At 33.4% G+C, this 230686-nt stretch carries 188 protein-coding genes, 2 other RNA genes and 2 pseudogenes (2 of these 192 running past the window's edge); 76 read left to right on the forward strand and 116 right to left on the reverse strand.

Going from position 1 to position 230686, the window contains the following annotated elements; translation table 11 throughout:
• Together BC952_RS11040 and BC952_RS11045 are read left to right on the forward strand one after the other, a co-directional pair.
• Positions 1-94, forward strand: partial view of a FixH family protein gene (locus tag BC952_RS11040; RefSeq protein ID WP_113634281.1) — the 3' end only. 359 nt of this gene lie to the left of the window's left edge; only the last 94 of its 453 coding nucleotides appear in the window; the start codon falls outside the window, past its left edge; it ends in the stop codon at positions 92-94.
• A gap of 74 nt (positions 95-168) precedes the next feature.
• Entirely contained in the window at positions 169-870 is a 702-nt protein-coding gene (locus tag BC952_RS11045) for a sulfite exporter TauE/SafE family protein (protein WP_121365709.1), read from the forward strand.
• 71 nt (positions 871-941) lie between these two features.
• Here BC952_RS11045 and hemN read toward each other — a convergent pair whose 3' ends face one another.
• From hemN to BC952_RS11085, 8 genes are all read right to left on the reverse strand, one after another.
• A complete protein-coding gene (gene hemN, locus BC952_RS11050; protein WP_121365710.1) occupies positions 942-2306 on the reverse strand; it encodes an oxygen-independent coproporphyrinogen III oxidase in 1365 nt (454 codons plus the stop codon).
• A 131-nt stretch (positions 2307-2437) separates the two neighbouring features.
• Complete coding sequence (locus BC952_RS11055; RefSeq protein ID WP_121365711.1) at positions 2438-2917, reverse strand: hypothetical protein; 480 nt, start codon at positions 2915-2917, stop codon at positions 2438-2440.
• Between the two features lie 112 nt (positions 2918-3029).
• Entirely contained in the window at positions 3030-3377 is a 348-nt protein-coding gene (locus tag BC952_RS11060; RefSeq protein ID WP_121365712.1) for a hypothetical protein, read from the reverse strand.
• A gap of 144 nt (positions 3378-3521) precedes the next feature.
• Positions 3522-5534 carry a DUF349 domain-containing protein gene (locus tag BC952_RS11065; protein WP_121365713.1) on the reverse strand — a complete coding sequence of 671 codons (2013 nt, stop codon included), beginning with the start codon at positions 5532-5534 and terminating at the stop codon, positions 3522-3524.
• Positions 5535-5857: 323 nt separating this feature from the next.
• Positions 5858-6607, reverse strand: a complete 750-nt coding sequence (locus tag BC952_RS11070; RefSeq protein WP_121365714.1) for a shikimate dehydrogenase family protein — start codon at positions 6605-6607, stop codon at positions 5858-5860.
• Positions 6607-8004, reverse strand: a complete 1398-nt coding sequence (locus BC952_RS11075; RefSeq protein ID WP_121365715.1) for a tetratricopeptide repeat protein — start codon at positions 8002-8004, stop codon at positions 6607-6609. The genes BC952_RS11070 and BC952_RS11075 overlap by 1 nt, the downstream gene beginning before the upstream one ends.
• A 280-nt stretch (positions 8005-8284) precedes the next feature.
• Positions 8285-9472 (reverse strand): aspartate aminotransferase family protein, encoded by a 1188-nt coding sequence (locus tag BC952_RS11080; protein ID WP_121365716.1) that lies wholly within the window; start codon positions 9470-9472, stop codon positions 8285-8287.
• A gap of 71 nt (positions 9473-9543) precedes the next feature.
• Positions 9544-11178 (reverse strand): OstA-like protein, encoded by a 1635-nt coding sequence (locus tag BC952_RS11085; RefSeq protein WP_121365717.1) that lies wholly within the window; start codon positions 11176-11178, stop codon positions 9544-9546.
• A gap of 277 nt (positions 11179-11455) precedes the next feature.
• Between BC952_RS11085 and BC952_RS11090 the strand changes: the two genes are divergently transcribed.
• Positions 11456-13321, forward strand: a complete 1866-nt coding sequence (locus BC952_RS11090) for an alpha-amylase family protein (protein ID WP_425269365.1) — start codon at positions 11456-11458, stop codon at positions 13319-13321.
• A gap of 82 nt (positions 13322-13403) precedes the next feature.
• On the opposite strand, the gene BC952_RS11095 is transcribed toward BC952_RS11090, so the two are convergent.
• The 7 genes from BC952_RS11095 to rsfS form a co-directional block, all read right to left on the reverse strand.
• The gene (locus BC952_RS11095; RefSeq protein ID WP_121365719.1) at positions 13404-14174 is read right to left on the reverse strand and encodes a superoxide dismutase; all 771 of its coding nucleotides are present in this window, start codon (positions 14172-14174) and stop codon (positions 13404-13406) included.
• Positions 14171-14452 carry an acyl-CoA-binding protein gene (locus BC952_RS11100; protein ID WP_121365720.1) on the reverse strand — a complete coding sequence of 94 codons (282 nt, stop codon included), beginning with the start codon at positions 14450-14452 and terminating at the stop codon, positions 14171-14173. Before BC952_RS11100 ends, BC952_RS11095 begins: the two co-directional genes overlap by 4 nt.
• Positions 14452-15105 (reverse strand): phosphatidylserine decarboxylase family protein, encoded by a 654-nt coding sequence (locus tag BC952_RS11105; protein WP_121365721.1) that lies wholly within the window; start codon positions 15103-15105, stop codon positions 14452-14454. The genes BC952_RS11100 and BC952_RS11105 overlap by 1 nt, the downstream gene beginning before the upstream one ends.
• A complete protein-coding gene (locus BC952_RS11110) occupies positions 15095-15985 on the reverse strand; it encodes a phosphatidate cytidylyltransferase (protein WP_121365722.1) in 891 nt (296 codons plus the stop codon). Before BC952_RS11110 ends, BC952_RS11105 begins: the two co-directional genes overlap by 11 nt.
• A gap of 1 nt (position 15986) precedes the next feature.
• Positions 15987-16589, reverse strand: coding sequence for an LUD domain-containing protein (locus BC952_RS11115; RefSeq protein ID WP_121365723.1), 603 nt, complete (start codon positions 16587-16589; stop codon positions 15987-15989).
• A 113-nt stretch (positions 16590-16702) separates the two neighbouring features.
• On the reverse strand, positions 16703-18628 hold the full coding sequence (gene ftsH / locus BC952_RS11120; RefSeq protein WP_091166940.1) for an ATP-dependent zinc metalloprotease FtsH: 1926 nt from the start codon (positions 18626-18628) through the stop codon (positions 16703-16705).
• A gap of 19 nt (positions 18629-18647) precedes the next feature.
• Positions 18648-19019, reverse strand: a complete 372-nt coding sequence (gene rsfS, locus BC952_RS11125; RefSeq protein ID WP_091166943.1) for a ribosome silencing factor — start codon at positions 19017-19019, stop codon at positions 18648-18650.
• 95 nt (positions 19020-19114) lie between these two features.
• Between rsfS and BC952_RS11130 the strand changes: the two genes are divergently transcribed.
• Positions 19115-19843: a biotin--[acetyl-CoA-carboxylase] ligase gene (locus BC952_RS11130; protein WP_121365724.1), complete on the forward strand. Its 729-nt coding sequence runs from the start codon at positions 19115-19117 to the stop codon at positions 19841-19843.
• 9 nt (positions 19844-19852) lie between these two features.
• Here BC952_RS11130 and BC952_RS11135 read toward each other — a convergent pair whose 3' ends face one another.
• The 5 genes from BC952_RS11135 to pyrE all read right to left on the reverse strand — a co-directional run bounded on the left by BC952_RS11135 (position 19853) and on the right by pyrE (position 26073).
• A complete protein-coding gene (locus BC952_RS11135; protein WP_121365725.1) occupies positions 19853-21169 on the reverse strand; it encodes a TolC family protein in 1317 nt (438 codons plus the stop codon).
• A gap of 5 nt (positions 21170-21174) precedes the next feature.
• Positions 21175-22293 carry a beta-barrel domain-containing protein gene (locus BC952_RS11140; RefSeq protein ID WP_167445767.1) on the reverse strand — a complete coding sequence of 373 codons (1119 nt, stop codon included), beginning with the start codon at positions 22291-22293 and terminating at the stop codon, positions 21175-21177.
• A gap of 64 nt (positions 22294-22357) precedes the next feature.
• Positions 22358-24775 carry an ATP-binding cassette domain-containing protein gene (locus tag BC952_RS11145; RefSeq protein WP_121365727.1) on the reverse strand — a complete coding sequence of 806 codons (2418 nt, stop codon included), beginning with the start codon at positions 24773-24775 and terminating at the stop codon, positions 22358-22360.
• Positions 24776-25009: 234 nt separating this feature from the next.
• Complete coding sequence (locus tag BC952_RS11150) at positions 25010-25402, reverse strand: SRPBCC family protein (protein WP_121365728.1); 393 nt, start codon at positions 25400-25402, stop codon at positions 25010-25012.
• A gap of 23 nt (positions 25403-25425) precedes the next feature.
• Positions 25426-26073, reverse strand: coding sequence for an orotate phosphoribosyltransferase (pyrE, locus tag BC952_RS11155; protein WP_121365729.1), 648 nt, complete (start codon positions 26071-26073; stop codon positions 25426-25428).
• Between the two features lie 7 nt (positions 26074-26080).
• Between pyrE and BC952_RS11160 the strand changes: the two genes are divergently transcribed.
• Positions 26081-26680 (forward strand): NUDIX hydrolase, encoded by a 600-nt coding sequence (locus BC952_RS11160; protein ID WP_091168065.1) that lies wholly within the window; start codon positions 26081-26083, stop codon positions 26678-26680.
• 59 nt (positions 26681-26739) lie between these two features.
• Here the strand turns inward: BC952_RS11160 and BC952_RS11165 are convergent, their stop codons facing one another.
• Positions 26740-28470: a M14 family metallopeptidase gene (locus BC952_RS11165; protein WP_121365966.1), complete on the reverse strand. Its 1731-nt coding sequence runs from the start codon at positions 28468-28470 to the stop codon at positions 26740-26742.
• A gap of 157 nt (positions 28471-28627) precedes the next feature.
• Between BC952_RS11165 and BC952_RS11170 the strand changes: the two genes are divergently transcribed.
• Complete coding sequence (locus BC952_RS11170) at positions 28628-29977, forward strand: DEAD/DEAH box helicase (RefSeq protein ID WP_121365730.1); 1350 nt, start codon at positions 28628-28630, stop codon at positions 29975-29977.
• Between the two features lie 152 nt (positions 29978-30129).
• On the opposite strand, the gene BC952_RS11175 is transcribed toward BC952_RS11170, so the two are convergent.
• The 4 genes from BC952_RS11175 to BC952_RS11190 form a co-directional block, all read right to left on the reverse strand.
• Complete coding sequence (locus BC952_RS11175; RefSeq protein ID WP_121365731.1) at positions 30130-30708, reverse strand: PhnA domain-containing protein; 579 nt, start codon at positions 30706-30708, stop codon at positions 30130-30132.
• A 124-nt stretch (positions 30709-30832) separates the two neighbouring features.
• Positions 30833-31288 (reverse strand): pantetheine-phosphate adenylyltransferase, encoded by a 456-nt coding sequence (gene coaD / locus BC952_RS11180; protein WP_113666132.1) that lies wholly within the window; start codon positions 31286-31288, stop codon positions 30833-30835.
• A 45-nt stretch (positions 31289-31333) separates the two neighbouring features.
• Positions 31334-32026 carry a DUF421 domain-containing protein gene (locus tag BC952_RS11185; RefSeq protein ID WP_121365732.1) on the reverse strand — a complete coding sequence of 231 codons (693 nt, stop codon included), beginning with the start codon at positions 32024-32026 and terminating at the stop codon, positions 31334-31336.
• Positions 32027-32035: 9 nt separating this feature from the next.
• Complete coding sequence (locus BC952_RS11190) at positions 32036-33010, reverse strand: D-alanine--D-alanine ligase (protein WP_121365733.1); 975 nt, start codon at positions 33008-33010, stop codon at positions 32036-32038.
• Between the two features lie 218 nt (positions 33011-33228).
• On the opposite strand from BC952_RS11190, the gene BC952_RS11195 reads away from it, so the two are divergent.
• From BC952_RS11195 to BC952_RS11210, 4 genes are all read left to right on the forward strand, one after another.
• A complete protein-coding gene (locus tag BC952_RS11195) occupies positions 33229-33855 on the forward strand; it encodes a PASTA domain-containing protein (protein ID WP_121365734.1) in 627 nt (208 codons plus the stop codon).
• Complete coding sequence (locus tag BC952_RS11200; protein ID WP_121365735.1) at positions 33845-34888, forward strand: RluA family pseudouridine synthase; 1044 nt, start codon at positions 33845-33847, stop codon at positions 34886-34888. Before BC952_RS11195 ends, BC952_RS11200 begins: the two co-directional genes overlap by 11 nt.
• A gap of 311 nt (positions 34889-35199) precedes the next feature.
• Complete coding sequence (locus tag BC952_RS11205) at positions 35200-35730, forward strand: C40 family peptidase (protein ID WP_167445769.1); 531 nt, start codon at positions 35200-35202, stop codon at positions 35728-35730.
• A 223-nt stretch (positions 35731-35953) separates the two neighbouring features.
• Positions 35954-38422, forward strand: coding sequence for a zinc-dependent metalloprotease (locus tag BC952_RS11210; RefSeq protein WP_121365737.1), 2469 nt, complete (start codon positions 35954-35956; stop codon positions 38420-38422).
• Between the two features lie 90 nt (positions 38423-38512).
• On the opposite strand, the gene BC952_RS11215 is transcribed toward BC952_RS11210, so the two are convergent.
• Positions 38513-39976: an amidohydrolase family protein gene (locus BC952_RS11215; protein ID WP_244200138.1), complete on the reverse strand. Its 1464-nt coding sequence runs from the start codon at positions 39974-39976 to the stop codon at positions 38513-38515.
• Between the two features lie 327 nt (positions 39977-40303).
• On the opposite strand from BC952_RS11215, the gene BC952_RS11220 reads away from it, so the two are divergent.
• Complete coding sequence (locus BC952_RS11220; RefSeq protein WP_121365738.1) at positions 40304-41836, forward strand: SulP family inorganic anion transporter; 1533 nt, start codon at positions 40304-40306, stop codon at positions 41834-41836.
• 140 nt (positions 41837-41976) lie between these two features.
• Here BC952_RS11220 and BC952_RS11225 read toward each other — a convergent pair whose 3' ends face one another.
• Together BC952_RS11225 and BC952_RS11230 are read right to left on the reverse strand one after the other, a co-directional pair.
• Positions 41977-43239 (reverse strand): protoporphyrinogen/coproporphyrinogen oxidase, encoded by a 1263-nt coding sequence (locus tag BC952_RS11225; protein WP_279629647.1) that lies wholly within the window; start codon positions 43237-43239, stop codon positions 41977-41979.
• Between the two features lie 51 nt (positions 43240-43290).
• Entirely contained in the window at positions 43291-43815 is a 525-nt protein-coding gene (locus BC952_RS11230; RefSeq protein WP_121365740.1) for a GNAT family N-acetyltransferase, read from the reverse strand.
• 163 nt (positions 43816-43978) lie between these two features.
• Here BC952_RS11230 and yaaA point away from each other — a divergent pair, with 163 nt between their 5' ends.
• A complete protein-coding gene (gene yaaA / locus BC952_RS11235) occupies positions 43979-44737 on the forward strand; it encodes a peroxide stress protein YaaA (protein WP_121365741.1) in 759 nt (252 codons plus the stop codon).
• A gap of 28 nt (positions 44738-44765) precedes the next feature.
• Here the strand turns inward: yaaA and BC952_RS11240 are convergent, their stop codons facing one another.
• The 4 genes from BC952_RS11240 to BC952_RS11255 form a co-directional block, all read right to left on the reverse strand.
• The gene (locus BC952_RS11240) at positions 44766-46349 is read right to left on the reverse strand and encodes a DHA2 family efflux MFS transporter permease subunit (protein WP_121365742.1); all 1584 of its coding nucleotides are present in this window, start codon (positions 46347-46349) and stop codon (positions 44766-44768) included.
• Between the two features lie 78 nt (positions 46350-46427).
• Entirely contained in the window at positions 46428-47507 is a 1080-nt protein-coding gene (locus BC952_RS11245) for an HlyD family secretion protein (protein WP_121365743.1), read from the reverse strand.
• A gap of 11 nt (positions 47508-47518) precedes the next feature.
• Positions 47519-48847 carry a TolC family protein gene (locus BC952_RS11250; protein ID WP_121365744.1) on the reverse strand — a complete coding sequence of 443 codons (1329 nt, stop codon included), beginning with the start codon at positions 48845-48847 and terminating at the stop codon, positions 47519-47521.
• On the reverse strand, positions 48837-49463 hold the full coding sequence (locus BC952_RS11255; protein WP_425269360.1) for a TetR/AcrR family transcriptional regulator: 627 nt from the start codon (positions 49461-49463) through the stop codon (positions 48837-48839). The genes BC952_RS11250 and BC952_RS11255 overlap by 11 nt, the downstream gene beginning before the upstream one ends.
• A 290-nt stretch (positions 49464-49753) precedes the next feature.
• Here BC952_RS11255 and BC952_RS11260 point away from each other — a divergent pair, with 290 nt between their 5' ends.
• The 3 genes from BC952_RS11260 to BC952_RS11270 all read left to right on the forward strand — a co-directional run bounded on the left by BC952_RS11260 (position 49754) and on the right by BC952_RS11270 (position 51883).
• Positions 49754-50452: a TetR/AcrR family transcriptional regulator gene (locus BC952_RS11260; RefSeq protein ID WP_341866848.1), complete on the forward strand. Its 699-nt coding sequence runs from the start codon at positions 49754-49756 to the stop codon at positions 50450-50452.
• 47 nt (positions 50453-50499) lie between these two features.
• The gene (locus tag BC952_RS11265; RefSeq protein ID WP_121365746.1) at positions 50500-51132 is read left to right on the forward strand and encodes a nitroreductase family protein; all 633 of its coding nucleotides are present in this window, start codon (positions 50500-50502) and stop codon (positions 51130-51132) included.
• 193 nt (positions 51133-51325) lie between these two features.
• Positions 51326-51883 carry a DUF4494 domain-containing protein gene (locus tag BC952_RS11270; protein WP_121365747.1) on the forward strand — a complete coding sequence of 186 codons (558 nt, stop codon included), beginning with the start codon at positions 51326-51328 and terminating at the stop codon, positions 51881-51883.
• A gap of 91 nt (positions 51884-51974) precedes the next feature.
• On the opposite strand, the gene BC952_RS11275 is transcribed toward BC952_RS11270, so the two are convergent.
• The 16 genes from BC952_RS11275 to BC952_RS11350 form a co-directional block, all read right to left on the reverse strand.
• Positions 51975-52490 (reverse strand): GNAT family N-acetyltransferase, encoded by a 516-nt coding sequence (locus BC952_RS11275; RefSeq protein ID WP_121365748.1) that lies wholly within the window; start codon positions 52488-52490, stop codon positions 51975-51977.
• Between the two features lie 221 nt (positions 52491-52711).
• Positions 52712-53269: a hypothetical protein gene (locus tag BC952_RS11280; protein WP_121365749.1), complete on the reverse strand. Its 558-nt coding sequence runs from the start codon at positions 53267-53269 to the stop codon at positions 52712-52714.
• A gap of 235 nt (positions 53270-53504) precedes the next feature.
• Positions 53505-54203 carry a hypothetical protein gene (locus BC952_RS11285; RefSeq protein WP_147405277.1) on the reverse strand — a complete coding sequence of 233 codons (699 nt, stop codon included), beginning with the start codon at positions 54201-54203 and terminating at the stop codon, positions 53505-53507.
• Positions 54204-54375: 172 nt separating this feature from the next.
• The gene (locus BC952_RS11290; protein ID WP_121365751.1) at positions 54376-55134 is read right to left on the reverse strand and encodes a hypothetical protein; all 759 of its coding nucleotides are present in this window, start codon (positions 55132-55134) and stop codon (positions 54376-54378) included.
• Between the two features lie 234 nt (positions 55135-55368).
• Entirely contained in the window at positions 55369-56130 is a 762-nt protein-coding gene (trpA, locus tag BC952_RS11295) for a tryptophan synthase subunit alpha (protein WP_121365752.1), read from the reverse strand.
• Positions 56131-56188: 58 nt separating this feature from the next.
• Positions 56189-56509 carry a gamma-glutamylcyclotransferase family protein gene (locus BC952_RS11300; RefSeq protein ID WP_121365753.1) on the reverse strand — a complete coding sequence of 107 codons (321 nt, stop codon included), beginning with the start codon at positions 56507-56509 and terminating at the stop codon, positions 56189-56191.
• Positions 56510-56711: 202 nt separating this feature from the next.
• Positions 56712-57893, reverse strand: coding sequence for a tryptophan synthase subunit beta (gene trpB / locus BC952_RS11305; protein WP_121365754.1), 1182 nt, complete (start codon positions 57891-57893; stop codon positions 56712-56714).
• 12 nt (positions 57894-57905) lie between these two features.
• Positions 57906-58538 (reverse strand): phosphoribosylanthranilate isomerase, encoded by a 633-nt coding sequence (locus BC952_RS11310; RefSeq protein WP_121365755.1) that lies wholly within the window; start codon positions 58536-58538, stop codon positions 57906-57908.
• Positions 58539-58540: 2 nt separating this feature from the next.
• On the reverse strand, positions 58541-59320 hold the full coding sequence (trpC, locus tag BC952_RS11315) for an indole-3-glycerol phosphate synthase TrpC (protein ID WP_121365756.1): 780 nt from the start codon (positions 59318-59320) through the stop codon (positions 58541-58543).
• A gap of 87 nt (positions 59321-59407) precedes the next feature.
• Positions 59408-60400 carry an anthranilate phosphoribosyltransferase gene (trpD, locus tag BC952_RS11320; protein WP_121365757.1) on the reverse strand — a complete coding sequence of 331 codons (993 nt, stop codon included), beginning with the start codon at positions 60398-60400 and terminating at the stop codon, positions 59408-59410.
• 64 nt (positions 60401-60464) lie between these two features.
• On the reverse strand, positions 60465-61031 hold the full coding sequence (locus BC952_RS11325; RefSeq protein ID WP_121365758.1) for an anthranilate synthase component II: 567 nt from the start codon (positions 61029-61031) through the stop codon (positions 60465-60467).
• A 35-nt stretch (positions 61032-61066) separates the two neighbouring features.
• The gene (locus BC952_RS11330; RefSeq protein WP_121365759.1) at positions 61067-62467 is read right to left on the reverse strand and encodes an anthranilate synthase component I family protein; all 1401 of its coding nucleotides are present in this window, start codon (positions 62465-62467) and stop codon (positions 61067-61069) included.
• Positions 62468-62867: 400 nt separating this feature from the next.
• Positions 62868-64145, reverse strand: a complete 1278-nt coding sequence (locus BC952_RS11335; RefSeq protein WP_121365760.1) for a hypothetical protein — start codon at positions 64143-64145, stop codon at positions 62868-62870.
• 389 nt (positions 64146-64534) lie between these two features.
• Entirely contained in the window at positions 64535-65104 is a 570-nt protein-coding gene (locus tag BC952_RS11340) for a YceI family protein (RefSeq protein WP_121365761.1), read from the reverse strand.
• A 46-nt stretch (positions 65105-65150) separates the two neighbouring features.
• Positions 65151-65783, reverse strand: a complete 633-nt coding sequence (locus BC952_RS11345; RefSeq protein ID WP_121365762.1) for an NAD(P)H-dependent oxidoreductase — start codon at positions 65781-65783, stop codon at positions 65151-65153.
• 14 nt (positions 65784-65797) lie between these two features.
• Positions 65798-66253 (reverse strand): MarR family winged helix-turn-helix transcriptional regulator, encoded by a 456-nt coding sequence (locus BC952_RS11350; protein ID WP_121365763.1) that lies wholly within the window; start codon positions 66251-66253, stop codon positions 65798-65800.
• Between the two features lie 505 nt (positions 66254-66758).
• Between BC952_RS11350 and BC952_RS11355 the strand changes: the two genes are divergently transcribed.
• From BC952_RS11355 to BC952_RS11370, 4 genes are all read left to right on the forward strand, one after another.
• Positions 66759-68915, forward strand: a complete 2157-nt coding sequence (locus tag BC952_RS11355) for a catalase (RefSeq protein ID WP_121365764.1) — start codon at positions 66759-66761, stop codon at positions 68913-68915.
• Between the two features lie 228 nt (positions 68916-69143).
• Positions 69144-74780, forward strand: coding sequence for a PAS domain S-box protein (locus BC952_RS11360; protein WP_121365765.1), 5637 nt, complete (start codon positions 69144-69146; stop codon positions 74778-74780).
• A gap of 457 nt (positions 74781-75237) precedes the next feature.
• Positions 75238-78561, forward strand: coding sequence for a chemotaxis protein CheB (locus tag BC952_RS11365; RefSeq protein WP_121365766.1), 3324 nt, complete (start codon positions 75238-75240; stop codon positions 78559-78561).
• 70 nt (positions 78562-78631) lie between these two features.
• Positions 78632-80800, forward strand: a complete 2169-nt coding sequence (locus BC952_RS11370) for a PAS domain-containing hybrid sensor histidine kinase/response regulator (RefSeq protein WP_121365767.1) — start codon at positions 78632-78634, stop codon at positions 80798-80800.
• Between the two features lie 120 nt (positions 80801-80920).
• Here BC952_RS11370 and BC952_RS11375 read toward each other — a convergent pair whose 3' ends face one another.
• The 7 genes from BC952_RS11375 to BC952_RS11405 all read right to left on the reverse strand — a co-directional run bounded on the left by BC952_RS11375 (position 80921) and on the right by BC952_RS11405 (position 85775).
• Positions 80921-81664, reverse strand: a complete 744-nt coding sequence (locus BC952_RS11375) for an LOG family protein (protein ID WP_121365768.1) — start codon at positions 81662-81664, stop codon at positions 80921-80923.
• A 170-nt stretch (positions 81665-81834) separates the two neighbouring features.
• Positions 81835-82137 (reverse strand): thioredoxin, encoded by a 303-nt coding sequence (gene trxA, locus BC952_RS11380; protein ID WP_121365769.1) that lies wholly within the window; start codon positions 82135-82137, stop codon positions 81835-81837.
• A gap of 2 nt (positions 82138-82139) precedes the next feature.
• A complete protein-coding gene (locus BC952_RS11385; RefSeq protein WP_121365770.1) occupies positions 82140-82337 on the reverse strand; it encodes a hypothetical protein in 198 nt (65 codons plus the stop codon).
• Between the two features lie 28 nt (positions 82338-82365).
• Positions 82366-83202, reverse strand: coding sequence for a methyltransferase domain-containing protein (locus tag BC952_RS11390; protein WP_121365771.1), 837 nt, complete (start codon positions 83200-83202; stop codon positions 82366-82368).
• A gap of 1 nt (position 83203) precedes the next feature.
• Positions 83204-83407, reverse strand: a complete 204-nt coding sequence (locus BC952_RS11395; RefSeq protein ID WP_121365772.1) for a YgaP family membrane protein — start codon at positions 83405-83407, stop codon at positions 83204-83206.
• 24 nt (positions 83408-83431) lie between these two features.
• On the reverse strand, positions 83432-84847 hold the full coding sequence (locus tag BC952_RS11400) for an MBL fold metallo-hydrolase (protein WP_121365773.1): 1416 nt from the start codon (positions 84845-84847) through the stop codon (positions 83432-83434).
• A gap of 301 nt (positions 84848-85148) precedes the next feature.
• Complete coding sequence (locus BC952_RS11405; RefSeq protein ID WP_121365774.1) at positions 85149-85775, reverse strand: Crp/Fnr family transcriptional regulator; 627 nt, start codon at positions 85773-85775, stop codon at positions 85149-85151.
• Between the two features lie 282 nt (positions 85776-86057).
• Here BC952_RS11405 and BC952_RS11410 point away from each other — a divergent pair, with 282 nt between their 5' ends.
• Complete coding sequence (locus BC952_RS11410; RefSeq protein WP_121365775.1) at positions 86058-86369, forward strand: rhodanese-like domain-containing protein; 312 nt, start codon at positions 86058-86060, stop codon at positions 86367-86369.
• Between the two features lie 60 nt (positions 86370-86429).
• Positions 86430-88010, forward strand: a complete 1581-nt coding sequence (locus BC952_RS11415; RefSeq protein WP_121365776.1) for an NADP-dependent glyceraldehyde-3-phosphate dehydrogenase — start codon at positions 86430-86432, stop codon at positions 88008-88010.
• Between the two features lie 153 nt (positions 88011-88163).
• Here BC952_RS11415 and katG read toward each other — a convergent pair whose 3' ends face one another.
• Positions 88164-90413: a catalase/peroxidase HPI gene (gene katG / locus BC952_RS11420; protein ID WP_121365777.1), complete on the reverse strand. Its 2250-nt coding sequence runs from the start codon at positions 90411-90413 to the stop codon at positions 88164-88166.
• Between the two features lie 373 nt (positions 90414-90786).
• On the opposite strand from katG, the gene BC952_RS11425 reads away from it, so the two are divergent.
• Both BC952_RS11425 and BC952_RS11430 read left to right on the forward strand, forming a co-directional pair.
• On the forward strand, positions 90787-91230 hold the full coding sequence (locus tag BC952_RS11425) for a tellurite resistance TerB family protein (protein WP_113666089.1): 444 nt from the start codon (positions 90787-90789) through the stop codon (positions 91228-91230).
• A gap of 221 nt (positions 91231-91451) precedes the next feature.
• The gene (locus BC952_RS11430; protein WP_121365778.1) at positions 91452-93032 is read left to right on the forward strand and encodes a GMC oxidoreductase; all 1581 of its coding nucleotides are present in this window, start codon (positions 91452-91454) and stop codon (positions 93030-93032) included.
• A gap of 681 nt (positions 93033-93713) precedes the next feature.
• On the opposite strand, the gene BC952_RS11435 is transcribed toward BC952_RS11430, so the two are convergent.
• The 16 genes from BC952_RS11435 to BC952_RS15060 all read right to left on the reverse strand — a co-directional run bounded on the left by BC952_RS11435 (position 93714) and on the right by BC952_RS15060 (position 108175).
• The gene (locus tag BC952_RS11435) at positions 93714-94139 is read right to left on the reverse strand and encodes a DsrE family protein (RefSeq protein WP_147405278.1); all 426 of its coding nucleotides are present in this window, start codon (positions 94137-94139) and stop codon (positions 93714-93716) included.
• A gap of 16 nt (positions 94140-94155) precedes the next feature.
• Entirely contained in the window at positions 94156-95163 is a 1008-nt protein-coding gene (locus BC952_RS11440) for a c-type cytochrome (RefSeq protein WP_121365969.1), read from the reverse strand.
• A gap of 73 nt (positions 95164-95236) precedes the next feature.
• On the reverse strand, positions 95237-95734 hold the full coding sequence (locus tag BC952_RS11445) for a DUF6691 family protein (protein ID WP_121365780.1): 498 nt from the start codon (positions 95732-95734) through the stop codon (positions 95237-95239).
• Between the two features lie 12 nt (positions 95735-95746).
• Positions 95747-96316 carry a YeeE/YedE family protein gene (locus BC952_RS11450; protein WP_425269361.1) on the reverse strand — a complete coding sequence of 190 codons (570 nt, stop codon included), beginning with the start codon at positions 96314-96316 and terminating at the stop codon, positions 95747-95749.
• 314 nt (positions 96317-96630) lie between these two features.
• Complete coding sequence (locus tag BC952_RS11455) at positions 96631-97200, reverse strand: TlpA family protein disulfide reductase (protein ID WP_121365781.1); 570 nt, start codon at positions 97198-97200, stop codon at positions 96631-96633.
• A 60-nt stretch (positions 97201-97260) separates the two neighbouring features.
• A complete protein-coding gene (locus BC952_RS11460) occupies positions 97261-98475 on the reverse strand; it encodes an MFS transporter (RefSeq protein ID WP_244200139.1) in 1215 nt (404 codons plus the stop codon).
• A 57-nt stretch (positions 98476-98532) separates the two neighbouring features.
• Complete coding sequence (locus BC952_RS11465; protein ID WP_121365782.1) at positions 98533-98841, reverse strand: DUF202 domain-containing protein; 309 nt, start codon at positions 98839-98841, stop codon at positions 98533-98535.
• A gap of 259 nt (positions 98842-99100) precedes the next feature.
• Complete coding sequence (locus BC952_RS11470) at positions 99101-99418, reverse strand: rhodanese-like domain-containing protein (protein ID WP_121365783.1); 318 nt, start codon at positions 99416-99418, stop codon at positions 99101-99103.
• An 11-nt stretch (positions 99419-99429) separates the two neighbouring features.
• Positions 99430-100830 carry a rhodanese-like domain-containing protein gene (locus BC952_RS11475; RefSeq protein WP_121365784.1) on the reverse strand — a complete coding sequence of 467 codons (1401 nt, stop codon included), beginning with the start codon at positions 100828-100830 and terminating at the stop codon, positions 99430-99432.
• A gap of 229 nt (positions 100831-101059) precedes the next feature.
• Complete coding sequence (locus BC952_RS11480; RefSeq protein WP_121365785.1) at positions 101060-101443, reverse strand: hypothetical protein; 384 nt, start codon at positions 101441-101443, stop codon at positions 101060-101062.
• A 393-nt stretch (positions 101444-101836) separates the two neighbouring features.
• Complete coding sequence (locus tag BC952_RS11485) at positions 101837-102634, reverse strand: sulfite exporter TauE/SafE family protein (protein WP_121365786.1); 798 nt, start codon at positions 102632-102634, stop codon at positions 101837-101839.
• A 280-nt stretch (positions 102635-102914) separates the two neighbouring features.
• On the reverse strand, positions 102915-103475 hold the full coding sequence (locus tag BC952_RS11490) for a DUF6642 family protein (RefSeq protein WP_121365787.1): 561 nt from the start codon (positions 103473-103475) through the stop codon (positions 102915-102917).
• 41 nt (positions 103476-103516) lie between these two features.
• Positions 103517-104140, reverse strand: a complete 624-nt coding sequence (locus BC952_RS11495; RefSeq protein ID WP_121365788.1) for an MCP four helix bundle domain-containing protein — start codon at positions 104138-104140, stop codon at positions 103517-103519.
• A gap of 257 nt (positions 104141-104397) precedes the next feature.
• On the reverse strand, positions 104398-105840 hold the full coding sequence (locus BC952_RS11500; protein WP_147405279.1) for an OprD family outer membrane porin: 1443 nt from the start codon (positions 105838-105840) through the stop codon (positions 104398-104400).
• 104 nt (positions 105841-105944) lie between these two features.
• Complete coding sequence (locus tag BC952_RS11505; RefSeq protein ID WP_121365790.1) at positions 105945-107639, reverse strand: bifunctional metallophosphatase/5'-nucleotidase; 1695 nt, start codon at positions 107637-107639, stop codon at positions 105945-105947.
• A 143-nt stretch (positions 107640-107782) separates the two neighbouring features.
• Complete coding sequence (locus BC952_RS15060) at positions 107783-108175, reverse strand: c-type cytochrome (protein ID WP_244200140.1); 393 nt, start codon at positions 108173-108175, stop codon at positions 107783-107785.
• A gap of 470 nt (positions 108176-108645) precedes the next feature.
• Here BC952_RS15060 and BC952_RS15065 point away from each other — a divergent pair.
• The 3 genes and pseudogenes from BC952_RS15065 to BC952_RS14770 all read left to right on the forward strand — a co-directional run bounded on the left by BC952_RS15065 (position 108646) and on the right by BC952_RS14770 (position 112130).
• Positions 108646-109429, forward strand: a pseudogene (locus tag BC952_RS15065) (sulfite exporter TauE/SafE family protein).
• 527 nt (positions 109430-109956) lie between these two features.
• Positions 109957-111675, forward strand: a complete 1719-nt coding sequence (locus tag BC952_RS11520; protein WP_121365791.1) for an ATP-binding protein — start codon at positions 109957-109959, stop codon at positions 111673-111675.
• Positions 111676-111911: 236 nt separating this feature from the next.
• Positions 111912-112130, forward strand: a complete 219-nt coding sequence (locus tag BC952_RS14770; RefSeq protein ID WP_147405280.1) for a hypothetical protein — start codon at positions 111912-111914, stop codon at positions 112128-112130.
• Positions 112131-112360: 230 nt separating this feature from the next.
• On the opposite strand, the gene BC952_RS11525 is transcribed toward BC952_RS14770, so the two are convergent.
• Positions 112361-113320: an alpha/beta hydrolase gene (locus BC952_RS11525; protein WP_121365792.1), complete on the reverse strand. Its 960-nt coding sequence runs from the start codon at positions 113318-113320 to the stop codon at positions 112361-112363.
• Between the two features lie 422 nt (positions 113321-113742).
• Here BC952_RS11525 and BC952_RS11530 point away from each other — a divergent pair, with 422 nt between their 5' ends.
• From BC952_RS11530 to BC952_RS11575, 10 genes are all read left to right on the forward strand, one after another.
• Entirely contained in the window at positions 113743-115191 is a 1449-nt protein-coding gene (locus BC952_RS11530; RefSeq protein WP_121365793.1) for an MFS transporter, read from the forward strand.
• A 101-nt stretch (positions 115192-115292) separates the two neighbouring features.
• Positions 115293-116129, forward strand: coding sequence for a 5-dehydro-4-deoxy-D-glucuronate isomerase (gene kduI, locus BC952_RS11535; RefSeq protein ID WP_121365794.1), 837 nt, complete (start codon positions 115293-115295; stop codon positions 116127-116129).
• A gap of 6 nt (positions 116130-116135) precedes the next feature.
• On the forward strand, positions 116136-116921 hold the full coding sequence (locus tag BC952_RS11540; protein WP_121365795.1) for a gluconate 5-dehydrogenase: 786 nt from the start codon (positions 116136-116138) through the stop codon (positions 116919-116921).
• Between the two features lie 17 nt (positions 116922-116938).
• Positions 116939-118339 carry a glucuronate isomerase gene (gene uxaC, locus BC952_RS11545; RefSeq protein ID WP_121365796.1) on the forward strand — a complete coding sequence of 467 codons (1401 nt, stop codon included), beginning with the start codon at positions 116939-116941 and terminating at the stop codon, positions 118337-118339.
• A gap of 18 nt (positions 118340-118357) precedes the next feature.
• The gene (locus BC952_RS11550; RefSeq protein WP_121365797.1) at positions 118358-118705 is read left to right on the forward strand and encodes a cupin domain-containing protein; all 348 of its coding nucleotides are present in this window, start codon (positions 118358-118360) and stop codon (positions 118703-118705) included.
• 23 nt (positions 118706-118728) lie between these two features.
• On the forward strand, positions 118729-119751 hold the full coding sequence (locus BC952_RS11555; protein WP_121365798.1) for a sugar kinase: 1023 nt from the start codon (positions 118729-118731) through the stop codon (positions 119749-119751).
• 10 nt (positions 119752-119761) lie between these two features.
• Positions 119762-120430: a bifunctional 4-hydroxy-2-oxoglutarate aldolase/2-dehydro-3-deoxy-phosphogluconate aldolase gene (locus tag BC952_RS11560; RefSeq protein WP_113665645.1), complete on the forward strand. Its 669-nt coding sequence runs from the start codon at positions 119762-119764 to the stop codon at positions 120428-120430.
• A 13-nt stretch (positions 120431-120443) separates the two neighbouring features.
• Entirely contained in the window at positions 120444-121259 is an 816-nt protein-coding gene (locus tag BC952_RS11565; protein ID WP_121365799.1) for an SDR family oxidoreductase, read from the forward strand.
• A gap of 216 nt (positions 121260-121475) precedes the next feature.
• Positions 121476-122918, forward strand: a complete 1443-nt coding sequence (locus BC952_RS11570) for a tagaturonate reductase (protein WP_121365800.1) — start codon at positions 121476-121478, stop codon at positions 122916-122918.
• Positions 122919-122947: 29 nt separating this feature from the next.
• Positions 122948-124564: a UxaA family hydrolase gene (locus BC952_RS11575; RefSeq protein ID WP_121365801.1), complete on the forward strand. Its 1617-nt coding sequence runs from the start codon at positions 122948-122950 to the stop codon at positions 124562-124564.
• 63 nt (positions 124565-124627) lie between these two features.
• Here the strand turns inward: BC952_RS11575 and BC952_RS11580 are convergent, their stop codons facing one another.
• Positions 124628-125656, reverse strand: coding sequence for a LacI family DNA-binding transcriptional regulator (locus BC952_RS11580; protein WP_121365802.1), 1029 nt, complete (start codon positions 125654-125656; stop codon positions 124628-124630).
• Positions 125657-125975: 319 nt separating this feature from the next.
• On the opposite strand from BC952_RS11580, the gene BC952_RS11585 reads away from it, so the two are divergent.
• From BC952_RS11585 to BC952_RS11625, 9 genes are all read left to right on the forward strand, one after another.
• The gene (locus BC952_RS11585; RefSeq protein ID WP_121365803.1) at positions 125976-127418 is read left to right on the forward strand and encodes a glycoside hydrolase family 28 protein; all 1443 of its coding nucleotides are present in this window, start codon (positions 125976-125978) and stop codon (positions 127416-127418) included.
• Positions 127419-127461: 43 nt separating this feature from the next.
• Complete coding sequence (locus BC952_RS11590) at positions 127462-130557, forward strand: SusC/RagA family TonB-linked outer membrane protein (RefSeq protein WP_121365804.1); 3096 nt, start codon at positions 127462-127464, stop codon at positions 130555-130557.
• A gap of 12 nt (positions 130558-130569) precedes the next feature.
• Positions 130570-132195, forward strand: a complete 1626-nt coding sequence (locus BC952_RS11595; RefSeq protein ID WP_121365805.1) for a RagB/SusD family nutrient uptake outer membrane protein — start codon at positions 130570-130572, stop codon at positions 132193-132195.
• 156 nt (positions 132196-132351) lie between these two features.
• Complete coding sequence (locus BC952_RS11600; protein WP_244200141.1) at positions 132352-133248, forward strand: alpha/beta hydrolase; 897 nt, start codon at positions 132352-132354, stop codon at positions 133246-133248.
• Between the two features lie 5 nt (positions 133249-133253).
• Positions 133254-134210 (forward strand): DUF4861 family protein, encoded by a 957-nt coding sequence (locus BC952_RS11605; RefSeq protein WP_121365806.1) that lies wholly within the window; start codon positions 133254-133256, stop codon positions 134208-134210.
• A gap of 23 nt (positions 134211-134233) precedes the next feature.
• A complete protein-coding gene (locus BC952_RS11610) occupies positions 134234-135430 on the forward strand; it encodes a glycoside hydrolase family 88/105 protein (RefSeq protein ID WP_121365807.1) in 1197 nt (398 codons plus the stop codon).
• 42 nt (positions 135431-135472) lie between these two features.
• Positions 135473-137524 carry a pectate lyase gene (pelA, locus tag BC952_RS11615; protein ID WP_121365808.1) on the forward strand — a complete coding sequence of 684 codons (2052 nt, stop codon included), beginning with the start codon at positions 135473-135475 and terminating at the stop codon, positions 137522-137524.
• 31 nt (positions 137525-137555) lie between these two features.
• Positions 137556-138923: a glycoside hydrolase family 28 protein gene (locus BC952_RS11620; protein ID WP_121365809.1), complete on the forward strand. Its 1368-nt coding sequence runs from the start codon at positions 137556-137558 to the stop codon at positions 138921-138923.
• 10 nt (positions 138924-138933) lie between these two features.
• On the forward strand, positions 138934-139680 hold the full coding sequence (locus BC952_RS11625; protein WP_121365810.1) for a rhamnogalacturonan acetylesterase: 747 nt from the start codon (positions 138934-138936) through the stop codon (positions 139678-139680).
• Positions 139681-140011: 331 nt separating this feature from the next.
• Here the strand turns inward: BC952_RS11625 and ssrA are convergent.
• Both ssrA and BC952_RS11635 read right to left on the reverse strand, forming a co-directional pair.
• Positions 140012-140408, reverse strand: a transfer-messenger RNA (tmRNA) gene (gene ssrA / locus BC952_RS11630).
• 106 nt (positions 140409-140514) lie between these two features.
• The gene (locus tag BC952_RS11635; RefSeq protein WP_121365811.1) at positions 140515-141714 is read right to left on the reverse strand and encodes a serine hydrolase domain-containing protein; all 1200 of its coding nucleotides are present in this window, start codon (positions 141712-141714) and stop codon (positions 140515-140517) included.
• A 249-nt stretch (positions 141715-141963) separates the two neighbouring features.
• Between BC952_RS11635 and BC952_RS11640 the strand changes: the two genes are divergently transcribed.
• Positions 141964-143166 carry an NAD(P)-dependent oxidoreductase gene (locus tag BC952_RS11640; RefSeq protein ID WP_121365812.1) on the forward strand — a complete coding sequence of 401 codons (1203 nt, stop codon included), beginning with the start codon at positions 141964-141966 and terminating at the stop codon, positions 143164-143166.
• Between the two features lie 157 nt (positions 143167-143323).
• On the opposite strand, the gene BC952_RS11645 is transcribed toward BC952_RS11640, so the two are convergent.
• The 12 genes from BC952_RS11645 to BC952_RS11700 form a co-directional block, all read right to left on the reverse strand.
• Positions 143324-145048 (reverse strand): sodium:solute symporter family protein, encoded by a 1725-nt coding sequence (locus BC952_RS11645; protein ID WP_121365813.1) that lies wholly within the window; start codon positions 145046-145048, stop codon positions 143324-143326.
• Between the two features lie 122 nt (positions 145049-145170).
• Positions 145171-147702 (reverse strand): PIG-L family deacetylase, encoded by a 2532-nt coding sequence (locus tag BC952_RS11650; RefSeq protein ID WP_121365814.1) that lies wholly within the window; start codon positions 147700-147702, stop codon positions 145171-145173.
• 137 nt (positions 147703-147839) lie between these two features.
• Complete coding sequence (locus tag BC952_RS11655) at positions 147840-148376, reverse strand: hypothetical protein (protein ID WP_121365815.1); 537 nt, start codon at positions 148374-148376, stop codon at positions 147840-147842.
• Between the two features lie 176 nt (positions 148377-148552).
• The gene (locus tag BC952_RS11660) at positions 148553-149044 is read right to left on the reverse strand and encodes a hypothetical protein (RefSeq protein WP_121365816.1); all 492 of its coding nucleotides are present in this window, start codon (positions 149042-149044) and stop codon (positions 148553-148555) included.
• A gap of 157 nt (positions 149045-149201) precedes the next feature.
• On the reverse strand, positions 149202-149519 hold the full coding sequence (locus tag BC952_RS11665; protein ID WP_091168392.1) for a hypothetical protein: 318 nt from the start codon (positions 149517-149519) through the stop codon (positions 149202-149204).
• Positions 149520-149699: 180 nt separating this feature from the next.
• The gene (locus BC952_RS11670; RefSeq protein ID WP_121365817.1) at positions 149700-151520 is read right to left on the reverse strand and encodes a BamA/TamA family outer membrane protein; all 1821 of its coding nucleotides are present in this window, start codon (positions 151518-151520) and stop codon (positions 149700-149702) included.
• A gap of 114 nt (positions 151521-151634) precedes the next feature.
• Positions 151635-152834 (reverse strand): AI-2E family transporter, encoded by a 1200-nt coding sequence (locus BC952_RS11675; protein WP_091168397.1) that lies wholly within the window; start codon positions 152832-152834, stop codon positions 151635-151637.
• A gap of 175 nt (positions 152835-153009) precedes the next feature.
• Positions 153010-153540, reverse strand: a complete 531-nt coding sequence (locus tag BC952_RS11680) for a mechanosensitive ion channel domain-containing protein (RefSeq protein WP_121365973.1) — start codon at positions 153538-153540, stop codon at positions 153010-153012.
• A 13-nt stretch (positions 153541-153553) separates the two neighbouring features.
• Entirely contained in the window at positions 153554-154138 is a 585-nt protein-coding gene (locus BC952_RS11685; RefSeq protein ID WP_121365818.1) for a Maf-like protein, read from the reverse strand.
• Positions 154131-155012: a geranylgeranylglycerol-phosphate geranylgeranyltransferase gene (locus BC952_RS11690; protein WP_244200153.1), complete on the reverse strand. Its 882-nt coding sequence runs from the start codon at positions 155010-155012 to the stop codon at positions 154131-154133. Before BC952_RS11690 ends, BC952_RS11685 begins: the two co-directional genes overlap by 8 nt.
• Before the next feature lie 69 nt (positions 155013-155081).
• Complete coding sequence (locus BC952_RS11695; protein WP_121365820.1) at positions 155082-155609, reverse strand: KdsC family phosphatase; 528 nt, start codon at positions 155607-155609, stop codon at positions 155082-155084.
• Entirely contained in the window at positions 155593-156366 is a 774-nt protein-coding gene (locus BC952_RS11700) for a Rossmann-like and DUF2520 domain-containing protein (protein ID WP_121365821.1), read from the reverse strand. Before BC952_RS11700 ends, BC952_RS11695 begins: the two co-directional genes overlap by 17 nt.
• Positions 156367-156565: 199 nt before the next feature.
• On the opposite strand from BC952_RS11700, the gene BC952_RS11705 reads away from it, so the two are divergent.
• Together BC952_RS11705 and BC952_RS11710 are read left to right on the forward strand one after the other, a co-directional pair.
• Positions 156566-159772, forward strand: coding sequence for a cytochrome c biogenesis protein CcsA (locus BC952_RS11705; protein ID WP_121365822.1), 3207 nt, complete (start codon positions 156566-156568; stop codon positions 159770-159772).
• 104 nt (positions 159773-159876) lie between these two features.
• Complete coding sequence (locus BC952_RS11710; protein ID WP_121365823.1) at positions 159877-160536, forward strand: M15 family metallopeptidase; 660 nt, start codon at positions 159877-159879, stop codon at positions 160534-160536.
• A 4-nt stretch (positions 160537-160540) separates the two neighbouring features.
• On the opposite strand, the gene BC952_RS11715 is transcribed toward BC952_RS11710, so the two are convergent.
• From BC952_RS11715 to tsaD, 8 genes are all read right to left on the reverse strand, one after another.
• Positions 160541-161107, reverse strand: a complete 567-nt coding sequence (locus BC952_RS11715) for a hypothetical protein (RefSeq protein ID WP_121365824.1) — start codon at positions 161105-161107, stop codon at positions 160541-160543.
• A gap of 1 nt (position 161108) precedes the next feature.
• Positions 161109-162281: a THUMP-like domain-containing protein gene (locus tag BC952_RS11720; RefSeq protein WP_425269362.1), complete on the reverse strand. Its 1173-nt coding sequence runs from the start codon at positions 162279-162281 to the stop codon at positions 161109-161111.
• Positions 162282-162292: 11 nt separating this feature from the next.
• Positions 162293-163384, reverse strand: coding sequence for an AI-2E family transporter (locus BC952_RS11725; protein ID WP_121365825.1), 1092 nt, complete (start codon positions 163382-163384; stop codon positions 162293-162295).
• A 79-nt stretch (positions 163385-163463) separates the two neighbouring features.
• On the reverse strand, positions 163464-164411 hold the full coding sequence (locus BC952_RS11730; RefSeq protein ID WP_121365826.1) for a zinc metalloprotease: 948 nt from the start codon (positions 164409-164411) through the stop codon (positions 163464-163466).
• A 358-nt stretch (positions 164412-164769) separates the two neighbouring features.
• The gene (locus tag BC952_RS11735; protein ID WP_121365827.1) at positions 164770-165717 is read right to left on the reverse strand and encodes a zinc metalloprotease; all 948 of its coding nucleotides are present in this window, start codon (positions 165715-165717) and stop codon (positions 164770-164772) included.
• Between the two features lie 552 nt (positions 165718-166269).
• Positions 166270-166908 carry a DUF4159 domain-containing protein gene (locus BC952_RS11740; RefSeq protein WP_121365828.1) on the reverse strand — a complete coding sequence of 213 codons (639 nt, stop codon included), beginning with the start codon at positions 166906-166908 and terminating at the stop codon, positions 166270-166272.
• A gap of 17 nt (positions 166909-166925) precedes the next feature.
• A complete protein-coding gene (locus BC952_RS11745) occupies positions 166926-167633 on the reverse strand; it encodes a 16S rRNA (uracil(1498)-N(3))-methyltransferase (protein ID WP_121365829.1) in 708 nt (235 codons plus the stop codon).
• Between the two features lie 3 nt (positions 167634-167636).
• Entirely contained in the window at positions 167637-168659 is a 1023-nt protein-coding gene (gene tsaD / locus BC952_RS11750; protein ID WP_121365975.1) for a tRNA (adenosine(37)-N6)-threonylcarbamoyltransferase complex transferase subunit TsaD, read from the reverse strand.
• Between the two features lie 225 nt (positions 168660-168884).
• On the opposite strand from tsaD, the gene BC952_RS11760 reads away from it, so the two are divergent.
• From BC952_RS11760 to BC952_RS11775, 4 genes are all read left to right on the forward strand, one after another.
• Positions 168885-173291, forward strand: coding sequence for a translocation/assembly module TamB domain-containing protein (locus tag BC952_RS11760; RefSeq protein ID WP_121365831.1), 4407 nt, complete (start codon positions 168885-168887; stop codon positions 173289-173291).
• Between the two features lie 387 nt (positions 173292-173678).
• Entirely contained in the window at positions 173679-174665 is a 987-nt protein-coding gene (gene pfkA / locus BC952_RS11765; protein WP_091168449.1) for a 6-phosphofructokinase, read from the forward strand.
• Positions 174666-174743: 78 nt separating this feature from the next.
• Positions 174744-175748 (forward strand): type I glyceraldehyde-3-phosphate dehydrogenase, encoded by a 1005-nt coding sequence (gene gap, locus BC952_RS11770; RefSeq protein ID WP_091168451.1) that lies wholly within the window; start codon positions 174744-174746, stop codon positions 175746-175748.
• A gap of 131 nt (positions 175749-175879) precedes the next feature.
• On the forward strand, positions 175880-176731 hold the full coding sequence (locus tag BC952_RS11775) for an N-acetylglucosamine kinase (protein WP_121365832.1): 852 nt from the start codon (positions 175880-175882) through the stop codon (positions 176729-176731).
• 128 nt (positions 176732-176859) lie between these two features.
• On the opposite strand, the gene BC952_RS11780 is transcribed toward BC952_RS11775, so the two are convergent.
• Together BC952_RS11780 and BC952_RS11785 are read right to left on the reverse strand one after the other, a co-directional pair.
• A complete protein-coding gene (locus BC952_RS11780; RefSeq protein ID WP_121365833.1) occupies positions 176860-177240 on the reverse strand; it encodes a RidA family protein in 381 nt (126 codons plus the stop codon).
• A gap of 105 nt (positions 177241-177345) precedes the next feature.
• On the reverse strand, positions 177346-180096 hold the full coding sequence (locus BC952_RS11785; RefSeq protein WP_121365834.1) for a putative LPS assembly protein LptD: 2751 nt from the start codon (positions 180094-180096) through the stop codon (positions 177346-177348).
• 83 nt (positions 180097-180179) lie between these two features.
• On the opposite strand from BC952_RS11785, the gene BC952_RS11790 reads away from it, so the two are divergent.
• The 10 genes from BC952_RS11790 to BC952_RS11835 all read left to right on the forward strand — a co-directional run bounded on the left by BC952_RS11790 (position 180180) and on the right by BC952_RS11835 (position 193170).
• The gene (locus BC952_RS11790) at positions 180180-181346 is read left to right on the forward strand and encodes an N-acetylmuramoyl-L-alanine amidase family protein (protein WP_121365835.1); all 1167 of its coding nucleotides are present in this window, start codon (positions 180180-180182) and stop codon (positions 181344-181346) included.
• A 43-nt stretch (positions 181347-181389) separates the two neighbouring features.
• Positions 181390-182541, forward strand: a complete 1152-nt coding sequence (locus BC952_RS11795; RefSeq protein ID WP_244200142.1) for an N-acetylmuramoyl-L-alanine amidase family protein — start codon at positions 181390-181392, stop codon at positions 182539-182541.
• A gap of 51 nt (positions 182542-182592) precedes the next feature.
• Positions 182593-183558 (forward strand): MlaD family protein, encoded by a 966-nt coding sequence (locus BC952_RS11800; protein ID WP_121365836.1) that lies wholly within the window; start codon positions 182593-182595, stop codon positions 183556-183558.
• A gap of 5 nt (positions 183559-183563) precedes the next feature.
• The gene (locus tag BC952_RS11805) at positions 183564-184895 is read left to right on the forward strand and encodes a 4Fe-4S dicluster domain-containing protein (protein ID WP_121365837.1); all 1332 of its coding nucleotides are present in this window, start codon (positions 183564-183566) and stop codon (positions 184893-184895) included.
• 93 nt (positions 184896-184988) lie between these two features.
• Positions 184989-185780, forward strand: coding sequence for a (Fe-S)-binding protein (locus BC952_RS11810; protein WP_121365838.1), 792 nt, complete (start codon positions 184989-184991; stop codon positions 185778-185780).
• 59 nt (positions 185781-185839) lie between these two features.
• Positions 185840-186322, forward strand: coding sequence for an ABC transporter ATPase (locus BC952_RS11815; protein WP_121365839.1), 483 nt, complete (start codon positions 185840-185842; stop codon positions 186320-186322).
• 13 nt (positions 186323-186335) lie between these two features.
• Positions 186336-189332, forward strand: coding sequence for a serine hydrolase domain-containing protein (locus BC952_RS11820; RefSeq protein ID WP_121365840.1), 2997 nt, complete (start codon positions 186336-186338; stop codon positions 189330-189332).
• Positions 189333-189434: 102 nt separating this feature from the next.
• Positions 189435-191459: a heavy metal translocating P-type ATPase gene (locus tag BC952_RS11825; RefSeq protein ID WP_121365841.1), complete on the forward strand. Its 2025-nt coding sequence runs from the start codon at positions 189435-189437 to the stop codon at positions 191457-191459.
• A gap of 75 nt (positions 191460-191534) precedes the next feature.
• Positions 191535-192668, forward strand: coding sequence for an N-acetyl-alpha-D-glucosaminyl L-malate synthase BshA (gene bshA, locus BC952_RS11830; RefSeq protein WP_121365842.1), 1134 nt, complete (start codon positions 191535-191537; stop codon positions 192666-192668).
• A 73-nt stretch (positions 192669-192741) separates the two neighbouring features.
• Positions 192742-193170 carry a protease complex subunit PrcB family protein gene (locus BC952_RS11835; protein ID WP_121365843.1) on the forward strand — a complete coding sequence of 143 codons (429 nt, stop codon included), beginning with the start codon at positions 192742-192744 and terminating at the stop codon, positions 193168-193170.
• 56 nt (positions 193171-193226) lie between these two features.
• Here BC952_RS11835 and BC952_RS11840 read toward each other — a convergent pair whose 3' ends face one another.
• Together BC952_RS11840 and BC952_RS11845 are read right to left on the reverse strand one after the other, a co-directional pair.
• Positions 193227-193730, reverse strand: coding sequence for a hypothetical protein (locus BC952_RS11840; protein WP_091168496.1), 504 nt, complete (start codon positions 193728-193730; stop codon positions 193227-193229).
• Positions 193731-193867: 137 nt separating this feature from the next.
• Positions 193868-194689, reverse strand: coding sequence for a UDP-2,3-diacylglucosamine diphosphatase (locus tag BC952_RS11845; protein ID WP_121365844.1), 822 nt, complete (start codon positions 194687-194689; stop codon positions 193868-193870).
• Positions 194690-194883: 194 nt separating this feature from the next.
• Between BC952_RS11845 and aroC the strand changes: the two genes are divergently transcribed.
• From aroC to BC952_RS11860, 3 genes are all read left to right on the forward strand, one after another.
• Positions 194884-195942, forward strand: coding sequence for a chorismate synthase (gene aroC, locus BC952_RS11850; protein WP_121365845.1), 1059 nt, complete (start codon positions 194884-194886; stop codon positions 195940-195942).
• Positions 195943-196039: 97 nt separating this feature from the next.
• The gene (locus BC952_RS11855) at positions 196040-197320 is read left to right on the forward strand and encodes a dicarboxylate/amino acid:cation symporter (protein ID WP_167445773.1); all 1281 of its coding nucleotides are present in this window, start codon (positions 196040-196042) and stop codon (positions 197318-197320) included.
• Positions 197321-197475: 155 nt separating this feature from the next.
• The gene (locus tag BC952_RS11860; protein ID WP_121365846.1) at positions 197476-199671 is read left to right on the forward strand and encodes a response regulator; all 2196 of its coding nucleotides are present in this window, start codon (positions 197476-197478) and stop codon (positions 199669-199671) included.
• 131 nt (positions 199672-199802) lie between these two features.
• Here the strand turns inward: BC952_RS11860 and BC952_RS11865 are convergent, their stop codons facing one another.
• The 3 genes from BC952_RS11865 to BC952_RS11875 form a co-directional block, all read right to left on the reverse strand.
• A complete protein-coding gene (locus BC952_RS11865) occupies positions 199803-200261 on the reverse strand; it encodes an Hsp20/alpha crystallin family protein (RefSeq protein WP_121365847.1) in 459 nt (152 codons plus the stop codon).
• 175 nt (positions 200262-200436) lie between these two features.
• The gene (locus BC952_RS11870) at positions 200437-201690 is read right to left on the reverse strand and encodes a DEAD/DEAH box helicase (protein WP_091168517.1); all 1254 of its coding nucleotides are present in this window, start codon (positions 201688-201690) and stop codon (positions 200437-200439) included.
• 140 nt (positions 201691-201830) lie between these two features.
• Positions 201831-202862 (reverse strand): formimidoylglutamase, encoded by a 1032-nt coding sequence (locus tag BC952_RS11875; protein WP_121365848.1) that lies wholly within the window; start codon positions 202860-202862, stop codon positions 201831-201833.
• 99 nt (positions 202863-202961) lie between these two features.
• On the opposite strand from BC952_RS11875, the gene BC952_RS11880 reads away from it, so the two are divergent.
• The gene (locus tag BC952_RS11880; RefSeq protein WP_121365849.1) at positions 202962-203846 is read left to right on the forward strand and encodes a hypothetical protein; all 885 of its coding nucleotides are present in this window, start codon (positions 202962-202964) and stop codon (positions 203844-203846) included.
• A gap of 49 nt (positions 203847-203895) precedes the next feature.
• Here BC952_RS11880 and hutI read toward each other — a convergent pair whose 3' ends face one another.
• Both hutI and BC952_RS11890 read right to left on the reverse strand, forming a co-directional pair.
• A complete protein-coding gene (gene hutI, locus BC952_RS11885; protein WP_121365850.1) occupies positions 203896-205134 on the reverse strand; it encodes an imidazolonepropionase in 1239 nt (412 codons plus the stop codon).
• 12 nt (positions 205135-205146) lie between these two features.
• Positions 205147-206223 (reverse strand): glutaminyl-peptide cyclotransferase, encoded by a 1077-nt coding sequence (locus BC952_RS11890; RefSeq protein WP_121365851.1) that lies wholly within the window; start codon positions 206221-206223, stop codon positions 205147-205149.
• 88 nt (positions 206224-206311) lie between these two features.
• On the opposite strand from BC952_RS11890, the gene ffs reads away from it, so the two are divergent.
• The 3 genes from ffs to fsa all read left to right on the forward strand — a co-directional run bounded on the left by ffs (position 206312) and on the right by fsa (position 208071).
• Positions 206312-206409: signal recognition particle sRNA small type (gene ffs / locus BC952_RS11895), an RNA gene on the forward strand.
• 76 nt (positions 206410-206485) lie between these two features.
• Positions 206486-207289, forward strand: a complete 804-nt coding sequence (locus BC952_RS11900; RefSeq protein ID WP_121365852.1) for an SDR family oxidoreductase — start codon at positions 206486-206488, stop codon at positions 207287-207289.
• A 125-nt stretch (positions 207290-207414) separates the two neighbouring features.
• On the forward strand, positions 207415-208071 hold the full coding sequence (gene fsa / locus BC952_RS11905) for a fructose-6-phosphate aldolase (protein ID WP_073353076.1): 657 nt from the start codon (positions 207415-207417) through the stop codon (positions 208069-208071).
• A gap of 111 nt (positions 208072-208182) precedes the next feature.
• On the opposite strand, the gene BC952_RS11910 is transcribed toward fsa, so the two are convergent.
• The 8 genes from BC952_RS11910 to BC952_RS11945 all read right to left on the reverse strand — a co-directional run bounded on the left by BC952_RS11910 (position 208183) and on the right by BC952_RS11945 (position 218165).
• Entirely contained in the window at positions 208183-209844 is a 1662-nt protein-coding gene (locus BC952_RS11910; RefSeq protein WP_121365853.1) for an MFS transporter, read from the reverse strand.
• 377 nt (positions 209845-210221) lie between these two features.
• Positions 210222-210866, reverse strand: coding sequence for a pyridoxamine 5'-phosphate oxidase (pdxH, locus tag BC952_RS11915; protein WP_121365854.1), 645 nt, complete (start codon positions 210864-210866; stop codon positions 210222-210224).
• A gap of 96 nt (positions 210867-210962) precedes the next feature.
• A complete protein-coding gene (locus BC952_RS11920; protein ID WP_121365855.1) occupies positions 210963-211868 on the reverse strand; it encodes a ribonuclease Z in 906 nt (301 codons plus the stop codon).
• A gap of 72 nt (positions 211869-211940) precedes the next feature.
• Positions 211941-212273 (reverse strand): ribonuclease Z, encoded by a 333-nt coding sequence (locus tag BC952_RS11925; protein ID WP_121365856.1) that lies wholly within the window; start codon positions 212271-212273, stop codon positions 211941-211943.
• Between the two features lie 73 nt (positions 212274-212346).
• Positions 212347-213273 carry an aspartate carbamoyltransferase catalytic subunit gene (locus BC952_RS11930; protein ID WP_121365857.1) on the reverse strand — a complete coding sequence of 309 codons (927 nt, stop codon included), beginning with the start codon at positions 213271-213273 and terminating at the stop codon, positions 212347-212349.
• A gap of 46 nt (positions 213274-213319) precedes the next feature.
• A complete protein-coding gene (gene pyrR, locus BC952_RS11935; protein WP_091168558.1) occupies positions 213320-213859 on the reverse strand; it encodes a bifunctional pyr operon transcriptional regulator/uracil phosphoribosyltransferase PyrR in 540 nt (179 codons plus the stop codon).
• Between the two features lie 476 nt (positions 213860-214335).
• A complete protein-coding gene (locus BC952_RS11940) occupies positions 214336-215955 on the reverse strand; it encodes an ABC-F family ATP-binding cassette domain-containing protein (protein ID WP_121365858.1) in 1620 nt (539 codons plus the stop codon).
• A gap of 182 nt (positions 215956-216137) precedes the next feature.
• Positions 216138-218165 (reverse strand): beta-N-acetylhexosaminidase, encoded by a 2028-nt coding sequence (locus tag BC952_RS11945; RefSeq protein WP_121365859.1) that lies wholly within the window; start codon positions 218163-218165, stop codon positions 216138-216140.
• Positions 218166-218290: 125 nt separating this feature from the next.
• On the opposite strand from BC952_RS11945, the gene BC952_RS11950 reads away from it, so the two are divergent.
• Positions 218291-219145, forward strand: coding sequence for a DMT family transporter (locus tag BC952_RS11950; protein WP_121365860.1), 855 nt, complete (start codon positions 218291-218293; stop codon positions 219143-219145).
• Positions 219146-219176: 31 nt separating this feature from the next.
• On the opposite strand, the gene BC952_RS11955 is transcribed toward BC952_RS11950, so the two are convergent.
• Both BC952_RS11955 and BC952_RS11960 read right to left on the reverse strand, forming a co-directional pair.
• Positions 219177-219740: a 2'-5' RNA ligase family protein gene (locus tag BC952_RS11955; RefSeq protein WP_121365861.1), complete on the reverse strand. Its 564-nt coding sequence runs from the start codon at positions 219738-219740 to the stop codon at positions 219177-219179.
• Between the two features lie 82 nt (positions 219741-219822).
• Positions 219823-220974 (reverse strand): saccharopine dehydrogenase family protein, encoded by a 1152-nt coding sequence (locus BC952_RS11960; RefSeq protein WP_121365862.1) that lies wholly within the window; start codon positions 220972-220974, stop codon positions 219823-219825.
• Between the two features lie 269 nt (positions 220975-221243).
• Here BC952_RS11960 and BC952_RS11965 point away from each other — a divergent pair.
• Positions 221244-222080 (forward strand): annotated as a pseudogene (locus BC952_RS11965) (IS982 family transposase).
• A 400-nt stretch (positions 222081-222480) separates the two neighbouring features.
• Here the strand turns inward: BC952_RS11965 and BC952_RS11970 are convergent.
• The gene (locus BC952_RS11970) at positions 222481-223920 is read right to left on the reverse strand and encodes a glycoside hydrolase family 130 protein (RefSeq protein WP_244200143.1); all 1440 of its coding nucleotides are present in this window, start codon (positions 223918-223920) and stop codon (positions 222481-222483) included.
• Positions 223921-225342: 1422 nt separating this feature from the next.
• Here BC952_RS11970 and BC952_RS11980 point away from each other — a divergent pair.
• The 5 genes from BC952_RS11980 to BC952_RS12010 all read left to right on the forward strand — a co-directional run.
• Entirely contained in the window at positions 225343-225627 is a 285-nt protein-coding gene (locus BC952_RS11980) for a hypothetical protein (RefSeq protein WP_121365865.1), read from the forward strand.
• A 109-nt stretch (positions 225628-225736) separates the two neighbouring features.
• On the forward strand, positions 225737-226645 hold the full coding sequence (locus tag BC952_RS11985) for a TerC family protein (protein WP_244200144.1): 909 nt from the start codon (positions 225737-225739) through the stop codon (positions 226643-226645).
• Between the two features lie 655 nt (positions 226646-227300).
• Positions 227301-228461: an MFS transporter gene (locus tag BC952_RS11995; protein ID WP_121365866.1), complete on the forward strand. Its 1161-nt coding sequence runs from the start codon at positions 227301-227303 to the stop codon at positions 228459-228461.
• Positions 228462-229454: 993 nt separating this feature from the next.
• Positions 229455-230537 carry an efflux RND transporter periplasmic adaptor subunit gene (locus BC952_RS12005; protein ID WP_121365868.1) on the forward strand — a complete coding sequence of 361 codons (1083 nt, stop codon included), beginning with the start codon at positions 229455-229457 and terminating at the stop codon, positions 230535-230537.
• Positions 230538-230581: 44 nt separating this feature from the next.
• On the forward strand, positions 230582-230686 hold the start of the coding sequence (locus BC952_RS12010; protein ID WP_121365869.1) for an efflux RND transporter permease subunit. 3066 nt of this gene lie beyond the right edge of the window; only the first 105 of its 3171 coding nucleotides appear in the window; its start codon is at positions 230582-230584; its stop codon lies beyond the right edge, outside the window.

Genomic DNA, 230686 nt, shown 5'->3' on the forward strand with positions numbered 1-230686 from the left:
AAAAAGTTTGGCAGGCGGTCGATGGGACATTAATATGGAATGGCAATACGATGGAAAATCGTATTTGACTAAAGAAACGATATATATCAATTAGTCTTACAGTAAAAAGTTTTAAAGTACATCAATTGGCTTTAGGGTCTTTTAACTTTACGACATTAGAATAAAAAAATGCTTTATACTGCCTTCATTTTTGGTTTAATAAGTAGTTTTCACTGCATCGGAATGTGCGGTCCTATTGCTATGATGTTGCCTGTAGACAGAACGAATCAGACCAAAAAAGCAATTCAAATCATTACTTATCATTCAGGAAGATTAACGGCGTATGCGACAATAGGCTTTGTTTTTGGACTGCTTGGAAAAGGTTTCTTCTTGGCCGGTTTACAACAGAATTTATCTATATTTATTGGTGTAGCCATGATCTTAGTAGTTTTGACTCCGGATAAAATTTTTGCGAAATACAATTTTTCAAAACCGGTTTTTAAATTAATTTCAAAAATAAAAGCAGCTTTAGGAAGTCAGTTTAGAAACAAAAGTTATAAATCCCTGTTCACTATTGGTTTACTGAATGGCTTTTTGCCTTGCGGAATGGTTTATGTCGCCTTGTTTGGTGCCATTGCCATGCAAAGTGAAAGTTTGGGTGTCTTATATATGATTTTATTTGGATTAGGAACCGTTCCTATGATGAGCAGCGTCGTGTATATCAACTCATTTCTTACAATTCCTATTCGAAACCGAATCCAGAAGGCGATTCCTTATGTAGCAGTATGCATTGGTTGCTTATTTATTTTACGAGGATTGGGATTAGGAATTCCTTATATTTCTCCATCCAATATGAGTTTGTTTATTCAAGCTGATCCAAACTGTCACTAATTTTCTAATAGTTTAGCATAGAAAAAGCACGCTGCTAGGCGTGCTTTTTTATTTTGTAAGATTGAGAAACATTAAATTGTCATCGAAAACAATTCGGTTTCCGGCGCTTTTCTTTTCAAGCGTAAATCGAATGCCATACAAATATTACGAACATAAGGCTTTCCTTTTTCAGTAACGGCAATTCCATTGTCTTTAATTATAAGTAATCCGTCGTTTTCCATTTCTTTCAACTGAAGTATAACCTCTGGAATTTCATTGAAATAACCCTCTTTGGTTTCCCAGGAAGTTTCAAATTGGCACATTAAATTCAAAATGTGTTTTCGGATGATGAGGTCTTCATTGGTCAATAAATGCCCTCTAAAAACCGGTAATTTGTTCCATTCTAAAATTTGATAGTAGTCCTCTAAGTTTTTTACATTCTGTGCAAAACTGTACCAACTGTCACTGATGGAAGAAACTCCCAATCCAATCATTAATTGTGTTTTGGATGAACTGTAGCCCATGAAATTACGGTGCAATGTGCCACTTTGGAAAGCATCATATAAACTGTCAGTCTCCAACGCAAAATGATCCATTCCTATTTCATGATAGCCATTTTCATATAATAATTTTTTACCCGTTTCATAAAGCATTCTCTTTTTATCATCTTTTGGAATATCTTCATCGTTAAAACCGCGCTGTCCATTGCCTTTAATCCAAGGAACGTGAGCATAACTATAAAATGCCAATCGGTCGGGTTGTAATGATTTTGTTTTCTCAATGGTATCAATTACATCCTCTATTTCCTGAAAGGGCAGTCCAAAAATGATATCGTGACCTATGGAAGTATACCCAATTTCTCTAGCCCAAAACGTAACTTTTGCCACATTATGAAAAGGCTGTAAACGGTGAATTGCTTTTTGTACTTTCTCGGAATAATCCTGAACGCCAAAACTCACTCTTCTAAAACCTAAATCATACAGCTTTTGTAAATGTTCGTGAGTTGTGTTATTGGGATGGCCTTCAAAACTAAACTCATGGTCTTTGGCTTTTTTGGCATGAACAAAAATACCATTTATTAAATCCTCTAAATTTTTGGTAGAAAAAAATGTGGGAGTTCCACCACCCAAATGAATATCTTTTATAGTTGGCTTTTCGCCAAGAATTTTACAATATAAGGTCCATTCTTTCAAAACTGCTTCTATATAAGGATTTTCAACGCCGTGATTTTTTGTAATACGCTTGTTACAGCCACAAAAAGTACATAAGCTTTCGCAAAAAGGCAAATGGATATACAAACTAATACCTTCTGAAGAATTACTCGCTTGAAAGGATTTTTTTAGCGTTTCAGCCCATATTTCATCTGAAAAATCAGTTTCATCCCAATAGGGAACCGTTGGATAACTGGTGTATCTGGGACCAGGAACATTGTATTTTTGAATTAAAGAATTTTTCATGGCAGAGGCATTTAACGTTAATCAAAAGTAGAACGACCACTCAAATATTAAAATGATAATTATCATATCGAGAGAACCTTTTGCAAAAAAAAGAGGCTTTAAAAGCCTCTTGTACAGAATAAATTAATTGTTTACATCGCTATGCAATCCTGAATCATTTTAGTCCATTTTTTGGCAAGTTGATGATCTTCATATAAACAAACTTGACCTATTTGATCATTCTCAATTTTGTAAAATGATATATAGTCAGCTTTTTTGCCTTCTTTATATTGAAATTCAAATTCAATTTTTAGAATCGTAGCAGTGTTATTCTCCGTTGTTGGAATCAGTTTGCAGGATTGAATTGTATTTAAATCTACAAAAGAAACAACTTCTTCTTCTTTAGCATTAAAATCAATTAAAAGAAATCCTTTGTTTTTTTCGTCTAATGCCAAAACTTTTTTATTTTGTGTTTCAGTCAATTCAAAAATAAAGTGATTGTTTTGGCTGAATTTGGTTTTTATGGCTTTGATTTTTGCTTTGTTAATTGAAGATGACCTCATGGAATAGAATAGAGGAATGGCAATTATTAAAGTTAATATTAGTCCAATTATAGTTACGGAAGTATCCATTTTTTATTTTTTTAGTTATTTGTAAAGCATGATATGTTGAACTGAAATCCAAAGGGAATCAATTCAAAAGGGAAGATACTATATCTTCAATTTACGAAATCAGTGTTTCAAATCACCAAAAAAAATGGAAAGGAAAGAGCAGGAGCGAAACCATCTCACATCGATTGATGTCTTGTTTCGCAAAACGAATAAAGAATATACTGATTTTAAAATCCGGAATTACATTCAGAAAATTTTCCAGATATTTTGCAATGGTGTAATCAGGAGTTTTATGATAGGAAGTAAAAGTATTACTTACTTGAGGTTGTATAAAATCTGAAGAATGAATGCTGTTCGCAGACAATGAAGAATTTGACTTTTCTATTTTAATGGTTTGAACAGGAACTTCATTTGCACTAAAAGCAAATAAAAAAACTATTAAAAGTCCAATAAAAACAAGTGTTTTTCGAAACAAATTCATTTTGTAAAAATAAAATTTCGCTGTTTATTACTATAATTATTTCTAATAAATGAAAGTTAAAATTTGAATGCAGAAAATCTTTATTGTAAAAAAGCCTCGAACTAATATTGTCCGAGGCTAATAGTTTTAAAATAATATCAAAATTTATTCTATTTTCAAATTTCTTAATTGTTTTAGTTTTTCTTTCCAAACATCAAGACTTTCTTTATGAATGGCGATGTTTTTGCGGACTTCTAATACAATTGAATTTTCTTTTTTAGCATTTCTGGTATTGGTAAAGAATTGAATGTTGTTTTCCAATTGGAAAATTTCATTTTGTACTTCGTCAATTTTACGCATGATAAAAATCTTTTCATTATCAAGTTTGCGAGTATCATGACTTTCTGATAAATGATCCATTCTATTGGCGAAACGCATCATATCTGTATCTTTTTTACTCAAACTCAATTTTTCAAAAAGTGCATCCAGGATTTTATTGAATTTCCCTTCAATATGTCTTCTTGGGAAAGGTACTTTTCCAAAGTTTTTCCAAGTTTCAATATGCAACTTAATCGCATCTAAATCCGTTTTATGGTCTCCAGTCAACTGAAATTCTCTCAAAGTTTCTAAATAGGCTTTTTTATTATCAAAAGCTTCTACTTCTTCGCTGTTCTCTTCGTTTTTCTGCTCTTTTAACTTGTCAAAATAATGGTTGCAAGCATCTTTAAACTCTTTCCAGATTTTATCGGAATATTTTCTTGGCACATGACCTATCTGTTTCCATTCATCCTGAATTTGTTTCATGATAGGTGTTGTAGCATCAAAATCAGTGCTTTCTTGTAATTCTCTAGCTTTGGCAACAAGCGCTGTTTTCTTATTTAAATTGTCATTTTGATCTTTCTTAATGTCTTTATAAAAAGAGTTTTTGAAAGAATTAAAATTTCTGACAGCAGTTTTAAAACCGGCCCAAGTTTCCTCATTTACTTCCGATGGTACTTTACCTGCAGAGAAAAAAGCTGTTCTTAAGGCTTCAACTTTTTCTATTTGAGCTAGCCATTGCGCATGAGCATTGACTTTCTCCGTAGCTAAAACCTCAATTTTGGCAATTATTTCTTTTTTCTTTTCTAAATTCTCAAGTTCTGTTCCTCTTTGATTTTCGAATAAAACCTCACGTTTATCGTGCATTTGTTTGGTCAAATCGCTAAATTTATTCCAAATTTCATCGCGGTGTTCTCTGGAAACGGGACCAATATCTTCTTTCCAGATTCGGTGTAAATCCTGTAATTCTCTGAACGCTTTATTGATATCGGCTTCTTTTACCAATTCTTCAACACGCGCCACAATTTTTTGCTTTTGCTCTAAGTTATGTTTGAAATCCAAGTCTCTCGCTTCTCGGTCCAAATGTAAATAGTCGTAGAAATTTTCCACATGAAAATGGAAGTTGTTCCAAACGTGATTGTATTTATCCTTCGGAATCGGTCCTGCATTTTTCCATCGTTCTCTTAAATCATTAAAATGCTTTAAAGTGTCTTTGATGTTTGCCTGCGGATTAATCAACTCCTTCAATTCCTCAACAATTGCCAAACGGTTTTCTAAATTAGTTTTCAGATTCGTTTGTAAACTTTTGAAATGAGTATTTTTAGTATCTCTAAATTGAGTGTAATATTTATCAAATTGAGTCTTCAGCGGAGAATGGTATTGAAAATCTTCATTTGGATCTTGATTTTCTGTAAGGAATTCCTCTTTTTTCTCCTCAACAAGATGATTGTATTTGGCTAAGAATGCTTTTTTAATTTCTTCAATATGATCCTTAAACGACATTATTTTATCATTAGAAACCAAATTTTTAAGCTCGTCAACCAGTGATTCAAGTGACAAAGTATCGTAATCCTGCATCGGTATATCATGGCGCTCTTTCAGCGTTTCATCTTCACTTTCTTCCGCATTTGATTCTGCTATTGCATCAGTGGCCGATTGATTTTCTGTCTCAGCAGTTGGCTCTGTTTTTGCAACTTCATCCTCAGATGGAATTACAACATTATCCTCTGCCGGAAAATCGCTAGGCTCCTCAATTGACGCACTTTCTAAACTTTCAGGTACTGATTGATTAGATTCAACAGCTTTGTGCTCTAAATTTCCATCTGCCTCAAGCAGGTTATCGTTCTTTTCTTCTAACATTTTTTCAATGTGTAAGGTTTCTAATTAGATTCAACACGAAAGATAGTAAAGCAGTATGAAAATACAAAATAAAACCCCTTATTTATTGTCATTTTAGGTTACAAAATTTTTCTTTTTTGAGCATTTCCCCGCTGTTCGCTGTATCTTTTTTGTTCGCCAAAAAAGGCTCTCAAAAAAGGATGCCGCTTTCATCAGGGCTAGGGTTTTGCGATTTCAAGTTCATTTTTCTCTAGATCATAATGGTATTACAAACAAAAAAACATTCAATAAAGAATGTTTTTGATGTATACAAATAGGTCTATGAAGCTAATTCCGTTTTTAGATTATTTATTCCAAATCTTCCAAGCCTTCTCAGCTTGAAAAATAAGCATATCCAGACCATTTTTGATTTGTGCGCCCTGTTGTTTGGCTTTTTTTAGGAATTGCGTTTCTGCAGGGTTGTAAATTAAATCATAAGCAATATGCTTGTCTGTGAAAAATTCGTAGGGAATTAATGGAAACGCATCTACATTAGGACTTGTTCCTACCGGAGTAGCATTTATAATGATTTGGTAATTGTCAAATGTGGTTGCATTGATTAGGTCGTAATCAATTCCATTTTCTTTGGCTTCTCTCGAAACAAAAGTATAGGGGATATTAAGTTCGTCCAGAGCAAAAGCGACTCCTTTTGAAGCGCCTCCAGTTCCTAAAATCAAAGCTTTTTTGTGCTGCGGTAACAATAGTGGTTCTAATGATTTTTTAAAACCATAGTAATCTGTATTGTAACCTTTTAATTTTCCTTTTTTGGAAATTCTAATGGTGTTTACAGCGCCAATTATTTCCGCTTTTTTTGATAATTTATCTAAAAATTGAATTACCGTTTCTTTGTACGGAATAGTAACATTCAATCCTTTTAAATCCGTAGTGTTTTTAATCACCTCTGGAAAACCTGATATTTCTGGAATATCAAAATTTTCATAGCTGCAACCTACAAAGTTTTCGTTATTAAATTTGTCAGTGAAATATCCTTTCGAAAAGGAATAACTAATGTTACGTCCTAATAATCCAAAGCGTTTTATAACTGTATCAACCATTATTGTTTTTTATGTTTTGCAATATAATTTTGCACCATTTTTTTTGTCCAAACTACTGGGAATAAATCTTCTAAAAGAATATAATTGTCAAAATTCAATCGTAGAGCATTGCTTAAATGGAATTTTGCTTTTGTATTATCCGCAAGCATAAAATACAATCCTGCTAAACGGTATTCTACTTCGTTCTCTTCCGGAAAATATTCTGAAGCTTGTAACAATGTTTGAATAGCACTTTCAAATTCACCTAAAAATTGTAAAATATCAACCCAAAATAGCCAAGTATCTAAACTGTAATCACCAAATTCGACTGCTTTTCTATATCCAAATTCAGCTTCTTCAAAGAAATTCATTTGCTTGTTGATAGTAGCAAAACGTTTCCAGTACAAACGATTTTGGTTGTCAATAGCTAATGCTTTATTGACAAAAAATAGCGCTTTTTGGTAATTTTTCTGGCGGACGTAAAAGTCAGTGATTGCAATCCAACCTTTATCTAAAAGCGGATCTTCGTGAACGGTTTGATTGAAATATTTTAATGCCAATGCTTTGTTACCTAGTCTTTCATAACATTTTCCCATTCGAAGTAGCGCATAGGAAGTTGCGTCATCTAATTCGATGGTTCTGCTGTAGCTTTCAATGGCTTCTTCATATTTTTTTAATCGCTCATACGCTTTTGCTTTTTCCATGAAAGCACCAAGGAATTCATCATCAATTAAAGTGGCATAATCAAAGGCGCGAATCGCATTTTCATATTCTTTAACGCCATAATGCAAACGTCCCAGTTGATGCCAGGCAATTTCACTGTATGGGTTTTTGTCAATGTATTTTTTTAAATAGCTGATTGCTTCTTGGTTTTGGTCTAAAAACTCAAAACAATACACCACATTGTACAATGCGGATTGGTCTTCCAGATCTTCTTCTAAACATTTGATAAAGCTTTCTTTTGCCATTTCAAGATTGTCCATAAAGAGGTATTCCATGCCTATTAAATTATAGACATCAGCAAAATCATCGGTGTATTTTAAAGCTATTTTTAATAATTCAACGGCCTTTTCGTGTTGGTCTCTTTTAGAGCAGATATTGGCTTTTTGAATGTAAATTTCTTCATTGTTTGGTTCAATGGCGTACAACTCATTCAATAGCTTTTCGGCTAATTCGAGTTTGTCATCATAAACAAGCATTTCCACTTGAACTAATTTTAGTCCAGTAGATTTTGGGTGTTGTTCCAATGCTAGTTTAAGTGCTTTTTTTGCCAAAGCGGCCTTACCCATATCAAGATAATGAAGGATAATTTCTTCAAATTCTTCAGAGTCAAAAAAGAGTACTTTGTTGGTTTTCAACATGGACTCAAATTTCGACAGGGATAAGTTATAGTCTTCTTCTTCGTTGCTTAATTGCATACTGTGTGTTTTTAATTTGGCCTAAATAAATTTAGGGAATCGTGCTTGTACTGTGAGGTAAAGTTAGAATTGTTGTGAACAATTTAATTAACAAAAAAAGGGTTGGTTTAAACGGATTCCATAGCCCTGATAAGAGTGGAAATCCTTTTACTTTTTCTTTAAAAAGTAAAAGATTATAACGGATAGCAGGAATAGCTCCCAATTTTTTTAATTGTTTTGAATAGGTATTTTGATGTGTATTTCCATTCTTACTACTTCTGCAATCAAAAATCGTTAATCATTATTCTTCAATCATTATTCCATCCATTACTTCAAGTATGATACTGCAACCTTCTCGTATTTCTTCTTCAGAAATGGTAAGAGGAGGCGTTATTCTTATGGCGCAACCTTCAAATAGTAACCAGAATAAAATGAGTCCTTTGTCTTGACATTTAAGAATCACTTCGTTAGTAACATCGGCACTTTTAGTCATTGCGGCCAGCATTAATCCTTTTCCTCTTATTTCTTCTATCAAAGGATGTACCAAAAGTGATCGGAATAACTTTTCTTTCTCCATCGCTTCGGCCATCAAATTGGTCTCAGTTATTTCCTGCAAAGTAGCTAAGCAGGCTGACGCAATGACAGGGTGACCACCAAAAGTGGTGATATGTCCTAGTTTTGGGTCATGACTCAACAATTCCATCATTGCCGATGAAGCTGTAAAAGCGCCGACTGGCATACCGCCGCCCATTCCTTTTCCCATTACTACGATATCAGGAACGACATCGTAATTTTGGAATCCAAAAAGTTTTCCCGTTCTCCCAAAACCCGGTTGGATTTCGTCAAGAATCATCATCGCACCAACTTCGGTGCAGCGCTCGCGTACTTTTTTAAGGAAATCATTATGTGGCTGAATAAATCCGGCGCCACCTTGAATGGTTTCCAGAATAATTCCTGCTGTTTTAGTCGTTATTTTTTGTAAATCTTCTTCGTTGTTGAACGTGATAAAATCAACATCAGGAATCAACGGACGAAAAATTTGTTTGCGCTCTTCAAATCCCATGACGCTCATCGAACCCATAGTATTACCATGATACGCATTATGACATGAAATCAACTGACTTCTTCCTGTGGTTCTTCTGGCGAGTTTTAAAGCGCCTTCAATAGCTTCTGTTCCAGAATTGACTAAATATGTGGTGTCTAAAGGAGTCGGCAGTAGTGAGGCTAACAATTTACAATATTCTACAGCCGGACTTTGTGAATATTCGCCATAAACCATGACGTGAGAGTATTTGTCTAACTGATCTTTGATGGCTTGATTGACTCTCGGGTGTTGGTGTCCCAAAGCGCAAGCCGAAACTCCAGCTACAAAATCCAGGTATTTTTTAGAATTAGTATCGTAAATATAAGAACCTACAGCATGTGACACTTCCATGCCCAATGGATAGGGTGAGGTTTGCGCTTGGTATTTTAGGAAATCGATATTCAAAATTTATTGCTTTAATCGTTTATTTGTTTATTCAAGAGAACTGTTATCTGAAAACTGTGACTGACCACTGATCACTTTATCTTCACTTTCTTCTTATCGTAATTCAGCGTTTCTTTTCGGATTTTCATAGGAATATCCTCTTTGGCTTCAGCTGTTTTGGTAGCTTTTGCTATTTTGTCGTTGTCTTCATTTTCTTCAGGTGGAAAAATATCATCCTTCGATTTTATTCGTTCATCGCCACGCCAGACTAGTCCTCGCAGTTTTCTGGCATTTTCTGGTAAATCCTTTTCCGGAAAAATATCGCCATCTATTTGTTGAAAAAATGTGATGGTTTCTACCTCATTATCTTCAATAATAAGATTGATTTTGCTGCTTTTATTTTTGTTGATACCTATGAGTTCCTGCGCTTCATTCCGCATGTAATATATAACTTCGGCATTTTTTACAATATCAACATCATGAAGCTTTCCCTCCAGAAACTTGCCATATAGATCTTGTCCCTTGACTTGATTATAGCCAGTTCCTATTGTGTCTTTGGAGACGATGAATGTATTATTGAGTACTTTGAGTGAATCTAGTTTTTGAGTTGTGTTATTTCCTATTAGATGCATAACATCGCCAGTAATTTGATTTTCTGCGTTCCAAAGTATCGGATTTCCAATCATTTTTGTCAAAGCTGTTTTAGAACTTGAATGAATCGAATCACATTTTCCGCTCATATCAGTTTTGAAGAATCGGACATTATTGAAAGCTCGGATAATTCTATTTCCTTCTTTTCCGGTAACCATTAATTTTTTTCCATGGATATAAACTGAGTCATTTTCGACAAAATTCACGGCAACGGCTCTTTTGGTCACGTACATCGAATCTAGTTTTTTATAAACTTCGGCATAATGCCCTTTCACGATTCCGCGATTGATGGAATCTGTTATTTTTACATTGCGAGTTGCTGATGCAAATTCCCGGTTTCTGTCATAATATAAACTATCGCCTTTAATCACCCGATCATCATATCTGATATAGGATTTATTCAGGAAATGCGCCAGATTTTTTTTGGTGTCATAAAACCCTTTTTCGGTATAAATATAATTGTCTTTGCTGGTAATTGTTGAAGGTCCAAAAAGATATGAATGCCCCGAATTGCTAAAATAATCCAAGTGATTTGATTTAATTACATACGTTGGATTTGTGATGGTAACCGCAGTCAGGAACTGAAATTTTTTCTGTTTTACGTAGTATCTTCCTGAATTACTTTTTAGCGTGTTCTCTTTATTGGTAATTGTCCCTGGCGTATCGTAAAATACTTCTTGAATATTTCGGTCAAAATTAATTATTTCTGTGGTCAAAGTTGCATCTGGTGAACTCATTACGGCATCTCCGGAGGCATACGCTTTTTTTACGTTTCCGTTGTATTCCGCATATTTACTATTCAAAAATAAAGTGTCTCCTTGCACCATTTGAACATTTCCAAAAGCCTTTATATAATTTTCCTTTTGGAAATAGTATGCCTTGTTACAAGTCATTACCACACCGTCATGATTGACACGTACGTTTCCGATAAGCAATAATGCATCAGGAATTTCTACTTGATTTACATCGGCAAAATCAGAGTTTTCTACAATAATTTTTTTTGGGGCTTGCGCCAAAACCAAATTAGTGACAAGCAGTAGCAAACAATAACGAAGGAAAAACAGTGATTTCTTCAATGGATTTAATTTTTGTCAAATTTATGAAAAAGGAAACAATCCTAATCCATATTAGGATTTATTTATAATTAGTCAAATGAGCAGCGAAAGTTAAGATTTTTCCTTTTTAAAGTTATCAACAAATGCCGCAACTCCTTCGTTGTAGTGTTGGTTTTTTAAAACAGAATTATTTAATTTCAAACGATATAGACTTCTTTTATTTAAAAAATATTAAATTTAAAAATTGATATTCATTTTGCTATTAAAGAATTGAAATCAGCATAAATAATTTTATATGATGAAAAAAATAACTATTGTTGCCAGTATAAGTGTAGTGCTTTTGGCTGCAGCCTGTAAAACGAAAGATCTAAAAATGAACGCAGAACAGAACGAGAAAGTCTCTAATAAAAAAGAAGTTGTATATCAGGTTTTTACCCGATTATTCGGAAATAAAAATACTACCAACAAACCTTGGGGAACCATTGAGGAAAATGGAGTAGGGAAGTTCAATGATTTTACGGTAACAGCTTTGCAGGAAATCAAGGATTTGGGAGTTACTTATGTTTGGTACACCGGAGTTCCGCATCATGCTGTGATTCGGGATTATTCCGCTATTGGGATTTCTAATGATGATCCAGAAGTGGTAAAGGGACGAGCAGGTTCTCCTTATGCCGTAAAAGATTACTACAATGTAAATCCAGATTTGGCCGTAAATCCTGCGAATCGTTTACAGGAATTTGAAGCTTTGATTGCCAGAACACATAAAGCGGGATTAAAAGTGATTATCGATATTGTTCCCAATCACATTGCGCGCAAGTACGAAGGAAGGAGTAATCCAGATGGTGTTAGGGATTTTGGTGCTGATGATGATACAACGGTTGAATACAAAAGAGATAATAATTTCTATTATATTCCAAATACACGCTTTAAAATCCCGGATACGGACAAACCATTAAATGGAGAAAAGAATCCATTGATTGATGGAAAATTTGAAGAAAACCCTGCAAAATGGACTGGGAACGGATCCCGTTTGGCGAAACCTGATAAAAACGACTGGTATGAAACGATAAAAGTAAATTACGGTATTCGTCCGGATGGCTCCAAAGATTTTCCGGAACTTCCGGCTGGTTTTGATACCAAATCATATCAGGAACATTTCGATTTTTGGAAAGGAAAAGATGTTCCAGATTCTTGGGATAAATTCAAAGATATTGCGTTGTATTGGACTGCAAAAGGAGTGGATGGTTTTCGATTTGACATGGCCGAAATGGTTCCGTATGAATTTTGGAGTTATATGAATTCAGCCATTAAAGTAAATAATCCAGATGCTTTTTTATTAGCAGAAGTCTACAATCCTAAAGAATATAGAAATTACATTCATTTAGGTAAAATGGATTATTTATATGATAAAGTAGAAACCTATGATAAATTGAAAGATATCATTCAAGGAAGATCGTTGCCTGATGGATTATCAGACATACAAAACGGAATGGCAGATATTGAGCATCACATGCTTCATTTTTTAGACAATCATGATGAACAGCGTTTAGCAAGTCCAGAATGTGCTGGAACGCCACAAAAAGGAAAACCTTTGATGGTGGTTTCAACAACTATAAGTACTTCGCCTACAATGGTTTATTTTGGTCAGGAAGTAGGTGAGGCCGGGAATGAAAATGCAGGATTTGGAACCCATTCCAGAACTTCCATTTTTGATTATATCGGAGTTCCAAGTCATCAGCGCTGGATGAACGACGGAAAATTTGATGGAGGTCAACTGACACAGGATGAAAAAGAGTTGCGTGATTTTTATAAAAAATTGTTGAATTTCTCTCTGAATAGTTCGGCATTAATGGGAAAACACCAAGAAATTCAAACATTGAATCGTCAAACAACTCAAGGCTACGATCCGGGAATTTATGCTTTCACACGCTGGTCTGATACGCAGAAACTAATAGTTGTCACTAATTTTTCTTGGCTGACTACCAGCAATTTCGAATTAAAAATTCCTTCGGATATTATTCAAAAATGGAATTTGAAAGATGGGAATTATATAATAACGGATCAATTGTACAATAAAAGTGCTGTTCAGCTGCAGGTTTTGAATGGTGAAGGAAAAGTTCAAATTACAATCGCACCTTCAGAATCATTCATTTATGAATTGTAAAAAGAGTTTTTTGTATTAATAAAAGGATAAAAAAAGTCTGATATAAATTTATATCAGACTTTTTTATGATTAGAAGCGAAAGCTATTTTTTTGCAACAGCATTGTAATTTTCTTCCACTTTTCTCCAATTAATTACATTGAAAAATGCATCGATATAATTTTTTCTTCGGTATTGGTAATCTAAATAATAAGCATGCTCCCATACGTCTAAAGCTAATATTGGAGTTCCGGGAACAACAGCATTACGCATCAAAGGATTGTCTTGATTTTGAGTACTAGTCACTTGCAGTTTTCCAGACCGGTCTACTACAAGCCAAGCCCAACCCGAACCAAACTGCTTTGTAGCTTCATCTTTAAATAAACTAGTAAAGTTTTCAAAGGAACCAAAATCTTTAACAATTGCTTCGGCTAATGTATTTGTTGGCTCACCTCCAGCTTTTGGTGCCATACATTTCCAATATAAGGAATGATTGTAAAATCCACCGGCATTATTACGCAGTGTAGCATCGTTAGGATCTAATTTTGCTAATACTTCTTCTATAGTCAGATTTTCAAATGGAGTTCCTAGTACCGCTCTATTCAGATTATTTGTATAGGTCAGATAATGCTTGGAATAATGCATTTCTAAGGTTGTTGCTGATATATTTAGTGCTAGAGCATCATAAGCATAAGGAAGTTTTTCAAGTTGAAATGATCCCTCATCTGCCTTGACATCATCTGGGGAACCAACCACCACTTTTTCTTCAACAACAGGAAGAGGAACGTCAACCACTTCAGTTAATTTTTTATCATTACAAGAAAGTAAAAGTGTAAATAGAAATATAACTGGAATTGAAAGGCCTATCTTTTTCATAATTGAATATTGTTTTTATTTAGAAAATGAATCATTTCTATATATTGTTCTTTGGCTTCATCTGGCGTGAGGTGGCTAATCTGCATCCAAGCATTAGTTTTAAATGCATCTCTTAAATGATAGGTAGAAGTTTGCTTTAGATCCAGAGTGCCAAAAGTAGCTTGTTTATAGAATGCATAAAGCCGCAATTGGACATCTTGTGGCAACTCTGCCTGTGTCATTTTAGAGGCTATTTCTACCGCTTCAAGAAATCGAGTATCTAAATTTTTTTCAATCATTATCCTTTTGTAGCAATAATTGTTTTTCCTCCAATTGCTTTTTGATTCAAAACAACATTTATTGGTGTTCCTAATGGTAAAAAGATATCTACTCTTGAACCAAATTTTATAAATCCAGCATCAGTTCCTTGAATTACCTGCATTCCTTCTTCGGCATAATTTACGATTCTTCGCGCCAAAGCTCCGGCAATTTGACGGTATAAAATTTCTCCAAAAGTTTTATTTTCGATTACAATCGTAGTTCTTTCGTTTTCTTCACTGGCTTTAGGATGCCAAGCCACTAAGAATTTTCCAGGATGGTATTTGCTGAATTTTACAATTCCACTCAAGCCATAACGCGTAACATGAACGTTTATTGGAGACATGAAAATAGATATTTGTAGACGCTTATCTTTGAAATATTCGCTTTCAAACACTTCTTCAATTACAACTACTTTTCCATCAACGGGAGCTAGAATGTGATTTTCATTGATTATCACAGTTCTTTTTGGATTTCTAAAAAATTGTAATATGATAATCAATAGCAACAAGGCGGCTATTTGTATTACCATTTTAATCCAATTGGTGTCAATAAAATTGTCAGTCAATAAAAGGACTACAGCTACGAAAATTGATCCAAATAAAATCGATTGGGTTCCTTCTTTATGAAACATAGTTTAAAATTTGATAAAATAAAAAAATAATTGGTGCTACAAATATAACACTATCTAGTCGATCTAGTATGCCTCCATGACCAGGCATTATGTTTCCGCTATCTTTTACGCCTGCAATACGCTTGAATTTAGATTCAATTAAGTCTCCAATAGTGCCTGCAATTCCAACAATCACAGCTATAGAAGTCCAAATTAGAATGGATCTGTCGCTAAATTCCGGGTTAGCTTTGATGTAGTATTTTGATATTAAATAACCTGCTAAAACTGCAAATACGATTCCTCCAAAGAATCCTTCAAATGTTTTTTTAGGTGATATTTTTTCGAATAATTTGGTTCGGCCTATAGATTTACCTACAATATAAGCAAAGGTATCATTGGTCCAGATTAAGATAAATAATCCAATTATAATTTTAGGATTATAGTCATTTATTCCAAATGAAATTTTAGTAATAAATACAAACGGGAGAATAATATACCCTAATAAATAAAGGTATTTTGATGAAGTGCTTATTTTTTGAATGTTATCATAAAATAAAAAAAGGATACATTTTATAGATACCACTAATGCAATGACCAATAGCACAATATCTAATTGTTTGACATTTATTGAAATTTCTAAATCAGTATTGAAAATTTTATTTATAGTATCTGTAGTGATTTGATTGTAATGACTCACTAAAGTTACTGTTGTGTATAAAGTTGTACCAAAAAGAATTGGAAATAATTTATGTATTTGAACTAAATTGCAAAATTCGTAAACTGCAATAATAAGAAAGACACCAAAAAGGATAAAAAAGCTTTCAGTAGAATATAAAATAGAAGCAAGTAATAATAGGATATAAATAGCTCCTGATATACCTCGTTTTAGAGTTTCATTCATCTTAAAGGTTTTCTAAAAGCAATAAATATAGATTTTTTGCTGAACTTCCGTATTGTGTGAAATCTTCTACTTTTGCTTTTTCAAAGTATTTTATAGTAGTAATATTGGTAGGATAGTCTCTTTCGTATTTCTTTTTTATTGCACTAAGCCCGTCACTTTTTGAATCAAGCATTTGACTTGTAGTTGCAATTACGATGATATTAGTTGGCAGCTCATTTGGTTTGTGCTGTTTTATTTGTTTAGAAGAAAATAATATAGAACCTTCTTCAGCAATTAAATTCTCACAATTAGCAAGAAGAAATTTTGGATTTGCAGGTTTATTATATATGAGTTTATTTTCGTCAAGCATTCCGAAAAGACTAGGTTCATAGCACAAAACTTCGCTTTCAAACCAATCATTTTCTTCGAGTATGTTTTCAAATTGTTCTTTTAGTTCTTCAGCATTTTCACAGTATAAAAACTTACCTCCATTTTTTTTAAAATTATAGATAAATTTTTCATCTATAGAGGGCGTGTTATCAGAATGGGAACTGTTAAATTCACTTTCTTTATCTTCCTCTGATGCTGGATGGCTAGAACCAAAAAATTTTCTAAAAAGATTCATATTTATGTAAGATACTATATATTATTTGAAAACGTCCAAAGATAAAAAAATCTTAATTCAAAAGTAGTTTTTGAATTAAGATTTTAAAAATAATTAAATAATTTTGGTGTTTACTATGATACTACTTCATCAAGATTTTTATCAAAAGTTCTTTTTCCGAAAATTGCTTCTAAATCATCCTTGAAAATAACTTCTTTTTCAATTAGAATATCTGCCAGTTGATTTAGTTTTTCTTTATTTTCTTCTAAGATTTGAATGGCTCTTTGATACTGACTTTCAATTAGTAATGAAATTTCTTCGTCAATAACTCTAGCCGTTTCTTCTGAATATGGTTTAGATAAATTGTATTCACTTTGCCCAGTTGAATCATAATAGGTTACATTACCAATTTTTTCATTCAATCCGTAAATAGTTACCATAGCACGTGCTTGTTTGGTCACTTTTTCTAAATCGCTCAATGCACCAGTTGAAATCCTGTTGAAAGTTACTTTTTCAGCAGCTCTTCCACCCATTGTAGCACACATTTCATCAAGCATTTGGTCTGGACGAACAATTAATCTTTCTTCCGGTAAGTACCAAGCGGCGCCTAAACTTTGTCCTCTAGGTACAATAGTTACTTTGATTAACGGAGCAGCATGTTCTAACATCCAACTTACCGTTGCGTGACCTGCTTCATGTATTGCAATTGCTTTCTTTTCGTCAGGTGTAACAATTTTGTTTTTCTTTTCAAGACCACCAACAATTCTGTCAACAGCATCAAGGAAATCTTGTTTGTCAACAGCAGTCTTGTTATTTCTGGCAGCTATCAAAGCAGCTTCATTACATACATTTGCAATATCAGCACCAGAAAATCCTGGAGTTTGTTTGGCCAAAAATTCAGTATCTAATCCTTCTATTTTTTTCAAAGGAGCAAGGTGTACTTTAAAAATTTCAGCTCTTTCGCGAATATCTGGCAAGTCTACAAAAATTTGTCTGTCAAAACGGCCAGCACGCATTAAAGCTTTGTCAAGTACATCGGCTCTGTTTGTTGCAGCTAAAACGATCACATTAGAATTAGTTCCAAAACCATCCATTTCTGTCAGCAATTGGTTCAATGTATTTTCACGTTCGTCATTTCCACCGGACATATTACTTTTTCCTCTAGCTCTACCTACTGCATCTATTTCATCAATAAAAATAATTGCAGGAGATTTTTCTTTAGCTTGTTTGAACAAATCACGTACACGTGAGGCTCCCACACCAACAAACATTTCAACAAAATCTGAACCTGATAAAGAGAAGAATGGTACTTGTGCTTCACCAGCAACAGCTTTTGCAAGTAAGGTTTTACCAGTTCCTGGAGGTCCAACCAGTAAAGCTCCTTTTGGAATTTTGCCACCCAAATTGGTATATTTTTCAGGGTTTTTAAGAAATTCAACAATTTCTTGAATTTCTTCTTTTGCACCTTCTAAGCCAGCTACATCTTTAAAAGTAGTTTTGATATCTGTTTTTTCATCAAAAAGTTTAGCTTTTGATTTTCCAATATTGAAAATCTGTCCACCACCACCAGCGCCACCGCCAGACATTTTTCTCATGATAAATATCCAAACTGCAATAATGATTATGATAGGTAACAAACTAATCAGAATATCTGACCAATTACTTTTTGCCAAGAAGTTAAAATCTTTCAATTTTCCTTCAGCAACAGCTTTTTCCAATTTGTTCTGAAATATTTGATCATTACCAATGTCAAACGTGTAGTGTGGTCCTTTGTTAGGTCTGTCAAAAACATCTTTAGAAACTTTCTTGTGCGCAGCATCTTTCAATGCAGCAGCGTTAAGAAATACTTCTGCTTCTGTCTTATTGTATACGATAACTTTTTCAATTTGTCCTTTTTCTAAATAGTCATTAAATTTAGAAGAGGTCAATTGTCCTGGTTCGTTTAGACTTGAACCATTGGTTATAAAGCTTATAAATAAGAAAATTAATAATATTGCAGTGTAGATTAGCCAAGGGCTTACTTTAAACTTATTCGGATTTGGATTATTTTCTTTAGCCATTACTACGGATTATATGTCTTTAGTATTTGTTTTCTATGGTCGTTATTTTAGCATCGCCCCATAAGCTTTCGATGTTGTAGTATTCACGGATGTGTTTTTGAAATACATGAACTACAATATTAACATAATCCATTAATACCCATTCCGCATTATCAGTACCTTCAACATGCCAAGGCTTGTCTTTTAATTCTTTTGAAACTGTTTTTTGTACGGAGTTGACTATTGCGTTAACTTGTGTATTTGAATTTCCATTACAGATTACAAAATAGTCACAAACTGCAGTGTCTATTTCTCTTAAATCAAGAATAGTGATATCATTTCCTTTTACTTCTTCTATCCCTTTAATGATATTCGCCAATAGGACGTCATTATTTATAGTCTTTTTCGCCATGAATTATTTTTATATAAGTTTGTAAAGTTACCATTTTTTGTGATTATTTTTGAACCTTAACACAATATTAAATTCTGTTTCACAAAAAAACGTATATGAAAGTAATCAAACTCGATGCCATAGATTCTACAAACGAATTCCTTAAAGGGTTATCGAATAAACAAGAGCTCGAAAACTTGACTGTTGTTACCGCAGAGAATCAAACAAAAGGAAAAGGTCAAATGGGGGCTGTTTGGACTTCTGAGGCGAGTAAAAACTTAACAATGAGTATTTTGGTTAAGGGATTTTTATCGGATATTTGTCAAATTTATAATCTGAATATTGTAGTTTCACTTGCCGTGATTACTGTTTTGGAAACATTTAAGATTCCTGATCTTAGTATTAAATGGCCTAACGACATAATGTCATACAATAAAAAAATAGGTGGCATTTTGATAGAAAATAGTATAAAAAGTGATGGTACTATAATTTCTATTGTCGGTTTAGGTCTAAATGTGAATCAAACTAATTTTGAAAATTTACCAAAAGCGTCTTCTTTAGCGGTAATTTGTACATCTGAATTCGACAAAGAAGTCTTGCTTTCTTCCATTATAGATCAAATAGAGAAAAGTATACTGTTATGGAAACTGCATCCCAATATCTTATGGTCTGATTACACGGATAAATTATATAAAAAAGGGATACCAATGCCGTTTACAGGTAAAAATAACACTAATTTTATGGGTATTATTCAAGGGGTTTCTTCGGTTGGTAGACTTCAGATTCTTTTGGATGACGACAGTATTTCTGAGTTTGATATCAAGGAAATTCAAATGCTATATTGAGGATAAAATTTATAATACAAAAGGATCGCCTAAATAGAATTTTATTAGCGCATTGTTGTATAGTAACTCATATTTTGATTGGATTAATTCTGCTTGGGAATTATTAAAGTTCATTTTAGTTATATTTAATTCATTGATGTTAATCTTCCCTAATTCAAATTTTAAGGCATCGGCTTCATAACTTTTTTTAGAAAATTCAAAAGCAATTGCGGCTGACTCACTTTTTTTTATGGATGTTTTAGTATCGGTGATGGCCTTTAAAATTTCTTTCGAAAGACGGTTTTGTTCGATTTGAGTTTCTAATTTGGATTGTTTATAGTTGAGTTTACTGATTTTAATTTTTGAAGCATTTTCTGACTGACTAAAAATGGGAATTGATAAATTGAATCGAAGTCCTTTTGAAAGATTGGAATCAAATTGTTCTTTAAATGGCACAAAAGGATCTTTGACAGTATAAAAAGAACCATACGAAAAACGCATGCTTAATGAAGGATATAATAATGCCTTTGAAATGGAAAGTTCATTTCGTGTTTTTTTTTCTTTTAAAACATTCATCAAATAAGAAGGATTTATTTTGACAGCTTTATTAGCCAAAGAAAATTGGTTTTCATTTATTTCTAAATTTTCATAGAGTTCTAAATTAGGTTTTAGTAAGATGATTTCTTTTTCTAAAGAAATATTTATTAATTGCTTTAGACTGATTAAATTATCTGCTAAAGTGTTTTGGTTGGTTAGTAAATTCAATTCCTCAGTGGCTTTTTGGGATTTTATTTTAAACACTTCACTTTCAGATATCACTCCGGAATCAAACTTTAAAACAGCTACTTCCAGTTGTTTTTTACTCGATTTTATTTGTTCCAGATTGGATAAAATAATTTCTTGTAAATATAAAATAGTGATGTATTTCTGGGCAAGATCGATTGTGATTTCATTTTCAATTTTTTTAATATTGACTTCATTTATTTTCATATCCTGTTTAGCTGATTTGATAGAATTTAGGGTCGAAAAACCAGAGAATAAATTATAAGATGCGCCAATATTTCCGGAATAATTTTCTATTTTTTTGTCAACAAATAAATTAGTGTCGGGATCTATTTCTCTACCCCAAGAATTTTTGTTTTCAACCGTTGCATTTATAGAGGGTAATAATTTACCATAGCTGGATTTATATTGATTAGTAGCTATTTCTCCTGAAACGACTGCACTTTTCAGGGATAAATTATTTTTTAATGCTAAATCTAAGCAATCACCAAAAGACATAAAATCCTGTCCAAACAATGAATTTGAAAACATAAGAAACACTACAAAAAAAATGGAATTCTTCATAATGACTAGTTAAGATTACTATCAATTTTGTTGAATAATTTTTTGATGATGTATTGATAAAGCTTCATTTTTTCGATAATCACTTCTCCTTTAAGTTTATAACCTGCTTTTAGGTTAATGTTTGGATTGTACTTTTTTATGTTTGCCAAACAGTAAAATGTTTGATCCACATCCGATGGAGAAACATAGGTAATTGTTCCTTTAATAGCACCAAATCGATAATAATTATAGGCATCTAGTTTCAAATTAATTTCTTGGCCTTTTCTTATGTAGGCAAGGTCTTTTTCATCTAAAATTACTTTTGCGTAAAAGGCTTCTTTTTTTGGGGCAATTATAGTGAGGATATCTCCTTTATTGATAATTTCCAAATTTTGCCTGGCGTTGTAAAGATTAGAAACAGTTCCTTCAATTGGGGATATTACGAGCAATTTACCTAACTCATCGGAAATATAAGTAAGATTGGATTTTCCATCCTTAATTTGTGTTTGAAGTTCAACAATATCACGCAGGTAATTATGAATTTGATTCTCTACATCAATAATGTTGCGCCGCAAATCGTTGTTTGTTTTTTGATAATTATTGGATAAATTTTCAAAATCATAATTCTTTACATCATAGTTAGATTGAATATCCAACTGTCCTTTTTGATCATCTAAATTCCTATTTTTTGTTTCGGTCATTTCATATCTCGAAATGGCGCCTTTAGTATAAAGCATGGAATCAGTTTGGAATTTATTTGTTAAAATTGAAGTTTGTTGTGAGGATAAATTTATTTTAGTATTCAAAGAACTGATTTCCTGTTCTGCTTTTTTACGATCCGTTTTATATATTTTTGATTGGATTTCCAATAATTGTTTTAAAGAGTTTTTGCGATTGATTGTATTGAAAATCAATTTATTTATAATATTTATTTTGTTTTTCATTCCGGAAACATTTGTATTTAAGATGTCATAATCGGATTTGGTTTTTTTATTTTCAAGTACAAAAAGAGTATCTCCTTTTTGTACTTCCTGACCTTCTTTTACTCGAACTTTTAAAACTTTCACCTCATTTGGTGCGTTTATTTTTAGTTGGGGAGTATCAGAAAAGATTTGACCTTCTTTAAAACTTACCGTATCATTCATTTTTATGGTAAAAATTAAAAAGACTATAATTATCAGAAATGCTATCAAAACTCGATTTAGAATTTTAATAAACCGGATCGATTTCGTGTTGTAATAAAAAGAGTTCTCCATTTGCTATTTTATATTTTTTAGAAAAATTGATATTAGTGATGGGTTCGTGAGAAATGATGATATACGTTTTTATAAGGTCTTCATCAATAATCGTTTCTATTTTATTTCTGGATTCGAGATCCATTCCTGAAAGGACTTCATCCAGAATGATAAGTTCAGCATCTGAAAAGAGTGCCCGAAGCAAGAGGATTTTTTTACGTTGCCCAGTGGAAAGATTTTTCCCGTTTTCGTTAATAATAAATTCTAGTCCATCATCTTTTGAAGCTATAAAATCATAAAAATTAATTTGTTTTGCCATATCCAAAATTGCTGTAACGGCTATCTCTTTTCCTAAAATTATGTTGTTTTGAATAGTGTCATTGAATAGAGTATCCTCATTGGTCACTAATAAAATTTTGTCCCGCATTTTATCGTCATTATAAAATTTCTTATCCTTTTCATTTATAAGAATCGAGCCTGAATTGGGATGATAAAGTGTTGTTAATACTTTGCTGAAGGTTGATTTTCCAGAGCCATTTTGTCCCTCTATTTTTATTTTTTCGCCTTTTCGTATTTTTAAATTAATGTCTTTTAATACAAATTCATCGGGTAGATAACCGTAATTCAGATTCTGAAATTCAATTTTTTCAATGTTGAAGTCCTGAATTCCTTTTTTAGAGACTTTTTTTGTTTTTTCATCAAAATCCAAATATCTCTTTAGGATGACTTCGTTCTCCTGAAGTGTCAGATTGTCATCTAAAATACCTTTCAAAGAAGAAAATATTTTTGAAGAAAGTGCTATAAAAGTCACAATTTGGCCCAATGTAATTATTTGAGTTTCAATAGCTGATTTTGTCAAAAATAAAATGATAAAAATCGTGGAAACAATTACTATCAGGGCAACAACAATTTTATTTAATAAATCAATGTATCCGTTTCTAAGCTGAATTTTTAAATATTCATTGATGCTTATGAAAATTTTATTGGAATGAAAACGTTCTATTTTAAAACTTTTAATAACCTGTATTCCATCAATTTTCTCCATCATTTTAGAAAGAAAATCGGCTTTGCGAATGTAGCGCAGTCTTTCATTTTGCTTTAAATAAGGTGTAATGAATTTGAACCAAAGAAAAAATAAAATCATTACACCCAATACGATTAATGTTAACGTTTTATCTATGAAAAATAAAATGCATAACGAATAAATAGACACGCTTACATCCACTAATATATTAGTGAAAAACTTCATGAAAAAGCTTTTTAGTTTCAGCGAATCACTCACGCGCTCCATTAAATCCCCTTTTTTGTAGGAGTGAATATAGGAAAGGGATGAATTATTTATTTTTTTGTCGAAAGAAAATAGAAAATATTTGTCTAAAGCATTTCCTAAATGAATCCCCACAAAGTTTTTATAGACCGTCGTAAAAATGTCGAAAATTTTATAAATTCCTAAACCTGCAGCAAACAAAACCAGCGTATTCAAATTATAGGTTGGCAGGACATTGTCAATCATAATTTGATTGGTAAAGACTGCAATTTGAGCGGTTGCTGCTGAAAACAAAGCCGCAAAAATATAGATGTACCAAAGTTTTTTATATTCCCCTAATTGTTTGAATAATTGCCAATATAAACTTCCGTTTTCCTCTTCGGGATAGGATTGCAGCGTGTCTTTTTCTTCTTCTATTGCTTTTACCACAAGAATCAAAGGAGAATTGTTTTTTATCTTTCCTTTTTCTAATTCCAGTATTTTAAAACTATTTGGGACACTGGAAATTTCTTGGTTTTTTAGTAAATCGGTTAGAAAATTCCTTTCTGCTAGCAGGTCTTTAAAACCAAAACTGTCTTTTAAATATTTAAAGTAAGTGAGCTTATTGAAAAGGACCGCATGACCATTTTCAATTAAGGTATTCTCAAAATTAATTTGATAATCTGATAAATCCTGTGAACAGATTGCTATTATTTTATCTTCAGTATCTGCTAGATCCCAGTGATTTTTGTTGAAATAAGATTTTTTTTTCATCTCCTGTAGAGACAAATAGTATTGACTTCCTTTGCTAGGGTCATATACTTTTAGGCGGTTATTTTTTATATCATTCACCACAATATAATGTAGGCCGTTTTTATTTTCAATAGGTAAAATAAAAGGGAATAATTCTTGTAAACTTGTCTCATTCCCTCCAATATGATTAATATCAAATAGTTTGAATTGAGCCATAAATCCATTTGAATTCAAGAAGTTTTTGATATCCGAAATCCGTGATCCTTTTTCTTCTAATGGAACATTTTGCTCTATATATTTTCGAGAAATTTTCCTTTCGTAAATATTAAAAATAGTTTTAATTGCGCTAATTCCGCAATCGTTGCTCTTTAATTGGGGATCAGTAATTGGCATGGATCATGTTATTTTTTATCTCTGGTTATGGGGCTAACTGGAGTTTAAATTATTATTAACTATTTAATAATCAGTAATTTACTAACATTAAACGAGTAATATAATTTTTTTCCATAACGAACCCAAAAAGACGATAAAATGACATTTGTTGCCTTTTATGTATAAAAAAAGTCTCTTGGTTTTCACCAAAAGACTTTTGTAATATTATTTTATTGTTACTATTTAAATAACTTTTTACAATTTATTCATATTGCCAGCTAAAGTTTCGATAAATTTTCCAATTGGACCTTTTATCATCATAGCCATCATAGGATTGAAATCACCTTCAAAATCAAGTTTTACATCACTTGAAGTTTCAGATACAGCATCAATATTTGCTATCAATGTAAACGGTAATTTATCACTTGCAGCGCCCAGAACTACTTTGGTTGGAGCCACTTTCTCTTTCATTTTCAATTTTATTTCCGGCATCCCTTTTAAACCAAAAATAAATGCGTCGTCACCAATAACTTCAAATTTAGCAATGTTATCAGGCATTAATTTTTGAAAATTTTTAACATCACTCAATAAATCAAACATTTCTTGAGCTGGTTTTTGAACAGTAACTTTTGGACTTTCTAAGTTCATGGTTTTTATTTTTATTTTTTAATTTAGACTTCAGTATTCCAAGTAGACGGACTTGAATTCCATTCTCTTAGTGTTAATTCTTCATCCTCAGAGATATATCTTTTAGCAACCGCTAAATTCAATAAGTTTGGATAATTACTTAAAGTAAATAAATCAACATTTGCGTTTTTGAAATTTTCTTCTGCAACATCAAAGCCGTAAGTAAAGATGGCAGCCATACCTTTGACATTGGCTCCCGCTTCACGCAAAGCTTCAACAGCAAGTAAACTACTGTTTCCCGTACTGATTAAATCTTCTACAACGACTACATTTTGTCCTTTTTGTAAAAAACCTTCTACTTGATTTAGTCTGCCATGTTTCTTAGGTTCAGGGCGTACATATACAAATGGCAGCCCCATACTTTCCGCTACCAGCATACCAATTCCTATTGCTCCAGTGGCAACACCGGCAATAACATCTGGTTTACCAAATTGTTTTTCAATATTCTTGGAAAATTCATCCCGAATATAATTTCTTACAGCTGGAAATGAGAGGATTAATCGGTTATCACAATAAATAGGTGATTTCCATCCAGAAGCCCATGTAAAAGGATTTCCTGGATTCAATTTAATTGCATTTATTTGCAAAAGAAATTCGGCTGTTTTTTCGGCGGTATCTTTATTAAAAATCATACTACAAATGTATAAAGTTTTTGTTAACGACAAACCACTTTTTTTGACAAATCATATCTCTAAGGAGACAGATTTTCAATTATTTCTATTAGAAAGTATTGACATAGAGCAACTTATAGTTAAAATCTTTCAAAATAAAATTCAAAAAGCGTACTTATATCATGCTGATGAAAGCGTTATTATGAAGACTTTGAAAGCAAAAATTCCTGTTTGCAAAGCGGGAGGAGGCTTGGTGTATAATAAAAAAGGTGAAGTCCTATTCATTTTTAGAAACGGAAAATGGGATTTACCCAAAGGCGGTATCAAAAAAGGAGAGGAAATTGAGGATACTGCTGTGCGTGAAGTAGAGGAGGAGACAGGGGTAAATGGGCTGTCAATATCTCACAAACTTCAAAAAACATATCATGTTTTTAGGCGTAATGGAAAATATAAGTTGAAAATCACACATTGGTTCGAAATGCAAACTAATTTTGATGGTACACTTCAAGGACAATTAGAAGAAGGAATCGAAAAAGTAGCCTGGTTAAATCCAGAACAAATTCAAGGTGCTTTAAAAAATTCCTATGAAAACATAAAATTATTGTTTGAAGAGGAAAAAATTATATAAAAGAAATGCCCCCAGAAAGTCAACACTATTTGGGGGCATTTCTTAAAAAAAAGGAGTTTTTATTTTAAAATACGATAGACTGGATATTGTAAATGCGCCTTTTCATAATAAACCGACTGTTTGTAAATCCAGTCGAGTTGCGCTTCCGGATTATTGATAAAATTTACATCGCTTTGTTTTTTCAAATCAAATTCGGCTTTTAATTTTGGATTTTCTTTCAAAATTTGTGTTGCTGAATCTTCAAAAACATAATCAGAATAACCTTCTTTTTGTTGCAACATCGTATCGAAAAAGTTCCAGTTGAAAAAAGAATCGATTGCCTCCGGTTCTAAAGTTTCCAATAAATATTTGATTCCTTTTTGTTGTGTAGGAATAACGTAATCTCCTTTAGCGAAAGCCACTTTTTCCATTTTAGAAGTTACCGAAGTGTTTCGGTGCAAATAATGGCCTTCATAAGCTGAATTTACCGTTTTGAAATCTGCAATTCTGTAGCTTTCGACTTCAATTATGGTGTCTTTTTTTAGTTGGGTATAAGTAATCGTATTACTTTTTAATAAATCGATTACTGGCCAAAATCCCCTTGGAATGATATACGCTTCCGGAATGATTATCTCTTTTACAGATTTAAATTCCTTGCTGTACGGAATGTCTTTTTTGAATGGTTTTGTACGGTCATAATATAAGCGATTTCCTGATGTGACATCACTTTTTTTGTAACTGGCTTGATAGCCTAAAAACGAAAAAGGAACCGTTTTGGTACTGTCTATTTCCCATTTAATGGTGTACGATTTCTTTGGTTGATACTGCTCTTCATTTTTCAATCGCAGTTGTTTTATTTTTTTGTAATTAGCATCTGTAAAATCGATTGCGGAACGCATGTATTCATACGTCACTTTCACGCGATCGGCATATTTTTTAAGCATGTGTGTTTCCACCACAAATCCAATAGTATTAAACAATGATGTGTAACCTGTTGCAAATCGTGGGCTTTCAAAAAACTGACCAAAACCTTTATCTGGTGTGTCCTGAAAAGCATTTACATAAGGTGTGGTTTCGATGTTCTTTTTTTGTAAATCTTTGACTAAAGCCGGCATCATTTCAGTATTTAAAAAATCACCTAAAACAGTTCCCAATTTATTATGTTGGGTCATAATATAGGTGAGTTTGTATTGATAATCTGCGCCATTGCTAACGTGATTATCAATAAAAACATCGGCATTTATTTTATGAAATATTTCCACAAAACTTTTGGTATTTCTGGTATCTGATTTAATAAAATCCCGATTCAAATCATAGTTTCTGGCGTTGCCACGAAAGCCATAGATTTCTGGTCCGTCCTGATTGGCTCTTGAAGTGGAGTTTCTGTTTAAAGCGCCGCCAATATTATACACTGGAATACAAACAATAACCGTGTTTTTTGGCGGTTTTATTTTGCCTAGGGCTAAATCTCTAAACAATTGCATTGAAGCATCAATTCCGTCCGGTTCACCTGCGTGAATGCCGTTGTTAAGTAATATCACTGCTTTGTTTTTTTGGATGGCCCCAAAGTCAAATTGCTTTTCAGGATTAAAAACAACCATGTGCAACGGTTCGCCGCTGTCTGTCAGTCCCATTTTCTGCATTTCAATAGTAGGAAAATCATCCGCCAGAAGTTTGTAATACGCGATTGTTTCTTGATAAGACGCCGATTGGTTTCCATTGCCTTTTTCGAAAAAAGTATCGTATTTATTCGTTTTTTGAGCAAATGAACTGATGGAGAATAGTAAAAAAAGGAATGTGAAAAGTCTCATATTTCGGTTTTTAAATGGAATTTCAAATGTAGCTTTTTTTAGATAACTGTAGAAATGAATGTAATAAAAGGAATTTTCCGATTGAAAAAGAATGAAATTTGATAATTCAAAATTCATAACTCACAATTAAAAATTACCTTTGCACCAAATTGAAAAAATGAATAAGAAACACCATTCCAACAATATACTTTTGAATTTAGGTATCGAAAGCCTGAATGAAATGCAGGAAGTAGCACAAGATACGATCCTGAATGACAATAATGTTTTATTGCTTTCACCAACAGGTTCCGGGAAAACTTTGGCTTTTTTGTTGCCCATTCTAGAAATGTTACAGCCTGAAATTCAATCGGTTCAATGTTTGATTTTAGTTCCATCACGTGAATTAGGATTGCAGATTGAGCAGGTTTGGAAAAAAATGGGAACTGATTATAAAGTAAATGTATGTTACGGCGGGCATTCCATTGATACTGAAATCAAGAATTTAAGCAATCCTCCAGCAGTTTTAATTGGAACTCCGGGAAGAATTGCCGATCATATCGACAGAGGAACTTTCCGAGTGGATAAAATTCAAACCTTGATTTTGGATGAATTCGATAAATCCTTGCAATTGGGTTTCCATGAGCAAATGTCATTTATCATTGGGAAATTAACAAAACTGAATAAACGCGTTTTGGTTTCGGCCACTTCAGATATTGAGATTCCAAAATATACAAGAGTTGTAAACCCAACTATTTTAGATTTTATTCCAGAAAACGTGGAAGAAACGAATCTTTCCATGAAAATGGTGGTTTCGAAAGAAAAAGACAAAATTGGAAGTTTGTTCAACTTGATTTGTTCGTTGAAATCACAATCTGCTATTGTTTTTTGCAACCATCGTGATGCTGCAGAACGTATCAGCGATACATTGAATGAAAAAGGAATTTATGCCACGTATTATCATGGCGGAATGGATCAGGACGAAAGAGAACGCGCGCTAATCCAGTTTAGAAACGGAAGTGTGAGTTATCTAATCACAACTGATTTGGCTGCTCGTGGACTTGATATTCCTGAAATGAATCATGTTATTCATTATCATTTGCCGTCTAAAGAAGACGAATTTACGCATAGAAACGGACGTACAGCGCGTATGTTGGCTTCTGGAACTGCCTATATAATTGCTCATGAAAGTGAGAAAAAAATGGATTATATTGATTACGGAATGGAAGCTTTGAAAGTTGAAAACTCCACTTCTTTACCAAAACCGCCTGAATTTCAAACTATTTACATCAGTGGCGGGAAGAAAAATAAACTGAATAAAATTGATATTGTAGGTTTCTTTTCCCAAAAAGGAAAGCTGGAAAAAGGCGATTTAGGTTTAATCGAAGTGAAAGATTTTATCTCATTTGCTGCAGTGAAATTCAATAAAGTTAAAGATTTGCTTCATGCCATTAAAGACGAAAAAATGAAAGGCAAGAAATTTAAAATCGAAGTGGCCCGAAAAGTGATTAAGAAAGAAGAGGAAAATTAGTGTTCAGTTTTCAGTTTCTAGTGAGCAGTAAAAAATACATTATGCCAATAAAAAAATCGTTAACTGTAAATTTAATTACTGTTAACGATTTCTTGTTATAAATAAGCCACTGATCACTAATCCCGAAGTGTTTGGACTGCAAACTAATTTGACTATGTTTTCTTAACGTATTGCGTAATAATTACAATAGTCTGACCATCTACTTTTCCTTCAATATATTCCGCATTTTCATGATCTAAGCGAATGTTACGCACTGCAGTTCCCTGTTTTGCAACCATGCTGGAACCTTTTACTTTTAAATCTTTGATTAAAACGACTGAATCTCCAATTTCAAGAATCACTCCGTTGCTGTCACGGTGTATAATTTTATTTTCATCATCTTCTCCTTCACCAGTTGCCTGAGCCCATGCTAAAGTATCTTCATCAAAATACATTTGCTCCAACAATTCTTGAGGCCAACCATTTTTACGTAAACGGCTTAACATTCTCCAAGAAACAACTTGTACTGGAATATGTTCGCTCCACATACTATCATTCAAACATCTCCAGTGGTTTAAATCCTCATGTCCTGCATTTTCCATTTGATCAATACAAGTACTGCAAGCCATGATGCTTTCATCTACACCACCTTTTTTTATAGGAAGTACTTCATACACTTTTAGGTTTTCTGTTGCACCACAAAGTTCACATTTAGATCCGCTGCGTTTACTTAATTCTCTTTCTATACTCATGTTTAATGGCTTTTATTTTTGGTGAAAGTACGGCTTAACAGCGCTTTCCACAAATTTTATTGTTGTTTAGTTTTAATCTACAGTTAATGACCGAAAACTGCGACTGACCACTGAATACTTATCACTATTTTACTCGAACTGCATCTGGAACTAGCATTTCATATTGTCCTCCGTTACGGATTACATCTCTCACGATGCTGGAGCTGATATACGAGGTTTTTGCTGCGGTCAATAAAAACACAGTTTCTATTTTTGATAAGCGACGATTGGTATGGGCGATTGCTTTTTCAAATTCGAAGTCAGCGGGATTGCGCAGACCACGCAGGATGAAATCGGCTTTTATCTTATGGCACAAATCGATTGTCAGACCTTCATAAGTTATTACTGAAACTTTAGGTTCGTTTTTAAAGGTCTCTTCAATAAAACGCTTTCTGTCTTCCAGCGAAAACATGTATTTTTTTTCGGCATTGATACCAATGGCAATTACGATTTCATCAAATAAAGAAATGCTTCTCTTGATGATGTCTTCATGTCCTAAAGTGATTGGGTCAAATGATCCCGGAAATATGGCTTTTCTCATTTTATCAGATAGATTTAAAATCGAATCGATTTTCTTTGGGTTGAACTACGTTTTTCTGATTGTATTTATTGCTTCGACCCATTCAAATTTTTCACAGACTTTGCATTCCGCATTTCCTGGTTTTTGACTTTGTGTATTTCCGCAAAAGGTGCAGGAATAAATACCTTCTGCGGGAATCGTTTTACTTTTTGTATCAAATAAAAAAGGTAGGATTGGTAAGCCTGGTTGGACTTCTTTATCCTCGTAATAAAAAACACTGATTTCGCCACTGGTTTCCATGAATGCATTTTTCACTTGTCCTAAATGCTCTATTGATTTCAAACGGAGTTCTGAAAAGAATTCATCTTGAGCCAGACTTTCCTTTTTGAAAGTAGCAATAGAAAATTTCCCTTCGCTGATAATGCATTCCGTTTTACCTTCTATAAACTCTTCAAATCGTTTACTTTTCCCAGTGAGCCAAGTCACTAATCGGTACAAAAGAATAATGACCAGAAATACGGTTATGGGTGGAATGATTCCGACTTCTTCATAAAACATTGGATCTCCCGCAGCTGATCCTAAAGCAATAATGATTACTGTTTCAAAAACAGATAATTGCTTCACGCCACGTTTTCCAGCTACTTTTAATGTCAACAACAAAACTATAAACATTATGGTAGAACGGAAAATGACTTCTAAAAGAAAGGATTCTGGCAAATCATTGTACAATAATCGGTTCCATTCAAAGATTTCGGTCATAATGGGAAGTTAGTTATTTAAAGCCAATTCTATTGCATTTGAAAACAAATCCTCCAATGAAATTCCCGCTGCTTTGGCTTGCTGCGGAATCAAGCTTTCCGTGGTTAATCCCGGAATGGTGTTCATTTCCAACATATGCGGTTCTCCGTTTACTAATATAAATTCACTTCTGGAGAAACCTCTCATTTTGAGCACTTCGTAGGCGCGTTTGGCTATTTCACTGACTTTTTGGGTCATTTCCTCCGAGATTCTAGCTGGTGTTATTTCTTGTGATTTACCTAAATATTTGGCTTCATAGTCGAAGAAATCATTATCAGAAACGATTTCAGTTATTGGTAAAACGGTTACTTTTCCTTTGTAATTAATAACTCCAACTGAAACTTCTGTTCCATCCAGGAAGCTTTCGATGATGATTTCGTTGTCTTCTTTGTAAGCGACTTCTATTGCGATTGGCAATTCAGCAGCTGTTTTAACTTTGGAAATTCCAAAACTTGAACCTGCTTTATTTGGTTTTACAAAACAAGGTAAACCAACTTTAGCGACAATTTCATCCGTATTGATAACATCGCCTTTATTTAAGTAATAGGACGTGGCGGTTTTTATGCCGTATGGTTTTAGAACCGATAATAAATCACGTTTGTTGAACGTTAAAGCCGCTTGGTAATAATCGCAGGAAGTTTGCGGAATATGCAATAATTCGAAATACGCCTGCATCAATCCATCTTCGCCGGGAGTTCCGTGGATGGCATTGAAAACACAGTCGAAAGTGATTTTGTTACCATCAACAGTTACTGAAAAATCATTTTTATCGATAGGGAATTCGGAGTCGTTAGCATCAACATAGACCCATTTTTCTTTGAAAATATGGATTCGGAATCCGTTGAATTTCGTTTTGTCCAGAAATTGATATACGACGTTTCCGCTGATGAGTGAGATTTTATACTCGCTGGAATATCCGCCCATGATGATGGCAATGTTTTTCATTTTGTATCGTTTTGTTCTTAGTTGTTCGAATAAATAATAAGGTGTTTTTAGCACTAGATTCTAGCCCCGATAGTAGTGGAAATCCTTTTTATCAGCCTTTTCGGCGGATAAAAAGATTGCAACGGATAGCGGGAAATAGCTCCAAAAAGCATTAAACAAAATTATCATTTTTTTTGGAACGAAATAGCTTTATCTTTGCCGCATATAAAAATAAATTTATGAGTTTACGTAAGTATCTTACCAGCCGTGTGTTTTTTGTACAAGTATTAATTGCGATTGCCATTATTGCTGCTTTGGGCTATTTGTTTATGCATTGGTTGACTTTTACAACAGATCATGGACATGAAATTGAAGTTCCCAATTTGAGTAAATTGACTGAAGAGCAAGTGGAGGAAAAACTGGATGAGTTGGATTTAGATTATGTGCTTTTGGATAGTGTGGATTATAGAAGTGATTTTCCGCAATACAGTGTGGTTGAGCAAGATCCAACGCCGGGTACAAAGGTAAAAGTAGGAAGAAAAATATACATAAAAATAAATACTTCAGGATTTTCATCCGTACGAATTCCTGAATTAGTAAATAAAACATATCGTGAAGCGGTGCCGACTTTGAAAGCTTTAGGACTTGAAGAAGGATCGGTTACGTATGTTCCAAATCTTGGAAAAGATATGGTATTGGAAATGCGTTTCAAAGGAAGAAACCTGAAAGCAGGGGATAGAGTCTTGAAATCATCCAAAATTGATTTGGTTTTAGGAGACGGAAAAATGAGTTATGAAGAAGAAGAAAAGGCAGCAGATACGCTTGCAGCACCAATAGAAGAAGAAATACCAGTTGATGAACAATAATATAGATACAATAGATTTAGAAGACGAGTTATTTGAACATTTCAGGTTTGAAGTTCCCAAAGGCCAAGCTTCCTTGCGAATTGATAAATACTTGATGAGCCTTATTCAAAATGCGACTCGCAACAAAATACAAACTGCAGCTACCGAAGGAAATATTTTTGTAAACGACGCAACTGTAAAGTCGAATTACAAAGTGAAAGCCAATGATGTGGTTCGGGTTATGCTTACGCATCCTCCTTATGAAAACCATATTATTCCGGAGAATATTCCGCTTGATATTGTGTATGAAGACGATACTTTATTGTTGATAAATAAATTGCCAGGAATGGTGGTGCATCCCGGTCACGGGAATTACACCGGAACTTTAGTGCATGCGTTGGCGTATCATTTTGATAATTTGCCAATGAACAGCAGCGAACGTCCCGGATTAGTGCATCGAATTGATAAAGACACGTCGGGTTTATTGGTGATTGCCAAAACGGAAGCGGCGATGACGCATCTGGCCAAACAATTTGAAGCGAAAACTTCCGAAAGAGAGTATGTGGCTTTGGTTTGGGGAAATGTCGTGGCTGATAAAGGAACGATTGAAGGAAACTTAGCAAGACACTTGAAAGATCGTATGCAAATGGCGGTTTTTGCTGATCCGGAAATAGGGAAACCTGCCGTGACGCATTACAAAGTGTTGGAACGTTTTGGATACGTTACGTTAATTTCGTGCCAACTGGAAACTGGAAGAACACATCAGATTCGTGCGCATTTAAAACACATAGGACATCCTTTATTTAATGACGAGCGTTATGGTGGCCATTTGATTTTAAAAGGAACTACGTTTACAAAATACAAGCAGTTTATTGACAACTGTTTCAAAGCTTTGCCAAGACAGGCTTTACACGCCAAAACATTAGGTTTTGTGCATCCTACAACCGGTGAGATGATGCGTTTTGATACGGAACTTCCGCAGGATTTGCAGGACTGCATCGAGAAATGGAGAGGATATTCAAAATCCCATGGTACAGACGAAGTAGAAGAATAAAAATATTAAAAGTCCCGAATTGGGGCTTTTTTTGTGAAAACTAATTTGTATTATATGTATTTAAAGACACACAAAGATTGTTATACTATAGGTTTTTTGGTATGTTTATTGTTTGTCTTTTAACTTTTGGCCTTTTCCCTTCGTTATCATTTCAAATGATATAAATTAGTTAGATTTGTAAAGGTGAACTTTTTGGGATTCCATAATCTTACTGTTTCAATTATGAAATACAGAAACAGGGATTCCCATCATATAAACTTAAAGGATGCTAATTTAATTTTGTCACTATGAAATTTAAAAATATAAATACCATGAAATTGACACTGTTTATTGGTTTATCGGTACTTGTTTTAGGCAGTATTGCGTATGGTGCATTTAAATCAGTTAAATTTTCTCCTCAAAAAAATGAAATTACTGTCACTAAGACATTTGTAAATCCGATTGAAAATGATGATTCCTTAGGAGATAGAATTGTGAGCTACGGAATGGAATTTTTGGGTACGCCTTATGTAGCAGCTGGTTGTAGCAAGGATGGTTTTGACTGTTCCGGTTTTGTATACTTTGTATATAATCATTTCAAAATTCAGGTTCCACGCAGTTCTTCACAGTTTGAAAATTTTGGCAAAGAAATCCCAATTTCAGATGTGAAAAAAGGAGATATTCTGTTGTTTTTGAGTCCTACCAGAAATGTTATCGGTCATTTGGGCATTGTAACAAATCCAAAAGGAATGGAAAGTGATTTTATTCATTCTACCTCAGGTCGAGAAATGAAAGTGGTGATTACTAGCTTAAAAAAGCCTGGTTATACACGTAGATTCGTAAAAGCAATACGTGTTTTGTAGATAATTTTTTTTTTGAAATTCAGAATTTATTAACTTAAAGTAAATAGTTTTAGACTAAAACCAAATCTGGTAGGTTGTATTTTATAGTGCAAAATTATCGATAATAAAAAGAAAAATACTAAATTGAATTGTTGTTAATTAAAAGTTAAACCAATGAATACTATTCAATTTGTAGGCTCTAAAAATTATTTTTGGTATTGATTAACCACTAAATAACTACTAAATGAAGAAATTTTTCATTTTAACAGCAATTGCTGCGGCAATGCTTGTGCCTACCACTCAATTTGCACAATCGAAAAGGAAAAAAGATAAAAATGCTGTAGTAGTTCCGCCACCGGAAAAGAAACCGGAAGCCACGATTAAGGAATACAGCAAGGTCATTACTAAAGATGCTATTTCTGACGATGGATTATTTATTGTTCATAAAGTGGATAAAAAATATTTCTTCGAAATTCCCAATAAATACTTGAATAAAGACATGCTTTTGGTAAGTCGGTTAGCAAAACTTCCAGCTAATTTAGGCGGTGGATACGTGAATGCAGGTTCTGAGACGAACGAGCAATTGATTGTTTGGGAGCGTTTTCAAGATAAAATCCTGATCAAATTAAAGTCATTCAGTGCCGTGGCTAATGACAGTTTACCTATCAGTATTTCGGTAAAATCCAATAATTATGAGCCTACATTATTTGCTTTTGATATTGTAGCGTTCAGCAAAGATTCGGCAAATACGGTAATCGATGTAACTAAATTTTATGCCACAGATGTGAAATCAATTAGTGGTTTATCTGCTGATATGAGAGAAACCTACAAAGTAAAAGGACTGGATGAATCCCGTAGTTTTATCAATACAATGAAAAGTTTCCCCATGAATATTGAAGTAATTCAGGATTTTACCTATAACGCTTCAAAACCGCCGGTTCAGGCAGATTCAGAAACAATCAGTATCCAGATGAATCAATCGATGATTTTATTGCCTGAAAAACCAATGCAACCCCGATTAGCAGATCCGCGAGTGGGCTGGTTTACGATGAATCAAATTGATTATGGAAGTAACGAATTAAAATCCGACAGTAAAACCTACATCCGCCGTTGGAAATTAGAACCCAAAGATCCTGTCGCTTACGCAAAAGGCGTATTGGTAGAACCGATTAAACCTATTGTTTACTATTTAGATCCTGCCACGCCAGAAAAATTGCGCAAGTACATCAAGCAAGGAATTGAAGATTGGCAGAAACCTTTTGAAACTGCTGGTTTTAAAAATGCAATTATCGCTAAAGATGCTCCAACTAAAGAACAAGATCCTGATTTTAGCCCAGAAGATATTCGGTATTCGGTGATTCGTTACGTGGCGAGTACGACACGAAATGCGGTTGGGCCAAGTGTTTCTGATCCTAGAACAGGAGAAATTATTGAGAGTGATGTGATTTGGTACCACAACCATTTGCGTTCGTACAGAAATCGGTATTTGTTAGAAACTGGAGCAGCAAATCCTTCAGCAAGAACATTAAATACAACTGATGAAGAAATGGGTGAAATGATGCGTATGGTTATTGCACATGAAGTGGGACATGCTCTTGGTTTTCCTCACAATATGGGAGCAAGTTGCGCTTATGACACTGAAGATTATAGAAATGGCGATTTTACTCAGAAAAACGGAATAGCCGCGAGTTTGATGGATTATGCCCGTTTTAATTACATCGCACAACCCGGAGATAAAAACGTGCGTTTCATTCGTCAAATGGGTCCTTACGATCATTACGCCACCAATTGGGGTTACAGATTCATTCCAAATATGACTTCGCCAGAAGCTGAAGTATCCACATTAGACAAATGGATTATGGAAAAAGCGGGAAATCCAATCTATAAATTTGGATCGCAAAGTAGCAGTTTTGACCCGACTTCACAAACAGAAGATATCGGGAATAATTCGATGAAAGCGGGTTCGTACGGACTTAAAAACTTGCAATACGTAGCGGCTCATTTACCGGAATGGACGAGTGATGTCACTAATAATTATGAGGATTTAGAAGAGTTGTACGAAGAAATGTTGGGCGTTTGGAGTAGGTATGTAGGTCATGTAGTCACTAATGTTGGCGGCGTTTATGAAGCGACCAAAAAACCAAATCAAAAAGGAAGTATTTATGATATTGTACCTAAAGCAAAACAGCAAGAAGCGATGCAATGGTTGCAAGCGAATGCATTTGCTTCTCCAACGTGGTTGGTGAATGTAGCTACATTAAAAAACATAAATTATGCAGGGTACACAGAACGTTTCCGAAACTTGCAAGCAAGGCATTTAAATAGTGTATTGAGTTTTGAGCGCCTTGGTCGATTAATGGATGCAGAAATAATGGGAGCTACTAATTATAAAGCTTTGGATTTATTGGGTGACATGCGCAAAGGAATTTGGAAAGAGGCTAGTTTACCATCAAACGTGACGATTTATAGAAGAAATTTGCAAAGAGCATACATCGAAAGAATGGCGTATTTGATGAAAGAAGAAATTAAATCCGGTCGTCCATCTGATTTTTACAATGTGGCTCAATCTGACTTGAGAGGATTGGTGAGAGGTGAGTTGAACGCTTTAAGAACGACTTTGGCAGTTGCTAAAACCAGAGCTATAAATGCAGAAACCAAATACCATTATGAGGATGCGATTAAAAGAATTGAATTGATTTTAAATCCAAAATAATCAGAATGTAAATATTGTTTTACCAAAAAAATCCGCTTTCATAGCGGATTTTTTGTGTTATAAAAATAAATCTTGATTGAAGTTAACTATTTATTTTAAAGGAAAATTCGCTTCGAAAGTTTTGAATCTGGAATCTAAATCTTTTATTAATTGCTTTTTAACGGAAGCTTCTTTTATAAAACTATAATTGATGCTATTGTACACATATTGCTTGATATCGGTATAGGAAACGTCTTTGTATCTCTTGGCTAACAAAACATATTGTTCGGTCATATTCGTTCGTAATATCCCCGCATCATCAGTACTGATTACGATAGGAACACCAAATTGTTTATACAAAGTAAGCGGATGACGGCTTTCCTTTACTTTCAAAATAAACTCGTTACTCACTAAGTTAATCTCTATAGGAATGGTTTTCTTGGCCATATAACGCAATAAATCATACGAATCTTTCTCGTACGCCATATCAACTCCGTGACCGATACGATGAGCTCCTGCAGTATAAACGGCTGCGCCAATATGCCAAGTCAAATCTTCAGGTTGCACTAAACCCAGCGTCAGCTCGCCGGCATGCATCGTATATTTTACATTTGGATAACGAGAATGACAATATTTAAACATCACCATGTGCAACCAATAATCTTTCATCGAAGTTTCGCCATCTTCAGGAGAAACAATGTTAACTCCTGCCATTAAAGGACTTTGATCTGCCGAAATGAATGCAATTACCAGATTTTTGAATAAATCAACAGGTTCCATGAAACGCAAAACAAAATTTTGATAGCGCATCGTAAATTGCTTATCATCAATTTTTAAATCGTTGTGCATTTTTGCTACAAAACTAGTATTGAATGTTTTGGCATAAGATTCAGCATTTTTTTTCAATAAGGAATTGTACACGGAATCCAATGTTTTTAAAATTGCCTTTTCATCTTTTGCCAAAGCTAATTTTCGCAATCTGGAATTAAATTTCGTCAAATCATCCGTGTTCATTATAGTTGGAATCGTAGATAATTGTGTTTCGATGTAACTGACATTTTCTGAAATGGCTCTGTTTTTTAGTTCCAATAAACCTTGTCCAAAATTTCCCTTGATGGCTGGTTCAAACTTCATAAACGATTCAAAAAACAATTTATCCGATGGGTAATCCACATGATTATAGTCTTTTACGGACCATTTTTGCATTATTTTTTGTTTGTAAACGTCTAATGATCCGTTGTTTTTCAAGGTCGAAAATAATTCCCAGTTTCCGGTTGATGGTTTTTCTTTTAAAACATCCATCGTTTCAATATTGAGATAAAAATCTTCCGCAATGGCACGTTGTAATAATGGTTCCGCGTAAATTGAACCGGAAAAGTGGTGGTGTAAATCGCCGCCTTTTGGCATTTGTGAAAAGAAAGCAGTTAATTCAGCTTCATTATTTCTAATCCTTTCAAAATAGTCATTTGTCGATTGTGCGTAACTGACATTGAAAAGAAGAGCGAAGAATAAAGTATGTAGTAATTTCATAGGTTTTTTTAATTGTGTAGATAGTGTTTTGCTTGTTATTTTCATAAAACGGTATTCCATTTTAAAAATATTGATTCAAAGCTTTTTTAAATTTGAATAGAATGATATCGCATTTAAATGCTTTTTTTATGAAAAAAAACGATAATTTTTGCCAAATTTACACAATTTCACTTTCTGTTTGGGGAAACAAGTTAAAATTTTTACTTTTGCAGCTCTAATGAAAAACGTTATCGTATTAATCTCTGAAGGCACTCCGACCTGATTTAGAGTCTTTAAATCGAGGGATTTTCCCCAAAAAAGTTTATCGAATTTTTTTTCGATGCAATTTTGAAATATAAAATTGTACCTGAAGTTTGTTATTATAATTATTTTATGAAAAAAGCATTTAATTTATTTGATTTCTCACAAAAAGTCAATTACAGAATAGAAATCTTAGCGGGATTAACGGTTGCTATGACCATGATTCCAGAATCCCTATCTTTTGCTATAGTAGCGGGTTTTCCTCCGCTGATGGGTTTATACGCTGCATTTATCGCCGGTTTAATAACGGCAGTTTTCGGTGGAAGACCTGGAATGATTTCCGGTGGAGCAGGAGCAACTGTTATTGTTTTAATCGCTTTAATGAACTCAAACGGATTAGAATATGTTCTTGCTGCCGTTGCTTTGGCTGGGATTTTACAAATTTTAGTAGGTATTTTTAAACTTGGGAAATTCATCCGATTGGTGCCGCAACCTGTTATGTTTGGTTTTGTGAATGGTTTAGCGGTTATTATTTTCATGTCGCAGTTGGATCAATTTAAAGCAGTAGTAAACGGGCAAAGTACATGGCTATCGGGAACTCCATTGTTCATTATGGTGGGATTAGTAGCACTGACTATTGGAATTATAGTGTTGCTTCCTAAAGTAACTAAAGCAATTCCGGCATCATTAGTGGCAATTATTGTGGTTTTTGCATTGGTATTTTTCTTTGGAATCGAAACTAAAACCGTTCGCGATATCGCTTCAGTAAGCGGTGGTTTTCCTCCATTTCATATTCCGAATATTCCGATAAATCTGGAAACTTTACAAATTATATTTCCTTATGCTTTAATCATGGCCTCGGTGGGACTCACGGAAGGTTTATTGACTTTGAATTTAGTTGATGAAATCACCGAAACAAAAGGAAATGGAAATCGCGAATGTATTGCGCAAGGAGGTTCGAATATTTTGAATGGCTTTTTCTTCGGGATGGGTGGTTGCCCTATGATTGCGCAAACTTTAGTGAATCTTTCTGCGGGTTCCAGAGCTCGATTGTCCGGAATTGTTGCTGCGCTGACTATACTTATTATTATTTTATTTGGTGCCCCAATAATTGAACAATTGCCTATGGCAGCTTTAGTTGGTGTTATGATTATGGTGGCAATCGGAACTTTTGAATGGGCAAGTTTTAAAATTATTAATAAAATGCCGAAACATGATATTTTTGTTGGAGTTTTGGTTGCATTAATCACTATTGTATTGCATAATTTGGCTTTAGCCGTTTTAATAGGAGTAATTATTTCTGCTTTAGTTTTCGCTTGGGAAAGTGCCAAAAGAATTCGTGCGAAGAAATATATTGATGAAAAAGGGGTGAAGCATTATGAAATCTACGGACCTTTATTTTTTGCTTCCACTACGGCTTTCTCAGAGAAATTTGATGTTTTTAATGATCCGAATGAGGTCATTATTGATTTTAAAGAAAGTAAAATTACCGATATGAGTGCGATTGATGCTGTGAATAAAATTACGGAGCGTTATGTGAAAGTCAATAAAACGGTTCATTTGCGACATTTAAGCACAGATTGCAGAACCTTATTAAAAAATGCCGACACCGTAATTGACGTAAATATTCTCGAAGATCCTACCTATAAAGTGGTGATTAACTAGCCATTTAATTCCAAATTAAAGTAAAAAAAAATGCCATAAATTAAACAAATCCTCGAAAATTATTTCGTGGTGATTGGTGTAATTCGTGGCAAATTAGTTGAATGCTATTGTCAAACAGACTTTTTTTCTAAAATAGCAAACTATATTTTCATCGCTTCAGCAGCCAATCGTCCCGTTTTTAGAGCGGCATTGATAGAACCGTTCAGTAAGTTGTCTCCACAAATAAATAGTGTATCTGAGATCTTTATTTCGGAAGCATCAATCGTATTTCGAACACTTTCCTGCGTTGGCAAAGCATATTCAATGCGATAGGCTTTCAGCATTTTCCATGAATTTACTTTTTCGCCATACCATTGTTTCAATTCTTCTTTCATGTTTTCAGCCAAAGTTGCGTCATCAACAGTTGGGATTCCATTGAAAGAAACGGATATAAGCACTTTTCCTTTTGGTGCATACGCTTTGGAAACATTAGACATCACGGTCAAATTATTCACCCATTTTTTCTTAGTTGAAGCATTTAAAATCACTACTGCTTTTTCAGTTGGTGCTTCATTGGCTTCAAAATAAATATTTGTTACCTGATGCGAAGTCATTTTTTGCTTCGGAAAGAATTTTTGGGTAAGGTTGTTTGCGGTCGTAGCCAAAAGGATTTGGTTGGCCGCCATAACGGTTCCATCTTCAGTAATTACGGTTTTGCCTTCAATAGCAGTGACTTTTGTATTGCATTGAATACTGCCTTCGGGAAGCATGGCAACTAACTGTTTGGGTATTTCTTCCATACCAAATTCAGGAACTGCCACATCTCCATCCGAAAACATTTTCATCACAAAATCGAACATTCTACGCGAAGTTTTCAATTCATTCTCCAAAAAGATTCCCGAAAGGAAAGGCGCATAAAAACGTTGAATCATTTTTGTACTAAAACCGTACTCAGCCAACTGTTTGCTGGTCGTTTGTTCCGGTTGTTCGAAAATTTCGTCAATGGTTAGTTTTTGTAGTCTATTCTTTAACCAGAGCGTATTAATTTTATCTTTTAATGTACCAACGGGAGCAAAAAGAGTAGCAAAGGCTGCCGATGGTCTTCGGAATGGATCTGCGATTTCAAAACTGCCTCCGTCATAAAGAACGGTTGCTCCGGGTAACATTTTCTTTAGTTTTAAATCAGTATAATTGAGTAATGCTTGCGTTTCAGGATATGCTGTCAACAGCACTTGAAAACCTCTGTCTAAAAGAAAGCCTTCATGAGAATCGGTTTTAATTCTTCCGCCCGCACGATCACTAGCTTCCAGAAGGAGTACTTTTCGCCCTTGACGGTGCAAATGAACAGCCGCTGATAATCCCGCCAGTCCTGCTCCCACAATAATTACATCCTGTTTCATAGTTTTTGATAAAATTTGGTACAAAAATAAGTCAATTGCCGTTTTAGAAGTGCCTAAACAAGTGATAATTTAATTTTATTTAGATATTTGAAATCGCATCAATAAATCAGTTTGCTCGTCATTACCCATCATAAAAACGTGTTTGTCAAACACAACAAATCCATTTTTCGTATAAAATCGAAGTGCTCTGTGATTTTCTTCCCAGACACCAAGCCAAATAGAATCAACGCCAGTACTTTTTGCAATTTTACTTACTTCGTCAAGCAAAAGCTGTCCGATGTTTTTTCCGTGAAAATTTTGTAAAACATAAATCCGTTGCACTTCTAAAGCATTTTCGTTGATAGTTTCCGTTTGGGCATCACCAAAGTTTATTTTTAAATATCCAACGACTTCTGTATCTGAATACGCTAGATAAAACTGAGAATTGGCATTGTTTAATTCATCCGTTAACTGTTCGGCATTTAAACTGTCTTTGATGTAATCGGTAATATTTTCAGGAGTATTTACAGCTGCAAAAGTTTCAATGAAAGTTTGGATACTTATCTTTTGAATCGTTTCCAAATCTGATACCGTTGCTTTTCTAATTTCAATCGTGTTCATAATTATTTCGTTGGTGTTTTACAACTCAAAAATAATTAAATTGACGCACAATTTTGATTATCTATCGTACTATTAAACAAATCGATTTAAAGATTCTTGATTTCTTAATATCAATTAGTACTTTTGAAAAAATTAATAAAAAGAACTCGAAAGAGTATTGTGTATGAAAATTGTAATATCGCCAGCCAAGTCTTTAAATTTTGAGAAACAGTTACCCACTCAATTGCACACCGAAACTTTGTTTTTAAAAGAATCGCGACAAGTTCATAAAGTTTTAAAAGAGAAAAAGCCTGCTGATTTATCGGATTTAATGAGCATTTCGGATAAACTGGCTGATTTAAACTGGAAGCGAAATCAAGATTGGAAAACTCCTTTTACGACTTCAAATGCACGTCCAGCAGTATATACTTTTGATGGTGATGTTTACATTGGATTAGATGCCTATTCGATTCCTGAAAAAAAAATAGAAGCTTTACAAGATCGTTTGAGAATTCTTTCCGGTTTGTACGGATTGTTGAAACCGTTAGATTTGATTCAAGCATACCGATTGGAAATGGGAACCAAATTACCCATTGGCGTTAGCAAAAACTTATATGAATTTTGGAAACCTACAATTACTAAAGCATTAAATAGCGAACTCAAAGATGGCGAGTTATTTGTCAATTTAGCGAGTACCGAATATTTTTCGGCAATAGATGCCAAGGGGTTGAAAGTTCCTGTAATAACTCCGGAATTCAAAGATTACAAAAACGGAAAACTAAAAATAATCAGTTTTTTTGCTAAAAAGGCCAGAGGAATGATGGTGCGTTACATCATTGACACCAATGCTCAAACGATAGACGATTTAAAAAGATTTAATTACGACGGCTATCAGTTTGATGCCAATTTATCAGAAGGAAATCATTTGGTTTTTACGCGATAGTTAATGGACACCATCACGTGATTTTTTACTAATGCATGGCATCGGCAGGATTGATTTTGTTTTTTCCTTTTTTGATTAAAAATATGATTGGAATGCAACACAAAAACATAATTCCGAGATACATAAAAATATCCATATACGATAAAACAGCACTTTGTTTCATCACGGAATAGTCAATGACCTGATAGGCTTTTTTCAACGATTCATTTGCTGTAAATCCTTTTGACATAAACCCTTTTTGCAGCATCAAAACCCGCTCTTGTACCTCTATTTTGGTTGTATCTAAATGTGAAACTAAATTTAGCCTGTGTTCCTGACTAAATCGGGTGATAAAGGTTGTGATAATGGCAATACCAAAAGAGCCACCTAATTGTCGCATCATTCCTGTAAAGGCTGCACCTTCACCAATATCTTTTCCTTTTAAAGTAGAAAGGGACAATGTAGTTATCGGTACAAAAAGGAGTCCTAATCCAATTCCTCTTAAAATCAATCCCCAATATAGATGCTCAACACCAGTACTTGGTGTCATACTATTGTGCATGATATAAGTAAAGAAAAAGAAAATCAAAAACCCAAGACCTACCATATAACTTTGGGGAACACCTCTTTGAAGTAATTTTCCAACAATTGGCATCATAAAAGCTGTGGTTATTGAACCTGGAATAAGTAACAACCCCGCATCTGTGGCAGTCCACCCTAAAATTGTTTGTGTGTATATTGGAATGATTAAAGTGGAACCATAGAGTCCAAATCCTAAAATGAAACACATTACTGTTCCAATTCTTAGATTTCCATCTTTTAAAACACCTAAGTTAACGATAGGGTATTTATAGGTTAACTCTCTCCAGATAAACAATACTAAACCAAAAACGGTAATAGTACTTAAAAGTATAATTGTTTTATTATTGAACCAATCGTCTTGCTGACCGTGTTCTAAAACATATTGCAAAGAACCAATAAATGCCGTTAATAGAAAAATCCCCAACCAATCGACTTGATTGGATTTTAACTTTTCGCCATATTTAGGGCTTTTTACAAAGGTCAATGCTAGTACGGTGGCAATAATTCCAAGTGGAATATTGATATAAAAAATATAAGGCCAGGAAAAATTATCAACAAGATAGCCTCCTAATGGCGGACCCAAAGTAGGTCCAACAATGACACCCATTCCGTATATTGCCTGGGCCATACCCCGTTTTGCAACAGGATAACTCTCGGTTATAATGGTTTGTGCTGTCACTAATAGTGCACCACCGCCCAATCCTTGAATAAATCTAAAAGTGACAAGTTCCCAGATATTATCTGCATTTCCACATAAAAAAGAGGCTATCGTAAAAATAATAATGGAAGTAACAAAATAATTACGTCTTCCAAATTGTTGAGAAAGCCAACTTGTCATTGGAATTACAATAACATTTGCAATAGCATAAGCGGTAATTACCCATGCCACATCATTTAGCGTAGCACCCAGACTTCCTCTCATGTTCGTCAGTGCTACATTAACAATTGTGGTATCAACGATTTCGAGCAGGGTACAAAGTATTGCCGTAATCGTTATAAGAACTCGTCTATAGCCATATTCTACTAAATCGTCTTCTCCCGTTTGTACCATTTATACTAAATTGTAAACTATCATTTTCTTAAAAAGTGTTGTCGTTTTTGATATTTTAGAAGCTACCAAAAAATAGATTTATTTTAAATGTACATCTACATCAACATTCATTCCCGGGCGAAGTAATTTTATTTTTTCAGGATCATTTGTCGCGTTTAAACTTATTTTGACAGGCAATCGCTGAATCGTTTTTACAAAGTTTCCAGTTGCATTATCTGGTGGTAACAATGAGAATCGTGATCCTGTTGCAGGAGAAAATGATGTAACAGAACCTTCGAAATCATAACCCGGATAAGCATCTACTTTGATAGTCACTTTTTGCCCAATAACCATTTTGTTTAACTGAGTTTCTTTGAAATTAGCAATTACCCAAGCTTCTTTGTTATTGATAATGTAAAATAACGATTGTCCCGGTTGCACCAATTGTCCCGGCTGAATATCAATTTTTGATACCTGACCGTCAATTGCAGCGGTTACGACGGTATAGGTTAAATTTAATTTTGCCGCATCAAGTAATGCCTGTGCTCTTCTTATATTGGCTGCAGCAACTTCGGTTTGTTTGTCTGAAACTTTTGATTTTGCTACAATAACTGATTTTTGAAAAGCACTGGCTCTCTGTTGTTGTTGCAATACGCGTACTTGGCTTTCTGCTTCCAGTTTTGCTGCTAAAGCTTGCTCGTATTGTTGTTTTGTAATAGAATGGCTTTTGTACAAATTGTCATATCTTTTGTAATCACTTGTTATGCGATCCAATCTAATTTTTGCCGATTCGATATTTCCACCCGCTGATTGCACATTAGCATCAGAAACAGAAATACTGGCTAAAGCACTTCCAATATCAGCTTTGGAAACCTCAAAATTGCCTTCAGCACCAACCATTGCAGCATTGGCTTCTTCAATTTTTAACTGATAATCTCTTTTATCTATAGTAAAAAGGGTATCGCCTTTTTTTACAAAATCATTGTCTTTGATATACACTTTATCTACATATCCCGAAACTCTTGGAATAATTGGATTCATGTTTTTTTCAATTTGGGCATCATCCGTTTCCTCGTGAGATTGAGAATGGATGTATTTATAAGTCCCGTAAGAACCACCTAAAACTACCAAAGCCACTAGGATAATAATAAATTTTGTGTTTGTTTTTTTCTTTTCCATGGTAGGTATGATTAGTTTTTTGAAATAGTGAAGGTTTGGGATAATTGGCCTGTTACAGAGAGTAACTCGTAATATTTTTGGATTGTATTGGCTTTTGCTAAAGCTTTATTGATTTTTGAATTCAGCTGTTCTACATCAGCTTCAAGCAGGTCATTTGTGTCAGAGAGTCCGTTGTCATATTTGTCTTTTACAATTCGGAAATTTTCACTCGCCTGTTCTTGTGCTTCCTCATATACCGTATTTTGTTTCAAAGCTAAGTCATAATCTTCAATGGCTTTATGAACTTGGATTTTAATGTAATCTGTTAATATTGCTTCAGAATTTTGTACCTCTAAAAACTTATTTTCAGCCAGTCTGACCAAAGTTCCGTTTTTTAGAATAGCACTCAAATCATAAGAAATTCCAACTCCGATATTCATCGCATTTTGAACTGTAATCACATTACTTAAGTCTAAAGTTGTATATCCACCAACGATGGCTATAGCAGGATAATAGGATCCTTTTGCAATTTTAATTGATGCCTCACTTGCTTTTCCCTGAAACCGAATCGCTTCTAAGTCCTTCCGATTTTTTAAAGCCGGTAATTCATTAGTTGGAATATTTGTCATTTGGAAATCAGCAAAATCATCTTCCCGAATTTCCAGTTTAGTATCTGGACTTAATTTTAAAAGTGTAACCAAATAAAAGTTGATTATTTTTAAATTATTATTAGTTTCGTCTAATGATAATTGTATTTTTGAAGCTTGCAGTTTAGATTTCAGTAAATCATTTCTAGGTATAATCCCATTTTTTTCGAGTTCTACAAAATCCTTTACACGCTGCTTAGCGCTCTTTTGATTTTCTTTCAGCAGTTCAATTGTTTTTTGCGCTTTGTATAAACTTGCATAATATTCAATCACGCGCAGCGCTATTTCTTCTTTGGTTTGCGAAGCGGTAGCCATTTCAGCCTGATATAAATTTTGCTGCGCTTTAATACTATTTTGAATTTTGAATCCAGAGAAAACAGGGACGCTGGCATTCAATTGACCAACCATTAATTGATTGACAATGGGCAGCGTTTGGGCATTGCTATTATTTTGGTTTAATTTGAAATCTACTGATGCATTTGCCAATCTTTGGTACTGACCTGAAAGTTTCAAATCAGGGTATTGGTTGTTTTTTGTGGATTGCAATTCGTACTTTTTGGTTTTTACTTTCGTGTTGGCCAGTGTAACTTCATTGCTTTTGGTCCAAGCCAAATTAATGGCTTCGTTCAATGTTAAACTTGTTTTTTCTTGTGCTTCTACTGATGAAATTCCAATAAAGAAAATCCCAAAGAGCATGAATTGACTAACTTTCATATATCAGAAGTGCTTTTATAGTTTGTTGAATGTGCTTTGTCAAATTTGTTTTGATGTAATTATTATACAAATCTTCGGTTTTTAGGTTTAGTAAATTTTCGAAGAAAGGTTTATTCATGTGAAAATGAAAGAAAGTCCCTAGAATAGTGGGTGTGATAAGTGGAATAATAACGTCTTTTCTAAAAATACCTTTTTTCTGGCCTTCTTCAATTATACTTTCAAGGGATTTTAAATTTCCTTTTTTTAATTCAGAGAACGCCTGAAGATTTTGTTCTCTCTTTTTAGAAGTAAATTCGAAGTGTAAGATTCTGTAAATTCCTCTATTACTATTGATTCTGTTGATGTACAGTTCAATTAGTTTATTGATTTTGTCAATTGGTTCCAGTTCTTCCTGAACTATATTTTCCAATTGATTTTTGAGATCTGAAGTTCTGTAAACAATAAGCGATTCTAGTAACCGCTCTTTCGAACCAAAGTAGTACGAAACCATGGCAATATTAATCTTAGCCAATTTTGCGATGTTTCGAATCGAAGTTCCATCAAATCCTTTTTCTGCAAAAAGAATTTCTGCAACTTCTAGAATTTGTATTTGTTTGTCGTTAAAATTACTTTTCAATGGAATTTAATTTTGGAAAACAAAACTAAACAAGCGTTTAATTTAAACAAGTGTTTAGTTTTTATTTAACTTTTTTTTAACAAAATTTAGATTTTCTTTATTCTAATTTTTGGAAATTAATATGATGTTTTTTTATTTAAAAGGATAATTTAAATCTAGACAGAGCTTTGTTTAAATGCTTACTAACCTTTACATTTTCTTTGTCTAAAACTAAAAGTAATATGTATAAATATTTTTCAAATACTGCATAACTCTTTAAATATTAAACAAATCATAATTAATTATAATTTATGAACGTTCATTCTTTTTTATGGTATCTTTGCCTTTTCAATGTGATTTTAGTACAAATGTATTTTGAGCATTTTTTGAATGAGTACTTATTTATTGGAAAAATAAAAATAATAGCAAACATGGCGCAACTTCAAAAAAGTATTGATAAACGGATTGCTCTCTTGAAAGCTACTTTGACTTTAGTGAACAATGGAGGGATTCAAGGGGCTTCAATGGCTAAAATTGCTAAAATTGCAGCTGTTTCTCCCGCCACGATATATTTGTTTTTTCAAAGTAAACAAGATTTAGTCAGTCAATTGTATCTCACGGTAAAATCATCTTTCGCTGAAGCGGCTTTTTCAGATTATGATCTTCAGGAATCGGTGGAGATAAGATTTAAAAAAATTTGGTTCAATATGGCGAATTATAAATTGACCCATCAAGAAGAAGCTTCTTTTTTATCGCAATGTGATAATACACCTATAATAGAAGAAAAAACAAGGCAAGATGGACTGCAATTCCTGACACCGCTTTTTGATTTATGGATGAAAGGAAAAGAAGAGGGTATTCTGAAGGATATTTCACCTTATCTGATGTATGCTTATTCGATATATCCTATGGCTTTTTTGATGAACATGAAAAATAGGGGACTGTGTCCTTTGGATGAAAAAACATTGGAAGAAAGTTTTCAAGCTACATGGGATAGTATAAAAGTGTAAAATTTTTTAACATTAAAAAAAAAACAATAATAAATAAATAGAGTAAAATGGAATTATTAGATAAATTGAAATGGCGCTATGCTGCCAAAGCGATGAACGGAGAAAAAGTAGCTCAAGAAAAAATTGATATTATTCTAGAAGCAGCAATTCTTGCACCTACATCAAGTGGATTGCAACCTTTTGAAATAATGGTGGTCACCAATCAAGAAATTAAAGAAAAAATCAGAGCAATCGGTTGGAATCAATCCGTGATTACAGATTGTTCCCATTTATTAGTATTTGCCGCTTGGGATACGTATACAGCGGATCGTATCAATAAAGTATTTGATCATACCAATGATATCAGAGGTTTTAAAAATGAAGGTTTTGAAAATTACCGTCAGATGTTGTTGAATACGTATCCACAAAAAGATGCCGAAGTTAATTTTCAGCACGCAGCAAGACAGGCTTATATTGCTTTTTCAATGGCTATAGTAGCTGCCGCTTTCGAAGGTGTAGACAGCACACCAATTGAAGGTTTTGAGCCAGATGCTTTAGACGAAATTTTGAACCTAAGAGCTAAAGGTCTTAGAAGTTGTGTAATCCTTCCTTTAGGCTACAGAGATACTGAAAATGACTGGTTAGCAAGCTTAGCTAAAGTCAGAAAAAGCAAAGAGGATTTGGTTACACTTATTGACTAATACTCAGTATTGAAATATTTTTTAAAAACAGCCTTTGCTTATTGTAAAGGCTGTTTTTTATTTGAGGAATTAATTCTTTTAATTGAAATAAAAATCTATTCCATCTGCTGCCTAAAATTGTGAATATCTATTTTAGTAATGCTGTTGTTTTTTTTCTTTTAAATCTATCTTTGACATCCTTAAAAAAAAAGAAATGAGCACAACTTGGTACGAATGCAAAGTAAAATATAGAAAAACAGACGAAACTGGCGGACAGAAGATTACAACGGAACCGTACCTGGTAGACGCGTTATCTTACACGGAAGCTGAAAGTAGAATCAATGAAGAAATGTCAGCGTATATCAGTGAAGAATTTAAAATCACGAATATAAAAGTGGCTAATTATGCTGAAATCCATCCTTTTGAAAATGCGGATCGTTGGTTCAGATCTAAAGTATCTTTATTGGCCTATGACGAAGAAAGCGGTAAAGAACGCAAAACTAATATGTATTTATTAGTACAAGCTAATGACGTAAAAGAGGCTTACGATAATACCATTAGCGTGATGAAAGGTACTATGGGCGACTACACCGTTCCTGCAATTTCAGAATCACCTATCATGGATGTTTTTCCTTATTTCAGTGGGGAAGAAGGTGAATTGGAACAATTAGAAAGATTTAATGCGCTCAAAGCATCAAAACCGGAAGTAGCTGTAGAAATCGAGGATCACATGGAATTTGAAACTGCTCCTGAAGAAGAAGCTGTAGTTTAAGATTGTTAAAAAAAACTCACCGCAAATTGGCAAATTATAGAAACAGTTGTCAGCTGTTTTTATTTGCGAATTTGCGGTTTTTTAATTTCAATCAGTCTTGTTTGTGTAATACTTTCTCGTATGCTTTTCTTGGGCTTCCTCTAAAAAAAACTTCGCCACAATAAATATAGCCTAAGGTTTCAAAAATTTTCATCATAGCGGGATTGTCAAAATTAGTGTCTGCTTTTACACTGAAAATGTTGTTGCTTAACGCAAAATCTTCTATGTTTTTTAGCATCAGTTTTGCCAGTCCTTTGCCCAAATATTTTTCAGAAATGGCTACGCGGTGCATGACAACAAAATCATCGTTCGTTAACCAGTTTCCTTCAATTGTAGCATAAGCAGGTTCATCATTGATTAATACCGCACTGTAACCGATGATAGTTTCTCCGTCTGCCAAAACAAATCCTTCTCCTTTTTCAATGTCTTTTTGTATGACTTCAGGATTTGGATAACCGTCTTGCCATTGGGTACTGCCATCTTTTTTTCTGCGTTGTATGGCTTGTTGTAAAATTTCCCATATCGAATCTATTTCAGATAGTTCCGCTGTTCTAAAGTGATAATTCATTATTGTAATTTGAGTTTTCAGTTAATGCGTGCGCTTTAAAAGTACAAAACAAACTTTGAATTTTGGACAACCTGTATTATATAATGTAGAAGAATATGTTGTAAAATGGAAGTGTTTATTGTCATTGCTCCTCAAATTCAGAGACATTCGCGCAGCATTTATAAGAAACTTATTTTTTTTAGAAAAATACTTTCTGGAGCTTGGTATTTGTTGCCTCGCTATCAAAATTGTTCTACATTTTTTCCGCCAATATTGTGTTTCATTTTCTTCCCCATAGTACTCGTTACATAGCCAGTAACGCCTTCTTCTTTTCGTTGACCTTTTGATAAGTAATCAATGTTTATGGAACAGTCACCAGTTATTTCAACCCAAACTGTTTCACTTTCTCCACTTTCTAATTTGTCAATATGTCCGCCTCCACAACCACTTATGTTTATGTTTGTTAAAGTTGTCTGAGTCGAGTTTATAAAAGTAATTCTCATTGTGTTGAGCAGAATAACAGTAACCCAACAATACAACAGCATTACAGGAATATTTACCAACATAACTCCGCAAGTCTTGAGTAATTTTTTTCTATTTTCTTTATCCTTGTAAGCTTTGACTAAAATGAGGATTAATATTCCGATATTTATTAATGCTGTCAAAGAAATAAAACCTACACCAAGCCGTAGTAAATCAAAAGAAGATGTCAAAAAGTAAAGTCCGAAAATAATTGTCCCAAGCACAAATGAAATTAATGCTGTTTGTCGTCCGAGTTTTATGTGTCTTTCTGTTGTCATACGTTTGGTTCTATCGTTTTGATAATAGGCTTTGTAACTGATTTTTTTAAATTTAAGTTGATGAAAGTCAGAGATTTTTGGCGTTTTAGTTTTTCTATCTAGTTAAGGAAATTGCGTAAAGTCAGAGACATTTGCGCAGCATTAACGAGAAATTTATTTTTTTAGAAGAACACTTTGCGGAGCGGGGTAAGTACAATCCAAAGCAATTGATCATATTCGTTGTTAAAAAACGTTTTTATTTATTCCGAGTATAATCACATTCCTCATCAATAATTATTGTTTTATTTATTTTTCGATAACCTATGGTTTTTTCTCGAATAAATAATTTTCCATAGTAATCAACAAGATGTCTTTCCTTAAAAATACCATTCGGAATGTTTTTTTTACTTTTCCATTCTTCATAAGCAGTTGAAAAGTAAAGAAGAGGTAAGTGGAACTTAGTATTGTTGTCAATAATATAAAATTCTGTTCCGAGTTTTTTCTTTTTTTCTCTTCGTGGTATTGTAGAGGTTAATTTATATCTACTGTATTCAGTTTCATCAATTATGGTGTCATTCAAATTAAAAAAGTCATATTCCTCAATGCGGACTTTATATGGATTATTATAATTGCTCACATAATAGCAATTGACATTAATGAATTCGGCTTTTTCCAAGTCGCTTTTTTTAAAGTTGACATTAAATGACAATCCATTTTCATCTTTAAAATGCATCTTATAATTCGTACTATCTAGGCTTGTAACCAACGCTACATAGTTATTTTTTTTAGAGTTTGTTAAGTAAAAGCCTGAAATGGTATTCTCACTTTTAGAATTTTTGTAATAAGTTTGTTTAAATTCAATTAGGTAATCAAATTCATATTTTTTTTGAGAAAATAAAAATGATGTTGATATTGTCAAAAGTAATGTTAGAAGCTGTTTCATTGGTGGATTCAAGTTTCTATCGCAATTTTCTGCTTTAGAGTTTTATGTTATTTTTCAAATTCAGCGTCCCGCCGCTTCACGCAGTTGCGAAGTTTGGAACTGATTCTTTTCTTTTAAAGATAGAACTTCTTGCGGAAAATAAACGTGAATTTACCACAAAATTCGCAATTGCGCCAAACGTTTATTATGTGCTGCGTTTTATTCTTTTCAGTAGTTTCTTTTCTGTATTATGTATTAAATATTCATTTGTTTCTTTGTCAAAAGTTAGAACTAACATATTGTTTTGGTCAACAAAATCGATTATATAATTTCCACTTTTTAATGTTTCGTTAAAACTAAATATAACTTTTTTATGAATTAGTTCATCTTTAGGATGATTCGATAATTCAGATGCTATGTAATTCTCATATAATTTCTCAATATTTTCAACGTTGTATTTCGTCAGATTTATAGGTAATTTTAGAATTTGTTTACAATCGGAGCTTAAGCTTAGATAAATTTTATTTTTCTTTCCATTTGGTTTAAGATTGACTTTTTCAATTGTAAAAGCTAAAATCCCTGGATTTGGATTCATAAATTCAAAATCTACATTAGATTTATTTCTAACTCTTTTTATTATTTCCTTTGTCGCTGGTAAAAGTTGATTTATAGAATCTGATAAAATTAGATTTTCATTTGTTCCAAAGTCAATTCTTGCGACAATTTTTTTTGTATCGCATAAAGTTTTGCCACCAAAACTGAAATGAAATTCAGTTATATAATTTTTTTCAGTTTCGGCTGTTTTTATACCGTAGATAAAGTCTATTTCAGATTCGTTTTCATACCACGTTGGGCCAATTTTTAGTTTAATTTTATTTTTGCTAGAACTTTTTTTTGCGTCATTAATTTTGTTTGCACATGACGTTAATAACGTGAAAATTAAAAAGATAAGAGTTTTTTTCATTTGGTTTTCTATTTCGTTCTACCTAACGTAGCACATATCTAGTATATAAGTCTGGCAACATCAGACCTAACGCCCCAAATTTGGGTGGCTTTGTCTGACAAAAGTCATCTTTTTTCTTTCGCTAATATATGAAAATAACCTTACAAATAATTTGAGTTTTATAAAGTATAAACAAAAAAAAACAGCGTTTAAAATCTATTTAAACGCCGTTTGAAAAAATAAAATGAAAGTAATTTAGCGAACTGCTTTTACAAATTCCTCAATTTTTCCGATTCCGTTTTCGGTTAAATGCTGGATGAAGGCACTTCCTATAATCGCACCTTTGGCAAATTGTGTGGATTGGTTAAAAGTTTCCTTGTTGTTAATTCCAAAACCAATTACCTGAGGATTTTTTAGATTCATTTCGGCAATGCGTTTGAAATAGTCTTCTTGAGTGCTTCCAAAACCAGTTTGCGATCCCGTAACACTCGCCGAACTTACCATATAGATAAATCCATCGGATACGCTGTCTATAAAGTGGATGCGTTCAACGGATGTTTGTGGCGTAATCAAGAATATATTTTTCAATCCGTATTTTTCGAAAGTGGCTTTGTATTCATCGGCATACACATCAACGGGAAGATCAGGAATAATTAATCCATCGATTCCAATCTCTGCACATTTCTGGCAGAAATTCTCAATTCCGTATTGCAACATCGGGTTAAAATAACCCATAATTACCAAAGGAATAGCAACCGTTTTACGAATATCCTTTAGTTGGTCAAACAACACTTGTGTCGTCATTCCGTTGTGTAAGGCTTGTGTGGAACTGGCTTGAATCGTTGGTCCATCGGCCAATGGATCGCTAAACGGCAATCCGATTTCAATCATGTCCACACCATTTTTTTCTAAATCCTGAATAATTTGTACGGTGTCGTTGAGGTTAGGATATCCCGCCGAGAAATAAATGGAAAGTATCTTTTTAGTCTCTTGTAATTTTTGATTTATTCTGTTCATTGTTGTATTTTTTATTCCATTTTCAAGGTTTTTTGCCTTGGAGTTTTAATTTAAAAGTTTAAATAGCGGCACTATATGCCCAAGCTTTTTGGTCGGATTGCAACTGTACTTCAACACGTCTGTAATGGAGTCCTTCGTACAGATCTGTTTGGCGAAGTTCTTGTTGCGAAACAGAATACACCATTCCATTGATAGTATCTTCCGGTTTTTGGGTTTCGGTAATAATGGGATAATGCACTATTCCAAATTCTTCTTCAATTTGGATTTCTTTAACGATGTAACCAATCAATGTTTCAGCGGTTCCGTCAAGAATACGTCCAAAAAGATCTTTTTGAATATCCTCATTTTGTAAACTTCCGTAAGCGAATAATTTTTCCATAGTTTCTATTTTGAAAATGTGAACTGAACTTCATTTTGTGTTGTCGACTTTGCGTTAAGGATTACAGTGAAAATCCTTTTTTATCTCGTTTTTTAACGAGATAAAAAAGATTGTAACGGAAAGCCTGACCTCGCTATAACGCTAGTGAAAGCGAGGGAACGCCCAGAAATATCCCGACACTTCAGGACGGGATAAACCCAACTTATAATTTAAAATAATCGATATAAGTATTCAAATCTTTATCGCCGCGACCGGAAAGATTGATGACTACCACGTCTTCCGGTTTGAATTTCATTTCGTCCAAAACGGCAAAGGCATGCGCACTTTCAATGGCAGGAATTAGTCCTTCCATTTGAGATAATTTGATTCCCCATTGCATCGCTTGATCATCAGTAATGGAGATGAATTGCGCTCTTCCGGTGGTGAATAAATTGGCGTGCATAGGACCAACTCCCGGATAATCCAGTCCTGCTGAAATGGAATACGGCTCAGTGATTTGGCCATCCGTTGTTTGCATCAACAATGTTTTACTACCGTGAATAACACCCACTTTTCCTAAGGCAGAAGTTGCGGCACTTTCGCCGGAATCAACTCCCAAACCTGCTGCTTCGACGGCGATAATATTCACATCCTCATTGTCCAGAAAATGATAGTACGTTCCGGCAGCATTGCTTCCGCCACCTACGCAGGCAATCACATAATCAGGGTTTTCACGACCTTCTTTTTCCAATAATTGTTCTTTAATTTCCTTAGAAATAACACTTTGAAAACGCGCCACCATATCCGGATAAGGATGCGGTCCTACGACAGATCCAATGATATAATAGGTGTCAACGGGATTGTTAATCCAATCGCGAATGGCTTCGTTAGTGGCGTCTTTTAAGGTTTTTGAACCTGACATTGCCGGACGAACTTCGGCACCCAACATTTTCATTCGAGCCACATTTGGCGCCTGACGTTTGATGTCGACTTCACCCATGTACACGATGCATTCCAGTCCCATTAACGCACAAACTGTAGCTGTTGCTACGCCATGTTGACCGGCACCGGTTTCAGCAATGATTCGTTTTTTGCCCAAACGTTTGGCTAACAAAATTTGCCCAATCGTGTTGTTCACCTTGTGCGCGCCAGTGTGACATAAATCTTCTCTCTTCAGGTAGATTTTAGTGTTGTATTGCTCTGATAATCGCTTGGCAAAATAAAGCGGTGTAGGACGACCTACATATTCTTTTAGCAAAGCGTCAAATTCAGCCTGAAATTCTGGTTCAGCCGTAATTTTTAAATAATTTTGACGTAATTCTTCCACATTTGGATATAACATTTCAGGAATGAAGGCGCCTCCAAATTCTCCGTAATAGCCTTTTTCGTTGACGTTGTAACTCATTTTGTTTAAAGTTTATAAGTTTAAAGTTTCCAAGTTATCCTTGAAACTATTTAATTTTTCTGTGTTTTTTAATCCCGGTTCTATTTCAAATTTACTGTTTACATCAATGGCATACAGCGGTAAATTGGTTTTTGCTATTTCTTTTACTGCTTCTATTTCGTCTATTCCGATTCCGCCGCTCAGAAAAAACGGTTTGCTAGAAGGATACATTTCTAATACTTTCCAGTCAAACGTGGTTCCGTTGCCGCCTGGTAATTTTCCTTTGGTATCAAAAAGGAAATAGTCACAAACGGTTTCAAACGGTTTTAATACCTCAAAATCAAAAGAATCATCTACCGAGAATACTTTTATAACTTCAATTGTATTATCTATTTTATTTTTTAAATCCTGACAAAACTCAACCGATTCCTGTCCGTGTAATTGAATAGCTTGTAAATCGTATTTTTGGACTTTCGCCAAAATTACTTCTCCAGTTTCATTGACAAAAACGCCTACTTTCTTGATTGATTTAGGTAATTGTGGAATCACACCGTCAAAATAGCGTGCCGATTTCTCCCAGAATATAATTCCCATATAATCGGGTAGGAGCGTGCCCACTTCGAGTATATTATCGGGATATTTCATGCCACAGATTTTGAGTTTCATGTTTATAGTTTTGATATAAATTCCGCTGCTGCTTTACCGGCATTATCCGTTTTCATAAAGTTTTCTCCAATTAAAAATCCTTTGTAACCAAAAGGTTTTAGTTCGTTGATGGCTTCAATAGATGAAATCCCGCTTTCAGAAACTTTTACAAAATCATCTGGGATTTGCGCTGCCAATTGCTTGCTGAAATCCAAACTTACTTCAAATGTTTTTAGGTTTCTATTGTTAACACCAATCATGTCCAATGTTGGCATTATCGATTTTTCCAGTTCTTCCTGATTGTGCACTTCCAGTAAAACTTCTAACCCTAAATTTTTAGAAAATTCCGATAAGGATTTGATTTCCTCTCTTGTCAAAACCGCTGCGATAAGCAAAATTAAATCGGCTCCGTGGGCTTTTGCTTCTAATATTTGGTATTCATCTACAATGAATTCTTTTCTCAATAATGGAATGTTTACAGTGGCTCTTGCCAAAAGCAAGTCGTCTAATGAACCACCAAAATATTTTCCATCTGTCAATACCGAAATACCGCAAGCACCAGCTGTTTCATATCCTTTGGTAACTTCTTCCACCGTAAAGTTGTAATTGATTTCGGCTTTGGAAGGCGAACGGCGTTTGTGCTCCGCAATAATTCCTGATGTGCTGTTTCTTAAATTATCGCTCAAAGAAATAGTCTTTTTTTCGAAGAAAACTGAAGCTTCCAATTGTGAAACAGGAATAATGGATTTCTTGAGGATGACTTCTCTTTTTTTGTCAACTATGATTTTATCTAAAATATTCATTTATTTTTTTTTTTCAAGTTTTCTTTGTTTCAAGTTTAAAGTTGTTCGAAATTCCAACAACTTTAAACCTTGAACTTCAAACTATTTTTATTTGCTTAACTCTTTTAATTTTTTCAAAGCTACAAGTCCTTTACCGGAAAATAAACTTTCTTTCGCTATTTGAAATCCTTCTAAAGGAGAACATTTTTTAACGGTTGCAATTGCCATTGCCGCATTGGCACAAACCACATTATTTTGGGCTTCGGTTCCTTTTCCCGAAATAATATCGGTAAACATTTGTGCAGATTCTTCGATGGTGGTCCCGCCTTCAATTTCGCTTTGCAATAAAAGTCGAACACCAAAATCTTCTGGATTTAGCATTCCTTCCATGGAACTCGTAATCGTTTTTGTAGGTCCTGTCAATGAAACTTCATCATAACCGTCAAGCGAATGAAGGATGGTGAAATTAGTATTCGTATTTTGGTACAAATAGGCATACATTCTGGCTAGTTCTAAATTGAAAACCCCGACCAACTGATTTTTTGGAAACGAAGGGTTTACCATTGGTCCCAACATATTGAAAAATGTTTTTACAGCCAATTCTTTTCGAATTGGTCCTACGTTTTTCATAGCAGGGTGAAAAAGAGGAGCATGTAAAACACAAATCCCTGCTTTGTCGATACATCTCTCCAAGAAATCAGCATCATTACTAAACTTGATTCCCATTTTTTCCATCACGTTACTCGAACCCGAAATAGAGGAAACTCCGTAATTTCCGTGTTTCGCTACTTTTATTCCTGCTCCGGCAGCTACAAATGAAGCCAAGGTTGAAATATTGAAAGTATCTTTTCCATCACCGCCGGTTCCACACAAATCGATGGTATTGTAAGCGGATAAATCCACACGAATGCACAATTCTAACAACGCTTCACGAAAACCTGCAAGCTCATCAATGCTAATGCTACGCATCATGTAAACGGTAAGAAAAGAGGCAATTTGGCTGGTGTTGTAACTTCCGTTCGATATATTAACCAATACGTTTTTTGCCTCTTCTTTCGAAAGCATTTCGTGATTGATTAATCTGTTTAATATATTTTTCATTTTTTTTAAATGGTCCTAAGTTTCAAAGCTACTGAGAAACTAAGTTTTTACTATTTACTGAATACTAACTCTTCACCCAGTTTTCTAATATCTTTTTCCCGTTTGGAGTTAACACACTTTCTGGATGAAATTGTACACCGCGCACATCGTACGTTTTGTGGCGTAAGGACATAACTTGTCCGTTTTCGTCAAATGAAGTTGCTTCAAGAACATCAGGTAAATTAGCATCTACTACCCAAGAGTGATAACGACCCACTTCAAATTCATTTCCTAATCCTTCAAATAAAAGTTCATCATCGACTACTGTTTTTACATTGGTAGCCACACCGTGATACACTTTGTCTAAATTGGAAAGCGTTCCTCCGTAAACTTCACCAATCGCTTGCTGTCCTAAGCACACACCGAAAATGCTTTTGGTTGCACCGTATTTCCGAATCACGTCTTTCAATAATCCTGCTTCATCCGGGATTCCAGGTCCAGGAGAAAGAAGAATTTTATCGAAAACGGCAATTTCATCAATATCAAATTCATCGTTTCTGTAAACGATTACTTCACAATCTAAATCTTCGAGATAGTGCACCAAATTATAAGTGAAACTATCGTAATTGTCTATAACTAGTATTTTTTTCATTTTTTTATCTTTCGTCTTGTCTCTTTCGTCTTTTTCTAAATTGTCTCCGCTAAATCCAACGCCGCATTCAAAGCTCTCAACTTATTATACACTTCCTGCATTTCGCTTTCTTCATCTGAACTAGCTACAATTCCGGCTCCTGCCTGAGAATGCAATTGGTGATTTTTACTTAGAAATGTCCGAATCATTATCGCATGATTAAAGTTACCTTCAAAATCCATAAAGCCAATGGCGCCTCCATAAAAATTACGATTTGTTTTTTCATAATCCTCAATCAGTTGCATGGCTCTGTGTTTGGGTGCGCCGCTCAATGTTCCTGCCGGAAAAGTATCGGCAACCACTTGCATTGTTGTTGCATTTTCATGCAAATGTCCCGTTACTTTTGAAACCAAGTGAATGACATGAGAGAAGAATTGCACTTCTCTGTATTTTTCTACATTTACATTATGACCGTTTCTGCTTAAATCATTTCTGGCTAAATCGACCAACATCACATGTTCACTGTTTTCTTTTTTATCAATGGATAGTTCTTTTGCAAGAATGGCATCTTTTTCATCATCTCCCGTTCTTTTGAAAGTTCCTGCGATTGGATGAATTTCAGCTTTACGGTCTTTTACTATAATTTGTGCTTCGGGTGAAGAACCAAATATTTTGAAATCGCCATAATCAAAAAAGAATAAATACGGCGAAGGATTAATACTTCTTAACGCTCTGTAGACATTGAATTCATCGCCTTTGAAGCCTTGGGTAAACCTGCGGGATAAAACCAATTGGAACACGTCACCTCTAAAACAATGCTTTTTGGCCAAAGCCACATTATGCTTAAATTCTTCGTCCGTCAGATTAGAAAAACCTTCTCCTTCTTTCGAAAATTTATAGGAAGCTATATTTCTAGATTGTAATAATTGTTCGATTTCTGAAATGTTGTTTCTTCCGTCTAAACTGTGACAGAAAATATAGGCTTCATTTTTGAAATGATTGATGGCAATGATATTTTGGTACACGGCATAATACACATCAGGAATGGTATTGCTGTTTTCTTTTTTGGCAATGTTTACTTTTTCAAAATACCGAACCGCATCATACGAAATATATCCAAAAAGTCCATTATTGATGAATTTGAAATCGTTTTTCTCTGATTTAAATTGACCTGAAAACTCTTGAATAACTGCTGGAATATCAGTAGTAGCATCAATGGTTATTTTTTCAGTACTGCCATCAGGAAATGTCTTGTAAATTATTTCGTTTTCTATTTTTATAGAAGCAATAGGATTGCAACAAATATAAGAAAAACTATTATCGCTTCCATGATAATCGCTGCTTTCCAGCAATAAGCTATTTGGGAATTTATCTCTGATTTTAAAGTAAACACTCACCGGGGTAATGGTATCGGCAAGGATTTGCTTGTAATTTGTATTTAAGTTAAATGATTTCAATTTTTATGTTTTTAATGTTGTCTGTTAAAGTAAAATGAACACAAAAAAAAGGCCTGTCGTGATGACAAGCCTTTAATTTTTATAGTTTAATAATACTATAGGAAGCTTTGTTCACGACGACTGACGTAAATTGTTCCACCACCAAGTATTGTTTAAAATTGTTTTCATGTTTTATTTTGTTGCAACAAATATAGAAATGAAATTCGATTATTCAAAAATATAATGCGTTAAAAAAAAATAAAATTAGATGTTTTTTGTTAAATAAATCTATAGGTTTGAATTTATAAAAAATCAAACCTGAAAAAATCATAGTAAGGTTTAAAAAATGAAGCTATACTGAATGTTACGATTAATAAAATATGGTAATTCGGTCATTTAAAATTTGAAATCACTTTAGACTTTAATTGCCACTGACTACTATGGGGTCAACTTTTAGCCTAAAATCAAAGGTTTTTTTAGGGCTAGGCTCTTTAAATAGTGCCGAATGACTTGTCTTAGAGTATTCAATAGAAAAGGATTCATTGCTATACCAATTTTTTATTTCCGGATCATTAGTAGGTATTTCGCTTTGAATACCTCCATCACAGTTATTAATGAGCACAGTTTGTAAATTAATTTTAGCTAAATTAGCTGAAATATTAGCTATATTACCATCTAATAAAATGCAGTTTTTAAATCCGGAAACAACACTGTTATTTAAACTAAAATAACTTTTGTCTTTAATGTAAATGGCTTCTCGAACTAACCCTTGATTGTTTTCTTCTAAATTTGCCAAAGTAATATTTGTAGCAGTTATTTTGGTCAGTTTTTTGGTTACATCTGCATTTTCAATTTTATCAAAAGAGTCAATTTCAAAGCATCTTGAACCAGAAACATCGGATGAAAACGGATAACGAATGGCAAGACTATTGCTAATATTGCATTGTGCACCTTGAGTAAAATCAAAATCATCATCAGTCGCTCTAAATGAAATAATATTATCAAAATTCACATCCCCACCATAACACTCATAAGAATCATCATTGGAATAACTAATTTGAATAAAATTAAATTTAGTTTTTCGACCAACACCTGCTAATGATAAACCATTAAGTTCTTTCAGAGCATTCAGTTTTCTTCCGGAGAATTCGATACGTACATATTTTAAAATACCGGAATTGCTATCCTGATTTTGTCCTCCATAATGTTTTGCCATTGGGTCTAAATTAAAGTCCAAAAATCCGACTCCACCAATTTTATTAATTGGAGCTTCTCCCATTATTATAATACCTCCCCAATCTCCTGGTTTTCTGGCATAAATTTCTCTATTGGAAGTGAAAACAATCGGGTCTGTTTGATCACCTTCGGCCATTATTTTAGAACCTTTTGATATTACCAGAGTGCCACATGTTTCTACATCGCCACGTATCACAGTTCCTGGTTCGATGGTTAAGACAGCATTATTTGTAATGTATACAATACCTATTAATCTGTATGTGTTTTTTTTATATAGTGTAAGGTCGCTATCAATTATGCCAGTCAAAATATTTGTAGTTTCCGGGTACTCTGCTGTTGTAGGTTTAAAATTAGTCCAATTACCCATCCAATTAGTGTCACCAATAATGCCTTTTATTTGTTGGGCATTTATTGCTATGCTATTTATCAAACAGAGTATTGGAATAAGTATTATTTTTTTCATAATTAAATTTTGTTAATGAAATATTAGAATGAGATTTGTTTAAAAGGATTTACATTACGTTTTTTGGGTAACAAAAAACATGTTATTCATTTTTATGAGTTTTATCATTTGTTTATTTTTCAAAATTAACCAGATTGTGTTAACTGAATAAGCATTGAATATTAACGATATGTTACTATCGGATTTATTATGTAAATTTTTGATATCACTACTAAATTCAAGATTTAAAATCTAAAAGTTTACTTTTACTAAACCAAATTCATTCTATTGTTTTACATTAAATTTTAAATAAAAAAAGCCCTTGCTTTACACAAGGGCTTGATTTTTAAATGATTTAAAGTTGTAGCAATTGCTTGTTACGGTTTTAAAATAGTATTTCTGATATGAAATTAGAATTTCAAGGCTACAGCTAAATTGAAATCGTCAGAGATTGCTTTGTCTCCTAAGCTGTCAAAGAAACTTCCAGAACCATATTTAATATCGTATTTTGTTCGGTCAATTTTTACATTAGTAGTCGCTGTATTAGCTGTTGTAGTTAAATCAAAAGTAACTGGTTTAGTGATATCTTTAATAGTTAAATCTCCTGTTACAGTATATGCATTAGGTGCTTTAGTAACTATTTTTTTGAAAACTAAAGTTGCTGTTGCAAATTTATCAGTTCCAAAAAAGTCATCTGCTTTCAAGTGACCTTCTAGTTTTTCCTTACCTTGACCTGCTTTTAAGTCAGTAACTACGATTGAATTCATGTTTACATTGAATGTACCTCCAACTAATTTTTTCCCTTTGAAAACTAAAGTACCATCTTTTAGGTTGATAGTTCCTTCGTGTTGTCCAGTTACTTTTTTTCCTGTCCAGTTGATGGTACTTCCAGCAGTGTTGATTTTTTTAGTCTGTGCTGTTACTGATAATGTAGATAAAACTACTACTAATGCTAATGCGATTGATTTGAAATTTTTCATTTGTTTAAATTTGATTTGAATTAATATTTGATTTTGAATTAGTAATTTATAATGTGATGAATAAGTCTTCGTTTGATTTTCTGACTTTTTTGTAATGTTGTGTAAGGTCCTCATCGTGTCTGTAACCTAGAGTTGCAATTAATGTAGCATTTAGACCTAATTTGTCAAGACCTAATATTTCATTAACCTGAGCAGGAACAAAACCTTCCATCGGAGTAGCATCAATTTTAAGCTCTGCTGCCACGTTTAATAAGTTTCCTAATGCTAAATACGTTTGTTTTGAAGACCAGATGTTTCTAGTTTCTTCTGGTAAACCTGTGATATTCGATTTCATATATTCAACGTAACCTTGAATACTTTCTAATGGAATTCCTCTTGTTTCACTCATGTTTTTACCAAAATTTACGATTCCTTCTTCGCCAAAGTTCATTTCATTTGCAAAAACAATAACGTGTGAAGCATCAACAATTTGTGATTGACCATAAGCAGCACCTTGAAGTTGCGCTCTCAATGCTTCATTTTCAACGATAATGATTTTGTACGGTTGTAATCCGTAAGAAGATGCACTCAAGCGAATCGCTTCTTTCAGTGTGCTTAAGTCTTCGGCAGTTATTTTTTTTGATGCATCAAACTTTTTTGTTGCGTATCTCCAATTTTGATTTTCTAAAAAAGTACTCATAATGTATTGACTATTTATTGGTTTCTATATTTCTCTAATAATTGATTTAACAAGTTTATTTCTTCTGAATTTAGATTTTTTGAAAAAAATTGCTCGTGAGCAACCACTTTTGGATCTAATGCTGCTAAAACTTCTAATCCTTTTTGTGTAATTAATACTTCTATTTTTCGTCTGTTTTCAGGACATACTTTTCGAGTGACTAATTCTTTCAATAACAATTTATCTACTAATCGAGTAGTGTTACTTGTTTTAGCTAGCATTCGCTCTTGAATGGTCCACATATTTGCCGGATTTCCTTTTTGTCCTCTTAATATTCGAAGCACATTGTATTGTTCTCCAGAAATTTCGTAAGGTTTTAATATTTCATTAAAATTTTCTGTTATTACATTTTGTGTATACAAAACGTTCAGAATAATTTTTTTAGAATTATCCATTGGAACAGTCGATTTTAAAATTTCTTCAATTTTCATATTTGTATATATGTAATTTGTTGGTACAAATGTAACGCATTTTATAGTTGTATATACAAATGTTAATTAATTTTTTGTTAAATTTTTTAAAGTATTCCTTGATGTAGATTTAAATAAATGTAAATCAGTAGTTTATAATAGTAAAAATAGTTTATTTGAAAAATTAAATTGTTTCTCCCACTTCATAGTCAAAATACATACCACAATTTTTTTTTGATCATATATCTAACAATAAGAGAACAGTACTTCAATTTTCGACTAATTTTTATCTCCTTTAAAATTAAAGTTAGTTAAGCTCTTTGTATTAAAATTTATTTTGAAATAGATTGGGAAGTGAAACTCTTAATTTTTAGAATAATTTTTTAATTGGATGTAATTCAGTTACTTGTAATTTATTAAAATAATAAAATTGCAAATTTTACTTGGAATTGTGTAAATTAATCATTGTTTAAAAGTGTAAATTTATAAGAATTAAAAAACTGTAGAAACTTTTAAAACTATTAAAATGAAAAACGTAAAAAAACAGGAACAGGATTCTGAAAATAGGAAACAGCAGGATTTGGAAGTCAATAAATCCGATGCTACAGGTCAAATGATGACCACAGATCAAGGACTTAAAATCAATGATGATACTAATTCCCTTAAAGCAGGCGAGCGTGGACCATCATTATTGGAAGATTTCATTTTAAGAGAAAAAATTACGCATTTTGACCATGAAAGAATTCCAGAAAGAATTGTGCATGCACGAGGTTCTGCTGCGCATGGTTATTTTCAGGTTTATAAATCAATGGAAAAATATACCAAAGCAGGATTTCTTCAGGATCCTAGCCTTAAAACTCCGGTTTTTACTCGGTTTTCTACCGTTGCAGGCTCGAGAGGTTCCACTGATTTAGCCCGTGATATAAGAGGATTTGCAGTTAAATTTTACACAGAGCAAGGCAATTATGATCTAGTAGGAAATAATGTGCCGGTGTTTTTTATTCAGGACGCTATGAAATTTCCAGATTTAGTCCATGCCGTAAAACCGGAACCGAACAATGAAATGCCGCAAGCGGCTTCTGCTCACGATACTTTTTGGGATTTTATTTCCTTGATGCCAGAAACGATGCACACTATTATGTGGGTAATGTCAGATAGGGCGATTCCAAGGAGTTTGCGCATGATGGAAGGTTTTGGAGTACATACTTTTCGTTTTATAAATACCAAAAATGAATCGCATTTTGTAAAGTTCCATTGGAAACCAAAATTAGGAACACATGCCGTGGTGTGGGATGAAGCGCAGAAAATATCCGGAAAAAATTCTGATTTTCACCGTCAGGATTTGTGGGAAGCAATCGAAAACGGGAATTATCCGGAATGGGAATTAGGAGTACAGTTGATTCCGGAAGCCGATGAACATAAATTTGATTTCGATTTATTAGACCCAACCAAACTGGTTCCTGAAGAATTAGTTCCCGTAACCCTTATTGGAAAAATGGTTCTGAATCGTAATCCTGACAATTTTTTCGCTGAAACGGAGCAAGTAGCTTTTCATCCAGGGCATATCGTTCCGGGAATCGATTTTACAAATGATCCATTATTACAAGGACGTTTATTCTCTTATACGGACACACAATTATCGCGTTTAGGAAGTCCGAATTTTCATGAAATTCCAATCAATAGAACCATTGCGCCCATGCACAATAATCAGCGTGATGGTCACATGCGTCAGGAAATAAATGTGGGTCGGGTTAGTTATCACCCAAATTCTCTTGGCGGCGGCTGTCCTTTTCAGGCAAAAATTGATGAAGGTGGTTTTAGCAGTTTTAATGAACGTGTAGATGCACATAAAGTACGTGATCGAAGTGAGAGCTTTTCAGATCATTTTGGTCAGGCTACCTTATTTTTCAACAGTCAGACGCAAATAGAAAAAAATCATATTATAAATGCGTTGCGTTTTGAATTGGGTAAACTGGAAACCGAGGCAATACAAATCCGTATGCTGGGATTGTTGTCACAAATAGATACCAATTTGGCAACGAAAGTAGCCGAAGGCTTAGGACTTAAAGTTCCTAAAAGTCCAGAAAAACCAATGAATCATGGCGTTGGTGCGGATGCAGATAAACATAAATATGAACCTAAAAAAGTAGAACAAAGCGTTAAGTCTTCGGATGCGTTAAGTATGCTTAAAAATAAGACGTTATCTAAAACGATTGCAACTCGTCAGGTCGCTTTTTTATGTTCGGAAGGAGTTGACAGGGCTGCTATTAATGCAATGAAAGCTGCATTAGATAAAGAAGGAGCGACTATGAAAGTTATAGCGCCGCATTTAGGAACTATAAAAGCTAACGATGGAAGTGAAGTGAAAGTAGATCAAAGTTTTCTGATTGCTGCCTCAGTTTTATTTGATGCAGTTTATATTCCCGGTGGGAAAAACATAGGCTTCCTAGCTTCAAAACCAGAAGTAATTGAGTTTATAAATGAAGCTTTCAAACATTGTAAAGTTATTGGCGCCGATGATGCTGCAATTTTTAATGAAACGAATGTCAAATCGGTACTGAATGCCAAAGAGGATGCAGAAGGAATTGTTTTAAATGCAAACAAAGAAGATAAGAACTTTACAAAATCTTTTATAGCAGCTATGGGAGAACACCGTTTTTGGAGTCGTGAAGAAAAACTATAGTGAAAAGCGTTTAATTTAACACGAATAATAAACAACAAAAACCGAAATGTAAGTTTCGGTTTTTGTTGTTTATAATATAAAAGAAATGGTAATTTTGATGTTAAATCGTTACATAATTGGCTTGTAAATTATGTTGTCAAGATTTTTACAATGCGATTCTTAATGTTGAGGTTTTTTACTTTATAAGTATTATTTATTATATTTAACACTTATTTGAATCCAAAGAGTATGAACAAAGCCGAGCTATCTTATGACGATCTACTTCGAAAAACTAAAGATCAAGAATTACAAATTAATCGATTAGTAGAAAAACAAGCGTCATTAGCTAGTTTCAAATTTTTTATTGAAGAGTCTAATCATCTAGTATGTATAATTGGAACAGATGCTTTTTTCAAAGAGATTAATCTCGCTTTTTTGGAAATATCAGGATATTCAAAAGAAGAATTATTAAACAAATCTTTTGTCCCTTTTTTACACACTGAAGATCTTGAAAGATCATTGCAAGAGATTGGAAGTCTCTCTTTAGAAAACCCTACAATTAATTTTGAGAATCGATTTCTAAAAAAGAATGGCGAATATGTCACTATTCAGTGGACTGCAAACGCTATTTCAGAAGAAAATATTTATGCTATAGGTAGAGATGTTTCAGAGATTAATAAAAATTATGAAAAATTAATTGAAAGTGAAAACTTATTAAACCATGCGCAAAAAATTGCGAAAATGGGAAGTTGGGAATTTAATTTAAAAAATAAAAAAATGATTTGGTCTAAGGAATTGTATTCGATTTATGGAATCGATATGAAACCGAACCAGAATTTGTTTGAGGAGTTTTTAAATCTTTTTTCAAAAGAGGATGCAACAATTTTTCTAAATAAAATGGATCAATCGATTATCCATAAAAATCAATTTGAAGTAGAACACAATATTATTTTATCTGATAATAATAAAAAATGGACACATGGAATTGTAATTCCATTGATGGACAATAATGGAAATGTTTTTGCACTAAGAGGAAATACACAAGATATTACTCAGAAAAAACAAATTGAGGAATCAATAAATGAGCAAGAAGCTGCAGTAGTAAATTATAAATTGAAATTAATTGAACAAGAAAGCAACGCTAAGTTTAAGAATTACATAGAAAAAGCACCTGACGGAGTTTTTGTCTTGGATGAAAAAGGAAATTATATAGATGTTAACCATGCTGCAACTCTATTAACAGGATATTCAAGAAAAGAGTTATTAACAATGAAGTTTGGTAAGTTGTCATCTCAAGAATCTCAGGTAGAATTATATAAAGAATTTCAAGTTCTTTTAGAAAAAGGGACTGCTAAAAAAGAATTTAAAACTATTCAGAAGAAAGGGGAGGTTAAATGGTGGTCTGTTGAGGCAGTAAGGCTTTCTGAAAATCGTTTTCTAGGTTTTGTTAAAGATATAACAGAGACCAAAAAAGTAATTGAAACTTTAAAGGAAGAAAGAGATAAGTTTGCTAAAATTGCAGTGACTTCTCCTGGTTTAATATATTCAATGCGTCAAAATAAAGATGGCTCTTTATGTTATCCCTACGCTAGCGATGCAATCCAGAAAATTTATGGTTTTACTTATGAAGAAATAAAAGACGATGCTAATGTCATTTTTTCATTGATTCACCCTGATGACCTAGATTATGTATTACAAAGTATAATTGCCACTAAATCAAATTTAATTCCTCTCAAAGCGCAATATCGATATCTACATCCAGCAAAAGGATTGGTATGGCATGATGTTAATTCCTTGCCAGTGGTTGAATTAGGAGGAACAGTAATTTGTCATGGAATTATTACTGATATCACTGAACGAGTAGAGGCAGAGCAAAAACTGATTAAAGCGAATCGACTCTATTTATTTATCAGCCAGATTAATCAGATGATTGTTCGTACCACTGATGAGAAAACCCTTTTTAAAGAGGCATGTACTATAGCTGTTGACTTCGGAAAGTTTAAAATGGCATGGATTGGTATGATTGACTTTGATAGTAAAAAATTAGTTCCTGTAATGAAAGCTGGAGAAGATAGTGGGTATCTTTCCATAATTAAAACAATTTCAATTGAAGATATTCCAGAGGGCAGAGGTCCATGCGGAATTGCTATAAGAGAGGGGAAATATGTTGTTTGCAATGATATTGAAAGTGATTTAATAATGTTGCCATGGAAAGAGGAAGCTTTAGAACGCGGATATCTGTCTTTAATGGCACTTCCAATAAAAAAATCAGAAAAGGTAATTGGAATCTTTTGTTTTTATGCCAATGAGAAAAACTTTTTTGATGCGGAAGAAATTGCATTGTTAGAAAAAGCAACTGATGATGTAGCTTTTGCTTTAAAGGTTTTTGAAAAAGAAGCTTTGCGTAAAAAATCAGAAGAAAAAGTTTTTGAAAGTGAACAACGTTACCAAACACTTGCTGAAGTGTCTCCAGTTGGAATATTTCGCACTGATGCAGCTGGCCTCACTACATATGTTAATCCTCGTTGGTGTGAAATTTCAGGATTATCTTTTGAAAAAGCACTAGGAAATGGTTGGTTAAAAGCGGTACATGATGAGGATAAAAACACATTATTTAACGATTGGACACAGTCTTCCAATAAGCAGGAAAGCTCAATATCAGAATATCGTTTTGTTCGGACTGATGGGTCAATAGCTTGGGTTATGGGACAAGCTATTCCTGAAAAAAATTCTAAAAATGAGACAATCGGTTATATTGGAACAGTTACAGATATCACTGAACGTAAAATCACTGAACGTTTAATTTTAAAAGAAAAACAGCTTTCAGAAACGATAATTAATAATTTGCCGGGTGTTTTTTATCTCTATGATAAATCAGGGAAATTTGTAAAATGGAATAAAAATTTTGAAGAACTAACTGGGTATGATTATGATGAAATTAGTCAAATGAATCCCTTAGACTTCTTTGATGGAGAAGAAAAACAAAAAGTCAAAACAAGAATAGAAACGGTATTTGAAAGAAAATCATCTGGTATTGAAGTTGAATTCTTTACCAAAAATAAAAATAAAATTCCTTTTTATATTAATTCTTTAGCAATAGAATATGAAGGAAGAAAATGTCTGTTGGGAATGGGAGTTGATCTTACTGATATAAAAAAAGCAGAGGAAAAAATAAAAAGAGCCAATGAACGATTTGAAATGATTTCTGCGGCTACTAACGATGCTGTTTTTGAAGTGGATTTATTGACAGGAGAAAGTTGGAATAACAAAGCATTTATTGATCTTTTGGGTTTTGGCAGCAGTGAACCAAATGGAATTAAGAATACTACAATATGGCGATCTAAGATTCATCCAGAGGATAGAGAAAGAGTTATAAAAAAATTAGAAGATTCTTATGCAGGCGCTACAAATTTATGGTCAGATGAATTTCGTTTTCAAAAAGCGGACGGGAGTTATGGTATATTTTACGATAGAGGATTTATATCTAGGGATGAATTTGGAAAAGCAATACGTTTGAATGGAGCATTAACAGAAATTACCGAATTAAAGAATGTTAAGGAAGAACTGATTAATAGCGAAGAAAAATATAGAAGTCTTATAGAACAAGCCTCCGATGCTATTTTTATTAGTGATATTTCAGGACATTTACTTGAGGTAAATGACAGTGCATGCATTATGCTAGGCTATACTAAAGAGGAACTGTGTACAAAAAACGTAACAGATTTATATACGGATGAAAAACTGGAAACAAAGCCTGTACTGCATAATGAATTGCTAAATGATGAGCAAACACTTATCGAGCGTGATATGTTGCATAGTAACGGGACATCAATTGCAGTTGAGATTACTGCAAAAATGATTGCTGATGGTCGTATTGTGGCTATCGCTAGGGATGTAAGCGAACGTAAAAATAGAGAGGAAGAGTTTAAAAAAATGCACAAAAAACTAGAGGCAATACATGAGGCTATTCCTGATTTACTGTTTGAAGTAGATATTAATGGTAAAATTTATAACTACCATTCCCGTCGTGATGACTTGTTAGCGATGCCTACTAACTTATTTCTTGGTAAAATGTTTTCCGAAGTATTGCCGCCTGAAGTAGCAGATTTGTGTTTATCCGCAATTAGGGAAGCTTCTGAAAAAGGATTCTCAAACGGAAAACAATATTTCTTGCAACTGCCTACTGGTAAACACTGGTTTGAACTTTCAATAGCACCCATGCAGGAAAATACAGATCATGATATTCACTTCATTTGTCTTTCCCGTAATATTACAGATGCAAAAGAATCGGATTTAGCGCTGCTGAAAAGTGAGGAACGATACCGTGGCTTATTAAACAATCTGGATGCAGGTATTGTGGTTCATGCTCCTGATACATCCATTATAGTAAATAATGTAAAAGCAGCTGAATTATTGGGTCTAAGTGATGATCAAATGAAAGGGGTTACAGCCTTTGATCCTACTTGGAGTTTTTTAAATGAAGATAATTCTGTTATGTCCATTGAAAAATATCCTGTAAACCAAATTGTTGCAACAAAAAAAGCACTTAAAAATTTTACAATTGGTGTGAGTCGTCCCATCACCAATGATATTGTCTGGCTTTTAATTAATGGCTATCCAGATGTTGAGCCTAGTGGAGCGATTTATGAAATCGTAATTAGTTTTATTGACATTACGGAACAAAAGTTGATGGAAATGGAATTAATAAAAGCTAAAGAACAGGCTGAAGCAGCCAATAAGGCTAAAACTGATTTTCTGGCTAATATGAGTCATGAGATTAGAACTCCATTAAACGGAATTATTGGTTTTACTCATTTATTGATGAAATCAAATCTACAGGATAATCTTTTAGGATATATGTCTACTGTTAATGAATCTGCAAAAACGTTAATGCATATTGTAAATGATGTATTGGATTTTTCTAAGATTGAATCCGGTAAACTAGAATTAGACATTGAAGAGGTCAATCTTTTTGAACTAACGAATCAGGTTATTGATTTATTCAAACATCAAGCTATTCAGAAAAAAATAAAATTATCTCTAAATATAAGTAGTAATGTACCAAAATATATTTTGACGGACTCTAATAGATTAAAACAGATAATAGTAAATTTATTAGGAAACGCTATAAAATTTACCAATTTTGGGGAAATAAGCTTGGATATTGATGAAATAACTTCAATACAAAAAAAATGGTCAACCATTAGGTTTTCTGTGAAAGATACTGGAGTTGGAATAAAAACAGGTAACAACGAAAAAATATTCAATTCATTTGTTCAGGAAGACAATTCAACCAATAGAAAATTTGGTGGTACAGGATTGGGTTTGTCTATTTCAAATCAGTTATTAGCTTTGATGGATAGTAAAATCCAATTAATTAGTAAATATGGAGATGGAAGTGATTTTTTCTTTGAAATTAAATTTGAAAAATCAAATCATATCAAAAACAAAGAACTAGTACGTATTGAAGCAATTAAAGAAAATTCGGATATTTCGATTAAAGCACTAAATTATAAAAAGGTTTTAATCGTTGAGGATAATAAAATTAATATGTTCCTAGCAAAAACACTGGTAAAACGAATTATATCTAATTGTACTATTTTTGAAGCCAAAGATGGAAATGAAGCAATAGAACAATATAAAAAAGAGCAACCGGATGTTGTTTTGATGGATATTCAAATGCCAAATAAAAACGGATATGAAGCAACTAACGAAATCAGAAAACTAAAAGGTTCTGAAAATATTCCAATAATTGCAATAACTGCCGGAATAATGGTTGGTGACAAGGAAAAATGCCTGGAAGCAGGTATGGATGATTATCTGCCTAAACCAATCATTCAATCTGATTTAGAAAAAATACTCTACAAATGGTTGCCTAAAAACTGATTTAGTTTAAAAAAAGTGTTATTTATTGTAGCACTTTTTTTTATTCAAATGTTAAATCATAAAGAAGGTATTTATCTGTTTTTCAGCACTTAATGTGTTTGTTTTATTTTTATTATTCTTTAAAATCATTTTTTTTTGATTAAATTTAACCTTTATTAGTTGTAAATAAGTTAATTATTTTAATTAAAATAATTGATGGTCGGGTTTTATTAAAAATAATGAATTAAATGTCATAATTAAACTATATCTTTATTTTATAAAAGTTCAACAATTGTTAAATAAAATTGGTTTTTTATGAAAGGGTGTATAGTTTTTAAACTTTTTTACTTTTTTAAAAGCGAATAAACTCCCAGAAAACATATTAAATTAGCCGTTATAACAGTTTAAGTGGAAAGAGTAATTTTTATGAAATACTTGAACCAAATTAATAATTACTACAGATAATTCTAATTTTGTAATGACAAAAAATAATCAAATCAGCCTTGAGGAAGGCAAAGTTCTAGATTTGAAACCAAATTTAAGCTTATCCGGAGTCGATAGCAGTGATTTTCCAATCATTGGTATCGGAGCATCCGCTGGCGGGCTAGAGGCATTAGAATTATTTTTTAAGAACATGCCCAATAACAGCGGTATGGCATTCGTAGTTATTCAGCATCTTGATCCTACACATGCTGGAATAATGCCTGAGCTATTGCAGAGAATGACCGAAATGAAGGTTTTGCAGGCAGCTGACGCACTTAGGGTAAAACCAAATTCAGTATACGTAATTCCGCCCAACAAAAGTTTATCGATATTAAATGGTAGGTTGCATTTATTTGATCCAGTTGAATCCCGTGGCTTGCGATTACCTATTGACCTTTTTTTTAGGTCTTTGGCATTGGATCGAATGCAAAAAAGCATAGGGATTGTTCTTTCAGGCATGGGATCCGATGGTAGTTTGGGACTAAGATCCATTAAAGAAAAAAATGGAATTGTACTTGTTCAAGATCCTGCTTCTGCAAAATTTGATAGCATGCCTCGCAATGCAATAGAAGCAGTAATACCTGATATTGTTGCACCAGTTGAAGAATTACCTGCTAAATTGATTGCTTTACTTAGATATTTTCCTGAACTAAAAAGTATCGAATCTGAAATAGTTGATGGAGTTAAAAGCAGTCTTGAAAAGATAATAATCCTGTTGCGGGAACAGTCTGGACATGATTTTTCGATGTATAAAAAAAATACTTTGATGCGCCGTATCGAGAGAAGAAAAGCAATACATCATATTGATAAAATACAAACATATGTGCGTTTTTTACAGGAAAATCCCAAAGAGGTGGAATTTCTTTTCAAAGAGTTATTAATTGGTGTAACCAGTTTTTTTCGGGATACTGCTGTTTGGGAAAAACTCAGAGAAGAAATTATTCCAAATTTATTAAACGAGGTACCCAACGGATATACCATTAGGGTATGGGTTCCTGCATGTTCTACCGGAGAAGAAGCTTATTCCCTAGCTATCGTTTTTGAAGAAGCAATCAAAAAAATAGCAAAACCCAAAAAAATAAAATTGCAAATTTTCGCCACTGATTTAGACACACTGTCTATCGAAAAAGCTAGAAAAGGAGTTTTTATGCCCCACATTTTAAAGGACGTATCGCCGGAGCGCATTGAAAAGTTTTTTACAAATGAAAACGGAAATTACCGGGTGAATAGTTCCATTCGGGAAATGATTGTTTTTGCGCCTCATGATGTGATAAAAGATCCCCCTTTTACAAAACTGGATCTATTGACGTGTCGCAATATGCTGATATATATGGAACCGCAGTTGCAAAATAAACTGATAATGTTATTTAATTACAGCCTTAATCCTGGAGGAATAATGATACTTGGAACAGCAGAGACAATTGGAAGCAGTATCAAAGGATTTGAGGTAATTGATTCCAAATTAAAATTTTTTAAACGTACTTCAAAATCGGCATCCCCGGAATTTACTAATTTTCCAAGCTCATTTTCGCAAACAAAAAGATTAACTACTGATATTATGAAAGAAACTAAGGTTGTTGAAAATATACAAACCCTTACTGATCAAATTTTGTTGCAGCGTTTTTCTCCTGCAAGTGTATTAGTCAATAATAAAGGAGATATAATTTACATCACCGGAAGAACCGGTAAATATCTTGAACCCGTTGCAGGTAAAGCAAACTGGAATGTTCATGCCATGGCCCGCGAAGGTTTAAGAAATGAATTGCCAGGAGCATTCCGTAAAGCAATGCAAACTTTTGATTCAATTAAAATTGATAATATAAAGATAGTTGAAAACGGGATTTCTTATTTTATAAATTTGACTGTGCAGCAAATTGAAAACCCTGAAGCCTTGAAAGGGATGATTTTAGTGGTATTCAATGATGTGACTTCTACTTTGCAATCAGACGGTAGTTCGGTAAAATCCAAAAAACAAAATGTTGCCGCGAAACAACAAGAACTGGAAGCAGAATTGATACGCAGTAATGAAGATTTGAATAGCATTAGAGAAGAGATGCAAACCTCACAGGAGGAGCTTAAATCTACTAATGAAGAGTTGCAATCCACTAATGAGGAACTGCAGTCCACTAATGAAGAGTTGACTACTTCCAAGGAAGAACTACAAAGTCTAAACGAAGAATTGCAGACGGTTAATACAGAGCTTCAAAGTAAATTAATTGATTTTGAACAGGCAAACAATGATATGAAAAACCTGCTCAACAGTACTGAAATAGCCACTCTTTTTTTAGATAAAGAATTAAACATACGCAGGTTCACTGATCCGGTAACTAAAATATTCAAATTAAGGAATACTGATACTGGAAGACCTTTTACGGATTTAGTTTGTGATTTGAAATACCCCGACATGGTAGATAATGCTCTTGAGGTAATCAAAACGCTAATTTCGATTCAAAAAGAAGTAGAGACAAATGATGGTAGATATTATTATGTACGAATCATGCCTTATCGCACGCTGGATGACCGTATTGATGGACTCGTAATTACATTTACAGATATAACAGCAGCAAAACAAGCCGAAGAATCTCTCAAAATGGAAAACCAATACCGACGACTTTTTGAGTCTGCAAAAGATGGGATTCTAATCCTTAATGCTGAAACGGGTATGATAATGGATGTTAATCCGTTTTTAGAGGATATGTTAGGCTATTCTCACGAAAAATTTATTGAAAAAACCATTTGGGAAATTGGTTTCTTAAAAGATCTTGTAGCCAATAAAGATAAATTTTTAGAATTACAGAAAAAAGAATTTGTCCGTTATGAAAATTTGCCGCTAGAAACCGCCAAAGGGAGAAAAATAAATGTTGAGTTTGTCAGTAATGTATATCTAGTTAATAATAAAAAGGTAATTCAATGCATTATACGCGATATTTCTGATCGTGTCTTTGTTCAGGAAGCTTTGGCTAATGCCGAAACAAGATACAAACACCTTTTCGAATCGGTTAAAGACGGCATTTTATTTATTGATGTCGAGACGGGAAAAATAAATGCCATTAATCCTTTTTTAACCGATTTAATAGGCTCTTCAAAAGAAAATTTTATCGGAAAAGAAATTTGGGAAGTGGATTTTTTTAAAAATATTATTAAAAATAAAGAAAAATTTATTGAATTAAGTAACATAAAATCGTTTCGTTCTAATTATCTGGAAATTGAAACGGCAACTGCAAAAAAAATTGATATTGAACTTGTTAGTTCCATGTATTTTATTGGCAATCAAAAAAACCTCCAATTTTTTATACATGAAATAGCATTGCAAGAATAGAAGCATAATTTATAGAATGGGTTAGTAATTTCAACTTTATAAAAAATTGTAATATTTAAAGGTAGCACTTATGGAAAATATTGAGAATAAAGCAGAAGCCCGGATAATTCTTAGACAGAAGGCGGAAGAATTATTACAAAAAAAACAATCAATAGCTAGTTCCAAACTTTCAGAAGTTGAAACATTAAAACTCATTCATGAGTTAGAAGTGCATCAGATAGAATTGGAGATGCAAAAAGAAGAGCTTATGCTTGCCAAAGAGCAAGCTGAAATTGCTACTCAAAAATATACTGAATTGTATGATTTTGCTCCAGCGGGTTATTTTACGCTAACAAATTCAGGTAAAGTTGTTGAACTCAATCTTGCGGGCTCTCAATTATTGCGAAAGCAACGATCAAATTTACTGAACAGTCAATTTGGTTTCTTTATTTCCGATGATACCAAATCAATTTTTAATAACTTCTTAGACACCGTTTTTACTAAAGATGTCAAAGAATGCTGTGAAGTTAAATTATTTTTAGAAGATGGATTTCTGATTAATGCTTATCTCACAGGAATCTTATCAGAAAGCAAAGATCAGGCTCTGATTACCGTCGTAGACATAACAGAACTTAAAGTAACTGAATTAGCACTTAGACAAAGCGAGGAACGGTATCGAGAATTATTAAACAATCTTGATGTTGGAATTATCTTGCATGATAAAGATTCTAAAGTAATTTTCTCTAATCCCAAAGCATCCAAACTGATTGGTTTGAGTAAAGAAAAAATAATAGAAAAACAGGCTTACAATCCGGTTTGGAAATTTATAAATGAGGATTACAAGTCTTTGCCAATAGAGAATTATCCAGTAAATCAGATCATAAATAGTAAAAAAGGACTCAAAAATTTTATAATTGGAATTAAAAAACCCGATATCACATCCATAAAATGGCTTTTGTTAAATGGTTTCCCTGTTTTAAATAATGATTTAGAAATTTCAGAAGTAGTGATTAGTTTTATCGAAATCACAGAGCTAAAAAAGTTAGAAATAGAACTGACAAAAGCCAAAGAACAAGCTGAATCAGCTAATAAAGCCAAATCAAGTTTTTTGACTAATATGAGCCATGAAATAAGAACCCCACTGAATGGAATAATTGGTTTTACTGATTTATTGATGAAAACAAATCTTGATAAAAATCAGACTGAATACATGAATACGGTCAATGAATCAGCAACAATACTGATTGAAATTATCAATAATATTTTAGATTTTTCAAAAATTGAATCGGGTAAATTAGAATTGAATATTGAAGAAATAAATATTTTTAAACTCTCACATCACGTCATTGAAATATTCAAATATCATGCGGGCTTAAATAATGTAAATTTAATTTTAAACATAGATCAGAATGTTCCTCATTATGTTTTTGCCGATTCTATACGATTGAAACAAATTTTAGTGAATTTAATTGGCAATGCCTTAAAGTTTACTAAAGCAGGTAGTGTAACATTAGATATTAGTTGTGATTTCAAATCCGGAGATGAAAATAAATGTTATTTTAACTTTTCAGTCAGTGATACGGGGATTGGGATAAAAGAGCAAAATCAAGAAAAAATATTCCATTCCTTTATACAGGAAGACAGCTCTATAACGCGTAAATTTGGAGGTACAGGTTTAGGATTGGCGATTTCAAATCAACTTTTAGCGCTTATGGAAAGCAAGTTGGAACTAAACAGTAAATATGGACATGGAAGTAAATTTTTCTTTACTATCGAATTAGAAAAATCAGATCATTACGATGTTCCAAATAGCATAGAAAACGACAGTGTTACTGAAAATAATCGTATTTCTTCGAAAGATGTGGCGCATAAAAATATATTAGTAGTTGAAGATAATAAAATTAATATGCTTTTGGTGAGAACATTACTGAAATCAATACTTCCTGACAGCACAATATTCGAGGCGTCCGATGGTAAAATGGCAATTCAGATGTATAAAAAGCAGAAGCTGGATCTTATTTTAATGGATATCCAAATGCCACATAAAAACGGATATGAAACTACTGCCGAAATTAAACATTTAAAAAAATACAATAAAATTCCAATAATTGCCTTAACTGCCGGAATAATGCTGGGTGAAAAAGAAAAATGCCTGGAATCCGGGATGGATGATTACGTTTCAAAACCAATTGTCAGATGTAAATTAGAAGAAGTGCTGTATAAATGGTTAAAAAAAGAATCTCAAAACGAGAATAATTGAGTGGTGAAATAATATTTTAAAACTATTAAATAAGTATAATAATTGATTTGCTTAATTAAATATTATGTCTTTGGAGTAAATATTCGATTTAATTTTTAGGTGAGAAATAATAGTGAACTTCTATTTCTTTTTTTCAACAAGCCACCATTTAGGCTTGTATGCCTGTTTTTTTAAACCGAACTTTTTGATTGCATGCTTTTTGATGTGTTCAATTAAATCTTCTACCGAGTCAGTAACAAATAGTAGCTTCATATCTTCGGAGCTGATACTTTCATTATCTGACATCATCTGAATGTGATGGCACAATTCCTTATGATAAACAGTATCAAAAATAACAATGGGAAAGTTGTTGATGATTTTATTTTGAATTAAAGTCAGTGCTTCAAATAATTCATCCAAAGTCCCCATTCCCCCGGGCATTACTACAAAAGCATAGGAATATTTAATTAGAATTACTTTCCTCACAAAGAAATAGGGAATGTAAATCCATTTATGAAGGTAGGGATTTGGTTTCTGTTCTACTGAAAGAACGATGTTTGTCCCTACAGAATAGCCTCCAACATTATAAGCCCCTTTATTTGCGGCTTCCATAATTCCAGGTCCGCCACCTGTCATGATTGTAAATCCTAATTTTGCTATTTCGGCACCAATGCGTTCTGCACTTTTATAATGAGCAGTTTCCGGGCCAAAACGAGCGGAACCAAAAACGGTGACACAAGGACCAATAAAATGCATTTTTTGAAACGCTCTGATGAAATTATAAAGTACTTTAAAAATGAAAAGTAAATTTTTTAATCGTGTCAAAGGTCCTCTTACAAATAAAGATTCAGATTTTGAAAGTCTGTATTGGCGTGGCTTTTCCATAGTGATTACTAAGATAGGAAAATAACAGTTTGCATTTATTTTTCCATCCCAATAAATGAATTAAAAACTGATTTAGTTTTAAAATTAGAAACGGATTACTGTTATAATTTATGAAAAGACACAAGTACCATTAAACCACAACAAAAGTTTTTTGATCGTTACTGCTTTGGCTATTTATTACTTTTTTCCAAAATAGTTTTAATGATTTCCTCCTTAGTCAATACGCCGGATTGTCTCCACAACTGTTTTCCGTTTTGAAATAAAATCATTGTAGGAACCCCACGAACCTGATATTGACTTGAGATTTGCTGATTTTTGTCCACATCAATTTTAATGATGGAAACGCGATCTCCCAAACTGTCTTTTACTTCTTTCAGAACGGGACCAAGCATTTTGCAAGGGCCGCACCAAGTGGCAAAGAAGTCAATTAAAACCGGTTTTTCGGATTGGATAATAGTATCAAAATTACTCATCGTTATTGTTTTTTAGTGTTAGGAATGCTACAACCATTTGCGCCACAGCCAAAATTAAAAATAACCTGAACGAAAAAAAATAGTCCAAAACCAATGAACATCCATTCTTTCAAAATATAGGCTTGTGCGAATAAAAATAAGGCGAACACTAGGCGAACCCAGCGCATAATATGCCAATTTGTGAATAATAATGCTTTCATTTTTTTTCTCTAAAAAAGGAATCTGAATTTAGTTCTTTATTTTTTTGATGGTATACTTTTCATCGTAAGCAATAACATCTTTTAATATTTTGGTTTCAATTTCATTTGTACTGACTATTAAAACTTCAGCAAAATTACTGCTGATGCTTGTATTTAAAACACCGTCAATTGCAAGTATTTTTTCAGTGATGGTTTCCATGCAACCGCTACACGTAATGCCTTCCAATTCGTATAAATTCACAACAACTTTACTGTTCTTTTTCAAATTGATAAATAACTCTGAATTTGCTCTTGGTGCAATTGAATTTTCTGATGAATCCATTTTTATAAAATCAAAAGCGGCTGCGAAAAGTTTTTGATATTCTTCTTTGCTTCCGCCAAAAGGAGGTCCGGATTGAAACATTCTATTGAAAAGTAATCCCGCAAGAATTCCATCTTCGTCCAAAAGTTGGTGCATTTTCCAAACGTATTTTTTACGCATCGTTGGTGGTAAAGCACAGAAAAAAGTCTGCTCAATAATCAAATCATAGTTTCCTTGATGTTCAAAGAAATCACCCAAGACAATCTGAATGTTAGGATTATTTTTAAATTTTTCTTTTAAAACGGCAACTAGTGTCGGCGCAATATCGATAAGTGTAATATTTGTAAATCCGTGTTCCAGAAGATATTCTGCTTCATAGCTGTTGCCACAACCGGGAATCAAAATTCGTTTCTTCTTATCAGTAATCTTATCTATATATTCTTGTATTGGCGGTGATACTTGGCCTAAATCCCAACCGGTGGTTTTGGCTTTGTATTGCGCCTCCCAATAAGCAGCGTTCAGCGGTTTATCACAAGAAGTATCAGAACATTTTAAGTCGGACATGTTATATTTTTTTTCGGGTTGAAATTCCAAACGGGGAATACAATGGACAAAAACTAATAAAGCTCGTCAATATAAAAATAGCTGCAAAAATTCCTAAAACCAATGCAAGTGTCCCGCTGATTGTATTGGTAAAATACAATATAGCAATTACTACTGCTATGGCGATCCGAATAATTTTGTCTGTTGAACCCATGTTTTTTTTCATTGTACTTTTTTATTTGGTTATAAATTATTTCAAAACTTTACTTTTGCAAACGAAATCCGTTTTAGGAACATCCGTTTTTGCAATAGCATTAAAACCGCCTTCAATTTCAGTGAAATTTCTAAAACCACGCGCTTCCAGAATCGAAGCTGCAATCATACTGCGGTATCCGCCGGCACAATGCAGGTAAAAATGTTCTTTTGGATTAATATCTTTAATCCATTCATTAATAGCCGCTAATGGCTTGCTATAGGATTCCTCAACATGTTCTGCGCAGTATTCACTTTCTTTACGAATATCAATTATTTTGCTTTCGCCAATTTTCACTTCTTTGGCAAATTGTTCAGCTGAAATTCTATTTACGGTATCAATTTCTTTTCCCGCTTTTGCCCAAGCATCAAAACCACCTGCTAAATGACCAATCAAATTATCAAAACCTACACGGCTCAAGCGCGTAACGGTTTCTTCCTCTTGTCCCGGTTCGCAAATAATCAGGATGGGTTGTTTTACATCGGCAATTAAAGCGCCTACCCAAGGAGCAAAATCACCATCAATTCCAATGTTTATGGATTGCGGAATAAAACCTTTGGCAAATTCTCCGTTTTTTCGAGTGTCTAATAGTAAAGCTCCAGTTTCTTCGGCAGCCACTTCAAATTCTGAAGGGGACAGCGCACGCATTCCTAAATCCAAGACATTCTCAAAACTATCGTATCCTTTTTTATTCATGGCCACATTCATACCAAAATAAGCGGGTGGTGGTAATAAACCTTCGGTTACTTCTTGAATAAATTCGGCTTCCGTCATGTTGGCACGCAACGCATAATTAGTCGCTTTTTGGTCTCCAATGGTCGAAACGGTTTCCTTGCTCATGTTTTTTCCACAGGCACTTCCCGCACCGTGAGCCGGATAAACGATAACATCATCTGCCAAAGTCATAATTTTATCTCGTAAAGAATGGAATAGGGTAGCGGCCAATTCTTCTTGTGTCATGTGCGCCGCTTTTTGTGCTAAATCCGGTCTCCCCACATCGCCAATGAACAAAGTGTCACCGGAGAAAATAGCGTGGTCTTTTCCGTTTTCGTCAATCAATAAAAAAGTGGAGCTTTCCATGGTGTGTCCCGGAGTGTGCAATACTTTTATTTTGATGTTACCTATGCTGAATTCCTGTCCGTCTTTTGCAGAAATGCAATCAAATTCGCAGGTCGCATTTGGACCATAAACAATTGGAGCGCCAGTTTGACGACTTAAATCAACGTGGCCGGAAACAAAATCAGCATGAAAATGGGTTTCGAAAATGTATTTCAATTTTACGCCGTCTCTTTCCAATCGGTCCAAATACGGTTGAGTTTCTCGTAACGGGTCAATGATGGCAGCTTCGCCATTTGAAGTAATATAGTAAGCACCTTGTGCTAAACATCCGGTATATATTTGTTCTATTTGCATGATTGCGTTTTTTAAATTTATAGTACAAATGTACTTCTGTTTTTTAGGATAAACAGTGACAATTGTTACATTGCTTTTATTTTGGAACCAAAAAATAAGTTGATTGATTGATTTTTTCTATTTCGGAAATAATCCCAAAAAAACAATACTAAAGATAATCAAAAATGAAGCTTAGTGATTATTTTACAAAGTGATTTTTTTATGAAATTGTAATATAAAGTGTTGGTATTCAGGTTTTAAAAAATTCACCCGGAAAAATCAGCATTTATAAAAATGGATTTTCTCGATGAATTGATAGAATTTATTTTAAAAGTTCAATGTTATTGCGATGCAAAGCAACTATGCCGCGTTGTTCCATTTTTTTCAACAAACGGGAAATTACTTCTCGTGAGGTATTCAGTTCAGAGGCAATTTCCTGATGAGAAAGCTTCAATTCTTTACAACCGCAAGCATCGGCATGACGTTTCAAATAAAATTCCAAACGTTCGTCCATGGCTCTGAAAGCGATACTGTCAATGACTTCCAGCACTTCTTCAAAACGACTTCTGTATGTATCGATAACAAATTCATACCAGCTGCGGTGTTGCATCATCCATTTATCCATCAAAGGTAATGGCACCATTATCAACTCGACATCCTCAACAACTTTTGCCATGATTTGGCTTTTTTCATTTTTGGTCGCACAAATCATAGAAATGGCGCAGGCTTGCCCGGGTTGCAAATAATACATAAAAAACTCACCGCCATTTTCATCTTCGCGATACACCTTTATTTTTCCACTGATTACTAGCACCGTATTTTTGATATACTGTCCAGTTCGCATGATGATATCGCCCGCTTTGAAAGATTGAATAGAAGCATTGGCATCAATATCTTTGACTAATTCAGTAGAAAAGGAAGGAAATATTTTCTTTATCGGATCAAGCATTTTAGTTTTTTTCTATGTTTTATAATGTAAAAGTAGTGTAAAAACTCAAAAAAACAGACTGATTTTGCGACTAAAAATCGTGGCAAGTACTTGATTTTCGGATTAGTATTGTAATATTGTCTATGGATTTAATAGACTGTTTTTCGTAAAAATAAAAGCCCAATTTATAGTTTATTGACAGTTAATGTTTTGCGAAAACGATTTCTAAAGATTATTATCTAATTAACAATTCATGCGTTTATTGTTCGGTAAAAACGTTGTATTTTTACAAAAAACACCATTATGAATTTAACACAAGAAGATTGGGTTTCACAGTTTGAAGCTGATGAAAACGCAGTGATTTTAGACGTGAGAACAGAAGACGAATTTAACGAAGGATTTATAGCTAATGCCATCAATATTGATATTCACAGAGGGCAGGATTTTGTAAATGAGATTGAAAATTTGGACAAAAGTAAAAATTATTATGTGTATTGTCGTTCCGGAATGCGAAGCGCAAAAGCCTGCGAAATAATGAATCAGTTGGGTTTTGAAAATGCCTATAATTTAACTGGTGGCATTTTAGATTGGGATGGCGAAGTTGTCGAACCATAAAACAGAAAGAGGCAACCGCCTCTTTTATTTATTAAAATTATAAATATAATATACTTTAGTATGAATATAATACCAGAAGAATTTCAGATTACAACATTATTAAATCAAGATACGTATTTAGTGGATGGCGAATTGAAAAAATGGGAAGGTCAGACAACCGCTGTTTTTTCAACGATTTCATCTACGGAGGAATACGGTCCAACAATATTAGGTTCTATTCCTTTTATGGGCGAAACCGAAGCGCTGGAAGCTGTCAATGCAGCCAGTGTTGCTTACAATAACGGTCAGGGATTATGGCCTACGATGAAAGTTTCTGATCGTATCAAATGTATGGCGAATTTTGTCACTCAAATGAAAGCAACCCGAAGTGAAGTCGTTAAGTTTTTGATGTGGGAAATTGGTAAATCTCTTGGCGATTCCGAAAAAGAATTTGACCGAACGGTAGAATATATTTACGATACCATTGAAGATTATAAATTATTAGACCGAAATAGTTCTCGTTTTACCAAAAGTCAGGGCGTTAATGCCATGGTGCGTCGTGGACCTTTAGGAGTTGTATTGTGTCTTGGACCGTACAATTATCCCTTAAACGAAACTTTTGCGCTGCTGATTCCGGCATTGATTATGGGAAATACAGTTATTTTTAAACCTGCTAAACACGGTGTATTATTAATTTCACCTTTGTTAGAAGCTTTCAGAAGCAGTTTCCCAAAAGGAGCCATCAATATTGTTTACGGTAGAGGACGTGAGGTTGCTTCGCCAATAATGAAGTCCGGAAAAGTCGATATTTTGGCTTTGATAGGAAACAGTAAATCGGCAATTGCATTACAGGATCAGCATCCAAATAAAAACAGATTGCGTTTGATATTAGGTTTAGAAGCTAAGAATCCAGCCATCATTTTACCGGATGCCGATTTAGATTTGGCTATTCAAGAATGCATTGCAGGAACGCTTTCATTTAACGGGCAGCGCTGTACGGCATTGAAAATTTTATACGTCCACGAAACTATTGCCGATGAATTCAACAGGCGTTTCGCTGCCAAAGTAGATTCGCTTGTGTTTGGAAATCCATGGGATAAAGCGGTTATGCTGACTCCGCTACCGGAAAAAGAAAAACCGGCTTACATTCAGGAATTAATTGATGATGCTGTCAAAAAAGGTGCAGCAATCATTAATGAAAAAGGAGGAAAACACACTCCAAATTATATTTTTCCGGCAGTTTTGTTTCCAATAAATAAAGAAATGCGAGTGTATCACGAAGAGCAATTTGGTCCGGTAATTCCAATACTGACTTTCAAGGATATTCAGGAACCATTGAACGACATGGCGGAATCGAATTACGGACAACAAGTGAGTTTGTTTGGAAGTGACATTAAAACTATTGCGCCGCTAATTGATACTTTAGTGAATTTAGTGTGCAGAGTAAACTTAAACAGTTCTTGCCAAAGAGGTCCAGATGTATATCCATTTACAGGACGTAAAGATTCAGCTGTAGGAACGTTGAGTATTCACGATGCCTTGCGTTCGTTCTCGATTAGAACTTTTGTAGCTTCAAAAGACAATGACTATAATAATGCTATTTTGCAGGAATTATTAAACAGCAAAGAATCCAATTTTGTTAACACGGATTATACGATGTAAATCTATTTTAATTAGAAAAGTAAAGCCGTCTCGTTTTTTCAAGATGGCTTTTTTTATGGAGTTGAGGTTGGTGAGGAGATTCTATATAACCTATAAAAACAAAAAAGGTGATCTGTTACCAGACCACCTTTTAAACAAATTATAAATCTAAAATTAAACTAAATCGAAACGGTCTAGGTTCATTACCTTAGTCCATGCTGCAACAAAGTCTTTTACAAATTTTTCTTGAGCATCTGAACAACCGTAAACTTCAGCGATAGCTCTAAGCTCTGAATTAGATCCAAAAATAAGATCTACACGAGTACCAACCCATTTGATTGCACCGGTTTTACGATCAGTTCCTACAAAAGCATCATCAGATTCTGAAAGGGCTTTCCAAGTAGTGCCTAAATCCAATAAATTTACAAAGAAATCATTTGTCAGTGCACCTGGACGTTTTGTAAATATTCCACTTTGAGACTGATCAAAGTTCATATTCAAAGCACGAAGTCCACCAACAAGAACTGTCATTTCCGGAGCTGATAAGTTCAATAATTGTGCTTTGTCAATCAACATTTCTTCAGCTGATACAGTATATTTTGTTTTCACATAATTACGGAAACCATCAGCCTGAGGTTCAAGAACTGCAAATGATTCTACATCTGTTTGTTCTTGTGAAGCATCTGTTCTTCCTGGAGTAAAAGGTACATTTACTTCAAAATTAGCATTTTTAGCAGCTTGTTCAATTCCGGCGCTACCACCTAAAACTATTAAATCTGCAATGGAAACTTGCTTACCGCCAAAGTTTGCGTTGTTGAACTCTTTTTGGATGTTCTCAAGCGTTGCTAATACTTTCTCTAATTGAGAAGGATTATTCACTTTCCAATCTTTTTGCGGTTCTAAACGAATACGAGCGCCGTTTGCACCACCACGTTTATCAGATCCACGGAACGTAGATGCCGATGCCCAAGCAGTAGAAATTAATTCGGATACAGACAATCCAGAAGCTAGAATGGAAACTTTTAGTGTAGCAATATCGTGTTCGTCAATCAACGGATTGGTTACTGCTGGAACTGGATCTTGCCAGATTAGTTCTTCACTAGGAACTTCTGGTCCCAAATAGCGTGCTTTTGGTCCCATATCTCTGTGCGTCAATTTGAACCATGCTCTTGCGAATGCATCATTAAATTCGGCTGGATTTTCAAAAAAGTGTCTTGAAATTTTCTCATATATTGGATCTACTCTTAAAGATAAATCGGTAGTCAACATAAAAGGTTGGTGACTTCTTGAAGGATCATGTGCATCTGGAACAGTACCAGCACCTGCTTCTCCTACTGGTTTCCATTGGTGCGCACCAGCAGGACTTTTAGTCAATTCCCATTCGAAACCAAATAAGTTTTCGAAATAGTTATTGCTCCATTTTGTTGGGGTAGTTGTCCATGCACCTTCAAGACCACTGGTAATTGTATCTTCTGCATTACCTTTCCCATAAGTGTTTTTCCAACCTTGACTTTGCTCTTCGATACCAGCTCCTGCAGGTTCTGGACCTACGTATTTATTTGGATCAGCAGCACCATGGGTTTTCCCCAATGTGTGTCCGCCGGCAATAAGTGCAACTGTTTCTTCATCATTCATTGCCATGCGGGCAAAAGTTTCACGAATATCACGGGCTGCCAATAGCGGATCAGGATTTCCATCAGGACCTTCTGGGTTTACATATATAAGTCCCATTTGCACTGCTGCTAAAGGGTTTTCTAGCTCACGGTCACCTGAGTAACGGCTATTAGGAGTGTTGCTAAGTGCTAACCATTCGCGTTCAGAACCCCAATAAATATCTTCAGCTGGTTCCCAAACATCGGCACGTCCGCCGGCAAAACCAAATGTTTCTAATCCAGCCGACTCAAGAGCGCAGTTACCGGTTAGAATCATTAAATCGGCCCAAGAGATTTTCTTACCGTATTTTTGTTTTATTGGCCATAATAATAAGCGAGCCTTATCTAAATTGGCATTATCAGGCCAGCTGTTCAAGGGTGCAAAACGTTGCGTTCCAAAACCTGCTCCACCACGACCATCAGCAATTCGATAGGTTCCTGCGCTGTGCCAAGCCATTCTAATAAAGAAAGGTCCGTAATGACCATAATCTGCCGGCCACCATTCCTGAGAGGTAGTCATCATTTCGAATATATCTCTTTTCAAAGCGTCTAAATCCAATGATTTGAATTCTTCAGCATAATCAAAACTTTCTCCCATAGGATTGGATAGGGAAGAATGTTGGCGTAAAATATTTAATTTCAACTGGTTTGGCCACCAGTCGCGGTTACTTGGACCGGCACCCGCACTTTGCTTTGGAGCAGTTGCACCAGAAAATGGGCATTTGCTTTCTCCATTGACATTGTAGGATGTTGGGTTTGTATTATTTTCCATAGTATAATTATTTTTTATTTTCTTAAAGCGAATTTACCACAAAGAATCCATACCTGATTTAATTTTCAATAGATAAAATTGATAATGGTAATTGTGTTTGAATATGCTAAATTTAATGAATTTATAGTAATAACGGCTTTTTTTAATAGCTTTATAGTGTTATAGTTGTATTAAATTTACGGTTTGCCAACCGAAAGCTTTAGGTGTTGCGTTATCTCTGAAATATTTTAAAATTTACTGAAATTAAAATTATTTTGCTGAAGCGCACTTTTTAAATCTGCAATGAATTTATAAATTTTTAAATCATAATTTATTACTAAAACCTAGTAAACCATTTGACTGTTAGCAGTAACTTTAACCAAAAATATAAAACATGAGTTCATTTGAAAATAATAATAGTAGTCAAAATACTGTAAATTCTGAGTTTGAAGCTTGGGTTGGCATTTTATATTCTTGTATTTCTGCCGATAATCAAATCACCGATTCGGAAACAGCAACATTATCCAGAGTATTGTCTTCAAAACAGAAATTTATCGGAATTGATATTGCACCTCTCTATAGAAAAGCATTTAATGTACGAGCGGAACTGGGACAATTAAAATATATTTCGGCTTGTTCCGAATGGATTAAAGGAGAAGATAAGGAAACCGTATTTGCTCTTGCATTGGAAGTTTTACTTGCGGACGGAACATTGGAAAAAGAAGAAAAAAACGTAATTGAAGTTTTATCCAATCAATTAGAAATTGAGAAAGAAATGACCAGCAAAATAATTGAAGTCATTTTCTTGAAAAATAAAGGTAATATTAAAGGAATATAAACGGCTAACTCAAAATATAGTGCAACTTCGGAGCGTATATTAAATGGGTTTAATTTTGATTATAAAAAGAAGAGCATTTCAAATCTGAAATGCTCTTCTTTTTTTGTTTTGGAGAAACAAAAAGTTGATTTTTATTGTCAAAAGAATTGATTAGCACCTTTTACTATGCATGCATATTATTCAAAATAATTGCTTATTTTTGGGATATAACATAAAAAAAGATGCAATACGATTTTGATTACATAATAATAGGAAGCGGATTTGGAGGTTCAGTAAGTGCTTTACGGCTTTCTGAAAAAGGATATAAAGTTTTAGTAATTGAAAAAGGCAAATGGTACAAATCGGAAGATTTTGCCAAGACCAATTGGAATCTCAGAAAATGGTTGTGGATGCCTTCGTTGCGTTTCTTTGGTATCATGAAAATGAGTATTTTCAGGCATATCGTAATAATATCGGGAACTGGAGTTGGCGGCGGTTCGCTGGTTTATGGGAATACTTTGCCTGTACCAAAATCGGCATTTTTTAAATCAGGAAGTTGGAGCGAATTAGAAGATTGGGAAACCGAATTAAAACCATTTTATAAAAAAGCACTCACCATGCTTGGTGCATCCAGAAATCCCAAATTGTTTGACGGTGATCTTGCATTGAAGGAATTAGCAAAAGAAATTGGGAAAGAAGATCAATTTGAACATCCTGATGTTGCAGTTTTTTTTGGAAAACAAGAAGTAAAAGTAAAGGATCCCTATTTTGAAGGAAAAGGTCCGGAAAGAGCCGGATGTAATTTTTGCGGAGGTTGCATGACGGGTTGCAGATACAATGCAAAGAATACACTTGATAAAAATTATTTGTATCTGGCACAAAATAATGGCGCTGAAATCCTTGCTGAAAATGAGGTTTATAATGTTTTGCCAATTGAGGATAAAGATGGGACTTCAGGCTACAAAGTCGCTGTAAAATCCAGTACAAAATTTTTTGGTTCCAGAAGAGAATTTACTTCAAAAGGAGTAATTTTTTCGGGAGGAGTTTTGGGAACTATTAAATTACTGCTCAAACTAAAGACGAAATCACTTCCGTTATTATCAGATAAATTGGGTGCTGATATACGAACCAATAATGAAACGCTAATCAGTGTTTCCTCTTTGGACAAAACTAAAAATTTATCAAAAGGAGTGGCTATAGGCAGTCTCCTTCACACGGATGACAACAGTCATTTGGAAATTGTAAGGTATTCAGAAGGATCGGGTTTTTGGAAATTGCTTCATTTGCCTTTGTCGAATGGTGAAAATGCCTTGGCACGAATGGGAAACATGACGCAGCAAGTAATAAAATATCCGTTGTCCTATTTCAAAATTTATTGGGTAAACAGTTGGTCAAAAAGCACTACTGTTTTATTATTCATGCAGTCAATTGACAGTACTTTAAAATTCAAAAACAACTTTTTTGGCGGAATGTCATCTACAATAGGTACCGGATTAAAACCCTCCGCTTATATTCCGGAGTCTATCGCTTTAACAGAAAAATACAGCAAAATAATCAATGGTAAAGCAACTTCATTTGTATTGGAATCCGTAGCAGGAATCCCGTCAACTGCCCATGTATTGGGAGGTGCAGTGATGGGAAAAGATCGTTCAGAAGGAGTCATTAATAAAAACAATGAAGTTTTTGGATATCAAAACATGTTGATCATTGACGGTTCCATGATATCTGCAAATCCAGGAGTTAATCCATCACTTTCCATCACAGCAATTGCAGAACGAGCTATGGATCAGATTCCGGTCCATATTGAAAGAAAGGATTTTTGAAATTTCATGCTAACCAGACGAATTAAAAAATAGATCTCTATTTTTGTGCTTCCTAATGTTCCATTATTAAATTAATTACTTACTTTAGAATACTAAAATAGCAGCATAATTTTATTTTAACTCAGGACCGAATAAGTCTTTAAAAACAATTCGATTATCAGAAAAAAAGTCAAAATAACAAAGAAAAAAATTCATGAAAGACTGCATCGGGAGCCCGTATTAACACATCCTAGACTGAAGTTTATTCCCAATATCGTGATCAATCTAGTTAGTTTAATAATAACATTTGCCATAGTGGGCATCTTACTCTATTTTATCTTTGATTATTTGATTAAGAAATTTTATCATTTGGATTAAAAAAGTAGTATTTCAAAAATTGAAATGGAGTATAAAATTAATTATACTCTTATTCTTTTATTGAAAATAAAATTTTGTTGATGTAGGTTTCTCCAGATTAAATAGGTGCACAGACAATAATTGTGCATCAAACCCTGAAATTCATAGTGAATATCAGTCTGAGGAAAAGCAGCGAGATACTTTTAGCATCCAAACATAAGTCACCTTTGATTTAGAAAATATCTTCGTCTATTATTTATTTTTTAGGGTTGTTAGTTTAGTTTTAACTATTTTTTGCAAAAGACCTAGAGCAAATTGATGATATAGGGTTATGCAAAATATAATTTAGAATCCGCCTTTTATATAACTCCAGCCTTGTTCTTGTTTTTCAACAATTTCAGCAATGCCGGCGGGTACATATTCTACTTCAGGGATCAATTGGTCTTTAGTTATTTTTCGGTTTTTCATAGTGTTTTCACAAACTACAAAACGAACTCCCTTTTCATGAAGCGCTTTAATTGCTGCGATGTGCTTTGATTTTTTGGGCATTAAAAACTCTAATCCCATATTGTAAACCACCACTTCGTACTTTGCTTTAGGCCAGTGAGCAGTTAAATTATTAAGCTGGTTTGCAAATGCTTTCTGTTGAATAGTATCATTAGCATTGGTAAACTGAAAGACTATTTTATGGCTATTCGATTTTTTTTGTGCCAATGCCGCGATTGAAATCAAACCAAATAACAGAACAAATAAAACTGCTAGATTTTTCATAATTAATTTTTTAAAATTACTTTTTTTCGTTTTTCTTTTTTGTTTCTTTGATCGGTTTGAAAGGTCCAAATTTATGTTGGATTTCCATAAACCTATCTGAAAAAGGTCCAAAAGGATGATCGACCGGTTTTTTAGAAATATCGGGCCAGTCTCGACTTAAATCTTTCGATGGTCTAGGTTGGTTTTCCACATAAGCCGCAATATCCCAAGATTTTTCATCTGATAATTGAGAGTTTTCATACGTGGCGCCCAGAGGCATATTGTATTTTATGTAGCCTGCAAACCGACTGATTCTGAATAATCCTGCGCCGTTATTATATGAATTTTTGCCCCAAAGTGGCGGATAGGTATATTCTTTTTTGTCTGCTGCCAAAATCCCTTCACCATTTACTTGGTGGCAACTTGCACATTTGGCGTCATACAAAGTTTTTCCTTTTACCGGATCAGCAGCGCGATCTAAATATTCCAAATCATAGATTCCAGCCGCATTTGCTTCTTTTCCTCTAGGAACAGTACTGCCAATGTATTCAATGTACGCTATCATGGCTTTCATTTCTCTATCATCTTCTTGTAGTGGCAGACCATTTAAGCTTCTTTCCATACAATCGTTGACTCTTTTGTATAGATTTTCCACTTGCCCGCTTCTGGCTCTCATTTTTGGATACATAGAATATACGGAACCATAATTGTTTCCCCAAGGTTTTGTTCCGGCATCCAGATGACAATTGTTGCAATTCATCCCGTTGGTGATTTGTTTCACACTGCCATTTGGTCCCAAATATTTAGCCGTATGCGCAATTAAATCCTTTCCGTATTCTACTTCTTGTTTTAAGCTCGCATCTTTAATCAGACTAATATCAGCAGGTTTCCAAGCTTTAGCCATCTCATTTTGTACAAGTACCTTTTTTTTAGCGTCAATGTAAAGTGAATCGAGATCCGAATCACTTTTTTGAAACCAAGAGGTGATGGATGAATTGAAAAACAAAACCAATAACAATGATATTACTAAGAAAATAATAGTCATAAAGAGATAAATCAGTTTTTTTACAAGCGATTTAAATTGGACAATATTTTGTTTTTCTGGAATCATAAATGTATTAATGAGGCAGTTTATCTCTAAAATAGCCATATACCCAAGTTCCCACGATTGCAAAAAATAAGGTAACAATCATCACTGTGGCACCCGTTCCAATTTGTGCAAACAATGGACCTGGACATGCTCCAGTTATTGCCCAACCCAATCCAAAGATGAGTCCGCCGTAGATTTGACCTTTATTGAATGTTTTGTCGTGGAATTCAATTTTTTCTCCATAAATGGTTTTAATATTGAATTTTTTTATCAGAAAAACGGATATTATTCCCACTACAACGGCACTTCCTATAACGCCATACATGTGAAAAGATTGGAAACGGAACATTTCCTGAATGCGATACCAACTGATAATTTCTGCTTTGATGAAAACAATACCAAATAAAATACCAATTACAAGGTATTTTAAATTATGGTACCATTTGTGCTCTAAACGGCTTTCGTTGATACAAACCGTATCTAAGGAACGCGTTTCGAAATCTTTATTTTGATCTTTTATATTCATAATTAGTAATTTTTAAAGTGAAAGAATAAATGGTAAAATAACATTTGCCATAATCAATCCGCCAATGAAGAAACAACATGTTGCTATAAGCGATGGCATTTGTAAATTAGATAAACCGGAAATGGCGTGACCACTGGTGCAACCTCCCGCATAACGAGAACCAAAACCAATAAAAAAGCCACCAACAACCATCATAAAAAAGCCTTTGAGTGTAAATAAACTTGCCCACGAGAACAATTGTTCTGGTAGCATTCCTGAAATTTCAGTAACTCCGTAGCCAGCCAATTCGGTTTGTAGATTTCCATCAATGATAATCGGATTAGGATTTGACAAAAAGCTGTATGCTATCACACCACCCAATAAAATACCGAAAACGAAAAACATATTCCAGATTTCTTTTTTCCAATCGTATTTGAAAAACTTTATGTTTGCCGGTAAGCACATGGCACAAGTGTGACGTAATGAGGCGCTAATACCAAATGATTTATTTCCAATGATTAACAAAGCCGGAACTGTAAGTCCAACTAATGGGCCTGCAATATACCAAGGCCAAGGTTCTCTGATTAATTCTAAAATTTCCATATTTGTTTATTTATAGATGCAAAGGTTATATTTATAAATGAGTAGTTATGTTACTTTTGTCACATAACTAAAAAAGGATTTAAAAAACTATAATTGCTTTTAGTTTTTTAAAACATTAATAATCAGTAATTTACAATTTAAATTAATAGAAGTGTATTAAAATTTAACCAAAAAAAGTATTTGATTTTTCAAATACTTTTAGTAATTATGATAAAAATTAGTATGTAGCTATAGTTTTTTTAATTGCATACTCTTTTGTTTTTATTGAAGTCAAACTTTTTAATCAGTGTTAAAAGCACGTTTTCTTATCGGGATTATTTTTTTAGTAACTCGTCTAACTTTGCTCTGAATGAATCACTGTTCCAATTTGCGGTGCCAATTTTGGCTACAATTACATTTCCTGATTGATCAATAAGATACGTGGCTGGAATTGTTGAAGATTCCATTTCCAATGGAGGATTACTTAAAGATTGATAGACAGGAAGCGTTAGGTTTTCTTTAATCATAAAAGCATTTGCTTTTTCGAAAGAATCTGTTGTCACAAACAAAAAGACCATTTTATCCTGATAATCAACATATAATTTTTGGATGCTTGGCATTTCGGCAATACAAGGCGGACACCATGTAGCCCAGAAATTAATGAATATTATTTTTCCTTTATATACTTCTAATGACACAGTTTTTCCTGTGTCGTCTTTTAAGTGCCATTGATAAGTGGAAAGCATTTTTTGTTCTGTTACGGCAATAGTTTTGGGCGAAAAGGCAATTAATCTATTCAATTGCACTTTTACAAAAGTACCCACCGGACTAAACAGAAGCAGTGCTATCAATACAATAAAAATAATATTTTGAATAGTGGATTTTTTTGATTTTTTTGGTTCCATTTTTTAATTATTATTCTCTAAAAAGAGGTTGTTTTCAATTCAATTTATAAGTTTTGTTTTTTACAAAGAGTCTTTCGGCATTCGGATTTCAATAATTAGGGACGATATAATGGTGATACCGCCAATCAGAATAATGGCATAATTTAGGCCAAACAAATCGGCTGTTATTCCTGAAATAATTGCGCCTATCGCATATCCTAAGTCCCTCCAAAGTCGGAATGTACCAATGCTTTCTGCTCTCTGATGTGGATTTGTCGCTTGCGCAATAGCTGATAAAAAAGTGGGATAAACTAAAGCCGTTCCCAAACCTAAAAAGGCTGAAATGGCGGCCAATTGATAGAATGCTGCAGCAAAAGGAATAAAAAGTATCGCAATTCCCTGCAGTAACATTCCCCAAAACAGCATCTTTTTTTTCGAATAAACATCGGACATTTTTCCGGTTACTAATTGTCCAAAACCCCAAACAGTAGGGTAAATAGCAGTTATAATTCCAACATTCTGAGAATCATAATTCAAAGAAAGCAACACAATAGGCAAAAGCCCCCAAATCATCCCGTCATTCAGGTTATTGACTAATCCAGCTTGCGTTATAGCGCTTAATGTTTTGTTTTTGAAAGTCGTTTCGAGGAAAATATTTTGTAATTTTTCAGTTGTATTGGTCGCATTTTCTTGGTGCACAAATACTCGGGTGTCTTTGACGAAAAACAAAGTCAATAGAAAACCAATTATCGAAATCCCGATTCCCAAGTAAAAAGGGTAGGGCGTAATGCCATATTCTTGGGCGATGTAACCCGACAGAAAAGCAACTAATCCAACGGCAAAATAACCGGCGAATTCGTTGAGCCCCATTGCTAATCCGCGATTTTTTTCACCTACCAAATCAATTTTCATCACCACGGTGCTGCTCCAAGTAAGTCCTTGGCTAATGCCCAAAAGAATATTGGCGAAAATCACCCAGTTCCAAGATTCAGCATATATCAAAATAAAAGGAATCGGTATGGCCAGAATCCAACCAAATAAAAGCAAATTTTTTCTGCCAAAACGATTTGCCAGTTTGCCAGTAAAATAATTGGTAATTGCTTTCGTGATTCCAAAGGCAATGATGAAAGAGAGAATAGCGGTTTTCGAAGCAATGCCAAATTCAATCTCAGCAAATTTTGGAATAATGGTTCGTTCCATTCCTATCATTCCTCCAACAAAAGCATTGACAATAACCAAAATAGTAAATTGTTTCCAATTTTCTTTCAGTCCAAGTTTGGCTGTATTTGTTTTCAATTGCTATTTTTTATGGATTTTAAATTAATAGATGTTAGGGACAAGAAGGATTTACTACTATAATTTGTAATATTCTAACTGGTAGTCACCAATGTGTTTTTTATTTTCTGCAATGGATTTTTTGTGTTTAACATAGTTCACCGTTCCAAAAATAAAAATGAGGAATGAAGTGATAAAAAGTGCAATTTCAATGAGTAAACTATTTTCAATTTTTAATAAATTTCTCAAACTCAAACCTGCAATCAAAAAATACATGGAGGTTCTCAAAAAGGCAAGAAAAGTAGATTGATTAGCCAATACAGTCCGTTGTAATGCTAATTTCTCTCTTAAGATTAAGTCTTTGTTCATTGCTTTTTTCGTTTCCATATTATTTTATAATTAAGTGCAAAAAGTAGTTTATTCTTATTCGTTTCGTAGAAAAGTAAAAATCAGTAATTTTTTTAAATGCACTATCAAATTTACTCTTTATTTAAATCAATTTGAAATATCAAATGTTTTAAAAATGTTTTATAAAACAGGTACCAATCAAATCGTCTAAATTTTGATTGCTGAATAAATAAATGTGCAGTTTAAAACAGGTATTTTTCTTGTTTTAAACTGCACACTATTTTAAAATTATTGCTGTTTATTTATTGATCATTTCATTTACATCTTGCCAAGTACCGCCATTGGTAACGTTTTTGAAACCATTTTGTTCTAAAATCATTTTGGCTTGACCGCTGCGATTCCCACTTCGGCAGAAAACAATAATTTGTTCTTTTCCTTTGAATTTTTCCAATTGACTCGCTACTTGGTCCAAAGGAATATTGGTAGATCCTTTTACATGACCTTCTGCGAATTCTGCTGGTGTGCGAACATCTACAAGGAACGCACCTTCTTTTATTAATTTTTCCATTTGTGTGGTGTCTTTTTTTGAAAACATATTTTTAAAAATTCCGAACATAATTGTGGTTTTTAGTATTCAACAGCATTGTTTTGGCTCACCCATTCATTCATTCCAGGAGAATAATTGAGTACATTTTTATATCCATTTCGTGATAATAAAGAATAGGCAATTGCCGCTCTGTCCCCGCCTTGGCAATGGATTAATACTTTTTTATCTTTACTTATTTTGTCTAAATTATTTACTAAAGAGCCTACAAATACATTGTCGGCTCCTTTGATGTGGCCTGCATTGTATTCCGCTACACCACGAAGGTCAACCACCTGGACGTCTTTTTCTTGTTGTAAGGCTTTAAATTCTTCTATAGTAATTTGATTCACTTTCTCCAAAGAACCGCCATTTTCTTCCCATATTTTTGTAGAAGGAATGTACCCGTGAATGTTGTCTAATCCTATTCTCATTAGTTTTCTGGTCAAATCATCTAATTGTGATTCATCGGCAAGCAACATAAAAGGCTCTTCATAGGTAAGAAACCATCCTGCCCAAGTAGCAAATGAATTATTCCCTTGAATGTTGATGCTTCCTGGAATAAAACCTTTAGAAAATTCCGATTTATCTCTGGCATCAATTAATTTAATTCCTTTGGCTAAAGCAGCGGATAATTCAGTGTAATCTAATTTTTTCAATTTAGGAACAGCTGTAAGAAGCGGACGATCAACTTTATTTAGTTTTTTCATCATCGCAAAATATTTTGGTGGTTCCGGTTGGTCTTCCAGTAAATATTTTACAAATCCAGCTTCATCATTTTTATGTTGAAAAGCCCAGTTTCTTATTTTTTCGTACCCAACAGTTGTGCTTGGTACGGCTCCTAACGCTTTTCCACAAGCAGAACCTGCGCCATGACCCGGCCAAACTTGAATGTATTCAGGTAATGCATCAAATTTTTTGATTGATTGATACATTTGTTTGGCACCAATGTCTTGAGTTCCTTTCATTCCTGCTGCTTTTTCTAGCAAATCAGGTCTTCCTACATCACCAACAAATACAAAGTCACCGGTGAATAACATTACTGGTTCGTCGCTTGCAGGCGTATCGGTTAATAGAAAACTGATGCTTTCCGGCGTGTGTCCCGGAGTGTGAACTACTTCTATTTTTAAGTTTCCTACTTTTAAAACATCACCATCTTTTATGTCAACATGAGGGAATTCATATTTCCAATCGGGTCCGCCTTCCGCTGAAAGGTACATTTCTGCTCCTGTCAAAGCGGCTAGTTCTCTGGAACCTGCAAGGAAATCAGCATGGATGTGAGTTTCTAAAATATGAGTAATTTTCATATTGTTCTGTTTGGCAATTTCAAGATAGGTATCAACATCCCTTTTAGGATCGATAACTGCGGCTACTCCTGCTTTTTGACAGCCAATAAAATAACTTGCCTGAGCAAGACTCTTATCGTAAATGTGTTGAAAATACATATCGTTTATTTTTTAAGTTTCTAATTTATAGGACAAAATTAATGCATCAATTCTTTAAATTTGGTGACTAATGTTACATAGGCATTTATGACGGAATTATTTTTGCGAGAAATGTATATTAAAAGAGAACAAATAATTCTAAAACCATCTTCTAAGCCGCCTGAAATAACAATTTTTGAACTTTAAATTAGATTTATTTTTTAATTAAATAAAAGATATTTTTGTAATGTTACATCCATTTTGATAGAAAATCAATCAATTCTTCTCGTAACTCTTTGAATATTTTTTCAAATACAGCGATGCTTTCTCGATGCTTTTTATGATCTGAAAATTTTGTATGTTCAATATCATTAACATTCTTGCGGACCGCTGCTTCAAGATACGATTCATGGCTTTTAATATCGTGATTTAAGATGTCAATCTGTTCCTTTTGGATGATTAACTGATTATTAAAATGATCAACTAAGGCAAGTACCTCACTCGAAGTATTCTTACTCGCCACCTCCGAAAGTCGGTTTGTCATTATTGAAAGCTCATCTTTGTAAAACAAAAGTTTATTAAGCCACGTTTTGTGCTCTTCATGTAATTGATAAATTGTTTTTGTAGTTTCCATTTTCTTATTTTTAGATTAATTTAATCGGAGTTATTGTTTGTTAAATTATAAATTAGTTATATCGTATCATATAACTGATTACTATTTATTCTAAAAAAGATATTTACTACTAATTTAGTGATATTTTAAATGGTATTAAAATTATAATCAACTTATATGTAGTTAGTTATGAATTAAAATGTTGTTTTATTTGAATTTGGGTTTTAATAAGTCTTAATATAACCAATTATAAAATAATCCCTTTAAAATTTCTCTAAAGGGATTATTGTTGTAATGATTATAAGTATTTTTCTGAATAGTCCAATAAGTCCATTCTTTAGTTTTACCGATTAAATTTTTTTAAAGTTTTTAGTATTTAAAAATTAGATTTGGCTCGTTTCTTGCACAAAACTATTATTTCATAAAAAGCTCTTTGGTTATAATGTAGATTCCCATCACTAGAACAAACCAGCCAAATGCGGGTTTCAGTTTGTCTCCATTAATTTTTTTTGATAACACAGTGCCAATGAAAATTCCAATTATTGCAAATGTTGAAATGGTAAAGAGAAATTGCCAATCGATAATACTTTCTCCACCTTCTCCAAAGAAACCTATCAAAGATTTTGCTGCAATAATCACTAAAGATGTTCCTACGGCTTCTTTCATAGGAAGTTTGCTTAAAATAACCAAAGCCGGAATAATTAAGAAACCACCTCCAGCTCCCACAAGTCCAGTGATAATTCCCACAAGTGCCCCCTCTATAAGTATCAGCGGGTAATTGAATTTTTGTTTATGTGGCTCTTCAGAAGTAGTTTTTGGATCTTTTTTAATCATACTATAAGAGGCAATAATCATTATTATAGCGAAAAGCAGCATTAAAAAAAGGTCTTTAGTCAGAATAAAATTTTCTATAGAAAATATTTCTTTAGGAATTGCAGGTACTATTAAAGCCCTTGTTGTAAAAACAGCAATAATGGATGGAATACCAAAAACAATAGCCGTTTTGATGTTCACCAACCCTTTTTTGAAATACCCTACAGTACCTACGGCACTCGTTAAACCGACAATGAATAATGAATAAGCTGTTGCGATTACTGGTTCTATTGCAAATAAATAAACTAAAACGGGTACGGTAAGAATACTACCACCACCACCAATTAGCCCTAATGCTACACCAATAAGTATTGATGCAAAATAACCGATATATTCCATAATTGTAAATTTTATGATGCAAATATTGTCAGTTTAAATTATAACTACAGTAACATTTATCACACAAAGGATTTTTTTTCAAAATTTCAAAATGATTTCGGAGTAATTTTAATATCCATTTTTGTTTCTTCATTGGAGAAAAACTGAAATACATGATTTAGTTTTGCTACTCAAAGTTAAAATAATATTGTTGAAATTATCATCAATCGATTCAAATTATGCTCATGAATAGGAGTGATCCCTTTCTAAGTTATAAATAAAATTTAAGTAATTCTTTTTTTTAATAATACAATCTAAAATCGAGTAGTTTACATAAAGCATAGTATTTTTGATGTAATTCTTCGACAATTTCTACAACATTATCTTGTTCTTCAAATAAGCTAAAGAAAGCTTTGTCAAGATTACTGCTGGTTAATTTATTGAATGCCGCTCCATAACCGGAAATAGCACGTGCTCCTGTAATATCTAAAAAGTATTGCGCTTCTTCTTCGCTTAAGTCTAATACTTTTGCATTTGCGAAATGCAAAATTTTACCTTTCATTTTTCCTTCAAAAAGTTCAGCTATTTCTTCTAAACTATAGTAATATTCATTGAGGCAAATGTTGTTTCCTTCACCTTGTATTACTAAGTATATTATTTCATAATTTTTAAAATTATGGTCCTCGTAGAGTAATGCATTTAAACTATCTTCTAATCCTTCAATAGTATCGCACGTTTTATAAATACTTGTAATGCCTTGATCAAAGGCTAATTGTTCTAAGTTTTTGACTACTTCAGTAGTGTTGACAGTTTCTGCATCGGGAACTGCTTCGAGGCAGAAAATAAATGTATCAGAATCCATGAAATTTAGTTTATATAAATAATTTAGTGTACCAATTGTAATTAATTCAGGCTTGGTGATTGTGGTATTTTGATCTTATTTTTCTTAGCCATTAACAAATATAAGGTGAAACCACCCAAAACTACCAGTAAAGCAATCTGAAGTTCCCCTAAAGTAGTGTTGCCTTTGTGTAAGGAATTTGAGTTTGATAATTTTGATTTGCCTTCAGCGATTTGAATTTGTGAAAGTAGTTCCAGGGTCTGTAAAGCCTGATTACAGGAGTACGCTACTTCATTCCAATTGTTCTTTTTGGATTGTTTATTAATATCGTTACAAGAAGTTAGAAATGTAACATAGGATTTTTTTTCTTTGGGAGTTAAAACAGTTTCTAAATATAATTTATTAATGTTTTGAATATTTTTTAATGCATTCGTAATCTGATTCTTTTTTCGGGTTTCATTTAGCCCAATTTGTACTGCGTTTGCTTTTATGAAATGAAGTTGATTTGCATATTTAAAGATATAATAAGCCACAACTAATCGGTCATTATAAATGGCATTGATATCCTCATTTGACTTTTTGGAATTTTGTAGCGTATTGAAATTACTCAACAGAACAATAACCATTACAATTAGTAAAATAAAACTGGCTTTTGTTTTATTAGTATACTTTTTTAGGTCTTTCATCTTAAAGGCTTTTGTGACTTTGCAATATAAGGTATTGTCCTGAATTTATTTCAGTAACATAAAGATCATCCAATTTTTATTACCAACACCAATAAAATCTATGAAGACTTTAAATGAAGCACTGTATTTCCAATATAAAAGCGATTAGTGTGTTCAAAATAATAGTGTTTCAGAATATTTTAGAAGTATTAGTATTACGGTAGTCAATTACTGTAAAGTGATTGCAATTTGATAGTTTTTAAACATTGGCAGCAATATTAAATTACACGATTAAAATTGAAATTGAGTATAAAATTGATATTACTCATGTTGGTTTTATTGAAAATATAATTTTTGTTAGCATAGGTTTCTCCCACATTGAACTTGCGCACATACAATAATTGCGCATCAAAACCTTTTAACATTCCTTGAAATTGGTAGCGAACATCAGCATTGGTTTGTATATAAGAAGGCAATCCATATTTATTCATTGCAGCGTTTTTCACATCCGGTAAATCAAAATATCCTATCGCCAGATGCGATTTAAATGTCTTTTTAGGATTCGTATATTGTATTTTGGTCATTACCGAATGAACATCTCCAAAACCTTCATTTCGTTCTCTAGCCATAAAGGTATAAAATGGGTCACGTCCCCATTCTCGGGGCATCAAATACCTACCTTTGGCAGTTATTCGGTTGTAATTTAGAGTGATTTCTATTTTTTTATTTTGCCAGCCTAACCTTCCTCCAAAAGTTTGAGAATTGCCATTTTTTTCAAAATAGTTTTTGCTTGGATCTTCATTTCCACCAAAATTTAGTGCGTTTTGGTATATCGTCTGAAATCCGAAAAGCAGTTTTGAATTTGGATTTAAATCGTATTTATAGTCCATTTGGAATAGTGCTGAATTGAATATATTCTCAGCATATTGGTTCCATAAAAGTGTTTTTAAATTCTTTATGGATTCATTTTGCACACCGACAATATAAATTCCGTCACTGTCTAAATTTCCCGCATAATCGGATTTTGTTCCATCAGGATTCACACCAGTTGGATAAATTCCTATGGATTCTCCAACTCTGAAATATTTCATGGTGCTTCGGGGCGAAATTCCGTATAGGTAACCCACATTAATTTTAGTTTTTTTGAGTTCATTAAAATCAATCCAAATTCCATCCACTTCTGTAGGCCGCATTCTGCCATCTTGCAGGTTTATGAAAGGGGTGTTCAGCAGTTGTTTACCAAGGGTTATGGTCGAATTTTTATAATTGTATTTTAAATGTAATTCTTCTAAGCGGCTTAAATTGTCGTTATTTGATGGGTTTTGAATGTCAAAAAGTGCTACTTCATATCTATTGGACGCATTAGTAACGGGATCTTTTTGAGTAAAATCGGAAGAACCAATGTTGAAAATGTAATAGCCGCTGACACCAAATTGAAAATTATGAAATTTAGCGGTTTCAAACTTTACGCCACCTCCAAGTGCATTGGCATAATAATCGGATAAGCCACTTTCATTGTTGGTACCCATAAAAAAATAGCGAAAATGACCGCTGAAGTTCCCGTTTTTAAAAGCATTTAGAATCGATGTGGAATCAATTTTTTCATTACTTTTTTCTTTCCATACTGTTGGCTTATCGGAAATTTCCTGATGTTGTGCCGATGCATGGATACTTATAAAAAGTAAAAAAGTTGAAATTATTATAGAGAAAAAAGATTTCATTTGTAAGTCTTTAATTTTTGACAAAAATAAACCCAACAGTAATAAATGTAGGTAACATTTATCACTGTTGGGCAAATTATATAAAAAATTAAAAAGTTAGAATACTATCTAAACGTATAATCAACACCGGTAACCTGAGTTAATAGTGTTTCAGGAGCATCCAAAATTATAGCATTTTTTTGTGGTGTAGGCGTAACAGGAGAATTTTGTTTCAAATAGTCTCTCATTACCGAATGTAAGGTTGCATTGGTGTTTTTGGCATCCACAACGCCTTTCATCCTGCAAAGCATGTCCACAGGGTCTCCGTCACGTTCACAGGCCATTATGGAATACATTTTTTCAGAATCTATCGGCATATTTTTTACCATAATGCTTTGCACTCTGTTGTCCATTTCTGCAAAAGCATTGAAACGGACTTTCATTCCTTTAAATTTCACCACCCAGCCGCCAAAACGTTTTGAAGCCTCTTGTGCAAAAACATTATTCAATTCTTTTTCAAGCCAGTTTTTCAATTGTTTTCCGGTGACTTTTGCAGTTCTTACCGTGCTGTCCACGGGAAGCATATCAAAAATGAATCCGTTTGTTATGGGAATATTTCCAGTTTGATCCGGAGTTGTTTTTGGTGGACAAAAACGAAATCCATTGGAAAGATTAATGTCAATTTCAGGAAATTTCCAGTTCAAGGCATTCAGAATCATTGTGTCAATCGGATTTTCCACCACAAAATAGCGGTACAAAGGAATTGTGCTGTATCCAATAACCTGATTGATTTGTTCCTGATAAACAGACTCTTTTTCTATTAATAATTTTTCAATTGCTGCATCCGGTTTTATTTTAGGTGAATCAACTTCGAGTAATTCATAGCTGTCATCAATGACTTTTCCGTTGGGAATTGTCAAATCTAATTTTCCAATAAACGAACCAAATGCTCCCGGTTCTACCACTTTTGAATATTTACAAACTATTGGTTTGCGGACTCTTTCGTGTGTATCACCTCCTAAAATGTAATTGACACCCTCACATTCAGGGTGGTTTGCTAAAGCTATTTGTTGCGATAAACCCAGGTGCGCAATCATAATTACATAGCTGCATTGTTCTTGATTTCTAAGCACATCCACATAGTGAGCCAGATTTTCTTCGGGATTGGTATAGATGATTCCTTTGCTGTAATTTGGACTTTGTCGTAACGGTACTAAAGGATCTGTGTAGCCTAGAAAACCAATTTTTGCTCCAGCAATATGCCAAATCGTATAAGGTTGAAAAATAAGTTCGCCTCGTTTTCCTTCACCTAAATCATGGTACATATTGGTACAGATTTTTGGTGCATCTAGAGAACCTAAAAGGGTTTGCATTCTCTTTTTTCCATAAATTACTTCCCAGTTTCCGGGTAAGTACAAATCGTAATCTAATGCATTTAAAATAGGAACAAAAGCTTCACCAGTAGTTTCTACACTTAATTCGCTACCCTGAAACATATCGCCAGTGTCAATGATATAGGTGTTTGGATTTTTCTTTTTTAACTGCTTCAGCATCGTTGCCATATAGGCGTAACCGCCTGTTTTTCTGAAAACCGCTTTCCCATTTTCCCAAAACAACTCATCATGTGGATGAATTTGGCAATGGACATCGGTAGTTTGAAGAATGGAAATCGTTTGAGGTTTGCTTCGGTCGATTGGAGCATCCAATTTCATTACTTCGGTGTCATCTGTATTTGCAATAGCAGAAAGGGGCGAAATAATGACAGCACCCAAACTTAATGTTCCTACAGATTTTAGAAAATTTCTCCTGTTATTGCTCATGTTTTTAGTTTTTTTGATTCCGTTTTTAATTGATTTCAAAGGAAAAGTCCACAGTCCAATTACTGGTACGAAATTTTAAAATTAATCTAAAATCGACCTTTATTCTTTAATAATTCAAGTATTGCCGACATACATATTTTGTTTTAGGACTGTGTGGCTTTTTGGTTATTTTTCAATTTTTTATTAGCTTCTTCTAATTTCTTTTTTACTTCTTTTATCGATTTAAAAGGTCCGAATTTATGTTGGATTTCCGTAAACCTATCTGAAAAAGGTCCAAAAGGATGATCGATCGGTTTTTTGGAAATATCGGGCCAGTCTTGACTTAAATCTTTGAATGGTCTAGGTTGGTTTTCTACATAAGCCGCAATATCCCATGATTCTTCATCGGATAATTGAGGGTTTTCATAAGTGGCACCCAGTGGCATATTGTATTTTATGTACCCTGCAAAGATTAACAAAGCCGGAACCTTAAGTCCAACTAATGGACTTGCAATATACCAAGGCCAAGGTTGTTTAATTAATTCTAAAATTCCCATATTTATATTTTTATTGTTGTAAAATTCACTTTTAAAAAAGATAATTAGTGTAACTTACATCACATAATGAAAAAAAATATGTAAAAAATGACACATATAAGATAAATTATCCTGTCTCATTTTTAATTATTTATTAGTCTACATGTATTATTAAAATTCAGAGTTCATTAAAATTATTTCAAACAAAAAAAATGCTTGATTTCTCAAGCACTTTTTAAATGTACTTAATTCTTGCCCTAATTTGTTTATGTTGTCCACTTGCTACTGTCGGAATTATTTCTTTGTCATCATAATTAAAATCAGTCCGCATGAATTCTAAAGTAATATCCATCGGCACGGCTTTGCGGCAAGTAATTAAACTAAAAATTAATTGTTATCATATTGAACTTTTAGATTAAATGTTCCTATGTGATAAATATTCCAGACCGTAAAATTTTAAGTAGTAATATTTCCAATATAAAATTATAATTATGAAGTATGTAGGTGATTTTACGTCAATCCTTATTGGCTTAGCTTTAGGATTGATTGGGGAGGTGGCTCCATTCTTACTGTACCTATTTTAGTCTATTTATTTGCAGTTGAACCGGTACTTGCAACAGCTTATTCGTTGTTTATTGTTGGCTTAACAAGTGCTTAAGAAACTGTAGGCTATTTCAAAAAAGGGTTGGTTAACATAAAAACAGCTATTGTTTTTGGTATTCCATCAATCATCGCCGTTTTTACAACAAGAGCTTTTATTGTTCCTGCTATACCTAAAGGGATCTTTTCAATAGAAAATTTCATACTTACTAAAGATCTTTTTTTAATGTTACTTTTTGCTGTAATCATGGTTATTACATCTTATACAATGATTAAAAAAAGATAAAAAAAACTACCATAGAAGAAGCTGGAGAGCAAAAAATTAACTATCCATTAATACTTATTGAAGGTGCAATTGTTGGTGTTATTTCAGGTTTAGTTGACGCGGATGGTAGATTTCTGATGATTGCTGGATTAGTTATTCTTAGTAAATTGCTGTAGGAACATCACTTGTAATTATTGCCGCCAAATCATTAATAGGCTTTTTTGGCGAAGGAGGAGAAAGTGCTATTGACTGGCAATTTCTATTTACTATTTCAGGTTTTGCAATTGTTGGAATTTTCGTTGAAACGGCATTGTCTAAAAAATAGATGGTAATAAACTAAAACCTAAATTTGGCTGATTAGTTTTAGTAAGTGTATTCACATTATTACCAAAGAGTTATTTCTAAAATAAAATTCACATTGATACAGATGCAAATTCAATACGTTTATCTTCTTATTTAAAAAAATCTAAAAAATGGCTAATCATTATCAAATATTAATTGTTGGAGCAGAAAATGCCTGATTTTCAGTCGCTTCATAATTACTAATCAAAAGAAATATGGATATCCAAAACAAAACGGCACTTTTAGTTAAACTACATTTTGTAATTAATTTAAGGGTTAAATTCTTCAACTGTTGCATAAATCATAGCTGAATTTCTCATTTTCACTTTTACCAAATTTCAATATATTCAAAGTAGTTACGGTTTCGTGTGATGCGGATGCGATTGATAGTAACACTCCTCAAGCAAAAGATTTTGGAGTACAAAAAAAGGTCTGAAGTTCAAGGAAAGCGATATTAGACCTTTATCCAATACAAGTTCTGATATGGCTAGCGACGGGCCTGAAAATGAATTAATTATTATAAAACCATCAAAAAAAACATAATAACCGGCACTACTTTGTAATTAAATACTAATTTCGGGGAAAGATATTTTATATGTTGCGTTCCCCGATTTTAGTTTTAGTACTTTTACTTTCTATCGTATCTTGTCAAAAGAATGTAAAAACAAGTATTGATACTTCTAAAAAACAAGAAAGCCCAAAGAAAGTTATAGCTCAAAAATATTCGGAATTAGGGGATTCTTTTAGCAGGGATAATAAACTGGATAGTGCTTTCTATTATTATTTAAAATCTACAGAATTATTTAAAGAGGAAGGCTTTAGCACATACATCGCTTATAATCTAGTTGGGATGGCATATATTCAACAGACCTTTGGTGATTATTACAGCAGTGAAGAAACTTTGACCGAAGCTTTGCCATACTTAAACAATGATTTACAGTTTCAGGTGGCGGCAAATAATTTATTTGGAATCGCAGCAAAAGAACTAAAAAATTATGATGACGCAGTTCATTATTATACTACAATTTTAAAAACGGTTAAAGATTCCGTTACTAAAGTGGCTGTTCTTAATAATATTGCTACAGTTTATATGGAACAAAAAAAGTACAAAAAAGCAATAGTACTTTTAGAGCCAGTTTTGAAGTCCAATATTTTAGATACACTGCAGAACAACAAAGCTCGAATTATTGATAATCTGGGATTTGCTTATTATAAAGACAATAAGATTTCAAAGGGATTAGCATTAATGAATCAGGCTTTAACAATCAGAACTAGAATTAACGATTCTTATGGAAGTATTGAGAGCTATTTGCATTTAGCCGATTACTATCAAAATAAAGATTACCAAAAATCAAAAGAGAATGCACTACATGCTTATGATGAAGCAACGAAACATCAAAGTATTGACGAACGATTGGAAGCCTTGGCATTTTTAATGTCTTATAATCAAGAAAAAGGAGTAAATAGTTACGCCATATTGTTTGTAAATCTAAATGACAGTATTAAGAAAGTACGAAACAATGCTAAAAATCAATTTGCTAAAATTAGATATGATTCTCGAAAAGCCATTCTGGAAAGCATTAAATATAAAGGGCAAAGAGCAGAAACCCTTTTGCAGCTTGAAACACAAAAGAACCAAAAGTACTTGCTCTTTTTTGGATTTGCTGTATTACTTGGTGGGGTTGTATTTATAGTTAATTATTACAAAAGTAAAACCAAACGAGAACGCTTAGAGGCCAATTATACTACTGAAACCCGAATTTCTAAAGAACTCCATGATGAATTGGCCAATGATGTTTTTTATGCGATGACTTTTGCTGAAACTCAAGATTTGCAGAATCCAATAAAAAAAGAAACTTTTTTAGATCATCTTGATAAAATATATGTTAGAACACGAAATTTTTCTAAAGAGAATAGTCCTATTGAAACGGGAGAACATTATGAACAAAATTTAAAAGAAATGCTCAATAGCTACAAAAGTAGTAGTACCGTAGTTATTATTAAAAATGGAGAACCAATAGATTGGTCAAAAATTCAAACAGAAAAAAAGATAGCCATACAAAGAGTATTGCAAGAACTTATGGTTAATATGAAAAAACACAGTCATGCCAGTTTTGTTATCATTGGTTTTGATATGAAACAAAATACTCTAAGAATTGACTATTCAGATAATGGAGTTGGTTTTTCACACCAACTAATTTTAAAAAATGGTCTCCAGAATCCGGAAAACCGTATTCAGACTGTAAATGGAATACTTACTTTTGATTCTCAAACCAATAAAGGTTTCAAGGCTAAAATATTAGTTACAAAATAATATGCTTATATGTTTACAAAAGTTTTAATTGCAGATGATATTGATTTTAATGATTTTAGTGCTGCCCAGATATTAAATTAACTTGATATTTTCGAAATTCAACATGTAAAATATTGTGATGAAGCTTTGTTAAAGATTAAAAATCACAATTAGATGGTATTCCTTTTCAACTGCTTATTTCTGACTTATACTCTAAAGCGGATCACCAATTGAATAAACTCAATTGGGGCAAGTAATTGATCGCTGAGGTTAAAAAGCAGTGTCCTAACACTAAAATAATTGTTTTTTCGATTGAAGACAGAGCACGTCGCATCAAATTACTATTTGATGAACTGGATATAAATGGCTATCTAATAAAAAGGAGAAACACAATATACGACCTAAAATTAGCCATTCAAAGAGCCTACAATAATGAACTAGAAAACGTTTCTCCTGAATTGTTGCACCTGCCGTAAGATAAGACTATAACAGAAATAGATAATTATGATGTGCAGTTAATCAAGTGTCTTTCCATAGGAACATCGCATGAAAATCTAGTACAACAAAAAAAGAATGTATTTAGCTTTGAAGTATCTAACTTTTGACGAATTTAATTGCAAAAATGTGGCTTAACTTGATGTACAGTTTTTGTTTGCATCTCCAAAAAATCAGATAGTATTTTTGTTAAGGTCAATGTTAGAAGATATTATTCGACCAAACTTTTAAGAAAAAATTGACTACGAAGCCAATTCTCACAATCTTTAGTCCAATATAGGCTTGTATCTTTAATTCCCAAACCAAAGCCATGTCTGCCTTTTTCATACAAATGTAACTCGGCAGGAACCTTATTTTTCTTTAAAGCTATGTAATAATTTATGCTGTTTTCTGCAGGAACAACTAAATCATCAGTGGCATGAATGATAAACGTGGGAGGAGTGGCAGAACTCACGTGTTGTTCATTGGAAAATTTATCAATCAATGAAACGGACGGCGAAACCCCCAATAAATTATTTTGTGATCCTTTGTGTGTGATTTCATTTGTCATGGAAATAACAGGGTAGATTAATATCGAAAAATCCGGTTTAGCACTTAAGGAGTCAGAAACTTGGTATATTTGATCATTATAATGAGTAGATAAAGTGGCTGCTAAATGTCCGCCTGCCGAAAAACCCATAACTCCAATTTTGTCCTTCTTTACTTTCCATTTTTCTGCGTTGCGTCTGATGTATCGAATTGCTTCTTGGGCATCTTGTAAAGGACCAATTGTTTTATCTTTCATTATTTGGTCATTGGGTAGTCTGTATTTTAAGACAAAGGCTGTTATTCCTAAGGTATTAAGCCATCGTGCTACTTTGGTCCCTTCTTTGTCAATGGCTAAATGCGAATATCCACCTCCAGGGAAAATTAGAACTGATGAGCCATTAGAAGAGGCTTTGTCTGGAAAAAAAACAGATAGAGTAGGAGTGAAAACTTTGCTGCTGTTTTTTATTATTCCTTCTTCGGATATTTCTTTTTCCTGATAACTTGAATCATGAATTGCGCCAGGAATTGCCTCCGTCCAAAGCGGGATAATTTTATCTTGAGCGTGTATGGGTAAAATGATACCAATACTAAAAAATACAGGTAAAATATAAATACTCATTTTTAGAATTTTATTTATTTTCATAGTAATTCTTATTTTTTATAATCTTTTTTTAATGAAATATAGTTTTATGTTTTATTAGTTGATAAAAATTCAATTTTAGAACATCAAAAGTATTCCTAAATCTATAATTTATAGAATTTTGGCTTTAACATCAATTCTCTTAAATATGTAATTTAATATTGTTTTTTTTATTTTATATATTTATTTAATCTGCTAATTTAAAATAATATTCAAATTATTTGGATAATGAATATTAAAAAGTATATTTGTGCAATCGATTACATTTTATTGCAAGTAAATTTAAGTTCGACAAAAAGGGTTCGGTGATTAAAGGAAAGACTTCATCGCAATTCATTTTGAAAAGAGATTAATTCTGCGGATAAACTGTTTTACGTACTTAGAATGCATTTATATCGAAAACTAACTACTTTAAACACAACAAAATGATAAAGCAAACAAGTAAAAATATTGGAAACTACCGCTGGTCAATTTGTGGTTTACTTTTTTTTGCAACTACTATAAATTACTTGGACAGACAAGTGCTTTCATTGACATGGAGTGATTTTATTGCTCCGGAATTTCATTGGACCAACAATGATTATGGAAATATTACGGCGTTGTTTTCAATTTTTTATGCAGTATCATTATTATTTGCAGGAAGATTTGTGGATTGGTTAGACACCAAAAAAGGATTTCTTTGGGCTATTGGGATATGGTCTTTTGGAGCTTGTTTACACGCATTCTGCGGTATTGCAACAGCAGGGATTATAACTGGGGATTGGTTTGTTGGTTTTGAAGGAGCTAAAGAGGCACTTAGTACGGTGAAAGATACTGGAATGATTATCAATGTAAGTGTGACTTTATTTATTTTTGCTCGTTTTGTTTTGGCCGTTGGTGAGGCAGGAAATTTCCCTGCAGCTATTAAAACAACAGCCGAATATTTTCCTAAAAAAGACAGAGCATTTTCTACAAGTATTTTTAATGCAGGTGCGACTGTTGGTGCATTGGCTGCCCCAATATCTATTCCGTTTATTGCAGAAGCGTTTGGTTGGGAAATGGCTTTTATTATCATTGGTGCCTTAGGTTTTGTTTGGATGGGATTTTGGGTTTTTATGTATGAAAAACCGGAGAAACATCTAAAGGTTAGTACCGCTGAATTAGAATATATCCAGCAAGATGATATTGCGGCCAGTAAATTAGAAGGATATGTACCGGAAACGAATACCAAGGTAACTTTAATGGATTGTTTTAGATACAAACAAACATGGGCTTTTGCTTTTGGTAAGTTCATGACCGATGGCGTGTGGTGGTTCTTTTTGTTCTGGACTCCTGCGTATTTAAGCTCAGTTTACGGCATGGATTCAACCGAAGCGGCTTTGCCATTATTTGTATTATACATGATTACGTTGCTTTCAATTATTGGAGGTTGGTTGCCTACGTATTTTGTTGAAAAGAAGGGAATGAATCCTTATGAAGGACGAATGAGAGCCATGCTGATTTTTGCTTTTTTCCCATTATTAGCTTTGATTGCACAGCCTTTGGGTCATATTAGCTATTGGTTACCCGTAATAATAATTGGTATTTCAGGAGCGGCTCACCAATCTTGGTCGGCAAATATCTTCACAACAGTTGGTGATATGTTCCCTAAAAAAGCAATTGCAACTATTACTGGTATCGGTGGTTTGGCTGGTGGTATTGGTTCCACGATGATCAACAAAGGTTCAGGATTATTATTTGATTATACTAAAGAAACCAATATGGCTTTTATGGGTTTTCAAGGGATTGAAGCTGGATATTTTATCATTTTTTCTATTTGTGCCGTTTGTTATTTGACCGGTTGGTTGGTCATGAAAGCATTGGTACCAAAATATAGTCCGATTACTGATTTATAAGTCAGTTTTTTAAAATTAACAGCTTTTTAGAGATTAAAAAAATAGTACTTAAAAGAATATAAAGTACTTTTGTGTAATCGATTACATTAAAATAATATAATATGACAAATTTTTCTTTTAGATACGCTTCGAATCCCACGGACGTTAAGAAATATGGAACTGACGAATTGAGAGAGCAATTTTTAATTGAAAATCTTTTCGTTGAAAATGAAATACAACTGACCTATTCTATGTATGATAGATACATTGTAGGGGGAATAATGCCGGTTGGCAAAGAATTAAAACTAGAAACTATTCCGTATTTGAAATCAGAAAACTTTCTAGACAGACGGGAATTGGGAATTATCAACGTTGGCGGTAGCGGAATTGTTACTGTTGACGGCGTGGTTTATCAATTGCAAAAAAAAGAAGCTTTGTATGTAGGTCAAGGCTGTAAAGAAGTTGTTTTTTCCAGTTCAAAAGGCGAACAAGCGTTATTTTATATTAATTCGGCACCGGCACACACGAAATTTCCAAACAAAAAAGTAGGGAAAAATGAGGCTGAAGTCATTCAATTAGGAGAAGAAAAAACAGCCAACAAGAGGATTTTAAACAAACTGATCGTCAACAGTATCGTTGAAACGTGTCAGTTGCAAATGGGACTTACTGAATTGTTGCCCGGTAATGTATGGAACACCATGCCAGCGCACACGCACAACCGCCGTATGGAAGCCTATTTTTATTTTGATATAGAAGCGCCGCAAACGATTTGCCACTTTATGGGAGAACCACAAAATACTAGACATATTTTCATGCAAAACCATCAGGCTGTTTTGTCTCCGGAATGGTCCATACATTCCGGTGCAGGAACGTCAAACTATTCTTTTATATGGGGAATGGCCGGTGAGAATTTAGATTATGGCGACATGGATATCGTTGCCCCAAATGAATTAAGATAAGAAACTATGAATTTATTTGATTTAAAAGGAAAAAGAGCACTGATAACCGGAGGAACGCACGGTTTAGGTTTAGCAATGGCGGAAGGTCTTGCAATTGCAGGTGCTGAACTTGTAATAACTGGTACAACGCCTTCTAAAATGGAGGAAGCGCTGGCGTATTATTCGAGCAAAGGATACAAAGTTTCCGGCTATTTATTTGATGTTACCGATGAAAAAGCGGCGTCAGACAACATTGCATTAATCACCAAAGAATTAGGAGATATTCATATTTTAGTGAACAACGCCGGAATTATAAAAAGAGAATTGGCCATCACAATGCCGGTTTCTGATTTTAGAAAAGTGATTGATGTGGATTTAGTAGGCCCTTTTATCATGTCACAATTGGTTGCAAAGCAAATGATTGAAAGACAGGAAGGCAAAATAATCAACATTTGTTCCATGATGAGTGAATTGGGACGGAACAGTGTTTCGGCTTATGCTGCTGCAAAAGGAGGTCTGAAAATGCTGACCCGAAATCTGGCTACCGAATGGGCAAAATACAATATTCAAGTCAACGGAATTGGTCCTGGTTATTTTGCAACTACACAAACAGAACCTATTCGAGTAGACGGACATCCGTTTAATGAATTTATAATCAACAGAACGCCGGCTGCACGTTGGGGAAATCCAGAAGATTTAGCGGGAACAGCTGTCTTTTTGGCTTCAAGAGCGAGTGATTTTGTAAACGGACAAATTGTATATGTCGATGGTGGAATATTGGCTACCATTGGAAAACCATCAAATGAAAATTAATATTTAAGAAATTTATAATGAGTACACCATTTATAAACGACAATTTTTTATTAGAAAATAAATTTGCGGAAGAATTATATCATAATTACTCTAAAAATCAGCCTATTATAGATTATCATAACCATTTGTCGCCACAGTTTATTGCTGAAGATAAAATTTTCGACAATATAACCCAGGTTTGGATCAACGGCGATCATTACAAGTGGCGTGCAATGCGTACGTTAGGGATCAACGAGCAATTTATAACAGGAAACGGTTCAGATAAAGATAAGTTTATGAATTGGGCGAAAACAGTCCCGTACACCATGCGCAACCCTTTGTATCATTGGACGCATCTGGAATTAGCCCGTTATTTTGATATTCATGATTTGTTAAATGAAAAATCAGCTGAGAAAATATATATGGAGGCTTCCGCCAAAATAAATTCGGCAGAATACAGCACTCAAAATTTGCTTCGAAAAGTAAATGCCGAATTTGTATGTACTACCGAAGATCCAATTGATACTTTAGAATACCATCAGCAATTAGCTAATAATCCTTTTGGAACCAAGGTTAGCACTGCCTTTAGACCGGATAAAGCGATTCTAATTTCGAATGATGGATACAATTCGTATGTAGATACTTTAGGTGAAGTTGCAGGAATTTCAATTAGTTCTTATTCTGATTTGTGCACAGCACTTACCAACAGGATCGACTTTTTTGATAAAAATGGCTGCAAACTTTGCGATCATGGTTTGGACCAAATTTATTTTGAAAATTTTACCGAAAGTGAAGTGAATTCAATTTTCAAAAAGAAAAGAGAGCGCAAGGAAATCAGTAATGAAGAAGCGTTAAAATTCCAAACCGCTATTTTATTGTTTTTATCTGAAACCTACCACCAGTACGGTTGGGTACAGCAGTTTCACTTGGGAGCACTAAGAAATAATAATGAGCGCATGCACCGTATTTTAGGCCCTGATACCGGATGGGATTCAATTGGAGATTATCCGCAGGCTCAAAAATTATCTCGTTTTTTAAATGCTTTAGACCGTAAAGATAAATTGACAAAAACCATTATTTACAATCTAAATCCTGCCGATAACGAAGTTATGGCTACGATGATTGGTAATTTTAATGATGGAAGTGTAAAGGGTAAAGTGCAGTTTGGTTCCGGATGGTGGTTTTTAGACCAGAAAGACGGAATGACCAAACAATTGAATGCCCTTTCTAATATGGGATTGATTAGTTGTTTTATAGGAATGTTGACCGACTCTAGAAGCTTTTTATCGTTTCCACGACATGAATATTTCAGACGCATTCTTTGTAATCTTTTAGGAGATGAAATTAAAAGAGGTGAACTTCCAAATGATATGGAATGGATTGGTAAAATGGTTGCGGATATCAGTTATAATAATGCCAAAGAATATTTTAAATTCTAATAATCAGATTCGGATAGTATGATGGTATTGGCAAATAATACGCGCTTTTTTAAAGAAGAAGAAACCCAATGGGAAGTTGTGGGGGAAGACGTGCAACGTCAAATTGTGGGATTTGATGATCGGGTCATGATGGTCAATGTGAAGTTTGAGAAAGGAGCAATTGGCCCTTTGCATAATCACCATCACACACAAGTTACCCATATTGCCGTTGGTACATTTGAAGTGACTATTGAAGAGGAAACAAGAATACTAAAAAAAGGAGATTCCTTTTATATTCCTTCCAATAAAATACATGGGGTTGTTTGTTTGGAAGAAGGAATTCTGATAGACGTTTTTAGTCCTATGAGAGAAGATTTTATAAAATAGAGAACATTTAATTCAGGTATAAAATGAATAAAGTAGTCACTTTTGGCGAAATAATGTTGCGACTTTCAACAGAAAGGCATTTGCGTTTTGAGCAAGCAAAAGCATTTACCGCTTCCTATGGTGGTGGTGAATTTAATGTGGCCGTTTCTTTGGCAAATTATGGTGTAGATGCAGAATTTGTAACCAGAATTCCAGAGAATGAAATAGGCGTTTGTGCGCTAAAAGAAATGCGGAAGATGAACGTTGAATCCAAAAACATCATTTTTGGAGGCGATCGTTTAGGGATTTATTATCTTGAAACGGGTGCTGGAACACGCGGCAGCAATGTAGTGTATGACCGTGCGCATAGCTCGATGGCAACCATTGAAAAAGGATCAATTGATTGGGAAAAAGTACTGGAAAGTGCTACCTGGTTTCATTGGAGCGGAATTACACCAGCGATTTCTGAGAGCGCTGCAGAAGCCTGTTTAGAAGCCGTAAAAGTGGCGCATAAATTAGGTTTAACAATCTCATGCGATTTGAATTACAGATCAAAATTGTGGCAATATGGCAAAACTCCCAGCGAGGTTATGCCTGAAATATTGCACTATAGCAACGTAATCCTAGGAGATATTGATACCGCTTATTTTATGTTAGGAATACCTAAAGTGAATCCTAATTATCAGGACACAAAATCACTACCTGCTTTATATAATAAGTTATTTGAATTATGTCCAAATTTAAAAATAGCAGCTACTACATTACGCTATTCTGTGAGTGCTTCGCACCAACGAATTGGAGGCATTTTATTTGATGGAAAAAGTATTTATGATGCTGCCGTAAAAGAAGTAACTCCTGTGGTAGATCGTGTAGGCAGTGGTGATGCTTTTATGGGCGGATTGATTTATGGTTTGTTGGAATTTCAAAATAACAATCAAAGAGCGTTAGATTTTGCAGTTGCGGCCTGTTGTTTAAAACATACCATTGCAGGTGATTATAATTTAGTGACCTTAAAAGAAGTTGAAAACATGCTAGACGGTGATGGCACCGGATTAGTTTCTAGATAAATACAGAAGTATGGCAAAATATTCAAGATTAGAAGTAGCAAATGTAATGGCGGAAACGGGAATGGTTCCCTTATTTTTCCATACCGATGTTGAATTGGGAAAAAAAGTGATCAAAGCCTGTTATGATGGTGGAGCACGTTTGATGGAATTCACCAGCAGAGGCGATTTTGCTTTTGAAGTTTTTGGTGCATTAAATAAATACGCATTAGCTGAATTGCCGGGAATGATCTTGGGAGTTGGTTCGATAACTGATGCCGCTGCTGCTTCATTGTATATGCAATTAGGAGCAAATTTTATAGTCACTCCGGTTTTGAGAGAAGACATTGCATTGGTTTGCAACCGCCGCAAAGTATTGTGGTCACCAGGTTGCGCTTCACTTACTGAAATTGCACGCGCCGAAGAATTGGGTTGTGAAATTGTAAAGTTATTCCCGGGCGATGTTTACGGACCACAATTTGTCAAAGGAATCAAAGGTCCTTGTCCATGGACGAGTATTATGCCAACGGGAGGTGTATCAACCGATAAAGACAATCTAAAAAACTGGTTTGACGCTGGAGTAACTTGTGTAGGTATTGGTTCTCAGTTGATTTCAAATGAAGTTTTGAAAAGTGAGGATTTTGATGGTTTAGAGGCAACTGTCAGAGCAACTTTAGCCACAATTAAAGAAATTAGAAGCTAAAAAATAAAAACAGATGGAAAATAGTTTTTCATTAAAAGGGAAAGTAATAGTGGTAACCGGCGGAACCGGAATACTCGGTGAAGCCTTTATAAATGGTATTATTCAGGCAGGAGGAGCAGTTGGGATCTTGGGCAGAAATGAGAAAATAGCCAATGAAAGAGTTCAAAATATAATTGCCAAAGGCGGACGAGCTATCGCTCTGATCGCCAATGTAACTGATGAATTACAACTCTTAGCTGCAAAAGAAAAAATGCTTGCCGAATTTGGAAAAATTGATGGTTTGGTTAATGCGGCCGGCGGAAACCTTCCGGAAGCAGTTGTACAGCCGGAACAGGATATTTTCGAGTTGAACGTTACTGCATTGGAAGATGTAATGCGATTAAACCTGGTTGGCACTATTTTACCAACACAAGTTTTTGGGGAAGTTATAAAAAATGGAGGCTCAGGAAGTATCGTAAATATTTCGTCGGTAGTGTCACAATTAGCGGTTACCAAAGTATTGGGCTACAGCCTAGCCAAATCTTCCATAGATTCCTATACGCAATGGTTTGCAGTGGAGCTCGCCAAACGATATGGCGATGCAATACGCATGAATTCAATTGCACCGGGATTTTTTCTTACGGAACAAAACAGAACGTTGTTGACGAACGCCGATGGGAGCGTAACGGATAGAGGGAATTTGGTACTTCAAAACACACCATTTAAACGTTTTGGAAATCCGGAGGAACTCGCAGGAGCCTTGGTTTGGTTGTTAAGTGATGCCTCAAAATTTGTTACAGGATCAAAAATTACTGTTGACGGCGGATTTACGATTTTCAGTGGCGTTTAAGAAAGTTCAATTTCAAATTATAAAATAAGAATACAATAAGCGACTTAAAGAAATGCGTTTTAAAGGATTGTTCCTTATTCCTCTAATGGACTGAAATGTTGAATCGCAAAGCAGTTAAGTCGTTTATTGTACCCTTAATTAAGCGTATTTCCTGCTTAAATTAAAAAACATTTTACTGCTAAAAAATAAGATTTTGGGGTGTTAAAGATATAAAAAATGAAAAAACTAAACAGAATAAATACAGGATTTGAAAAATTACAACCCATAAAAGTGGTGCAATTTGGAGAAGGTAATTTCTTGAGAGCATTTGTAGATTACGCTTTTCAAAAACTAAATAAAGAAGTTGATTTCAATGCTGGTATCGCAATAGTTCAGCCATTGAAAGAAGGTATGATAAACATGATTAACGATCAAGATGGTTTGTACACTTTGTTTATGAATGGAATCAAAAAAGGCGAAAAAATACAGGATATTGAGTTAATTTCTAATATTGTAAAAGCTATAAATCCATATACTGATTTTGCAGATTATCTAGCGTTAGCCAAAGAAGAGGAACTTCAATTTATCGTTTCAAATACTACTGAAGCGGGAATTGAATTTATCGAAAGTGATACTCCAGATATGCAACCACCAGTTGCATTTCCTGCAAAGTTGACTGTTTTATTATATGAAAGATTCAAACATTTCAATGGAGATGCTGCTAAAGGATTGACTATCATTCCTTGTGAATTGATTGATTATAACTCGGAAACTTTAAAGAAATATATTTTGCAATATTGCGATTTATGGGAATTAGGAGTTGATTTTAAAACATGGGTATCAGATGCTTGTACGTATCACAGTACTTTGGTGGACAGAATTGTTCCGGGATATCCACGAGCTGAGATTGAAGAATACAATAACAAATTAGAGTATCAAGACAATTTAATTGTTGCTGCTGAACCATTTTTTCTTTGGGCTATCGAAGGCGGTGATGCTTTAAAACAAAAGCTGCCTTTTCATAAAACGAATTTGAATGTGAAGATTGTTGACGATATACGACCTTTTAAAATGATAAAAGTTCGTATTTTAAACGGTGCGCATACAGCAATGGTTCCTTTTTCACTTTTGCACGGTAACAAATTAGTTATGGAAACCGTTAACGGAGATTTTACCGGGAAATTCGTAAACGGCGTTATTGGTGAAATTAGTGAAACCCTTGATATGGATAAAAATGAAATCCTTGCCTATACCGAAGAGGTAATGGATCGATTTAAAAATCCATTTATCAAACACGCATTGGCTGATATTGCTTTAAATTCTATTTCAAAATTCAAAGTAAGAGTATTGCCTAGTCTATTAGGATATTATAATGCAAACAAAAAATTACCAACTAATTTGACTTTTTCATTAGCTTGTTTAATCCAATTCTACAAAGGAACTTGGAATAACGACGTATTACCTGTAAAAGATTCTCCAGAGATAGTTGAAGCATTTAAAAATGCTTGGCAATTAGGATCTTTAGATTTAGTTGCGACTAAAATTTTATCTAATGACGAATTCTGGGGTGAAGATTTAACTAAAATAAGCGGATTATCAGAAGCTTTGGTGTTGGCGTTGAACGAAATTGAAGTGAATGGTATTGAAAAAGGTTTTGCCAATTTCAGTCAACAATATTAATATTTTATAAACTTATCACATTTATTAAAATGCAAAAGAAATTAATAAAAGTAAATCCTTCAGATAATGTTGCTGTAGCATTGGTTAATCTAGCAGCTGGTGAGGTTATCCACTTTGAAGGTGAAAATATCACGATAATCACTGATGTGAAAATGAAACATAAAATCGCTTTAAACGATTTGAATACCGGTGATCGAATTATAATGTATGGTGTTTTGGTGGGTAAAGCAAGTGCTAAAATCGAAAAAGGAGGTCTTCTTTCTACTTTAAATGTTAAGCATGAAAGTGATAAAGTGACTGGAAAAACGGAAACTATTGGTTGGGATGTGCCGAATATTGATAAATGGAAAGATAGAACTTTCAATGGATATCACAGGGAAGACGGACAGGTAGGGACCGAGAATGTTTGGTTGTTTTTTCCGTTGGTTTTTTGTGAAAACAGAAATATCGAAATCTTAAAGGATATTTTTGAAAAAGAATTAATGAAGCCGAAAGAAAACGATTATCAATTGTTACTTCGTTCGTTAGTAAGTTCTGAAAACGGTTTCACAGAAGCGGCAGGAAAATCGGCGGAAGCAGATTTATTCAACAATATTGAAGTGAAATTCATCACGCATCAAGGCGGATGTGGTGGAATTCGTCAGGATTCACACAGTTTGGCTAAACTTTTGGCAGGATATGTCAATAATCCCAATGTGGCCGGAGCAACGGTTTTGAGTTTGGGTTGTCAAAACTTGCAAATCCAAATATTCAAAGATGCTTTGCATGAAATTAATCCAAGAAGTACTAAGCCCGTTTTGATTTATGATCAGCAACAAATTGGTACCATTGAGGCAATGTTGAGCAGTGTGGTAAAAGATACTTTTGAAGCCATCAAAGAAGCAAATAAAATAGAAAGAGCACCAGCGCCATTGTCTAAATTGACGATTGGTTTAGAGTGTGGCGGTTCAGACGGGTTCTCCGGAATCTCGGCTAATCCAACTTTGGGAGTTACTTCGGATTTGCTTACAGCGCTTGGAGCAACAACCATTCTTTCAGAGTTTCCCGAATTATGTGGAGTGGAGCAGGAATTAGTAAACCGCTGTGTTGAAGACGAAGCTGGAGTACGCTTTTTAGAATTGATGAAATGGTATGAAAAAACGGTTGTAGATGCCGGATCTGGATTTGACATGAACCCTTCACCAGGAAACATCAAAGATGGATTGATTACGGATGCCATGAAATCAGCAGGAGCGGCTAAAAAAGGAGGAACATCACCAATAGTAGGCGTTTCGGATTATGGAGAATACATTTCAAAACCAGGTTTGAATTTGCTGTGTACGCCAGGAAATGATGTAGAATGTACGACTGCAATGGTTGGTTCCGGAGCCAATATGGTTTTGTTTACCACCGGTTTGGGAACTCCAACAGGAAACCCAATTGCGCCGGTAGTAAAAGTGTCCTCTAACTCTGAATTAGCCAGAAAAATGTCGGATATCATTGATATTGATACTGGTGGAATTATTACAGGTGAAAAAACAATTGATGAAATGGCGGATGAAATGCTGGAATTTATTATAAATGTAGCTAGTGGCGAAATTAAAACTAAAGCGGCAATTTTGAATCAGAACGATTTTATTCCGTGGAAAAGAGGCGTTTCTTTATAGAAAAAGAGTTTGTTATTATATCGAAAAAGGGTGGAGTTTAAAAAACTTCACCCTTTTTTTGTTTTAGAGATTTTGTCTCGATGATGATTTCCGAATGTGCAGAATAGGATTCAGAACAATCTTTTTTTCCATTTTAAAATCTTCCGTATTGTTCATTTGTTCCAAAAATACTTTAGCGGTCATTTTTCCCATTTCAAGAGGGGATTGATCAATTGTAGAAATGGAAAGTTCCATGAATTTTGTAAAGGGTTCGTTACCAAATCCTACTACACAAAAGTCTTTTGGGATTTGTATCCCTTGCGCTTTAAGTTCCTGTATAGCGCCCAATGCGGCAAAATCACTGGCAGAAAATATAGCGTCGGGAGGGGTTTTTAATTGCAGTAATTTGTTGGTTACTGATATACCGTCTTCAATATTACTCTTTGACTGGATAACATAAGTTTCATCAAATGTTATTCCGTTGTCTAGCAATGCTTTTTGGTAGCCTTTAAATCGATTTTCGTATATTTCTAATGATTGATCTCCACATAAATGAGCTATTTTTTTACAACCTTGGTCAATCAAATGCTTTGTTGCTATGTAACCAGCTTTGAAATCATCAATAGTAATAGAACTCACACCATCAATGTTCTTTTTTCTGTCGAAAAAGATTAAAGGAACATTTTTTTCGAGAACACGATGAATGATTTTTTCATTTTTCTTGGATTCATTGGTAATAGAGATCATGATGCCATCTACTTGTGCATCAAGAAGTGTATTGATATTCTCAATTTCTCTGCTTTCATCTTCATGTGTTTGGCATATAATTACATTGTACTTATTGGGATGTAATTCTTCCTCAATCCCTCGTATGACAGATCCAAAAAAATTGGTATTGATGCGAGGAACGATAACGCCAATATTTCCGCTTTTTCCGCTTCGAAGCGCTAAGGCTAACCTGTTTTGTTTATAATTCATTTTAGCTGCAGTATCCATTACAAGTTTAATAGTACTTTCACTTATTTTGGGATTATTATTTAAAGCTCGAGAGACTGTAGCAGCGGATATATTGAGTTCTTTTGCAATATCGTAAATGGTTGTTTTCTCACTCATTATGAATCAATAGTTGTTATGAATTTGTAAAATTAATACTTTTTTTCGTAGAATCTTATTTAATGTTATCGATTGTATACAATCTATTTTTTAATGATATTAAAAAGAAACTCACTGTTTATAATTTATTTATTGAGTAATTTTTTTATATTAAGTGTATAAATATAAGGTATTTTTTATATTACTAATATTTTTATGGATTTAATTTTGGTAAATTGAAAATTAATATTTACGTTTGTGTAATCGATTGCATGATTTGATTTTTGAATCTAAGCACATAGATAAAAAACTAAATTTTAAGGAATTTATATTAAACCAAATGAGAAAAAAAATATTTTTTATAACTAACAGACTTTCGTTTATTGTTCTTTTTTTATTGCTTTTTGTTTCTTGTGGAGTAAAGCAAACAAAAACAATTGTGTCTGCTGATCCTTGGAAAACGATGCAGCATATAATTGATAGTGTAAAGGTGCCTTCTTTTGGGGATAAAACATATGTAATTACTGATTTTGGTGCTCAGTCTGGAGGTGTTTTCGACAATACTCAGGCATTTAAAAAAGCAATTCAACATTGTAGTAAAAACGGTGGCGGTAAAGTTTTAGTTCCATCCGGAAAATATTTCACCGGTCCGATACATTTAGAAGATAATGTAAACCTTCATTTGCAAGAAGGCGCTGAAATTTTGTTTAGCACAAATTCAGCTGACTATCCGATAGTACATACATCATGGGAAGGAACGGAACTGATGAATTACTCTCCTTTAATATATGCTTACCAAAAAACTAATGTTGCGGTAACGGGAAAAGGAATATTAAACGGTCAATCCAATAATGAAAATTGGTGGTGGTGGTGTTCTAAAAAAGAATACGGTTGGAAAGAAGGGAAGCCTAATCAGAACGATCCTCTCAATCGATTGCGTCTTATTGCCATGGCTGAGGAAGGAGTGCCTGTTTCGGAACGTGTTTTTGGTGAGGGACATTATTTAAGACCAAATTTTGTAGAGTTTTTTGATTGTAAAAATGTTCTTCTAAAGGATGTGAAAATTGTGAATGCGCCATTTTGGGTTGTTCATCCTATAAAATCTTCGAATGTCATAATTGACGGAATAACGGTTGAAAGCCACGGTCCTAATAATGACGGATGTGATCCGGAATATTCTAAAAATGTAATCATAAAAAACTGCACTTTCAATACTGGAGATGACTGTATCGCTATAAAATCTGGAAGGGATGCTGATGGTAGGCGTGTTGCTATGAAAAGTGAAAATATTGTTGTGCAAAACTGTAAAATGATTGATGGTCATGGCGGGGTTGTAATTGGAAGTGAAATTTCGGGTGGAGTAAGAAATGTTTTTGTGGAGAATTGTATTATGGACAGTCCAAACCTTGATAGAGCAATTAGAATTAAAACAAACTCCAACAGAGGTGGACTCATCGAGAATGTATACGTAAGAAATTTAGAAGTCGGTCAGGTCAAAGAGGCTGTTTTGAAATTGAATATGTTTTATGAAGTCTATGGCGCTAAACCAGGGACATTTATACCTCAAATACAAAATATTTTTCTAGAAAATATAACGGTAAAAGATGGTGGAATGTATGGTATCTTGGCAAAAGGCTATAAAGGATCACCTATCAAAAATGTTACTTTAAAAAAAGTAAAAATTATTAAAGTAAAAGAAGCATATTCTATCGAAAACCTGGAAGGTCTTATATTAATCGATACGTATATCAACGGGGTACTTGCGGAAAGCCCTAAAAATTGAATTAAACTATTATCTATATACTAACTAACCAAATAATTAAATTATGAATTTCAGACATTTATTAAAAAAAGGCTCAATATGCTGCTTTGCCTTTTTCTTTTTACTGAGCCTGTTCACGGGTCAGGAAATGAAGGCTCAGCAGACTTCAACAATTAGCGGTATAATCACTGATGCCGCAGGTTTAACTTTACCCGGAGTAAATGTTATTGAAAAAGGAACTCAAAACAATGCGGTAACTGATATTGATGGAAATTTTACTTTGAAACTATCAAATGCCAAAGCTATTTTACAGATTAGCTTTATAGGCTTTGAGACGCAAGAAATTAATGTTGCAGGTAAAAATAACATAAAAGTAGCACTTCTAGAGCAATCTCAAACTTTACAAGAAGTTGTAGTTGTAGGTTATGGATCGGTTAAAAAAACGGATTTGACAGGTTCTGTAAGTACATTAGATGCTAAAACAATTACAGAAAGAAGTACTACTAACGCATTAGAAGGAATTCAAGGGAATGTTGCCGGAGTTCAAATTAATGCTTCAACGGGTCGTATTGGGGACCCTTTTACTATTTCAATTAGAGGAAAAAGTACAATGAGCGGCGAAGCTTCACCTTTATTTGTGGTTGATGGAGTGCCTACTGATGGGATTGACTTTTTGAATCCGCAAGATATTGCCCGAATTGACATTTTGAAAGATGCCTCATCTACAGCAATTTATGGATCACGTGGTACAAATGGTGTCGTGATTGTAACAACAAAAGGAGGGAGTACTGTAAAATCAAGCATGTCGGTTTCTTTTGATTCTTATATTGGAGGAAAAGAAGTGGCACGATTACCTAGAATGATGGATGGTCAAAAATGGTGGTTGTATCATCAAGCAGCCTATTTACCAACGGCGAAAAAAGATCCTATTACCGGAACAGTTACTGCATCTATTTTAGATGCGACTGTACTTGGAACTCAAAACACATTGTTAGGAACCAGAGTAGTAAATAACGATACATTTGATTGGTATGATGCTGTATTAAAATCCGGTATTCAAAAAAATAATTATTTGTCAATTGCAGGTCGTAGTGACAATGGATTGTCTTATAATTTAGCTATAGGTGTTCAAGGTGAAACTGGAAACGTAGACAACGAATCATTAGATAAATACAGTTTTAAAGTAGGCTTGACTCATAAAGTAAATGATAAATTTACTGTTGGAACTAATTTAACACTTGCTAAAACTGAACAAGAATTAGGGAGTGCTTTAGCAATGCAAGAGGCTTTTAGATTAAGTCCGTTTTATACGCCATACGATTTAAATGGAAATTTATTTCCACTACCAGGTAAATTAACAGATGCAACAGGTGCATTTTTGATTAATAAAACAAGTACGTACAATCCGTTGTTAGAAATTGCTAATAGCACTAATTCAATCAACAGATGGAATGGTGTAGGGAATTTATTTGTGGAATATAAACCAATCACTTGGCTTACCTTAAGGTCATCATACGCAGTTGGATATGATCAATTTAAAAACGGAAAATCTTGGGGAGCTTTGACTAATACAGGTGTAGCTAATAGAAATTTACCTTCGGCTTCTATTTACGAAGAAGAGAATTTTAATTCTACTTTTGACAATCAGTTTACTATTAATTATGATTTGAATAAAGATCATTCCTTTACTTTATTAGGACTACAAAGTATGTATTATGATAAGACAGAAGGAGTATCTGCAAGTTCCACGGATCAGCCATTCGATCTTTCCTATAATAATTTAGGTTCAGGAAAACAATCCACTTTCTTAATGGGTTCTAGTTTTGTGAAAAGCACATTGCTTTCGTATGCTTTGCGTTTGAATTATAACTTCAAAGGGCGTTATTTATTGACGCTATCAGACAGATGGGATGGGTCTTCAAAATTCGCTGAAAATAATAAATGGGGATCATTTCCTTCGGCAGCTTTAGCTTGGAGAGTAAGTGATGAAGGTTTTATGAAAAACCAAAAAGCAGTTTCAGACTTAAAAGCCAGAATTAGTTATGGATTTACAGGTAACAATAAAGTTGCCGAATATTCAACGATAAACAAATTAGATCAACAAACGTATTATGATTTTAATAATACTACTGCAAATGGATGGTTGCAAGGTTCTCCAGCTAATAAAGAGTTAGGTTGGGAAAAAACAAGAGAATTTAACGTAGGATTAGATTTTGGATTCGTTAATAACAGAATTACAGGTAGTTTAGATGTTTATGACAGACTTTCTACAGATTTATTGTTGAAACAAAAATTAGTGGTAGAAAATGGATTCGCTACCTATACTAATAATATTGGTTCAGTAAGTAACAAAGGGGTTGAAGTACTTGTAACCACAAAAAATATCAATACTGATTTTGTAAAATGGGAAACGACTTTTATCTTTTCTGCAAACAAAAACAAAATTGAATCTATTTACGACGATGTGTCTGATGATGTAGGGAATAATTTATTTATTGGTGAATCAATCGATGCGATTTACAATTATAAATTCACTGGAATCTGGCAAGCTGATCAAAAAGCGGAAGCTGCATCTTTTGGACAAACGGAAGGACAAGCCAGAGTGGAAGACTTAAACGGAGATGGAAAAATCACCTCTGCGGATAGACAAATTTTAGGGCAGGGAAATCCAGATTGGACAGGAAGTATTTCTACGAAATTAACAGTGGGTAATTTTGATTTAGCAGCTTCAGCAATAACTAGTCAAGGTGGTTATGTATACAGTGCATTTCATGCTAACTTTACTAATACAAGTGATAGAGGTCGTCAAAAATCAGATATTAATTGGTATATTCCCGCTAATGATGCTGGTTTGCCAGCTCAAGCTTCAAACCAATATCCAATGGCTCAAAACGAAGGGACGTATTGGAATTCTAATGGAGTAGGATACTACAGAGACAACTCATTTGTGAAAATTAAAAATATTACTCTAGGATATACTTTTGATAAAAATATCATAGAGAAATTTAAAATGAAGTATTTGCGTTTTTATGTAAATGTTCTAAACCCGTTTGTATTTACTCGTTATGACGGTTATGATCCAGAATGGGCTGCCGCAGGATTCGGTGTAGGACGTGTAGCATCGATTACTTATCAAATGGGAATGAGTATTAAATTTTAAAACAAAATCAAAATGAAAAAAATAATAGTAAGCCTGTCAATAGCTTTATTAACACTAAGTTCTTGTAGCGATTTCATAGAAGAAGATAATAGATCTAATGCAGAAACGAATGAATATCTTAAGGCATCCGGGTTTGAGTCTTTAATTAATGCAAATTATGCGCAATTAAAAGATATTTATGGTGGTGAACCATGGTTATTTGTTGCAGGTACTGATTTATATTCCGAAGGGAGAAATAGAGAACCGATAGAATTGAGTCAATATACACAACTAACTCCAGCATCTCCAAATGTTGATTACTTATACAGAGAGTGTTATAAAGCGATTCAGAGAGCTAATACGGCATTGTATTATAGTACATTAACCGAAAAAACGACCACATTAACAACTCGTATCGGCGAAGTAAAATATTTAAGAGCAAATGCTTATTTCTTGTTGGTGCAAACCTATGGCGGTGTAAGTTTAGATACGGAATATCATGCTTCACCAGTTCTTTCTTTTGAAAGAAATACCGCTGAAGAAGTCTATACTTTTATTATTAAAGAATTAGAAGAATCACTTTCTTTATTACCAGCAGGTGCCTTTACAGGTCGTGTAACTAAAAGAGCTGCACAAGATTTATTAGCAAAAGTACATTTGACAAGAGGATATGAAACTTTTGGAGCAGCCAGTGATTTTACAATTGCGGCTAAATATGCGGATGAGGCCATTGCAGGAGAAACATTAACGCTTAGTTATAATGATTTATGGTTTCCGTCTACTACTGCTATAGATATTAATAAAGAAACTATATTCTCAGTTCAGTTCAGCGCTGGTTCTAATAGTTCTAATCCGCAAACCACGGGTAATGGTCAAGCCAGTTATTTCAGTTCTTATTTAGGAGGTTCAGAAGTGGCTACGAAAGCACCTTACCGATCTTATACTTTATTACCAACGGATTTCGCTATTGGACTATATGAAAAAGGAGACAAAAGATGGGAAGGAACGTTTATGACACAAGCGTACGCGACTTATTATGATTTTTATACAAAAGCAGACAAAACAGGTTTAACAGTAGCACATTTTTACGTCCCAAAATGGATGACAGATGCAGAATTAGCCGCTTATAAACAGGCAAATCCTAAAGCAACAATACATTTATATGGTACTTACGGAACTTCGGTTACTTTCAGTAATGATTATCAAACGATACCTGTTCGTAAATTCGATGATCCAAAAGCACCTTTTGCCACCAGCGCATCAAGTCCTAGAACAAGTACACGTGATTTTGTGGTTTCAAGATTAGCGGATACCTATTTGATTGCTGCCGAAGCTTATTTGCGCACCGATCCGGCAACTGGATTGGCAAGGCTTAACGAAGTAAGAAGAAGAGCTGGTGTTGTAGCTGCTACAAGCGGGCAGTTAAATATTGATTATATTTTAGATGAAAGAGCAAGAGAAATGATTGGAGAATATAACCGTTGGTTCGATTTGAAACGTACCGGAAAATTGATTGAAAGAGCGTCTTTGTACAATCCAAAAATCAAAGCTTCAAACTTTGACGGAGCTAATGGAGAGAAGAAAATCTTAAGACCAATTCCACAGGAAGCATTAGATTTGAATCAAAATAAAAGTTACCCACAGAATCCTGCGTACTAAATAATAAAATTAGTTTTTGGTTGAATTTTTTGAGTTTGTTAAAAAAGGGGCTTGATTGGTTTATCAAGCTCCTTTTTTCATAAGGAATACATTTAATCCGTTATTTTAAATAAAATGATAAAACCCTGCTGTCTCATTTTGATTTTATTTACAAATTTGCTTCATTCACAGATTCAATTTAATAGTGATACTTCATATACAGTGCAAAGCACTTTTGATAAAGACAAAATCAAGTTTCCCTTTATTGAAATCGTTAAGGAACAAAAATATGAAAGTGTGAGTCAGATACAGGAATTGGTTTATAAAAAAACGGAGACAAGGGAACTGCATTTAGATGCCTATTTTAAAAAAGGGAATTCATTAAAACCAGCGGTAGTATTAATTCATGGTGGCGGATGGAAATCAGGGAATAAATCACAGATGAAATTTTTAGCACAAGAAATCGCTTCAAGAGGATATTCTTGTTTTGCTGTAGAATACAGATTATCTCCGGAAGCAGCATATCCAGCAGCAATTTTTGATGTAAAAGAAGCCATTAAGTACATTAAAACGAATGCTAAAAATTTTAATGCAGATCCAAGCAGATTTGCTGTGTTAGGCTGTTCTTCAGGCGGACAAATGGCGGCTTTGATTGGGACGACAAATGATAATCTAGAATTTGAAGATCAAAAAAGTGATTTTAACCAAAACGCAAATGTGCAAGCCATTATAGATATGGATGGTATTCTCGCTTTTAAACATCCGGAATCTCAAGAAGGGAAAGTTGCCGGTGAATGGTTAGGCGGAACTTTTGAAGAAAAACCGGACATTTGGAAGCACGCTTCAGCCTTGACACATACGGCCAAAAATACTCCGCCCGTATTATTTATAAACAGTGATATGGTGCGTTTTCATGCAGGACGAGAGGATATGATTGCCATTTTGAAGCAAAACGGAATTTATAATGAAACTAAAGAATTACCAAATGCACCACATTCCTTTTGGTTTTTCCATCCCTGGTTCGAAAAAATTGTAACAGATACAACTGATTTTTTAGATAGAATTTTAAAATAAAAAAGATGAAAACAGTAAAAATAATAGCTTGCTTTACGTTGCTTGGAGTATTAAATAGTCAAGCCCAAAAAAAGAATGATGCAAAAACCTATGCTGAAATCTCCGTAAAGGAAGGTGGCAAATGGGAAGGTCGAAAATACATTGGTGGGACTTTCAAAAATGTTGAAAAACTCAAATTAGCTCCGGAACATACTGATCATTCGTTTGATATTCGCTATGAAGGTCCGGGTTGGGAAAGCAACAAAATTGGATACCGATTGTATCTGGACTGGAGAAATGCTATTGATATTTTTGGAAAAAAAACCGAAGCGATCATTCTTCCGCAAGTTGGTCAGGATGGTTTTGATTCCTACCACGAAATGAGCGATTGGGGTTCGGATATTTTAAAAGCTGGAAAAGGAATCGGAATTGGTTCCATCGATAGGTATTTAAATAAACAAAGATTACACTTTTATGAAGTGGATTCGACCATTGCCAAAGTGGAAAACAAAGTGAAATCGTCCGGTGTGAAAATTAATTATTACGGATGGAAATCAGCTTCGGATAAAATTGATTTCACTTCAGAATTAACTATTAATCCTGATCAGCGTTATACCAAACACACTATTCAAGCCTCACAAGCAATTGCTGGGATTTGTACCGGAATTGTAAAACAAAAAAACACCGAAGTACTTAAAAAAGTAAGCCGAAACAAAAAATGGGCTTACTTAGCTACTTATGGTGCACAGACTTTGGTACCAGATAAATTGGGGATGGCTATTTTCTATGAAATCAAAACCATCGAATCTGAAGTGGATGCTGAATTTGACCACCTTTTGATTTTTAAACCAACAACAAAATGCACTTCTTTTTATTTTTTAGGGGCATGGGAACAAGAAGTAAACGGGATTAAATCCAAGGAAGATTTCGTAAAATACTTAGATGAAAAATTAGCCCTTTTGAATAAAAAAAGAAAAATGTAATCCTTTACTATTACAATCCTACTATGAAAAACAACATTTTAAAACCACTAATAGCAGTCCTTTTAATCGCTTTTGTTTCATTGCAAATCAACGCACAAAAGGACCAAACAATTTCAAAAAAATTAAAATGGTCGGAGCGAATGGCTTTGTCAATCATGATGCAACACAAAGAATCCTATATGATAGATGATGCCACTACCCCAAAATGGGATTATGTGCATGGTTTAGTGTTGACCTCTTTTGATGAATTGAACAAAAAACATCCAAACCAAAAATACAGTGCGTATAGTAAAACATACGTTGATAAACTGGTTCAGGAAGATGGTACGATTGACACATATAAATTAGATACCTACAACATAGATATGGTTGTTGCCGGTCGCTTATTATTTGATTTGTATGCAACTACCAAAGAGGCCAAATATCTCAGTGCACTTCAAACACTACGAAAACAAATTGAAGAGCAACCTAGAACAGCCAGTGGCGGTTTTTGGCACAAGAAGATCTACCCAAACCAGATGTGGCTGGATGGCTTGTATATGGGAGAACCTTTTTATGCGCAATACACCGTAACCTTCGAAGACGGAAAAAACTTGGATGATATCGCCAAACAATTTGAATTGATTCAAAAAAACGCTCGCGATTCAAAAACAGGATTGTTTTATCATGGTTGGGATGAGAGCAAACAAATGCCTTGGGCAAACAAAACAACCGGAACTTCCCCTAATTTTTGGTCGCGTTCTTTGGGTTGGTATGCAATGGCTCTTGTAGATGTATTGGATTATTTTCCAAAAGACCATCCCAAGCAAAAAGAATTAGTGAGTTACTTGAATCAATTAGCCAATACTTTAGTGAAGTTTCAGGATAAATCGGGACTTTGGTACCAAGTTACAGACAAAGGTGCCGTGGGCGGAAACTACTTGGAAGCCTCAGGAACTGCAATGTTTACGTATGCTTTTGCAAAAGCGGTGAACAAAGGGTATTTGCCAAAGAAATTCAAAACTGCGGCTAAAAAAGCATTTTCAGGTATGACAAAACACTTAATTAAGGTTGGTAAAAATGGTGAAGTTACCATTACACAAGCCTGTGCGGTAGCAGGTTTAGGAGGTAATCCATATCGTGATGGCTCTTTTGAATATTATGTAAATGAAAGAAAAAAAGACAACGACCCAAAAGCTACTGGACCTTTTATTTTAGCGGCTTTAGAGTTGAATAAATAAACTTGAATTTATAAGTAAAATTGTTTCCTAAAAGTTTAAAAAATGAGTTGTTTTCAAAAAATAATAATTGCGTTCGTATTTGTTTGCACTGCAGGCTCAGGTCTTCAGTCACAAATACTGAATAAAAATTGGAAAGATATTGTTGCCACTGATGATAAAGCTTGGTTCAGTTCCACGGAAGCGCGAGAGATTGCCGAAAATGTGTTGCTTTACCAACGCAACATTGGCGGATGGCCAAAAAACATTCAAATGCAGAAAACACTTTCAGAGGAAGAAAAACAAAAACTGGAAGCGCTTAAAACGGATCCGATGGATTCGACTACTGATAATGGTGCGACTTGTATGGAAATGCTTTTTTTGTCTAAAATATATGCACAAGTTCCCAATGAAAAATATAAAAAAGCATTCTTAAATGGTTTAGATTATTTGCTGGCCGCTCAATATGAAAATGGAGGATGGCCACAATTTTATCCGTTAAAAAAAGGATATTATTCGCACATCACGTATAATGATGATTCGATGGTGAATATTTTGGAAATTTTAAAAAATCTAATAGACGGAACCGATTATTATTCCATAAAACCATCGCAAGAAACGCTTTTGAGACTACAGAAAGCTTTTGAAAAAGGAATTGATTGTATTCTAAAAACACAATACAAGCAAAACGGACAGTTAACGGCGTGGTGTGCCCAGCATGATGAGTTTACCTTGCTTCCTGCTAAAGCTCGAGCTTATGAATTACCATCATTAAGCGGAAAAGAATCGGCTAAAATAGTGCTGCTTTTGATGGCTATTGAAAATCCATCCAAGGAAATAATTACTGCAATAAATAGCGCAGTGGTTTGGTTCGAAAAAACAAAAATAACAGGAATTAAAGAAGAGCGTCAGAGGGTTGGGAATACTAAAGTCTTCGATAAAGTGATGGTGAAAGATCTAAATGCAGCTCCTTTATGGGCTAGATTTATGGAATTGGATAGCAATATCCCTTTTTTCTGTGATCGCGATGGTGTCAAAAAAGGATCTTTAGCAGAAATTGGTTCAGAGCGCAGGAATGGTTATGCATGGTATACCAATGAACCAAAGGAAATTTTGAAAAAGTATCTGCTTTGGAAAAAAACACACATGGTTTCGCTTGATAAATCGAGTACGAAAAATACTAAATCTTCAAAAAACGAATGGTACAGTGTTGTTGCAAAGGATGGAAGCGGTGATTACAGTTCGATTCAAGAAGCAATAAACGATTCGAATTCATTTCCGTATCAAAGGAAAACAATTTTTATAAAAAACGGAATTTACTACGAGAAAGTAAAAATCCACGAGTGGAATACTAACATTTCCTTGATTGGAGAAAGTAAAGAGCAGACGATAATTACCTACGATGATTATTTCAACAAGATTAATTTAGGCAAAAACAGTACTTTTTATACCTACACGATGTTAGTGGAAGGGGAAGGTTTTGTGGCTCAAAATTTAACCATACAAAATTCCTCCGGAGAAGTGGGGCAGGCGGTAGCTTTGACTTTAAATGCCAACAAAGTCTTGATTTCGAATTGTATTATTTTAGGCAATCAGGATACTTTGTACGCAACAGGAAATGGAAATAAACAGTATGTGAAAGACAGTTATATCGAAGGAACCACGGATTTTATTTTTGGAAAAGCAACTGTTTTTTTTGAAAAGTGCACCTTGCATAGTTTGAAAGATTCCTATATAACGGCGGCTGCTACTCCGGAAGACGTTGCTTATGGGTTTGTTTTTAAAAACTGTAAATTGACTGCTGATCCTGGAGTTACGGCTGTTTATCTCGGACGCCCTTGGCGCATTTACGCCAAAACAGTTTTTTTAAATTGTGAAATGGGAAAACACATCAAACCGGAAGGATGGCATAATTGGTCCAAACCAGAAGCTGAAAAAACGGCGTTTTATGCCGAATATAATTCTACTGGGGAAGGATTTCTTCCTAAAAGCAGAGTGACTTGGTCGCATCAATTACGGAAATCAGAAGCCAAGAAATATACGCTAGAAAACTGTTTGGGTTCGGATTTTTCCAATGCGATAAAAGCAGGTTTGTTGGAATCAAAAATAAAGTATTAAACAACGTTTTTTCAAATCAAGATTAAAAATCATGAAATATAAACTTCTCCTTTTATTGCTGGTTTCGTTAAATTGTTTTGCCCAAAACAACAGTTTTCCATCGGACAGTGTTGATTTAATCCTAAAACGGATTCAATTGCCTCAAATCCCATCCTTTAAAATTGTAGTTACTGAATTAGGTGCAAAAGGAGATTCCATTAGTGATGCGAAACCCGCTTTTGATAAAGCGATGGCACTTTGTAAAAAGAATAATGGAGGTACAATCGTAGTTCCTAAAGGCGTTTATACGCTAAACGGACCCATTCACTTTGTGAGTAATGTGAAGCTTTTAATTGAAAAAGACGCTAAAATCCGTTTCAGTGATAATCCGAAACATTATTTACCCATGGTACTAACGAGCTGGGAAGGAACCATGATTTACAATTACAGTCCACTTATTTATGCCTACGGCTGTACTGATATTGCCATAACTGGAGAAGGAACCATTGATGGAGAAGGAAGTAAAGTCTGGCATAGTTTCAAGGCAAAAGAAGGAGCTGACAAACTATTAACCCGGGAAATGAACCATAACAATGTGTCTTTGAAAGACCGAAAATTTGGACTGGGACATTTTCTGAGACCGCAATTAATTCAGTTTTTTAATTGCAAAAATATTTTGGTGGAGAATATAAAAATTGAGGATTCTCCTTTTTGGTGTCTTCATTTATTGAAATCACAAAGCATTACCATCAGAGGATTAAGATACAAAGCCTTTAACACTAATAATGACGGAATTGATCCAGAATATGCCAAAGATGTTTTAATCGAAAATATTGATTTTGATAATGCGGATGATAATATTGCGATTAAAGCAGGCAGAGATCATGAAGGCAGAGCAAACAGCGAAACCCCGAGTGAAAACATCGTGATTCGCAATTGCAATTTTAAAGGATTGCACGGAGTGGTAATGGGCAGCGAAATGTCAGCGGGCATCCGAAACGTTTTTATTGATAATTGCAAGACTGTTGGGTATTTGAAACGGGGAGTTTATTTTAAAACAAATGCCGACAGAGGTGGATTTATCAAAAATATTTATGTCAGAAACATTCAATTGGATGAGGTTGAGGATTGTATTTATATCACTGCGAATTATATGGGGGAAGGCTCAGGTAATTTTCCATCTGATGTATCCGATATTTTCTTGTCCAATATTTTCTGTAAAAAGGCTAGAGAAACCGCAATTATTATTCAGGGATTTGCCCAAAAGAAAGTACGAAACATACATTTGGACACCATTGAAGTACAATCCGCAAAAAACGGAATGACGATTCTGAACACGGAAAATGTAACCATGAATGATGTTATAGTTGGTCAAAAGGCTACAATTCCCACTTCAGCAAGTAAGTCCGTCAAACATTAAACAGAAGATTATGAAATACTCGTTTTTCTTATTCTTATTTATTTCGCTCAACTGTTTCGCTCAAAAAACAACGATTTACGGCATAGGCGATTCTACAATGGCCAATAAAATCAGACCGGAAGAAAATCCGGAACGCGGCTGGATGCAAATGATATCGCAGTTTTTTAGTGCAGATGTTGTGATTGATAACAGAGCAGTCAACGGTCGCAGTACACGCAGTTTTATCAATGAAAAAAAATGGGATTCGGTTTATAAAGTGTTGAAGCCCGGAGATTATGTTTTCATACAATTTGGGCATAACGATCAAAAAAATGCAGATTTCGCCCGATATACCAATCCGCATACAAGTTATCGCTATAACCTAATTCATTTTGTAAAAGAAACGAGAGAAAAAGGAGCCATTCCAATTTTATTTTCTTCCATTGCCCGACGAAATTTTAACGAACAAGGTGTATTAATTGGAACACATGACGATTATCCGCTAGAAACCCGTTTGGTAGCCCAGCAATATAAAGTACCTTTTATTGACTTGGAATATTTTACAGAACAATTAGAAGAATCGTACGGTTCCGAAAAATCAAAAGAATTGCATTTGCATTTTAAAGAGGGTGAACATCCATATTATCCCGAAGGTAAAGAAGACAATACCCATCTTTCTGTAAAAGGGGCTACAGCAATCGCAAAATTGGTTATAGATCAAATACGATTATTAGAAAGTCCTTTGGTTAAAAAGCTGAAAAAAGGAATTAGAAAATAAACATATAATCGTTCTAAATTTTTATTTTCAATCAAAAACAGAAAACAGTATTTTAGAAACAAAAATAGTCTAAAATCAAACAAAAATATGTTGGATATAAGTTTTGAAATTACCAGGCTTTTTTAGATTTATTTCTGGAATAGTTTTTTTATTTTCTTTATCCTAATAAATATCAGGAAGTTTTTTAAGGTGTTTAATTTTCAATTAATTCCTTTTCATTCTTTTAGTATACTTAGGGAATTTGTCTTGATTTTGGATTATTAAGTTGGTAAGTGTTTGATTATGATTTCTTTAAAAAAAATAAAAAAGGAAGGTGTTCAACACCTTCCTTTTGTGGAGTCGCCGAGAATCGAACTCGGGTCCAAACAAGCAACTAAAAAGCTTTCTACGCGTTTATTTTCTGATTGAGTTTTCGATATTGTGCTAGGCCAGAAACAGCCACACGATACTTATCTTCTTAATTTTGAAATCCACCCGAAGCTCATGGAAATCTAGGTTTATTTTTACGGTTCCCCTGAACTGAACGCCACAAACCAAGGCTTTCAAGGAGAATCCAGCTTTCCTATCTGATAGGAACGTGGCTTAATCGTACTATAATTCGGATTATGCAGCTAAAGCGTAGTTATTTTCGCCGTGTAAAATTGTAAGATCTTATATTTACGAGCAAGGTCTCAATGCTCGACGTGCTTACTTATCAATTCGACTTGCTGTCAAAACCAGTCGACCCCTTTTTTATTTTAAAATTCAAAATGAATTTTGAGTTTGCAAATATAAACTTTTAAACTTGAATTTGTATTGTTAAACTTTAAACTATATCACAAAAACCATTCCTTTTTATTCGTCTCTTAGTTTGAACGGATAATCCCCAAATAAGACAGCCAATTTGCGTACGTCATAGGTTTTTCGAGTAAATTTATTCGAAAACGCTATGATGGTCACGCCCTCTTTTCTCAAGGTGATGTACGATGAGGTATTGCCATGCCACCAGCCGTTGTGAAAATAAAAATTTTGTCCCGTGTCCCAATTGATCATTCGAATGCCAAGTCCATAATTTTTAGTTCCTTTTCGTTCATTACTATATCCTTTATACACTTGACTTTGTAACGATGGTGTTAAAAAAGTAGAACTATTTCGCGCTCTGTCAAATTTCAATAAATCTCGCGGTGTGGAGTATATATTTTTGTCCCCATAAACAGCATCTAAATAATCTTTGCCAATTTCTACTTTGTTTCCTTTATAAGAGGTAACTGCTGTGTCTTTATCTCTATCATAGTCAAAAACATAGGTGTTCTTCATGCCAAGTGGATCAAAAATGATTTGTTTCATGGCTTCTTTATATGGAAGTTTTGTGATTTTTTCAATTATTAATGCCAACATGGCATAATTAGTATTACAATAACTGAAGCGCGTATCGGTTTTAAATTCTAAACCGATCTCTTTTGTAGCCATGATAGTCAGGATATCTTGATTGGTAAGTATGTTGTGTCTATCCCAAATAGTTTTGTCACGATCTGTAAAATAGGCATAATTACGCATTCCGCTTCTGTGATTCAACAATGTTTTTATAGATACTTCAGGATAAGGAAACTCTTTCAAGATGGTATTTACCTTTTGGTCTAAGTCAATCCTTTTAGCATTTATTAATTTTAAAATAGCGGTTGCCGTGATTACTTTACTTACAGAGGCAATATGTAAAGGCGTAGATTTAGTGATTAATGTTTTATCTCTGAAATTGGAATAGCCTTCGTATTTTTCATAAATAATTTGACCATTTTTAGCTACTAGAAAACTTCCATTTGCACTATTATTGGGCCAGTTTTTTTTATAAAAAGAGTCAATGGATGTCTTTTTTGAATTAATGTATTCGGCAGTTAATTTTGTCTCCGGTTTACTTAATGGCTTCATCATGGGTAATGTACTCTGTGGGAGTTGTGCATCACTCAATTCAATCTTCTTTTTCTCTTTGTTACAAGAACTCAAAACTACAAAGACGAGAAGAATATGTAGTATATTTGTTTTTTTTATAAAATTCATTTCCGTGGTACTAGAAAGGCAAATATATAGAATCAATGTCTTTTCACACCTTGTTTTTTCGAAACCTTAACACTATTTTATAAGTAAACTTAAAATGTGTTTTTCTATTATTATGGACCTCAACCAATAATAGTTTTTGGCGTATGTATTTTAATTAAAAAATAAATCGATTTTAGTTTAAAATGTTATATTTGTAACAAATAAACTAGATGAAGTTATAATAAAAACAAATCAAAAGTATAAAAAAATATGAAATTCGGAATTTTAAAAGAAAGAAAAAACCCGCCTGACAGAAGAGTTATTTTCTCACCTGATGAATTAACTAAACTAAAACAGTTGTATCAAAATGTTACTGTAAAAGTTGAACGATCAGATATTCGTATTTTTACCGATTCAGAATATGAAAAACTAGGGATTGAAGTAACTGATGATATCAGTGATTGTGATATTTTGTTTGGCGTAAAAGAAGTACCGGTAGAAAATTTAATTCCGAACAAAACATATTTCTTTTTTTCTCATACCATAAAAAAGCAACCTTACAACAGAAAATTATTACAAGCAATTTTAGAAAAAAATATCGATTTATACGATTATGAAACTATTGTAGATGCTAATAATCGCAGGCTAATTGGTTTTGGTCGTTACGCAGGAATTGTAGGCGCTTATAATAGTATTCGCGCTTTTGGAATAAAATTCGAATTATTTAAATTGCCAAAAGCAGAAACACTTTCTGGCAAAGAAGCACTAATTGCTCATTTGAAGCGATTGATTTTGCCACCATTAAAATTTGTGATTACAGGTACTGGAAAAGTAGGAAACGGTGCTAAAGAAGTGCTGGATGCTATAAAAATAAAGGAAGTTTCTGTTGAAAATTATTTAACAAAAAGTTATTCGCAACCTGTATATACACAAATAGATGTTTTAGAATATAATAAGCGTAAAGATGGTATGGTATTGGATTATAATGATTTCTATAACAATCCAAAGGAATACGTTTCTGATTTCGAAAGATTTACAAAAGTCTCAGATATCTATATTACCGGACATTTTCATGCGAATGATGCTCCTGTGATTCTTACACGAGAGATGTTGCAATCGAAAGATTGTAAGATTAAAGTTGTTGCTGATGTTTCCTGCGATGTTAATGGTCCAATAGCCTGTACGCTGAGATCATCTACAATTGCCGAGCCCTTATATGGATATTTACCAAATGAAAACAAAGAAGTAGATGTTTTTCATCCCGCAGCAATTGTAGTTATGGCAGTGGATAATTTACCCTGTGAACTCCCAAAAGATGCAAGCGAAGGATTTGGCGAAATGTTTATGGAACATGTTATTCCTGCTTTTTTTAATGAAGATAAAGATGGAATTTTACAAAGAGCTAAAATTACTGATAAAGGAAAACTGACTCCAAAATTTAGTTATTTACAAGATTATGTTGATGGAAAATAAATAGAATGTTGTTTTTAGTATAAAAAAATCCCCCAGATAATTTCTAAATACTGGGGGATTTATAATTAAGTCAATATTTTTTTATTTTAATAATAGTATTGTTTTTCAAATTGATGCATCATTTTATTATTACAATAAAGATGACTGCCAATTTTAATTACTCATTAATTGCTTTCTGTTTTCTGAAAATCGTCCACTGCAATAATAACGAAATCACAATTGTCAGCATTGCTCCAATAAAATTTAGCCATAAATAACCCAGTTTTTCTTCTCCGCTCGGAAAGATGTAAATGGCGTAATAGTAAATGATAAAAATAGTAAGCTGACTAACAACGGCGCTGTAAAATATAGCTTTGGATTGGACTTTATGGATGTAAAAACCAACTAAAAATATTCCCAATACAGTTCCGTAAAATATGGATCCAATGATATTTACCAATTGGATTAAATTCTCGAACAACGTCCCGATACAAGCAAAAAGTATAGCGATAATTCCCCACAGCAATGTGAAAAATTTTGTAGCATAAAGATAATGTCTTTCTGATTTTTCTCCTTTTACATTTCGTTTGTAAATATCAATTGCTGTTGTAGATGCCAATGCATTCAATCCGGAAGCAGTTGATGACATAGCAGCTGAAATGATAACTGCCAATAATAAACCGATAAGTCCTTTGGGTAAATAATTAAGGATAAAGTGAAAAAACACATAATCTTTGTCGTTTGTTTCACTGTTGCTATCACCTTTAAGGATTATTTCTTTGGCGCGATCTCTTAAATCTTTTTCTTTATTGGACAAAGCTACCAATTCTTTTCGAAGGATTGGATTATCATAATCTTGATTGAGTTGGTCGATGTACAACAAATTAATTACTTTTTTATCCTCGGATAAATCGTCTAATTTTTTCTCCAAAGCATTGTATTCACCTTTGTAAGCCGATTTTTCAATCATGGCTTTATTGTTTGGATTAAAATTTAGAGGAACAGGATTGAATTGAAAAAAAACAAAAACCATAACTCCAGTCAATAAAATAAAGAACTGCATTGGCACTTTTAGCAGCCCATTCATAATCAATCCCATTTGACTTTCCCGAACAGATCTTCCTGATAAATAACGTCCGACTTGAGATTGGTCGGTACCAAAATAAGCTAATGCGAGGAAAAATCCTCCTGTAATTCCGCTCCAAAAAGTATATTTTTCTTCCGGATCAAAAGAGAAATTGACAATATTCATTTTGTCATTTGCACCAGCAATATGCAACGCACTGGTAAATGTCATGTCATTAGGAAGATAATGTAATATCAGAAAAAAGGTGATAAACATTCCCGACATGATCACAAACATCTGCTGTTTTTGTGTTACGTTCACCGCTTTGGTTCCTCCGGAAAAGGTATAAATGATAACTAATACCCCAATAATAATATTCATGTAGGTCAGATTCCAACCCAATATTGCCGACAAAATAATCGCCGGAGCGTATATAGTCAATCCGGTTCCAAGTCCTCTTTGGAACAAGAAAAGAATGGCTGCAAGGGAACGCGTTTTTAAATCAAACCTTTTTTCGAGATACTCATACGCGGTATACACCTTGTATTTGTGGTATAAAGGGATAAAGGTGACGCAAATTACAACCATGGCAATTGGCAGTCCAAAATAGAACTGGACAAAACCCATTCCGTCGTGATATGCCTGTCCTGGAGTAGAAAGAAACGTAATGGCGCTGGCTTGTGTTGCCATCACAGAAAGTCCTACGACATGCCAAGGTGTTTCATTGCTTCCTAGAATAAAATCTTCTACATTTTTACTTCCTTTGGTTTTCCAAGCGCCATAAATTACAATGAAAAGTAAGGTAACAATGAGTATAATCCAGTCAAATAATTGCATAATTTAAGCGTATAATTTCATGATGAGACAAAAGATTAAAATGTAAATAGCGTTGGCTACAAGGACCCAAGTATAATTTTTTTTCCAGGTTTTTATTTTTTTTGTTTCCATTTCAGACTGGTTTAGTTTTTGATTTTTTGGGGAGGAATAGTTTCAGATGATTTCAATGAGATGATATTTGAAATTAATTTATACGCCCCGGTTACGCCTTCAGGTAATTCTCTGAAAAAGCTTAATCCCGTATAAATATAGTGCCCTTTTCCGTAAGGAGCAACCAGTAAAGCACCATTTTTAGGTGTTTCTCCTTTGTCATTGGATGATAGAATAGGAGTGAAGGCTTTGTCATATACGCTTGGGTAATACAATCCCTGCTCTTGTTTCCAACCTTGAAAATCTTTAGAAGTGATTTTGTTTGGAAAATTCAGAACAGGATGGTTTGGTGCTAAAAATCGGACTTCAGCATCTTCTTCCGTTACACGGTCTCGGGAGAGTTTCAATGGATAAGGCGCGATATTTTCGGTTACCAAATCGCCTACAGTGTTGTACTGAACGATCATTGTTTTTCCGCCTTTTACAAAATCAAAAAGTATATTTTGCTTATTCGCTAATACTGTAACAGTATTGTAGGCACGAACACCAGTCATCACTACATCAAAATTTTCTAATTTCTCAGGTGTTATTTCTTCGGGTTTAAGCAGCGTAACAGTGTATCCCAATTGTGTCAGACTACTAGGAACTTCATCTCCGGCGCCCATAATGTAGGCGATTTTTTCACCATTAGTTTTTAAATCTGTTTTGATGCATTTGGCTTCAGCCGATTTTAAAACTTGCTGTTTCGTGATGTGGTCATAATTAATGATGACTTGTTCTTTATCAAATCGTTTATTGTCAATTATCGCAACACTTTTTGCAACCGCTTCATCTGATTTGCTAGGCGCAGTTACTTCAAAATAAACAATCTGTTCCGTTCCCTTTTTTTCGATATTGAAAGGAATCGATTTTGGAGAAACACCCCAGTTTTGAGGCAGTTCAAGTTGAAGATTTCCTTTGACGGCATCTTTACCTGCTTTAATTTTTACGCCTACATATTTAATTTTGGTGTCTTTAAAAAGCAATACTTTGTCTACAATTGAAGTGGTAACGTCAGGAACGATATCAAGATAATTATACACTTCGCCTTTTACATCGTCATTGTATTTATAGATTACAGTTCGCTCAAAAGGGATTTCGATTCCATTGATTTGAACATTAAAGACTACTTTCGTTTCCCGAATTATATCTGGAATTCCTATATTTTGTTGCTCATTTACGGCATACATCCCAACAGTACCATTTTCTCTTAACCAATACGGTTGTGTGTAGTTAATTGATTCGGGTAACTTTAAATCTAAGTTGATGTTATTTAGAATATTGTTTTTTAAATCCCGATTTTGAGGTGTTGTAATTTGATTTGGTAAAGTGGTCACACTTATTAATTGAAAAGGCAATGTACTTCTATTAATGGCTTCGAGTTTCAATTTGATAGTGCTTCCGGGAGTCGCTTCCTGATTTTGGGCAACGGCTTCAAGGTACAAACCGGAACAAGCTGCAATAATTTCTTTTATGGCTGCTGATTTCAATGGCACCCAATGATTTTCGTCCAAAGCATTCATCATGGAGTAGGCTTTTGCCAAATTAGGAATGCTTGCCGAAGGATTATTGTGGTCGAATTCAGCGGCAATACTTGTCAATAATTCTCCTATTTCTTTTCCTCCTTTTACTCGGTTCCAAGAAGTATCAATTCCTTCAAAAAGTGATTTTTTATCTTTTAAAGCATCTCCATTTATAAATTCTAAATATTCCGTTTCTTCGCCACGTGCACCAGTACTTCCAAATCCTTGCGATTGATGACGACTGCGACTTAATGCTGCTATTTCTTGGTTAGATTTTCCTAATCCGGCATAATAAACACCAGTTTCTAGTGCAATTAGATTTTTTTTGTCGGCGGCATTAAATTTTTCAATACTTCCATAAAACCACCAAGACGTATTGAAAAACTGGCGTTTGGTTTGCCAAGGTTTTACAAATTGCAATTGTTCCGGAAAAATAGTGGGATTATTAGCCAGTTGAAAACTTTCGACACTCAACATTGCCGATGATGTGTGATGACCATGTGTAGTTCCTGGAGACCGATGATCAAATCGGTTAACGATGACATCAGGTTGAAATTTTCGGATGGCCCAAATAACGTCAGCCAATACTTTTTCTTTATCCCAAATTTCTAAGGTTTCTGTTGGATTTTTGGAAAACCCAAAATCATTGGCACGAGAAAAAAATTGTTCTCCACCATCAATTTTTCGAGCTTCAATAAGTTCTTGTGTTCGTATCACTCCTAATAATTCGCGTAACTGTGTTCCTATTAGGTTTTGGCCTCCATCTCCACGTGTCAACGATAAATAGCCTGTTCTGGCTTTTTGATCATTGGACAAATAAGAAATTAATCGGGTGTTTTCATCATCCGGATGTGCGGCGATATACAATACAGAACCTAGAAAATTAAGCTTTTGAATTTGATTGTAAATTTCAACAGAATTTGGTTTTTGTGGTTGTTGCGCATTTGTTATTTGGCAACATAAAAGAAACATTAAAATAGCGGACACGTATTTTTTTTGCATTTTTTTAAATTTAATTTGCAATAGCTTCAAAAGTAGGAATTAAATAATTTCTTCTGAAATATTTTGGGTTTTCTTTAATAAAAAAGAGAGAGAATACCAATTTTGGTATCCTCTCTCTTTTTTAAACAAATGTGTGATTAATCTCTGTCATGTCCATTTCCACGCCCATTTCCATGTCCGTTTCCATGTCCATTATTTCGGTTATCATGTTTTTTATATTCTCTGTGATTATCGTTATCATATCTTCTATGATTGTCATTTCCTCTTTGCTTTACATATACTCTACGGTTATTGTTATAACCTATATTTCTTTGTTCTCTTCCATGATATCCTCTATAATATTTGACTTTGTGATTTCTAAAATTATTGTAAGGTCTTGATCCACGATAATCATTGAGTACTACTTTGTATCCGCTATACAAATCGTAATTTCTATATTGGTTAGGTAAATTTCTAGAACGAATCCATCGTCCACCACCGAAATATATAAATTGGGTAGCTCTAACATCATAATATGCTTCAACATCGGGTAAATAGTAATATTGTGCTTCAGTATATCCTACAGGTCCCCAAGATGGCGGGCTACCAATGTTTACATTAACTGAAACTTGTGCGTGTATAGTACTAGATGCAAAAAGGATAATTCCTACGGCGATTAATTTAAGTGTTCTCATGTTCTTTAATTTAAATATTTTGTATGATTCTTTTATTGATATATCTTTTTACCTATTTTCAAAAACTATGCCAACGTAAAATAATTAACATTTTTTAAGATTTAATTAAGGGTTTGTTTTTGCCAAAAAAAAAGAACCTCGATTGGAGGTTCTGATTTTTAGGTTTTTATGAAGGATTAATGCTTGTCTTTTCCATTTCCTTTTCCATGTCCGTTATTTCCATTTTTTTGATGTCCATTACCGTTATTTCCTTGTTTGTAAGAATCTTTATGAATTACCACTTTTCGTACTCCAATTGTTTTTTGTGGTTTTCCTTTATACCCTTTATAATATTTAACCTTATGATTTTTAAAGTAAGTGTAAGGTCTTGAACCATGATAATCATTTAATACCACTTTGTATCCATTGTACAAATCGTAGCTTCTGTATTGTGTTGGCAAATTTCTGGAACGAACCCACTGGCCTCCTCCTAAATAAATAAATTGACTCTGTCTTACATCATAATATGCTTGCACATCTGGTAAATAATAATATTCGGCAGCTGAGTATCCTACAGGACCCCAAGCTGGTGGACTACCAATATTTACATTTACTGAAACTTGTGCTTGCATTGCTGTACTGGATAATAAAAGTACTATTCCGGCGGCGATGAATTTTAATGTCTTCATATTTTCAAAATTTAATTAATATTATATTTAACGGTACTTGACTAAGTCGCTATTCTCATAACAAAAACCAAGAACTATGCCAAGCTTGAAATATGCCTTGCATAAAAAAAGGAAACGATTGACCGTTTCCTTTTTTTTATTTTTCTTGTTGATTCGGTTACAATAAAAGAATCAATAAAAGAATAACTATGATAATTGCACCAACAGATAAATAAATACCATTTCCAGTTGATTTTAATTCAGCTTTAATCGCACGTACTTCTTTACGTAGTTCTTTTTTCTCTGAAGAATTCAAAGAAGATTTATCCATTGCTTTTATTTCGTCAAGACGATTAAGCAATACTTTAACTTCTGCAGGAACTTCTTTTGGGTTGTTTGAAACCGAAGTTGGGTTTTTTTCAGCAGCTAACATTTGAGTTGGAACAACACTTAATGACAATACCATCATCATTAAATAAAAGGTAACTTTTTTCATTTCTTTTGGGTTTTAGTTATTAATTTTAACACAATAAAAGTAAGCATTAATTCATAATAATATCTTATATAATTATAGTATTTAATTGTATAATTTACATTAATTATAAAAATAATGTGTCTCTAACTATTTAAAAAATAGTTTTTTAAATAAAAATAGAATTATAGAATTGACTATTTGTTATTTGAAAATTACGGTGCGAGGTTTTGCCAATTCAAAATCCTGAAATCCAAAATCAGTAGTCTCAAAAGAGTTTGTTTTGAAAATATTTTGTCCATTACCAGGTATAGATGGATAATAAGAAAGGGAAAGTTGAAAAGAACTAAAAATCAAAAAGTCATTGTTTATAATAAATCCAACACCAATTTTTGAATATGCTTTATTTTCTAACAATCCTTTTTTATCATTTCCAAGCATGGCAATTGAATAGTTAAAATAGGGGTTTAATCTAAACCCCCAAAGGTTCCATGGGGCGTATGCCTGAGTTTGTAATGTAAAAATTGCTTTTTTAGTTCCATACTGCGCAGTATTAAATCCTTGAAGTCCATAATTATCATTAATACTAAGCTGATCAGCAATTATATCTTCCCGCTTTGAGCCAAGTATTAATTGTGGTTTAACAAACTGTCGTAACTTCCATTTACCGATACTAAATAAATTTGTGAAATAATTTGCCTGAAAAGAAAAAGCCGTTTGTTTGGTGTTTGATTTTTCAATAAAAGCTCCTAATTCAAAATTAGCACTTAAAAATCCCCATTTATAAAAATTACCAAATGATGCACGTGTTCCTATATAATACCGATTGAGTTTGTTTTTATATTGGTATCCCGCAGTAATCCCAAATATTTTTCCAATAGGCACATCCTCAATAATACCATTGTTGAAAATATAACTGTCTTGAACGAATTTTCGCGAGGTGACGCCAATTCCTAGCAATGAAAATTTTTCATTTGAATAATAATCATTAGGATCATAATTGATTATTGGACTTTCGAGGTATTTTACATTCAAAAAACGACCTGCTACGACTAAATTTGTAGTTCTGTCACTTTCAGTATTTCCTTTTAAAATAGTGAAAGCATGTCCTAGCCATAAATCCTGAGAATTGTATTTGAAATTTTGATAGGCAAATATTGAGTTTGAATCCGGAAGAGTATCTTTTCTAAATTGTTGATCAAAATAAACACCGCCAGCCCATTTTGTAAATGCAGAGTAAAAAGGACGGTCAAAATTGACACTTTTACTATAATAGTCTTCTAAATCAATACTGTAGCTGATGGTGGTTTTGATAAAAGTATTTTTAATATTAGGAATACTATACGCTAAACTGTAGGCACTTTTTCCATCGCTGAATCTATTTCTAAATTTATTATTAAATTCATGACCAGAGCCCAAAATATTACGGTCATTCAGTTCGAAATTAGTTCTTGAACTTGAAATAGAGCCTTTTGGAATAATACTCCAAGAGTCTAAAACACGAATAAATACATCTATGGAATCCGTGTTTTTATTAATCAATTGCGGAGTAATATCAACCCGACTGATATACCGTTGCGTTCTAATTAAACGTTCAGACTCTTTTACTAACAATGAATCCAGAGGTTTGTTTTTCTTAATCAGTAATAAATTCCTAATAGCAAGCCTATTCGTTTTAATATGAATCCTGTTTCCGGTTCGTTCAGCCCAATTTTTAGGTTTTCTTGTGGTATCAATTTCGGAATAACCAAACGGATCTAAAGTGATGATATTTATGTTTCTAATAATCTTGCCTTCAAATTTCGCGTATCTTTTTGGGATTACTTTTGTTTTTTTAGTTTTTACGTTAACGGGTCTAAAAACTAGTTTATGGACTAATTTAGTAAATTTATTTTTTTTGGAATAGGTTTGAATTTGTTTATAAACTTCTGAAGAATCCTTTTTTGTTTTTTTTATCTGTGAAAAGGAAACCTGCCAGCAGCAGCATATCAAAAGAAAGAGAATCAATTTTTGTTTTTTAAACATGATAAAAAATAATTTTAAAACAGTATTAACGAAACAAAAAGAGGAATCTTTTTAATTGCTAGTTTTGAAAAACAAAGTCACACTTTAGATAATTAATTCTATGATTTTTATAATCTAATCATCCGTTTTATTGCTGTCATTTTCAGTTGTGGTTTCAGTAAAAATCGGAACTACAATATCAGTTTTAATGATGGTTTTCTTTGGTGTTGATTCTGAATCAAAGAGTGGTAATTTAATATTTCGCCAAGTATAGGTTTTTGGTAAATGGTCTCCCATCAGGTATCCCCAAGGTTCTAGAGATTCAATTCTGTCAAAAATGACTTTTAAAACGGCAAGTATCGGAAGTGCTAAAAACATTCCTGAAACTCCGGCAATTGCTCCTCCGATAATGATTCCAACAATCGATATGAATGCGTTTATCTCTACTTTAGAACTTACAATCAGCGGAACAATAATATTATTATCAATGAGCTGAACCACAACAGTAATTACAATAACACCAACAATTATTGATAAATCAGGTGAACCTGTTAGCGAAGCAACAATACTTAAAACACCGGCAAATAGAATTCCTATGTAAGGAATCAGATTTAGAATTCCTGTTATTATTCCCAATAAAATGGCATATTTCACACCTATTAGCATAAATCCAAGCGTTGTCATTACTGAAATTAAAATCATTTCAATAATCAAACCTACAATGTAACTGTTGATAGCTACTCTAACATTTGTTAAAATGTTTTTTAACTGTTCATGGTTTTCTTTTTTGAATAATTTAGATAAAAACAGTAAAAAATGCGTTCTGTACAAAAGAATTAAAAAAGTGTAAATCGGTATCAAAGTTAAGTTTACCAAAGTATCCGTAAATGACATTAGGGTAGTTCCAATGATTTCTTTTCCTTTTTCCATCGAATCTTCAGCTGCAGTATCGATATACTGTTTTTGTTCTCTGGAACTTAAATGAAAATTATCTCTAATAAAACCTTGAATATTACTAAGATGAATGTTAATATTTCTTTCAATTTTATCAAAATCATCAGCAAAATCACTGATCTGAAAGGATAGAAAAACAAAAAGACCAATAAAAATTAATACAAATAAAATCACTGCTATCATTACAGCCAGAACATGCGGAAAATAGAGTTTTGATTTCAAAAATTGAACAATGGGATACAATAATATCGCAAACAAAAACGACATCATTACAGGGATCAATATGTCTTGACCAATGTAAAAAATAAAGATAATAGCAATTAAACCCAACAAAGTCAGGGTTAATTTAGCGTAAAATGGAAATTTTAGGATATCATTCATATCTTTTTTGTTTGGTATTATAAACTGACTAATATTCAACTATTTTCAACTGACAAATATGTGGCAATATAAAAATTAAAGTATTACATATTTTTTATCAATAGTTACATAATTATCACTTTCGAATCGATAGATTTATTAACGAAAATAGCGTTAGCATTCATAAAGTTATGAATTAATCTACGAATTCTTTATTTTCAAAATGATTTTTTAGAATGGAGATTCCTTTTTGCAAAAGCAAATTGTTGGGATAAATAATCTTTTCCCCATCAATCGTTTTTAAGAAAACATGAAAGGCACCAATATCTTCAATTTCGGCTTCAATTGGGAAATCCTTATCATGGATTTTGATTACGTCCCCAATTTTAAACGGAAAAGAAAAAAACAAAATAATACCGGAAGTGATGTTACTTAAAATTGACCATTGGGCAAACATGGCAACACCTACAACGGTTGTGATAGAAGAAAGTGCAATAGTAATATCTTTAGTCTGAACACCCCAAATCACTATTAAAGCAATAACTACTAGGATATTTATGAATAAATGAATGTATTTGATGACTAAATTAGTTCTGTGCTCCAGCGTTTGGTTTGATTTGGCGTAGCGCCTTACCAATTTGGTTGATATTATTCGCAATAAAATCAGCAGAATCCCTAAGACTCCGGTAGCAATTAATTCTCTGGTGTATTCGTGTATTAATGACATTTCCATAAAACGACTAGGCTAAATTATTTAAATATTCGTACACTTTATCCGTGGGCATTCCCATCACATTAGCATAAGAACCTTCAATTTTTGAAACGCCAATAAAACCAATCCATTCCTGAATGCCGTACGAACCCGCTTTATCATAAGGTTTGTAGTTTTCCAAATAGTAGCGAATCGATTCCTCACTTAATTCGTTGAAAGTGACTTTTGTTATTTCATATAAAATCTCAACTTTTTCATTGGTTTTAAAGCAAACGGAAGTGATGACTTCATGAGTAGCATTCGATAATGATTTAAGGATTTCAAAAGCATCTTGTTCGTCTTTTGGTTTACCCAAAGCGGTATTGTTGTGCCAAACAATGGTGTCGCTGGTAATCAAAATTTCATTTGGGTTTAATTCTCCTTCGAAAGCGCTGGCTTTCAGTTCAGCCAAATAATTAGTGATTTCGTGCGCTTTCAATTCTGGGGGATAAATTTCTTCGATTTCTTTCAATCGAATTTCAAAATCCAAGTCTAAATCTTTAAAAAACTGTTGGCGTCTTGGTGAACCCGAAGCCAGAATTAAAGTATATTTTTCTAATTTATTTCTAAGCATTATATTTCATATTTAAACTGATAACAACAACGGAAAGGATTCCAAAAAGCAAAATCCATTTTAAAAGTCCACTCAAAAAATGGAATTCTTTTTTGGTTGTAGCCGTCCACATTTTTACAGTGAAAAAAATTAGCGGACCTACAACAAAAAGCAATAGATATAGTGTAACGAATAGTAATTCAAACAAGTATTTATTGATGTAAAATAAAATAAAAAAAAGTGGAATAAAACTCAGTCCAAAAACTATTTTTCCAGTTCTGGATTTTCCTATTGCAATAGGTAAGGTGTTCATTCCTTGGTTGTAATCGCCATCGGTATCCTCAATGTCTTTAACGATTTCCCGCAACAGATTAATCATAAAAGCAAAAATAGCATAATCTAATAAGATCGAAAAAAACAATCCCATTTGTTGTTGATTGTCTATTCCTGTGGCAGGATATAAATCAAAAATCCCAATTATAATTATACTAAACGAAAGCAACAATGCTACAATAATATTGCCAATGAGCATCATTTGTTTCAGGCTTGTGGCATATAAATAAAGTGTAGCTGCAATCAGAATAAATATAGATGCAAAACCTGGTTTGGCTATAACATTTGATAAATAGAAACCAATTGCCACGCCCGTTACGGTAAGTCCAATGTATAAATTATAGGCTTGTGTTTCCGAAATGCTTTTGCCTATAACAACGGTTTTGGGTTTGTTGATAGCATCCGTGTTTTGATCAAAAATATTATTAATGATATATCCACCACCAGCAATCAAAACTGTTGATAAAACCAATAATAAATATTGCGAATCCGCTAATGCCAGAGGAATATTTTGAATTTTAAAAAATACATACCTGAAAATAAGCTGCATAAAAGCAAGCATGAGCAGGTTTTGGTATCGGATGAGTTTTAGAAATGGAACCACAGATGTCATTTAAAATTTATAATACTACTAATCGTGTTTCCCGTCAAAATGCGCCATCCATTTTCCTTGCGCTTTCATAACTTGTTCAATGACATCTCTCGCAGCACCTTTTCCTCCATTTTTATGCGAAATATATCTTGAAATGGCTTTGATTTCAGGGCTTGAATCCTGCGGACATGTAGGTAATCCTACTAATTTCATGACATGATAATCAGGAATATCATCGCCCATATATAAAACGTGTTCTGGATTTATTTTATAAACATCCGTATACTCATCAAATGTTTCCACTTTATCGGGTGTGCCCAAATAAATATCAGTAATGCCAAGATTTCGCAGTCTAACTCGCACGCCTTCATTGCTTCCACCTGAAATAATACATACATTATAACCGCTTTCAACGGCTGCTTTCATTGCATAACCATCTCTGATGTTCATAGTTCGCAAAATTTCTCCTTCATTGGTTACAAAAACAGAACTGTCCGTAAGTACGCCATCGACATCAAAAATAAAAGTAGTGATATCGTTCATTATTTCTTTATAACTTTTTGCCATTCTCTTGTATTGATTGTGTTAGTGTTTTATAAATTTTAAGGTAATCATCGTTGGCCAAAAAAGCTTCATGCGCTTCAATAGTTGCCGTATCATTGCGTTTTGCAGGACCAGTTTGCGCCTCTTCCGGAGAAAGTACCATTATTTTATTGGCAGTTTCAGCGATTAAAGGTTTCAGAATTTCGAAAGGAACTTGGTTTTCCTGACAAATTTCCTGACCTATTTGGTACAAATGATTCGTAAAATTATTGATAAAAACTGCTGCCACATGCAAGGCTTTTCGTTGTTCTGAATTGATTGCGAAAACTTTTTCAGAAATTGATTTGGCTACTTTATCCAATAATTGATAATCGGTAGCATTTTCACTTTCCAAGCAAATGGGAATCATTTTAAAATCAACGGGTTTATTTTTGGTAAAGGTTTGTAAAGGATAAAAAACTCCTTTACGATTGTCTTCATTCAAAATATTCAACGGAACACTTCCTGAAGTATGCACCACCAGCCGGTTTTTAAACGGAAGTTGCGAAGAAATTGCTTCAATTGCATCATCAGAAACCGCAATGATATACAAGTCAGCTTCCGCCAAAGCATTTAAATCATTTGTGATATGTTCCAAATTGAGTAGGTGGGAAACACTTGCTGTTTGTCTGGAATACACTTGGATTAACTCGATTTCTGTTCCTGAATTTTGAGCATTTTGAAAAGCGGCAATCAGATGTTGCGCAACATTTCCGGAACCAATAATTACTACTTTGACCATGCGACAAAATTAGCAAAAAAATATTAAGAGTTTTATTTGAAAATTACACGAATAAAAAATTGGATTTCGCCTTAAAAAGAGCCTTTTCAGGCTTTGAGATTCATTCTTATTTTTGGATTAAATTAACAAATGTCAGAATATAGAAGTCAACATTTTTAAGTACTTTTGTGGCACTTTTACAAAACATAATCCCATAAAAATGGATAAAAAAATATTCTCTTTTTTGTTTTCTACCCGCTTAATGGCCTTCTTATTTATTTCCTATGCTGTTGCCATGGCCACCGGAACTTTTATCGAAAGTAAATACAACACCGATACCGCTAAAATTTTAATTTACAATGCCTGGTGGTTTGAAGCCATACACGTGTTTTTCTTAATCAATTTCATTGGAAATATTAAGCGTTACCAACTCTTAAAAAAAGAAAAATGGGCTACTTTATTACTCCATTTATCTTTTATCTTTATTATTGCGGGTGCTTTTGTAACGCGTTACATTAGTTATGAAGGAATGATGCCCATCAGAGAAGGCGCTTCGGAAAATCAAATTTTTTCAGATAAAACGTTTCTGACTGTTTTTGTTGATGGTGAATATAAAGGGGAAATGAAGCGTCGCGTTTTTGAAAAGCAAGTGTTGCTTTCTCCGGCTGTAAACAATAATTTCCGTATTTCTGAAAAGTTTGCCGACACACCATTTGAAGTAAAATATGAAAATTTCATAATGGGAGCCAAAGAATATATTAAGGCTGATCCAAAAGGGACTGTGTTTTTGAAAATTGTAGAAGCTGGAGATGGAGGTCGTCATGAACATTTCTTGAAAGAGGGCGAAGTACAAAATATTCACAATGTATTATTTTCTTTAAATAAATATACAGACGGTGCTATAAACATCAACACCACTGGTACTGAATATACGATTCAAACACCTTTTGAAGGTAATTTTATGCGAATGGCAGATAAATTACAAGGAAAAGTGACTAAAGATAACGCGCAACCTTTGATGATGCGTTCGTTATACAGCATAGGTGAAATGCGATTTGTATTTCCAGATCCTGCCGTAAAAGGAATTGTAGATTACGAATCGGATAATGATTTCAAAGCTAAAACCCATGAGGATGCGGTAACGGTAAAAGTTATTGCTGACGGTCAAGAAAAAACTGTTACTGTTTTAGGTTCTAAAGGTAAAATAGGAGAGGCCAAAACTGTAAAAATTGGGAATATCGATTACTCTTTTTTCTACGGAAGTAAAGCATATGTGTTACCTTTTAAGATAAAATTGAACGATTTTATTGCCCAGAAATATCCAGGAACCGAAAAAAGTTATTCTTCGTTTGAAAGTAAAGTAACCGTTCAAGATACAGAACCATTTGATGCCAGAATTTATATGAATAATGTATTGGACCACAAAGGATATCGCTTTTTTCAGTCTAGTTTTGATCCTGATGAAAAAGGAACTGTTTTATCTGTAAACCATGATTTTTGGGGAACAGCGCTAACTTATGCCGGTTATTTTATGTTGTATTTTGCAATGATGGCGATTATGTTTACCAAATATTCTCGTTTTGCGGACATCAAACGTAAACTGGAAGTGGTTAAAACTAAGAAAGCTAAATTGTTGACCATTTTAGTTTTTATGTTCAGTTTTAGCAGTTTTGCGCAAGAACAGGAACACAATCACGCGGATCATGAAGGACATGCACATACGGAAGCAGAAGCAGCACCTGCAACACACGCAAATCATTCTAAAAAAGTATTCAGTCAGGATGAACTGAATGACTTGATAACTAAGTATAAAGTTCCTGCCGAACATGCTGCAAAATTTGGTAGACTTGTAATTCAAGATGGTGGCGGTAGAATGAAACCGATTAATACGTTTTCATCAGAATTGTTGCGAAAAGTAAGTCAGAGTGATTCATACAATGATATGAATTCAGACCAAGTTTTCCTATCAATTACTCAGTATGCCAGCTATTGGATAGAGATTCCAATCATTCATTTAAGAAGAGGAAATGACAGTTTAAGACAAATAATAGGTGTTGATAAGAAAGCTAAATTTGCACCTTTTGTGGCTTTCTTTGATGCTAAAGGTAATTATAAACTTTCTAAATATTTAGAAGAATCATTTAAGGCGGCTAACCCCAATCAATTTGAAAAGGATTTTATCGAAACAGATAAAAGAGTAAATTTGATGGAATCTGCGTTAAGCGGTCGAATATTGAAAATTTTCCCTATTCCGGATGATAAAAATAACAAATGGGTTTCTTATTTAGAACTCAACGAAGCAGGTTTCAAAGGGATGGAAGCTACGTATACTAAAAATGTATTGCCTTTGTATTTTGGTTCTTTGGCAAACGCTTCAACTTCTAATGATTACAAAACTGCCGATGAATTACTGGAAAGTATTAATGGCTTCCAAAAACGTTTTGGTAGTAAAGTGAGACCAAGTGAAGAAAGAATTACATCAGAAGTGTTGTATAATAAATATGATGTTTTCAATAAACTTTTTTATTGGTATGTTTTAGCGGCAATTTTGATGTTGTTTTTTGCAATTATGCGAATCTTCAAAGAGCGCAAAGGATTAGCTATAGCAGTAAATACAATGCATATAATTATAGGATTGTTATTTGCATTGCATACTGTGGGTTTAATTACCCGTTGGTATATTTCCGGTCACGCACCTTGGAGTAATGCGTATGAATCAATTATATATATTGCTTGGGCTACCATGTTTTTTGGTTTGGCTTTCGATAGAAAATCAAAACTTACTGTGGCTTCATCAGCTTTTGTAACCGCAATGATTCTTTGGGCTGCAAATCTAAACTGGATTGATCCGGAGATTGCAAATCTGCAACCAGTTTTAAATTCGTATTGGTTGATGATTCACGTGGCGGTAATTGTGGCTAGTTATGGACCGTTTGCATTAGGATTTATTTTAGGAGCAGTTTCATTGTTGTTGATTTCTTTTACAAATGAAAAAAACAAAACCAAAATGGATTTGAATATTCAGGAAATCACTTATATCAATGAGTTAGCATTAACGATAGGTTTGATAATGTTGACTATTGGAAACTTCCTTGGCGGACAATGGGCCAATGAAAGTTGGGGACGTTACTGGGGATGGGATCCAAAAGAAACTTGGGCATTGATCAGTATTATGGTGTATGCTTTTGTAATTCATGCCCGATTTGTTCCTTCTTTACGAGGAAAATGGATTTTCAATTTAATGAGCATGTTTGCTTTTATATCTATTTTGTTTACGTATTATGGAGTGAATTTTCACTTGGTAGGACTGCATTCGTACGCAAGTGGAGAAGCACATTCATTGAGTTGGATTTGGTATTCTCTTGGAGCAATTACGTTGTTTGGTGCTGTTTCCTATCCAAAATATAAGAAGTATTATAAAAAATAAGATTTTTTTGATTCTTAAAGCTGTTCTTTTGAGCAGCTTTTTTTGTTTTTAGAAGTACTAAAAAAACTTCTTTAATTGTATTATTTTTATAAAAAATATATGCTATGAATTTCGACTATAAATTATCTTTATTATTATGCTCTTTTTTTTGGATGGTTAGCTGTCAATCGCAAAATGTGATTTATGATAAGGAAGAAGTCAAAAATCAATGTATTAATGACAGTACGTTTGTAAATTTAAAACAGTACAGTCAAGATTTTGTCTATGATATGAAATATGCTACAGCTGATAATTTCTTAAAAGCAAAAGTCTATGACTGTGGAGAATGTTTTTTACGGCTAAAAACGGTTAATGCACTTATTGAAGCAAACAAAAAGTTTATTGAAAAAGGATACAAAATCAAAATTTTTGATTGTTATCGTCCTTTAGACATTCAGAAAAAAATGTGGAAAATTGTTTCCAATCCAAAATACGTTGCTAACCCTGCCAAAGGTTCTATCCACAATAGAGGAGGAGCAGTAGATATTACTTTAGTAGACCGTTTTGGAAATGAATTAGACATGGGAACTTCCTTCGATTTTTTTGGAATAGAAGCAAGTCACAATTATCCAAATGTTTCAGAAGAAGTGAAGGAAAACAGAATAGTATTGAAAACTATTATGACAAGTAGCGGTTTCAATTCTTTTGATTCCGAATGGTGGCATTACAACTTAAAGTCCGGATTGGATGATGCAGTTTCTAATGTTAAATGGGAATGTAAATAAGTACTTATTCAATGCATTTTAAGTTATCAATGAAGTAGTTTTCCGGATTGTAAATTTCATTAGTTAATTCAGATTTAAACTCTTTTTTAAAGACATAATCTTCTGTATCTGTTAAATATTTAATTCGCATCATAGATACTGGAGAGCTTTTTAATTCTTGAAAGCTATCTTTCATAAACATAAAAATACCAGAATTAATTCTATTGTCAAATCCTTTTTCATCATGGATCAAGGTGCCGCAATTTTCTTGATCAATATGAATTAACGTAATTATTTTTCCATTATTTAACTGCAAAAATAATTTGGAGTTTTTGTCGAAACAATTCGCTTTTATAAAATCTTTACTTTTTTGAATTAATTGAACTGTTAAAGTGGGTAATCCATCTGTTAATGCTAAAGAATAAAAAATATAACTAGAATTTCCACCGAAAACTTTCTCATTAACTATATACTCTTTGGTTGATCTGTAGGTTCCAATTGAATCATTCACATTAGCGCTATAATCACATGGTTTTTGAGCAAATATGTTCAGACTGAAGAATAATAAAGTTATTGTAATAATGTATTTCATTTTATGATATTTTAGTGCAAATTAAAACAATTTTATAATTATTTTCATCAGTTGTAAAAAAACAATATACATTTCCACCATCTTTTATTTTCCATTTTTTTCGAATACTTTCTACACTGTCAGGAAAATTCCGTGTAGTAATATTCGCTTGAGTATTTTCTAAATAAGATTTCATTTCCAGTTTGTTGTATGGGAAAAATTTTTGAATTTCAAAAACACGTCCTGGAAAAAATTTGATTTCAATCGAAGTGTATAAATGAGAATGTTTGTGTAGTTTATTTAAGTTGTAAAAGGAACCTACTTCATGAAATCCGCCTGATTTCATGATAGCGCTATTAGGTTCGTATAAATACTTTTGAGGTAAACTAAAGTTTGGCAATGTAGCATTATCGTTCAAAATAAAATCAAATGTTTCCAATTTTTCTTTTACGATATTAACTGTTTTGATATTTACATTTCCATAATAATCTTTGTGCAATTCCCATAATAATTCTTTTACTTCGTTTTCTAAAGCTACGATGTGAATGGTTTTCACGTGTTTCAATTCGGATAAACCCGCAGTAATATCAAGAAGCGGCGCAGTTTTTATAAGAACAGCATCTGAATTTCTAAAATAAAAATCTAAATTTTCAGGAACATTAGGTAAGCAATCTTTAAGCAAGAACACTTTTCCTTTGGCATCATTTCTCCTGGAAGGATCAATATATATCCAGTCCCATTTTGTATTTAAAGTATTTAAAGTGATCAAACTATCTCCTGGATAGCAATTGATATTCGGAGCATTTAATTGTTCAAAATTATGTTTTACAACCGCTGATAGTTCTAAATTGATTTCGCAATGGACAACATTTTTTATTTTTTTTAGAAAATAGTAATCGTCTACACCAAAACCTCCTGTCAAATCAATTAAACTTTCTCCTGAAACTATGGAAGCTTTATATTGCGCTGTTTTTTGTGATGAAGTTTGTTCTATTGATATTTTACTGGGATAAATAATATTTTTGGCAGCAAACCAATTCGGTAATTTATCTTTTGCTTTTGTTTTAGCTTCAATTTGGTTCAAAATATGAATCCAATCCACGTCAGGAAAGGGATTTTTTTGGAGCGCTAATTTCGAAATGCTCGTGCCAATATTCGCATTGATAAATGCTTGTATTTCGGGATTTAAAAGCATTAAATCCAACATTAAATATCTTTTGTTAATAGTATGATAATTTTGTTTTCTGGGAAAAATTCTTTACCCATTACTTTAATTATGGTGTAAAGAGGCACTGCTACTATCATTCCTAATATTCCAAAAAGGAAACCTGCAATCAGGATAACAAGAAATATTTCCAACGGATGTGAGCTTACACTTTTTGAAAAAATGATGGGCTGTGATAAATTGTTATCGATAATTTGAACAATCCAAAAACCAATTAAAACATAAATGGTGGTTGGTAAAATTTCAGATTGAAAATCACTTCCCAGATTGCTTAACATGGTTAGAATTGCCGCTAAAAAGGATGCTATAAGCGGTCCAATATATGGAATGATGTTTAGAACTGCACATAAGAAGGCTATAACAAGAGCATTTGGAACCCCAAAAATGAATAATACAATTAGGTATAAAAGGAATACAATGAATAATTGAAGTAATAATCCAATGAAATAACGTGATAACAAGTGATTTATTTTTTCTAAGGAATTTAAAATTTGATCTTCATGGCTATTTGGGATTAGTTTTTTTATTCCTAAAATGAACATTAATCGGTCTTTTAGAAAGAAGAAAGTAATGAATAGTACGGAACCTAATCCTACGCCTAAACTACTAATTGTGCCTAGAATTGTATTTAAGAAGTTAGGTATGAAATTAAAATTTATTTTAGAGGTAATGTTTGCTTCCTTTAAAACTTGTGCAGAATCAATTTGGTGATTGTCCAAAAACACAGTGATTTGATTGATTAACTGGACTATGTTTTTTTCAATTTCAGCAGTGTTAAGAAGTGACAGGTTTTGTCCTTGAGATAAAATCAAAGGAACAAACATCATTATAAACCCGAATATGATTAGTATAAAAATAAACAAAGTTGCTATGGTTGCAAAAATATGCTTGAACTTTAATCGCTTTTTAAAAAAATCTAAAATAGGATTTCCTATTAATGTAAGTATGAATGATACAACAAGATAAATCAGTACGGATTGAATTTGATAAAAAAAGAACAATACTAAACCACATAAAGTTAATGTCAATAATGCTCTAAGAATCCCATTTGAAATGGTTTTTGATGTAATCATGTTTCTATTTTAGAATGTAAATATAAAAAAAACTCGCTAACAAGTAGCGAGTTTTAAATTCTAAAAAACTAAAAAAAAATTATATTCCGAAACTTGCTCTTGCTCCACCTGAAACAAAAACTGCACTCATTCTTGATTTTTGTCCGTTAGAGAACATGTACATTCCTCTATCGTCAGTATAATCCATGTAGTTCATTGTCATTTCAACTGGGTTACCAGAACAAGTACTGTAATGCGGATAAGCTGGAACTCCAGCATTTGCTGCATTGTGGGTAGGTGTATCTGACACTAAATCACTACCACAAGTTGCATCACCCCAAATATGACGTAAGTTCATCCAGTGTCCTACTTCATGTGTTGCTGTTCTTCCTAAATTGAAAGGGTATACAGCTGTACCCGTATTTCCTAAATATTTAGAATCTATCACAACACCATCAGTAGAAGAAGATCCTCCAGGAAATTGAGCATAACCTAGGATTCCACCACCAATAGTACAAGCCCAAAGATTCATCTTTGTAGTTGGAGAAGTTGGAGCAATTCCGCCTTGAGAAGCAATTTTCATCGCATTGTTAGTGCCCCAAGAAGTTTTAGTAGTTGATTTTCTAATTACTTGATCTAAAACAAAAGAGATTCCTACGTTGGCTTTAACTCCAGAGAATAATGAAGGAACACTATTGAAATCGGAGTTAGCGGCATTAAAATCTTTATTTAATACATCAATTTGAGACTGAATCTGTGCTAATGAAATGTTTTCGGCAGTAGTTCTGTAAAGAACATTTACCACTACAGGAATTTGAACTTTTCCGTTTACTAAACGGGCTGATGACATTGCTTTTTGTGTGAATGCTTCAATTTCGTTCATTCTTAAGGCTAAAGTTGGATCAGCCTTCATTTGGGCAGCTAATACATCTTGAGATGCACAACCACGTTTTGTAACTGCATCAGCTGATTGAACAATTTCTGTTGTGTCATTTTGACAAGAAAAAAGCATCAATAATGCTACAGCAGATAAAAGAATTTTTTTCATAATAAATTTGGTATAAATTAATAGTTTTGGTTAATTAAGTAGCAATTGTATAACAATTTTTGATAATAACAAATTTTTAAAACATTTATTTGAAAAATAATTTAAAAAAAGAGTTAAAATTATGTCTTTAGTATAAGAATAATAAAGGCTTCAGCTTTACTATTTTAAACTAAAGGAATATGTTGCTATAAAATAAAATTTATGGAGTTAATATCATCCGTATGATTATGTCGAAAAGTATAGTCATAGTGTTTTTTAAATAAAAAAGAGACGATTTATAGACTCCCCAAATAGTGTTTAACTTTTTGGGGAATTTTTTTTAGGTCGCCTCTTTTATTTTATAAAGCTTGAAAGAAAATTAGATTCCGAAACCTGCTCTTGCTCCACCTGAAACAAAAATTGCAGCCATTCTTGATTTTTGTCCGTTAGAGAACATATACATTCCTCTATCATCTGTGTAATCCATGTAGTTCATAGTCATTTCTACTGGAGTTCCAGTACAAGTGCTGTAATGTGGATACGCAGGAACACCATAGTTAGCAGTGTTGTGTGTAGGCGTATCAGAAACTAAATCACTTCCACAAGTGGCATCACCCCAGATGTGACGTAAGTTCATCCAGTGACCAACTTCGTGAGTAGCTGTTCTTCCTAAGTTATAAGGGAAAGCTCCCGATCCGGATAAGCCAAAATATTTTGAATCGATTACAACACCATCAGTAGTTGTTGATCCTCCAGGAAATTGAGCATAACCTAAAATACCTCCGCCAATAGTACAAGCCCACATGTTAAGTTTTGTTGTTGGTGAAGTAGGATCTAAACCTCCTTGTTTTGTTTTTTTCATAGCATCTCTAGTTCCCCAAGATGTTTTAGTAGTAGATTTTCTATTTACTGTTTCTAAAACGAAAGTTATACCAACATTTGCAGCAACTCCAGAAAATAAAGCAGGAGTACTGCTGAAATCTGAATTAGTAGCATTAAAATCAGCATTTAATACATCAATTTGAGATTGAATTTGAGCATCAGTAATGTTTTCTGCAGCAGTTTTGTACAATACGTTCACTACAACAGGAATTTCAACTTTACCGTTTACTAAACGACCAGTTAGCATTGCTTTTTGAGTAAATGCTTCAATTTCGTTCATTCTTAAAGCTAAAGTTGGATCATTTTTCATTTGTGCTTCAAGAACTTCTTGAGAAGCACAACCGCGTTGAGCTATTGCATTAGCTTCTGGTGCTACTTCTGTTGTTTCATTTTGACAAGAGAAAAGCATCAATAATGCTACTGCAGATAAAAGGATTTTTTTCATAATAAAGTTGTTATATATTAATAGTTTTGGTTAATTATTTCACAATTTTATAACAAATTTTTCATAAAAAAAACTATTATTTATTTTTTTTCAAAAATAATTGGCAACACCTACGTTTTACGGGTTTCCGTAAAATTCAATAATTATATTTTTAAGTGTTTTCTGATAATAGAATTTTATTAAAATTCTAAAAAGCTTTTTTTTTTAATTTTAATAAAGTAATTTATGATATATTTTGTCAAATTATGTTTAAAAATACTAATTTTAATGAGAAATATTGATTTTTAAAATTTAGTAAATTAGTAATAAATCAGACTAATCAAGCTTATGATAATTTAATAATGCTGAAAAATTATGCTTATACATCCGTTGATTTTCAATAATTATTCATTTCACAACTGATTGATTCTTAATTTTATGTTAAAAAGTAGATTGTAAAATGACTTATGATTTGCTCATGAAATTTGATAGTTTAGAAAGGAAAAAGTAAGCAAAAAAAGGAGAGAAAAGTTACGAGATTACCCTTTTAAATTTTAAAGGGTTTTAAAGATATTAATTATTAAAAATATAGCTAATAATATTAGCTCCCATTTTTAATGCTTTTTCTCGAATTGCTACTGGGTCGTTATTAACTTCAGGATCTTCCCAACCATCTCCTAAATCGCATTCGTAGGTGTAGAGTAGAACGAGTTTATTTTCTATAAAAAGACCAAAGGCCTGAGGTCTTTTACCATCATGTTCGTGTATTTTAGGTAAACCAGCAGGAAATGAATAGGGTTTTTGGAAAATAGCATGATTCGCTGGAATTTCAATTAAGTCATTATTGGGGAATATTTTTTTGATTTCTTTTTTAATATATTTATCCATACCGTAATTATCGTCAATATGAAGAAATCCTCCGGCCAGTAAATAGTTTTTAAGATTACTTACTTCAGTATCATTAAAAACAACATTGCCATGACCAGTCATGTGCACATAAGGATATGAAAATAAATCAGGACTCCCTGGTTCAACAGTTGCTGGCTTGGTCTTTATTTTGGTATTGATATTAGCATTACAATATTTTATCAAGTTAGGCAGCGAAGTTGGATTAGCATACCAATCGCCACCGCCACTGTATTTTACCAATGCAATTTCTTGTGAAAACAAGGGTGTTGAAAGGATTAATAGTAGATAAAATAGTTGCCTCATAATTAAATTAGTTATTCTTAGTCCTCATTAACAAATACTACACTGTGACAGGCAACAATTGCAGCGGTTTCTGTTCGTAATCTAGTGTTTCCCAATGAAACGGCAGTAAAATCATTTTCAAGTGCCAAAGTAATTTCTTTTTCGGAAAAGTCGCCTTCAGGACCTATCAATATTGTGATATTTTCATTTGGTTTCAAAACGGATTTCAGTGTTCTTTTATCCGTTTCTTCGCAATGTGCAATCAGTTTTAAACCTTCATTTTTAAGTTTGACAAATTCCTTAAAGGTGATGGCCGGATTCAATTTAGGAAGATATAATTCATTGGATTGCTTCATTGCGGTCAATAAAATTTTATCAAATCGTTCGTTATTGATGACTTTCCGTTCCGAATGATCACAAATAATGGGCGTGATTTCATGTATGCCAATTTCGGTTGCTTTCTCCAGAAACCATTCGTAGCGGTCATTCATTTTAGTTGGCGCTACTGCCAGATGCAATCTAAATTTTGAAGGAGGTGCTTTTTCAAACGAAATAATTTTAACCGTGCATTTACTGTCTGAAGCTAGTGTGATTTCAGTTTTGAATAATGAGCCTAAACCATTGGTAACGAATAATATGTCGGTATCTTTTTTGCGTAATACTTTAATGATGTGTTTGCTTTCTTCTTTGTCAAAAGAAAAAACTTCAGTGGATTCCGTAATAGTTGGATTGTAAAATAATTGCATAATTTATAGTTGTATTCTTGCTTTAGAAACTACAGATGAAGTTTCAAATGTTTGAGTTAAAAATTTTTGGTAACCCACAATTCCAATCATTGCAGCATTATCAGTAGTATATTCAAATTTAGGAACAAAGGTTTTCCAACCGTATTTGTTCTCGGCTTCTTTCAATGTATTTCTAATTCCTGAATTGGCAGAAACGCCTCCACCAATGGCAATTTGTTTTATTCCGGTTTCTTTTACGGCTAATTTTAATTTGTCCATCAAAATTTCAATAATCGTATGTTGAATGGAAGCGCAAATGTCATTTAGGTTTTCGTCAACGAAATTTGGATTTTCTAATTTTTTCTTTTGGATAAAATATAAAATTGCTGTTTTTAGTCCCGAAAAACTAAAATCTAAACCGGGAACTTTTGGTTTGGTAAATGCAAATGCTTTTGGATTTCCCAGTTGCGCATATTTATCAATCAAAGGACCGCCTGGATAGGGAAGGCCTAAAATTTTAGCACTTTTATCAAAAGCTTCTCCAACTGCGTCATCTGTAGTTTCTCCAATCACGGTCATGTCAAAAAAGTTAGCTACTTTAATGATTTGAGTATGTCCGCCACTTATGGTCAAAGCCAAAAAGGGAAAGCTGGGTTTTTCAAAACCATCTTCCTCAATAAAATGGGCTAAAACATGTGCTTGCATGTGATTTACCGCAATCAATGGAATTTGTAAAGCAACAGCCATTGATTTAGCAAAAGAACTTCCTACCAAAAGGGAACCCATAAGTCCAGGGCCTTGTGTGAAAGCGATTGCTGATAACTGTTCTTTTTGTATATTTGCCTTGCGAAGTGCAGCATCAACGACAGGAACTATATTTTGTTGGTGTGCTCGAGAGGCTAGCTCAGGAACTACTCCACCATATTGATTGTGAATCAGCTGATTTGCCACAACATTTGACAATACTTTATCGTTTTGTAAAATGGCAGCAGCAGTATCATCACAGGAACTTTCGATGGCAAGAATAAAAACCTCGGGATTTTGCATAAAAAGGCATAAATTTTGAATTACATTTGACAAGTCGATTTTAAAAATCTTTTTGTAAAATCCAAAATTAGAGAATTTTTATTAAAGGTGCTTGTGTTTCCAATGGCAAAATGAAATTTTAGAACATTAAATAATATATTAGGTATCAAAAAAGTTATAAAAATAGCGTTTCGTTTACTGCTTGGACTAATCCTGCTTTTGTTGGTTGTCGGTATTGCTCTCACCATGCCAGCTGTTCAGACAAAAATTGCACACTATTTTACAGATAGTCTTAATAAAGATTTTGGTACCAATATAACGATTGATGAAGTTGCGATTTCAGTTTTTGGAGGTGTGAAATTTAAAAAAGTCTTGATTCTGGATCATCATAAAGATACTTTGATCTATTCTAACAGGATTTCTACCACTATTTTAGAAAGTAAGAAACTGCTCAATGGTGATTTGATTTTTGATGGTTTGGATTTGCATGGATTGCTTTTCAACTTGAAAACCTATAAAAATGAAAAAGAATCGAATCTTGATAAATTTATCAAAGCCTTTGAAACCGGAAAGCCTTCAAGCCGAAAGTTTTTGCTTAAAGCAAATAAACTTCAAATTTTTGACGGACGTTTTATTTTAACGGATGATAATCGAGACAATCCAAAAGATCTTGATTTCACGAAACTTAATGCTTCTGTAACGGATTTTTTAATATTCGGTCCGGATGTGACTACCAAAATAAACAAAATGTCTTTTTTAGACTTTCGTGGTTTGTATGTTAAAAATTTAAGCTCCAAATTTAGTTATTCTAAAAAGAATATAAAACTGGAAAATCTTGATTTATTGACAAAAGAATCAACGTTGAACGGAAGTGTTATTTTAAATTATAAAATTGAAGATTTCTCTGATTTCACTGATAAAGTACAGTTTGATATCAAATTAAATTCGGCTTCCATAGCCTCAAATGATATTCGCTATTTTTATAAAGAATTAGGGAAAAATCAACATTTTTACACTAAAACCAGTATTAAAGGTACGCTGAATGATTTGAAATTTAAAAAACTGGAATTAGTTGATGACCGAAAGACCCAAATAAACGGGGATGTTAATTTTAAAAATTTATTTGCTAAAAAAGGGCAAAAATTTTCCATGTATGCTAAATTCGATAAGTTGACCTCTAGTTATCAGAATTTGATCGTCATACTGCCTAATATTTTAGGAAATAAATTACCAACTTCCTTGAAAAAGTTAGGGAGATTTTCGGCTTCAGGAACCTCAAGTGTTTCCACGACAGCGGTTGAAGCTGATTTTTCTATGATTACCGCCTTAGGAAATGTAACTTCTAATTTAGAAATTCAAAACATAGATGTAATAGATAAAGCATCATATATAGGGAATGTGATTCTAGAGAATTTTGACATTGGAACTTTATTGGATCAAAAAGAACTGGGAAGAGTCAGTTTGAATATTGATGTTGATGGTAAAGGTTTTAAACAAAAATACTTAGATACGGCCATAAAAGGAGATATTACTCAAATAGACTATAAAAATTATAATTATACCAATATTGTTGTCAACGGGACTTTAAAAAGTCCAAATTATAAAGGTCAAATTTCTATAAATGACCCTAATTTGAGTATGACTTTTAATGGCTTATTGGATTTAAGTAAAAAAGACAATCGTTATGATTTTCATATTAACGTCGAAAATGCAGATTTGAATAAATTGAAGCTGATGAAAGATTCAGTCTCCGTATTCAGAGGAGATGTTGTTGTTCAGGCTTCAGGAAACAATATTGAGAATTTTCAGGGAAATGTTTACATCAATGAAACCTCTTATCAAAATGCAAAAGACACTTATAATTTTGATGATTTTACCATAATTTCCAGTTTCGATCAAAATAGAGTTAGAACCATTACCGTAAATTCTCCGGATATTCTTGAGGGTGAAATTGTGGGTAAATATGAATTCAATCAATTAGAAAATTTGGTTAAGAATTCTCTGGGAAGCCTTTATACGAATTTCAAACCGAGTAAAGTAAAAAAAGGACAGTTTCTTAAATTTAACTTTTCAATCTATAATAAAATTATCGAAATTTTTTATCCTGAAATTTCAATCGGCGCCAATACAATTGTAAAAGGGAATATTAGCTCCGATAATCAGGAATTCAAACTCAACTTCAATTCGCCTCAAATTGTGGCTTCCAGCAATACATTTGATAATATTAGAGTTTCAGTAGACAATAAAAATCCACTTTACAATGCCTATATTGAATTAGACAGCATCAAGACAAAATATTATAAAATACGTGATTTTAGTCTGATAAATGTCACTATGAAAGATACTCTGTTCTTTCGATCGGAATTCAAAGGAGGTGCAAATGCTGAGGATTATTACAATCTGAATTTATACCATACCATTAACAAAGACAATAATAATGTTGTAGGGATTAGTAAATCTGAGGTGAAATTCAAGGATTACCTTTGGTTTTTAAATGAAAATGAAACGCCGGATAACCAGATTGTTTTTGATAAATCATTTAAGAATTTTGATATCGATAATCTAATATTATCACATGAAGATCAAGCAATCTCTTTAGACGGAGAATTAAAAGATACAAGCTATAAAGATCTAAAATTGAGTTTTAAAGATGTAGATTTAAATAAAATTACACCGGCAAATGATAAATTCATTGTTCACGGAAATATAAATGGTGCGGTTAATTTTAAGCAAGATAAAGATGTTTATCAGCCTACCGCTTCAATAATTATTGATAGCTTAAATGTAAATAAAACCGATTTAGGGATTTTGAATTTTGATATTGAAGGAAACGAGAGTTTTAAAAAGTTTACTATTAATTCAAATCTGGAAAATAAAAATATTGAATCGTTTAACGCTAACGGAAGTTTTGAAATCCTAAATAAAGAAACATTTCTGAGTTTAAATTTAAAATTCGATAAGTTTAATTTAGCTACTTTAAGCTCACTCGGAGGTGACGTATTATCAAATATACGGGGCTTTGTGTCTGGTAATTCAAGAATTGAAGGGAACTTAAAAAAACCGGAGATAAATGGGCGCTTGTATGTTGATGATGCTGGAATCACAATACCTTACCTGAATGTAGATTATGCATTAAAAGATAAAACTATTATTGATTTAACTGATGAGAAATTTATTTTCAGAAATAATACGCTGAAGGATACAAAATTTGGTACAACAGGAACATTAAACGGAAGTATTGAGCATAAGAATTTTTCTGATTGGAAATTGGATTTAGCAATTAATTCCAAAAGATTACTGGCTCTTGATACGAAAGATAGTGAAGATGCAGCTTATTTTGGTACCGCATTTATTGATGGACTCGCAACCATAAAAGGTCCAACAAATGGCTTATTTATTAAAGTTGATGCAAAATCAGAAAAAGGGACTTCTATAAAAATCCCGATTAATAATGCTGAAAGCATAAGTGATAACTCATTTGTTCATTTTGTTACTCTTAAAGAAAAGTATAATATCAAAAAAGGAATTGTTGAAGACACAAGAACGTACAAAGGGTTAGAGTTAGAATTTGATTTTGATATTACACCCGATGCAGAAGTTGAAGTCATCCTTGATAGAAGTACCGGTCATGGAATGAAAGGGAAAGGTTTTGGATCTTTATTGTTTAAAATAAATACCTTTGGTAAGTTCAATATGTGGGGCGATTTCCAGTCGTATGAAGGAACCTATAATTTTAAATATGGTGGTTTTATTGATAAAAAGTTTGCACTAAAAAAAGGAGGCTCAATTTCATGGGAAGGAAACCCGATGCGGGCACAACTAAATCTTGAAGCGGTATACAAAACATCTGCTAATCCAGCAGTTTTGCTAGAGAATTCATCTTTTAACAGTAAAGTTCCCGTAGAAGTTATCATTGGTATTAGAGGAGATTTGACGAGCCCTGAACCTGATTTTAACATTGAATTTCCAACGGTTAGTAATGTATTAAAATCGGAGATTCAGTATAAATTAAATGATAAGGACGTCCGACAAACGCAAGCCTTGTATTTACTCTCGTCCGGAAGTTTTTTAAGTCCTGAAGGTGTAAGTCAATCTGATTTTTCAGGAAGTTTATTTGAAACAGCTACCAGTTTATTAGGGAGTATCATTAAAACGGATGATGAAAAATTTAATGTTGGGTTTAATTTTATTGGAGCAGACAGAAGAATAGGAAAAGAATCGGATGGAAGGTTTGTTGCCACGATTTCTTCTAAAATTAATGAAAGAATTACTATCAATGGAAAGTTAGGTGTGCCTTTTGGAGGAATAAACGAGTCTGCCATTGTAGGAGATGTTGAAGTTCTTTACAGGGTTAATGAAGATGGAACTTTAAATTTGAGGCTTTTTAACAGAGAAAATGATATTAATTATATTGGTCAAGGCATTGGATATACTCAAGGAATGGGGGTTACCTATGAAGTTGATTTTGATACTTTTAAAGAATTAGTAAATAGAATTTTCAAAAATATCAAAATAGAGAAAGAAATAACTCCTATTTCCGAAGATCAAGATTCTAATTTATCTCCAGACTATATTAACTTTTCTAAATCTAAGAAAACAAATACAGAAAAAATTAAAATAAATCAAGAAGGTTTAATTCCCGAGGAAAACTAATTGATTGTACTTTAAACAAAAATACTACATATTCAAAAAGAGGCATGGAGTTAGTTATCAATGTAGATTTATAATTAGCGCACTTGAGCTTCATGAAAAATCTGCATTTATTTAAAAACACGCGAATGATAATTCTATTTTAAATCCTTATTTAGAAGTTATTTGCGTATTGTTATGCTATTTTAAATATTAATGTCAGTTATTTGTTAATTATAAAATAAATATTGATTTTTTTTCTTATTTTGTTAAATTAAATCTATTTTATTTTAGTTTTTTAAAAACTTATTAACGAAAACGTTTGAATTTAAGACGCTTTACCAATTTATTAAAAACACAGCTCTATAAGTGCTGAATGTTTGCTAGTTTTACACTTTAATACTTTAAATAATGCCAAAAACAATAAAAAAAGTTGGTGTTCTTACCTCAGGAGGAGACTCACCTGGTATGAATGCAGCAATTCGATCAGTTGTTCGTACATGTGCTTATCATAATATAGAATGCATAGGAATTTATAGAGGTTATCAGGGAATGATTGAAGGAGACTTCAAGGAAATGGGACCTCGAAGCGTAAACAACATTGTAAATAAAGGAGGGACAATTTTGAAATCGGCCCGATCTTTAGAGTTCAAAACTTCTGAAGGAAGAAAAAAGGCACATGAGAATCTTACTAAAGCAGGAATTGATGCCTTAGTGGTAATAGGGGGTGATGGTACTTTTACAGGAGGTTTATTGTTTAACAATGAATTTAATTTTCCTGTAATGGGAATTCCGGGTACTATTGATAACGATATTTTTGGAACAAGTCATACCCTTGGATATGATACTGCTTTGAATACCGTAGTCGATGTGATTGATAAAATTAGAGATACTGCAAGTTCACACAATCGTTTGTTTTTTGTAGAAGTAATGGGAAGAGATGCCGGTCATATTGCTTTGAATGCAGGTATTGGTGCTGGTGCAGAAGAAATATTGATTCCTGAAGAAAATTTAGGATTGGATCGATTATTAGAATCATTACAAAAAAGCAAAGCTTCAGGAAAATCATCCAGTATTGTTGTGATAGCTGAAGGAGACAAAATAGGTAAAAATGTTTTCGAACTAAAAGATTATGTTGAAGCCAATTTGCCAGAATATGATGTTAGAGTTTCAGTTCTAGGTCACATGCAACGTGGCGGTTCGCCTTCTTGTTTTGATAGAGTTCTCGCCAGTAGATTAGGCGTGAAAGCTGTTGAATCATTACTGGAAGGAAAATCAAATTATATGGTTGGATTGCAAAATGATAAAGTTTCATTGACACCTTTGGAACAAGCAATTAAGGGAAAAACAGAGATTGATAGAGAATTATTGAGAGTTTCAGATATAATGTCTACTTAGATAAAAAAATGAAGTTTATTGTGAGGAAATTAGACTTTAAAAGAATGTTAGGAAAATAAACAAAAAAATTAAAGTAAAATGTCAAAAGTAAAATTAGGAATAAACGGGTTTGGAAGAATTGGAAGAATCGTTTTCAGAGAATCTTTCAACAGAGATAATGTAGAAGTAGTAGCAATCAATGATTTATTAGATGTAGATCATTTAGCTTACTTATTAAAATATGATTCAGTTCACGGACGTTTTGCAGGTAAAGTTGAAGTTATAGACGGAAAACTTTTTGTAAACGATAAAAATATCAGAATTACAGCAGAAAGAGAACCTGCAAATTTGAAATGGAATGAAGTTGATGTTGATGTAGTTGCTGAGTGTACGGGTTTCTTTACTACACTGGAAACTGCAAACGAGCATATTAAAGGTGGTGCCAAAAAAGTAATTATTTCTGCGCCTTCTGCTGATGCTCCAATGTTTGTAATGGGAGTAAACCATGATAAAGCTTTAGCAACAGATACAGTTGTTTCTAATGCATCTTGTACTACTAACTGTTTAGCTCCATTAGCTAAAGTTATTAATGATAACTTTGGAATTGTAGAAGCTTTGATGACTACTGTTCACGCAACAACTTCAACACAAATGACTACTGATGGTCCTTCTAAAAAGGACTGGAGAGGTGGACGTGCGGCTTCATGCAACATTATTCCATCTTCTACAGGTGCTGCTAAAGCAGTAGGAAAAGTTATTCCTTCATTGAACGGAAAATTAACAGGTATGTCAATGCGTGTTCCTACAACAGATGTTTCTGTAGTTGATTTAACTGTAAAAGTTGAAAAAGAAACTACTTACGAAGAAATTATGGCTGTGTTGAAAAACGCATCTGAAACTACAATGAAAGGAATCTTAGGATATACTGAAGATTTAGTTGTTTCTCAAGATTTCGTTTCTGATCCAAGAACATCTATCATTGATGCTCATGCTGGAATTGGATTGAACTCTACTTTCTTCAAAATCATTTCTTGGTATGACAATGAATATGGGTATTCTAGCAAATTGATTGATTTATCGGTACATATTGCAGGTTTAAAATAATTCTTTATATTTACAAATCCCGTTATATTTTTTTAACGGGATTTTATTTTTTTGTTGCTTCCTTCAATGGATGTTTTAAGGAATTGTCCGTTTAAAATCAAGCAACTGCAAAACCAAAAAACCAAAATAAAATGAGATTAATAGTTGATAGTGGTTCTACCAAAGCAGATTGGATAGCGATAGATGACCATGGAAAAGTATTGTTTACAACTCAAACATTAGGACTAAATCCTGAAGTGCTTGAAGCGGATGAAATTATAGAGCGTTTAAATGATCGTTTCGATATTTTACATAATAAGAAAAATGCGACCCATTTGTTTTTTTATGGAGCAGGTTGTGGTACCGATAGAATGAAAATTGCACTTTCACAGGTTTTTCAAACGTACTTTCCTAACGCTATTATTGACGTCAAAGAAGATACTTATGCGGCAGTTTATGCAACAACTCCAAAAGGAGAAAAAGCAATTGTTTCAATCTTAGGAACAGGATCAAACTGCAGCTATTTTGATGGTAAAGAGTTACACCAAAAAGTGCAATCGTTGGGTTATATCGCCATGGATGATTGTAGCGGAAATGTTTTTGGAAAAGAATTAATCAGAAAATATTATTTTAATAAAATGCCAAAAGAACTGGCAGTTGAATTTGAAAAAGAATATGATTTAGATCCTGATGCCATTAAAAATAAGTTGTACAAAGAACCGAATCCAAATGCGTATTTAGCAACATTTGCAAAGTTTTTGATTCAACACAAAGAAACAGAGTTTTGCAGAAAAATTATTTTCAAAGGGATGAAATCTTTTGTGAAAAATTACATCAAACAATATGATAATTGCAAAGAAGTACCTGTACATTTTGTGGGTTCAATTGCATTTTATTTGAAAGAAGAATTACAAGAAACTTTTGATAAATATGAACTTCAATTAGGCAATGTTTTAAGAAGACCAATTGACGGATTGATTGCATTTCATATTGCAAATAAATAGGTTTTTTTAAGTTTACTTTAAACTTAAAAATCACTACTGATTTACTTTAAGCAAGTAAATCAGTAGTGATTTTTTTATGGAATTAAAAGTACCTTTATACTTTTAGATAGTAATGCCAATAGTGTTTGCTACAGAATAGCAATCATAGAAATTTCAACATTTACGTTTTTTGGCAAACAAGCCACTTGAACTGTTTCACGTGCTGGAGCAGTTTTTTCGTCAAAGTAAGAACCGTAAACAGTATTTATTTTTCCAAAATCATTCATGTCCATAATGAAAATAGTTGTTTTTACAACATTTTCAAACGTCATTCCTGAGGCCTCTAAAACAGCTTTCATGTTTTGCATGACTTGCTCTGTTTCGGTTTCTATAGTAGCTGTAACTAATTCTCCAGTTGCCGGATTGATTGCTATTTGACCAGAAGTATAAAGGGTATTTCCTTTAAGTACTGCTTGACTGTAAGGACCAATTGGTGCCGGAGCATTTTCGGTAAAGATTATTTTTTTCATAGGAATAATATGTTTTTGTATAACGTAGAAATAGTAACTCAATTCTATTTTAATTCTTAAATAAAGTTTTCTAAATGGCAGCTTTAAAGATTTTGATTAGAAAATTTATCTGTTAATGGTACTTCTTTTATCCCATTTGATATCGCTTAATACGCCGGATTTTATTCCAATAAAGAAACCCCAGTTTGCATTTTCGCCCATTGGAGACCAGTTAAAATCCATTCTCCAGCTTAACAAGTCTCTCTCGAAACGAAGTTGTGTGAAAGTAACCCCTTTTTGAACAAAATCGTAACCGGTAGAAACGCCCGCTTTCCATTTTGGAGTTATGTCAGCATTAGCAGAAATCATTATTGAGTTCCCAATTATTTGATTCTCTCGGTTGTTATTCCCGTACGTTAATGAATAGGCAAATGTCATGTCCCACGGTAATTTAGAGTTGAAAAATTCTGAAATTTTATCTTCTCCTTCTTCCTCTTCTTCATCCTCAAACTGACTTCTTCTGCTATCTCCTAAGTCTGTATTTGTACCAAATAAATCATCCTCACGACCACCATTTCGTTGGCTTTGAACATTTTTATCTTTTTTGGTATCGTCTTTTCCTTTGCTTGAAATTGAATAATTCAGAGTCATATTTGAACTGGTCATTCTAAAAAGACTTCCGCCATTATCTATATTAAAAACATTAATTCGGTTTCCGGAATTGTCAATCGCATAAGGGTCTAGTGTTGCTCCAAAATTGACATTCATTTTATTGTCTAATAATGTAGTACCACCGCTAACTCTTATTGGAGAAAAGGCAAGTGAAGTTACTCCATCTGCATCTAGATTATAGGAAGTGGATAGGTTTAAATTGTTAAGCAACATTATTTTTTTAGGCTCCACTTTAGTACTGTCTTTGTCGGTAACTTTAGCCTCAAAAGTATTGCTCAAATCAAAACCTAATGTATTGGAATTATTTAATCCTGGAGCACCATAAATACCACTTTCGAATCGAGAATATTGTTTTATCATTGTTCCAGTGGCATCAGCGGAGTAAGTGTCATAGTATTTTTCAAAACTAGGAGTGTAGCCATAAGAGACTGATGGTCTCATGACGTGCCTTATGGATTTGATTTTTTTATCATTACCAAAATTAAAAGTTCCATAAATAGTTGTTCCTACGCTGGAGGAGAATGAATAGGTTCTAAAAGCATCAAATCCATTGATGGTTTTGTCAACCACTTTGCTTTGGTCAGCATCATAACTTCTTTCAATTGTTTTGGTATACCAAATTTCCTCATAATTCATAGAAGTTGAGGCGCTGAAGTATTTAAATAATTTAAAATTGGTGCTTAAAGGAATGCTGTGTTGAAAACCAACTTTAGCATCTCTAAACATTTGAGGTTTGAAGAATAAAGAATCGGTAGTAACGATGCTGTTTCGTCCGTTTAAATTATACTGCAAGTTTATATTCTTGAAAAATCCCTTTTTTACGCCGTCTTTCCCCACAAAAGGATAAATCCTGTCAACACTCAATTGTAATGTTGGCAAGGTCATGTTAATCTCTTCTGTTTGCGTATTTTGCGAATGAGTTGCAGTTAGCGACATTCTGACTTGCGGTACTGAAGTGAACGTTTTGGAATAGGATACTGAAGAGCTTAATGTATTATTAAGATTAGAACCAATATTTACCTGATTGATAGATTGTTTAAAATATTTACTGCTTCCAAGATTAACAGAAGCTGAAAAACTTGAATTTGGACTCGCTTTAGAGTCTTTAGAATGTGACCATTGGATGTTATAAATGTTTTGTTTCAAATAATCCGGATAGCCTCTTTCACTGGTTATTAAATTTTCAAAACGAATATTTAAGTTTCCTCGGTAATTATATCTTTTGGCATAACTGGATTCAAAACGCAATCCATAACTTCCATTGGTGTAATAATCACCTAAAACGGTTAAATCATAATTATCACTAAGCGCAAAATAGTATCCTAAATTTTGAAGAGAAAACCCTCTATTGTTGGAGTCATTATAGCTTGGTAAAATTAATCCTGAAATACTGGTTTCTTTGCTCATTGGAAAAAAAGCAAACGGCAAAGCTATCGGAGTAGGTACATTTGCAATCACCATGTTAGTTAAACCCGTCACTACTTTTTTGCCGGGAATAAATTTTACTTTATTCGTTTGAAAATAATATTCTGGATTGTCTACGTCTTTTGAAGTGGTAAAACGAGCCCCTTTCAAAAAATAAACCGAGTCATTTTCTTTTTTAGTTAAAGCAGCTTTAATTTTAAATTCACCTTGTTCCGATCTTGAATTCCAGATTAAAGCTTTTTTTGATTTAAAATTAAAACGGATAGAATCGGGTTCAATTACATTTGCACCTTGTTTGAAATTTGGATATTGAGTGAAAGCACCCGTTGAATCCTTTATTCGTCCGGCATACACTTCGTTTTTTTCATAATCCATCACGATTATCCCAGACTTTAGTTCAACGTCCTGATAGTACAATTCAGCTTTGTCGTAAAGAGTAATAATTTTTTTCTTCTGGTCAATTTTAGCATACTGATCCGCTTTGTATCTTACTTTGCCGTCCAGAAATGCTTTTTTAGGTTTAATACTGTCTATTTTGATCGTATCAGTTACTTTTTCAGCGATTAAAACGGGCGTTTTATTCTGATTAATACTTTTTTTAGTGCTATCTATTTGTCTATTAGAGGATATAGCCGTCTTTTTTTTTGTTATATCTTGAGAATATAATTTACCAGAACCTAACGATAGGAAAATTGATAATAAAACGATATTAAATAAGTTTGTATACAAAGGTTTAAATGCTATTTTTGTAAAATTATGGCCTGTTTTTTGACATGTCAAACTTACATATTATTTTTTGTCAAAAATAGTCAAATAAATAAATTAACAACGGTAGTGTTTTAATTAAATTAACTTATAGCTTTATGCACAAAACATATAAAATTAAAATAATATTAACTTTTATTTTGATAATAATTACATTAACTGGGTATAGTCAATCCAATAGTTTCAAGGTAACTTTAGATGCCGGGCATGGAGCACATGATTTTGGGGCTGTTTATGAAGGCCGTGTAGAAAAAAACATTGCTTTGGCTGTAGTTTTAAAAGTTGGGAAGTTGTTAGAATCGATGCCAAAAATGGATGTTATTTATACCCGAAAAACGGATGTTTTCATCGATTTAATAGAAAGAGCTAATATTGCCAATAGATTTAATGCTAATATTTTTGTATCCATCCATTGTAATGCCAATAGAAATACTGCTGCTGATGGTACTGAAACCTATGTAATGGGTTTAAGTAAAATTGCATCAAATCTTGATGCGGCCAAAAAAGAGAATTCTGTAATTACTTTAGAAAAAGATTATAAACAAAAATATGAGGGATTTGATCCAAACTCTCCAGAAACGATGATTGGAATGACTTTGATGCAAGAAGAATATCTGGACAATAGTATTTCGCTGGCAAGTAAAGTGGAAGATTCTTTTGCCGATTTAGGTAAAAAAATAAGAGGAGAAGGAGTTAAACAAGCCCCTTTTATGGTACTTCACAAAGCATATATGCCAAGAGTTTTGATTGAAATGGGTTTTATTTCTAATACTGTAGAAGGAAATAGGTTAAATTCAGAAGAAGGTCAAAATGAAATCGCTAAAGCTATTGCAGATGCAATAGTTAGCTATAAAAATGAATATTTTGGGAGTGGAGAAGCTGATATTTTAGATGAAAAACCTTCTCAAAAAATTATTGAAAAGGTAATAAAAGATACTACTTCGCCAGTAAAAGGTAAAGTGATTTTAGAATCTTCGGAATTAATAAAATCAAAAAAAGCAGTTGATAATTCAAAAACTATATTCAAAGTACAACTTTCGGCTAGCATTAAAAAACTGGAATTACTACCTAGAAATTTTAATGGATTAAAAGATATTTCCGTAGCATATGAGAATAAAGTGTACAAATACATGTACGGAGAAACGCCAGATTATGATGAAGCGAACAAACAATTGAAAGAGGCAAAAAGCAAAGGGTATAATTCTGCATTTTTAATAGCTTTTAAAAATGGAGAAAAAATTAGTATCCAAGATGCTCTAAAATAACAAAAGGCTAAATGCTTGATTTTAAATTGATAAATACTTAATTTTGAAAATAACAAGAGGAATCAAAACATTAATTTTATGCATATTTACATTCTTCACCGTAAATATTTTTTCTCAGTCGAATACTAAGTTTATCGTTATTTTAGATGCTGGGCATGGTGGTAAAGACCCTGGCAATTCATACCACGGTTTTGTTGAAAAAGAAATCGCACTTAAAACGTCTTTAAAATTAGATAAATACCTTAAGAAGGATACAGATATTCAAATTATTCACACCAGAAAAACGGATGTTTTTATAGAATTAGTAGACAGACCTAAAATTGCTAATAAACTGGATGCTCATTTATTTATTTCAATACATTGCAATTCGGTTAAAAATCCAGTTCCCTATGGTTCAGAAACCTTTGTAATGGGTTTAGCGAGAAGCAACAGTAATTTAGAGATTGCTAAGCAAGAGAATTCGGTAATACTATTAGAGAAAGATTACAAAGAGACCTATAAAGGTTTCAATCCTAAGAATCCTGAAACTTTAATAGGACTGAAAATTTTACAAGAAGATTACTTAGATAGAAGTATTAACCTGGCTTCAAAAATCGAAAACAATTTTAAAAATAAATTAAAAAGGAAATCAAGAGGGATTAAGCAAACTCCTTTATGGGTTTTAGACGCTGCGTACATGCCTAGTGTTTTGATTGAGCTAGGCTTTTTATCCAATAACAAAGAAGGGCTTTATTTAAATTCAGATCAAGGTCAAAATGAAATGGCAGAAGCCATAGCAGCAGCAATTATTAATTATAAAAAAGAATATTTTGGAAATAAAGCAGGTAAAAATGATCAAGAAGATTCATCAAAAGTAGTCGTTAGGGGAATAAAAAATAATTCTAAGAATACTGAATCAGAGTCATTTGTACAAAAAAAAGAGTCTAAAACACAATCCTCTAAAGTTGTTTTCAAAGTTCAAATTGCTGCCGGAAATAAAAATATCAAATTAAATCCAAATAACTTTAAAGGTCTAAAAGAGGTCTCGGTAGTGTCTACTAAAGGTGTTTTTTATAAATATCTATATGGTTCGACTTCAGACTATAATGAGGCAAAAGAGAATCTGAAAGTTGCAAAATCTAAAGGGTATAATACTGCTTACCTTATTGCATTTAAGGACGGAAAGAAAATTACTATTCAAGAAGCGCTTAAATAATAATAACAAGTTAAAATAATTTATATTAAATTTGTAAAAAATACACAAATTTTGAAAATATCAAGAGAAATTAAAACAGCTATTTTAGTAATAGCATCTATTTTATTATTTATTTGGGGCTATAGTTTTTTGAAAGGGAGAGACCTTTTTTCTAATTATAAAACATTTTATGTAGAATATGAAAATGTAGAAGGTTTAACAACATCTGCACCTGTTACACTAAATGGATTAGTTATTGGTAAAGTAAATTCAATTACTATAGATGAAAAAACAGGAAAGTTAATGGTTGAGTTACAATTAAAAACTGATTTTCCTATCTCCAAAACCAGTATTGCTTCTATTTACGAACCTGGATTTATTGGTGGAAAGCAAATTGCAATTTATCCAAACTTTAATGATACTGAATTAGCAGTTGATGGTCAAAGATTATCAGGAAATATAAAATCAGGACTTACTGATAAAGTAGGCGAAAAATTAGTCCCTTTACAAGAAAAACTTGAGAAATTATTAGGCAATACTGATACTTTAATATCAGGATTTAATAATGTTCTGGATAAAAAAGGGCAGGAAGATTTGAAGCGTAGTCTGGCAGATTTGAGTAAAACAATTGAACAATTCCACAAAGCTTCTTTGAGTGTTAATACATTATTGGATAATAATAAAACTCAAATAAACGGTGTCGTTTCAAACTTTAATAAAATATCTGGGAATTTTTCTAAAATATCGGATTCATTAAATAAAGCAGATCTTGGTAAAACTGTTAAAAACCTAAATACAACTTTGGCGAAAGTCGATGTTATAATGACTGGTTTACAATCTGGAAAAGGTTCTCTGGGTAAATTACTGAACGATAATGCCTTCTATAAAAATGTTAGAACTACCACAAAAGAATTAGAATTATTATTGCAAGATATAAGGCTTTATCCTACAAGATATGTTAATGTTTCTTTGTTTGGAAAGAAAAATAAACCTTATATTGCTCCCGTAAATGATTCTATAACTATTGAAAAAAATTAGCAACTATGAGCTATTTGGATAATGTTTTATTTGCCATATTATTGGTAATTGGTTTTGGTTATTTTTTTAAAAGCGTTAAAAAAATAATAAGAAATATTAATCTTGGAAACGATGTGAATCGTTCAGATAATCCTAAAGCACGTTGGACTAATATGGCCATGATTGCTCTAGGACAATCTAAAATGGTAAAAAGACCTATTGCAGGTGTGCTTCATATTATAGTATATGTAGGATTTGTAATTATAAACATAGAGTTATTAGAAATTATAATCGACGGACTTTTTGGTACGCATCGTATTTTTGCTTTTTTAGGAACTACGTATGACGTGCTAATTGCTTCTTTCGAAATTTTAGCGTTTTTAGTTTTAGTAGCAGTAGTTGCTTTTTGGAGCAGAAGAAATGTTATTAAACTGAAAAGATTTGTAAGTTCTGACCTAAAAGACTGGCCTAAAAGTGACGCGAACTATATCTTGTATTTTGAAGTAGTCTTAATGACATTGTTTTTATTAATGAATGCTTCCGATTTGCATTTGCAAAATGTACCCGGAGGGTTCTCGCATTTTATTAAAGCGGGGTCATTTCCTATAAGCCAATTTATAGAGCCATTATTTAATGGAATGTCTAATGAGTTAGTAATGCTTCTTTCTGAAATATTTTGGTGGTTGCACATTGTGGGTATTTTAATTTTCATGAACTACCTTTATTTTTCAAAGCACTTACATATTCTGTTAGCTTTTCCAAACACCTATTTTGCAAATTTAAATCCTCAAGGTCAATTTGATAATTTAGAATCAGTTACAAATGAAGTAAAATTAATGATGGATCCTAATGCTGATCCATTTGCGGCAGCTCCAGTGGATGAAAATGCAGTGCCAAGTAAATTTGGAGCTAGTGATATTCAGGATTTAAATTGGGTTCAATTATTGAATGCCTACACCTGTACGGAGTGCGGGCGCTGTACATCATCTTGTCCAGCAAATATCACAGGTAAAAAATTGTCTCCTCGCAAGATCATGATGGACACAAGAGATAGGATGGAAGAAGTGGGAAGAAATATAGATGCCAATAAAGGTATTTTTATTCCGGATAACAAATCTTTATTAAACGATTATATTACTGCTGAAGAGCTTTGGGCATGTACATCATGTAATGCATGTGTAGAAGAATGCCCAGTGAATATTAGTCCGCTTTCAATCATTATGGATATGAGACGTTATTTGGTAATGGAACAAAGTGCTGCACCTATGCCAATAAATGCAATGATGACCAATATTGAAAATAATGGTGCACCATGGCAATACAATCAACAAGATAGATTGAATTGGAAAAATGAATAATTGAATGTTTGAGTATTATCTAGTAAAATGTTATAAAAAATTCCCGCTTACTCAAATAATTAAGTCAACGAATAACCGAATCAACAATATATTATGTCAGAGAATTTAATAGTGCCAACTATGGCCGAAATGTTAGCTCAAGGGAAACAACCAGAAGTTTTATTTTGGGTAGGTTGTGCAGGAAGTTTTGACGATAGAGCAAAAAAAATAACAAAAGCATTTGTACAAATTTTAAATCGTTCAAATGTCTCTTTTGCTGTATTAGGCACTGAAGAAAGTTGTACTGGAGATCCAGCAAAAAGAGCAGGTAATGAGTTTTTATTTCAAATGCAAGCCATGATGAATATTGAGGTTTTGAATGCATACGAAGCAAAAAAAATTGTTACCGCTTGTCCGCATTGTTTCAATACATTAAAAAATGAATATCCGGAATTAGGCGGAAAATATGAAGTGGTACACCATACTGAGTTTCTGAAATCGTTATTAGACGACGGAAGATTGACCATTGAAGGAGGACAATTCAAAGGAAAACGAATTACTTTTCATGATCCTTGCTATTTAGGAAGAGCTAATAATGTATATGAAGCACCTAGAGATTTGATTCTTAAATTGGATGCTGAATTAGTGGAAATGAAACGTTCCAAAGCCAACGGTTTGTGTTGTGGTGCTGGCGGTGCCCAAATGTTTAAAGATGCTGAGCCTGGAAACAAGGAAATAAATGTCGAAAGAACCGAAGATGCTTTAGAAACAAAACCAGAAATAATTGCTGCGGGTTGTCCTTTTTGCAATACCATGATGACTGATGGTATTAAAAATAAAGAAAAGGAAGGTGATGTAAAAGTTATGGATATTGCGGAATTGATTGCTAATGCGCAGGATTTATAAATCAATTAAAAATCACGAATTTTGATTTTGTAACTCAAAATTCATAACTCATAATTAAGATGTTTGTTCCATTTGAAAATTTACCCGAAGAATCTAAAATCTGGATTTATCAATCAAACAGAAAATTTTCGGATGCCGAGTTTTCTGAAATAGAAATAGCCTTGCAATCCTTTCTGGAAGGTTGGGCTGCGCATGGTACCAGTTTAGAATCTTCATACCAATTAAAATACAATCGATTTATAATTATTGCTGTAAATCAGGATGTACAAGCTGCTACAGGATGTTCCATTGACTCTTCTGTAGAATTTATTCAAAGTTTGGAACAAAAATATGCGGTTGATTTATTGGATAAAATGAATGTTACTTTCAAACTTGGTGAACATATTGCGCACAAGCCTTTGATTGATTTCAAGAAAATGGTAAAAGACAAAGCCGTTACTGAAAACACAATCGTTTTCAATAATTTGGTTAATAATATAGAAGAATATAATGAATCCTGGGAAGTTCCGGCCATCGATAGCTGGCATAGTCGCTTTTTTTAAACAAAACAGTTCAATGAGAAAAATAGGCATCAAAATTGTTTCATTTTATGTCTTAATTTTCTTTGCGGCTTCAAGTTGTGTTGGGACAAAAATTAATAAGAATAAAGTAATCGTTTCCAATGTTCCGTCCAAAAAAGAAAATTTGGACAGTATAAAATCTAGCAATATCCCTACACTTTTTGAATTATCTCCTCAAGGAAATAAATGGGTGGATAGTGTCTACGATGCTATGACTTTAGAGGAGAAATTTGGGCAATTATTTATGGTTGCCGCTTATTCTAATAAAGATACGGTACACTTCAACGATATTGATAAACTGATTCAGGAAAATAAAATTGGAGGATTAATTTTCTTTCAAGGTGGTCCTGTTCGTCAAGTGAAATTAACCAACCGTTTTCAATCGAAGTCAAAAATTCCCTTGTTTATTGGTAGTGATGCTGAATGGGGTTTGGGTATGCGATTGGATTCTACCTATCGTTATCCTTGGAATATGACACTTGGAGCCATCCAAGACATGAAATTATTGGAGAAAGTTGGTGTTCAAATGGGGGGACAAAGCAAACGATTGGGCTTGCAATTTAACTTTGCACCAGTTCTCGATATCAATACAAATCCCAGAAATCCCATCATAGGTTTTCGCTCTTTTGGCGAAGATAAATTCAAAGTTACTGAACGTGCCATTGCTTTAATGAAAGGCGTTCAGAGCCAAGGAATTTTTTCTACCGGAAAACATTTTCCAGGTCATGGCGATACTGAAACGGATTCTCATAAAGGCTTACCAACGATTAATTTTTCTAAAGAGAGATTATCAGACGTTGAGTTTTATCCTTATAAAAAAATGTTTCATGAAGGACTTTCGTCTGTTATGGTGGCGCATTTAAACATTCCTAGTTTAGAGCCAAGACCAAATTATCCTTCTTCGATTTCTTACAATGTGGTAACTAATATTCTTCAAAAAGAATTGGGATTTAAAGGGCTTATTTTTACTGATGCTTTGAATATGAAAAGTGTAAGTACCTTTAAATTACCAAGCGAAATTAATTTTGAAGCTTTTATGGCTGGAAATGATGTGCTGTTATTTCCTGAAGATGTTCCCGCTGCAATTGAGAAATTTCAACTTGCGTATTCCCTAAATTTATTTACTGATGAACGATTGGCTTTTTCGGTAAAGAAAATTCTAAAGTTCAAGTTCAAAGCCGGCTTGAATAGTTTCAAACCCATTGTAACAGATAATTTATACAACGATTTAAATGCATCCGAAAATGATGCTTTACACTATGAGTTGTATGAAAATGCAATTACGGTTCTAAAAAATACAGCAGCAGTTTTGCCAATAAAAAATTTGGACAAACAAAAAATAGCCTACGTAAAAATAGGAGATGACAACAATGATGCTTTTGTTGCGACTTTGAAAAAATACGCTGAAATAACTGTAATTGAAGATACTAATCTGGACAGTTTACAAGTTAAATTACTACCTTTCACAACTGTAATTATTGGATATCACAAATCAGATATTGCTTTTAGAAACGATGATTTAAAATCAGATGAATTATTTAAAATCAATTTTTTAGCCAAAAATAATAATGTAATTCTAGATGTTTTTGCAAAACCATATTCGTTATTACCCATTACAAATTTTGATGATTTCGAAGGATTGGTCGTTTCTTATCAAAATAGTACTATTGCACAAATAGTTTCTGCAGAACTAATTTTTGGTGCTATTGAAGCCAAAGGAAAATTACCGGTTTCTATTAATACAAGCTTTAAAGTAAATGATGGTTTAGCAACTGAAAAGTTAAATCGCTTAGGATTTACAACTCCTGAAAATGTGGGAATGAATGCTGAAATTTTATCAAAAATTGATGGTATCGCCAATAAAGCGATTAATGGTAAAATGACACCCGGAATTCAGGTTTTGGTAGCCAGAAAAGGAAAAGTTATTTATCAAAAATCATTCGGACATCATACGTATGATAAAACGATTAAAGTTCAAGATTCAGATATTTATGATGTTGCTTCGTTGACAAAAATTCTGGCTACGTTGCCCAATGTCATGTTGCAATACGATCAGCAAAAAATAAATTTGGAAACCACATTAGCAACAATGTCTCCTATTTTTAAAGATTCGAATAAGGCGAATATTAATTTTAAGGATTTATTGTCTCATTACGCGGGACTTGCTGCTGGAATTCCATTTTATAAAGAGACAATGGACAAATCTAAATTTCCTTCGGAAGTTTATTTTAGAAAAACCTCCGAAGAGCAGTTTTCTAAACGAATAACAGACAGTCTTTTTATAAGAAATGATTTTAGCGACACAATTATGAAAATGATTGTTAAGAGTAAGCTTTCATTGAAAAAAGAATACAAGTACAGCGATCTTACTTTTATGATTTTGAAGGATTATTTAGAAAAAACAACGGGTAAAAAACTCGATGTTTTGATTCAAGAGAATTTCTACCGATCACTCGGCATGAATAATTCAAGTTTCAATCCATTGGCTAAGTTTGATAAAAACAGAATTCCACCAACAGAAACAGATACGTATTTCCGTCATCAGCTTTTGCAAGGATATGTCAATGATTTATCAGCAGCTTTAGAAGGTGGAGTTTCGGGGCATGCAGGTGTTTTTTCAAATGCAATGGATGTGGCTAAAATAATGCAGCTATACTTGCAAAAAGGGAAGTATGGCAATCAGCAGTATTTTTCTGAAAAGACATTTGAAGATTTTAATACCTGTTATTTTTGTGCGGCAGGAAATAGGAGAGGTGTTGGCTTTGATAAACCACAATTGGGTGCAGAAGGACCTACGTGCGGTTGTGCATCGATGACCAGTTTTGGTCATACCGGTTATACAGGAACGATGGCTTGGGCTGATCCCGAAACGCAAATTGTTTATGTGTTTTTATCCAATAGAACTTTTCCAATTGCAGGCGAAAATAGATTGTCGAAAGAAAATATTCGGGAAGATATCCAGAAAGTGATTTATGAAGCGATTACAGATTGAGATTAACTATTTCGAGATCAGTTTTGGTTTAGAAATAAATGAGAATGGATGACTTTTCAAAAGTTAATTTTGTACTTTTAAAAGCTATAAAGTATCGTAATTATGGAGCTCAAACATAAAAATTGCGCTAGTCATCAAATAGTTTGTTGCTCATTGGAAGAAAATGCAAATACACCAATTAGTAAAGAAACGGGATGCTGTTCATTAGATAATGATCCTGAAAATCACGTTGGGCACGATCATGACCACGATCATTCAAATGGCAGTGAAGGAACCTTCAGAATGTTTTTACCTTCCATAATAAGTTCAGTAATACTAGCAATTGCTTTATTGTTTGATAATTATTTTCCACAATCCTGGTTTAGTGGCTGGATTCGAATTGTATGGTATGTCGTTGCCTATATTCCTGTAGGTTTCCCAGTGTTGCAAGAAGCTTTTCAAAGCATACGCAAGGGCGATATTTTTTCTGAATTTTTTTTAATGGGTCTTGCTACAGTTGGTGCTTTTGGTATCGGACAGTATGCTGAAGGTGTTACCGTAATGTTATTTTATGCCATTGGAGAATTATTCCAAATGTTAGCCGTGAAAAGAGCCAAATCGAGTATCAAATCTTTATTAGACCAAAGACCAGATTCTGCAAATGTTATTGAAGGATTTGAAACCATTTCGAAAAAAGCTTCGGATATTGTTATTGGAGAAATCATTCAGCTAAAACAAGGTGAAAAATTAGCTTTGGATGGAAAATTGCTGTCAGAACGTGCTACTTTCAATACGGCGGCTTTAACCGGAGAAAGCAAACCGGACACGAAGCAAGTGGGTGAAGCTGTTCTTGCTGGAATGATAAATCTTAATGCTGTTGCGCAGGTTGAAGTCACAGCTATTTTTAGTGACAGTAAATTGTCCAGAATTCTTGAAATGGTTCAGGAAGCCACAGCTAAAAAAGCTACAACCGAATTGTTTATTAGGAAATTCGCCAAAATATATACTCCAATAGTTGTTTTTCTGGCTATCGGAATTTGTTTGATTCCATTGTTATTTGTCGCTGATTATGTTTTTAAAGAGTGGCTGTACAAAGCCTTAATTTTCTTGGTGATTTCTTGTCCTTGTGCATTGGTCATTTCTATACCGTTAGGTTATTTTGGCGGAATTGGCGCAGCAAGTAAAAATGGGATTCTGATAAAAGGTTCTACGTTTCTAGATGTTTTGGCAACTATTCAAGTTGTGATTATGGATAAAACAGGAACATTGACAAAGGGCGTTTTTAAAGTTCAAAAAGTGGTAGCTGTTGGGATTTCGGAAGCTGATTTAGTAAAATATACGGCAGCGATCGAAACAAAATCTACTCATCCAGTAGGTTCTGCAATAATCGAATATGCAAAAGATAGTATTAAAGACACTGCTGTTACCGAGGTGAAAGAAATTGCGGGACATGGTATGAAAGGTCTGGTAGATGGGAAAGAAATTTTGGTTGGAAGTGCTAAATTGATGAAAAAATTTAATATTAGTTATGATTCTGAAATTGATACGATTCCATTTACAATTATTGTGGTTGCCATCAATGAAAAATATGCAGGTTATTTCCTTATTGCCGATGAGATTAAAGAGGATGCAAAAGAAGCAATCCAGAGTTTACATAAATTAAACATCAAAACGATACTGCTTTCTGGAGACAATCAGACAATAGTTTCGCTTGTCGCCAAAGAGTTGAACATTGATCAGGCATATGGTGATTTACTACCAGAAGATAAAGTTCAAAAAGTTTCAGAACTCAAGCAACAGAATTTAAAGTTAATATTTGCAGGAGATGGTGTAAATGATGCTCCTGTAATTGCTTTGGCTGATGTAGGAATCGCGATGGGTGCTTTAGGAAGTGACGCAACTATTGAAACTGCCGATGTAGTGATTCAAAACGATCAGCCTACTAAGATTTTCACAGCAATAAATATTGGTAAAAAGACAAAACAAATTGTTTGGCAAAATATTGGTTTAGCATTTTCGGTTAAAGCAATCGTTTTAGTAATGGGTGCAGGAGGATTGGCTACAATGTGGGAGGCTGTTTTTGCTGATGTTGGTGTAGCTTTATTAGCAATTTTAAATGCTGTCAGAATTCAACGAATGAAATTTTAATTTTGAAACTATTTAACTTAAATTTCCATTAACCCATCCCAATTTTTATTAATTTCGTTTTATTAAAATACATACATGAAAATTGCAATAGTTTGTTATCCTACCTTTGGAGGTAGTGGTGTTGTCGCTACAGAATTAGGTCTTGAATTAGCAAGACGTGGTCACGAAATACATTTTATAACCTATAGTCAACCAGTGCGTTTGGCACTTTTAAATGCTAATGTGCATTATCACGAAGTAAATGTGCCTGAATACCCATTGTTCCATTATCAGCCTTATGAATTGGCCTTATCAAGCAAACTCGTGGATATGGTGAAACTATATAAAATTGAATTGCTGCACGTTCATTACGCCATCCCTCATGCTTATGCAGGTTATATGGCAAAGCAAATGCTGAAAGATGAAGGGATTGATATCCCAATGATTACCACTTTGCACGGAACGGACATTACTTTAGTGGGAAATCATCCATTTTATAAACCTGCAGTGACTTTCAGTATAAATAAATCTGATTTTGTTACTTCAGTTTCCCAAAGTTTGAAAGACGATACGCTAAAATTATTTAATATAAAAAAGGAGATTGAGGTCATCCCTAATTTTATAGAATTGGACAAAAACGTTAACGATCCTAGCATTGCTTGTCATCGTTCGGTTATGGCTAAGGAAAACGAAAGAATTATTACGCATATTAGTAATTTTAGAAAAGTAAAACGAATTCCAGATGTGATTAAAATATTCTATAATATTCAAAAAGAGATTCCGGCTAAATTAATGATGGTTGGTGATGGACCAGAAAAAGAAAAAGCAGAATACTTGTGTCAGGAATTAGGTATTCTGGACAAAGTAATCTTTTTTGGGAATAGCAACGAAATTGATAAAATATTGAGTTATACTGATTTATTCTTGTTGCCATCTGAAACCGAAAGTTTTGGGCTTGCCGCTTTAGAAGCCATGGCTTGGAAAGTACCCGTGATTTCCAGTAATTCAGGAGGATTACCCGAAGTAAATTTTGATGGTTTTTCAGGTTATTTGAGTGATGTGGGTAATACGGATGAAATGGCTCAAAATGCACTTAAAATTCTAAAAGACGATGCAACTCTTTCTAAGTTCAAAGAAAATGCTTTGTCTGTTGCTGAAAAATTTGATATTAAAAAGATTTTACCGCTCTATGAAGAATTGTACAAAAAAGCTATTAATAAATACCAATAGAATTATCAGTTTTATTAATATTAAAAAGCGAAATGAGCTTTTCAAGCTATCCAATTAATTTAAAAAAAGAACAATGAAAAAAGTTATTCTGTCAGTATTAACGCTAGCTTTAGCTTCTTGTGGAGCTACTTCTTCGAAAAGTTCGGATGCAAATAAATTATATGAAGTGCTGACCCAACAAACGAATGGTGGCGCAAGTATTCGTTTTTTTGAGATTCTTTCTGAACCAAACGAAATTAAAATGCTGCAGAATGATGAAAATTTGAAAAATAAGATTAGTTCTGATGATGTTAAGAATGCTAATTTTATTGTTTTGAATATGGGAGAGAAAACAACGGGAGGTTACGCCATTGGAATTCAGAATGTAGTTGAGACAGATAAAAATATAATAATAACTGTTAAAGAAGTTAATCCGGAACCCGGAAGTATGGTAACGCAAGCTTTTACCGCTCCTTTTTGTGTAGTCAAAATCAATTCTAAAAAAGAGATTATTATAAAATAAAAAAAAATAGGCTGTTCGTTATGAACAGCCTATTTTATGTGAATTTCTAATAAATATTAGAATTGGTATCTAAGACCTAATGCGATATCAGAACCATAATTATTTTCGTAATATCCATTTCCTCCAAACTCAGGTCTGAAATCTAAAGAGATTAACAATGGAATGTCAAAATTATATTCAATACCGATATCTCCAGCAGCAAATACAAAAGTATCATTAAATGATTCGTTGTTGTTGTCATAACTGTAGCTACCTACACCACCACCAACACCTGCATACCAGTTGAAACCACCATCGATGTTCCAAACCCATTGGTATAAAGCAGCTAGTTTTATAGCGTTGTCATCATAACCATTATTGTTGTAATTACTTCTATTTCTCCAACCTAAATCAAGCTCAAGTCTATTGTTGCTTCCTAATGCTCTTTGGTAAGAAAGTTCTCCACCAAAACCATTATTTCCACCTAGACGTAAACCTAATGCATTTTTTGAAATATCCTGTGCTTGTGCTGTAAATGCTAATCCAATTAGCATTATTGCTGATAAAATAATTTTTTTCATAAGTAAATTTTTATAGGAACAAAGATATGGTTAAGTTCAACATGAAGCTTATAAAATTTTAATGAAAAGTTATATAATTTACACTTTTGTATAATCTTTAAGTTTTTAATAACTAAAATTAATATAAAGTATGCTATTTAAAAAATTATTGATGCAATACCCTGATTACTCAAAATATCTTCCATTTCAAAAAGATTTTCCTCTTCAGTAGTATAATTGGATTCTGAGTAACGAAATAATTTCCATCGTTTTCTATTGTATTCTAATGCGGTCAAATTTTCAACCCAGTCTCCAGAATTCAAATACATAGTAGTACCATTTTTATTTTCTTTCCGAATCATTTTGGGTTCATGAATGTGGCCACAAATTACATAATCATATTTTTTTTCGATAGCCAATTCAGTTGCCGTTTCTTCAAAATCAGAAATGTGTTTCACGGCCTTTTTTACACTTGCTTTTATTTTTTTAGAAAACGAGTAGGGTTCTTTTCCTATTTTTAATAAACACCAGTTTACAAATCGATTTGAAAGTATCAGATAATCATATCCTAATCCGCCTAATTTTGCAATCCATTTTGAATGTTGTACGGATGCATCAAAAACATCACCATGAAATACCCATGCTTTTTGATCATCGAGATTCAATACCAATTTGTCAACCAGTGCAAAATTACCCATGTTCATGTCGCTAAACTTCCGGAGCATTTCATCATGATTACCTGTGATGTAGTAAACCTTTGTTCCTTTGGATGCTAAACTTATAATTTTTTGTATAACTTTTAAATGTGCTTTTGGAAAATAGGATTTTCGAAACTGCCATACATCTATAATATCACCATTTAATACTAACGTTTTAGGTTTTATGGAAGATAAATAATTATAAAGTTCTTTAGCATGGCTTCCAAAAGTTCCCAGATGTACATCTGAAATCACCACTAACTCTACTTTTCGTTTTTTCAAGGTATTTAAATTTGAAGTTTACCAAATTAATAGAATTATTAGCAATAGAAATGGAATTAAAGGTTAAGAAATCTAATACAAGATTAATTTAATAACAATAAATGTGAAATGTTTCTTAAAACTTTACCCTGAAATGTCTGGATAAACTTTTGAACTTTAAACTAAAATGGTACTTTTGTTTAAAACGAATTATAATGGCAGGAAATAGCTACGGAACATTATTTAGGATAACAACTTTTGGAGAATCTCATGGGGACGCTTTAGGCGGAATAATAGACGGTTGTCCTCCTGGAATCACAATAGATTTAGAAGCGATTCAATTCGAAATGTCACGAAGAAAGCCGGGTCAATCTGCTATAGTTACCCAACGTAAAGAACCGGATGATGTACAATTTCTCTCTGGAATTTTTGAAGGAAAAACTACAGGAACTCCAATAGGTTTTATTATTCCTAATACTAATCAAAAATCAGACGATTACTCCCATATAAAAGATAATTACAGACCCAGTCATGCCGATTACGTATATGAAAAAAAATACGGAGTTCGTGATTATCGTGGCGGAGGTCGCAGCTCTGCACGTGAAACGGCAAGTAGAGTAGTTGCGGGAGCCGTTGCTAAACAAATGTTGCCAGAAATCAAAATCAATGCTTACGTATCATCTGTAGGACCAATTTTTTTAGATAAATCGTATCAGGAATTGGATTTTTCTAAAACTGAAAATAATCCGGTTCGCTGTCCTGATGAAGAAGCAGCAGTAATCATGGAGGAGTACATACGTGATATTCGCAAACAAGGTGATACAGTAGGAGGAACCGTTACATGTGTGATTCAAAATGTACCTATTGGTCTGGGAGAACCAGTTTTTGACAAACTTCATGCGGAACTTGGTAAAGCAATGCTCTCCATAAACGCCGTAAAAGGATTTGAATTTGGAAGTGGTTTTGATGGAGCTAAGATGAAAGGTAGTGAGCATAATGATTTATACAACATTGATGGAACTACTAAAACTAATCTTTCAGGCGGAATTCAAGGTGGTATCAGCAACGGAATGGATATTTATTTCCGAGTTGCTTTCAAACCTGTGGCAACAATCATGCAAAAACAAGAGTTGTTAGACAATAAAGGCAATATTACTGAAATGACTGGAAAAGGACGTCATGATCCTTGTGTTGTTCCGCGTGCTGTACCTATTGTTGAAGCAATGGCAGCCATTGTATTAGCTGATTTTTATTTGATAAACAAAACATATTAATACTAATTTTTGGAGCTTTTCGTGTTTTTACATTATCGTTTCGCAAAAAAAGATATAGTTGAATCAGGACCAGTCCTATAAACAAATAACCAATTTAATGAATACCAATACAACTAAAAAGCCATCTTTTTTTTCAGGATTAACCGGTCAAATATTAATAGCTATGGTTTTAGGTGCCATTTTAGGCATCATAATTCATAATTCAATTACTGTAGAAGCAGCACAATCATTTAGTGCCAAAATTAAAATACTCGCTACCGTATTTATTAGATTAGTTCAAATGATTATTTCACCATTAGTTTTTACCACTCTTGTTGTGGGAATTGCTAAACTGGGTGACATCAAAGCAGTAGGAAGAATAGGAGGAAAAGCAATGGGCTGGTTCTTTACAGCTTCATTCATCTCTTTATTATTGGGGATGTTTTTTGTAAATATATTAGAGCCTGGAGTTGGTCTTAATTTATCAAATGTTGATTTAGAATCTGTTTCAGAGGTAACGGCAAAAACACAAAATATTTCATTTGAAAACTTTATTGAGCATATTGTCCCAAAAAGTATTTTTGAAGCAATGGCAACTAATGAAATTTTACAAATTGTGATTTTCTCCATTTTCTTTGGTCTGGCGGCAGCATCTTTAGGAGATTATGTAAAACCAGTAATCAATGCATTGGATAAAACATCGCATATTGTACTTAAAATGGTAAATTATGTAATGAAGTTTGCTCCAATAGGAGTTTTCGGAGCTATTGCAGGAGTTTTTGCAGTAAGAGATTTTCAGGAATTAGCGATTACCTATTTTAAATTTTTTGGTTCGTTCTTAATTGGAATTTCGTCAATTTGGCTAGTATTGATACTGATAGGGTATATTTTTCTTAAAAGTAGAATGACAGTTCTTCTTAAAAGAATCGTAGGGCCAATAATTATTGCTTTTGGAACAACAAGTAGTGAGGCCGTTTTTCCAAAACTCACGGAAGAACTAGAGCGTTTTGGTGTAAAAGACAGAATTGTTTCTTTTATGTTGCCATTAGGATATTCTTTTAATTTGGATGGAAGCATGATGTATATGACTTTTGCAAGTATTTTTATTGCACAAGCATACGGCATTGATTTAGATTTAGGTACACAAATGACAATGCTTTTAGTTCTGATGCTTACCAGCAAAGGAATTGCTGGTGTACCAAGAGCAAGTTTAGTAGTTGTAGCTGCTACTTGTGGCATGTTTGATATTCCAATTGAAGGAATCGCTTTAATTTTACCAATAGATCATTTTTGTGATATGTTTCGTAGCGCAACTAATGTTTTAGGAAATGCTTTGGCAACATCAGTAGTAGGACAATGGGAAGGTGATGATAAAAATGAAGATACAATTGCTGAATAGTTAAAAAAAATCGGTAGTAAATAGTATAGTAAACCTGTTCAATTATTTGAACAGGTTTTTTTGTGTTTTTAATGGTATCTGAATTCTATTTTAATTTTAATATTTATCCTATTTTTTTATTAATAAAATGTATATTTGATAAACTTTAATTGGTTATGTATCAGATACGTATTGTTTTGTTTGTGTTGTTACTGTTAAATTCTTTAAGCGATAATTTATTTGCTCAGACAAAATTATTTTCTAAAAAAGAAATTAGAAAATTAACGGATCAAGCTTCACAATATTTAAAGGATGCTAATTTTGAAAAATCCTTGGAGAGTTCCAAACTCGCATTGCATCACTCTATTTCTACCAATAATAGTTATTACACAACCATATCCTATAATACAATTGCAGCTAATTATGCTGAACTGGCCGAATTTGATAAAGCTATTTTTTTTTATAACAAAGGGTTATTCTACGCTAATAGAACTAATAATGATACTTTAAAACATCATATAAATAATAATTTAGGTAATATATATTGCTTTGAAAAAAAACAATATGAAAAAGGAATAAATTATTATAAAAATTCCCTTACGTACAGCCAAAAAAATGCTGATACAAGTCAAATTTTTCTAACCAAACTTAATATTGCTTGGGCATATTTTGATATTGGTAATTTTCAAAAAGGATATCCAAGTTTAGAGTTCGTCAATAAATATGATAGTAAATATGGTGATCAAAACACTGCTGGGGCTATAAATATGCTGAACGGAATGTACTATGGCTATAAAGGAAATGATGAAAAAGCGACTACCTATTTTTTGAATGCTATAAAATTTGGAAAGGAAGCAAACCAGAAATCAGATTTATCCTTTGCACACCTCGAATATTTTAAATATTTATTAATTAAAGGAGATTATAAAAAGGCTTATGAAAACCTCTCGAACTATAATAAAATTACAGAAGAACTTTATAATAAAGAAAAATTAGAGAAAGCAAATGTTGCTGGAATAAATGTTGAATTAGACGAATACAAAAGAGAGATTGATAAAATTGAAAATGAAAAGGACATTCAACTTCAAAGTTTAGAAAAATCTAAAATGATAGTTTTGTTGTTTATAGTAATTTTTATAGTGTTGTTGTTGCTAATTTATACGTTATTCAGGAATAATAATTTCAAGAAAAAAACGAATGCAGAGCTTTCTAAGACGAATAAAGAGCTCATAATTGCTAAAGAAAAAGCTGAAGAAGTCTCTGTGTTAAAATCACAATTTGTCTCTACTATAAGTCATGAATTACGGACACCTCTATATGGTGTTGTAGGAATTACAAATATGCTTCTTGATGAACACAAAGAATTAGCGGATAGTCCGCATTTGAGTTCGCTTAAATTTTCTGCCAGATATTTATTGTCACTTGTGAATGATATTCTTCAAATTAATAAAATTGAAGATAACAGAATTATTCTTGAAAATTTGACTTTTAATATTTCAGATGAAATTAATATGATCAAAAATTCACTTTCTTTCTTAGCTAAAAATAATAATAATTTTATTTTAGTAAATATCGATCCTGCAGTTCCGGAATATTTAATAGGAGATAAGTTAAGACTCTCCCAAATCATCATGAATCTCGTTAGTAATGCATTGAAATTTACTAATAATGGAGAAGTAATTATAAATGTAAATTTAGAAAAAATAGAGAATAAATCTCATTTTATAGAATTTAAAATTAAGGATAACGGTATAGGAATTGCATCAGCTGATCAAGATAAGATTTTTGATAAATTTGTGCAGGTTGGTAGAAAAGAAACCGACTATCAAGGAACTGGTCTTGGACTTTCTATCGTAAAACAATTGTTAGGATTATTTAATAGTTCTATTGCTCTTCAAAGCGCTACTGGAAAGGGAACAGAATTCAAATTTGTAATTGCATTTGAATTTAATCCTGATAAAACCTATGAGCTTATCAATAACATACAAGTAAACATGAATGCTACTCAAATTATCAATGTTTTAGTAGTTGAGGATAATCATATAAATCAGTTAGTGACTAAAAAGACCATCGAAAAGAATAACTATAAATGCAGCGTTGTTGATAATGGATACGCTGCCTTAGAGATATTAGATAAAGAAAGTTTCGATTTAATCTTGATGGATATCAATATGCCTCTAATAAATGGTTTTGAAACTACCAGAAAAATTCGGCTTAAAGGGATTAATATTCCAATTGTGGCTTTAACTGCGTTTGACAAATCAGAAATAACTGAAGAGTCAATTTCAGCAGGTATCAATGATATTATAATAAAACCTTTTGATTCGGTCAAATTATTTAAAATAATCAATATTTTAGTGTCAAAAAATTAAAGAATTGTTTGTTTACACTTTTGGGTAGTGATGATTAATTTTTTTAATAAGTATTTTTTAACTTAGAGATTAATTTTAAAAATAGTTAAGCCTTTAAAACTAAATGATCAGTTTTAAAGGCTCAGCTGTTTTTATTTTATGGCAATAGTTTTATTGGCTCTTTTCTTAATTCCTTCTTTTTTCGCAATTGTAACATGGAGAATTCCATCTTTGTAACTTGCTTCTATTTTATTTTCATCAATGTATTCAGGCAACGTGAAAGATCTTAAAAAAGATTGATAATTAAATTCTTTTCTAACATAATTATCTTTTTTTCTTGTTTCTTCTTTTTGTTCTTCTTTCTCTGAAGAAATTGTAAGCATGTTATTGTCAATTTCAACTTTGAAATCTTCTTTTTTCATACCAGGAACAGCCATATCAACTTCTAATTTATCATCTGTTTCTTTTAAATTCACAGAAGGTAAATTACTGCCAATCGCCGTAAAATTTTTATCTGACCAATCAAAAATATCTTTGGTAGATAAAAAATCATCAAAAAAGGTATTCACTGACGGGAATAAACCACCGTTTCTTTTAACTAAAGTTTCCATAAGTTTTAATTTTAAAGGTTTTAAATAATTATAATCAAATTTAATGATATTATTTGTTTTAAAACAATTTTAAGTAATTAAAACGTTGATAATTAGGATATTAACGTCAAACGGTATATTTTTGTTAAAGTTAAAAAGAGCTTTCTTACAGAAGCTTTATTTGTAATAAATAGAATTAGTACCAGCGTTTTTTATTCTGTTTAGAAACTTCTGATTTTCTGGATTTATGTGCTCCACCGCTTCTGTTGGAGTTTTTTTGAGTTGCACCAGGTGCAGTTTCCGGACTACCTGAATGCCAACCGTACGGATGATCACTTACTATTTTTACATCCACTTTTATTAATTTTTGAATGTCTTTCCAATACTGATGCTCATCTTTGCTGCAAAAAGAAATTGAAATACCTTCATTTCCGGCACGACCGGTTCTACCTATTCTATGCACATAAGTTTCTGGAATATTTGGTAAATCAAAATTAATGACAAATGGCAATTGGTCAATATCAATTCCTCTAGCTGCAATATCAGTAGCTACTAAAACATTGACTTCTTTGTTTTTGAACCCTTCTAAAACGCGTTGTCTTGCATTCTGAGACTTATCTCCATGAATAGCTTCGGCTGCAATATCGTGTTTTCGCAATGCTTTTACGACATTGTCAGCTCCATGTTTCGTTCTTGAAAAAACCAAAACATTAGACAGATTTTCATTTTTTATTAAATGATATAGTAAATTTCTTTTTTCTGCCTTTTCAACAAAATAAACACGTTGTTCTACATTTTCAGCAGTTGATGAAACTGGAGAAACGGTAACTGTTGCAGGATCTTTTAGAAACATTTCGGCCAATTCTCTTATGGCCATTGGCATTGTTGCTGAGAAAAAAAGTGTTTGTCTGTTATTAGGGGTCAATTTCACAATTTTTTTGACGTCATTAACAAATCCCATATCAAGCATTTGATCGGCCTCATCTAGCACCAAAGTGTGTAAATGGTCTAAATCGATAAAACCTTGTTTGACTAAGTCTAGCAAACGTCCCGGAGTTGCAATCAGGATATCAATTCCTTTTTTTAGCATCTCTACTTGCGGCACTTGTGAAACTCCTCCAAAAATAGTCAGTTGAACTAAATTTGTATATTTTCCATATTGGTCAAAATTCTGGCCAATTTGGACGGCTAATTCTCTTGTAGGTGTAATAATCAGGGCACGGATTGGACTTGCTTTTTTTGATGAACCCACAATTCTATGCAATTGATGAATAATAGGGATGGCAAAAGCAGCAGTTTTTCCGGTACCGGTTTGAGCGCAACCAATCATATCTCTTCCTGATAAAACGATTGGAATAGCTTGTTCTTGTATTGGAGTTGCTTCTAAATAGCCTTGTTCAAATACGGCTTTTTGTATACTTTTTGAAAGTGGTAAATCTTCGAATAACATATTTTTGATATTAAAAATCTTGTATTAGGTACATAGATAGTACTGCAAAGATAGTATTAATATTTTTGATGACTGTTTATATGATATTCAGGATTCGAATTTATAGATTGTAAACAGAAAAAGGTATTAATAGATCAGATTTAGGGATTATTTGATTTAATGAAATCAGTAATAAGATAGCCAATAAGTTTACCTATTAAATGATTGTTTTTTTCTTCTCCTAAATCGGGAGCGCCTTCACAAATGTGCAGGTAGGTAGCATTTTTGTTTTTTGCAAAAAACGAAATAAACTGGCGAAGTTGCTCAACTGAAAAACCGCTCATTGTCATGGCACTGCATGCAATATTTGGAATGGCATCCAAGTCAATTTCAATTCCGAAAAAGTCATCATTTATAAATTCTAAAGCATTGGCCATTTCTAAATCAAATTCTTTTTCTTTTCGAATGTTTACGCTATCATAGGTATTAAAACGTACGCGATCTTCTATTTTTTTAATGATATCTAAAACACTTTTAGAAGTGTAATTTTCGTGTAAACCAAAAATAAAATATTTTTTCAAAAAACCTTCTTCATAAGCATATGAAAAACCATTACCGCTGTGCCTTCCTTCAAGAATTCTAAAATCAGAATGAGCGTCAAAATTGATGGCATTTATGGGTTTACCTTTGGCTAGAGCTGATCCTTTTATATTGCCGTAGGAGTTGTTGTGTCCGCCACCGATAACAATAGGAGTTTTTCCTAGTTTTACAAGATTAAAAATGATATGAGAAACATCTTTATCTATTTTATCGACTAATTGGCTTAATTTAGAACGATCATTACTATCATTAAAATCTAAATTTTGAACCTCTTTCATTGCTTCACTCACATCTAACTGACCCAAGATAATTAGCTGGCTTCCTTTGCAAAAACGATTGTGCTGAATGTTAGCAATACTTTTTATGGAACTATCCCATGCAGAAGCCGTTCCAGGTCTTCCAAAATTTGCTCTTACGCCAATATCTTCCGGTATTCCAAATAAGACATATTTTGCTTCGCAAGTTTTTAAAAACTCAATAGTATCTGTCTCTTTTGGAACGGTTATCATTTTTTCTCCAAATTTTATTTCACCACTTCTGTGGTTCGTAATTTTTGCAAGATCATTGATTGTAAACGGGATAATTTTTTCCATTAAAAAAAATATTTTTCCCAAAAATAATATAATTGCATCAACTGACGTTATAACGTGGTTATATATTGTTAAATTTGTAAAAAATAAATTAAATACAAGATGGAAAATCAAAAAAGCAGTTCAAGTCTTAAAGCAGTCGTAGCGATATTAGCTATTTTATTAGTGGGAAGTTTAGTTTATATTTTTAAAATGACCTCCGATGCTGATGTAGTAAAAACAGAATTGAAAACGACATTAACTGAAAAAGAATCAGTTATGAAAGATTTGCAAGAATTAAAATCAACTTATGATGCTGCCATTGCAGAAAATACATCTATGTCTGATGAGTTAATTCAAGAAAGAGATAAAGTGGTGAACTTAATGTCTGATTTAAACAAATCTAAAGGAGATGTTGCTTCAATGTCTAAGTATAGAACACAATTCATTTCTTTACAAGGGAATATGAAAGTTTTAATTGCAGAAAATGAAGGATTGAAAAAACAAAATACAACTTTAACTACACAACGTGATAGTACAGCAGTAGTATTAGGAGAATCTAAAAAATACAATGAAGCATTAGTTGGGCAAAATGAAGAATTAGCAAAAGCAGTTGAAATTGGTTCGAAATTAACAGTTTTAAACACAAGAGGATCGGCTTTTAAATTAAGAAGTTCTGGAAAACAAATTGAAACAGACAAAGCGAGCAGAGCAGATGTTCTTAGAGTTAGTTTTACAATTCCTGAAAATCCGATTGCAAAATCTGGTGAAAAAATGTATTACGTTCAAGTAATTGATAGTAAAAACAATGTTTTAGGAGACAAAAAAACACAGACTTTTGGAGATAATACCTTAACCTACAGTTTTACAACGGTTGTTCAATATGAAAATAAAACTGTTCAGGTAACTCAAGATCTTAAAGGGAAAGATTTTGCTAAAGGAACTTATTATATCAATATTTTTGATACTGATATATTGGTTTCTAAAACAAGTTTTATCTTAAGATAATCATCCAAAAAATATGCATAAAAAAAGAGGAACATTAATGTTCCTTTTTTTATGCAAAAATTTCACCTTCTAAAAGTACAGTTTCAATTAGATTACTACCAAAAGCATAAGGAATTTGATAGTAGGAGGGAATGGGTTTCGTGATAATTAGATTTGCTTTTTTGCCAATGGTGATGCTTCCGAGAGTTTCAGAAATTCCCATGGCATAAGCTCCATTTATTGTGGCGGCATTTATGGCTTCTTCGGGAGTCATTTTCATTTTGATGCAAGCAGTTGCTACAACAAAATTCATATTTCCGGATGGAGTAGAACCCGGATTGTAATCCGTTGCGAGAGCGAGAGGAAGTCCTGCCGCGATCATTGCTCGTGCTGGAGTGAAAGGAATACTCAAAAAATAAGAGCAAGAAGGTAATGCGACAGGCATCGTCTCCGTATTTTTCAAAGCTTCAATATCTTCCGGTTTCATAACTTCTAGATGATCTACGGAAAGCGCATTGTATTTTATTCCCGCTTGAATTCCGCCAATAGAGTTAAATTGATTAACGTGAATTTTTGGCTTTAAGCCAAATTTAATTCCGGCTTCCATAATTTGTTGGGTTTCTTCAACCGTAAAGTAGCCTGTTTCACAAAATGCATCTATGAAATCTGCCAGTTTATTTTCTGCAATTTCAGGAAGCATTTCATTGATGATTAAATCAATATATCCTTGTTGGTTTTCTTTAAACTCTAATGGAAAAGCATGAGCACCTAAAAAAGTTGCTTTAATGGTAACAGGATAATTTTGAGCTAATCGCTTTATCACACGAAGCATTTTCAATTCTCCATCCAACGTCAATCCGTATCCTGATTTGATTTCTACTGCTCCGGTTCCCAAACGCATGACTTCTTCCAGTCGTGCTTTGGATTGCTGGTAGATTTCTTCTTCCGAAGTTTCGTTCAGTTTTTTAGCTGAATTTAGGATTCCACCGCCACGATTAGCGATTTCTTCATAAGTCAAACCATTGATTCGATCTACAAATTCCTGTTCCCGATTTCCCGCATACACAATATGTGTATGACTGTCACACCAAGATGGTAAAACTATTTTTCCGTCTGCATCAATGCACTTTTCTGGATTTATGTTAGGCAAATCCTCCATATAACCAAAATCAGCAATAAGTCCATTTTTAAGTGCTAAATAGGCATTTTTGATAGTGGGTAGAACCGCCATTTCAGCACCCGATACTTTCAAAATTGAAGAATCCCGAACCTGAAGCAACTCTTTAATATTGATGATTAATGTTGTCATTTTATATGATAATTATTCAGAAACTTTGATTTCAAACATTTTGTCCCAATTTTTACCGGTTACAAAAATGGTTTTTGTTTTAGGGTTGTAGGCAATTCCGTTTAGGACATCCGTATCAGGTAATTGGGTTATTTTTTTCTTCAAATCAGCAAGATTAATAATTGCTTCAACCGCTCCATTTTTTGGATTGATGACAGCAATAGCATCTTTTTGATACACATTTCCATAAATTTTCCCGTCAATCCATTCGAGTTCGTTAACTGCTTTTATTTTTGTTTCAAAGGAATACACGTTCAAGTAATCTACTTCTTTAAATGTGGTTGGGTCAATAATCCAAATTTTTTCGGTTCCGTCGGATTGGTATAAATATTTACCGTCATTAGTCAATCCCCAACCTTCAATAGGTTTGAAATAGGTAAACGTTTTTTCTTTTTTGAAAGTATCTGCGTCATAAACGTACCCTTCATTATTTTGCCAAGTTAATTGGTAAACTTTGTTATTCAGAATCGTAATTCCTTCACCAAAATAGTTATCAGCCAATTCCACTTTTTTATAAACTTCTCCAGTTTTATAATTTGTTTTTCTTAAGCTGGAAATCCCTTTTTTTCCGGTACTGTTTCCAGAACCGTTTCCTGTTCCTTCATAAAGCGTGTCTCGGTAAAATTCTAGTCCTTGCGTATACGCTTGAATATCGTGTGGATATGTATTTACGATGGTGTATTTTAATAATTTTGGCTGAATATCAGAAACTAATTCTACTCTAGCGGTAGCTTCTGAGTTCTGTCCTTCATAATATACTAAAGCTTTTAGGTTTTGATATCCCAATTTTTGATCTTTCAATTCAAAAGATAATTTGTCAACTCCTTTTTTTGAACCAATTTTTTTGTCATTTACATAGTAGACAACACTGTCAATAGTTTTGGAATTGGAGTTCAAAATTTCCAAAGAAAGCGCTTCCTGTGGTTTATATTGTTCCTTAAATTTGGAATTATCAAAGGCGAATAAAGTATTTTCACCTTTTTTTGTTTCGTTGCAACTTGCTAAGGTGATTCCTAATAAAATGACAGATAGGAAGTTATAATTTTTCATGATTTGTTTTTTTTGTTGTACCAATATACAATGTTATTTTTAATGATTAAAGCTCTTGTAAAAATATAAAAAGATTGTATATTTGCACCGGCAAGTCCTACACGACCAGCTCCTGCAGACTCCCCCAGGATGGGAACATAGCAAGGGTACGTGGTTGAGCGGTGCGATGTAGGTCGCTTGCCATTTTTTTATTACAAAAGTAGTCTTCCTTCGGGAGGATTTTTTTATTTTTGGACCTTTCGTATCATAAACATCAATAATCATGAATAAAGTAGTTCTAATTACAGGAGGTTCTTCAGGAATAGGAAAATCTATTGGAGAGTTTTTGCATCATAAAGGTTTTGTTGTGTATGGAACCAGCAGGAATCCGGAACGAGTTTTGAATTCGGTGTTCCCTTTAGTGGCTTTAGATGTCCGGGATGCAGATTCGATTCATGCGGCTGTTGCCAAAGTGATTTCGATCTCCGGAAGATTAGATGTTGTCATTAACAACGCTGGTGTTGGGATTACGGGACCATTGGAAGAAATTCCGATGCATGAAATCAAGAATAATTTTGAGACCAATCTTTTTGGTCCAATTGAAGTAATGAAAGCAGTGTTGCCACAAATGCGTACGCAAAAATCAGGATTAATCATCAATGTGACTTCAATTGCGGCTTATATGGGTTTGCCGTATCGAAGTGTTTATTGTGCTTCGAAAGGGGCGTTAGAACTCATAACAGAAGCGATGCGTATGGAAGTGAAGTCGTTTGGTGTTCATATTACCAATGTGGCTCCGGGTGATTTTGCCACAAATATAGCTTCTGGACGTTATCATGCTCCGGTTCTAAAGGGTTCTGCTTATGAAACTCCGTACGGAAATTCATTAAAAACTATGGATGAACATGTGGACAGCGGTAGTAATCCGAATGAAATGGCTGAAGCGGTTTATAAGATTATTCAAACTCCGAAACCTAAAATTCATTATAAAGTAGGGGCTTTTATGCAAAAGTTCTCTATTGTTTTGAAAAGGGTCTTACCAGATAAAGTGTATGAAAAAATGCTGATGAACCATTATAAGTTGTAATTTTGCACCTAATTTGCGTGAAGGATTGCAGCGGCATCCCTCGCTTTTTAGCGAGGATACAGCGAAAAGCCTGACCCTTGTGGTCACGCCCAAATAATGAACACACAATTAAATATATAAATACTATGAAATTTTTTATTGACACGGCTAATTTAGCTCAAATTAAGGAAGCACAAGCATTAGGCGTTTTGGATGGAGTTACAACCAATCCATCATTGATGGCAAAAGAAGGAATTACTGGAAAAAACAGTATTTTGAAGCATTATGTAGATATTTGTAATCTGGTTGATGGTGATGTAAGTGCAGAAGTGAATGCTTTGGATTACGACGGAATGATTAAAGAAGGTGAAGAATTAGCTGATTTGCACGAGCAAATCGTGGTAAAATTGCCTATGACTAAAGAAGGAGTTATGGCTGCTAAATATTTCTCTGATAAAGGAATAAAAACGAATGTGACTTTAGTATTTTCTGCAGGACAGGCTTTATTGGCTGCTAAAGCTGGAGCTACTTATGTTTCTCCGTTTATTGGTCGTTTAGATGATGTATCTACAGACGGTTTGGCTTTGATTGAAGAAATCAGATTGATTTACGATAACTACGGGTACGAAACTCAAATTCTTGCTGCTTCAGTTCGTCACACGATGCATATTGTAAACTGTGCAAAAATTGGTGCTGATGTAATGACTGGACCATTATCTGCTATTTATGGTTTGTTGAAACACCCATTGACTGATATTGGATTGGCACAGTTTGTTGCTGATTTCGAGAAAGGAAATAAATAAAAATTTTTCAGTGAGCAGTTTTTAGTCTCAGTGAATTAAATAAAAAAATCCCATCAACCGAGGTTGATGGGATTTTTTAGTTGGTTTGGTTTTGGTTAGTTTGTGTTGGAATTAGTGTCCTCCACCAACTTCTATTTCTTTTCCGATTCCTTGTTTTTCAAGAATTCGAATTACTTTCCATCCGTAGAACGCGATGAATGCAAAACATAAAACAGGAATAAAATAAGAAGTATGAATTCCAATTATATCTGCTAATTTTCCTTGTAATGGCGGAATAATTCCACCACCTAGAATCATCATTACTAAAAAGGCAGATCCTTGAGAAGTATATTTTCCTAAACCTGCAATTGCTAATGAGAAAATAGAAGGCCACATAATACTTAAGAATAATCCACCGCTCATAAAAGCAAAAATAGCGATCGTTCCAGTAGTGAATAATCCAATAAGCATAGCTGTCATTCCCATTATACCAAAAATCATTAAAGTTCTTGAAGGTTGGTCTTTTCCTAAAAAGAAACCAGCGATTTGGAACAAAATTACAAATGCGTACGCGTATAAAGGCGTTACATCTTGTCCGGAAATGGCGTTAGCAGTTAAAACAACTCCAAATGCTACATAAGGAACAACGATAAGTAAAATTTTCTTTAATTGTGATGATGGGTTGAAAACCGTAATGGCTCCTGCCCAACGTCCAATCATCAAACTTCCCCAATACATAGACATATATGGCGCTAAAGCAGGTCCTGAAATCGAACCAAAATCAGCGGTTACCAATAATTCACCAAGGTTACTTCCTATAGTTACTTCGACACCTACATAAGCGAAAAGGGCTAACATCCCTAAAACTAATTGTGGGTATTTCATTGCTCCCCATCCTTCAGGATTTTTTTGAGCAGTCGTATTAGCAAATAATAATCCGATAACGACCACTAACAGGGTAGAAACTGTTAAGGCTAATCCTAAATAATCTTTTTCTTTATTCTCAATAAAACGAGTGATAAATTCAGCGTCTTCGTAACGAGAAAAGATATAAGCAAAAATGGCAACCAAAATTACAGTGATGGCAATCAAGGTCTGCATTGCTTTATTAGCTGTTTCAAAAGTAGAATCACTTTTTCCAGCCGGTAACTTTTTAGAAAAATGGAATAAGGCTGCTGCCAATAAAAACAGCCCTCCTACAAATACATACAAGATTCTCATTGAATCCAATGAATCTGGTTTTTGAGCAAATTCTTCAATATTTACACCTGCAATTACTCCAAATAAGGCTATTGAAACAACTATTGGTCCTATTGTGGTTCCCAATGAATTTATACCTCCTGCAAGATTCAGTCTGCTTGATGCAGAATGTGGTTCACCAAGCGAAGCTGCAAAAGGCTGCGCCGATGTTTGTTGTAATGAAAAACCAAGTGCAACTATAAATAAGGCGCCTAGAATGAATAAATAGCTTCCTTGTGTTACTGCCAATATCATAAGTACAGCTCCAAATGTACTAATCAATAATCCGTAAATAATTCCTTTTTTGAATCCCCAACCGTTAAGAATATCTTTCTTAGCGATGCTGCTAAAAATGAACAGGAGTAACGCTCCTATATAGTAAGCACCATAAAAAGCAAAATCGATAAGTTGACTTTGAAATTGGTCTAAGCCAAATTTAGCTTTGCAAAATGGAATGAAAATCCCGTTTGAAGCTCCAATAAAACCCCAAAAGAAAAATACGGTGATGAGCGTATAAAGCGCGGAATTATTAGACTTTGTTTGTTCTGAATTCATAAATACAAATTGGTTAATGATTAGTGTTAAATGCTTTTTATTGCTGTAATACCGTAAATATATTTGTTAACTAAATTAAAAAAAAATAATTTAGACTAAATATTGTTAGAATTATTGAATAACCAATTATTGTTTAAAATACCTGCTTTTTTTTCAAACTTTTTTCAATTTAATTTTTTTAATCTGATTATTAAGAAATGCGGATTTTGGTATTTCAATCTAAGACGTATCAATATTGCTTCATTCGGTAATTGAACAGTATTTTAGATAAAAAAAACAAGATTAATATTAGGATTTCATAAATAGGGAAGTGCGTTTCTTGTAGTCTTAGGAGTTAATTATAGTTTGAAAAACACAGTTGAATTTTTTTTATTTGATTAAGGAGAAAGACGTTCTATTTTCCAAGAATAATCTTCTTGACTTGTATACCGAATTCTATCATGTAATCGATTTGGTCTTCCTTGCCAAAATTCTACTTCTAAAGGAGTTACTAAAAATCCTCCCCAATGCTTCGGTCTTGGAATTACCATACTCTCAAAATCTTTTTCCAACTGTTTTAGATTTTCTTCTAAAAATTCTCTTGAAGGCACCACTTCGCTTTGGTTAGACACAATTGCTCCCAATTTGCTGCCATCAGGTCTGGATTCAAAATAACTATCTGAGGTTATTTCCGAAGTTCTTTTTGCAATTCCCTTGATAATTACCTGACGCTCCATAGTATGCCAAAAAAAAGACAGGCAAACATTCGGATTTGCTGTGATAGCCTTACCTTTTTCTGAATTGTAATTGGTGTAAAAAATAAAACCTTCTTCAGTAAACTTTTTTAACAATACAACTCGAGACTTCGGAAAACCATCTAAGCCTATTGTAGCGACTGTCATCGCATTAACTTCGCTGTCACCTCCAAAGTCTTCTACTTCATGAAACCATCGGTTAAACAAGTTTATTGGGTCTTCTGGGATAGTAGATTCCAATAACTCACTCTTATCGTATGATTTTCTGTAATTACTTAAGTCATTCATAATTTTTATTTTAAAAATGTTGATTGCTAAACCATTCGATTTAAAATCATCGAAAAATTCAGCAGTTATTTGATGCTTAAAATTGTTTTCTTTTATTTAAAACTCAAAGCTTTTTCCGTCATCAGCCAAAAGCACTTCGGGAAAAATAGTTTCGGCTTCTTCCTTAAACAATTCGATACTTTCATATCGAGTAGAATAATGTCCTAAAATTAATTGTTTAGCATTGGCTTTCAAAGCAATCGTTGCCGCTTCTTTTGCAGTAGAATGTAATGTTTTTTTGGCTAGATTTCCCTCAGATTGTAGGAAAGTAGATTCATGGTATAAAATATCTACATTTTCTATAATTGGAAGCATGGCTTCATTGTAAACCGTATCAGAGCAAAAAGCGTAATTCTTTGCCGGAACAGGATCAAATGTCAATTTGTCGTTTTCTATGATTCTTCCGTCTTCAAGCGTGATGTCTTTTCCGTTTTTTATTTTTTGGTAATAGCAACTCTCTATCTCATAATTCTGAACGGCATCCAAATTCAGTTTTCGGTCTCCAATTTTTTCTTGGAACAAAAAACCATTCGTATACACACGATGTTTCAAAGGAATGGTTTTCACCAAAACCTTTTCGTCTTCAAAAATAATCTCACTTTCAGGAGATTCCAATTCATGGAAAAATAAACCGTAATTCGTCCTGGAATTCGACAATCGCAATTGCAATTTGATGATTTCTTTGATGCCCTTTGGACCATAAATATGTAAATCCGTAGTTCTGTTCAACAAAGTAAATGTGGATACTAAACCCACTAATCCAAAAAAATGATCTCCGTGCAAATGGGAAATAAAAATGTGGTTTATTTTAGAAAATCGGATTTTATTCTTGCGCAATTGTACTTGCGTTCCTTCTCCGCAATCAATTAAAAAAAGTCTATTTTTTATGTCTAAAATCTGGGAAGTTGGATTGGTAAATGTTCGGGGTGTTGCGGCATAGCAACCAAGGATTGTTAGTTTCAAGTTTTTTCGTGTTCGGTTATTTCGTATTTTGCTTAAATCAATTAACGGTTAAACATAACCGAATCAACTAATTTAAAACCCTAAATCTCTTTCAATCTCTTCCATTTCTATAATATCATGCGCTTCTAATAATGAAGGAACTACTGTTAATTTGGCAGGAACAGCATTATAATCAAAATCAGAAGTAACAATTACAAATGACTTTTTAGCTTTTTTATGTTGTTTTGATAATGGCATAAACAACTTAATATCATTCGTAGACAAATCATTATGCATCAAAAGATCAATTATGATATTGTATTTTTCGAAAGTTTTGTATTGATGGGTAACCTTCATTAAAAAAGAAGTAAAATCACCCTGAGTATCCCTAATTGTTACCGTATGTCCTTTTTGATCTACTTTCATTGTATTAAATTTCAAAGACTGCTTTATGGCAGCGTGGTTTATAAGTAGCTAATTTACAAAGTTTTATGTTTGTTTATTGAATTTTTGAAGCCAAAAGATAAATAACTGCCATTCTGATTGCTACACCATTTTCTACTTGGTTTAAAATCACGGATTGATTGGAATCAGCTACTTCACTTGTAATTTCGACACCGCGATTAATAGGTCCGGGATGCATGATTATAATTTCTTTATTAAGTGAATCCAAAAGCGGTTTGTCAACTCCATATTGCTTTGCATATTCCCGTGTGGACGGGAAATAATTGACATCCATACGTTCATTTTGCACACGCAACATATTCGCAACATCACACCATTCTAATGCTTTTCGTAAATCAGGTTCTACGGTAACACCTAATGATTCAATATATCTTGGGATAAGCGTTTTAGGCCCGCAAACTTTCACCTCAGCGCCTTGCATTTGCAATGCATAAATATTGGACAAAGCGACTCTGGAATGTAAAACATCGCCTACTATGACTACTTTCTTTCCGGCTACTTCCCCTAGTTTTTCCCGAATCGAATAACTGTCTAACAAAGCTTGTGTAGGATGTTCATGTGCGCCATCGCCTGCGTTTACGATGCTGGCTTTTACGTTTTTAGACAAGAAATAAGCAGCGCCAGGATTGGAATGTCGCATTACTACCATATCCACTTTCATCGAAAGGATATTATTAACAGTATCTATCAATGTTTCTCCTTTTTTTACGGAAGATTGCGCCGCCGAAAAACTAATGACATCCGCTGATAAACGTTTTTGCGCTAATTCAAAAGAGAGTTTTGTTCTGGTACTGTTTTCGAAGAAAATATTGGCAATGGTAATATCTCGTAAAGAAGGCACTTTCTTAATAGGTCGATTGATGACTTCTTTAAAATGATCGGCAGTTTCAAAAATCAGGTCAATATCATTCTTGTTGATGTATTTTATTCCTAATAAATGATTTACGCTTAATTCTTTCATTTTTGTTTACGATTATAGTTTTTAATAGTCAGCGTTTGAATGCAATCTAACTTGTAATTAAATACACGCCATCTTCGCCCTCATTTTCTTTCCAGCTCACTTTTACTTTTTCATTATTGATTGCGTCTACCTGTCTTCCTCTATAATCCGGTTGAATGGGTAAGTTGCGACTGAAGCGTCGGTCTATAAGAACCAGAAGTTCAATTTCTGATGGCCTTCCAAAAGATTGTATAGCCGTCAACGCAGAACGAATGCTTCGTCCGGTGAACAAAACATCATCTATGAAAATGACTTTTTTATTTTCAACGATAAAATTAATTTTGGTTTTATTGGCTTCTAATGGCTTATCGGTTCTTCTAAAATCATCCCTAAAAAAGGTTATATCCAGATAACCAAGCTGAATTTCAGGAGTTTGATATTCTTTTTCTAAAATTTCTTTTAAACGCTCTGCCAAAAAAACACCTCTTGGTTGGATTCCAACTAATATTGTATCTGAAAAATCTAAGTGCTTTTCGATTAATTGACAGGCCAAACGATGTAATATGATAGTAACTTCTTTTGCAGTAAGTAATACTTTTTGACTCATAGTAATTGTGTGGTTTGGTTTGGCAAATATACGAATTCCAATTTATGATTTTATAATTAAAAAGGGAGAAAATGCTAATTCCAATAATTCAAAAAAAACAGTATATTTATAGTACTTAATTTTGCAACAATCAATAAAAATTATGTAACAGAGACCCGCAGTTATACAGTAAATTTACATTTTAACGTTTAACATAAAAAACATAAAATCATGCAAAAAAGACTCACCCGATTATTGATGCTTTTCATAGTATTAATTTCATTTTCAAGTTGTTCAATAATAGAAGGAATATTTAAAGCCGGTGTAGGTGTTGGTATCTTTATAGTTGTTGCAGTGATAGCCATTATAATCTTTATTATCAGCAAAATTTTCAGTAGAAAATAAACAACATTACTTTCGAATTATTATTTGAAACCTATTCAAAAAAAAAATCTCCCACTATTGCGGGAGATTTTCTATTTAACATAAACTACTTTTTATGTGGTGTACATTTTAGCTCTTAATTCCTGAACACCTTCGTTATCTAAGTATTCATCAAAAGTCATATACCTATCAATAGCGCCATTTGGTGTCAATTCAACAACCCTGTTTCCAACAGTTTGAGCAAATTCATGATCGTGCGTGGTGAAAATTACAGAACCTTTATAGTTTTTTAATGAGTTATTAAAAGCCGTAATCGATTCCAAATCCAAGTGATTTGTAGGTTCGTCAAGCATTAAAACATTGGCTCTTTCCATCATCATTCGTGACAACATGCAACGCACTTTTTCTCCTCCTGATAATACTCTACAGGTTTTCAACGCTTCCTCTCCTGAGAAAATCATTTTCCCAAGGAAACTACGAATATTTACCTCGTCTCGTTCTTCTTCGGTTTTTACCCATTGACGCAACCAATCTACAAGAGAATAGTCACTTTCAAAAAACGAATGATTATCACCTGGCAAATACGCTTGGTTAGTGGTAACTCCCCAATCAAAAGTTCCTGAATCTGCGGTTTGATTTGCGTTTAATATTTCATAAAATGCAGTAGTTGCGCGCGAATCTTTCGAGAAAAGAACAATTTTATCGCCTTTGGCCATATTCAAATCTACTCCTTTAAACAAAATTTCTCCATCTATAGAAGCACTTAAATTCTGCACATTCAAAATTTGATCTCCTGCTTCACGCTCTTGATCAAAAATAATTGCCGGATAACGACGACTTGATGGTTTTATCTCGGAAATATTCAATTTACTAATCATTTTTTTACGAGAAGTAGCTTGTTTTGATTTGGCTACATTCGCACTAAAACGACGAATAAATTCTTCTAATTCCTGTTTCTTTTCTTCTGCTTTTTTATTTTGTTGTGCGCGCTGTTTCGCTGCTAATTGGCTGGATTCATACCAAAAAGTGTAATTTCCTGAATAATGATTTATTTTACTGAAATCAATATCCGAAATATGTGTACAAACGGAATCTAAAAAGTGTCTGTCGTGAGAAACTACAATTACGGTATTTTCATAGTTAGCCAAGAAATTTTCTAACCAAGCAATAGTTTCAAAATCCAAATCATTGGTAGGCTCATCCATAATAAGTAAATCTGGATTTCCAAAAAGCGCTTGCGCCAAAAGGACACGAACTTTTATTTTCCCTTCCAAATCTCCCATTAAAGTATAATGATGTTCTTCGGTAATTCCAAGATTTGATAACATCGATGCAGCATCAGAATCCGCATTCCACCCGTTCATTTCTTCAAATTGCACTTGCAACTCGCCTATTCTGTCAGCATTTGAGTCATTGTAATCTAAGTACAAAGCATCCATTTCTTTTTTGATCGCATAAAGGGTTTTGTTCCCCATCATAACGGTCTCCAATACGGTGCTTTCGTCAAACATATTGTGGTTTTGGTTTAAAACCGACATACGTTTTCCTGGTTCCAAATGAATATTCCCTGAAGTTGGATCCATTTCACCTGCAATTATTTTAAGAAAAGTAGATTTTCCAGCGCCATTGGCTCCGATAACGCCATAGATATTACCGTGTGTGAAGGTAGTATTTACTTCGTCAAACAAAATTCGTTTGCCAAACTGAACTGATAAATTATTTACTGTTAACATGAATGTTTATTTTATAAAATTTTTGCAAAAATACGAAAAAAATACCGATTTACTGAATTCCAAAAAAATCCGTTTTTTACAAGTTGAAGTTCTAGAAAAAGATTGTAATTCCAATAAAAAATCCTGACGTAAATAGTCAGGATTCTAGAGTTTAGTATCGAAAAAACCAATGTTTTATTTTATTAAAGCAATTTCTTCAAACTCCCATAAACTGCTAATTCTACATCAGCAGGACTTCTGGTATTGCATTTCTCCAATAAATCTTCCAATAATGTTTGATTAACTTTCTGTTTTTTGTCTATTAAAAGTAATAGGTGCTCTGATACATCACTCAAACTTTGAGACAAAGGTAAAAGAGGTTGCACCAACGGAGCATTGGCACTCAAAGCAATTAAATCGGAATTCATGACAATCCACTTCTTGAAAAAATCAGTTAGCACAACTATATTCTCCTTGCTTTTATCCGCTAAATACGCATTGACTGCAAGATTAAAATCTAGCGCTTCAGAAGCATCCGCATTACAAGCATCCGCAAATAAGGTTAACGGTGAATGCATTCTGTATTTCTTTCCGCCACCGTTGCGTTTGTAGTTTTTTAATGGTTCACAAACATTCGAAAAATCATTCAATGCACGAGTATCTTGATTGTTGCTGATGTTTCTCAGAATCACTTCCTTGTTTCTAATGTGCGTAATTCCAAGTTCTTCTAATCGAAAAGATATTATTTTCAACCTTTTGCGTAAGCTGTTCATATCATTCACTTCCGCACTTGACCATAATCGCTCGGCAATTGCAGCTGTTCTTGGCCAAATCCTGGAATCTATATTTAATGGTGTTACGAGTTCGCTCCACATTGCAGCTTCTCCTCCTAAAATCCTTGCTTTTTCTTCCGGAGTGAGAATAATCTTTTTAGGCAAGGGATCATTCAAATAATGACTTTCTAAACCCAGCATCAAATCAATATAATACCCATTGGACAAAACAGTATTGTAACCGCTTTTTGCAGCTTTGATCAATGCTCCACCGGCTTCTTGACCTTCGTTCGTTCCTCTCCAAGCATGAATTATGGCATCTTTAGACATGTTTTTAGTCATTATTTCTTCCCAACCCATCAATTTTTTGTTGTGTTTTTTTAGCATTGGAATCAACTTCATGTTAAAGTAAGTCTGCAAATCATGATTGTTAGCCAGATTATTATCCTTTTTAAATTGCTGTATAGCAGGATTTGCATTCCATTCTTTTCCATTATTCTCGTCACCACCAATATGAAAATAACTGCCCGGAAATAACGGACACACTTCATCAAAAATTGAGCTTAATATTTCATAAGTTTTTGGATTTGTAGGATCTAAAGTCGCATTGAAAATTCCTGAATTTCTTTGCACTTCATACATAATTTTTCCTTCACCTATTTTACTTCCTATTTCCGGATAAGCAGTCAGCAATGCCGAAGCATGTCCCGGAACATCTATTTCAGGTACTACCAGAATCCCTCTTTCATCCGCATATTGTACAATATTTTTGATTTCATCCTGAGTATAAAAATTTCCGTCTGAGGCTAATTCTGTCAATTTAGGATGGTTTTTCAATTGAATTCTCCAACCTTGATCATCGGCTAAATGCCAATGGAAAACATTCATTTTCATCGAAGCCATAGCATCGATATTTCTTTTGATAACATCTACGGGCTGGAAATGTCGTGCCGCATCAATCATCAATCCTCTCCAGGTAAAACGTGGCGAATCTGTGATTTCAACAACCGGAAAGTAGTACGATGTATTATTGTTTTGCAGCAATTGTAATAAAGTTTCCAAACCATGTAATGCTCCTAAATCACTGGAGGCATTAATACTTATTTTATTGGAAGTAATTGTCAGTTGGTAACTTTCGTCTTCATTAATTTCTATTTTTCCATTGCGAACACAATTTATTTGTAATTCGGCTTCCGGACTTTCGTTGACTTTCGTCAAAAAACTTTGCTCGAGAAACAATCCTGTTCTGCCGTCCAATCGTCTTACAAAGTTGGTTGCGCCTATAAAAATTCTAGGATTAGGATTCCCCGTAATATTCACTTTAAAATTTTTGCTTAAAGCAAAAGTGCCTTCAGACAACTTTATATTTTGTGGCCAAGGCATCAAGTTTAATTGCTCGGTGGTGATTTGAGCATTGGAAACAAAATTTCCGAACAATAGCATTAGGATATATTTCATACTTTATATTTTTATTATTGTCCTGTAGTAAACAATTACTTTTATAAAAAAGCTTTTCTATAATTTGTGGAAACAAATATAAAGTACGCATATAAATAGTAATTTTGCAAGGTAAATATTGAATTATGCTATTTCTAATTTTGAGTATTATATGCAGTGTAACTGTTGGAGTGTTGTTTAAAGTTGCACGCAGTTATAATGTAAGTCAGGTTCAAATTGTTGCTTGGAATTATGTTTTTGCTCTTATTTTTTGTTATTTGTCATTCAGTCCGGATCTTAGCGCGGTAAGAACTTTGGCACCTTGGGGAATTTATGTTCCTATTGGTATTTTATTGCCGGCAATTTTTCTTTTTTTGGCAGCGTCCATAAAACAGGTTGGTATTGTAAAAACTGATGCAGCCCAAAGGCTTTCGTTGTTTATCCCTATTTTGGCTGCATGGCTGCTCTTCAAAGAAGATTTTAACATCTTAAAAATCACAGCGCTTTTGGTAGGATTTCCCGCGCTACTGCTTATTCTTGCCAAACCCTCTCAAAACACAGAAAACAAATGGATTTATCCTGCGGTTGTTTTACTGGGCTTTGGAGTTATAGACATTCTTTTTAAACAAATCGCTCTTTACACAAGTCTGTCTTATACCACTTCATTATTTGTAGTTTTTGGAATTGCGCTACTCATTATGATAGGAGCAGTGGTGTATGATGTCATCGTTACTAAAGTGCCGTTGAATTTTAAAAATATTATTTTTGGAGGTTTGGTAGGTATTTTCAACTTTGGAAATATTCTTTTTTATCTAAAAGCACATAAAGCTTTCGCTGAAAATCCTTCAACAGTTTTTGCAGGCATGAATATGGGTGTGATTGTCATAGGAAGCCTTGTAGGGATTTTTGTTTTTAAAGAAAAACTAACAAAAATGAATTATGTTGGCCTTTTTCTAGCGTTGATAGCCATTGTTTTGATCGTAATCTCGCAGATCATTTAAAGGGAATTAAACCATTTGGATTGAAAAATTTTCAACTAATAAAAAATCCTTGTACAAGTTCCGGTTTTTGATTGCTGTTGAATGTAAAGGTATTAGTTATAAAAAACTGTTGTATAGTAGGATCAAACTTTCGCAGAACAATAGTATTGCATAAAAAAGAAGTGTTTATTGTTGTAAATAAGCGGTTCGCTTTTTCAAGATTTTCTGGAGTAAGTCTTCGGGCAATAGATATATGGGGGTCACTACTTTTTTGTATTTTTAAGGTACGAAGCAATTCATGAATTTTTTTCATTATCACTTTTAGTTTGATTTTAGAATCTTCATGGGGAGTAATAAAAAAAGCACCATTAGAATAGGAACCAAAACCTTTCAGATGAACTTCAAAAGGTTCGAAAGTATCACATAACAGGTCTAGTTTATTTTTGATAATTTCGATTGCAGCATCAGTTTTTTTAAATTCACAAATCGTAATATGAGCGATAGAATTTTTACTATGAAACCAATTCACTTCCTCGAATAATTTTTCTTTCATAGCCTTAACCAGTAGGATTATGCTTTCTGAAGGATAGATGGCTATAGAATATTGTTTTTCCATAGTGTAATGATAGCATTTTAACGTAAAAAAAGAAAGCTAATGAAATGTCAATTCATTTTTCAATATTTAGATTTCTTGTTTTTCATTTAATTAATACTTTACCGTAAACAGGTACGATGTAGTTTCCATTTAAAAACGGAATTGGATCAATTTGGCTTTGCAAGATAACTCCGCTAAGCGACGTTTCGAGTAATAGTTGTGCTGCTTGTACCAATGGTGCTGCAGTAGTTGTTTGGATTGCCCTCAATTGATGTTTTCCCACTTTTTTAGGAAGTATACATTTTGCAATCTCACGTCTGCGCAAAATACCTGTTGCATCTTTGCCTTCTACAGCTGCATATAAAATAATTTTGTCGTCTTCAATGTGAGGGATAATGGCTTCCATTTTTTCTTGTAAGCCTTTAATTACGTCAGTTGTATGTTCTAAATTAGCTACTTGCTCTTGTATCCAAGCATAATGTCCAGGATGACGTAAGGTTTTGTAGTCAAGGGAGCGAACCTTTCCTAATAATGCGTCAGGCAAATCTGCTGCACCGCCCGAAGTAAGATCCTCTTCATAAGCAATGCCATCGATAATAATAGTAGTTCTTTCTGAGAGTGATGGTAGCGTAGTTTTTTTGAAATTCCTTAATACAATGGTTTCTTTCAAATATTCTGTAGCTACACCCACAGGACTCCACGTAAAACCATAATAATGTGGAGCAACCGCATGATTAGTAAGTGCTCCAACTTTGAATTCCAGCTTGTCTACTTTATCAACTTCAAAATCCTTACAAAACTGTTGAAAAAGTCCATTAGCAAGTAAATCGATATATCCCGGCGCTAAACCCGTTTGAAGTATAAACCCTGTTTTTGCGTCTTTTGCCAATGCTGTTATTTCTTCAGTCTCTACAACATATTCCGTTAGGTTTGCGTAATGTAGATTGAAATCTTTAGCAAACTGGGCTATTCTGGGTGCTTGGCTTCCTGGTAAACAGTCCAGAATAATATCTCCTTGACGCAAGATTACTTTCATTTCATCTGTTATGCCATTTTCAGCAAGATGAAAATCTTGAATAAATCCTGATTTCGTAGTTCCTTCTTGAATCCAATGGGCTACCTTTTTTGCTTTTGAATGGCTTCTGTCGCCAATAAAAAGAGTAGGAGCTACTTCGCTACATTCCATCAGTAATAAACCAACAGCTTCTGCGACTCCACCCGCTCCTGCAATAATAATAGTGTGATGCTTTTTCATATCTTAAAGATACCATTTTTTATTGGTTGAGCATTTGAGTTGTATGGTAATTTGATTGTTATGGTGTATGTTTACTTTCATTGAGTATAGCTTAGCGAATTTACTCGCTAAAAGAAAAAAAGCTTTTAGTCTACATACATTATGGATGTGCAAATATAAAGTAAACATTAAACCCGTTGGGTTTAATTAATTGCGGTAAATATGTTGATTAGATATTGATCAAGGTGCTAAAATTCACTATCTTAACATCGCAAAACAGACCAATCTTTATGTCAGATATACTAAAAAAATATTTTCGAGTTTTAGAAGTTATAAGTTATTTGAATTGTGACTTAGAATATAAATTCAGAAGTTGATATAAAACAAAAAATGTCTGATTTATAATTAGTTGCATTGGGTTTGACAGCTGAATTTATCTCTATTGACATTGAAAATTCTTTATTTAAAGAGATTAATAAGCAACAAATACTTATCCTAAATGAGGTATGTCAGTTCAATAAAAAGACGAAAATTGTTTTTATTTTTAGAATAGGTAAGAACAAAATTAGCATCTCAATTTTTAGAATTTGAAGATTACTTTATCGAGGATTGTATGCCGTTGGAGATTTGCAAATTTGCACGTCGCAGGAGAATTAAAATCTGTAAAAATGATTTTGAAACTGCTTCTTCAAAAGGGTTTTGTGCTTCTCAAAACAACTGGTTTTATGCATGCAAACTGCACGTAGTTTTTTCTGTAAATGGAGTTTTTTATTCAGTAGATATTACAAAAGCAGAAGTTCACGATGTGCATTTTTTTGAAATACTTAAAAAGATAAATGTCTAATTTTGTATTTTTTGGAGATGGAGGTTGTATGTCTCAAAGTATTCGATTAGATTTATTTTAAACAGTAAATATCAAATTAGAAACGCTAAAAAAAGAGACTCAAAAACATTATAAGCTACAACCTTATATGTTTAGGAAATCAAAAAAAAGAATTCAAACTTTATTTTCACAACTATATGACCAGTTCAGAATTAGAAACAATTATGCTAAGACTTTTGAAGGTTTTAAAACCAGAATTTTACCAAAAATAACAGCATTAAAATTGCACCAACATATAAATTAAGATATCTTTAATCAACCAATTAACAATATTAAAAATCAAATAATTTTATTACCCCCAACGAGTTAAAAATAGATAGGTAATAGTAATAAAGACTATATCATAAGGCTAAATTATTTGAATATTACAAGAAATGATTGAGAATAGTTTTGTAATACTTACCAAAAATCACACACTTTTAAAGTCATTGGTTTTGAATTTTTTTAGTTCTTAAATGTAGTAGTAGTAGTAGTAGTAGTAGTAGTAGTAGTAGTAGTAGTAGTAGTAGTAGTAGTATAAAATCTAAATATGTTTATTTAGTAATAAATGATTTTAATTTTGTTAATTTTCAGACGACTATTCAAATAATTTCATCTCTAGTCAATGAAATCAGTAGCTAGATTAACGCCTTAGCTTTAAGTTATTATTTACTTTTCTTCAAAGCTTCGATTAATTCTACCAAATCGACTACACCATAAGTAGAGGAATAGTCTGAGACTGCATAAGGTAATATCAGACTGCTGTTATGAATAATCGAACCGCATGAATACACTACATTAGGAACATAGCCTTCCCGTTCATCCTCCAGAGGAGAGAGTAAGGGTTCACTAAGTCTTCCAATTTCCCTTGAAGGATCATCAAGATCAAAAAGCGAAGCACCGATGCAATATCTTCTCATGGCACCTACACCATGAGTAATTACTAACCAGCCTTCATCGGTCCAAAGTGGCGATCCACAATTTCCAATTTGTGTATATTCCCATGGATAACGCGGCTCTTGGATGATAACGGGATTGTTCCATTGCTCTGGTCTATCGGAATACATAAGGTAATTGTTAACACCATCAATTCTAGATAGCATAGCATACTTGCCTTTAATTTTTCTAGGGAATAATGCCAGGTTTTTATTTTGAGCACCAATTCCATATAAGGGCATTACGCGGAACGTATAAAAGTCTTCAGTTGAAATAAGCTTCGGAAGTATGACATGACCATTATAGGCCGTGTAGGTAGCCATTACTTTATCTGAATTATCATCGTCGACAAAACGGACAAAACGAGCATCTTCAATACCACGGCTTTCAGAATCTGATATTGGAAATATAACACGTTCGGTGATATCAGAATCATGTTTGAATTGTAAATCATAAAATGAATCCGCTAGCCAAATCACTTCTTCGAGTGCCGTTCTTCTCTCCTGACGAATCATTGGATCGCATAAAGCTTTATTTACCACACTTTTTAATATGGCATACTCAAATTCGTGCGGCAGATCCTGCATAATACGAGTTGAATATTTATCAGAAGTATGCATTTCTGCCAATTTCATCAAAAATCGTTCTTTGTTGTATAATGTTTTGTGTCCTATTTCTGCTTTATCAATGTTATTACCAATTTTCATCACTTGGAGATCGTTATTCATATCTAGGATTCCCCTTCTAAATACAATTGACGAGATATGACCTTCACCTGTGGCACGAAAAGAAATGATAACGCGTTTTTCGCCTTTTCCGAGACCCGATTGATCGAAATCTTCCACAATAGAAGGATTAAAAATGGCTGTGGATTCTATTGCATACTCCATTGTGCAGTAAGATCCGATGAGCATCTTTCGTTCCAATGAGAGCTTGTCATAGTTAATTTGCATTGCTTCAATTATGCCTCTAATTTTTTCGCAATGCCGAAAAAATATGCTTGAAATATTTCGATGTCTTCTTGCAAACTCACGAAGTGTATGTTCTAAGGTATCTACGACTTGTTTTTCATTTAACAACATAATATGGCTGACCATTTTTTGTGTCCTCTGATCGCCATTCATAAAATATCGGGCAACAACTCTCTTTGAATCAGGTATAAATGTCATGTTTTTTCGGATTACAGGAACTCGCATAGCTTTATTTTTAAATTTATAGTAAAATAAATACGCTTTTTTATGTAGTGATAAAAAGCCGTTCAGTCCTGTTGCTTAATAGCTAGGTTCTATTTTAGGTGAACCTATAATTTAGGACGAAACATTTTAAGAAATTCGGAATTTTGGAAGCTAAAACTTAAATTAAACTTTATATTCAAAATTACAAAAAAACAATGAAATAATCGTAAGTGTTTGTTTTTCAGTATTAAAAAAACAAAAAAACAGTCGGACTATTTGCTACAATCAAATTTTAATTTTTGATGTCGATTAATAGTTACAGAGAATTATAGTTATTTATATTGCTGTAAAATACTCTCGCATTTTTTTTGAAGGTTTTCGCGAAATATTTCAGATAATTAATTCTTGATCCGTCTTCAATCTTGAATATTGTTCACTTTTTCGCAAAATTTATTCCTAGACAATTTCCTGAGGTTGCAGAAACCTAAGGGAAGTACTTTTATTTGCCGATGCAGAAATTAGCAGGCCAGTTTTTACTGGGGTTTACAGATATTGAGGTACAAATAAGGTACTAATCTGAACAAAATAACGCAAAATAAGAACAAACAAGCCTTTATCAATTTTCAAGTGAAATACTGTATTAGGTCAATTTGATGCACTATATTTTCTAAGAGCACATTAATCCAGTGGTTGATGTAAAAGTATAAAAAACATTTGATTAAAAAGTGGTTTAATTATATTTTGAGGTGACCCTATCGGGATAATTTTTGAACTATTTTCTGCTAGATTAAATGCATTTGAGTATGCTGTCAGCTATTAAATAAATCAATGAGAAACATTAAATTTATTAGTAAGCCCATATCCACTTTAATTTGGTATGTCCAGTTATAAAGTTACAGTATCTATTGTTAAATATTCATTAATACTGCACATGCCACTTTACTTTTGCCGAATGAATCTTTGTCGAAAAAATTTAGTAAATAGTATTTTGCTCTTTGTGGGCATGAAATTGTTTTATAATATTTGTTTTCAAGAAAGTGATAATTCTTCAGTAGTGGATTTACACTGTGAAAATAGTTTATCTCCTAATTTTGTAGACTTTGATTTGGACATAAACGAAGAAGACCAAATTATTTACAGATTGGAAATTTTCATAATGGTTGAAAAGTATACCCAACACAACCATTTTTATATTACCAGTAAATCATCTCAACCATTTTACTCCGTTTGGCAACCGCCAAAGCTTAGTTAATATTCTAGAGCCTCTTGTTGGGTGTTTGAAAATTATTCATTCACTCAAACAGCATTACTATCCTATGCAGTAATGCAGAAAAATTATGTTTATTAACTAAATTACATTTATATGGACTTTGAAGACTTTTTGAAAAAAAAGGCAAGCCTCATAAAAATCATGCATTGCATAACTATTATCAAAATGATGGTTATAGATACAAGACCTATTCTAGTGGTCATGTAAGCTTTAACGCAATTGAATTCATCAATAGTTTAAGAAACAACAAGAAACTCAAGATAGTTTTCCTTGGTGTTTTGATTCTCGCAATAGTTCTTGTAATTGGGATAATTGCCATTTTATTTTCTTTAATTTCATCGATGACTGATAATATTGCTCCAAATGGGCTTCCAAGAGTGTTTGATGAGGCGATTGACTTCCTAAACAGACTATGGAATGGCACAGAATAGATTGTATTAATTTGCGAAAGTGGGGAGATAAGGTATATGTTGTATTGGTTGATAGTTTTGCTTTAATCAAATATGTAATTTAAAAATATATGATAATAGATAGTTTTGTATGGATTTGTTTTTTAGGATTTGTCCTAGCAATGTTAGCACTAGATTTAGGTGTTTTCATCGAAAATCTCATGAAGTAAAAATTAAAGAAGCTCTTCTTTGGAGCGCTGTATGGATATCCCTTGCCTTAATTTTTAATTATGGTGTTTATATTTTCATGGGCAAAGAAAAAGCAATTGAGTTTTTAACAGCTTATGTTATTGAAAAATCATTAAGTATTGATAATTTGTTTGTCTTTATTATGCTCTTTACCTATTTCAATGTAGATAGAAAGTACCAGTACAAAATACTATTTTGGGGTATTTTAGGAGCTTTGGTAATGCGCGGCATTTTTATTTTTGCAGGTGTAGCACTCATTAGTAAGTTTCATTGGATTATGTACGTTTTCGGGGCGATACTTATTTATATGGGTTTTAAAATGATTTTTCATAAAGACAAAGAGATTGAACCAGATAAAAATCCATTAGTAAGGTTATTTAAAAAATTATTTCCCGTTACAGAAGAAATGCATGGAGGCAAATTCTTTGTAAAATTAAAAGGTCAAAGATTTGCAACACCATTATTTATTGTGCTTCTTATTGTAGAATTTACTGATTTGGTTTTTGCGGTCGATTCAATACCTGCGGTACTTGCGATTACAAATGATACGTTTATCATTTTTACCTCTAATGTTTTTGCAATATTGGGTTTAAGAGCGTTGTATTTTGCTTTGGCTGGAATTACAAAATATTTTCATTATTTAAAATATGTTTTATCGTTAATATTAGTTTTTGTTGGAGTAAAAACGACAATTGTTAGTTTCTATAAAATACCAATTGTCCACTCTTTAATGGTAATATCCGGTATATTACTTATTTCTGTTTTACTTTCTGTTGCTTTTCCAAAAAATAAAGATTTAATAAATAACTAAAATTGAATACTATGAATTGTCCAAGTTGTAAAGTTCCGCTTGTTATGTCTGATAGACAAGGAATTGAGATTTATTATTGTCCGTAATGTCGTGGGATATGGTTAGATCGAGGTGAGCTTGATAAAATAATAGAAAGGTCGGGAATTGAAACGCAAAACAATCCTCAATTCAATAGACATGCTCCTGAGAGCCATCCACAGCATGGCTACTATAAGGAACACAAGAAAAAACATTGGTTAAATGAATTGTTTGATACCGCATTATTTTGTTGAATAATGCGGTTTATTTCCTTATATTTTCTTTCTCGAAGTCCTTCCCGAACGTTCTTCTTGTTTTCGGCATAATTCTGCTAATTTAGGTTATTTATTCCTATCTAAAAGCAGGATCTTTTACTGTCTTAATTAGAGGAAGTAGCATAGTTAAGAGTGTCTAATAAAATGGCTGCTTCCTATTTGGTGATTTCTTCCTCTACTTTAATCAGAATAAAATCAAATTATAATAAAAACGTTGTCTTAGGACAATGTGTACTACAATTGTAATTTTTAATTTTGAAGCAAAATTGAAAGTTGTTTCCAATGGGTTTTCTATTGCGGCTAATTGAAACGGCGATCACTATATAAAATCTTCTTTTACATTCCATTTTCAAAAAAAAAAAATGAAGCAAGTTAAGCTTACAAATCAAGTATTGTATTTATTGAGTATATCAGCCGGTCTTGTTGTGGCTAATTTATATTACAACCAACCCCTGCTTCATCAAATTGCAGTGAGTTTTAAGGTGTCTGAGTCTGAGGTGAGCAATGTCGCTCTGTTCACACAGTTGGGTTATGCTTTGGGCTTGTTGTTAATTATTCCTTTAGGTGACAAGGTCTCAAATAAAAAGATATTGCGAATTGACTTTTTAATTATGGTTATCGCCTTAGTTGCGGCAGGATTTGCAAATTCACTTTTGATTCTTATTGTAAGTAGTTTTTTTGTTGGCTTTACATCGGCAATACCGCAGTTGTTTGTTCCTATGGCGGCGCAACTTTCAGATGATTCGAATCGGGGGCGAGCAATAGGGATTGTTATGAGTGGTTTATTGATTGGGATCTTGGGAGGTCGTGTAATCAGCGGATTTGTGGGCGAACAATTTGGATGGCGCATCATGTTTTGTGCTGCTGCAATAATGATGGTTGTTTTATATGTAATCCTGAAATATAAATTACCTAAGATCAATCCGCAATTTAGCGGGAGTTATGCCAGTTTAATGAAATCTCTCTTTTATTATTTTAAATCTGATTCTTCCTTGCGTTTAGCTACTTTGAGAGGAGCTTTAGCTTTTGCAGGATTAAGTTCTTTCTGGACTACTTTGGTTTTTTTGATGCAGGATTCATTTGGCTATGGGAGTACTGTTAGCGGAGGGTTCGGAATTCTGGGAATTGTGGGAGCGCTAGCGGCTGCTCTTGTGGGTAAGGTAAGTAGTTCCGTTAGTAATAGTTCTATTATTTTAGCAGCAACAATCCTGTTAATTATCTCTTGGAGTATTTTTTTTATTTCCGGACATTCAATATTAGGATTGGTTTTTGGGGTTGTATTGGTTGATTTGGGACTGCAATCTCTACATATTACTAATCAAAAGATTATTTTTTCTAATAATCCCGAAGCAAGAAACCGGGTCAATACAATTTATATGGTAGGGTTTTTTATTGGCGGAGCTTTTGGAACCGCGGCGGGAGCTATGGCTTGGGAACTTCATGGATGGATGGGAGTATCGGTACTTGGGATTGTTTTGTCTTTTCTGATTTTGATTGCGCATTTATTATTTAGAAAAAGCTGAAATGTGAGGTGAATGCTAAGAATAGAATTAAAAAATATGAATTGAAGTGATCATTTTATGTTTTTAATCATAATATTGCAAATTCCAGTGATATTAACCACCCAATTCCAATTTAAAGTAAAACCTAATTCCGGAGAAAAATAACCGCCTCTATTTTTCATGAAAAAAAGTACTTTTTTTCATTTGTTAATTAGTATTCAAATACTGAGATTTGTTTATTTCTTTTTCTCATAGATTAAGATATCAGCCATTTTATAAATGCGGAAAAGTAGTCTACTATTGCTTAACGTTTAATTAATTGAAACTGTGTTTATTCTGTCGTAATGTTTTTTTGAAAGAACTGCAAATATTTTTCATTTACTTTTTACTTGTTAAACATAATTAAAATTGTTTTTTTCTTTCATTACTTTCATTACTTTTGGCCTCCAAATGAGAGTAACTATATTTTTTCTATATCTGTTTTTCTATCTGCAAAGCGGAGGAAATTATGTTTATGCAGCTTCGCATGACAATGGTATTTACAACTCACTAATTTCCAAGTTTTTAAAGTCAGATCAAGTAAAAAATGATAACTCGAGTTCTGGCAGTATTATGATTAATGCTGATGGATTTGATTTAGAAGAGGAATGCTCCAAAAATGATTCTGTTAAAAACAAAAATTTAAACAAAAATTTTACTGAAAAATTTAGCGTTTCAAAAGTTTGGTATCAGACATTTTCTTGTCAGTCCGTCATAAACTATTGTGATAAGAATTTTAAAGTCTTCGCGCCATTTTGTGGCCAGTCATATCCTATTTATATTATTCAGCAGGTATTAAGAATTTGATTAATACTATAATCAGTTACTAAATTTTTGAGGTTGCTAACCCTTATGAATGCTTTAAGCTTTCATTTATGGTATTGCAGTTCCAATATTTTTTGTAAACTGATGACTTTTTATGTCTAAGGAATTCCCAATTCCATGTATTTAATCGCTTAATTTCCATTTTACATTATGAATAAAATACTCGTGTTCACGGGCTTGATTGCCTTGTTGTGCTTAACAAGCTGTACAACTAAAAAAGAAGAAAAAGAAGAAGAGACAAAATTTATTGTTACCAATCCTATAAAAATTGATACATCGTTTACCAAACAATATGTTTCTCAAATTCGTTCCGTAAGAAACATTGAAATCCGAGCGCAGGAAAAAGGATATTTACAAAACATCTATGTAGATGAAGGTCAATATGTAAAAGCAGGTCAGCTACTATTTAGAATTATGCCGGGTATGTATCAGGCAGAATTACTAAAGGCACAAGCTGAAGCTAAAGGTGCTGAAATTGAATTACAAAATGCTAAAACCCTTGCCGACAAAAATATAGTTTCCAGAAACGAGCAGTCTTTGGCTCAAGCCAAATTGGAGCAGGCAAGAGCAGAAGTGGCTTTGGCTAAACTACATTTATCATTCACTGAAATCAGAGCGCCATTTGCCGGAACTATAGATCGTATTCCATTAAAATTAGGTAGTCTTATTGATGAAGGGGAACTGTTGACTAGTCTTTCAGATAACAGTCAAATGTTGGCCTATTTTAATGTTTCAGAACCGGAGTATCTAGAATATCAGAGCAATGTAAAAGATCGTGCCACTAATAAAGTAAGTCTCTTATTAGCTAATAACAAAGTTTTTCAGTTCCAAGGAAATGTCGAGGTTATTGAAAGTGAATTTAATAATGAAACAGGAAACATAGCCTTCAGAGCAAGATTTCCAAACTCAAACAAATTACTGAAACACGGTGAAACAGGATTGGTTCAAATGAATGTTCCGCTTAAAAATGCTATTGTAATTCCGCAGAAAGCGACCTATGAAGTTCAAGATAAGAAATATGTTTTTGTTGTAAATAAAAACAATGTACTGGAATCAAAGGAAATTAGTATTACTGGTGAAATCCCTGATTTGTATGTCGTTTCGAGTGGAATTACCGAAAATGATAAAATTTTATTGGAAGGGATTCAGAAAGTCAAAGACGATGAAAAGATAAAGTATGATTTTGTAAAATCGAAAGACGTCATCGCCCATTTGCGATTAAAAACGGAATAGGTTTATAAATTTCAATTTGGTTTAACCAGTAAAAAATAAATATAATGTTTAATAAATTTATTCAAAGACCAGTTTTATCGATAGTAATATCGCTAATAATTGTCTTTTTAGGAGTCTTGGCGGTAACCAATTTGCCGGTGACTCAATTC

The sequence above is a fragment of the Flavobacterium limicola genome (genome assembly GCF_003634755.1).
Classification (GTDB): domain Bacteria; phylum Bacteroidota; class Bacteroidia; order Flavobacteriales; family Flavobacteriaceae; genus Flavobacterium; species Flavobacterium limicola.

Excerpts from the sequence above, each read along its gene's own strand:
- BC952_RS11240 (WP_121365742.1), bottom strand. The coding sequence starts at position 46,349 with ATGGTACAAACGGGAGAAGACGATTTAGTAGAATATGGCTATAGACGA.
- BC952_RS11495 (WP_121365788.1), bottom strand. The coding sequence starts at position 104,140 with ATGAAAGACCTAAAAAAGTATACTAATAAAACAAAAGCCAGTTTTATT.
- BC952_RS11355 (WP_121365764.1), top strand. The coding sequence starts at position 66,759 with ATGAAAAACGTAAAAAAACAGGAACAGGATTCTGAAAATAGGAAACAG.
- BC952_RS11870 (WP_091168517.1), bottom strand. The coding sequence starts at position 201,690 with ATGTTATTCGAAGATTTACCACTTTCAAAAAGTATACAAAAAGCCGTA.
- BC952_RS11680 (WP_121365973.1), bottom strand. The coding sequence starts at position 153,540 with ATGTCATTAATACACGAATACACCAGAGAATTAATTGCTACCGGAGTC.
- BC952_RS11275 (WP_121365748.1), bottom strand. The coding sequence starts at position 52,490 with ATGAATTATCACTTTAGAACAGCGGAACTATCTGAAATAGATTCGATA.
- BC952_RS11480 (WP_121365785.1), bottom strand. The coding sequence starts at position 101,443 with ATGGAAACTACAAAAACAATTTATCAATTACATGAAGAGCACAAAACG.
- BC952_RS11450 (WP_425269361.1), bottom strand. The coding sequence starts at position 96,316 with ATGGAAATTTTAGAATTAATCAGAGAACCTTGGCCTTGGTATATTGCA.
- BC952_RS11410 (WP_121365775.1), top strand. The coding sequence starts at position 86,058 with ATGAATTTAACACAAGAAGATTGGGTTTCACAGTTTGAAGCTGATGAA.
- BC952_RS11640 (WP_121365812.1), top strand. The coding sequence starts at position 141,964 with ATGAAATTCGGAATTTTAAAAGAAAGAAAAAACCCGCCTGACAGAAGA.
- trpA (WP_121365752.1), bottom strand. The coding sequence starts at position 56,130 with ATGAACAGAATAAATCAAAAATTACAAGAGACTAAAAAGATACTTTCC.
- BC952_RS11580 (WP_121365802.1), bottom strand. The coding sequence starts at position 125,656 with ATGAGTGAGAAAACAACCATTTACGATATTGCAAAAGAACTCAATATA.
- BC952_RS11675 (WP_091168397.1), bottom strand. The coding sequence starts at position 152,834 with ATGAATGATATCCTAAAATTTCCATTTTACGCTAAATTAACCCTGACT.
- hutI (WP_121365850.1), bottom strand. The coding sequence starts at position 205,134 with ATGACAACATTAATCATCAATATTAAAGAGTTGCTTCAGGTTCGGGAT.
- BC952_RS11115 (WP_121365723.1), bottom strand. The coding sequence starts at position 16,589 with ATGAATCTTTTTAGAAAATTTTTTGGTTCTAGCCATCCAGCATCAGAG.
- aroC (WP_121365845.1), top strand. The coding sequence starts at position 194,884 with ATGGCAGGAAATAGCTACGGAACATTATTTAGGATAACAACTTTTGGA.
- BC952_RS11430 (WP_121365778.1), top strand. The coding sequence starts at position 91,452 with ATGCAATACGATTTTGATTACATAATAATAGGAAGCGGATTTGGAGGT.
- tsaD (WP_121365975.1), bottom strand. The coding sequence starts at position 168,659 with ATGCAAAATCCCGAGGTTTTTATTCTTGCCATCGAAAGTTCCTGTGAT.
- pyrR (WP_091168558.1), bottom strand. The coding sequence starts at position 213,859 with ATGAGTCAAAAAGTATTACTTACTGCAAAAGAAGTTACTATCATATTA.
- ftsH (WP_091166940.1), bottom strand. The coding sequence starts at position 18,628 with ATGGCTAAAGAAAATAATCCAAATCCGAATAAGTTTAAAGTAAGCCCT.
- BC952_RS11400 (WP_121365773.1), bottom strand. The coding sequence starts at position 84,847 with ATGCAAATAGAACAAATATATACCGGATGTTTAGCACAAGGTGCTTAC.
- BC952_RS11350 (WP_121365763.1), bottom strand. The coding sequence starts at position 66,253 with ATGAAAATTGAAGAAATTTTAAAATCGACTGTTCCAATGGATAATTCT.
- BC952_RS11940 (WP_121365858.1), bottom strand. The coding sequence starts at position 215,955 with ATGTTAACAGTAAATAATTTATCAGTTCAGTTTGGCAAACGAATTTTG.
- BC952_RS11135 (WP_121365725.1), bottom strand. The coding sequence starts at position 21,169 with ATGAAGAATTCCATTTTTTTTGTAGTGTTTCTTATGTTTTCAAATTCA.
- BC952_RS11265 (WP_121365746.1), top strand. The coding sequence starts at position 50,500 with ATGGAATTATTAGATAAATTGAAATGGCGCTATGCTGCCAAAGCGATG.
- BC952_RS11375 (WP_121365768.1), bottom strand. The coding sequence starts at position 81,664 with ATGGAAAAGCCACGCCAATACAGACTTTCAAAATCTGAATCTTTATTT.
- yaaA (WP_121365741.1), top strand. The coding sequence starts at position 43,979 with ATGAAAATTGTAATATCGCCAGCCAAGTCTTTAAATTTTGAGAAACAG.
- BC952_RS11445 (WP_121365780.1), bottom strand. The coding sequence starts at position 95,734 with ATGAATATAAAAGATCAAAATAAAGATTTCGAAACGCGTTCCTTAGAT.
- BC952_RS11280 (WP_121365749.1), bottom strand. The coding sequence starts at position 53,269 with ATGACAACAGAAAGACACATAAAACTCGGACGACAAACAGCATTAATT.
- BC952_RS11215 (WP_244200138.1), bottom strand. The coding sequence starts at position 39,976 with ATGAAAATAACAAGCAAAACACTATCTACACAATTAAAAAAACCTATG.
- BC952_RS11220 (WP_121365738.1), top strand. The coding sequence starts at position 40,304 with ATGAAAAAAGCATTTAATTTATTTGATTTCTCACAAAAAGTCAATTAC.
- pdxH (WP_121365854.1), bottom strand. The coding sequence starts at position 210,866 with ATGAATGACTTAAGTAATTACAGAAAATCATACGATAAGAGTGAGTTA.
- BC952_RS11945 (WP_121365859.1), bottom strand. The coding sequence starts at position 218,165 with ATGAAATATATCCTAATGCTATTGTTCGGAAATTTTGTTTCCAATGCT.
- BC952_RS11840 (WP_091168496.1), bottom strand. The coding sequence starts at position 193,730 with ATGAAAAAAATTATTTTATCAGCAATAATGCTAATTGGATTAGCATTT.
- BC952_RS11345 (WP_121365762.1), bottom strand. The coding sequence starts at position 65,783 with ATGAGTACTTTTTTAGAAAATCAAAATTGGAGATACGCAACAAAAAAG.
- BC952_RS11960 (WP_121365862.1), bottom strand. The coding sequence starts at position 220,974 with ATGAAAAAGCATCACACTATTATTATTGCAGGAGCGGGTGGAGTCGCA.
- BC952_RS11485 (WP_121365786.1), bottom strand. The coding sequence starts at position 102,634 with ATGGAATATATCGGTTATTTTGCATCAATACTTATTGGTGTAGCATTA.
- BC952_RS11385 (WP_121365770.1), bottom strand. The coding sequence starts at position 82,337 with ATGAAAGCATTATTATTCACAAATTGGCATATTATGCGCTGGGTTCGC.
- BC952_RS11185 (WP_121365732.1), bottom strand. The coding sequence starts at position 32,026 with ATGACCGAAATCTTTGAATGGAACCGATTATTGTACAATGATTTGCCA.
- BC952_RS11740 (WP_121365828.1), bottom strand. The coding sequence starts at position 166,908 with ATGAGGCAACTATTTTATCTACTATTAATCCTTTCAACACCCTTGTTT.
- BC952_RS11110 (WP_121365722.1), bottom strand. The coding sequence starts at position 15,985 with ATGAATGAAACTCTAAAACGAGGTATATCAGGAGCTATTTATATCCTA.
- hemN (WP_121365710.1), bottom strand. The coding sequence starts at position 2,306 with ATGAAAAATTCTTTAATTCAAAAATACAATGTTCCTGGTCCCAGATAC.
- coaD (WP_113666132.1), bottom strand. The coding sequence starts at position 31,288 with ATGAGAAAAGCCATATTTCCGGGATCATTTGACCCAATCACTTTAGGA.
- BC952_RS11825 (WP_121365841.1), top strand. The coding sequence starts at position 189,435 with ATGGAGCTCAAACATAAAAATTGCGCTAGTCATCAAATAGTTTGTTGC.
- BC952_RS11550 (WP_121365797.1), top strand. The coding sequence starts at position 118,358 with ATGATGGTATTGGCAAATAATACGCGCTTTTTTAAAGAAGAAGAAACC.
- BC952_RS11760 (WP_121365831.1), top strand. The coding sequence starts at position 168,885 with ATGCCAGCTGTTCAGACAAAAATTGCACACTATTTTACAGATAGTCTT.
- BC952_RS11165 (WP_121365966.1), bottom strand. The coding sequence starts at position 28,470 with ATGAGACTTTTCACATTCCTTTTTTTACTATTCTCCATCAGTTCATTT.
- BC952_RS11590 (WP_121365804.1), top strand. The coding sequence starts at position 127,462 with ATGAATTTCAGACATTTATTAAAAAAAGGCTCAATATGCTGCTTTGCC.
- BC952_RS11130 (WP_121365724.1), top strand. The coding sequence starts at position 19,115 with ATGAAAGTAATCAAACTCGATGCCATAGATTCTACAAACGAATTCCTT.
- BC952_RS11700 (WP_121365821.1), bottom strand. The coding sequence starts at position 156,366 with ATGGTCAAAGTAGTAATTATTGGTTCCGGAAATGTTGCGCAACATCTG.
- BC952_RS11710 (WP_121365823.1), top strand. The coding sequence starts at position 159,877 with ATGAATTTCGACTATAAATTATCTTTATTATTATGCTCTTTTTTTTGG.
- BC952_RS11175 (WP_121365731.1), bottom strand. The coding sequence starts at position 30,708 with ATGAGTATAGAAAGAGAATTAAGTAAACGCAGCGGATCTAAATGTGAA.
- kduI (WP_121365794.1), top strand. The coding sequence starts at position 115,293 with ATGACAAATTTTTCTTTTAGATACGCTTCGAATCCCACGGACGTTAAG.
- BC952_RS15060 (WP_244200140.1), bottom strand. The coding sequence starts at position 108,175 with ATGGGAATTTTAGAATTAATTAAACAACCTTGGCCTTGGTATATTGCA.
- BC952_RS11970 (WP_244200143.1), bottom strand. The coding sequence starts at position 223,920 with ATGACATTTATACCTGATTCAAAGAGAGTTGTTGCCCGATATTTTATG.
- BC952_RS11260 (WP_341866848.1), top strand. The coding sequence starts at position 49,754 with ATGAACGTTCATTCTTTTTTATGGTATCTTTGCCTTTTCAATGTGATT.
- BC952_RS11605 (WP_121365806.1), top strand. The coding sequence starts at position 133,254 with ATGAAAACAGTAAAAATAATAGCTTGCTTTACGTTGCTTGGAGTATTA.
- BC952_RS11065 (WP_121365713.1), bottom strand. The coding sequence starts at position 5,534 with ATGTTAGAAGAAAAGAACGATAACCTGCTTGAGGCAGATGGAAATTTA.
- BC952_RS11370 (WP_121365767.1), top strand. The coding sequence starts at position 78,632 with ATGGAAAATATTGAGAATAAAGCAGAAGCCCGGATAATTCTTAGACAG.
- BC952_RS11950 (WP_121365860.1), top strand. The coding sequence starts at position 218,291 with ATGCTATTTCTAATTTTGAGTATTATATGCAGTGTAACTGTTGGAGTG.
- BC952_RS11465 (WP_121365782.1), bottom strand. The coding sequence starts at position 98,841 with ATGGAAACGAAAAAAGCAATGAACAAAGACTTAATCTTAAGAGAGAAA.
- BC952_RS11725 (WP_121365825.1), bottom strand. The coding sequence starts at position 163,384 with ATGATTACATCAAAAACCATTTCAAATGGGATTCTTAGAGCATTATTG.
- BC952_RS11805 (WP_121365837.1), top strand. The coding sequence starts at position 183,564 with ATGAGCTATTTGGATAATGTTTTATTTGCCATATTATTGGTAATTGGT.
- BC952_RS11620 (WP_121365809.1), top strand. The coding sequence starts at position 137,556 with ATGAAATATAAACTTCTCCTTTTATTGCTGGTTTCGTTAAATTGTTTT.
- BC952_RS11995 (WP_121365866.1), top strand. The coding sequence starts at position 227,301 with ATGAAGCAAGTTAAGCTTACAAATCAAGTATTGTATTTATTGAGTATA.
- BC952_RS11540 (WP_121365795.1), top strand. The coding sequence starts at position 116,136 with ATGAATTTATTTGATTTAAAAGGAAAAAGAGCACTGATAACCGGAGGA.
- BC952_RS11090 (WP_425269365.1), top strand. The coding sequence starts at position 11,456 with ATGAAAAAAATAACTATTGTTGCCAGTATAAGTGTAGTGCTTTTGGCT.
- BC952_RS11475 (WP_121365784.1), bottom strand. The coding sequence starts at position 100,830 with ATGTATTTTCAACACATTTACGATAAGAGTCTTGCTCAGGCAAGTTAT.
- trpB (WP_121365754.1), bottom strand. The coding sequence starts at position 57,893 with ATGAGTTACAACGTCAACGAAAAAGGCTATTACGGAGAATTTGGAGGC.
- trpC (WP_121365756.1), bottom strand. The coding sequence starts at position 59,320 with ATGAATATTTTAGATAAAATCATAGTTGACAAAAAAAGAGAAGTCATC.
- rsfS (WP_091166943.1), bottom strand. The coding sequence starts at position 19,019 with ATGGCGAAAAAGACTATAAATAATGACGTCCTATTGGCGAATATCATT.
- BC952_RS11930 (WP_121365857.1), bottom strand. The coding sequence starts at position 213,273 with ATGAAAGAATTAAGCGTAAATCATTTATTAGGAATAAAATACATCAAC.
- BC952_RS11955 (WP_121365861.1), bottom strand. The coding sequence starts at position 219,740 with ATGGAAAAACAATATTCTATAGCCATCTATCCTTCAGAAAGCATAATC.
- BC952_RS11855 (WP_167445773.1), top strand. The coding sequence starts at position 196,040 with ATGAATACCAATACAACTAAAAAGCCATCTTTTTTTTCAGGATTAACC.
- BC952_RS11140 (WP_167445767.1), bottom strand. The coding sequence starts at position 22,293 with ATGAATGATACGGTAAGTTTTAAAGAAGGTCAAATCTTTTCTGATACT.
- BC952_RS11440 (WP_121365969.1), bottom strand. The coding sequence starts at position 95,163 with ATGACTATTATTTTCTTAGTAATATCATTGTTATTGGTTTTGTTTTTC.
- BC952_RS11210 (WP_121365737.1), top strand. The coding sequence starts at position 35,954 with ATGAAGAAATTTTTCATTTTAACAGCAATTGCTGCGGCAATGCTTGTG.
- BC952_RS11095 (WP_121365719.1), bottom strand. The coding sequence starts at position 14,174 with ATGAAAAAGATAGGCCTTTCAATTCCAGTTATATTTCTATTTACACTT.
- BC952_RS11565 (WP_121365799.1), top strand. The coding sequence starts at position 120,444 with ATGGAAAATAGTTTTTCATTAAAAGGGAAAGTAATAGTGGTAACCGGC.
- BC952_RS11105 (WP_121365721.1), bottom strand. The coding sequence starts at position 15,105 with ATGTTTCATAAAGAAGGAACCCAATCGATTTTATTTGGATCAATTTTC.
- BC952_RS11425 (WP_113666089.1), top strand. The coding sequence starts at position 90,787 with ATGAGTTCATTTGAAAATAATAATAGTAGTCAAAATACTGTAAATTCT.
- BC952_RS11530 (WP_121365793.1), top strand. The coding sequence starts at position 113,743 with ATGATAAAGCAAACAAGTAAAAATATTGGAAACTACCGCTGGTCAATT.
- BC952_RS11720 (WP_425269362.1), bottom strand. The coding sequence starts at position 162,281 with ATGCTTTTAAATCCCGAAATACAAGCATTTATCAATGCGAATATTGGC.
- bshA (WP_121365842.1), top strand. The coding sequence starts at position 191,535 with ATGAAAATTGCAATAGTTTGTTATCCTACCTTTGGAGGTAGTGGTGTT.
- BC952_RS11505 (WP_121365790.1), bottom strand. The coding sequence starts at position 107,639 with ATGAGCAATAACAGGAGAAATTTTCTAAAATCTGTAGGAACATTAAGT.
- BC952_RS11660 (WP_121365816.1), bottom strand. The coding sequence starts at position 149,044 with ATGAAGACATTAAAATTCATCGCCGCCGGAATAGTACTTTTATTATCC.
- BC952_RS11625 (WP_121365810.1), top strand. The coding sequence starts at position 138,934 with ATGAAATACTCGTTTTTCTTATTCTTATTTATTTCGCTCAACTGTTTC.
- BC952_RS11745 (WP_121365829.1), bottom strand. The coding sequence starts at position 167,633 with ATGCAATTATTTTACAATCCAACTATTACGGAATCCACTGAAGTTTTT.
- BC952_RS11685 (WP_121365818.1), bottom strand. The coding sequence starts at position 154,138 with ATGCTTAGAAATAAATTAGAAAAATATACTTTAATTCTGGCTTCGGGT.
- BC952_RS11880 (WP_121365849.1), top strand. The coding sequence starts at position 202,962 with ATGGAAAATCAAAAAAGCAGTTCAAGTCTTAAAGCAGTCGTAGCGATA.
- BC952_RS11060 (WP_121365712.1), bottom strand. The coding sequence starts at position 3,377 with ATGAATTTGTTTCGAAAAACACTTGTTTTTATTGGACTTTTAATAGTT.
- BC952_RS11695 (WP_121365820.1), bottom strand. The coding sequence starts at position 155,609 with ATGGCAAAAAGTTATAAAGAAATAATGAACGATATCACTACTTTTATT.
- BC952_RS11705 (WP_121365822.1), top strand. The coding sequence starts at position 156,566 with ATGGATAAAAAAATATTCTCTTTTTTGTTTTCTACCCGCTTAATGGCC.
- BC952_RS11635 (WP_121365811.1), bottom strand. The coding sequence starts at position 141,714 with ATGAATTTTATAAAAAAAACAAATATACTACATATTCTTCTCGTCTTT.
- BC952_RS11310 (WP_121365755.1), bottom strand. The coding sequence starts at position 58,538 with ATGAAACTCAAAATCTGTGGCATGAAATATCCCGATAATATACTCGAA.
- BC952_RS11395 (WP_121365772.1), bottom strand. The coding sequence starts at position 83,407 with ATGAAAAAAAACATGGGTTCAACAGACAAAATTATTCGGATCGCCATA.
- trpD (WP_121365757.1), bottom strand. The coding sequence starts at position 60,400 with ATGAAAAATATATTAAACAGATTAATCAATCACGAAATGCTTTCGAAA.
- BC952_RS11925 (WP_121365856.1), bottom strand. The coding sequence starts at position 212,273 with ATGAAAGTAGATCAAAAAGGACATACGGTAACAATTAGGGATACTCAG.
- BC952_RS11730 (WP_121365826.1), bottom strand. The coding sequence starts at position 164,411 with ATGAAAAAAATTCTTTTATCTGCTGTAGCATTATTGATGCTTTTTTCT.
- BC952_RS11575 (WP_121365801.1), top strand. The coding sequence starts at position 122,948 with ATGCAAAAGAAATTAATAAAAGTAAATCCTTCAGATAATGTTGCTGTA.
- BC952_RS11670 (WP_121365817.1), bottom strand. The coding sequence starts at position 151,520 with ATGTTTAAAAAACAAAAATTGATTCTCTTTCTTTTGATATGCTGCTGC.
- BC952_RS11195 (WP_121365734.1), top strand. The coding sequence starts at position 33,229 with ATGAGTTTACGTAAGTATCTTACCAGCCGTGTGTTTTTTGTACAAGTA.
- BC952_RS11150 (WP_121365728.1), bottom strand. The coding sequence starts at position 25,402 with ATGAACTTAGAAAGTCCAAAAGTTACTGTTCAAAAACCAGCTCAAGAA.
- BC952_RS11650 (WP_121365814.1), bottom strand. The coding sequence starts at position 147,702 with ATGCAAAAAAAATACGTGTCCGCTATTTTAATGTTTCTTTTATGTTGC.
- BC952_RS11190 (WP_121365733.1), bottom strand. The coding sequence starts at position 33,010 with ATGAAAAACATTGCCATCATCATGGGCGGATATTCCAGCGAGTATAAA.
- BC952_RS11045 (WP_121365709.1), top strand. The coding sequence starts at position 169 with ATGCTTTATACTGCCTTCATTTTTGGTTTAATAAGTAGTTTTCACTGC.
- BC952_RS11405 (WP_121365774.1), bottom strand. The coding sequence starts at position 85,775 with ATGCTTGATCCGATAAAGAAAATATTTCCTTCCTTTTCTACTGAATTA.
- BC952_RS11875 (WP_121365848.1), bottom strand. The coding sequence starts at position 202,862 with ATGGAAAAAATTATCCCGTTTACAATCAATGATCTTGCAAAAATTACG.
- BC952_RS11790 (WP_121365835.1), top strand. The coding sequence starts at position 180,180 with ATGCACAAAACATATAAAATTAAAATAATATTAACTTTTATTTTGATA.
- pelA (WP_121365808.1), top strand. The coding sequence starts at position 135,473 with ATGAGTTGTTTTCAAAAAATAATAATTGCGTTCGTATTTGTTTGCACT.
- BC952_RS11160 (WP_091168065.1), top strand. The coding sequence starts at position 26,081 with ATGTATAAAGTTTTTGTTAACGACAAACCACTTTTTTTGACAAATCAT.
- BC952_RS11595 (WP_121365805.1), top strand. The coding sequence starts at position 130,570 with ATGAAAAAAATAATAGTAAGCCTGTCAATAGCTTTATTAACACTAAGT.
- pyrE (WP_121365729.1), bottom strand. The coding sequence starts at position 26,073 with ATGATTTTTAATAAAGATACCGCCGAAAAAACAGCCGAATTTCTTTTG.
- BC952_RS11525 (WP_121365792.1), bottom strand. The coding sequence starts at position 113,320 with ATGAAAATAAATAAAATTCTAAAAATGAGTATTTATATTTTACCTGTA.
- BC952_RS11365 (WP_121365766.1), top strand. The coding sequence starts at position 75,238 with ATGACAAAAAATAATCAAATCAGCCTTGAGGAAGGCAAAGTTCTAGAT.
- BC952_RS11415 (WP_121365776.1), top strand. The coding sequence starts at position 86,430 with ATGAATATAATACCAGAAGAATTTCAGATTACAACATTATTAAATCAA.
- BC952_RS11360 (WP_121365765.1), top strand. The coding sequence starts at position 69,144 with ATGAACAAAGCCGAGCTATCTTATGACGATCTACTTCGAAAAACTAAA.
- BC952_RS11890 (WP_121365851.1), bottom strand. The coding sequence starts at position 206,223 with ATGAAAAATTATAACTTCCTATCTGTCATTTTATTAGGAATCACCTTA.
- BC952_RS11335 (WP_121365760.1), bottom strand. The coding sequence starts at position 64,145 with ATGAAAAAAATAATACTTATTCCAATACTCTGTTTGATAAATAGCATA.
- BC952_RS11100 (WP_121365720.1), bottom strand. The coding sequence starts at position 14,452 with ATGATTGAAAAAAATTTAGATACTCGATTTCTTGAAGCGGTAGAAATA.
- BC952_RS11555 (WP_121365798.1), top strand. The coding sequence starts at position 118,729 with ATGAATAAAGTAGTCACTTTTGGCGAAATAATGTTGCGACTTTCAACA.
- BC952_RS11715 (WP_121365824.1), bottom strand. The coding sequence starts at position 161,107 with ATGAAATACATTATTACAATAACTTTATTATTCTTCAGTCTGAACATA.
- BC952_RS11500 (WP_147405279.1), bottom strand. The coding sequence starts at position 105,840 with ATGAAATCTTTTTTCTCTATAATAATTTCAACTTTTTTACTTTTTATA.
- BC952_RS11490 (WP_121365787.1), bottom strand. The coding sequence starts at position 103,475 with ATGGATTCTGATACATTTATTTTCTGCCTCGAAGCAGTTCCCGATGCA.
- BC952_RS11250 (WP_121365744.1), bottom strand. The coding sequence starts at position 48,847 with ATGAAAGTTAGTCAATTCATGCTCTTTGGGATTTTCTTTATTGGAATT.
- BC952_RS11910 (WP_121365853.1), bottom strand. The coding sequence starts at position 209,844 with ATGAATTCAGAACAAACAAAGTCTAATAATTCCGCGCTTTATACGCTC.
- BC952_RS11245 (WP_121365743.1), bottom strand. The coding sequence starts at position 47,507 with ATGGAAAAGAAAAAAACAAACACAAAATTTATTATTATCCTAGTGGCT.
- BC952_RS11270 (WP_121365747.1), top strand. The coding sequence starts at position 51,326 with ATGAGCACAACTTGGTACGAATGCAAAGTAAAATATAGAAAAACAGAC.
- uxaC (WP_121365796.1), top strand. The coding sequence starts at position 116,939 with ATGAGTACACCATTTATAAACGACAATTTTTTATTAGAAAATAAATTT.
- katG (WP_121365777.1), bottom strand. The coding sequence starts at position 90,413 with ATGGAAAATAATACAAACCCAACATCCTACAATGTCAATGGAGAAAGC.
- BC952_RS11455 (WP_121365781.1), bottom strand. The coding sequence starts at position 97,200 with ATGGAACCAAAAAAATCAAAAAAATCCACTATTCAAAATATTATTTTT.
- BC952_RS11340 (WP_121365761.1), bottom strand. The coding sequence starts at position 65,104 with ATGAAAAATTTCAAATCAATCGCATTAGCATTAGTAGTAGTTTTATCT.
- BC952_RS11145 (WP_121365727.1), bottom strand. The coding sequence starts at position 24,775 with ATGCCAATTACTGATCCCCAATTAAAGAGCAACGATTGCGGAATTAGC.
- BC952_RS11655 (WP_121365815.1), bottom strand. The coding sequence starts at position 148,376 with ATGAGAACACTTAAATTAATCGCCGTAGGAATTATCCTTTTTGCATCT.
- BC952_RS11200 (WP_121365735.1), top strand. The coding sequence starts at position 33,845 with ATGAACAATAATATAGATACAATAGATTTAGAAGACGAGTTATTTGAA.
- BC952_RS11170 (WP_121365730.1), top strand. The coding sequence starts at position 28,628 with ATGAATAAGAAACACCATTCCAACAATATACTTTTGAATTTAGGTATC.
- BC952_RS11810 (WP_121365838.1), top strand. The coding sequence starts at position 184,989 with ATGTCAGAGAATTTAATAGTGCCAACTATGGCCGAAATGTTAGCTCAA.
- BC952_RS11075 (WP_121365715.1), bottom strand. The coding sequence starts at position 8,004 with ATGCAATTAAGCAACGAAGAAGAAGACTATAACTTATCCCTGTCGAAA.
- BC952_RS11470 (WP_121365783.1), bottom strand. The coding sequence starts at position 99,418 with ATGTTCGGAATTTTTAAAAATATGTTTTCAAAAAAAGACACCACACAA.
- BC952_RS11520 (WP_121365791.1), top strand. The coding sequence starts at position 109,957 with ATGTTGCGTTCCCCGATTTTAGTTTTAGTACTTTTACTTTCTATCGTA.
- pfkA (WP_091168449.1), top strand. The coding sequence starts at position 173,679 with ATGCCAAAAACAATAAAAAAAGTTGGTGTTCTTACCTCAGGAGGAGAC.
- BC952_RS11290 (WP_121365751.1), bottom strand. The coding sequence starts at position 55,134 with ATGAAAAAAACTCTTATCTTTTTAATTTTCACGTTATTAACGTCATGT.
- gap (WP_091168451.1), top strand. The coding sequence starts at position 174,744 with ATGTCAAAAGTAAAATTAGGAATAAACGGGTTTGGAAGAATTGGAAGA.
- BC952_RS11645 (WP_121365813.1), bottom strand. The coding sequence starts at position 145,048 with ATGCAATTATTTGACTGGATTATACTCATTGTTACCTTACTTTTCATT.
- BC952_RS11735 (WP_121365827.1), bottom strand. The coding sequence starts at position 165,717 with ATGAAAAAAATCCTTTTATCTGCAGTAGCATTATTGATGCTTTTCTCT.
- BC952_RS11435 (WP_147405278.1), bottom strand. The coding sequence starts at position 94,139 with ATGAAAAATCTAGCAGTTTTATTTGTTCTGTTATTTGGTTTGATTTCA.
- BC952_RS11985 (WP_244200144.1), top strand. The coding sequence starts at position 225,737 with ATGGATTTGTTTTTTAGGATTTGTCCTAGCAATGTTAGCACTAGATTT.
- BC952_RS11900 (WP_121365852.1), top strand. The coding sequence starts at position 206,486 with ATGAATAAAGTAGTTCTAATTACAGGAGGTTCTTCAGGAATAGGAAAA.
- BC952_RS11390 (WP_121365771.1), bottom strand. The coding sequence starts at position 83,202 with ATGTCCGACTTAAAATGTTCTGATACTTCTTGTGATAAACCGCTGAAC.
- fsa (WP_073353076.1), top strand. The coding sequence starts at position 207,415 with ATGAAATTTTTTATTGACACGGCTAATTTAGCTCAAATTAAGGAAGCA.
- trxA (WP_121365769.1), bottom strand. The coding sequence starts at position 82,137 with ATGAGTAATTTTGATACTATTATCCAATCCGAAAAACCGGTTTTAATT.
- BC952_RS11055 (WP_121365711.1), bottom strand. The coding sequence starts at position 2,917 with ATGGATACTTCCGTAACTATAATTGGACTAATATTAACTTTAATAATT.
- BC952_RS11585 (WP_121365803.1), top strand. The coding sequence starts at position 125,976 with ATGAGAAAAAAAATATTTTTTATAACTAACAGACTTTCGTTTATTGTT.
- BC952_RS11325 (WP_121365758.1), bottom strand. The coding sequence starts at position 61,031 with ATGAAAAAAATACTAGTTATAGACAATTACGATAGTTTCACTTATAAT.
- BC952_RS11230 (WP_121365740.1), bottom strand. The coding sequence starts at position 43,815 with ATGAACACGATTGAAATTAGAAAAGCAACGGTATCAGATTTGGAAACG.
- BC952_RS11775 (WP_121365832.1), top strand. The coding sequence starts at position 175,880 with ATGAGATTAATAGTTGATAGTGGTTCTACCAAAGCAGATTGGATAGCG.
- BC952_RS11690 (WP_244200153.1), bottom strand. The coding sequence starts at position 155,012 with ATGCTTGCTTTTATGCAGCTTATTTTCAGGTATGTATTTTTTAAAATT.
- BC952_RS11570 (WP_121365800.1), top strand. The coding sequence starts at position 121,476 with ATGAAAAAACTAAACAGAATAAATACAGGATTTGAAAAATTACAACCC.
- BC952_RS11300 (WP_121365753.1), bottom strand. The coding sequence starts at position 56,509 with ATGGAAAAATTATTCGCTTACGGAAGTTTACAAAATGAGGATATTCAA.
- BC952_RS11865 (WP_121365847.1), bottom strand. The coding sequence starts at position 200,261 with ATGGAAACTTTAGTTAAAAGAAACGGTGGTTTATTCCCGTCAGTGAAT.
- BC952_RS11780 (WP_121365833.1), bottom strand. The coding sequence starts at position 177,240 with ATGAAAAAAATAATCTTTACCGAAAATGCTCCGGCACCAATTGGTCCT.
- BC952_RS12005 (WP_121365868.1), top strand. The coding sequence starts at position 229,455 with ATGAATAAAATACTCGTGTTCACGGGCTTGATTGCCTTGTTGTGCTTA.
- BC952_RS11610 (WP_121365807.1), top strand. The coding sequence starts at position 134,234 with ATGAAAAACAACATTTTAAAACCACTAATAGCAGTCCTTTTAATCGCT.
- BC952_RS11665 (WP_091168392.1), bottom strand. The coding sequence starts at position 149,519 with ATGAAAAAAGTTACCTTTTATTTAATGATGATGGTATTGTCATTAAGT.
- BC952_RS11560 (WP_113665645.1), top strand. The coding sequence starts at position 119,762 with ATGGCAAAATATTCAAGATTAGAAGTAGCAAATGTAATGGCGGAAACG.
- BC952_RS11860 (WP_121365846.1), top strand. The coding sequence starts at position 197,476 with ATGTATCAGATACGTATTGTTTTGTTTGTGTTGTTACTGTTAAATTCT.
- BC952_RS11815 (WP_121365839.1), top strand. The coding sequence starts at position 185,840 with ATGTTTGTTCCATTTGAAAATTTACCCGAAGAATCTAAAATCTGGATT.
- BC952_RS11835 (WP_121365843.1), top strand. The coding sequence starts at position 192,742 with ATGAAAAAAGTTATTCTGTCAGTATTAACGCTAGCTTTAGCTTCTTGT.
- BC952_RS11820 (WP_121365840.1), top strand. The coding sequence starts at position 186,336 with ATGAGAAAAATAGGCATCAAAATTGTTTCATTTTATGTCTTAATTTTC.
- BC952_RS11205 (WP_167445769.1), top strand. The coding sequence starts at position 35,200 with ATGAAATTGACACTGTTTATTGGTTTATCGGTACTTGTTTTAGGCAGT.
- BC952_RS11070 (WP_121365714.1), bottom strand. The coding sequence starts at position 6,607 with ATGGTTGATACAGTTATAAAACGCTTTGGATTATTAGGACGTAACATT.